The organism is Pseudomonas sp. D1-36 (assembly GCF_051132205.1).
In the GTDB taxonomy this organism is placed as follows: Bacteria; Pseudomonadota; Gammaproteobacteria; order Pseudomonadales; family Pseudomonadaceae; genus Aquipseudomonas.
The window spans coordinates 2,575,197-2,805,882 of the sequence record NZ_CP071674.1; the positions used below are offsets into that span (position 1 = coordinate 2,575,197).

Below are 230,686 nucleotides of genomic sequence, written 5' to 3' on the forward strand. Positions count from 1 at the left end.
TGGCTCCAGGGCTTGCGCCAATTGACTCGCAAGTACGGCGTGGCCCTGATCATCGACGAAGTGCAGACCGGCCTGGGTCGTACCGGCAAGCTGTTCGCTTTCCAGCATGCCGATATCGAGCCAGACATTCTGGTGCTGTCCAAAGCCATCGGTGGCGGCCTGCCACTGGCGGTGATGGTCTATCGCGAAGAGCTGGACACCTGGAAGCCCGGTTCCCATGCCGGCACGTTCCGTGGCAACCAGATGGCGATGGCTGCAGGTGCCGCGACATTGCGCCATATCATCAGCGAAAACCTGCCAGAACATGCCGATGCCATGGGGCAGCGCCTGATGGAGCAACTGCGCCAGTTGCAGGGCGACTACCCTTGCCTGGGCCAGGTGCGCGGTCGGGGGTTGATGGTGGGCGTGGAAGTCGTCAGCGACACCCCGAGCGACAGCCGTGTTCCTCCGGCGGACACCGCATTGGCCCAGGCCATCCAGCGCCAATGCCTGCGCCTGGGTGTCATCCTGGAACTGGGCGGGCGTCACGGCGCCGTGGTGCGATTCCTGCCGCCGCTGATCATCCAGGCCGACGAGATTGATGTGCTGGTCGAACTGTTCCGTGTTGCATTGAACAACGCCCTCGCCGAGACCAAGGGCCGAGCGTTGCACATCGCTTGATCCAGCGCTGTTCACTCGTGGCGAGGGAGCTTGCTCCCGCTGGGTCGGTCCGACGCTTCGGGCGCAGCGGCCCCAAAATCTTGCGGCTGCTACGCAACCGAGCGGGAGCAAGCTCCCTCGCCACGGAGCCATCATTTTTCTCAGGTGATTACTGCTACTTGTAACGCTGCTCGAACACCGCCAGTTGTTCAGGCTTGATCAACTGGAAGGGCACCCAGACTTCTGTCTCGACCGGCTCGCCCTTGATCATCTTGATGGCTGCCTGCACCGCGCTGGTCGCCTGGGCCTTAGGGTCCTGGAATACCGAGGCGACTAGCATCCCGCGCTTGATCGCCGCCAGGCCGTCCGGCAAGCCGTCAATTCCGACAATCGCAACCTCGCCCTTGGCCTTGCCGGATTGTTGCAAGGCCATGGCCGCACCGATGGCCATCTCGTCATTGTTGGCGACGATGGCATCGAACCGGCTGCCGGCGAGCAACCAGTTGCTGGTCAGGTCCATGCTCTTGTTGCGTTGCCACTCGGCACTCTGCTGCTCGACGATCTTGATGCCGGGAAAGTCCTTGAGCACTTGCTTGACCCCTTCGGTGCGGTCGTGGGTAGCGTTTTGCGCGAGGTCACCCATGATGATCGCCAGGTTGCCTTTGCCGCCGAGCTTTTCGGCGAGGTAACGCATCTGCAATTGGCCAGCCTCGATGTCATTGGACGCCACCGTGACCACCCCTTTGGGCAGCGTACGCTCGTCCGGGTGCCGATTGACGTAGACCAGTGGCGTCTTCGCCTCGACTGCGGCACGGGTGATATTGGCGGTGGCGGAGGTGTCGACCGGCAGGACGATGACCGCGTCCACTTTCTGGTTGATGAAGCCCTGGACCTGGTTGAGCTGGCGAACCACATCGCCCTGGGCGTCCTCGAACTGGATCTGGACGTTGTCCTTCTTGGCGGCCTCGTCCAGGCCGTTACGCACATAGGTCATGAAGTTATCGTCGACCCTGGCGATGCTGACGCCGATGCGATAGTCGGCGGCGGCCCATTGGCTGAAGAGCAGGAGCAGCGTGGCGAACAGCAGTGTGCAACGACGCATGATGGTTTTCCTTTTGTTGTTATGGAGTGAACGTCATCAATAAATGTTCTGCACGGGCCTTACCCATCCAGCGTGAAGGCCCGCCTGAATCGCTCAAGCGCCCGCTCGCTGTCTCCGCTGGCCCAACCTTCGAGGCCGACTACACCGCTGTATCCCATGCCGGACAACGCCCTGGCAATCGCCGGATAATTGATTTCGCCAGTGCCGGGCTCCATGCGGCCAGGCACATCGGCGACTTGGATTTCACCGATGGCGCCGCCGGCGCGCTGGATCAGTTCGGTCAGGTTTCCTTCGCCGATCTGCGCGTGATAGAGGTCCAGGTTCATTTTCAGATGCGGGCTGCCTACGGCTTCGATCAGCGCCAGGGTGTCGTCGGCGCGAGCGAAAGGCGTGCCCGGATGGTCGACTTCGGTGTTGAGGTTTTCCAGCAGGAACACACGGCCGGCGTCTTCCCCCAGGCGGGCGATTTTTTCCAGGGTCTTGCAGGCGCTCAACCACATGCGGCCGGTGGCCTGGGCCACGGGTTTGACCGGCAGACCCTGGTCCCCCAGGCCGGTGCCGTGCAGGTTCAGGCTCGGGCAATTCAATTGCGCGGCGACACCCAAGGACTCCTGGGCACTGTCCAGCAGTTGCCGGATGTCCTCGGGGTCGGTGAGGTTGCCCGTGATGTAGCCGGTCATCGAGGTAAAGTCAGCGCCCGTCGCGGCGAGGGCAGGGATGTCCTTGGTCGTCCAGTTCCATATCTCGACGCTGAAGCCCAGCGCATGGATGCGTTTGACGCGTTCGATAAAGGGCAGGTCGAGGAACACCATCTCCGCGCTGACCGCCAGCTTGAACGGTACGAGACTCATGACTGCGCTCCTTGGACACGCACCGCTTTGCCTTGCTGGAAAGACTCGATACAGGCACGGGCAATCGCCAGCGCGGCCCGGGCGTCCTCACCGCTGGCTAGGGGCTTTTCACCGCTGCGTACGCAATTGACGAAGTGATTGAGCTCGGTCACGTAGGCGTCACGCAGCAAGTCGGTGTCCATGCGCTGGGTATCGGCCTGGACGCCACTTGCCAGGTAGCGCAGCAAGTCGCTGTCGTTGACGCTGCCCATGGTCAGCATGCCGGCGCTGCCGAACACTTCGCCGCGGACGTCGTAGCCGTAAACCGCCTGGAAGTTAGCCTCGGCCGTGGCGATGGCGCCGTTGTCGAATCGGATCGTGACCACCGCCGTGTCGAGGAACCCTTTGTGTTTGAAGTCCGGCGCGATCAACGCGTCGGCCATGACGAACACCTCGACCGCTTCTGCACCCGGATTGAGGTAGCGCAGGGTGTCGAAGTCGTGGATCAGCGTCTCCAGGAAAATGACCCATTGCGGCGAGGCGGCGGGATTGTTCAGCGCCGGGTCGCGGGTCAGCGAACGCAGAAGCTGTGGCGTGCCGATTCGGCCGGCGACCACGTCCAGGTGCGCGGTGCGGAAGCTCTTGGCGAAGCGCCGGTTGAAGCCGACTTGCAGCGTGACCCTCGCATCGGCAGCGGCGGCAATGGCCCGATCGGCTTCCTCCAGCGTGACGGCCATGGGTTTTTCGCAGAAAACGCTTTTGCCCGCCTGCGCCGCGCTGATCACCAGTTCGGCGTGGCTGCGAGCTGGCGCGGCGATCAGCACCGCGTCGATATCCGGGTCATTCAGCAACTGTTGTGGATCGGTATGAACCTTCCCTACGCCTAGTTCTGCGGCCAGGCGCTCGGCCTGGCCGGGGGTAGGATCGGCAATGGCGGCAAGGTATGCGCCGGGGATGTGGCGAGCGGCGGTCAGGCCGTGAAAGCTGCCCATGCGACCCGCACCGATAAGACCCAGGCGGACGGTTTTTGACGTACCCATGAAAGACTCCCTTTTATTGTTGTTCGCGACTCGTCGTCGGTGCATTGCCGGGAGCAAGGGCTGTGCCAATTGATAACAGACTGAAAGTAAAGGGTTTTATTGGTGCTTTGTGATTGCATATGTCCATTTAGAAGACATGCCTATACTGACATGTCAAAAGCATGTACATAGAGCCCGCCATGAACACACAGCCGATGACGTTGAGCGTTGAAGACCGTGATTACCTGACTGCCCTGGGGCCTGCGTCATTGAATGGCGGATCAAGCCCGGCGCTGGATGAAGCCTGGCGAGCCTGCTTGAGCGGCGTCACCGAGCGTCCTGAAGGTGTCCGGCAGGTTATCTGGAGTTCCTGGCAGCGTAGCGTCGATGCCGGCCTCGACTCGGCAGACGGCGAGTACCGTTTTGTCTCGCCTGCCGAGCTGACCGCCACACTGGCGGCGAATCGACTGTTGATCGCCGCGGCGGCGCAGGTCATGCGCGGCCTGCTTGCCTACAATCCCAACGGGCATATCAACCTCACGGATGCCCAGGGCACCACCTTGTACTTCTGTGGCTTGGACCTCACACCCATCGGCAGTCGCTTGCTTGAATCGGTACAGGGCACCAATTGCACCGGCCTGGCGCTGGTTGAAGACCGCTTGGTATACGTGCTGTCTGGCGAGAATTTCGGCGCCGGCCTGCGCCAGCGGCAGATGCATTGTGCCGCCGCGCCCATCCGCGATGCCCATGGCCGGACCCTGGCCATGTTGACCCTAACGGCCGAGCCCGGCTGGTTTCACTTCCACACCTTGGGCACCGTCCAGGCTGCAGCCGAAGCTGTTTCCAGGCAAATGGCGCTGCAAGCGTTGCTGGAAGAACAACAAACGGTTTTGGAAGTGCTCAACGAGGGCTTGGTCGTATTGGATGAAAAAAACAATATCAAGGCCCTCAACCATTACGCCCGGCAATTGTTTCGTGTCGACCCTGCCTGGCTGGGCAAGCCGTTCCAGAGCCTGGGCCAGACCGAACTGAGCGATGAAATCCTGCGCAGGGCCGGGGAAGGAGTACGGGACCTGGACTGTACGTTTGAGCTGCACGATCGCAGCCACCTGGCCTGCCTGGTGTCGGTCTGTCCCCTGGCGCAGGGCGGTCGCATTGTTTCATTGCGCGAGAACCGGCGCATCCGCGAGATTACCCGGCGCATCATGGGTACCCAGGCCAGCTATACCTTCGAAACCATCCAGGGCCATTCACGCGCCATCCAGGACGCATTGCACCTGGCTCGAATCGCCAGCCGCAGCGATTCGACCACGCTGATTCTCGGGGAGAGCGGCACCGGCAAGGAACTGTTTGCCCAGGCCATCCACAATGGCAGCGAGCGTTGCGGCGGACCTTTCGTTGCGGTCAATTGCGGGGCCATTCCTCGCGACCTGGTCCAGAGTGAACTGTTCGGCCATGTCGAAGGCGCGTTCACCGGATCGGTGCGTGGCGGTTCGGCGGGCAAGTTCGAATTGGCTGACGGCGGGACGATCTTTCTCGACGAAATCGGCGACATGTCATTCGATGCTCAAGTCAGCTTGCTGCGTGTCCTGCAGGAAGGCGAAGTCACTCGGGTGGGGGCGAAAAAATCGTTGCGGGTGAACGTGCGCATCATCGCTGCGACCCATCGCAACCTGAGCCAGGCCGTGGCCGAAGGGGCTTTTCGCGAAGATCTTTATTACCGCCTCAACGTGCTGGGCCTGACGGTGCCGCCCTTGCGCATGCGCCGCGAAGACGTGCCGATGCTGGCACGGCATTTTCTTGCGCGTTGCGCCCGGTCGCTGCGAAAACCCATGCGCGACCTGTCCCCGGAGGCGCTGGAGCTCTTGGGCGCCTACCACTGGCCGGGCAACGTCCGTGAGCTGGAAAACGTCATTGAGCGCGCGACCAACCTGGCTGGTACCGAGCTGATCCAAGCGAGTGATCTTGCGTTGGAGATCAGGCAGGGAGGACAGCCAGCGGCCCGGCATTTTGCCCCCGAGCCGCGGGCAGCCGTGGATCTAGGTACCCATGAAATGAATGCGATCATCGCGGCCCTCAGGGACACGCGGGGCAATATCCGCCTGGCCGCCCGGCAGTTGAACGTTTCCCGTGGCGGTTTGTACAACAAGATGAACCGATTCGGGCTCAAGGTGGAAGCGTTCCGTTCGGGATTGGCCTGAGCCAATACCCAGACGCCGCTTCAGCGACGACTTCGTTCCCGACCCAGCGCCACCAGGCACCCACCAATCAACAATGCGGCGCCCGCCACCAGCAGGGGCGCGGATCGCCGCGTCGGCTTGCGCCAACCGCCTTCGACACGTCGCTGGCCGCTGGGCGGGGCGAACAGGTTTCCGGAGGATGAAGCCATTGCCGGGCTGCGATCCAGGCCCCGGCGTGTCAGCCAGCCGGAAAGTTGCGCAAACCCGGGCACAAGAAAATGCGCCATCCTTGCCAGTGTCGCGGCGCTGCCCACGGTGGTGGTGGGCTTGGGGTTGAGTGCGCAACTGACCATCGCCTCGGCGACGCGATGGGGGTCGTAGACCGGTGGTGGTGGCTTCAGCGCGTGGCCGGTGAAGTTGGCGCCATCGCGAAAACCCGGCGTATCGATGACCGCGGGATAGATGTCGCAGACGTGGATGTCCCGGTATTCCCCCAACTCACCGCGCAAGGCTTCGGACAACCCGCGCAGTCCGTACTTGCTGGCGGAATAGGCGGCGGCGTAAGGCTGGGCGACCCAACTGCCTAACGACAGGGTATTGATCAGGATGCCGCGTTGTTGCTTCTTGAAATACGGCCAGGCCACGTAGGCGCCGCGCAGGTAGCCAAGTAAATCGGTTTGCAGGACCTGCTCATGCACATCGAGCGGCGTCTGCTCGAAGCTGCCTACCGCACCCACGCCGGCATTGTTGATCCAGATGTCAATGCGACCGTCACCGAACGTTGCGGCTTCGGCGGCAAGCGCCTGCATTTGCTCACTGCTGGTGACGTCTGTGCACACCGCCAACGCGTCGGCTCCCTGGGCCTGGCATTGGGCAACGACCTCATCGAGCGCCGCACGGTCGCGTGCCGCCAGGACCAGGCGTGCGCGCTGCCTGGCAAACGCCTGGGCGGTGGCGCGGCCGATCCCGCTCGAAGCGCCGGTGATGACCACCAGTTTCTCCGACAAGGGATACGACGTCGTCTTACGGCTCGGGGCGGTTTCGCCTGTCGACTGATGGATCTCGGGCTGCATGGGCGAAAGCTTCAGGCGCACCCCGTCCGCCATGATCAGCGTCAGGTCCTGGACGGTGCCGGCGACCCTGTCCGGGTACACCGGCTCGCCCTCGGGGTCGAGTTGGTCATAGACAAACTTTTCGCTCTCCAGCCAGCCCACCGCGGTGTTCAGTTCTGGGCCCAGGTAATACTTTCCATCAAGGAAAAAGCCCGGGAAATGTGGCGCTCGCTCGACGCTTTCGACGGCATAGCGTTCGCCCGTCCTCATTCCGGTTGCCGGGGAAATCATGATCAACACCTCCGCTCTGTTGGTTCTGCGATAGAGAGCGAGGGTGAAACGGGGGTTCCATTGAAGTGAGGAAAGGAAGTTCGAGTGAACCGAGGCTCATTTTCTTCAGTCATTGCTGTAGGAAGTGTTCACATCAAGGAGCCTCAGATGCGTTCTGTTTATCTCGCCAGCCTGTCCTTCACCGCGTTGTTGTGCGCAGCATGCTCAAGCCAATCGCCTGCGACATGGCGCTACGAGGACGCGCGAAGTCGCACCCCCGTGCCGCCCGACCAGGCCTATCCCGAATTGTTTGAGGCGGTGCAAGGCAAACAGTTGTTCACTGACCAAAAACACTTCGTCGATGCGCTGCCCAAGCGCGACCCCTCGCAGATTCGCGCCGATTACCTGGCCCGCCGCGACAGTGCCGATTTCGATCTCAACGGGTTCGTGAAGGACAACTTCGTCGAGTCAGGCCAGGCTGAGAGCCCTACCCCAAAACCCGGCGCGCCGATCAAGGAACACATCGACAATCTCTGGCCGGTGCTCAGCCGAACCTACACCGAGGTTCCGCAATACAGCAGTCTATTGCCGTTGCCGCAGCCCTATGTCGTGCCAGGCGGGCGTTTCCGAGAAATGTATTACTGGGATTCGTATTTCACCATGCTGGGGTTGGAGCAAAGCGGTGACCAGGCGCAGGTTCGCCAGATGACCGACAACTTTGCCTACATGATCGACACCTTCGGCCACATTCCCAACGGCAATCGCACCTACTACCTGAGCCGATCGCAGCCGCCATTTTTTGCCTATATGGTGCAATTGCAGGCGCATATCGAGGGCGAGCAGGCCTACGGGCGTTACCTTGGGCAACTGCAAAAAGAATATGCCTACTGGATGGAAGGGGCGCAGACCCTCAAGCCGGGTGAGGCTGGGCGACACGTCGTCAAGCTTGCCGATGGCAGCGTGCTCAACCGCTATTGGGACGCCAGCCCCACGCCTCGTCAGGAGTCGTGGCTGCAGGACGTCAAGACCGCTGAACAGGCAGCCGACAGGCCCAAGCAAGAAGTCTGGCGCGACTTGCGCGCAGGCGCTGAAAGCGGCTGGGATTTCAGTTCCCGCTGGCTGGGAGACGGTAAAAACCTGGCGACCATTCGCACGACCTCCATCGCACCCGTGGACCTGAACAGCCTGATGTATCACTTGGAGCGCACCATCGCCAAGGCCTGTGAAACGGTGCGGAACACGCCGTGTACCCAAGCCTATGGGCAACGGGCCGAGCAACGCCAGCGCGCCATCGAGACGTACCTGTGGAACGCCGAAGGCGGCTATTACGTGGACTACGATTGGCAGCAGAACCGGCAGCGCCCGGCACTCACTGCCGCGACGCTGTTCCCGCTCTATACCGGCCTGGCTTCCAGCGAACGCGCCAACCGCACTGCCGACGCCGTGCGCAAGGGCTTGCTGCGTCCCGGCGGCATCGCCACCACCCAGGTCAATAACGGCCAGCAGTGGGATGAACCCAATGGCTGGGCGCCCCTGCAATGGGTGGCGGTCGAGGGGTTGGAGCGCTACGGCCAAACCGACCTGGCCAGGGAGGTTGGCAGCCGTTTTCTGCAACAGGTCCAGGATCTCTACCGCAAGGAAGACAAACTGGTCGAGAAGTACGACTTGTCCGGTCAAGGCGACGGTGGGGGCGGGGGCGAGTATGAATTGCAGGATGGCTTTGGCTGGACGAACGGCGTGACGCTTAAATTGCTGGGCAAATACGGCGGTTGAGCCGGGCCGCTTCAGTGCTATTCTTCGCGAAATTGCGAAGAATAGCGCTGCGGTAGAGCCGATGAACACAACCCGTGATCAATTCCCCTTGCCGGAGGACCTGAAGGTCTTTCTGACTGTCGTCCGAAAGAATGGCTTTGCCAGCGCGGCCGAGGCATTGGGCTATTCACCGGCCTATATCAGCAAGCGCATCTCGGTATTGGAGTCGACGCTCGCCACCCGACTGCTGCATCGCACGACCCGGCGCATCGCATTGACCGACGACGGCGAGCGCGTGCGGGTGTGGGCCGAAAAGCTGCTGGGGGATTTCGATGAGTTCGTCGGTGAAATCGCCCGGGCTCGCCATCAGCCCACCGGCTCGTTGCATATCTGCAGCAGCTTTGGTTTTGGCCGCAACCATGTCGCGCCGGCAATCGGCAAGCTGTCGCAGACGTACCCTGGCCTCGACATCCGACTGGATGTGTTCGACCGCGTCGTCGATATCGTTGGCGAGGGGTTCGACCTTGAGATCCGCGTCGGTGATGACCTGCCAGGGCAGCACCTGGGCCGCAAGCTGGTGAGCAATCGGCGCGTGCTCTGCGCAGCCCCCGGGTATCTGGAACGACGGGGCACACCGCGTTCGCTCGATGACCTCAAGGACCATGATTGCCTGGTGCTCAAGGAGCGCGACAACGCCTTCGGCATCTGGACCTTGAGCAAGGATGGGGTGCAGGAGACTGTGCGCATCGGCGGCCCGTTGTCCTCCAACAGCGGCGAGATTGTCCTGGAATGGGCGTTGAGTGGCGGCGGGATCCTGCTGCGCTCGATGTGGGACGCCGGGCCCCTGCTTGAACAGGGGCGGTTGGTTCAGGTGCTGCCGGCGTATTCGCAAAGCGCCAACGTCTGGGCGGTGTACCCGACCCGGCTCAGTCAGTCGGCGAAGCTGCGGGTTTGCGTTGAATTTCTTGAGACGTGTTTTCGGGACTTGTCGGCTGGGTAGGAGAGCAGCACCGCTTTCGCGAGCAGGCTCGCTCCCACAGTCTTGCTCAGTGGTTGGACGTTACGCTACAGCCAGGGATTTTCCGCGAGGTGCCGGCTTTCGAAGCGGCGTATCTGGTCTGCACGTTGAAGGGTCGTGCCAATGGCATCCAGGCCGAGCAGCAAGGATTGCTTGCGCAGCTCGTCGATCTCGAAAGAAATTACCTCACCGTCCGCCAATCTGATCTGTTGCGCCGGCAGGTTAACGCTGATGCTGGCGGTTTCGGCGCGGCTGATCGTCTGCGCGAGTCTCTTGAGTTGCGCTTCGGGCAATTGAATGACCAACACCCCGTTACGCTGGCAATTGTCATAGAAGATCCCGGCGAAGCTGCTGCCGATCAACGCCCGGATGCCCACTTGCTTCAAACCCCACACCGCATGTTCGCGGCTTGAGCCACATCCGAAGTTTTCCCCCACCACCAGGAACGTTGCGCCGCGCCAGCCCGGTTTGTTGAGCACGAATTCAGGATTGGGATCGCCGTTGCCCAGCCACTTCAAGTCGAAGAACAGGCCACGGTCCAGCCCGTTGCGGTCGATGCCCTTGAGGAACTGCTTGGGCATGATCACATCGGTGTCGATGTTGGCGGCCAGCAGCGGGGCGGCGGTGCCACTTACAGTATTGAAGGGTTGCATGCTTCAGGCCTCCGGCAGCAGTGAACGAACATCGGTCAAATGACCAGCAATCGCGGCGGCGGCCACCATGGCCGGGCTCATCAAGTGGGTGCGCGCGCCGGCGCCCTGGCGTCCTTCGAAGTTGCGATTGGTACTGGAGGCGCAGCGATCCCCAGGGGCGAGCACGTCATCGTTCATCGCCAGGCACATCGAACAGCCGGATTGGCGCCATTCGAAACCGGCTTCGCGGAATATTGCCGCCAGGCCTTCTTCTTCGGCCTGTTCGCGCACCATGGTCGAGCCGGGCACGATCATCGCGCGCACATGGGCGGCAACGTGCTTGCCCTGTACGACACGCGCCGCATCGCGCAAGTCTTCAATCCGCGCGTTGGTGCACGAGCCGATGAAAGCATGGTTGATGACCACGTCGGCGAGCGGCATGCCTGGCGTCAGGCCCATGTAGTTGAGGGCACGCTGCAGGCCTTGGCGCAGGATCAGGTCGGGTTCTGTCGCAGGGTCGGGTACCTGGCTTCCGATCGGTGCAGCCTGGTCAGGGCTGGTGCCCCAGGTGACCATGGGTTCCAATGCGTCGACATCGAGCGTCACTTCCCGGTCGAACACCGCGCCTTCATCGCTGTGCAGGGCTCGCCATTTGGTCACGGCCCGTTCCCACAGCTCGCCCCTGGGAGCGCGGGGCTTGCTTTGCAGATAGGCAAAAACCTTGTCATCCGGCGCCATGAACGCGCCCCGGGCGCCGGCTTCCACGGCCATGTTGCAGATGGTCATGCGGGCTTCGACGCTAAGGGCGGTGATTGCCGGGCCGGTGAATTCGATCGCATAACCGGTGGCGCCCGAGGCGCCGATCCTTTCGATCAGCGCCATGATGATGTCCTTGGCGGTGACACCTGCCCCAAGCGTGCCGTTGACCGTGACGCGCAGGGTTTTCAGGCGCTTGTAGACCAGCGTTTGCGTAGCCAGCAGGTGTTCGATTTCAGACGTGCCGATGCCAAAACCAAAGGCCCCCAACGCACCGTATGTCGTGGTGTGGCTGTCGCCCGCGGCCACCACCATGCCCGGCAGGATGAAGCCTTGCTCGGGGGCGACGACGTGCTCGATGCCCTGGCGTTTGTCCAGCACGTCGAACAGTTCGATGCCAAAGTCCCGGCAGTTTTCTGCGAAGTACGAGACCTGCCGGGCGCCGCCGGCATCCGGCATGGCTGCGATGCGCTGGGGCGCCGTCGGGTTGACGTGATCGACCACCGCCAGCGTCGCGCTCGGCCGCCAGACGCTGCGGCCGTTTTCACGAAGGCCGCTGAAGGCTTGCGGGCTGGTGTATTCGTTGGCGACCTGGCGGTCGATGTACAACAGCACGTGGCCCTGATCGTCCAACGGGCAAACGGTATGGCTGTCGATGTGCTTTTGATAGAGCGTTCGGGGGCTGTTCATGCAGGCGCTTCTTCATTTTTGGCGGGTCTGCCCACAGCATATTGACTGCCGGCGTCGCATCAAGAGCCCAGCGGTGAAGGCGTTGCACACGGATTGTGATCAATCATGACGGGGAGTGGGGCGGCCATCCATGGTTGCCCCGAATCGGTATGGGTCAGCGTCGGGCGGTGCGGGTGCTGACATCCACCCACACGGCCAGGACCAAAATGCTGCCCTTGACGATCATCTGCCAGTAGCTGTCGACGTCGAGCATGGACATGCCGTTGTCCAGGCTGGTGATGACCAGCGCGCCCAGCAGCGCGCCGTAGACCGTGCCCGAGCCACCGCGCATGGATGTGCCGCCGATAAAGCAGGCGGCGATAGCGTCCAGTTCGCCCATGTTGCCCGCCGAGGGCGAGCCGGCGGCCAGGCGCGCGGTGTTGACCATGCCGGCGAGGGCGCACATCACGCCCATGATGCCGAAGATCCACAGCTTCACTGCCTGTACATTGATGCCGGACAGGCGCGTGGCCTCCATGTTGCTGCCCACCGAGTAGACACGCCTGCCGAATACGGTTTGGCTGGTCACGTAGCTGAACACCCCCAGCAGAACCAACAGCAGCAGCACCGGAACCGGGATCCCGTCGTAGCTGTTGAGCGTATAGACGAACCCGGCCAGCACGGCGCCGATCAACACCACCCGCGCCACGTCCCGCGTCAGGGAATGGGCCGCGAGGCCATGCAGCGCGCGGTTGCGGCGCTGTTTCCAGGTCAGGAAAAGCGTCAGCGCGAACAACAACACGCCCAGGCCCGTGCCGACTGCGTGAGGCAGGTAACCCTGGCCGACGTAAACCAGCTCCGGCGATACCGGCGCGATGGTGGTGCCGCCAGTGATGCCCAGCAGGATTCCGCGAAACGCCAGCATGCCACCCAGGCCGACGATGAAGGAGGGGATGCGCAGGTAGGCGGTCATGTAGCCGTTGGCCAGGCCGATCATCAGCCCACACAGGGCGACCAGGCTCAGGTTCGCCAGCAGCGGGATGTGATAGACCACGTCGAGTATCGCCGCCAGACCTCCCAATAAACCGAGCAACGAGCCCACCGACAAATCGATCTCGCCACTGATGATCACCAGCACCATGCCACAAGCCAGGATGCCGGTGATGGACATCTGCCGCAGCAGGTTGGAGAGGTTGCGCGGAGTCAGGAATCCGCCCTCGGTCTGCCAGCTGAAGAACAACCAGATGACCGCCACGGCAATCACCAGGGCGAGCATTTTGTAGCGGGTGAACACTTGTTTGACTTGGTTCATCTACGCGGACTTCCGATCATTGTTGTTATTGCTTTCGGGATGGCTGAGCGCGGCGGCAAGCACCTGTTCCTGGGTCAATTCCTGGTTGATGAAATCGCCGCGCAGTTGCCCCTCGCCGATCACCAGCACGCGGTCCGACACACCCAGCACTTCGGCCAGTTCCGAGGACACCATGATGATCGACACGCCTTCGGCCGCCAGCGCGCCCATCAGCTTGTAGATCTCGTACTTGGCGCCGACGTCCACGCCCCGGGTGGGTTCGTCGAGAATCAATACCCGAGGCTTGGTCAGGAGCATCTTCGCCAGCACAGCTTTCTGCTGGTTGCCACCGGAAAGGCTGGTGATCGGCAGGAACGGGCTCGCGGTCTTGAGGTGCATGCGCGAGATTTCCCGGTCGATGCTGCCCAGCTCGGCCTCGGCGTCGATGCGGGTCATCTTCGAGAAGTTTTCCAGGACCGCCAGGGTGATGTTCTGGCCGACGCCCAGGTCCGGGATGATGCCCTGGCGCTTGCGATCTTCAGGGACCATGCACAGGCCGGCCCGGATCGACTTGAGGGGCGTGCTGCTGTCAATGCGCTGGCCGTCCAGCCAGACTTCGCCCTCATGTCGGCCGGGGTAGGCGCCGAACAACGCCGACACCAGCTCCGTGCGACCCGCACCCACCAACCCGGCGATGCCAAGGATTTCGCCGCGCTTGAGCACGAACGAAATATCGTCGACGCGTTTGCGCCTGGGGTTGTCGACGTCGTAGCAGGTCACATGGCGTGCCTCGAAAATCACCTCGCCGATAGCGTGGGGTTCGGTGGGGTAGAGGTTACTCATCTCCCGCCCGACCATTTGCGTGATGATCTTGGGAATATCCATGTCGGCCATGGCAGTGGTGGCGATGTGTTTGCCATCGCGTATCACCGCGATGGTGTCGCACACGGCGGCCACTTCATCGAGCTTGTGGGAGATGTAGACGCACGCCACGCCCTTGGCCTTGAGGTCGCGGATGATGTCCAGCAGCACTTCGATTTCCGAGCGGGTCAGGGCCGACGAAGGCTCGTCGAGGATCAGCAGGCGGGCCTGTTTGTTCAGGGCCTTGGCGATCTCGACCAATTGCTGGTAGCCACCGCCGTACTGCGAAACCGGCAGCGAGACGTTCATGTCCGGCACCTTGAGTTCACGCATCAGGGCTTCGGCGCGGTGGATCATCGCCGGGTAATTCATGCGTCCGCCGGGCAAGGTCAGCTCGTGGCCCATGAAGATGTTTTCGGCCACCGACAGGTCGGGCACCAGGGTCAGTTCCTGGTGAATGATGACGATGCCGGCAGCTTCGGTTTCGCTGATCGATTGCGCCTTCAGCGGCTGGCCGTCCCAGAGGATCTCACCCTCCCAGGTGCCGTAGGGATAGACCGCCGATAGGACTTTCATCAAGGTGGATTTGCCGGCGCCGTTCTCGCCGCACAGGCCGACGCATTCACCCGGCCTGACCTTGATGTCGATGCCGTTCAGCGCCTTGACACCGCCGAAGGTCTTGACGATGCCGTTCATTTGCAGCAGGTATTCAGACATGGCGAGGGCTCGTAAGAAAGGGGCTCACACAACATAAAACCTGTGGGAGCGAGCCTGCTCGCGAAGCGGTAGGTCAGCTTGCATCTGCATTCACTGTGCCGCCGCCATCGCGAGCAGGCTCGCTCCCACAAGGATTTTTGCTATCCAAAGAGCTGCTCCCGGGTCACTGCCCCGCGATCTGCGCCTTGGTGTAGAACCCGTCCTTTTCCAGCAGGTCGATGTTGTCCTTGGTCAGCGCGGTAGGCGTGAGCAGGATGGTGTCGACTTTCTTGTTGCCATTGTCGTACTGCGAGCTGTAGGTGGGTTTTTCGTTGCGCGCCAGTTGTACCGAAAGCTTGGCGGCTTCGGAGGCGATCAGCTTTAAGGGCTTGTAGACCGTCATGGTCTGGGTGCCGTCGATCACTCGCTTGACCGCCGCCAGGTCGGCGTCCTGGCCGGAGATCGGCACCTTGCCAGCCAGCTTTTGCGCGGCCAGGGCCTGGATGGCGCCGCCGGCGGTGGCGTCGTTGGAGGCGACGATGCCGTCGATTTTGTTGTTGTTCCGGGTCAGGGCGTTTTCGACGATGCTCAGGGCTTCGGTGGGGTTCCATTCCTTCACCCATTGCTGGCCGACAATCTTGATGTCGCCCTTGTCGATGGCCGGTTGCAGCACCTTCATCTGGCCTTCACGCAGGATTTTGGCGTTGTTGTCGGTAGGCGCGCCGCCGAGTAGGAAGTAGTTGCCCTTGGGCGCTGCCTTCAACACGCCGCCGGCCTGCATCTCGCCGACCTTTTCGTTATCGAAGGAAATGTAAGCGTCGATATCGGCGTTGAGGATCAGCCGGTCATAGGACACCACCTTGATCCCGGCCTTCTTGGCTTCGGCGACGGCGTTGGTCAGCACAGTGGCGTTGAACGGCACGATCACGATGACGTCGACGCCACGGGAAATCAGGTTTTCGATCTGGGAAATTTGCTTCTGCTCGTTGGCATCGGCGGACTGGACATAAACCTTGGCGTCGAGTTTTTCTGCCGCCGCGACGAAGTAGTCTCTATCGCGGGACCAGCGTTCCAGACGCAGGTCATCGATGGAGAAACCGATCTTGGGGTGGGTGGCGTCGGCCATGGCCGGGAGCGATAGCAGGGCGAGGGCGCCGGCGAGCAGGGTACGTTTGAATGTTTTCATGGTGGTGCGTCCTTTTATTGTTTTTTGAAAGACACTGCCTGACGAGAACGTGATGCCGGTAGAACTGTAGAGCGTTGCGCGGCGTTGCGGGCACAGATTTGTCGCGCGAATGTAACAGCCTCCCCGCGCCCGCAAAGTCGCCTGCCGTCAGGAGTAGATGAACCGGTTGACGACGTTTTCGAGCATTTCCTGCCGACCGCTGACCGCCTGCGGATTCAGCTCGTTGGTGAATGCATGCTCGGCCAGGGATTCGAGGCTGTAGTCCCCCGCGAGCAGCGCCTTGCCGAACGGCTGCTGCCAGCCGGCGTAGCGCTGGTCCTTGAATTTCTGCAACTGATCGTCCTGCACCATGGCGGCTGCGCGTTCCAACGAAAGGGCGAGCACGTCCATGGCCGCGACATGGCCGTGGAACAAGTCGACGTCGTCCAAGCTCTGGCGGCGTACCTTGGAATCGAAGTTGAAACCGCCGTTGCCGAAGCCTCCGGCCTTCAGGATCTCGTAGGTGGCCAGGGTCATTTCTTCGACACTGTTGGGGAACTGATCGGTGTCCCAGCCGTTCTGCGGATCGCCCCGGTTGGCGTCGATGCTGCCGAAGATCCCCAGGGAGACCGCCGTGGCGATTTCATGATGGAAACTGTGCCCGGCCAGGGTCGCATGGTTGGCCTCGATGTTGACCTTGATCTCTTTTTCCAGGCCGAACTGCTGCAGAAAGCCGAACACCGTGGCGCTGTCGTAATCGTACTGGTGCTTGGTCGGCTCCTGGGGCTTGGGCTCGATCAGCAGGTCGCCCTTGAAGCCGATCTTGTATTTATGCTCGACCACCATGCGCATGAACCGGCCCAGTTGCTCGCGTTCGCGGGACAGGTCAGTATTGAGCAGGGTTTCGTAGCCTTCGCGGCCGCCCCACAACACGTAGTTGGAGCCCTTGAGGCGCTGGGTGGCATTCATGGCGCTGAACACCTGGGCGGCGGCGCAGGCGAAGACTTGCGGGTCAGGGTTGCTGGCGGCGCCGGCGGCAAAACGCGGGTTGCTGAAGCAGTTGGCGGTGCCCCAGAGCAGCTTGATGCCGGTCTGTTCCTGGTGACGCTCGAGGTGATCGACCATTTGCGCGAAGTGGTTGCGGTATTCCTTCAACGATTGGCCTTCCGGCGCGACATCGGTGTCGTGGAAGCAGTAGTAGTCGATGCCCAGCTTGGAGAAAAACTCGAACGCCGCCTCGGCCTTGCCGATGGCCACTTCCATCGGGTCCCCTGCGTGCTGCCATGGGCGTTTGAAGGTTCCCGCACCGAACACATCGGACCCCGGCCAGACAAAGGTGTGCCAATAGCAGACCGCCATGCGCAGGTGCTCGCGCATGGGTTTGCCTAGGATCAGTTTGTCGGCATCGTAGTGCCGGAAAGCGAGCGGCGAGTCGCTGCCCGGGCCCTCATAGCGGATCGGCTGAACATCGGGGAAGTACGACATGGACGGTTTCCTTTTTATTCTTGGCGGTGACCTGATACTAACGCCGCCCCTGGCGCCGCTGATTATGAAAATCATCAAAGGACAGTTCGATTTTGAGTATTGAGATTCGCCGTCCGCGCGCCTAGTCTCTGTCCACCGGCCTAGGGTTCTTACAATGAAAATCGTCCCGCCCGTCCACCGCATCGCCCTTTTGTTCAACGGCAGCAAGATCTACGACCGAGGCATCATCAGCGGCATCGGTAACTACCTGAGCAGTACCCGCGCGTCCTGGGATCTGTTTCTCGAGGAAGATTTCCTATGCAGGTTGAAAGGGATCGAGCGTTGGCAGGGCGACGGGATCATCGCCGACTTCGACGACCCGCTGATCGGCGAGGCGCTGGCCGGGATCAAGATGCCCGTGGTGGCGGTGGGCGGCTCGTACCAGGACGAGCGCGCCTATCCCAAGGGCATTCCCTATGTCGCCACGGATAACCATGGGCTGATCAAATTGGCTTACGAACATCTGATCGAAGCCGGACTGACGCGATTCGCCTGTTTCAGCCTGCCGGAGTCCCAAGCCAATCGCTGGGCCCAGGAACGGGAGAAAGCCTTTCGCCGGTTGATGCTGCGCGATGGTCTGCACGCCGAGGTCTATCGCGGCATGGGCACCAGCGCGCCGCTCTGGGACAGCGCCGTCGAACAGCAGATCGCCTGGCTGCAAAGCCTGCCCAAACCCATCGGCATCATCGCCGTCAGCGATGCGCGAGCCCGCCAGCTGTTGCAGGCTTGCCTGACCGCCGGCATTGCTGTTCCGGAGCAGGTGGCGTTAATCGGCATCGACAACGATCCACTGACCCGCAGCCTGACTCGGGTGCCGCTGAGCTCCGTGGTGCAGGGCACCGAAACGATGGGTCGGACCGCCGCGCGGCTGCTCCACCAGATGCTGCATGGCATGCCGTCCACAGGCACGCAGGTGCTGATCCCGCCGGATGCTATCAATGTGCAGACATCCAGTTTGCACCAGCCGCTGGGCAATCCTTATGTGATGCAAGCGCTGTTGTTCATCCGCCAGTACGCATGCCAGGGCATCAAGACCGCGCAAGTGGCGGCGTATGTCGGTGTCTCGCGCTCATCCCTGGAAGCGCATTTTCGCAAGGAGCGAGGTTGCAGCGTTCATGACGAAATCCTGCGCTTCAAATTGGCCGCGGCGGCCAACGGCTTGGAAAACACCGACTCGGCGATCGCCGACATCGCCCGCAATTGCGGCTTCAAGTCGGCGCAATACCTGCACACGGTGTTTCGTCGCGAGTTCGGTTGTACGCCTCGGGAGTATCAGCAGGGCGCGAGCGTGGTGAGCGAGTAGTCCGGGCTCCTTGGTGAGGCGTTAATCGACGGTCAACTGCGTCGGGGGAGGTCCGTCGGTTTCATCTTGGCCGAGCGCTTTTGCGGGGTCCTTCTGGGGCTTTCAACTATTGCCATCAGTAATAGTGACCATTACGAAATGCAAGTTCTGCTTTGTCGGCAATCATTGGAAAATCAGCGCCATCGAACACGCAGCCCACCACTGCAGGACTTCAATCATGCGCCCTTTATCTTTCCTTGCCCTGGCGTTTCCCCCTTTGTTGCTAGCAGGTTGCGCTTCGGCTCCGAACGATCCGACCCTGACCTTGCAGACCAGCAAGACACCGGCCGAATACGCCGAATGCGTCGTACCGAAGCTGCAGGGCAGCGCCCTGAACCCGACGGTCTCGCAGACCCAGCGCAGCTACCGCATCGTCGTGCCGAGCAAAATTGCGGCGGACAACGTGCTCGAAGCCTACAAGGCTGGCAACGGTGGGAAGGTGTTCATTTACGACCGGCATCTGCTGGCCTCCAATCTCTTGCCTTCGAATTTTGAACGCGCCGCCCAGGAATGCATCTGACCGGCCCGTAGACGTTTTACCTGTGCTCCTTTGGTTGGCCGCAACCAACCAATTCCCTTTGCCCCGCACCGTATTCGGTCGCGGGGCTTTTTTTGTTTGGAGAGCCTTGCGTACGTGGGTGTGAGAGGATGCCGTACGCGACGTCGCCGCCTACAAAGGATCGAAATGAACCTGCCCCCTGCCCATGCCGTGCCATTCATCCTGATGCTCTCAGCCTTGTGCGTCCCGGTGCACGCCGCGACGTGGCAGATCTGCGATATGCAATTGCGGGTCACTGAAGTGGTCAAGCAGCCGTTCCCTGGTCTCCGGGCTCAGGTTCTGAAAACCAGCCCGGCCTCGCCCAAGGTGGAATGCCCAGAAGTCGGCGCAGTGATCAGCTTCATCCCGGAAACCGCTGACTATCAGTCAACGCTTGCGCGGCGAAAATGGCCCGCAAAAGGCCAGGCGATTCGGATCAGATACCATTACCTGGACGGCATCTGCAAGGGCGACGGCAACGAGCATCCTTGTCGGATCGAGCATTATCCGTTCGTGGCCCAATGATCAGCCTCGGCCGGCGTTCGCCTCGGCTTCGATCGCGGCCATGACGCTGGGTCGCGTCTCGATCCGAGCCATATACGACGCCAGCGCCGGCCAAAGGGCTTGCGCGCTGACTGGCTGATGTCCGATGAGGTTTTTCCGGTGTGCAGTCCGAAATTGCTGGCGGGGCCCAATGCCCTGAAGGCACCCGGCGATCTGACCCATCACACCCTGTTGCAGGTCAGTGGTATGACGCGGGACGATTGGAGCCTCTGGCTGGGGGCCGCCGGGCAACCGAGCGCCCTGGCCGAAGGCTCACGGTTGACCTTCGACCTGGCGATGATGGCCGTGCAGGCAGCCATCGACGGCTTGGGTATTTGCATCGGCCGCTCGACCTACGTCGACGACGATCTGAAGGCAGGTCGACTGGTCGCGCCATTTGCCCTGAGGTTGAAGTCCGATCTCGGTTTCTATCTGGTGACACCCGTCGAGACAGCCCACTCGAAAAAGGTCGAGGCGTTCAGGGCCTGGTTGATCGATTCGACCAGGGAGGCAAACACACCGGGTATGCGGTCGTTGGATTAAGCGTCCAGGTCACTGCGGTGGGCGTTGCGGCAACGCCGAGTGGCCGAAGGTATTGCCCATGCGAATCCGCGTGGCCGACTGGTTGTACAGACCCAGCCTGTTCGGCGCTCGCTGCTCTATCGGCACGTTCAACGCTTCCTGGTTCTTGCGCGCTGCCGGCGTACCCTTCGGGTTGGCCATCTGTTCGCTCAGGCATTCGTAGGACAGCGCCTTGTACCCGTTCACCTCGACATTGATGCATCCCTCATTCGCCGGCTCGGCGGCTTGGGCCCACAAGGGAAGGGCAGCAAGCAGCAGCGCGAATACACGACAGTCCATGGCGGAGCTCCTTTCTAACGGTAGAAGCCTGAATCTACCTCGTATTGGAGCGAGGTATGACGATGTTTTTTTTGCAGCGCTCGTCACACAAACGACATGTACACGTCTCATGATGCGCCAACGCAGGGCGTCGACACGCCGTTCGGGCCGGAAGATGTCTATGTCAAGAGAAGCGCTGAGCAGGTGCTGCCTCGCGCCCACGGTACTGTTCTTGTTGCTCCATGCATTGATGCCGCAACGCGACGCGTGGTCTGCCACGCCTGCGCCTGTCGAGGTGGACGATCGGCTGGCGCGTTTTGTCGAGTTTGCGATACCCGCCCAGGAAATGACCGTTGCCCTGGAGCTGTACAGCAGGGCCAGCGGGATGGCGATCCTGGTGGACCGTCAACTGGCACATGGGCGACGGTCGACCGCGGTGCACGGACGCTTGAATGCCCGCCAGGCGTTGGAGCAACTGCTGGCCGGTAGCGGCTTGGCGGCGCTCTACACCGGCGCAGACGCTTTCACCGTGAAAGAGGCAAAGCTGACCCTCCGCGCCGATGCGTCTTCGCGCAACGGTGGTCCTACAGTGCGCGAGGACAATTTTGCCCGTGCATTGCAGGTCGCGTTGGAGCAGGCGCTTTGCCGGTCAATGGTGACTCGCCCGGGCCATTATCGAGCAGCGTTACAGCTGTGGGTGGGGGCATCGGGCGAGGTGCGGCGCAGTCGCTTGCTGGCCTCCACCGGTGACGCCCGGCGCGATGCGGCGATTATCGAGGGGCTGGGCACATTGGACATCGGCCGGGTTCCGCCGTCCTCGTTGCCGCAGCCGGTGACGGTGCTGGTGGTGCCAGGCGCCGCTTCGGCAGGCACGGAATGCAACCCATGGGAAGGAGCGGTAGAGCCATGAAGGAAAAGGAGCAGAGCACCATGCTCAAGGTGTTCCTGGCTTCCTATGATGTGTTTCGCGCACGCTTGCGTCGGCGTCTGGGCTCCGATGACCTGGCCAACGACGTACTGCACGAAACCTATCTTCGGGTAGACCGCATGGAACAGCCGGTGGACGTGCAGAAGCCTGGCGCCTACCTGTTCCGCATGGCCCTGAACATCGCGGCTGACCGTCGTGCGCAGGATGCACGCTTGCTCACCGGCACTGAAATCGAGGAACTGATGCAAACCGCCGACGAACATCAGGACCCGGCGGTGATCGTCGGTGGCCAGATTGAAATTCGCGCGCTGATGCAGGCGCTGACCGAGCTTGCGCCCCGGCGCCGGCAAATATTGATGGCGTCGCGCATGGAGCAAACACCGCATCAGGAGATCGCCCAGCGATTCGGCATCTCCACCCGGATGGTTGAGAAGGAACTCAAGGCTGCGCTGCAATACTGTGCCGATCGCCTGGAAAGAAAAGTGATTCAGCGGTTCGGTCCCGGCGCGGGAAAACAGTCTTAGGTGATAAGGCGCTTGTCGCGCATACCTTCTTGAGTCATTTCACGTTTGAAAAACATGTCTATAAGCGCATCTGAATCGGCCACTGCCACGGCTAACCAGCTCCGGGAAGAAGCGTTCCATTGGCTGGTGCGCTTGACTTCAGGGCACGCCACCCACGCCGACGCCGAGGCTTTTCGGCGCTGGAGTGCGCAAAGTTCCGAGCACGCCCGGGCCTTTTTCCTGGCCCGCCAGTTGTGGCAGGCCATGGCGCCCGCCGAGCAAAAGCTCCAGCAGGAGCAGGCGGCAAAGGTCGTCAACCACCCGCGGCGTTTCGGGCGCCGAGCGTTTCTCGGCGGCGCGATTGCCGCGTCGGTTGCGGTGCTGGTCGCGCGCCCGTCGCTGCTGGACGGCTGGCCCGTGGGCGCGGATTTTCATACAGGTGTCGGCGAGCAACGCCGCGTCGACCTGACCCAGGGCGTGGTGCTTGAGCTCAATACCCAGACGCGCATCAGCCAGCGCAGCGAGGCCCCTGGTGACGCCGCCATCGAAGTACTGAGCGGTGAACTGGAAATCCAGGCCAGCACGGCGTTGCGTGTGCTTGCCGGCAATGGCGAGTTGTTCGCCGATGGGGCGCGGTTCAATGTGCGGGCCACCGAGGGTAGCGTGTGCGTAACGTGCCTGGAGGGCCGCTTGCAACTGAAGCATCAGGGGCGGCGCGTGAGCTTGGAGCAGGGCCGACAATTGACCTATACCGCGCAGCGACAAGGCCAACCCACCCCCTTCGATACCCAGCAAGTCATGGCTTGGCGTCAACAGTTGCTGGTGTTCAACGATGCCCCCTTGGCGAGCGTGATCGATGAGATCAACCGCTACCGTCCCGGCATGATCGTACTGATGAACGCTGAGCTCGGGCGGCGCAAGGTTCAGGCGCGCTTCAGCCTGGCGCAACTGGCGAATGTCGCCGTACTGATTCGCGATGCCTACGGCGCGACCATTACCGAGCTACCGGGCGGTGTCGTGCTGGTCAGCTAGGCGTTTTCATTCCAGTGGGCTGCTATTGAAGCGGTGCCAGCACCTGGCGGTAGCGCTCGGTGCCGTATGCCGTGCGGCGGCTGAAGCTGATTTCCACACCCGCCGGATTTTCCTCCTTGCTGCCAGTCAGATGGCTCCAGCCCCGGTCGGTGCGCCATACCCGCACATCAACGCGCTCAAGCTCACTCAACACCGCGACACGCTCCTTGGGCGCCGGTAGGGGATAGCGTGACCGCGCGACGCCCGAGGCACGGAAAAGCGTGCCGCTTTCAATCCACCACCTCACCCGTTGCATCTTGCCGTCCTGGTCCGCCGCGGCACGTATCAATTCCAACTGCAAAGGGTCGCTGTCGCTGCTGCGAATACTGATCGCAGCGGGCACCGGGGGGCGGCTGGCCGAGGGTTCGTCGGGTGGAGGCGGTTCGGCCAGTTCAGTGGTGGCGCGCAGGGCGAAGTCACGCTGCAGTTGGTTGAGTGCGCGCATCAGTTGCGCGTGCTGTTCGGCGCTGTCCTGCAAGTGGGCGTCGGCGCGGGTCACACCGTCGAGCCCGCGCCAGGCGATCAGGCTGACAATTGTCATCAGCAGGATGGCGACCATCACTTCAATCAGCGTGAAGCCGTTTTGCCGGACCATCAATGCACCTCGATGCGGCCAGCCGCGGTGCGCCTCACCGATACGCTGGCCTGGTCGCTGGACAGAATGACGTGCAGGGGCGCGGCGATCCATTCGGCATCGAGCACCAGTGTTTTGCCTGGGTGGATGCCCACCTGCACCGGTCCCGCGCTCCAGTGCCTGGGGCGCAGTTGCGGGTCGTTGATGAACTCCCGATCCTGTGCGCCGAAAGCGTCCAGCCGCACGAAACGGTAACCCTGGCTGTCGGCGACCCAGGCGATGCGACGACCGTCGCTGCGCGCTTCGGCCTGGGCGGTTTCCAGCAGCAAGGCCAGGCGCTTGGCATCCTCGCGCAAGCCACTTGCCGCGTCGGTGTGGATATTCAAGCTGATGGCGGCGCTGGCGATGCCGATGATCACCAGCACGACCATCAATTCGATCAGCGTGAAGCCGCGTTGTCGGTGTCGCCATTCATTCATCGTCTCTACGCCTTTCGCTGGGGTGAATTTGCAATAAAACCGTGAGAAAGCGCTGGTAGCCTGAAGCACTGGACGTCACGGAGGATTCGCTCATGCGCCATTTCCATCGCCTTGATCCGGCCACGCTGGTCCAGGCTGTCGCCGTGTTGGCCAGCGTGGCGGGGCTTGTCACCTGGGGCTTCTTGCTCAACGATTCGGCGCCCGTGCAAGCCCAGGCCAATAGCGAACCCTTGCCGCCCTTGGCAGCCACTGGCCAAGCCGCGGCGCAATGGTTCGCCAGTTCCCCGCACAACCTGGAGATCAAGCTCAGCGGCCTACTGGCCGGACCCCATGGCGCGGTGGCGATTCTCAGCATCGAGGACTCGCCGCCGCGGGCTTTTCGTGCGGGTGAGCCATTGGGCGAAGGCGTGCGCCTGAGAGGAATCGAGGCTGATGCCGTGGTCATCGAGCGGGCCGGCGTTGAGTCTCGCCTGTCGATGGCTCGTTTGCCGGTGCCGGTGGCGCTGCCGTCGTTGCGCTGATTCATGGCGGGGTGACAGGGCGGCTGAGCAGCGTTTCCAGGCGCGCCAGCGGCGGTCCGTCATGTTCACGTTCATGCACCAGCACTTTCACTCTCAGCAGGTCGCCACTGCGGGTTACCTGCTGCTCGCAGCTGAGTTTCAAGCGTCCTTGATCACAGCGTTGCATGGCGCTGCCCTTATCTGTGGTCCCGCGCAGACGCACTTCTGCCAGGCTGTTCTGGGCCGCCAACAGCGCCATCGAGCGATCCCGCAACAGCGCGTTGCTCTGGCTCATCTGTGCACTGGCGCGAACGGCCGCTGACATCGCCACCGCCACGATCAGCAGCGCCACCAATACTTCGATCAGGGTAAAGCCGCGTTGCCGGGGTACCTGTCGGGTCATGGCAATGAGCATCGTCGGGGAAATGTGCTTCAGCCTAATGGCCGCGTTTGACGGATTGCTGACCAAAGCTCCTGAGGTTTTTTTATACCAGTGACATATGCCGCTGGAACAATCCGCAGCGAATGGAAACCTCAACCAGCGCCAGAATGCGGCGCCAGCCAAGGAGTGTCGAGATGGGTGTCGCATCGTCTGGCCGTCCCCCACATGGCCCTCGCCGGCAGCGAGGTTTTACCCTGATCGAGATCATGGTCGTGGTGGTCATTCTCGGCATTCTTGCCGCCATGGTCGTGCCGAAGGTGCTTGACCGCCCCGACCAGGCCAGGGCCACGGCGGCCCGCCAGGATGTTGCGGGCCTGATGCAGGCACTCAAGCTGTTCCGTCTCGACCAGGGTCGCTACCCGACCATGAATGAAGGGCTAAAGGCCCTGGCGGAAAAACCCGCCAACGCCACCAGCGGCAATTGGCGCGCGTATCTGGAACGGCTGCCCAAGGACCCTTGGGGCCGCGCCTACAACTACCTCAACCCGGGCACCAACGGTGAGGTCGATGTGTTTTCCCTCGGCGCCGATGGGCAGCCCGACGGCGAAGGTGTCAACGCTGATATCGGCTCCTGGCAGCTCTAGTCGTGAATCGCTCAGCACAGCGTGGCATGGCGGTGATCAGCGCCTTGCTGGTGGCGACCGTGGTCGCGGTGATCGCCGCCGGCATGATCGCCCGACAGGTCCAGGTGACTCGCGGCGTGGAAAGCGAAAGCCAGCGGGTGCGGGGCGCCTGGCTGTCCAATGGCGTATTGGAATGGACCCGCCAGGCGCTCTGGCAGCAACGCCTGCGCGAGCCCATGACGCGTTTGGACCAGGCGTGGGCGCAGCCCTTGCGTGGGGTGCGCCTGGGCACTGAAAGCGGGGTGTTCGACGGCCATATCAGCGATGAGCAAAGCAAGTTCAACCTGCGCAACCTGATCCTCGACGGCCAACTCGACACACTGGAAGTCGCCGTATTCGAACGCCTGTGCGCCGAGCTGGGCGTGCCCGTGGCCCAGGGCAACCGTATCGTCCAACGCGTGGTAGAGGCCTACCCCAAGCGCCTGCGTCCACCGCCGCCAGTCTCCAGCGCGGCACCCGGGTTCGATAGCGGTCGCCTGACATCGCCGGACGCCGAAAGCCAGCCGCTGCCCGCCACCCGGCCGATGTTGCGCGGTCTCGATGACCTAGCCGGCCTGCCCGGGATCGACCTCGCTGCCCTTGAGCGCCTGCGCCCCTATGTCACGGTGCTGCCGGCGCTCACTTGGGTGAACGGCAATACCACCACGGCCCAGGTCTTGGCCGCACGAGTGCCCGGTATGAGCGTGGCCCAGGCACAGGCGGTGATTGCCGAGCGTGACCGTGGCCAGTGGTTCATCAACAGCGGGGATTTCCTCAACCGCTTGCGCGTGCCGCAGATGAGCACCGAGCAGCTGCGCCTGGGCATTACCAGCGAGTGGTTTCTATTGCGGGGACGGGCCACGGTCGAACAACGCCGCTTCGGTGTCGAAGCGTTGTTTTATCGCAGCGAGCAGCGCAGGCCCCAGGTGGTCTGGTCGCGGGTGGGCGCATGAGCACCTTGCTGCGCATAGCGCTGGCGCCGTTGGCACAGTTGACCGCCGACAGCCCGTTGGACTTCGCCTGGCTCGATCGCAAGGGTGCGCTGGTCGAGCAGGGGCGGCGACCCCTGCGGGAACTGAGCGGCGCGGCCCAAGGCAAAGCCCTGGAACTCTGCTTGCATCCTCAAGACACGTTGCTCGCCTGCGTCGAGTTGCCGCCACTGCCACCGGCGCGCCTTGGCGATGCCGTGCGATGTGCGGCAGACAACCTTCTGCTGGGCTGCGACGATACCGTGCACCTGGTGCACGGGCCTCGTGATGCGGGCGGCCAGGTTCAACTGGCCTGGTTCGAGCGCGCGGCGCTTTCGCGTCTTTCGCAACTGTTGCAGGGGCTCAGGTTGCAACCGCGTGGCGTGTACGCGGCGCCTTGTTTTCTGCCGCTGGCTGAGCCGGGCACGTGCACGGCGGCAAGCGTGGAAGGTCATTTGCTGGTCCGTGAGGATCGCCAACGCGCATGGGTGCATCCGATGATGCAAGAAGGCGCCGAACAGTTGCGCGAAAGGACGGTGCGTTGGATCGGCGAGGGTGCGCAATCCGTCGATCCATGGCCGGACGAGCAACGCTGGATCGGTCCCGTCCCGGCGTGGAACTTACTGAGCGGGATCGAACAAAGCGTCCGGGGCAATCAGCGCTGGGGCCGCGCGGTCGGCTGTTGCGCGATGGCGGCGTTGATCTGGACCCTGGGCCTCAACCTGTACGCGATGCGGTTGGCCGGCGAGGGCCAGGCAATCAAGGGGCAGATGAGCAGCCGGGTCCAGCAGGCTTTTCCTGAACTGCCGGTGATTCTCAATCCCTTGCAGCAGGCTCGCCAGCAACGCGATGCCCGGCGCAATGGCGCGCTGGCGGAGGGTCCGGTCAGCTTCGCTGCCCTGGTGCAGCAGGCGGCTGGGCAGTTGCCGTTCATGGCGGGCGCGGTCGACAAACTCGACTTCGATGGCAGCGAATTGCACCTGACCCCCCGCACGCCTGCCCGCAAGCCACCCGCCGACAGCAACTGGCAAACCAGCCTGGCGCAAGCGGGCATCGTGGCCGATCTCGCCAATGGGCGATGGACGCTGAAGCGTTTGCCAGCGCACGCCGCGGCAACGCCCGTTGCGGGAGGCGCGGATGAATAGCCTTGCCCGTTACCGCGCCCGCTGGCAGGCGCAGCGAGCCAGCGCTCAGCAGTTCTGGCAACGCAGCAGTGCCCGGGATAAACGCATCCTGCGGGTCGCCGCGCTGGTGTTGCCCGTGGTGCTGCTGTGGTACGGCCTGATCCAGCCGCCACTCCAACGCATCGACCATTGGCAAGCCGAACTGCCGCGCCTGCGCTCCCAGGCGGCGGCCCTGGAGGGAGTGCTGGCCGAGGTTCAGGATGCCGGCGTGGTGTCCGGCGCGGTCACGCCACAGCTTGTGAAAGCGCGTTTGGATGACATCGGTCTGGCCGGCGCCTACGACCTGGAGCACCGCGTCGAGGCCGGCGCCGTGACCTGGCGGCTGACCCTCGACGACGCGCCCGCCGATGCCTTGTTGAACTGGTTACTGGACGACGCACCCAGGCTCGGCCTGCAGGTGCGCGACGCTCATTTGCAACGGGCAACCTCGCAAAGCACTGAGACGGCCGCGCGGATTTCCGGGGTCGTTGGCATGGAACAGGCGCCCGGCGCTAAGGAATCCTCATGAAGCGGTTTGGTCTGTATGCGTCAACAATTCCCTTGGCGCTGTTGCTCAGTGCCTGTAGTCAATTGGGCAGCGAGCAGGCGCAGCCCATTCCCGCTCAAAGTGAGCTGGGCCAGCCGCTGGCACAGACCGGCAGCGGTGACGCGTTGGCGGAGCGCCAGCGCGTGCAGGCACAGGCAGAGCAGCGACGCCAGGTCACGCGCAAGGCCCCATCGCGCTCAAGCCTTCGGCCGCCCGCCGACAATGCCGGCCCGACCGGCAACGGACTGGGCAACCAACCGGTGCAGCTGAATTTCGTCGAGGCGGATATACCCGCGGTGGTGCGTGCGCTGTCACGCGCCACCGGTCGCCAGTTCCTGGTGGACCCACGTGTCAAAGGCCAACTGACCCTGGTGTCCGAAGGCGAAGTGCCGGCCCGCACGGCCTATGACATGCTGCTCGCGGCCCTGCGCATGCAGGGTTTTGCCGTGGTCGAAGTGCAAGGCGTCAGCCAGGTGGTACCGGAAGCCGACGCCAAGTTGTTGGGCGGACCGGTGGGAGACGCCGATCGTGCGGCAGGCAACGGCATGATCACCCGGACCTTTCGCTTGCAATACGAAAACGCCGTCAACCTGATTCCGGCACTGCGGCCCATCATATCGGCCAACAATCCCATCAATGCCTACCCTGGCAATAACACGGTGGTGGTCACCGACTATGCGGAAAACCTTGATCGGGTGGCGCAGATCATCGCCAACGTCGACATACCCGGCGCCATCGACACGGATGTAGTCCCCGTGCAGAACGGCATTGCCGTCGACATTGCGACGATGGTGTCGGAGTTGCTCGACGTGCAGGGCGCCGATGCGACGCAAAAGGTGTCGGTGATTGGCGACCCTCGATCCAACAGCATCATCCTGCGCACCGGCAGCCCCGAACGCACCGAGCTGGCCAGGCAACTGATCTACAAGCTCGACAATGCCCAGAACAACCCGAGCAATCTCCACGTGGTGTACCTGCGCAACGCCCAGGCCAATAAGCTGGCGCAAGCTTTGCGCGGCTTGCTCACGGGTGAAGGGGAAATGGCCGGTGCGTCCACCGACAGCGCACGGAGCCTGTTGAACGGCGGTGGCCTGGGTGGCCCGGCGGGCAGCAGTACGACCAGCAACGGCAGTCATTCGTCGAGTACTACCGGCAGCAGTTCGCAAACCAACAATGGGCAGAACGCAGGCCTGCAAATGTCGAGCGGCCAGGGCAGCCATCAGGCAGGCGAAGGCGCAGTGGCGTTTTCCGCCAACGGCGTCACTGTGCAGGCCGATACCACCACCAACACGTTGCTGATTTCCGCGCCCGACCCGCTGTATCGAAACCTGCGTGAAGTCATCGATCTGCTCGACCAGCGCCGCGCTCAGGTGGTGATCGAAAGCCTGATCGTCGAGGTCAGCGAAGACGATGCGAGTGCGTTCGGCATTCAGTGGCAAGCCGGCAACCTGGCGGGCAACGGCTGGATCGGTGGCGCCAACCTGGGCGGTGCCGGCATCAATACCTCGGCCAAGAACAGCATTGATGCGTTGCCCGGTGGCTTGAGCATTGGCAAGGTCTCGGGCACGGTGAATATTCCCGGCATCGGCCAGGTGCTGGATCTGAAAGTGTTGGCCCGCGCCCTGAAAAGCAAGGGCGGAACCAATGTGTTGTCCACGCCCAACCTGCTGACGCTGGACAACGAAGCGGCGAGCATTTTCGTGGGCCAGACCATCCCCTTCGTCACCGGCAACTACGTGACCAACGGCGGCGGCAACAGCAACAACCCGTTCCAGACAATCGAGCGGGAGGAAGTGGGGCTGCGCCTGAATGTACGCCCGCAGATTTCCGAGGGTGGCACGGTCAAACTGGACATCTACCAGGAAGTCAGCAGCGTGGACCCGCGCGCCTCCAGCGACGCCGGCACGGTGACCAACAAGCGCGCCATCGACACCAGCATCCTGCTCGACGACGGACAGATCATGGTGTTGGGCGGCCTGCTGCAAGACGGTTTTACCGAAAGCACCGACGCGATTCCGGGGCTGGGCAGCATCCCGGGCATTGGCGCGCTGTTTCGCAGCGACAGTCGTTCGCGGACCAAGACCAACCTGATGGTCTTCCTGCGCCCCTACATCATTCGCGACAGTAACGTCGGCCGCAGCATTACCCTCAATCGCTACGATTTTATCCGTCGTGCCCAAGGCAATCTGCAGCCAGCGCACAAATGGCCGCTCACGGATATGCAGGCGCCGCAGTTGCCGCCGGCCGCCCAGGCGATGCCGCTCAATCCGTCACCCCGTCAGCCGATACCGCTCAATCAGCCACCCCGAGCGATGCGCGCCGTGCCGCTGGAACCAGGTGGGCAGCCATGAGCCCCTCCCTGCAAACCGGTGCGGGCGCGTTGCCCTATGCGTGGGCCAAGGCGCAGCGGCTCCTCCTCAAGGCCGGTGAGGAGGGCAACGTGTTGCTGGTCAGTGCCGCGACGCCGGGCTGGGCCATCAACGAGGTACGCCGGCGTTATGGTCTCACTGCGTTGCAACGGATACGCGACGAAGAGCTCGAAGCGCTGTTGACCAGCGCTTATGCCGACACCGGCAGCGCCGCGGCGATCGTTGGCGCGGCGGAAAACGAAGTCGACCTTGATCGCCTGATGCAGGACATCCCGGAGATCACCGACTTGCTGGACAGTGAGGGTGGCGCGCCAGTCATCCGCATGATCAACGCATTGCTGACCCAGGCCGCGCGGGATGAGGCCAGCGATATTCATATCGAACCGTTCGAAAGCCATTCCGTGGTGCGTTATCGCGTTGATGGGGCCCTGCGCGATGTGGTCGCGCCGCGCAAGGCCCTGCACGCGGCGCTGGTGTCGCGGATCAAGATCATGGCGCAGTTGGACATCGCCGAAAAGCGCTTGCCCCAGGACGGCCGCATCGCCCTGCGTGTTGCCGGACGGCCCATTGATGTGCGGGTGTCCACCGTGCCCACCGGCCACGGCGAGCGGGTGGTGATGCGCCTGCTGGACAAACAGGCCGGGCGCCTGCAATTGGAAACCCTGGGCATGGCGCCCGCGGTGCTGAGCCAACTGGATCAATTGATCCGCCAACCCCACGGCATCGTGCTGGTCACCGGCCCCACCGGCAGCGGCAAGACCACCACGCTTTATGCCGCCTTGGCCCGTCTGGATGCCAGCACCAGCAATATCCTCACCGTTGAGGACCCTGTGGAATATGACCTGCCGGGCATCAGCCAGATCCAGGTCAATACCCGGATCGACATGAGCTTCGGCCTGGCCTTGCGCGCGATCCTGCGCCAGGATCCGGACGTCATCATGATCGGTGAAATCCGCGACCAGGAGACTGCGCAGATCGCGGTCCAGGCTTCGCTGACCGGACACCTGGTGCTGGCGACCCTGCATACCAACGACGCGGTGTCGGCGGTGACGCGGCTGACCGACATCGGGGTCGAGCCGTTCCTGTTGGCGTCGTCATTGCTCGGCGTCCTGGCGCAACGCCTGGTGCGTCGCCTGTGTCCGGAGTGCAAGCAACCTGACGAAGCCGCGCCGGGCCAATGGCGTCCCCATGGCTGCCCGCGCTGCAACCACACCGGCTACAGCGGGCGTACCGGCATCCACGAACTCTTCGTGGTAGACGACGAGGTGCGGCGCTTGATCCATCAGGGCGAAGGCGAGCAGGCGTTGCGCACCTGTGCGCGACAGGCCGGCATGTTAAGCATGCGCGAGGACGGCGAACGGTGGGTGAGCAGTGGCTCCACCGCCCGCGAGGAAATCCTGCGCGTGACCCGAGACGCTTGATGAACCGCTACCGTTTCGAGGCCGCCGATGCCTCGGGTAAAATCGAGCAAGGCGTGCTGGAGGCCGACAACCAGCGCGGTGCGATGGCTGAACTGCGTGGCCGTGGGCTGACGCCGTTGCGCATCGACGAGCAGTTGCAAGTCGGCAGCTCGGGTGCCTCGGGCCTGTTCAGCCCGAAATTGTCGGACAGCGACCTGGCCTGGGCTACCCGTCAATTGGCGAGCCTGTTGGGCGCCAGTCTGCCCCTGGAAGCGGCCCTGTCGGCCACCGTCGACCAGGCCGAGAAACGCCACATCGCCGACACCCTCGGCGCGGTGCGCGGCGATGTGCGCAACGGCATGCGCCTGGCCGATGCGCTGGCCGCGCGACCACGGGATTTTCCCGAGATCTACCGGGCGATGATCGCAGCGGGGGAGGAGTCTGGCGATCTCGCCCAGGTGATGGAGCGCCTGGCCGACTACATCGAAGAGCGCAACAACCTGCGGGGCAAGATCCTCACGGCCTTCATCTACCCAGCGGTGGTGGGCGTGGTGTCCATCGTCATCGTCATTTTCCTGCTGGGTTTCGTGGTGCCGCAGGTGGTCAGCGCGTTTTCCCAGGCGCGCCAGGACCTGCCAACCCTGACCCGAGTGATGCTGCAGGCCAGCGATTTCCTGCGCGCCTGGGGCTGGGCCTGTTTCGCCGGGCTGGCCGGTTGCTGGTGGGGGTGGCGCCGCTATTTGCGTAACGCCGAGGCACGCCTGGCCTGGCATAGCCGGGTGTTGCGGCTTCCGCTGATCGGCCGCTTCGTGCTTGGGGTGAACACGGCGCGTTTCGCCTCGACCTTGGCGATTCTCGGCAGCGCCGGCGTGCCGCTGTTGCGCGCCCTGGACGCCGCTGGGCAGACGCTGGCCAACGATCGCCTGGCTCATTGCGTTGCTGATGCGACGCTGCGGGTACGCGAAGGCGTGGGCCTGGCCAATGCGCTGCGAGTCGGCAAGGTGTTCCCGCCGATCCTGATCCACCTGATCGCCAGTGGCGAAAAAACCGGTAATTTGCCGCCCATGCTCGAACGCGCCGCGCAAACCCTGTCCCGCGACATCGAACGGCGGGCCATGGGCATGACGGCGCTCCTGGAGCCGCTGATGATTGTGATCATGGGAGGCGTCGTGCTGACCATCGTCATGGCTGTGTTGCTGCCGATCATCGAGATCAATCAGCTGGTGCAATGATCCCAACCATCCCACACCAGAGCGCCACTCGGGTTCATCGGTCCGACATGTACGGCGCGCCAAGCTACGGCGCACGGGGCAGGGCATACAATGGGAATTTCGCTCATGCTGCGAAAGCTGGGCGAAATGTCAGTAAGGTGTCGGTAACTCCCGAGAATATTCAGGAAAAACAACACCGAACACCCGAGATTTTTTCCTTTCTCTGTCACCGGAAGTTGAGAGCTTCTACGCCGTGGCCACCCCTTTAAAAGAGCGCTGGAAACCTGCTCGGGGCAGCGGTCGCGATGAGAAGCACAAGCGAACTACCAACGTCCAGACACGATGAAAGGAGATTCTTCATGTTCAAGCGCAACGTTCTTGCTGTTTCCATGGCCGTCGCCGGCCTTTGCTCCGCCCAGGCCATGGCCGCTGTCGTCGGTGGCGGTGCCACTCTGCCGCAGAACCTGTACGGCGTGCCTCCAACCGGTGGCGTCGCTGCTCCCGTCGGCATCCTCAACGGCCCTGCGCCACAACCGGCCTTCGCCAACTACGTGGGTGTGGGCAGCGGCGGCGGCAAGACTGCTTTCCTGACCAACAACTCGGACGTGCTGGTCTGGAACCTCGACGGCAACTCGGCAACTGCCCTGGAAAAGGTCTACGTTCCGGCCGTGACCGTTGACTACGCCGGCAGCGATTCGATCCTGTCCAGCGCTGAACTGACCACCTATCGCGCCGCTCACCAGTCGCCAGCCGTGCCGACCGGCAACGCCGCCAACTGGGGTCCGATCATTCAGATCCCTGCCGAAGCCACTTCGGTCACCGTTCCATACAAACTCACGTTGGCCAACGGCACCGCCGTCAACAACCTGAACCTGACCAGCGCCCAGCTGTGCGACATTTTCTCTGGCACTGTCACCACCTGGAACCAGGTCAACAGCACCTACCCCAGCACCCCGATCAAGGTCTACTACCGTGCTGGCAGCAGCGGCACCAGTGAGATCTTCACCCGTCACCTGAACAGCCAGTGCCCGACCAAGTTCACCACCAACGGCACCTTCACCACGGCTGTCGGCACCGTTCCGGCGAACTCCACTGCCGTGACCGGCAGCACCGCGATGGCCAGCACCGTGCTTTCCACCGAAGGCGCCATCGGCTACGTCGGTCCGGAAGACGTCAACGCCAGCAGCAACGCCGTGGTCGCTCGCGTCAACGGCAACCTGCCCACCGTCGGCAACGTGACTACCGCCCTGAGCACCATCGCTCCGCCAGCCGCTGCTGATCGTGGCCTGCCGGAAAACTGGGCCAAGGTCCTGCCTAACCCGGCGACGGGCTACAGCATCGTTGGCTACACCTTCCTGGTGTTCAACCAGTGCTACAAAGACAGCACCGATACCGCGGCTGTACGTGACTTCATCGGTCGCCACTACACCCTGTCCGATGCCAACAACAACGACGATGAAATCATCGCCGCCAAGCTGATCCCGATCACCGACACCTGGAAAACTGCCATTCGCAGCACCTTCTGGACCGCCAGCAACTCGCTGTCGGTGGGTAACGCCACCGCCTGCAACGGCATTGGTCGTCCGCAATAAGCCCTGATCAGGGTTCGCTCCATGAACCGGCAACAGCTTCGCGCTGTTGCCGGTTTTTCGTTTCAGGCAACCGCCCGGCAGATGAACATTGCGTGACAAAAGTTCGGTCGCGACGGCTTCAACCTGCCTTGGAATTAGTCATTTGTGCGCCTCGTCCCAGAGGTCGCTATCGAATTCGCCCTGCGTAAAAAGGATCCGTAGTGATGCGTTGCCGCCCCCAGAAAGCCACTCGCCGTAATGCTGATTCCGCCGCTGTGCCGTGCCTCAAGCCCTTGGCCCAAGCCATCGCCTTGCTGTTGCTAGCCAACCCCGCCTACGCAGCGACCAGTTTCAGTTCGGCCTGGTTCGCGGCCAAGGGCGCGGCTCCGGCGGCGGGCCCGGCCAGCCCCAGCGCGCCTCGCCCTGGAACGCCTCCACCGCTGGCGCAGCAGCAACGGGTGCAGCAGCAGTTGGGCCGTTCGCTGGCGAACATGAACAGCACGGTGGCGGCCATTGCGGCCAGCCAAGCTGCCCAGGCGGCAGGACGTGCGGCTACCTTTGGCGCACCGCAAACCATCCATAACGGTTTGGGTGGCAATGGCCTGAACGCGGTGATTGGTCCGGACGGCAAGCCGCTGTTCGTCAACGCCAATGGCCCGGTACAGACCGATGCCAATGGCAAGGTCGTGGTGACCGTCAAGCAGACCGCCGACAAGGCCATCCTCAACTGGGACACGTTCAATATCGGCCGTGACACCACCCTGGCGTTTCAACAGGACGCCAGTTGGGCGGCGTTGAACAAGGTCAACAACAGCACCGCGCCGAGCCAGATCCAGGGCCAGATCAAGGCCGACGGCACGGTGATGATTCTCAACAGCAACGGCGTGGTGTTCAGCGGCAGCAGCCAGGTCAACGTGCGTAACCTGGTGGCGGCCGCCACGGATTTCAGCGACGAACAGTTCAAGACCGGTGGCCTCTACAACGCCAACGCGGCGAGCTTTACCAACGCCCAGGGCGGGATCCGGGTGGAGAAGGGCGCGCAGATTTCCACGGCCGCCCCGAGCAAATCGACCGCCGGTGGCGGCTATGTGTTGTTGCTGGGCAAAAACGTCGACAACGCGGGCACCATCAGTACCCCGCGTGGACAGACCGTGCTGGCGGCGGGCGGCAGCTTTACCATCAAGAAGGGCTTCGCCAGCGATGGTAACTCGACGTCGACCACGCGCGGCAATGAAGTCATCGCCCACCAGGATGGCGGCACGGGCGCCGGCCGGGTGAGCAACACAGGATTATTGATGGCGGCCAGCGGTGATGTGACGCTGACCGGCAATCAAGTGCGGCAGAACGGCGTAGCCGTGGCCAGCACTTCGGCGGACACCCGTGGCACGCTGCACCTCACGGCGCGAGGCAGCGATGCCAGCGTGGCCCTGGGCGAGGGCAGCACCACGGCGATTCTAGTGGATGCCAGCGCGAAGGCTCTGGACAGCCAACGCGACAGTGCCTTGAAACCGATCGTCAGCCAGGACGGCAAAGTCATTCCAGCGGACACCTATCGCCGCGACCTGTCCCTGGTGCAGATCGACAGCGCCGGCAGCGTCGATTTCCAGAAGGGATCGATCACCCTCGCCACGGGCGGTCAGGTGGCGGTGAACGCCGGCACCCGCAGCCTGGTGCGCGACGGTGCGGTGATCGACGTCTCCGGCGCCACCGGCGTCAAGGTGGCGATGGAAGCCAACAGCATCAAGGTCAACATCCAGGGAAACGAGCAGCGCGATGCCGCCGGCAACCGGGATGAAGGTGCGTTGAACAACAATGATGTTTGGGTGGATGCCCGAGAGTTGGTATTCGTACCCGCCGGCACCAACGGCTACGCCACTGATCGCTGGTACACCGCCGGTGGTCTGCTGGAAGTCAGCGGCTACCTCGGTACTCAGGGCCACAGCGCCGCCGAATGGATGGCCCAGGGCGGCACCGTGAGTTTTACCGGTAATGATGTGGTGACCCAGGCCGGCTCGCAGGTCAATCTGTCCGGCGGCACGCTGGATGTGCAGAGCGGCACCGTCAAGCAGACCTGGCTCAAGGGCGCCGATGGCCGCTTGTATGAACTCAACAGTGCGCCTGGGGACATGCTCTACACCGGGATCTACAAGGGATACGAAGACCACACCCAGCGCTGGGGACAAACGAAGTATTACTACAATCCCTTGATTGCTCCACGTTCGCGCCAGGAGGCCGGCTACACGGTCGGCCGCGACGCCGGCACCCTGGTGATCGGGACTAAAAACGCGGTGCTCGAAGGCACGCTCGCCAGCGATACCTTCCAGGGTGACCGTCAGACCCGCGCCGCCCAGGCCGGCCTGGATGGCTACCAGCAATCGCAGAAAGCGGTGGCCCGTGGCGGGCAGTTGGTGGTCGGCTCGTACGTGCCGTTCTACGTGAAGGAAAGCGGCACTGTGGAATATGCCCTTGGCGCCACGGCCAATACCTTGAAGAACGTGATCTTCGGCCAAGACGCGGCGGGCGTTGCCGGTAGCGTCGGTCTGGACGGTGCCTTGCCGACGGATCGCCAGGGCACGTTGTACCTGGACAGTAACCAGCTCAACGGCTTCAAGCTCGGTGCCGTCAAGGTCGCTGCGAGCGAAGGCATCACAGTCAACGGTGCGTTGCAGGTGGCTCCGGCCGGTTCCATCAGCCTGTTTGGCCCGAAGGTGGCCGTGAATGCCAATCTTACTGCCCACGCTGGTGCCATTCAGGTAGGCAGGGATTTCGTCCAGGTCGACGGCACGATGCCAGTTGCCGGCGCGTCCTCGGTCAGGGTGGCTGACCGGGTGCGTCTGGATGCCAGCGGGCTGTGGAGCAATCTACAACTGGACCCTGGCGATATCAGCGCCTTGCCTTACCAGAACGGCGGCAGCATCGCCCTGAAAGCCGGCGGCGCCATCGTGCTGGGTGCCGGCAGCGTGCTGGACGTTTCTTCCGGAGCGGCACTGCTCAACTCAGGCAAGTTCCAGGGCGGCAAGGGCGGCGATGTCACCTTGAGCACTCTCACGGGCGAATTGAGCCTGGGCGGCGAATTGCGGGGCCAGGGTGTAAAGGGCGGCGGCACTCTTCAAATGCAGGCCGGTAAAGTGCTGATCAGTGACACCGCGACGTCGGCGGCGGAAGGTACCTTGCTGCTCCATGGCGACTTCTTCAAAAAAGGCTTTTCCGCCTACGACATCATCGGCAACGACGGCCTTGAGGTTGCCGAGGGCACCCGGGTCGATGTCACCATGCCGGTTTATCGCCAAGGTGCTGGCGCGCCTGGGGTCGCCACCGGTGGTGCATCGGGCAGCGCGCTGGAAACCTGGACGCCGCCGCTGTACCTCGAAGACGCCAGCAAGGGCGTGCTGACCCAGCGCCAGGGTGCCAGCCTGTCCTTGCAAGCCGGCAGCCAGCAAACCGGCGCGGCGAATGTCGCCACGGCTGACCTGCTGGTGGGCAAGTCGGCGGTGTTGAATGTCGACCCCGGACAAGCGATCCGCTTGACGGGCATTGGCCAAATCACCGTGGACGGCACCTTGAATGCCTGGGGCGGCTCGATCACTGTCGGCTCCGCGCCTGGGCCGCAAGCGGCGGTCATACCGCCCGGTGACAACTTCAAGTCGATCTGGATCGGCGAGAACGCGGTCCTGGACGTAGCCGCTCGCGCCGCCACCGCCACGGGTACCAGGGGGACCCAATACGGGTTCGTGCGTAACGGCGGAAGTATCGTCATCGGTGGTGAAATCGACCATGCGACGGGCGACGGCGGCGGTATCGGAAAATTCATCGTGGTGCGCGAAGGCGCGTTGCTCGATGCTTCGGGTGCCCAGGCGGTGCTGGATGACGCGGGGCAACGCCGAGTGGTTGCCAGCCACGGCGGCGACATCAGTTTTGGCTCGACCAGTGGGCTTTACCTGGACGGTCAGTTCAAGGCTGCCGCCGGCGGTGCCGGAGCGGCGGGCGGGAGCTTGTCGGTCGGGCTCGGGGCGACGGTTTATTTGAACAGCTCGGATTTGCCGGACAACCAGCGCAAGACTCGCGAACTGATTATCGAGCAGCACCATTCCGCGACGGGTATCACGGCCGGGAGCGCGCCAGAGCAGGGCGCCTCCCTGCTGGAGCACGGCTATGCACGGCTTGCGGTGGATCAGGTCGAGGCCGGCGGCTTTGATACGTTGTCCCTTTTCAGTACCGGTCTGCTGACCTTCGATGGCAATGTCAACCTGACGATGGCCAATGCGCTTCAGCTCTACGCGGGTGCGTACGGCATGGCGGAGACAGCGGCGGCGGACTCGGTGGTCAAACTGCGCGGTAACTATGTGCGCTTGGCCGGCGCGCAAGATAATACGACCGCCGGGGCTGACAACAGCAGCACCGGCATAGGGCTGGCGCCTTCGGCACGACCTGCCGCAGGGCAGTTGTTGGTGTCAGCGACCGGGTTGCTTGAGGTTCGCGACGCGGTGAGGATCGGTGGCAGCGGAACGCTGACGATGGCCCAGGGCGAAGTTCGAAACGTCGATCGTCGTGGTTTTGCGGATTTGCAATTGAACAGCCAGGGTGACATTCGGATGGCGAGCAGCCAGGCCGATCATAAAATGTTACTTCGAACGCCCGTCGTCCTGGGCCTCACCGCCGCGCAGATCTATCCCGGCACCGGCGTGCAAGGGACGCTGACCGCCAAGCGCATGGACATAGGCCGCAACGGCTCGGCGATTCCCTCGGTGCCTTATTCCGCGTTCGGCGAGTTGCGGCTTGAAGCGGATGTCATCAACCAGGGCGGCATTCTGCGAGCGCCATTGGGCAACCTGATCATCGGCCAGACGGCGCTGGAAACGGAGGGGCGACCTGGCAGTGACGTGAACCTGCTGTCAGGCAGCCTGACCTCCGTCAGCGGCGCGGGGCTCGTCATGCCCTATGGCGGAACAGCGGATGGCAAGTCCTACGTGTTCGATGGCGTGACGCTCGACAAGAGCCTGCTGCGGCCCGCCCTCAATGGCGTGCCGGGAAAGATAGATCTGGTGGGCGAGACCATCGACGTCGCGGCGGGAGCCGTGGTGGACGTGTCCGGTGGGGGTGAATTGACCGGCGCCGGGTTCATCTCGGGGCGTGGCGGCTCCACTGACGCGCGCTTCAACCCCTTGGTGCAGTTCGGTTCGGACGGTTTCCTGTTACCGGCACTGAGCAGCAACCCGGTCTACGCCATCGTTCCTGGCGTACAGACCGGCTATGCGCCCGTGGGCGGTGAAGCCGGCGCCGTCGCCCCCTTGGCCGGCCAACAGATTACCCTCGGTGCCGGCGTCCCCGGCTTGCCGGCCGGCACCTATACCTTGCTGCCCTCGACCTACGCGCTGCTGCCGGGTGCGTTTCGCATCGAGGTCAACGGCCTGGCCGGGCAGGGCGGGGTGGTGCCGACCCAGGCCATGCGTAACGGCTCCTGGGCAACGGCCGGTACCCTCGGCATTGCCGGCACCGGCGTACGCGACAGTCTGGCGAGCCAGGTGATCGTCACCGCGGCCGATACGCTGCGCCGCTATTCGCAGTACAACGAGACCAGCTTCAGTCAGTTCGCCCTGGCGGACGCGGCGCGCCTGGGCGTGCCCGCCGTCCTGCTGCCCCGGGATGCCAAGGCGTTCAACGTCACGTTCGAGCGCAACCAGAGTGACCAACCGAGCTTCAGTTTTGCCGGCAAACTGCTGAGCAAAGCAGCCAAAGAGGGTCGCGGCAGCACCACCTCACTCACGTTGGTCAGGGCCGGGGACCTGGAAATCATCAAGGCTGGACAGGTAGCCAACGCCGGATTGAACGGTGTAACCCTGACCGACGATGCGGTGAACGCCATCGGCGCCAGCAGCCTGTTCATCGGCGGTTATGCCTTGGCCCGCTATGGCCAGGGCGGTAACTTCCTTGAGTTCGGAGATGGTAATGGCTCCGTCGCCAGGACCCAAAATATCACCTTGCGCAGCGGCGCGACCTTGCGGGCACCTGAAGTGTTCCTGGTGACGTCCAGCCCGAATGGCGGCATCACCGTGGAGCAGGGCGCGTCGATCAATACGCTGGGCATGGGCGCCGTGGCCCGTGACTCGCGTGATGGCTATCTCTACAACCCCGGCCGCAACAGCGTGCTCGCCGTCTCCAATGGCTACGTGAACATGCTGGCACCTGCGGCGCCCAACCCGATGACGCCGGACAGCGCACCTGGCATTATCCGCATCGGTGTATGCGATGGTGTTTGCAGCGGTACAACCCGTTTGTACTCCGAAGGCACCATCGCTTCGGCCACGGACAATCGCTTCGAGCTGACGGATGCCGTACGCTTCGGTACCCGTAACCTGACCCTGGCGGTTGGCGGCATCAACGTTGGCAGCGCCGAGACCCTGGCCGACCTGGCGTCACGCAATCTGTTGCCCAGCGGGCTGACACTCAACCAGCAGGTGCTCGACCGCCTGTTGCAGGGCGATACCAGCGCTGGCGCGCCGGCGCTCGAAACCCTGGTGCTGGGCGCGCGCGATTCACTGAATTTCTATGGCAACGCCAGCCTCGATACCTTTGACGCTGTGACCGGCAAGTCGCGGCTCAAGGAATTGGTGCTTGGCACTCCAGCGATCTATGGCAAAGGCAATGCCAATGAAACGGCGCTGATTCGCACCGGTAACCTGATCTGGAATGGGGTGCAAAACGAGGCTGGCAGCATCGTGGCCGGCGGCGCGGGCACCGGCACGGGCAACCTGCAGATCGATGCCCAACGCATCGAGTTTGGTTATGCCCCAGCCACCGAGTCCAAGGCGGCCAAGGCCTATGACCGGCTTGCACTGGGATTTGCCAACGTCAATCTCAACGCCAGCGAACGCATCACCGCCAACCATAAGGGTGGCCTGCTGGTTTACCAGCGTCAGGGTGAATACATCACAGGCAAGGGGTTCCAGTACAGCGGCGGCAACCTGAACATCCTCACGCCGTTGATGACCGGCGAGGCCGGGTCGGTCAACCGGATCACCGCAGGCGGCAATATCCGTGTCAGCGCTCCGTCGGGCAGTCGCTTGCCGGTGGCCAGCGCCGATAGCTTGGGCGCCGAGCTGGCGTTGAACGGCAAGAACGTGCGGGTCGAAGGCAACGTGGTACTGCCCAGCGGCAAGCTGACCCTCAGCGCCGAGGATGAATTGACCCTCACCGATGCCGCGCGCCTCGACCTGGCCGGACGCAAAATCACCTTCAACGATGTCAGCAAGTACAGCTGGGGTGGTGACCTGATCCTCGAAAGCCGCAACGGCAATATCCGCCAGGCCGCCGGCTCGGTGATCGATCTCTCCGCCGTGAACAACCAGGCCGGGACCCTCAAGGCCACCGCATTGGCGGCGGCCGCTGGCAAGGTCGACCTGGCGGGCAGCGTGCTGGGCAGCAGCAGCGGCTACTACGATGCGGGCGGCACCGCGGTGCCCTACAAGGCCGGCAGCGTGGACATCCGCGCCCAACGCCTGGGCGATGGCAGCCTGAGCGATGACTTCGCCGCCCTCAACCAACGCCTGAACCAGGGCCAGGTCTTCGGCGGCCGCAGCTTCCAGCTCAAGCAGGGTGACCTGGTGATCGGCGATGGCCTCAAGGCCGGCGTGATCAGCGTGTCAGTGGACAGCGGCAAACTCACCGTCAACGGCACCGTGGACGCCAGTGGCGAGCGCGTGGGGTCCATTCGCCTGGCGGGCAAGCAAGGCTTGACCGTGGGCGGCGACGCGGTGCTCGACGCCCACGGCCGCGTGCTGCGGGTGGACAGTTACGGCCAGATCATCGATTCGCCGAACCGCGCCATGGTTGAGCTCAGTTCCGGAGATGGCCTGCTGACGCTGGCCGGTGGCGCGCGCATCGATTTGCGCCATGGCACCGCCACCACGGTCGGCCACGACGGCAAGGCCCGTGGCACCCTGGAGCTGAATGCGCCACGCCTGGGCGGGGCCACGGCCGGCGACATCGCCATCGACGCCAGCGGCAACCTGAACATCCAGGGCGCCAAGCTGATCGCGCTCAATGGCGTGCAACGCTACGACGATGCCGCCTACGGCACCGACCCGGCGGCCAGTGGCCGGCCGTACCAAGTCATCAATCAGGACTACCTCAACGGTATCCATGACGACAACCGCGACTTTATCGACAATGCCTTGAACAACAATGGCTTACGCGATGGCAAGCTGGCGGGCCTCAACAATGCCGCCTATCGCAACGCTTTCCACCTGCGCCCCGGCGTCGAAATCGTCAGTGCCACCGCCGACGGTGACCTGGTGGTGCAGGGCGACCTGGACCTGTCCGGCTATCGCTACGCCAGCCTCAATCCGCTGACACCCCAAACGTCTGTATACGGTTCCGGCGAAGTCGGCAGCCTGGTACTGCGTGCCGGGGGCGACCTGACCGTGCTTGGCAGCATCAACGATGGTTTCGCGCCGCCGCCAGAAACACCGGACGACGATGGTTGGGTGTTGACCCCCGGCAAGCAAATGTTCAACGGCGATGTGATCGTGCCGCGAGCGGGCATTGAATTGCAGGACGGCACCACGTTCCTGTCCGGCGCGACCCTCAACTACGACCTGCCACTGCAAGCCATTACCCTGGCCGCGGGAACCCGCCTGCCCGTGGACGGCGAGTTGGCCGAAGCGATTTCATTGCCTGCCGGCACTGTTTTGGCGGCAGATATCCGTTATAGCGATGGCCGTGTGGCCTATGCCGCCGGTACACGCCTGACGGCCGATCTGACCGTGGCTCAAGGAATGGTCCTTGGAGGTGGTTCGGTGTTGATCGGCGATACCGCCTTGACCGGATTGGTCTGGCCAAAAGGTGTGGCCCTGCCCAGCCGTCCGGCAAGTTCGGTGACAGTTCATAGCCCAAGCACCGTGGTTCAGGCGGGCGCGCTGCTCTTGCCTTTGGGCGCGCTGATACCCGCGGGTACCGACGTGAAGCTGGCCGCAGGCGTGGAAAAAATCAATCTGCGCGGCGGCGATGGCAAGGGCCGTAACTGGGCGATAGCCCCGATGTTGGCCGAGGGCTCGCAGTCCTGGTCGTTGCGTGCCGTGGCGGGCGCCGATTTGCAGGCCGCTGATACCCGCCTGGCCAATCCTTATGCCGAGCATGGACGCTTCACGGTGGCCGACACTCACTATGGAATGCTGGCCAAGGCGGGTGGCTTGGTGTTGACCGATCAAGCCTCGCTCGACTATTACGGTGACTTGAGCTACTCCGGGCGGCCTGTCGCCGAGTTGGCTGACCTCTACGGCATAAGCGTCGACGAGTTCTGCGGGCAGGGGGCAGGGCTCTGTGTCGCTGCGGGGCGGACGCTGACCGAGCAAGCCTCGCTCGACTATTTCGGTGACCTGACTTATGTCGGGCGACCGGTGGCGGAACTGGCGGACCTGTATGGCATGTCCGAGGACGAATTCTGTTCGCAAGCGCCCGGGTTATGCATCGGTGGGAGCGTTTACACCTACGTGGTGGGCACCAGCAGCTTCAGTGTTCTTCGTACCGGTACCGGCGATCTGGACTTGATCAGCGCGGGTGATTTCAGCATGCAGTCGCTGTTTGGCATTTATACCGCGGGCACCTCGTCCTTGAGCCTGGCTGACTCGGCGGGCTACAACCTTGCGCGAGGCGTCTCGCTGAATAAAACCGGCCTGCCGACTGACTCGATTCTGGGGAACGGTGACAGCCCTTATGAACGCTTGGTGGATGGCGGCGCAGACAGCCGATATCGCGCATGGTATCCAGACCATGGCGGTAATCTGCTGCTGTCGGTGGGCGGCGATTTGGCCGGTGACATAGTCGGCAGAAAACAAAGTACTCTCGTGACCGAAGACGCACCGCAGATAGAGAGCTCGGGGGTTGGGAATTGGTTGTGGCGCCAGGGCGATGGTGACGGTACGCCTACCGCCTGGTGGATTAACTTCGGCACTTATGTGCCCCATGGCACCGATCCGGTATTGAACGGTTTTACCGGTATCGGCACCTTGGGTGGCGGCAACGTGGATGTGCGAGTCGCAGGCGACGCGGGTATGTTGGCCCCCCGTGGAGAGCGAGGTGAGCAGAGCGCCAGTCGCAGTCAGGGGATCGTCTTGGCGGTCGGCTCGACCGGGCGCATGGTGGACGGTCAATTGAAGTTCACGGGTGGCGGTGACCTGTCGCTGACAATCGGCGGCGCGCTCAACCCTTCACTGGAGGCTAGGGCGTTTCTCGACTTAGCCGGCCAGCCGGTTGATTCGCGCCATGACATGAATGGCAGCCTGACGAACTTGCGGGGTTCGCTGAGGGCCAGTGCCGGTTCGTTCGGCGGCATGGAATTGATCAACGGTCCGGACAAGGTTTCGCAGGACCCCCGAGAGATCCGTGCCTACAACCCATACGATGCAACGATGGCCAGCGCGACCGGTGGACTGCTGCTGGTACCCGGCGATGCCACCGCCAGTCTGGATGCCCGTGGCGATCTCGTACTTGGCGGCGCAGTGGACCCGGGCCGTGCGCCGACACGAGTCGCCCAGTCGGTGGACCTGGGCGGCGGGACCAGAGGCCCCGGATATTCCTGGTTCAGCCTGTGGACCGACCATACCGCTATCGATCTGTTTGCCGCCGGAGGGAACCTTACGCCTTCGACCCAAGGCGCAGAGCTTTCGATTGGCGTCAATACCGCCACGCCTCGTAGCGGCATGGACTATTCGCAAACCGACGGGCGTTTCGTCTATCCGTCGATTTTGCGGGTAGCCGCGCCCTCAGGCAGTCTGTATTACGGGCCCTCATCACGCGGGGTAGGGGGTTTTGTGACCCCCTATTCCTTGATCCTGGCGCCTGGAAACCAGGCGCAGCTGGAATTTCTCGCTGGGGATTCGATTTATGCGGGAGGCTACGCAATATCACCCACCCGTGCTCCGGCAAGCAGCCTGACGACCCCAGACAATCCTGCGTTCTATTACAAGGACGAGTCGGGCGGGCTGCATGGCGATCTGGAAGGGGCGAGTGCGACCCCCTCGGTAAGGAGTATCGGAATGGGCTTGTTCGCGTTTGGCGGTACAGGGTCTGGCGGAGATTATCGAGGCGCGGACCAGCCGGTACGCTTCTACGCCGTCAGGGGCGATATCGTTGGGTTGCGCACGGGTGAGTTGATTGCCATTAGTGCCGGTCGCTGGGCCGGCGAGACCTGGTACGAGGCCGCCAGCCCCGCATGGATCATGGCGGGGCGGGATATCGTTAACAGTGGTGACATTGCGGGCACTTCACTGACGCAGTTTGAAAGCTCGCCCATCAGCACCGGCAACCTGTTCGTCCACGACGACCCCACCGACATCTCCATTGTCTCCGCCGGCCGGGACATTCTCTACAGCACTTTCAATGTCGCCGGCCCCGGCACGCTGGAGATCAGCGCCGGGCGCAATATCCTGATGGAAGACCAGGCCGCGGTGACCAGCCTCGGTCCGGTGAAGTCCGGTGACAACCGCCCAGGCGCAAGCATCGTGATGCAAGCCGGCGTGGGCGCGACGGGGCCGGATTACCTGGGCTTCGTGCGGCAATACCTGGACCCGGCCAACCTGGCGGACGCCGCTGTCGGCCTGGCCCAACAGCCGGGCAAGGTGGCGAAAACCTATGAGGTCGAGTTGGCGGCCTGGCTGGCGTCGCGGTATGGCTTCAGCGGTGAGGCCGATCAGGCGCAGGCTTATTTCGCCGCGTTGCCGGCCGAGCAGCAGCGGGTGTTCGCCCGCGAGGTGTACTTTGCCGAGCTGCGTGCCGGTGGTCGCGAGTACAACAACGCCAGCAGTCCTCGTTCCGGTAGCTACTTGCGTGGTCGCAACGCCATCGCCGCGCTGTTTCCGACCCACGACGTGGCTGGCAACCCGCTGGCTTACCAGGGCGATATCACGATGTTCGGCGGCGCTGGGGTGCACACCAACTTTGGTGGCGATATCCAGATGCTGACGCCAGGCGGGCAGCAGATTTTTGGTATCGAAGGCGAAGCGCCGCCGTCCAGTGCCGGGGTCATCACTCAAGGTGTCGGCGACATCCAGTTGTTCAGCAACGGCAGCGTGTTGCTGGGACAAAGCCGGATCATGACCACCTTTGGCGGCGACATCCTCGCCTGGTCGGCGACGGGTGATATCAACGCCGGTCGCGGTTCGAAAACTACCCTGGTGTACACACCGCCCAAGCGCGTCTACGACAACTGGGGCAACGTCACCCTGTCGTCGTCGGTGCCGAGCACTGGCGCCGGTATCGCCACGCTCAACCCCATCGCCGAGGTCGCGCCGGGCGATATCGACCTGCTCGCGCCGCTCGGCACCATCGACGCGGGAGAGGCGGGCATCCGGGTCTCGGGCAACATCAACATTGCCGCGTTGCATGTAGTGAACGCCGCCAACATCCAGGTGCAAGGCAAGTCCAACGGCGTGCCGGTCAGCGCGGTGGTCAACACTGGCGCACTGACCAACGCCAGCTCCGCCGCAGCGTCGGCGAGCGATGCCGCCGAAGGCGTCGCGCGCGAGCAACAGGCCGCGTCGCGCAACCGTATGCCATCGGTGTTCAGCGTGCAGGTCCTGGGCTTCGGCAACGAACGTCTGGCGCCGTCCCAGGAAGGCGCCAGCCGGGCACCGGACCCTGAACCGAACAACAGCGTGCGGGTATTGGGCGCCGGACGGTTGGACGACCAGGCGCGTAATCAGTTGACCCCGGAGGAACAGCGCAACCTGACGCTCTAAGAAACATCAAAAAAACCCCGGGCGACAGGCAACTGTCGCCCTTTTTTGTGGGCGCTCGGTCGCTGTCGGTAACCGTTCATGAAGATTCGATGACAAAAGTTCGGTAGTGGCAGGTGGCCGGGGTCAAGGTTGTGTGAAACGGCAACGGCGCAGGAACGCCGTGGACGAAAAGGCCTTATGCAGGGAAGCCGGACAACTTTTTTCTGGCGCTATTTCGCGCTGGATGCCAGGTGTGACAGGGGCATTGGGGTCTATGGAAAGTTACTCGAAAGTGGGCATGCAGGAGCTGGACCAGCGCCTGTCGAAAATTGTTGAAGCCGCGCGCAAAAAACCGGTCTCGGTGTACCGCTACGGCGCGCCTTGGGTGTGGATTGTGTCCCAGGACGATTGGCAGAGTGCCTTGAAGGAACTGTCCAGCTACGTGCCGCCAGGTCATTCCCTGGTGATGTTGCGCCCGCAAATCGAGGAGCTGCTGGAGGCCGCGTCCGAGCCCTTGCAGCAATGGGCCCGGGAACACCACATCCAGGTGCCGGTACCGGCCTTGATGCTCGCGTTGCTTTTGCAACTGCTGTACTCGCTGCCCAGTGAAAAACAGTTGTACGAGCAGCTCAATTACAACCTGTTGTTCCGCTGGTTTGTGGGCCTTGAGCTGAACCAGCGGGTCTGGGCGTTCTCGGTCTTTGTGCGCGATATCGGCGAGCTGCTGGACAGCCCGCACGCGGCGAAATTGCTCGAGCGCATCGTCAGTGAAGTGTTCTGCGGCGACCTGATGCACATGCCGGAGTTTTCGCTGAACTTCGCCTTGTTGCACACCTGGCTTTCCAGGCACGCAGGCCATTCCAAACGCAAATAAACCGTCAGGCAACAACACGATGCAAAGCGGCGCGTCATGCGGCGCGCGGCTTTGTAGCAGGCGCTGCGCGCGTGGCGCAATTGAATCGAGGGGGATGTGTGGATCATTGGGACTTCAACATCGGCCGGTGCAGGCCATACCTGCCCATGGCGCTCGCGCTGATGCTCGTCGCCGAGGCGCCAACGCTGTGGGCCGAGGAAGCCGATACAGCGGCCGAGGCCGGAACGCCTGCGCGCCTGGTGGACGTGAATGAGTACGTGGTGCGCGGCAACACCGTGCTCGATGCCCGGGAAATCGAAGAGGCGGTGTATGCGTTCCTGGGGCCGCAACGCAAGCTCACCGATATCGAAGGCGCACGCGATGCCCTGCAACAGCGCTACCAGGCCAAGGGTTACCAGTCGGTGTTCGTCGAACTGCCGGAGCAGCAGGTCGAAGGCGGCGTGGTGTACCTGCAGGTCAGCGAAACCAGGATCGGCCGGGTACGCGTGGTCGGCACCGAGCACTATTCGCCGGTCAATGTCCGCGAAGAAGTGCCGGCACTGGAAGAGGGCAAAGTGGCCGATTTCGCCGCGGTGCAAAGCCAGTTGGCCGTGGCCAACCGCAACCCTGGGCGTCAGGTGGTACCGGTGGTGCGCGAAGGGCAACGTCCGGGAACCATGGATGTCGACCTGCAAGTCGAAGACAAGAATCCCTGGCAAGCCAGTGTCGGGCTGAACAATGACTACAGCGCCGACACCGAAAAACTGCGTTCGGTGGTCACGCTGGGCCACAACAACCTCTGGCAACGCGGCCACTCGGCCTCGCTGACTTATTTCACCGCCCCCCAAGACCGGGACAACGCGCAAGTCTGGTCGGGATCCTATAACGCGCCCCTGAGCGAGCGTTGGAACGTTCAGTTGTCCGGCTACCAGTCCGACAGCAACGTCGCGACCATCGGCGGCAGCAACGTATTGGGCAAGGGGCATTCCTATGGTGCGTCGCTGATCTACAACGTGCCGCCCCAGGGCGTTTGGGCCAACTCGCTGTCGGTGGGCGTGGACTTCAAGGATTTCGAGGAGGCCCTGCAATTTGGCGGCTCCAGTGATGAAGTGCCGATCAAGTACGCGCCCATCACCCTTGCCTACAACGGCTTTCGCTACACCGAAACCTCACAGTTCGGCCTGGGCCTGAGCATCGTTGCCGGCACCCGCAGCTTCTTCGGTTATGGCAGCGACGCCGATGAATTTCGGGCCAAGCGCTACGAGGCCAATCCCAGCTTCGCCGTGTTCAAGGGCGACAGCACCTTCACCCGGAATTTTTCCGGGGACTGGCAAGCGGCAAGCAAGCTGAGCTTCCAATTGGCCTCCGGGCCGCTGGTCTCCAACGAACAGTTTTCCGCCGGTGGCGCCACCAGTGTGCGCGGTTATCTCGCTGCGGAACGCACTGGCGATGATGGCGTGCTGTTTTCCCAGGAACTGCGCACACCGTCGTTGAGCAAGCACCTGGGCAAAGGCATCGGCAGCTACGTCGACAACTGGCGTTTATACATCTTTGCCGAAGGCGCGCAGTTGGCCCTGCAAGACGCGCTGCCCGACCAGGAGGCCGACTACAGCCTGGCGAGTATCGGCTTCGGCACCCGCGCCACGTTGCGCGAATGGCTGTCGGGCAGCCTCGACTGGGGCCTGCCGCTCAAGGACGGCCCGAACACCCGCAAACACGATTCACGCGTGCACTTCAATGTGCAGGCGACCTTTTGACCGGTAGGCACAGACCTTGGAGCACTCCGTTATGCATCGCTTGATTTTCATTCTTCTCGCTTGCCTGGGCCTCGTGCTGCCGGCAACGGCCAGCGCTTGGTGGCAGGACGATTGGCACTACCGCAAACAGATCAGCATCGACACCACGCCCCAGGGCGCGGCGATCAGCCAGGCGGTGGGGCGCACCTCGCTGCTGGTGCGTTTGCACACCGGCAATTTCACCTTTGACGGTGTCAACGAAAACGGCTCGGACATTCGCTTTGTCGCCGCCGACGACCACACCGTGCTCAACCACCAGATTGAGAGCTTCGATCCGCTGATGGGCATGGCCTTGATCTGGGTGGACGTGCCCATGGTGGAGGGGGGCAAGCGCTCGGACATCTGGATGTACTACGGCAACCCGAAAGCACCGGCCACCAGCAATCCCCAGTTGGCGTTCGATGCCGATTACAGCCTGGTCTATCACTTCGATGGTGCCGTTGGCGCACCACCGCGTGATGCCAGCGCCTTTGCCAACCACGCGCAGAACGCCCCGGCAAACATCATTGACGGTGTCATCGGGCGCTCGGCACAGCTCAACGGTCAGCCGCTGTTGCTGCCGGCCAGTCCATCCCTGGGCGTGAGCGCGGGTGGTGCGTTGACCTTCAGCACCTGGTTGCGAATGGAGCAGGGCGCAGGCGAGCAACTGCTGCTGGCCCGTCGTGATGCCGGCAATGCGCTGCTGGTGGGCGTGAACCAAGGCGTGCCCTTTGTGGAAGTGAACGGCCAGCGCGCCGTGGCCAACCAGGCCGTGGCACTGGGACAATGGCAACACTTGGCGTTGACGGCTGACGCCAGCGGGTTGCGTTTGTATGTGAATGGAAAGCCGGCGGCGAGCCTGGCGCAACCGTTGCCGGCCTTGCAGGGTGCGATTGCCATCGGCGCCGACTCACCGGCCGCCGTCGATGCCGGCGCGGTGGCACCGACCGCTACGTATCAAGCCTTCACCGGCGCCCTCGATGAACTGCGCTTGTCCCGCGTCGCCCGTTTGCCTGAACAGATCCTGGCCGATGCCACCGCCCAGGGCGCCGAGTCGCGCCTGGTGGTTTACGGGGTGGACGAAGAACAGTCCGGCTTTGGTTTCGGCAGCCTGGGTTTCTTGCTCAATGCGGTGCCGCTGGACGCCTGGGTGATCATCGCCGTCCTGGTGCTGATGATGCTGCAGTCGTGGGTGATCATGGTGCGCAAGAGCCGCAATGTCAGCCGAGTCAGCCATGCCAACGAAGTCTTCCGCAGTCATTTCGCCAAGGTCGGGACACGGCTGGAACTGCTTGCAGATGACCGCGACCTGGCGCAGCGCCTGGCGGACTCGTCGCTGTGGCGCCTGTATACGGTGGCGGTGGCCGAGATCCGCACCCGTCGCGACCAGGGCGCCGATACGTCGTCGATTTCCGCCGCCACCATCGAAGCCATCCGTTGCTCCATGGACGGCGTCCGGACGCGCGAAAACCAGCAGCTCAGCGCCAAGCTGTCGACCCTGTCCAACGCCATTGCCGGCGGGCCCTACATCGGCCTGCTGGGGACGGTGCTGGGGATCATGGTGGTGTTCCTCGGCACCGCCATGGCCGGTGATGTGAACATCAACGCCATCGCCCCCGGCATGGCGGCTGCGTTGCTGGCCACCGCCATGGGGTTGTTCGTCGCGATTCCGGCGCTATTTGGCTACAACCGCCTGACCACGCGAAACAAGGAAGTCAGCGCCGACATGCGGGTATTCGTCGACGAGTTCATCACCCGCCTGGCCGAAGTCCACGGCGAAAGCCAGTCCAGTGAAGCGGCGCATCGACGGGGCAACCACGTCGCCAGCCCGTCGTTGACGGTGTAAGGGAGCGACCATGGCCAACCTCAATAGCGCCTCGGACGACGACGAAGATGCCGCCGTCGATACCATCAACATCACGCCACTGGTGGATGTGCTCATGGTGGTGCTGGTGATGTTTATTCTCACCGCCACCGCCCAGGTCTCCGGGATCCAGATCAACCTGCCGAAGGCCAGCTCGACCATTTCGCTTTCGCAGCCCAAGACCAAGGCGATTTCCATCAATGATGGCGGCCAGGTGTTCCTCGATGCTTACCCGGTCACCCTTAACGAACTGGAAGATCGCTTGCGCATCGAGAAAGCCCAGAGCCCGGATTTTCCGATCATCGTGCGCGGTGACTCGGCCGTGCAGTACCAGAAAGTCGTTGAAGTGCTGGACCTGTTGCGCCGCCTGGAGTTGTCCCAGGTGGGCCTGGTCACCGGCAAACCGAGCCAGGGCTGAGTCATGACGTCTTTTCCTGAACAGCCGCAAAACGAACGCCTGGAACGACAGCGGGACGGCACCGGCAGGGTGCGCCGCGTATTGCAGTGGACCATCGGTTTGCTGGTGGGCGCGGGCCTGGCCTGGCTGCTGTGGACATGGGCCAACGACATGAGCGGCATCCGTCGCGAGGCGCCGAAGATTCCCGCGATCATTCCGTTGCCGCCACCGCCGCCTCCGCCCCCGGAAAAACCGCCGGAGCCGGAAAAGCCGGTGGAAGAAAAAATCGTCGAGCCCGAACCCACGCCCGAACCGGAGGAAGTCAAGCCGGAGGAAGAAGCACCGCCTTCACCCGCCGAGGACCTGGCCGACCCGATGCAAATGGACAGCGACGCCCAGGCTGGCTCCGACGCTTTCAATATCGGCGCGGGCAAGGGCGGCGGGATGGCTGGCGCCGGTGGCGGACGCCTCGGCAACGGCACCTACAGCCAGTTCCTTGCCTACAGCTTCCAGCGCTTGCTGCGCGAGTCGCCCGAGCTGCGCAACCTGGCGTTCCGCCTGGAGGCCGACGTCTGGCTGGACCAGGCCGGTCGCGTGACGCGCGTGGAGCTGGGACGCAGCAGTGGCGATGCCGAACTCGACGCCAAGGTCCTGGCGACCTTGCGCGCTTCACCCCATCTGGAACGTCCACCCGCCTCGTTGCAGGTGCCGGTGCGTATCCGCCTACAAGGACGCCGACCGGGCTGAGCCGGGTCGACAAGAGACCATTAGGAGTTGTGTTCATGATCTGCAAAATCAATCGAGTGGCGCTGGGCGTCGGCCTGGTGATCGCCAGCCTGGCGGGCAGCGCGTTGGCGCAGACACCCTCGCAGAACGCGACGGTCAATCTGATTCGCCTGTTGGTGCAACAAGGCGTGCTCAAGCAGGACCAGGCGCAAGCGCTGATCGATCAGGCCGAAGCCGAGGCCGTGCAAGCCCGGCAGGCCGCCGCGACTGCCGCGCCGGTGCCAGCGCCCGGCGCGCCGGGGGAGGTGCGGGTGCAATACGTGCCGGCCATCGTTCGGGAACAGATTCGCGACCAGGTGAAAGCCGAAGTGATCGCCCAGGCCAAACAGGAAAACTGGGCCCAGCCCAACACCTTCCCCGACTGGGTCTCACGCATCACCTTTGAAGGCGACGTGCGCTTGCGCAACGAGTCGCGCTTCTACTCGGGCAGCAACAGCAACGAGATCGTCGACTTCGCCGAGCTCAACAACAGCGGGCCTTATGACGTCAACCCCAACAGCGGCTCGCAACTTCCGCCGTTGCTCAATACCCGCGAAGACCGCGAGAACATGCTGCGCCTGCGGGCTCGCATGGGGATGCGCGCCGCGCTTTCCCCGCAATGGACAGCGGCTATCCGCCTGGGCACGGGATCGGACAGCAGTCCTGTCTCCACCACCCAGACCCTCGGCGGCGGCTTTGACAAAAAGGACCTGTGGCTCGATCAGGGCTACCTCAACTATCGCCCCACCAAGGAACTGAGCTTCACCGGCGGGCGCATGCCCAACCCGTTCATGTCCACCGATCTGCTGTATTCCAACGATCTCAATTTCGACGGCTTGGCCGGCTCGTTCAATCACCCGTTGAGCCGCGACCTGGCAATGTTCGGCACCCTCGGTGCGTTCCCGGTGGAGTACAGCTCCGACAGCGCGTCGAGCGATGGTTTCAACAAGGAAGACAGCGAGAACAAGTGGCTCTACGGCGCCCAGCTTGGCGCAACCTGGGCGTTTGCGCCGGACAACAGCATCAAAGGGGCACTGGCTTACTACCAGTTTGACGACATCGAAGGGCGGCGCTCCAACCCTTGCGCTATCTACGACGGCGCGCCGGCCTGTGACAGTGACGAAACGCGTCCGGCGTTCATGCAAAAGGGCAACACCCTGATGGAACTGCGCAACCTGGTGCCTGACCCTTCCGCGCCGACCACGTCGCCGCAACCACAGTTCGTGGGCCTGGCCTCGGAGTTCAACGTGCTTGACCTCAATCTGGTCTGGGACACCTTGCTGTTCGACGATCTCAAGTTGCGCAGCCAGGGCAACTACCTGGTCAACCTCGGCTACGACGAAGGCAAGATGCGCAAGCGCTCGGCCGGTGCGCTGGTCAACAACGTGGACGAAAACGGTGACATCGAAAGCGGCGATACCGCCTGGATGCTGCAGTTCACCTTGGGCAGTTCCCTGGACCTGAAGAAGCGCGGCGATTGGAACCTGTTCGCCGGCTACAAATACATCGAGCCGGACGCCTTGCCGGACGGCTTCAACGACTCCTCGTTCCACCTCGGCGGCACCAACGCCAAGGGTTATTTCCTCGGCGGCAACTACGGCATCGAAGACAACGTCTTCGCGACCGCGCGCTGGTTGAGCAGCGAAGAAGTCTACGGCGCGCCGTTCGATATCGACGTTCTGCAACTTGAGCTCAACACGCGCTTCTAGCGCCGGGAGAGACAGCATGAAAAAGTCATTTCATCCCGCGATCCACGCCGTGGTGCTGCTGTTGGGGCTCGGTGCAGCCCTGGGCGCATCGGCGCAAACCTTGGAAGAACGCCTGCGTGCCCAGTTGCGCAGTACCACTCAACAGCTGCAAACCTTGCAGAGCGAACAGGCGCAAGGCGCCGCCGCGCGCCAGGCAGCACAAACCGAGCTGAGCGCGGCACAAGCGCAAATCAAGCAACTGACCGCCGAACTCGCCAAGGCCCGCAGCCAGAGCGAACAACTGGGCGCGCAACAGGACGCCGTACGCAGCAGCGCCCAGGCGCAGATCGCGGCCAGTACCGAGCAGGTCGGCAAGTTCAAACAAGCTTATGAAGAGCTGCTGGGCCGCGCACGGGGTATAGAGGCGGCGCGCGCCACGCTGCAAGCCAGCCTGACCAGTCGGGACAGTGAAGTGCAGCAGTGCGTGGCGAAAAACCAAGAGATGTACGGCATCGCCAAGGAGATCCTCACTGCCTACGAAAACATCGAGGTCAGCGACGTATTGAAGATCCGCCAACCCTTCGCCAGTGGGGCGCGGGTGAAGTTCGAAGAATTGGCGCAGCGCTACGGCGATGCGCTGTACCAGACCCAGTTCGATGCCGCCAAGTCCACTGCCGGCAACTAACCATTGATCAAATGACCATAAGGAACATCCTGTCATGACCGCACAGACACTGATCCATAGCATCACTCCCGAGCAACTGGGCGAATTACTGCAAGCCTCCGGTTATCGTGTCAATCGTACCGAGCAAGGCGCCGTGGTTCAGTTGTTGAGCGCCAGCCAGGGCATTGGTTTTGCCGTGCGTTTCGGCAACCCGGCCGCCACCGAGGGCAGCTTTGTCGATTTCACGTTCAGTTGCGCGTTGCGCATCGAGGGCCAATTGCCTGACGGTCTGGTCCAGGTATGGAATGCCAGTCGCCGCTTTGCCCGCCTGAGTCGCCAGGGCGATTTCCTGGTGATGGAAATGGATGCCATCGTTGCCGCCGGTGTCAGTGAAGACCACGTGCGTGGCGTGCTGGAACTCTGGGACCGCCTGTTGCAGGAGTTCGTGGTGTACCTGCGCGACTACAGCCAGCACACACGCGAGCAGCACAAAGACGGTGCGGATGTAACGCAGGAAGCTGCGGTCGAAGAGGTCTGATTACGATGAACAGGTTTAGTAGACTGGCTGGCATCAGTGCGGCTGTCCTGATGCTCGGCGGCATTGTGCTGACGGTGATCTCCAACCCTGACGGCGTATCCCAAGCCTCGGTGCCTGCGGCACAACCGAAACCCGCCAGAGCCCCGGCCGAGGCTGCACCGGCCGTGGCCAGTCTGGGCGAACTGCAACTGAGCAGCGCCGAGCTCAACGCTGTGTTGAGCGCGCTCACACCGCAGGTGCGCGAGCAGCTGCGCGGCAATCGTGGTGCGCTGGAGGGGTGGGTCCGAGCGCGCCTGGCAGAGAAAGCCCTGTTGCAGCAGGCCGACGCCCAAGGTTGGCAGGAGCGTCCGGACATCCAACAGATGACCCGCGCGGCTACCGAACAGATTTTGCTGCGCACTTACTTGCAATCCGTCAGCCAGGTCCCCGCCGACTATCCGGATGACCAAGCCCTGCAACAGGCTTACGAGAGCGCCAAGGACAAGCTGCAAAGCCCGGCGCTGTACCGAGTCAGCCAGATTTTCATCGCGGTTGAGCCGGGAGCCAACGAAGAACCGCTGCGCAAGAAAGCCACCGAGCTGGCTCGTCGTGCCCAGGCCCCCAACGCGGATTTCGCCGACCTCGCCCGGCAGTTTTCCGAGGACCAGGCGACGGCCCAACGGGGCGGTGACAGCGGCTTGCAACCGTTGCAGCAATATGTGCCGGAGATGCGCCAAGTCTTGAGCCGACAACGGGTCGGCAGCGTCTCCGACGCGTTGCGTAGCCAGGCGGGTTTTCACATCCTCAAACTGACCGACATGCAGCCGGCACGCGCCGCCAGCCTGGATGAAGTTCGTGAACAACTGCGCGAGGCGCTGCGCAATCAGCGCCAGGAACAAGTGGCCAGGGCCTATATGGAAGGGCTGGTGAGCAAGGCAACGCTGAGCATCGATGGCGCGCAACTGAATCAGGCATTGGAGTCTGTACGTTAAGCGGTCCGGCAATTCGAGGGTCACCTTAGGGAGGAGGGCGTATGGCGTTGGAGGAGGTTGATCTCATTCACGAGTGTGCGCGGCAGGCCACCTCGGTAGGTACCGATGTCTTGAACGGCTTCAAGGATCTCCAGGCATTGGAGTTCTTCCTGGTGGCGGCCCGTTGCAGCTGTTTTATGCAGGCGGCGCGGAGCCTCAACGTCAAAGCTTCGTTGTTGCGCAAAAAAGTTTCGCGGCTATCGAGCCATTACGGGCGTCCTTTGTTCGAGCACCGAGGCAATGCGCTGGTGCTCAGCCAGGACGGTCGTCATCTGCGCAGCCAGTTGCTGGCCCACCGTGCGTTGCTGGCATTGCCCGGCACGTCCGACGAGGACCCGGCGCTGGTTCGTGTGGCCGTGGCGGAGCCCTTGTTGCATGACATCCTTAATCGCGACCTGCTCGGCTTCCTGCGCCAGCACGCCAACGTACGCCTGAACCTGCTGCGCCTCGACAGCGAACCGGTCGAGGCGGATGTCATCGTCTGGCTCGCCGACTCGCAAGTCGTGGCTCCGAGGCTGTCGTTTCCGGTGGCCGAGCTCAGTTGTCTCGCCGAACTGGAATACATTCCGCACATCGCCAAGCGTTATTCACGGGAAGCGAGCCGCCCGCGCAGCCTGGTCGAACTGCAGGACTACATGTTGGTGAGCCTGCACAGCCACGCGGACATTGCTTCCCTGCAGCCTTGGAATAGAGCAGTCGAGGCGCGTCGTTCTGGCGTCACCCACGTGAATTCCTATGAATTGATGCGCCAGATGATCCAGTGGAGCGCTTGCGTGGGCCTGCTGCCGCATTACGTAGGCGCGCTCGAAAAAAACCTGCAGCCGCTACCCGAGTTGTTCGGCCGGGACATGACGATGCAGGTCTGGATGGCCGTGCACGGCGACGAAGCACACCGGGAAGAAGTCGCCCGGCTGGCGGCGCTGGTCCGCGCGGCGTTTGAGGAACACCGGGAATGGTTCTAGCCCGTGCCGGCCAGCCCTCCTTCACAACGCCAGGTCCGGGTCGGAGTCGCTGTGCTTCTGGCCCACCGGATCGCTGTTGGTCGGAGCCTTCGGCTCACTGTTGCCACGAATATCCGGTGGCGGTGTCAGTTGTAACACGTCGCTGGTGTATTTCCATTCCTCGTAGACACGGTCAGGATCGTCGTTGAGGCGTGTCCCATAGCTGGGCACGATCTTGTGCAGCTTTTGCTGCCAGGCCGGGGAGGCGACCTTGTCCTTGAAGACCCGTTGCATCACTTCAAGCATGATCGGGGCCGCCGTCGATGCGCCAGGGGACGCGCCAAGCAGGCCGGCGATGCTGCCGTCCTGGGAGGCCACCACTTCGGTGCCCAACTTCAGCACGCCGCCTTTTTCCTCATCGCGCTTGATGACCTGCACCCGTTGGCCGGCTTGCCAGAGGCGCCAGTCTTCCTGCTTGGCCTGGGGGAAATACTCCTGCAAGGCCTTGAAACGATCATCATCCGACAGCATGAGCTGGCCGGCCAGGTATTCAACCAAGGGGTATTGCTCGATGCCGACCTTGGTCATGGGCCAGACATTGTGCGTGGTCATGCTGGTGAACAGGTCGAAGTAGGAACCTTCCTTGAGAAACTTGGTGGAGAAGGTCGCAAATGGCCCGAACAGGACGACGCGCTTGCCGTCCAGTACCCGCGTATCCAAATGAGGCACCGACATCGGCGGCGCGCCGGTGGACGCAATCCCGTAGGCCTTTGCCATGTGTCGTTCGGCAACGCTGGGGTTCTCGGCGACCAGGAACGAGCCGCCGACCGGGAAGCCCGCGTATTCGTCAGCCTCTGGAATGCCTGACTTCTGCAACAGATGCAGGGCGCCGCCGCCTGCGCCGATAAACAGGAACTTGGCGTCGGTGGCGCTCGTTTCGCCGTCTTTGAGGTTCTTGTATTCAACGTGCCAGGTACCGTCGTCATTGCGGGTGATGTCGCGCACTTCGCTGGACAGCTTCAGGCTGAAGTTGGGTTTGCTTTGCAGATAGCTGACGTACTGGCGGGTGATTTCACCAAAGTTCACATCGGTGCCGATCGGCGCCCAAGTGGCCGCGAGCTTTTGATTCGGATCGCGGCCTTCCATCATCAAGGGCACCCACTTCTTGATCTGCTCCGGGTCTTCCGAATATTGCATTGGGCGGAACAAGGGGCTCGCCTGCAGCGCTTCGTAGCGTTTGCGCAGGAACTTGATGTTGTCGTCACCCCATACAAAGCTCATGTGCGGGGTGGAGTTGATAAACGAACGGGGGTTTTTCAAGACGCCGCTCTTGACCTGCCACGCCAGGAACTGCCGGGTGATCTGGAAGGCCTCGTTGATCTCGATGGCCTTGGTAATGTTGACGTTGCCTTGGTCGTCCATCGGCGTGTAGTTCAGCTCGGCCAGCGCCGAATGGCCGGTGCCGGCGTTATTCCAGCCGTTGGAGCTTTCTTCGGCCACGGCATCCAGGCGTTCGACCATTTCCATCGACCAGCCCGGTTCTAGCTCGTTGAGCCATATGCCCAAGGTTGAACTCATGATGCCGCCGCCCACCAGCAGCACATCGACTTTTTTCGTTTCCGCGGCCTGGGCACCGTTGACGCTCAATGAGAGAGCGACGGTCAGCAGGGTCGCAATGATTGCAGTGTTCATAGTTCCATCCTCGGCGACCGAGGAAGTCGCTCGTTAACGAAATGACGCAACCGACCTTGTGTTGACTGGCGTCACGGGGCGCTGTTCAGCGACCCGGCGGGAGAGGGTGACGAAAGGTGATTCAGCCTGGGCTGCGGCGGGGGTTTGACGATCCGAACAAGACCCGGCATATTGTGCTCGTTTATGTTTATTCATGCTCGTTTATGCAGGTTGTGATGTCATGAGCGCCACTCACGAAGTATTTCCCGGCGAGCGCCAACGCTTGATCAGTGAGCGACTCGCCGTTTATGGCCGGGTCATCGCGGCGGACCTGGCCAGCGAATTCAATGTATCCGAACACTCGATCCGCAGGGACCTCGGGGCATTGGCGGCGGCAGGCTTGTGCAAGCGCGTCTATGGCGGCGCGATTCGCCTGCCGGCGGCCGAAGCGCCCATAGACGTTCGGATCCATCAGGATCCGGCGCGCAAGGACGACCTTGCCCGGACGGCGGCGTCGTTGCTCAGCGCCGGTCAGCACGTCTTTCTCGATGCCGGGTCGACCAACCTGGCGATTGCCCGTGCCATCGATCGAGCGCTGCGCTTGACCATCAGCACCAACTCGCCCTTGATCGCGGTGGAGTTGATGAAGCTGCCCAACGCCGAGGTCATCCTGCTCGGTGGCCGTCTGAACCCTGTCGCCGGCGGTGCGATCGGGCTGGCGGCCGTCCAGCAATTGCGCCAGTTCAATTTCGACCTGTGTTTTGTCGGTGCCTGCGCCATCGACCCGGACAATGGCGTGACGGCGTTTGGCCTGGATGACGCCGAATTCAAGCGTGCGGTGGTCGCGGCGAGCGGTCAGGTGGTGGTGGCGGTTACCAACCAGAAGCTGTCCAGCGTTGCTCATTACCAAGTGGCGACGTGTGAAGAAGTCACCGCGCTGGTGGTGGAACACGATGCACCCCATGAGCGGCTCGACCCCTTCCTGGAGCGCATCGCCAAGGTCATCAAAGCCCCCGCCAAGACATAAGATGCTGCAACGGGCCACGAGCCCATTGTCCGACAAGCGTTTTACGTCTAGTTTGCTGCCCCATCATAAGTACAAAAGTCAGGAGTCATCGATGCAACCGATCCGTCTCGGTCTGGTGGGCTACGGTAAAATTGCCCAGGACCAACACGTGCCCGCTATCCGCGCCAACCCTGCTTTCGAGTTGGTGGCGGTCGCGACCCAAGGGCAGCCTTGCGCTGGAGTGGAGAACTTCCAGTCCCTGGGGGAGCTGCTGGACAAAGGTCCGCGCGTCGATGCGGTCGCGTTTTGCACGCCGCCCCAGGGCCGGTTCGAGCTGGTGCGGCAGGCGCTGGAGGCGGGTAAACACGTCCTGGTGGAAAAGCCGCCGTGCGCCACATTGGGCGAGGCCATGGCGTTGGTGGACCAGGCGCATGCGGCAGGCGTCAGCGGGCTGTTCGCCTGGCATTCGCGTTATGCGCCCGGCATCGAGGCGGCCCGCGACTGGCTTGCCAGCCGCACGCTGCAAAGCGTCCAGATCGATTGGAAGGAAGACGTGCGCAAATGGCACCCCGGCCAGGCATGGATCTGGCAACCCGGCGGCCTGGGCGTGTTTGATCCGGGCATCAACGCCTTGTCCATCGCCACCCACCTGTTGCCGCTGTCATTGTTCGTCGAGTCGGCCGAACTGCGGGTTCCCGACAACTGCCAGTCACCCATCGCCGCGAGCATCAAGATGTCGGACGCGCGCGGTCTCGATATCCGCGCGGAGTTCGATTTCGACCATGGTCATGATGAGCTCTGGAGCATCGAGATTCGTTGCGCCGAAGGCACTTTGCGCTTGGACAACGGCGGTGCGCTGCTGAGCATCGACGGCGTGCGCCAGGTCGTGTCGCAGGAGGGTGAGTACGCGGCGGTGTACCGGCACTTCCAGCAACTGATCAATGACAAGGCGTGCGACATGGACCTGCAACCGCTGCGCCTGGTGGCGGACAGCTTTTTCGTCGGCAGCCGTACCTTGGTCGAGCCGTTCTACGACTGAAATACCCCATGCCGGGGGTATAGCAGAGCTTCCATGGCGAGCGAGCTTGCTCCCTCGCCATGGTGCCTTGCCTAGCCCAAATCCTGCGCCCGATGCCGCTCCGGCACCTGGCTCGCCTCATCGCCCCAGGTCCGGTTGACACGCTGTCCGCGCATGACTGCGGGCCGCTGGGCGATTTCCTCCGCCCAGCGCTGCACATGGGTGTACTCATGGGCGCTAAGAAATTCGGCCGCCGAGTACACGTTGTTCCGCACCAGTTGGCCATACCAAGGCCAGACCGCGATGTCGGCGATGGTGTACGCCTCGCCGGCCAGGTAGCGGTTTTCAGCCAGGCGACGGTCCAGGACATCCAGTTGGCGCTTGGCTTCCATGGTGAAGCGATTGATGGGGTATTCCAGTTTGTCCGGCGCGTAGGCGTAGAAATGGCCGAAACCACCGCCCAGGTAAGGGGCCGAGCCCATCTGCCAGAACAACCAGTTCAGGGTTTCAGTGCGGCCGGCCAGATCGCTGGGCAGCAAAGCGCTGAATTTCTCCGCCAGGTACAGCAGGATCGAACCGGACTCGAACACACGGGTCGGCGGCTCGACGCTGCGGTCCAGCAGGGCCGGGATCTTTGAGTTCGGATTGACTTCGACAAAGCCGCTGGAGAACTGGTCGCCTTCGCCGATGCGAATCAGCCAGGCGTCGTATTCCGCGCCGGTGTGCCCGAGGGCCAACAGCTCTTCGAGCATGATCGTGACTTTCACGCCATTGGGCGTTGCCAGCGAATAGAGCTGCAAAGGATGCTCGCCGATCGGCAAGTCTTTTTCGTGGGTCGGCCCGGCGACAGGCCGGTTGATGCTCGCGAAGTGGCCACCCGAGGGGGCCTCGTGTTTCCAGACTTTGGGTGGAACGTAAGACGCTTGGCTCATGAACGTACCTTATCGTTGAGTGCACTTGTTCCGGGACGAAGCCACGACACGTTTGCGCTATGGCTGGCGTCGAGACGTGGACTCTAATCTATGGGCGCTCTGTCAGGCAGACAAGGGCCACCGACAAGATAAGTCGAGTCGACGGCGCAGCGCTTTGAAGGGTCATTCCATTTAATGAAACAGTGGATTTCAATCCATGCGTATTCCTGCGCCACCGCTTTGGGCAGAAGATGGCTCCACCCTCATGCACCGTTCGCCATCGGTGTGATGGACCCTCCCTGACCAATGCGCATTCAACCCCGTTGTAAAACGGAGGGCGCGAGGAGTAGCTGATGAACGAAGCCACCAAAGCACAATCTTCGCCCTGGCATGAAGGGGAGTTGACCTTGCAGCGCTCCGTCGGGGCGGTTGAGATGATGGCCGGCGTCGGTCAGCGACAACTGGCGCGTACCTGGATGCCGGACCAGCACCGGGAGTTCTACGGGCAATTGCCGTTTGTGGTGCTTGGGGCAGTGGATCGTCAGGGCGATGTCTGGGCGACTCTGCGCACCGGGCAGCCCGGCTTCATGAATTCACCTGATCCTGAAACGCTGCATATCCATTTCGATCCGCAGCCTGAAGACCCGGCACAAGAAGGGCTGGGCGAGGGCGACGCCATCGGCATGCTGGGTATCGAATTGCACACCCGTCGGCGTAATCGCATGAACGGCGTGGTGCGCCGCGAGCTTGACCAGGGCCTGGAGATTTCGGTGACCCAGGCCTATGGCAACTGCCCGCGCTACATCAATCTGCGCCAATACCGCTTCGTCGATGAGCAGCCTGCTGCCTCACGTGAGCTGGAAGTAGCCGATCCTTTGGTTCGTCGTCTGGTCACCGCGTCAGACTCGTTCTACATCGCCACTTACGTGGTACGCGACGGTGAACGGCAGGTCGACGCCTCCCATCGCGGCGGCAAGCCCGGTTTCGTACGCATGGACGAGGACGGGACGCTGACCATCCCGGATTTTTCTGGAAACCTGTTCTTCAACACGCTCGGCAACATCCTGCTGAACCCCCGCGCAGGCTTGGTGTTCGTCGATTTCCAGACCGGCGACCTGCTGCAGATGAGTGGTTCAGCGCAGGTGGTGTTGGAAGACCCGCAGATCGCCGCGTTCCAGGGCGCCGAACGGTTATTGCGGTTCACCCCGCAGCGCGTGGTCTACCGTTCGACGGCAATACCGTTGCGCTGGAAGGATCAGGCTGAAGGCGACTCGCCCAATTCACTGATGACCGGCAACTGGGAACAGACTGCCGAACGCTTGCAGGCCGAGGTCCTGCGTACCCATTGGCGTGCGCTGCAAGTCACGCGAGTGGTGGACGAAAGCCACAACATCCGCTCGTTCTATCTGCAAACCACCGACGGTGCCGGCTTGCCCCGGTTCGAGGCCGGGCAGCATCTGCCCGTGCGGGTGTTGTTGGAGGGGCAGGGCGTGCCTTCGATCCGGACGTACAGCGTGTCCAGCGCGCCCTCGGATGATTTCCTGCGCATCAGCGTCAAGCGTGACGGCGCGGTCTCTTCGCATCTGCATGAGCAGATCCAGGCGAGCCACGATATCGAAGCCCGGGCGCCACAAGGTCATTTCACGGTGGACGCCACCGAGCGCCGGCCGTTGGTGCTGCTGGCGGCGGGCGTTGGCATCACGCCGCTGTTGTCGATGCTGCGCGAGGTGGTCTATCAAGGAAAACGCATTAGCCGCATGCGTCCGGTCTGGCTGGTGCAAAGTGCCCGGCACGTGGCCGACCTGGCCTTTGGCGAGGAAATCGATGAGCTGGTGGCGCGTGCCGGTGACAAAGTGAAAGTGCTGCGCCTGGTCAGCCAACCGCCCACCGACGGCAAACCCGGGCAGGGTTATGACGTGGCCGGACGAATCGATGTGACGCTGCTCAAGCAACTGCTGCCGCTGGACGACTACGATTACTACCTGTGCGGTCCGGGCACGTTTACCCAGGCGCTCTACGACGGCCTGCGCAAGCTGCGTATCCCGGATGATCGCATTCACGCTGAAACCTTTGGTCCGTCTACGCTGGTGCGCGATATCGAGGTCCGCGTACCGGCCGCCGAACAGGTGCCGGCGGCGACTGAGGCGGTGAAAGTGCTGTTCTCCGGTTCGGCCAAGGAAGCCCGCTGGGAACCCGGCAGCGGGACGCTGCTCGAGCTCGCCGAGGCCCGCGGCCTGAATCCGGAATTCAGTTGCCGTGGCGGTTCCTGCGGTACCTGCAAAACCCGCATGACCCAAGGTCAGGTGCACTACCTGACCCAACCCGCCGAACCCGTGGCCGACGGCGAAGTGCTGATCTGTTGCGCGGTACCGGCCCAGGGCAGCGAGCCTTTGGTGCTCGAAGCCTGATGCCCGACGATGCAGGCTGGCTAGATTGTCCGTGGGCAAGTGCTGGCCATCGGAAAACAGGAAACTAACGTGTGGCGGGGTTGTTCCTATGAAACGGCCAGCTGAATTCGGATGCGTCATGGAAAAACCCAGCTTCTACACAATCGGCCATTCAACCCGAACCCTTGAGCAATTCGTTGACATCGTGAAGAGCTTCGGTGTCGAGATGATTGTCGACGTGAGGACTGTTCCAAGATCGCGCACGAATCCCCAGTACAACCTCGATACGCTTCCCGCGCTTTTGGAACGGTACGGGCTCAAGCATGAGCAAATACGGCAGTTGGGTGGGCTGCGAAAAAAATCCAGGATCGTTGCCGATGAGGTCAATGGGTTCTGGGAAAACCGCAGTTTTCACAATTACGCGGATTACGCGTTGTCGGATGAGTTCGAGGCGGGCCTGGATCATCTTTTGGTACACGGCCAGACTCTCAAATGCGCAATCATGTGCGCGGAAGCGCTCTGGTGGCGTTGCCATCGCAGGATCATCACCGATTATCTGTTGCTCCGTGATGTCGACGTCTTCCATATACTGGACAAAGACAAGGCGACTCAAGCCGTGTTGAATCCAGCGGCACAAAACTCTGGGCTGAAGTTGACCTATCCAGCGTATCCCGACTCAGCACACCCGCCATGACATGGCGCAACGGCTGCCCGGTGCGAAGCCGCGACGGTATTCCTCTGCCAGGATGGCGGCCAGGCGCGGGGCCAGCGTGGCTTCGGGCAACTGTTCGAAACCCAGTCGGGCGTAGAATGGTGCGTTCCACGGTACGTTCTTGAAAGTAGTCAAGGTAATGGCTAGCAGCCCCTTGGCGCGCGCGTGGGCCATCGCGATTTCCATCAATCGACGGCCAATCCCTTGCCTTTGCTCGGATTGCATGACGGATAACTCGTGCACATGAAGCGCTTCGTCATACCGTTCTGCGCTTAACAAACCTTGAGGCAAGTCCCGGTGGTTGACGGCCACCCAGCACGTCGACAACGCAATAATCCGCTGGTGACGCTCGACAGGCATGGGCGCTGAATCAACCACCCAGCTCAGAGCTTCTATGGTACTGAATGCCCGGGCGGCGGATTTTTCAACGTCGGGCAGGAACGGCGCATCATCTGGATGTGCGAGACGAATGGTGATGGTCATGGGGCGCTTTTTTGGTTTTCTTCCGGTACTGAATTCTGGCAAATGACATCTGCTGAGACAAACTTCGAGATGCCTGGAATGTACTATGCTTTTTCGTATGCGGTAAAAGCAGTCATTTAACGCAGCGAAGGGAAACCTCAAATGACCAGTGCTGAAACCGTAGTTGGTAGGGCCAAGCAAGCGGACCTGACCGGTATCCTGGCCCTCCAGGCTAAGAACCAGATGGATCGGGGAGGATCGCTTTCTGCCAGCCTCCCGCGAACCCGCGTAAAAGCCATGATGAGGAATATGCCGTTGATCGTCGCGCGTCGTAATGGCCAGGTCACCGGTTTCCTGATGGCGACTCCTCGTGCGATGAACCTGGATCTTCCCATCGTCCAGGCCATGTTTTCTTCGTACGGGGGAACCTCGGATGCATACATCTATGGGCCTATTTGCGTAGGGGAAGAGGAGCGCGGCAAGGGCTTGGCCCAACGAATGTTCGACGAGCTCAAGCGACTCGCCCCCAAGCGCGAGGGCGTTCTTTTCATTCGCACGGATAACGCCCCGTCGCTTCGTGCGCATCAGAAAATGGGTATGAAGGAAGTGGGTTCTTTTCGCTTCAACGATTTCCAATACGCTGTGTTTTCCTATTTTGGCTAGTCCCGCTTGGATTCGATTGACCCCGAGCCTGACGAGCCTCATCGCGCACAACCAACCCGATCCCGACAGCAGACACCGCCATCCCCAGCGCCATCTGCCAAGACAGCGGCTCGTCGAACATCACCCAGGCCCACACCATGGTAATGGGCGGGCTCAGGTAGAGGACGCTGGCGACCCGGGTCGCCGAGGCCCGGCGCAGGCATAGCCAGTAGAGTCCATAGCCGCCCATCGTCGACAGTCCGGCCGTCCATATGACGCTCAGGGCGAACCCGGTACTGGGTATCGGCGCCAGACTGCCTTGCACGCCTTCGATCAGGGCAAAGGCCAGGCCCGAGACACAACATTGCAACCAGAGGTTCGGTAGCAGCCCCATGGATTGCGAGGCTGGCAGGTGTTTTTGCCAGAGTGTCGCCGCAGCGAGCGACAACATGCCCAGCAGTGGCAGCCCGTAGACCCACAACGGCGCGCTGCCCCACCCGAGCGCGCCATGGGTGCCCAGGGCAACGCCCGTCAGGCCTATGAACAAACCTGCCCAGACCCGCGGCGCCATGCGCTGCCCCAGGATACCCGCGGCCATCAGCGCCAGGCCCATCGGCAACAAGTCGGCGAACAAGGCGGCCAGGCCAGCGGGCACACCCCAGGCAATGCCCTGGGTAATACCAGCCAGGTAACCCGCCATCGCCAGCAGTCCGATACCGGCGTTTTTCAGGAGGGTGACGAGGGCGGTACGCCTCAGTTGCCGGACGACGAAAGGAAACAGCAGGAGCGTGACCAGCACGCAACGCCAGAACACCACAAGCAGCGGCGGGGCGTAATCGATGGAGAATCGCGCGCCGACGAAGCCGGAGCTCCAGGCCACGAGTAATGCCGCTTCGAGCAAGGGCAACGGAATCAGCCAATACGCACTGGGCGGCAACGAGCGGGTGATCGATTTGGTCGGGTTCATGGTCACAGGCTACGAAAGCCGACTAATCTAATAAATCAAAATATCGTGCAGCACTGGTTTAAAAAGGTTGAATCATGACAGCCATACTGGATATCGAACTGATCCGGACGTTTCATGCAGTCGCGCGCCTGGGCAAGTTCAGCGGCGCGGCGCAGCAGCTCCACAAGAGCCCGGCAGCGGTGAGCGTGCACATCCAACGATTGGAAGCAGTCGCCGGGGGCCGTTTGCTGGACCGTGACAATCAGTCGGTTTCCCTGACCGCCCTGGGCAAGCGCCTGCTCGTGTCCACCACGGAGCTGCTCGCGACCCATGACCGCGTGCTCGCCGACCTACACGGGACACGGCTGGCGGGGCGCGTCACCCTGGGCGTGCCGGACGAATACGCCGATCATGTCATTCGCGACATTCTGCCGACATTCACCGCAGCCTGGCCAAACGTGGTCCTCGAACTCAAGACCGCACCCAGCTATGCGCTGCGCGAGTATGTCCAACGTGCAAAACTGCAGGCCGCCGTACTCACCCAGCCAATGGACCAGCCTGAGGCGGCGGGCCAGATCCTGGTCACCACCACGCCGGTTTGGGTAGGCGCGACCCATGGGGCGCCGAGCGCGACGGACCCGCTCCCGCTGGCCGTGCATGCGGCGCAATGCCCTTACCGCCAAGTCATGCTGCAGGCGCTGCGGCAAAGCGGGCGCAAGGTGCGAATCGTCCTGGAGAGCCCCTCGAACCAGGCCATCAAGGCATGCGTGGAAGCCGGACTGGGAATCAGCCTGATCGACCGCGCCCGGGTGACGGAGAACATGCGCATCCTCGAGGGTTTGCCGGTGGTGCCCGATCATGAAGTGGTGTTCGTGCGCTCCCAGGCCTCACACGCCGATGAAGCGGTAGACCTGTTGGGCAAAGCGATCCAGCAGCGCTTTCGACTGTAAGAACAGGAGGAGGCGACGGCTATTCTTCCGCCGGCCTTATGTGAAAGAGGGTGTAGGGCAGGATAAGCGTATCGGCGACAAAACTGAGGGGCAGATCGATGGCCGCGAGCGGCGCAAACGCACTGGCGTACGTCGCGTTATCCTCCGTCGCCGCTTCCTTGAGCACCTGATAATCGAAATACGTACCGCAATAAGGCTGCACACCGCAGAGCGACCCGGGGCCAAAGGTTTCGTTGGCCGTTGCGCAGCCGGTCAGCAGTGCGATGGTTAGAGCCGCTCCGATGATGCGCATGGCGTTCCCTCGAATATTGGAGCGCGACTGTAGCATTTGTGACGGGTGAGTCGGTGCCTTGATCGAAAGCGCCTCGCAGCTCGCCGCGCACAAGTTATCGATCACGCCGATTTCTGTTCAGCGCACCCGCCCCGATGAATCGAAACGCCCCACAAACCCAACGCTACAACACTGATCGACCCACCCAGCCAACTGACCGCGGCCCAGCCCCATAGCGCATAGACCTGGGTCGCGGCGGCGGCACCCAGTGCGCTGCCGATCGAATAGAAACACATGTAGGCGCCGACCATGCGGCTTTGCGCGTCGGGACGTGCGGCGAGGATGAGGCTCTGGTTGGTGACATGCACGGCTTGTACGGCAAAGTCGAGCAGGACCACGCCGAAGACCAGGGCGATCAGGGAGCTTTCGGCGAAGGAGATGGGCAACCATGAGAGCACCAGCAGACCCAGCGAAAGACCCGTCACGCGTTGCCCCAGTCCTCGATCGGCCCAGCGACCGGCTCTGCGAGCCGCCAGCGCGCCGGCAACCCCGGCCAGGCCAAACAGGCCGATGGCGGTGTGGGAAAGCGACAATGGCGGGGCACTCAACGGCAGGACCATGGCGGTCCAGAGGACGGAAAACGCGGCGAAGATCAGCAGCGCGAACAGCCCCCTGATTCGTAACAGCGGTTCGGTCATGAACAGTTGGAACAGCGAGCGGATCAGGGCTGGATAGGGCTGCCGATTTCCCGGTGACGCCGTGGTGGGTGCCACTTTCCAGAACACCGTCGCGATGATCAGCATCAGTCCCGACGACACAAAATAAACCGCACGCCAGCCGGCGAGGTCGGCGATGAACCCCGAGATGAATCGCGCCAGAAGTATGCCCATCACGACTGCGCTGGTGAGGGTGCCGACGGTCTGGCCTCGTCGGGACGGTGCCGATAGCACGGCTGCATAGGCCACCAGCACTTGGACGACGACCGCGAGCAGGCCCGTGGTGATCATGGCGCCCAGGAGGATGAGCCAATGCTGGGATGCGCCGACGGCCGCCAATGCAATCACGGACAACGTCACCAGGGTCAGGATCAGCCGTTTGCCGTCGACCCTGTCGCCCAGCGGGACGATAAAGAGCAAGCCCAATGCGTATCCAAGCTGGGTGGCCGTGACCACGATGCCGATCGAGGCGGGAGCGACACCCAGGCTCTCGGCCATCGAGGCTAGGAGGGGTTGGGCGAAGTAGACGTTGGCGACGGCCAGTGCGCAGGTGATGGATAACAGGGATGTGAGGGCTGGGGACAGGCCTTGGCTTGGGAAGATGGGTGCGGTCATGTGCGCCTTCCAATCTGGTTGCAATTAAAAACCGGATTGGATTTTTGCTTGAATGGGTTTTAATTTGCAACTAGTTTGGTGGAGCTACCCCCCAGCGTCAGCAAACAGGAAACCCAATGTCAGAAAACACCCCATCGCCCAACAGCGAATGCCCGGTAGCCCGAACACTGGAAATCATCGGTGACCGCTGGTCGCTCATGATCATCCGCGATGCCTTCGACGGCATTCGCCGCTTCAGCGAATTCCAGAAGAGCCTGGGCGTTGCCAAGAACATCCTCGCATCGCGCCTCAAAGGCCTGGTTCAAGTCGGTGTATTGCGCGTGCAGCCCGCATCGGACGCAAGCGCCTACAAGGAATATGTCCTGACGGAAAAAGGCCAGGAAATCTTTCCAATCGTGATCAGCCTGCGGCAGTGGGGCGAACGTTTTTTGTTCGCCGAGCACGAGACGCGGTCGGTGCTGTTGGACAACGCCTCTGGCGAGCCGTTGATGCCCATCGAGGTCCGCGCATTGAGCGGCCAGAAATTGCAACCGGGGGATTGCCACAGGGTGAGACGCATCGCCGGCGAGCCGTGACTCAGGCGCGTTGCTTCAGGGCTGGGGAGGCTGCTCATAGCGTTGCTGGATACGCGCCAATTCGCCGGACCGGCGCAGTTGCTCCAGCGCGTTGCTCCAAGCGGTGATCAGTTCGTCGTCACTGTCGGTGCTGAAGGCGATGTACAGCGACGAGCGGTAAAGCTCGATGGGAATCTTGCGCAGGGTGCCCGGCGCGATGTCCAATTGGCGGCTGTAATACGCCACTCCGGCCGCGGTGTCGCCGACGATGATGCTGGTTCGTCCGGCAAGCAGCATGCGGTACAGCAGCCTGCTTTCGGTCGCACTTTTGTCCAGGTTATTGAAACCCAGCGATTGCAACGTCTGCGGCACCAGGCCCGCGTGCCGCGTGGTGATCTGCGGAGCGCGCAGCAGTTGTTCGAGAGAGTTGATCGGCGGCGAGCCGGCCAGTTGGTAGGCGTGGATGGATTCCTCAACGATCGGGCCGACCCATTTGTACAATGGCTCACGCTCCGGTGTGCGGAACAGCGAATACATGATGGTCTTGGGCCGGTTCTTCAGGATCTGCGTGGCGCGCATGCTGGGTTGCACCGACATCTCGAAATGATCGCCAGTCAGCGCCATGATGGCCCGGACGATTTCCGTGGTCATGCCGGTGAGCCGATGGTTCTCCACATAGTTGTAGGGTGCCCATTCCTCGGTGACGACCTGATATTGCCCGTGTGCGGTCGCCGGGCCGAGCAACAGGCTGAGCAGCACTGCGGCAGGCATCGAATACTTCACGTGTTCTCCTGATCAACGGTTCGCTGTTGCTGGCGAACCCAAGACAAGCATAGACCCAAACACGTGCCGGGCATCGGCGGCTGCTTCGTTATGCGAGCAATGCCTCAGCTCATTGTCGCAAGCGTGGCCGGTAGCAACTTTTACATTCCATCGCTGATAAAGTGGGCGCCCCGCCAAGACAGCGGCCGCATAAGCAACGCAAAACAGGATTGAACGCTTGAACGAACAGACATTGTCCATGCGCCTTGAACGCGTGGCGGGGCTCGTGCCGACAGGGGCGCGCCTGGCCGATATCGGCTCGGACCATGGCTACCTCCCGGTGGCGTTGATCAAGCGTGGGGTGATCGCGGCGGCGGTGGCGGTAGAGGTGGCGTTGACGCCGTTCCGCGCGGCTGAGCGCACCGTGCGTGAAAGCGGCCTGGACGAATGGATCAGCGTGCGCCTGGCCGACGGCCTGGCGGCGATCGAACCGGCGGACGGCATCACGGCGATCAGTCTGTGCGGCATGGGCGGCGAGACGATTCGCGACATTCTTGACAGTGGCAAGTGTCGCCTGAGCGGTCGGGAACGCCTGATCCTCCAGCCCAATGGCGGCGAACAGCCCTTGCGCCAATGGCTGATGGACAACGACTACCGCATCCTGTGCGAAGACGTATTGCGGGAAAACCGCTTCTACTACGAAATCATCGTCGCCGAGCGTGACGGGCCGGTGATGTACAGCGCCGAGGAGCTGTACTTCGGCCCGCTGCAAATGCAGGCCCGCAGCCCGGTATTCCTGGCCAAGTGGCAACGCATGCTGCGCCTCAAGCACAAGACCCTGGCCAATTTCACCCAGGCGCAGCAGGCCGTGGCTGAAGAAAAAGTACAAGACGTCGCGCGGCAGGTGCGGTGGATCAACGAGCTGCTGGCGTGAGCCCAGCGAATCTCGATGACGTCCCCGATCCAATCGGCTAACGGTCCGTCGCGTCCTGTTTCAACACCAGCAACCGATAGACGCCGCCGTCATTTTCGATCCCATGGGTGTCATGGGTGAAGCCAGGGAATGACCGGTCAAAACTCTCCAGAGCCTTCAGGTAAGCCAGCAAGGGTCCGTCTGATGGGCCAGCATTTTCCCCTGGCATCAACAGGGGGATGCCCGGTGGATACGGCACGATCCCCGTTGCCGCGATCCGACCGGCGGCCTCGTCCAGCGTCACCTGCTCGATTTCGTTTCTGACCAGTTTTTCGTAGGCCTCCACGGGGCTGAACTGCGCTTGCGGCAGCGTGCCGAAAGCCTTGGCCATGGCTGCGGTGGTCTTGGTTTTTTTCATGGCGGCGAAGATCTCTTCGGCCAGGTCCTTGAGCCCCATGCCGGCATAGCGCTGTTGGTTGGCGCTCAACAGGTCGGGCAGGCACAGCTCCAGTTCGAGGTTGGCGTCGTAGTCACGCTTGAAGTCGAGCAGGGCGTTCACCAGGGTGCCCCATTTGCCTTTGGTGATGCCGATGGAAAACAGGAACAGGATGGTGAAGTCGGTGGTTTTTTCCACCACGATGCCTTGCGTGCCCAGGTAGGCGCTGAGTACACAGGCCGGGATGCCAAAGTCCAGCAGATTCCCGTCGTCGCCCATGCCAGGGCTCAGGATCGAGACCTTGATCGGATCGAGCATGCAGTAGCCGTCTTCAATGTCGCCGAAGCCGTGCCAGACCTCATTGGGGTGCAGCACCCAGCAACCAGGATCGGCCTTGAGCCGCGCTGGATCGACCTCATGGAAGGCGATCGACTGCCCGTCCACTTGCACCATCGGCGGCTGCCAGCACGAGAAGAACCAATCGTCGTGACTGAACATCTCGCTCTGCATATGGGAAATGACCTGCCGGAAGGCGACAGCTTCTTCGATCGCCTCGCTGGTGAGGATCTGCCCGCTGGGCGCCTCCATCATCGCCGAGCTGACATCGCACGAGGCCATGATCGCGTAGTTGGGCGAGGTCGAGGCGTGCATCATGTACGACTCGTTGAAGCGCCCGTGGGGAATCGGATTACGGCCATTGCGCACGTGGATCATCGACGCCTGGGACAGCGCAGCCAGCAGCTTGTGAGTGGACTGGGTGGCGAACACGGTCGGTTTCGACGGGTCGTGGTCGTCCGGGCTGCCGTGCATCGCAAAGCGGTCCTTGTACAGCGGGTTGAAGCGCGCGTAGCCATACCAGGCTTCGTCGAAGTGCAAGCGATCGACGCTTTGCCCCAACAGTTCCTCGACGCGGGTGACGTTGTAGGTCAGGCCGTCGTAGGTGGAATTGGTGATAATCGCGTGCACGGGTGTCGGGTCGATGTCGCTCTTGACCAACGGATTGCTGGCTATGGCGGCCTTCACGCCCTCGGCGCTGAGGGTCTGCGGCAGGATCGGGCCGATGATGCCGAAGCGGTTGCGAGTCGGCACCAGGTAGGTCGGAATTGCCCCGGACAGCGTCATCGCATGCTCGGCGGATTTGTGACAGTTGCGGTCGCACAAGGCGATCTGGTCCCGCGTCACGCTGGCCATCAGGATCACGCGGTTGGACATCGATGACCCGTTGGTGACGTAGTAGGTGCGATGGGCGCCGAAGACCTTGGCGGCATAACGCTCGCCTTGCCCGATGGGGCCGCTGTGGTCGAGCAGCGAACCCAGCTCGCCGACGGAGATGGACAGGTCCGAGCGCAGCAGGTTTTCCCCGAAGAATTCATAGAATGCCCGGCCCGCCGTGCTTTTCAGAAAGGCCGTGCCGCCGGCGTGGCCCGGCGTGTGCCATGAATATTCGTAGCTGCGGGCAAATTTCAGCAGGGCGCCGAACATCGGTGGCAACACTGCCTGGCGATAACGTTCGATCGCCGCCAGGATCCGCCCGCTCAGGAACCGGCTGGTGTCCTCGGGCAGCCAGATGAAGTCGTCGGCGTGTTGCATGACGATCAACGGCACGTTGGACGCGGTGCTGCGATCACTGATCAGGAACACCGGCACGCGGGTGTTGCGCTCGCGCAGGGCGGTCAGCAGGTCGATGCATTCGCGATGGTCTTCGCTGGTGTCTATTTCCCAGCTGAGCAGCACGCACTGGATGGCCGGGTCGGAACTGAGGATCGACTTGGCATCGCTCAGGGTCTCGGAAGTCAGCACACTGACGGCGCGATCCTCTACGTCACTGATCAGCTGGATCAGGGCCCGGCCGAATACGCTGCGCTTGTCGGGTGCGTTGGAGACGAGCAGGGCCAGCATCCCCAATAGATTTCGATGTTCCGTCATGGCAATGCCTCCAGGTTAGCCGGCTTCAAGTGGTTGACGGGAATGGGCTCGCCAACGATGTGCTGCGCCGCGACGGTCTGGGTCGGTACGCTGTTGTTCATGGCCTCCAGGCGGATCAGGCGGGTATTGACGTAACCGAACAGCGTGTAGCCGACGATGACCGCCACGCCGCCGAGCATCAGCGCTTGTTCGCCCGAGCTGTAGAGCGCCAGGTAACTGTAGGCCGCGGCGATGCCTGCGACGATATTGGTGACCAGAGCCTTGTTCGCCGGGACATTGGAAACCTTCTGCAGGGTCACCAGCGTCGCCATGGAGAGAATGTACGGCACCAGGTTGGTCACCACGGCGAGGTTCACCAGCGTATCGAACTGCTTGGCGAGGTCGGGACTGATGGTCAGCAGCGCCATCGCCGTCTGCATCGCCAGCAGGATCAACATGCTGATGATCGGCACGCCATGCTTGTTGGCCTTGGCGAAGATCGGCAAGAAGTAACCCGTGTCCGCCGAACTCTTGAACACCTGGGCGACGGTGAACTGCCAACCGAGCAGGGAGCCGACGCACGCCAGCACCATCAGCCCCATGACGATGTTGCCCACCAGGGGCGTGAACATCTTGGCGAACACCAGGCCGAACGGCGCGGTGGAGGACACCAGCTCGGCGTTGTCGACGATACCGGCGATGACGTTGGTCGAGACGATGTAGATCACAGCGGCGCCGAGCGTCCCGCCGAGAACGGCGATCGGCACGTTCTTCTCGGGGTTCTCCACCGCGTCACCGTTGGCGCACGCCGACTCCAGGCCCAGGAAGGCCCAGAGCGTGATTGCCACCGATGCGCCAGCCGCTTCGTACCAGGGTTTGTCGTGAGGGTTCCAACCGGCCGCATAGACACTGCTGTCGAACCAGAACCAACCAAGGGTCGACACCAGCACCACCGGGGCAATGACGCCCCATACGGTCACGGCGCCGATCTTGCCGGTAACGCTTGCGCCGCCGAAATTGGCGAAGGTGGTCAGCCACAACAAGGCGATGGTTGCCAGGCCGACTTGCAGCGAGTCGAGCTGGATGCTGAAAAGCGTCTGGATATAGCCGACGGCCGTGATGCTGATCGCCACGTTGGCAATCAGCAGCGATAGGCCATAGGTGTAGTTGGTGATGTAGTTGCCGGATTTGCCAAAGGTGTATTCGGCGTATCCGCCCATGCCGCCGGTCTTTCGACTGAGCATGCCGCAGCGGGCGAACGCGTAGGCCAGCGCCAGGGAGCCCGTGGCGGTGATCAACCAGGACAGGATGGAGATGCCGCCGACTTCGGCGAGCTTGGTGGGTAACAGGACAATGCCGGATCCCAGCATGTTGACGGCAGTCAGCATGGTGAGTTGCCCCACGCTCATTTTCTTGGCGGCTGACATTCCCTTGCCTCACATACTGAAAGTGACGGGGTTAAGTCATAGCAGAGGATCTCCAGTAAGCAAGAATCGCTCGCATCGCGATGACTCCATCTATCGAATAACCCGTGGCGAGGGAGCTTGCTCCCGCTGGCCGGCGAAGCCGTCCCCGGCAGTCTTCGGGTAGACCGCGTCGGCTGTTTGCGACTGCTGCGCAGCCGAGCGGGAGCAAGCTCCCTCGCCACGGTGGGTGTGAGGATCAGCCGTCGAGCAAGGTCATCACCTCGGCACTGTAGCGCTCGCCGGCCACGGCGCCTTCGGGGGCGAAAATGGCGTCCAGATGATTCAAGTCATCGCTGCTCAGGAAAACGCTGGCGGCGGCGACGTTGCTTTCCAGGTATCGACGCTGCTTGGTGCCCGGGATCGCGGTGACATTGCTTCCCTGGGCCAGTACCCAGCCCAAGGCCAGTTGCGCGGCGCTGATGTGCTTGTCCTCGGCCATGGCCCGGACTCGTTCGACCAGGGCGAGGTTGCGATAGAAGTTGTCGGCCTCGAAACGCGGATTGAAGCGCCGATAGTCGTCGGCGGCAAAGTCCTCCGGCGTCTTCAACTCGCCCGTCAGGAAACCACGCCCCAACGGGCTGTAGGCGACAAAAGCGATTCCCAGGCGTCGGCAGGTTTCGAGCACGCCGTTGTGTTCCGGCTCCCTGGACCACAACGAATATTCGCTTTGCACCGCCGCCAGGGGATGCACGGCATGGGCCCGCTCGATTGTCTCGGCGCTGGCTTCCGAAATGCCGATGTGGCGAACCTTGCCGGCCTTGACCAATTCGGCCATGGCGCCAATCGTTTCTTCCACCGGCACCTGAGGGTCGATTCGGTGTTGATAGTAAAGATCCAGGTAATCGGTTCCGAGGCGCTTGAGGCTGCCGTCGATCGATTGCCGGACGTACTCCGGGCGACCATCGACGCCCCGGGCATGTGGATCGTCGCTGCGAACCAGGCCGAACTTGCTCGCCAGAAAAATCCCATCGCGCTTGCCGCGCAACGCCCGTCCCACCAATTGCTCGTTGGTGTGCGGCCCGTACATGTCCGCGGTGTCGAAGTGTGTTACGCCCAGTTCCACGGCGCGGTGGAGCGTAGCGATTGCCTCTCGCTCATCCGCGCCGGTGGTGTAGAAATCCGACATGCCCATGCAGCCCAAGCCGATGGCGCTGACGTGTGGGCCTTGATGGCCAAGTTGGCGGGTGATCATAAGAGTGTTCCTTTGGGTTGAGATGACGAGATCAGTCTCCTTAAATTGGTTTAATGGATAAAGCTGGTGATTTTGGTTTAACTATTCGTGATTTCTAAACAGTGAGCCGAATAATGGACCGATTACAGGCAATGCAAGTGTTCCGACGCATCGTCGAGCTGGGCGGTTTTGGCAGGGCGGCCGATGACCTGGGGCTGCCCAGGGCCACCGTCAGCTTGTTGATCCAGCAGTTGGAAAGCCACTTGGGCGTGCAGTTGTTGCAGCGCACCACCCGGCAAGTGCGTGCCACCCTCGACGGCGAAGCCTATTACCAGCGCTGCGGCCACTTGTTGGAAGAACTGGACGACCTGGAAAACTCGCTCTCCACGCAACGGAGCCAACCCCGGGGCACCTTGCGCGTGGACATGCCGATCGCCTTCGGCTGCACTTGGATCGTGCCAAACCTGGCGGACTTCTATCGACGCTATCCGCAGTTGCAACTGGACCTTGGTTTCCATGATCGGCAAGTACATCTGCAACGCGAGGGGGTCGATTGCGCCATCCGGGCCGGCAATATCGTCGACCAGGCGCTGGTGGCGCGGCCGATCGTGCGGCTGCATCAAGTGACCTGCGCCAGCCCGCAGTACCTGGCTCGCGAGGGCACGCCACGGCGACCTGAAGAATTGTCCGGGCACCGCGCCGTTGGCTTCGCGTCCGGCAATGGACGTTTTTTTCCGTTCGAGTTCGAGGCAGCGGGGCAGGTGCGAGAGCTGAACATGCCTTCGGAACTGACCGTCAACAATGCCGACGCCTACGTGACGGCCTGCGAAGCGGGACTCGGCTTGATTCAGGCGCCGCGTTATCACGTGCAGCGGCAGTTGGCAGAAGGGCGCTTGGTGCAAGTGTTGACGGAACATCCAGTGCCGTCATGGCCGATTTCGGTGGTCTATCCGCCCCATCGGCAACTGTCGCCCCGGGTGCGGGTGTTTATCGACTGGGTGATCGAGTTGCTCCATGGCGAAGCGGATGCCCAAGGCGAGTTGATGATGAAGGTGTAAGGCTTGGAAAAGCACGGCGCTGCGTTGCGCTGATGGGATCCAAGACTGGCGAAGCCGCCATGAATGGCTATTTTGTAAGGTGCGAAAATTTTCTGGAGTGTCTCATCGACACATGAGGTTCAGCATGGACAACGCACACAGCAATGCAGGATTGGCCCCACGAGCAGGCACCGGGAAGACCTTCGTCGACCTTGACGGCTACAACGACACCAAGAAAATCGCGGTGGCCCCGGACGGCACGATATGGCTGGCGGGCATGACAAAGGTAGAAAAGGATTGGGAGTACGAAGGCTACCGGACCTCCCTGATGCGCTTCAATGCCGACGGCACCCTCGATACGACCTTCAGCGACGACGGCAAGACGCAGCTCCCTCACGATATTTTCCCAGGGGAAGGCTACAGTGCGGCCGTGCAGCCAGACGGGAAGTATCTGCTCGTCTACCCACAATTCACGTCCGGCATCGCCATGATCCGGCTCAATACCGACGGCACGGTGGACCAGGGGTTTGGTGTCAACGGTAAGGCCATCGTGCCGGGGTCCTGGGGCGATTATGCCAGTGCCACGGTACAGCCTGACGGCAAGATCCTGGTGTCGAATCAGGACAGCTACGAGAGTCTGTTTTCGGTCAGTCGCCTCAATGCCGACGGAACGCTTGACTCGACCTTCAATGGCGGCAACGCCATCCAATTCAATATCCCGAACATGGGCGCGCTGGAAGGGTACGGATTCACCCTGCAAGCGGATGGCAAATTGCTGGTGCCGGGTTACAACGGCGAGATGGTGGTCGCGCGCTTGAATGCAGACGGCAGCCTGGACAGCAGTTTCGGCACGGACGGCCTGGTCGATACGCAGGTGGCGGGCCTTGCAGCCTCGGTCACCGTCCAGGCCGATGGCAAGATCCTGTTGGCCGGTGGCGGCGAACAAAATGGCAGCGGTTTTGATTTCAAGATCATCAGGCTGAACCAGGACGGCACTCTGGACACAAGTTTCGGCAACGCTGGCGTCGCGGTGATCGACCTGACCGGTGATCGGGACATGGCTCGGGACATTACCGTTCTGGCGGACGGGAAAATCCTGGTGGCGGGGCAGAGCACCTATTTCGGCAACGCTGATTTCAGCCTTATCCGGCTCAACCCTGATGGTACGCTCGATACCACCTTCGGCGCACTTGACGGTGTGTTGCCGGGCATCGATGGAGGGCGGGGCGATGACGTCCTGTCAGGCACCTATGTCCCGGAACGACTCAGCGGCCATGACGGTGCCGACTTGCTTGATGGCGCTGGGCAACGGGACGTGCTGGAGGGCGGAGCCGGTGCCGATGTCTTCCGGGTCAGTACGATCGGCGACAGTTACCGCACCGACAACCAGGCCGTCAGCGATCGAATCGTCGACTTCGACGCCGATCTGGATCGGATCGATTTGACGTCGCTGGGGTTCAGCGGGTTCGGCAACGGATTGGATGGAACCCTGGCGGTGCACGTCAACGAGGCCGGAACGCGAACCTATCTGAAAAGCTTCGACGCGGACGGGCGGGGGCATCGTTTCGAATTGGTCCTGGATGGCGACGTGGCTCAGGCCCTCGATGAAACCAACGTGGTATTCGCGCCGCACCTGATCCAGGGGACCGAGTCAGCCGACCGACTGATGGGTTCGGTGGTCGGTGACCAGATTGTCGCCGGCGCCGGTAACGATGTCGTTTCGGGCGGCAATGGGCACGATGTCATCGACGGCGGGCTGGGACGCGACGTGCTCAGCGGCGGCGAGGGTTGGGATGTTTTCCGCTTCGATGCTCTCGATGACAGCTTTCGCACGGCCGACGGCAATTTCCAGGATCGGATCATCGACTTCGATCCGCTCACGGACAAGATCGACGTGTCGGCGTTGGGCTTCACCGAGTTCTGGAGCGGCTATAACAAAACGCTGCAAGCGGTCGTCAGTGAAGACGGCCAGCGGACCTACCTGAAAAGCTATGAGGCCGATGACGAGGGGCGCCGATTCGAGGTCACCCTGGAGGGGAATGTGGCAGCGCAACTGAGCGACAAGAACTTTATCTTCGCTTCAGGTGACGAGCCCTTTGCGCAACTGCAACTCTTGGGCGTCGCGGCCCCGGAACAGTTCGGGTAGACGGTCTGCCTGCGAGTAAAAATGTCGGAACTAACGCGCTCCCGACACGATCCTTTTCCAAGGCGTATCACCGCGACCGAAAAGGAGTTGTCATGACCGTTACCGCCCATCCTATCTACCGAAGCACGCCGGGACCGCTCCATGCGGTCCTGCTTGCCGGCACGGTTCCACTGTTTCTCGGGGGCCTGCTCAGCGACATCGCTTACTACAAGACCTACCAGATCCAATGGAGCAATTTCGCCTCCTGGTTGATTGCCGGTGGGTTGCTGTTTTGTGGGCTGGCGTTGGTGTTCGCGCTGGTCAATCTGATTCGCGCGGACCACAAGGCCGGTCGTCCGGTAGGCTATTTCCTGTTGTTGCTCGTCACCTGGGTGCTGGGGCTGATCAACGCCTTCGAGCACGCCAAAGACGCCTGGGCCGCGATGCCCCAGGGCCTGGCATTGTCCGTCGTCGTGACCTTGCTGGCCTGCCTGGCGGCATGGGTCGGGCTGACCAACCTGCGTTCGGGAGGTGAGCAATGAACTCTCGCATCCCATTGACGGCCTTGAGCATGGCCCTGCTGTTGAGCGGTTGCGGAGGCGAAGGGGACGCTACGCAAGCGCGCGGTCCGGACCCGAAGTTGCCGGAGCCCCAGCGTAGCCTCCTGCCCAGCATGAAAATCGCCGAGCCGGTGGCTTGGGGTGACCAGAAGCCTACGGTGCCGCAAGGCTACGACATCACCGCCATCGCCACCGACCTGAAAATACCGCGCCAGACCCTCGTCTTGCCCAACGGCGATATCCTGGTGGCCGAAGGCAGAGGCGGAAATGCACCGAAGTTGAAGCCCAAGGATGTGATCGCCAGCGTCATCAAGGCGAAGGGCAACACGCAGGTCAAGGGCGGTAACCGCCTGACCCTGTTGCGCGACGCCGATGGCGATGGCACTTACGAGCTCAAGACTGTCTTCGCCGAAAACCTCAACGCGCCCTATGGGCTGGCGTTTGCCGACGGCAAGCTGTACGTGGCGAACCAGGATGCGCTGGTCCGCTTCGACTACCAGGAGGGCCAGACCAAGGCCAGCGGGGCGCCCGTCAAGGTCACTGATCTACCGTCGGCGATCAACCATCACTGGACCAAGGCGTTGGCCATCAGCCCCGACGGGCGCTCGCTGTATGTCGGTATCGGTTCCAACAGCAACGTCACCGAGCGTGGCATGGAAGTCGAGATCGACCGAGCGATGGTCTGGCAGATCGACGCCGAGACGGGCGCCCACAAGCCTTATGCGACCGGCCTGCGCAACCCGACGGCGTTGAAGGTCGAACCTGGTTCCGGGCAGTTGTGGGCGGTGGTCAACGAGCGGGACGAGTTAGGGCCGGACCTGGTGCCGGATTACCTGACTTCCGTGCGCGAAGGCGCGTTCTATGGGTGGCCCTATAGCTATTGGGGGCAGAACGTCGATCCACGGGCGCAGCCGCAGGATCCGCAAAAAGTCGCCGCTGCGGTCAAGCCCGACTACAGCCTGGGGTCCCACGTCGCCGCCCTGGGTGTCGATTTTTCCATTCCGGCCATGGGCGAACAGTTCGCCGAAGGGGCGTTCGTGGGTGAGCACGGCAGTTGGAACCGTGACCAGCCTGTGGGCTACAAGGTGATCTTCGTGCCGTTCAGCAACGGGCGGCCCGCCGGTGAGCCGGTGGATTTCGCGACTGGCTTTCGCGGGTCCGATGGCAAGACCCGGGGGCGGCCAGTGGGTGTGACGGTCGATCCTCGGGGTGCCTTGATCATCGCCGACGACCTCGCGAACACGGTCTGGCGTGTAACCCGCAAGCCATGATCCCCAAGCCCGGGGCGGATCGTCGTCCCGGGCACCTCCATGATTTACTAAGCGGAAACACTGTTCGACCGGTTTTTTGCGCCTTCAGAACGGGCCCAGTTTGAGTGGGTACTGGATGACGATGTACAGCCTGTCGATGTCATCGCCGGCCTGGGCGCTGTTGGCGCGATGGGTGACGTGGGACAGCTGCAACGACAAGTCCTTGGCCGGGCCTGACGGCACGAGATAGCGCAGGTCGATGTCGCGTTCCCAATGTCGGCCGCCGTCTCCCTGCTGCGGGACGTAGTTGCCGATGTTGCCGTCGTACGGGTTGTAGGCGCCGCCCCGGGGAGCATGGCTGCCATCTATCCCGCGCCCTGTCACGTAGCGGGCCATGAAGCTAAGGCCGGGAACGCCCATGGCGCCCATGTCAAGGTCGTAGCGTGCCTGCCAGGAGCGTTCGCCCGGGCCATTGAAGTCGGCATATTTGATCGAATTGGCCAAGTAGATGGAGTCGCCGCCGACGAAGTCGAAAGGCGTGTCGCCGCGGACTTTCTGATAGGCCAGGGTGAATGCCTGGGCCTCGCGTCGGTATTTACCCGCGAGGCTGAATGCCGTGTTGTCGATGGCCCCGGCACTGGCCTGGCCGTGGTCGCGGGTGTAATACAGGTTGCCGTCGAGGAACAGGTCGCCAGCGGTTGCGTGCAGATTGCCGTAGTACTGACGCCAGGTGTCGCTCAGTTCGGAGGCGTAGAGCGCGCCACCCACTCGCTGGCCGCTGAAAAGATCGGCACCGATGAAATCGATGCTGGCGTGTCGGGTGGTTGCCCCGTAGCCGGAAAAATCTCCCTTGGCGGTGGACGCATCCTGATTCTTGAACGCGCTGAAATGACCGGCCTGGAGATCGACCCCGTCGATCTCCCGACTGGTGAGGAGTGCGCCGCTGGCGTATTCCGGTTGCAGGCGTTTGTCCGCAGTGTCGAATACCGGCGTCGCCACGGTCATTTCGCCCAGTGCCAGGGTGGTTCGCGACAGGTTGAATTTCAGCGCGCCGCCGGCGCTGGAATATTGATCCTCGCTACGGCCGTCGCTGTCCAGCGGCAGCAATCCCGTTCCGGCGTGGCCCTTGCCGCCGTCCAGTTTCAAGCCCAGGAACCCGTGGGCGTCGATGCCTACGCCGAGGATGCCGGGGGTGAAGCCAGACTCGAACGTGGCGATGAATCCTTGCGCCCATTCCTTCTTGTAGCTTTGGCCCGCCGGGGTAGGGGACCGGTAGTCACTGTTGAGGTAAAAGTTGCGGCTCAGTACCTCCAGCGACGCCCCTTCCAAGAGGCCGGGCGCCGCCAGTGCTGGGGCGTTTGCTGTCAGCAGGGCGAGGAACCAGAGCGGCTTCAGCGTAAACGTCGCTTGCCCGGGGGCGATCAGGTTTTTCGTGACAGGCGACATGGATGATTTCCAGATAACAGAGGCTCGCGCGATCACCCAGGCTCTCCCGCGTGCAGTAACGTGCGCAGCATGCGGGATCGCCAGGCGAACGGGCTGATGCCTTCGCTATGGGTGAAGATGTGGCAGAAGTGCGCCTGGTCGCAAAAGCCGCATTCCTGGCTGATTTGCGTGAGGGTCAGGTCGGTGGTCTGCATCAGGCGCTTGGCGCGCATGATGCGCTGGCCCCTGATCCAGGCTTGAGGGGACTGACCGGTGCTGGCCTTGAACGCTCGGGAAAAGTGACTACGCGAAAGCGCGCACGCCTCGGCCAGCCGGGCTATTGCCAATGTTTCACCGAGGCCGTCGAAGATCATTTTCTTGACCAGGCTTTCACGCCAGGGCGAAAGGCCGCCGTGGTTGGATTTCTGCAACGGCGTAAGGGGCGTCCTGACGGCGCTGAGCGATGGATGAGTCATGACATGAATTCCGTGCCAGCGGGAAGCACGTCGATGTGCAGCGCTCTGGCGCGCGTCCCGCTTTAGAAGGTCTGCAGAGAGCCTCCATTTTTGGTGACGCCGCGCGCGGGTGCGAGTTAATCGTTGTTAATTACGTTCAGACAATCGAATGAACGCCTGATTTGACCCACCGGTCATACGATAACGGACCCGACAGCACTCCAGAAAGCCGCGCCCGTGCCGACTCAAGGGTATTGCCTATAGTTTCTGCTTCACAGGGACGCCCGCTGACGCGACGGAACACAGATCATGACCCAATCTTCTTCCCATCCCAACTTCAAGTCCCTTGGCTGCGCCGAGTGTCGTGACCACGAGGCGCTGGGGTTCGAATTCACCATGGCGTTCCAACCCATCTTCAATGTCCGCACGCGCCAGGCGTTTGCGTACGAGGCGTTGGTCCGAGGCCTGAAGGGTGAGTCGGCCGGCCATATCCTGGGGCTGGTGAACGACAGCAACCGCTACCGATTCGACCAGGCCTGTCGCGTGAAGGCCATCGAAGAAGCCGCTCGGCTGGGTATCCTGGAGATTCCCGGTTGCCTGCTCAGCATCAACTTCCTGCCCAACGCCGTTTACCGGGCCGAAACCTGCATTCGCGCAACCCTGGAGGCTGCGCGTCAGACCGGCTTTCCGCCAGACAGGCTGATGTTCGAAGTGACGGAAGGCGAGCGTGTCGACGACCCGGATCACTTGAAATCGATTTTCATGGAATACGAGCGCCAGGGCTTCACCACAGCCATCGATGATTTCGGGTCTGGCTACTCAGGGCTCAACCTGTTGGCGCTGTTCCAACCCCAGGTGCTGAAAATCGACATGGCGCTGACCCGAGGCATCGATCACGATCCGGTCAAGCGTGCCATCGTCGAGGGGATCATCCTGGTCGCCAACCGGCTGGGGATTACCATCATTGCCGAGGGCGTCGAGACGCGCGAAGAGAGCGCTACGCTGCTGGCGATGGGCATCGAGTTGATGCAAGGATTTCTTTATGCGCGGCCCGAAATCGGCCGGCTGGCGGTCGGAAGCTTTGATTAACCGATAGCTTAAAGCAATGGTGACGCAGGCCTCACCGGGGTGGGCCTGCTTTTACCAGGGCGGTGCTGTTGTGGTTACAACGGCGGAGTCCGCGGCGGGATCATCCGTTTCGATCCCAGCGACTCGAACGCCGAAGCCAGCTGCAACAGCTTTGAATCGTCATAGGCTCGGCCGGCGAACGTCAGGCCGACAGGCATGCCGATGTCTGCCATGACGCCCATCGGCACGGTGACGGTGGGCACGCCCAGGTGGCGGATGGCGAGGTTGCCGTTGGCGACCCAGACCCCATTGCTCCAGGCGATGTCGGCCGAGGCTGGATTGACGTCCGCGTCCGCTGGGCCGATGTCGGCCACCGTGGGGAAGATCACCGCATCGAGGCCCAGGCGCGCCATCCAATCTTCCAAGTCGATCCGGCGCGTCTCTTCGAGACCTCGCAAGCCATCAGGCAAGGTAGGAATCTGGTCCCACGGCGTGATTCCGCGCAGGGCCATCTTCACGTACTCGTCCATGCCGGCGGCAAGGTCATCCTCGCGGTTGGGCAGGGTGCCAGGGTCGTGGGGGAAAATCAGCGGTCCGTCGACGTCGGCCAGGCGATTGAGTTTCGGATCACCGTTGGCCCGCAGGAAATCATCGAATGCCCAGGCCGATAGATCCCACAATTCGTGGTGCAGGAACTCCTTGGACACCAGGCCGCGGGTGAACACGGTCGGCGCGCCAGGGCGATCACCCTCGCAGTTGGATACCAACGGGAAATCCACCTCGATCACCTCGGCGCCCTGGGCTTGCAGAGCCTTGCGCGCTTCTTCCCAAAGAGCGATCACCGACGGGCGCGTGATGATGCGCTGGCCGGTCGGGCCACCGATCCCTGGCTTTTCGGCCGTGCCCGCCTCGGGGTCGGCGTTGATGTACATGCGCGGGACCCCAAAGCGCACGCCGGCCAGCACCTGCGGTTTGGCGGCAAGGCTTTGGTAGGACGCGGGACGAACGGAATCGACGGAGGGAATCGGCACCCAGGGTTGCAGGCGCCACAGGTCTCCGCGGGTGTCGGGGTCATTGGCCACCACCACGTCAAGCACTTCGAGCAGGTCGGCCATGGTCCTGGCGAAGGGCACGACAACGTCCATGGTCGGCGTCAACGGCCAATTGCCGCGCACCGAGATCACTCCCCGCGAAGGCGTGTAGGCGCACAGCCCGTTGTTGGACGCGGGGCCGCGTCCGCTGGACCAGGTTTCTTCGGCGAGGCCAAAGGCGGCGAAGCTGGCGGCGGTGGCGGTGCCCGCACCGTTGGACGAGCCGGAGGCAAAGGGCGCGGTGAGGTAGTCACCGTTGTACGGGCTTTCGGCGCGGCCATATACGCCGCGTTGCATGCCGCCGTTCGCCATCGGCGGCATGTTGGTCTTGCCCAGGCAAATGGCCCCGGCGGCGCGCAGCCGCTCGACGGTGAAGGCGTCGCGATAGGCAACCAGGTCCGTGAAGGCCGGGCTGCCAGAGGCAGCGGTCAGGCCCTTCACCAGGTAACTGTCCTTGGCCGTGTAAGGAATGCCGTCGAGCGGGCCCAGTGTCTGGCCCTTGGCCCGACGGGTATCCGACGCCTTCGCCTCTTGCAGCGCGTCGGGGTTGCGAACCACCACGGCGTTGAGGGCCGTGGGCGTTTCGGGGCCGTCGTAGGCGTCGATTCGGGCAAGGTAGGCCTGGACCAATTCGACCGCCGTGGTCTGGCCGGATTCGAGCGCAGCCCGGAGTTGGGCGATGGAGACTTCGGTGATTTCAATCATGCGATGACCGCTGCGGCTGGCGAATGACGTGATGCGAGGCTTGGTTCGAACGAAGTTCTGGAGGCTTCACGTCTTTCAAAATGGGTTCTGATATCGGTTGCAGACTTTACTACGAGAGCGCCAGCCATTCACGAGGAATGTCCCGTGGCGTGGCAGCCGTTGTCACTGACCGTCCGAGGGGACGTGCGGTAATCGGGCGTTCTTGACAACAGACTCGTGGGCGCGAATACTTCCGCCTAAATTCATATAGATGACTAGATAACAAGGTAGATAACGTCTGATGAACCCACTCCCCAGCGATGCCCGCTTGCCGCTCTATCAACGTTTGCGCGACCAATTGGCCGAGCAGATTGCCAACAATCGCTGGCGTCCGGGGGAGGCGATTCCCACCGAGGCGGCGCTTTCAGCCGAATACCAACTGTCCACCGGGACGGTGCGCAAGGCGATCGATGCGTTGGTCAGCGAAGGCGTCCTGGAGCGTCAGCAGGGCCGAGGCACCTTCATTCGTCGCCCCCAGTTCCAGTCGTCGTTGTTTCGTTTCTTCCGTTTTCAGTCCGCGTCCGGGGAGCGCCGGGTTCCAGAGAGCCGCATCTTGTCGGTAGAGCCGGTGGCGGCGCCGTCAGCCGTGGCCCAGGCGTTGGGGCTGCCAGTGGAGGCGGCGGTGATTCGTATCGTGCGGGTGCGTCTGCTGGACGTCGAGCCCGTGCTCGCCGAAGAGATCTGGCTGCCTCGCAGCCGATTCCAGCCGTTGCTGGAAATCGACCTGAACCACAAAGGCCCGTTGCTTTATCCCATCTATGAAGAGACCTGCGGGCAGGTTGTCGCTTATGCGCAGGAAACCCTCACCGCCGAGTCAGTCAACGACGTGCATGCCCGCTTGTTGCAAGTGCCGGTCAATAGCCCGGTGGTGGTAATCGAGCGCCTGGCCCGTGATTACGCGGGCAACCCGCTGGAGTGGCGACGTTCGCGCGGGCATGCCGAGCATTTCCGCTACAGCGTAGAGATTCGTTGACCTCACCGGGTTAGCGGATCGTCCGGCAGCAAATACCGCTGCCCTTGCCGTTTTTGTTTTTCCTGACTGGCCTTGCAGCGGCACGGTTCGCGCTCGGCTGCCTTTCGTTCCACCTACAAGGATAAAAATCATGTTCAGTTGGTATCGGCAAATCACCTCCCGGGAGCGTAAGACGTTCTGGGCCTGTTTCGGCGGATGGTCCCTCGACGCGCTGGAAGTTCAGATGTTCGGCCTGGCGATCCCGGCGCTGATCGCCGCGTTCGCCTTGTCCAAAGGTGATGCGGGGCTGATCAGCGGGGTCACGCTGGTGACCTCGGCCCTGGGTGGCTGGGTGGGCGGGACGCTGTCGGATCGCTACGGGCGGGTGCGCACGCTGCAGTGGATGATCCTGTGGTTTTCGTTCTTCACCTTCCTGTCGGCGTTCGTCACTGGCTTCCATCAATTGTTGATCGTCAAGGCCCTGCAAGGCTTCGGGATCGGTGGCGAATGGGCCGCCGGCGCGGTGCTGATGGCCGAGACGATCAATCCGAAATACCGCGGCAAGGTCATGGGCACGGTGCAGAGTGCCTGGGCGGTGGGCTGGGGGTTGGCGGTGGGCGTCTTTACGCTGATCTATTCCCTGGTGCCGCAGGACATGGCCTGGCGGGTGATGTTCATCGTCGGCTTGCTGCCGTCGTTCCTGATCATCTGGGTGCGTCGCAACGTCGAGGAGCCGGACAGCTTCCAGCGCCTGCAAAAGGAACAGGCCATTCCCCAGAGTTTTTTCAAGTCCCTGGGCGGTATCTTTCGCCCTGAGTTGATTCGCGTGACATTGTTCGGTGGCTTGCTGGGGCTGGGGGCACACGGGGGTTACCACGCGGTGATGACGTGGTTGCCGACGTTCCTCAAGACCGAACGCAACCTGTCGGTGCTCAACTCCGGCGGCTACCTGGCGGTGATCATCCTCGCCTTCTGGTGTGGCTGTGTGGTCAGCGGGCTGCTGATCGATCGCATCGGCCGACGCAAGAACATCCTGCTGTTTGCGCTGTGCTGCGTCGTGACGGTGCAGTGCTACGTGTTCCTGCCGCTGACCAATACCCAGATGTTGTTCCTGGGTTTCCCCCTCGGCTTTTTCGCGGCCGGCATTCCGGCCAGTCTCGGGGCGTTTTTCAACGAGTTGTACCCGGCGGATGTGCGCGGCGCCGGTGTCGGCTTTTGCTACAACTTCGGCCGGGTCCTCTCGGCGCTGTTTCCGTTCCTGGTTGGTCATATGAGCGACTCCATGTCCCTGGGGTCGGCCATCGGTATCGACGCCGGCATTGCCTACGGCGTAGCGGTGCTTGCGGCGCTTTGCCTGCCGGAAACCCGAGGCCGCAGCCTTGAGGCCACGGCGCCGCCTGCACCGGACGGAGCGCCTGGCACCGAGAGCGCCCGGGCCTGATCACTGCTTATTTTTGAAAGATGAAGACCAATGGTTGATACCTGCACTACGCCGATCACCGGCATCGACAGCCATGCCCATGTGTTCAGCCGTGAACTGGAGCTGGCTGCGGTGCGGCGCTACACACCGGATTATGACGCCACGCTTGCGCAATACCTGGATCACCTGCGTTCCCACGGCCTGAGCCATGGGGTATTGGTCCAGCCGAGCTTTCTCGGCACCGATAACCGTTACCTGCTGGCCGCCCTCCGGCAGGCACCGGGGCAACTGCGCGGCGTTGTGGTGGTGGAACCCGAGATCAGCCGGACCGTGCTGAATGAAATGGCACGGCTGGGGGTGGTCGGCGTTCGCTTGAACCTGATGGGCAAGGCCGTGCCTGATTTTTGCGAGACAAGGTGGAAAGGCTTCCTGGCGCATCTTGCCGAGTTGGACTGGCACGTGGAACTGCATGCGCCGATCGACCAACTGGCCGGGTTGATCAGCCAACTGATCCCTTTTGGCATCCGCCTGGTGGTCGACCATTTCGGTCGTCCGGATGCCCGTCTGGGCCTCGACCAACCGGGTTTCGCCGAGCTGCTTGAGTTGGGGCTCGGCGGGCAAGTCTGGATGAAGGTCTCGGGCATCTACCGATTGGCGGGGACGGATCGAGAAAATCTCGACTTCGCCCGCTCCGCGTTGGCGATGCTGGAGCAGAGCCTGGGCCCTCATCGGATGGTGTGGGGCAGCGATTGGCCACATACACAACATGAAGGCGTCGTGGGCTTCGACACCGTTGTCCGGCAGTTGCGGGCTTTGCAATGCCCGGCGCCGCTCTTGCGCGCGCTCATGGTGGAAACCCCCCGCAGATTATTCAAGTTTTAAGACGCGCCCGCCGGTATGGCGAACTTTCCTGAACTCGTAGGCTGAATAAACATCTAGTATCTATTGCAGCTGCATGAAAAAATCCGCGCCGGCATATTTATAAGGAGTTATCCGGGCCGGGATCACGACTCAGGTTGAAGCCTGAGTCGTTGTGTAGCAGGCATTCAGCCAGGCGGATTGAGGATCAACCATGTCGAATATAGAAGCGTTTCCCACGGGGACGCGCACGCCGAGCGAGTATGAAAGCCTTGTGGCAACGGGCGCCAGCGCACTTGATGCGATTCCTGGCGCGGTGTACCTGTGCGATCACAACGGCTGGCTGGTGCGGCACAACAGCGAGGCGGCCGCCATGTGGGGGCGGACGCCGATTCTGGGGGAGGGCGGTGATCGTTTCTGCGGTTCCTACCGTTTGTTCCTGCCCGACGGCACTCCGCTTGCCTTCGAAGACTGCCCGATGGCCACAGCCCTCGTCACGGGTGAGGCAACGCGCAACCAGGAAGTGTTCATCGAGCGTCCGGATGGGTCGCGATTCATTGCCCTGGTGAATATCAGGCCGTTGAAAGACTCCCAAGGCATCATCCAAGGGGCGATCAACTGCTTCCAGGACATTTCGGCGCAGCATGCCTTGGCCGAAGAGTTGCGACGCAAGAATGAGGACCTTGAAGATTTCTTCGAGAACAGCGCCGTGGGCCTCCACATCGTCAGTGGTGAAGGCATCATCCTGCGCGCCAACAAGGCCGAACTGGCCTTGCTGGGTTATTCGCCGGAGGAATACATCGGCCGTAGCATCACCGATTTCCATGCCGACGAGCCGGTCATCAGCGACATCCTGAACAAGCTCGGCAGCGGTCAATGCCTGCAGGATTACCCGGCGCGCCTGAAGGCCAAGGACGGCTCGATCAAGCATGTCACCATCACGTCCAACGGCCGGTTCGAAGAGGGAAAACTGTTCAATACGCGGTGCTTTACGGTGGACATGACCAGTGTCCACGTGGCCGAGACGGCGCGCCAGGAGAGCGACGACAGACTCCTGGCGACTTACCAAGCGGCGACGATCGGCATTGCCGAGTCCGGCGCGGATGGCCGGCTGCTGCGCGTCAATGACGCCCTCTGCAACATGCTGGGCCGCACGCGCGAAGAGCTATTGGAAATGACATTCCTGGACTACACGCACAGGGACAGTACCGACGAGGATGCAGCCCTTTATGCACGCCAGGTGGCGGGTGAACTGGACAATTACGTGCTGCGCAAGCGCGCCTTCAAGCCCGATGGCGAGACCGTCTACCTGGACATCCACAGCTCGTCCGTGCGCGACGCCAACGGCGCGTTTCGGTATGGGGTCCGGATACTGCAGGACGTCACGCTGGCGCGTCGCATGGAAAATCAGATCCGCGACAGCGAGCGGCATATGCGCAATCTGCTCGAGGCCCTGCCGGCGGCTGTCTACACCACCGATGCTCAAGGCCGTATCACCTTTTTCAATCGGGCAGCAGTGGAGTTGTCGGGACAAACACCACAGTTGGGCGACCTTTGGTGCGTGACCTGGAAATTGTTCACCACCGACGGGACCTTCCTGCCCCACGACCAGTGCCCGATGGCAGTCGCCCTGAAGGAAAACCGGCCGATACGCGGGGTCGAAGCCGTCGCGGAGCGGCCCGACGGCACACGGGTGCCGTTCGCCCCGTACCCTACGCCGCTGCACGATGCCGAGGGCAACCTGGTGGGCGCCATCAACATGCTGGTGGATATCTCCGAGCGAAAACAAGCGGAAGACCGGCAAAAAACCCTGATCGACGAGCTCAACCATCGGGTCAAGAACACCTTGGCCACGGTGCAATCCCTGGCGGCCCAGACGGCACGCAACGCAGAAAGCGCCAAGGACGGTTACAACCGGTTCGAAGCGCGGCTGCTCGCGTTGTCCCGCGCCCATGACCTGCTGACGAGGCGGCATTGGGGCCATACGGCCCTGGGGTCCCTGGCCCAGGAGGTGCTCATGCCCATTTTCGGCACTGATTCTGACCGTATCACGATCGAGGGTGATCCCATTGACGTCGATACCCGGGTCGCGCTCGGCCTCACGATGACGCTCAACGAATTGGCGATCAACGCCCTCAAATACGGTTCGATGTCCGTCGAGACGGGCCGCCTTTCAGTGAGCTGGAATGTCCAGCCGCAATCAAACGGCGTGTTGCTGACCGTGGACTGGCGCGAGCAAGACGGACCGCCAGTGTCGCAACCGGAACGCGAGGGTTTGGGTTCGCGATTGATGAAGCGCTGCATCGAACGCGACCTGGGTGGAATATTTGTGCTGACCTTCGCGCCTGAAGGCGTGCTCTGCCGGTTCTCCTTCATGGTTCCCGAGCACCACGCATGACGATATTTGCCGGGATCAAGGTGTTGCTCGTCGAGGATGAAGGCACAGTCGCCATGCTGATCGAGGAAATGCTCGAAGAGCAGGGGTGCGAGGTGGTGGCCTCCATCCCGCGGCTTGCCATGGCCCGGGAGGCGGCGGGCACGGTTGAGGTCGATCTGGCGATCCTGGACGTCAACCTGGCCGGAGAACGGGTTTTTCCGGTGGCTGAAATCCTTCGTGATCGTAAAATTCCTTTTTTATTCAGCACCGGATACGGCGCCAGCGGCCTGCCCGCCGAGTTTGCCCAGTGCCCGGTGTTGCACAAGCCGTTTTCGGAAAACGAGTTGCAATTGAAGATAGCGTTGACGCTGGAAAACCAAAGCATGTCCAAGGAGCGACCATGAGTCTGCACGGCCAATACGATTCCCAGAACATTTTCGCGATGATCCTTCGGGGTGAAGCACCTGCCTACAAGATCTACGAAGATGACGATGTGCTGGCCTTCCTCGACATCTTTCCCCAGTCCCGGGGCCATGTGCTAGTCATTCCAAAGGGGGCCCAGGCGCGCAACATCCTCGACGTCGACCCGGCAATCCTTGGCAAGATGATGGCAGCGGTACAACGCCTGACCCGCATCATCGTCGACGAGTTGCAACCCGACGGCGTGCAAATCGCCCAATTCAACGGCGCGCCGGCGGGGCAGACGGTCTTTCACATCCATGTGCACATCGTTCCGCGCTGGGAAGGACAGGCGCCTGGCCTACATGGGCAAGGGAAAGCCGATCCGCAGGAGCTTGAGGCGTTGCAGGCGCGGTTGGTGGAGCGGATTCGCTCGGGGGCTTGATCCTCACCGCAGCGGAACGTACACATCGGTTTGCCATTGATCTCGTGGTGTCTCGGGATAGGCGCTCAGGTAGTGGAAAAACAGCGGCTGGTCACGAAGTTCCTCGCCGCTTGCGGGTAGCCATTCACGGTAGATCGGATAGATCGTTTCGCCGATATGATCAGGCGATCCGGCGTGGCGGACCACTGCGTAGCGACCGCCGGGGATGACCATCGGCTGAACACCGAACGCGTTCGGCGCCACTTCCTCATCAATCTCGCCGCAGATCGCGAAGCGGAAGTCGTGTGGCGGTGTGGTGTCGGGGTTGCCGTAGGGAATGCCAAACGTACGGCTTGATGCCACGGGCGACTGCCCGCTACGCATACGCCATTCGATGAACCGGTCCACGCTTTCGCTGACGAGCCCGGCCGGGCCGCGATGTTCAAGCGCCGCAATCCTGACTTCAGGGAACTCGATGATTCGAACTTGCATAAAGATACTCCGTGAGAAATGGGGGATGGCAAACACCGTACTCCAGACCTGCCAGTTGGGTTTCTTCCGGAACGCGCTTGGCGCCATGCCGAACGCTCGGCCAAACGCTCGACAGAACGCCTCGGGGCTTTTAAAGCCCGCATCCAATGCGGCATCCAGTACCGAGTACCCAGCAAAGGCAACCAATTGATGTGCCGCGCGTCGTAGCCGCATCAGCTGCACATAACGTGAAACGGGCACGCCCATGAACGCCGTGAATTGTCGATGGAAGTGAAACACCGAGAAGTTCGCCACATCACTCAACGTTTTCACCGAGAGATCCCCTTCCAGATTGGCGTCGATGTAGGCGAGGACGGCGTCGAAGCGTCTTTTATAGGTGGAGGTCTTTGGCAAGTCGGGCACGGATCAGGGCTCTTGGAAACGGGTCGGGCCTAGAGTCGACTATACGCCGCGAGCCCGCCTAGCCGCTTTTGCTAAAAGAACTGGCGGGGACTACGAACGCGGACGGCTGAAATTACCCCGCCCGCCATTATCACCGCGTGTTACGCGGGTCCGATATGCACGCGGTACCGGATATGTCGATCGAATCGGTCTTCCGGATTTTCATAGGCTTCCAGCTTTTCCAGGAAGCCTATGGGCTCAAGACCGGCCAAGTCCTCTAGCGTCCAGTCAAACGGGAAGTCGCCGGAGAACGTCTTGCCTTGATGTTCAACCCAGTGATCGACGGGAAAGGGCATGTAGCCGAGCCACTCTGATTGATAGGTGATTTCATCAGAATGGCTCGTGGTCACAACGGCTCGGATCAGCTTCTTGATAATTGCTAGGCGTTCGTCCATGGGTTTTTCGAACCTGGTTGCCGATATATCACTTCAGGCTGTTCTGAAAGAAACTCATCAACTTGTCAAACGGAATCAGATCGACCCGATCATAAAGATCCACATGCCCGGCCCCAGGGATGATCACCAGTTCCTTGGGCTGGCCGGCAAGTTTATAGGCCTCTTCGCTGAACTCCCTGGAGTGGGCATCGGCGCCGGCAATGAAGAGCATCGGGTGAGGTGAAATGGTCTCGATGTCATTGAGCGGGTAGAAGTTCATGAACTTGATGTTGCTGGTGAGCGTGGGGTGCGTAGTCAAGTCCCTGGACGAGCCGGATGGCGTGAACTCGCCGCGTGGGGTGCGGTAGAAGTCGAAGAATTCGCGTTGGATAGGGTGGGTGTTTTCATCCAGCTTGTGCACCGTACCGCTGGTGTACAGCGTTTCACCGCCGGCGAACTCGACGTTACGCTGCTGCGTTGCCTGAGCGATGATGGCTCGGCGTTGATCGAGCGTCTGGGAATGCTTCAACCCGTTGCGATTGACGCCGCCCATGTCATACATGCTCACGGTGGCGATGGCCTTCATGCGCGGGTCGATCTTGGCGGCACTGATCACGAAGCTGCCGCTGCCGCAGATACCGAGGGCGCCAATCCGTTCCTTGTCGACGAAAGGTTGGGCACTGAGATAGTCCACCGCCGCGCTGAAGTCCTCGGCGTAGATATCCGGCGAGACCGCGTTGCGTGGCCGTCCCTCGCTTTCGCCCCAGAACGACAGGTCGAGAGAGAGGGTCACGAAGCCTTTTTCAGCCATCTTCGTCGCATATAGATTCGCGCTCTGTTCCTTCACCGCGCCCATTGGATGGCCCACGACAATCGCCGGATTGCTTGTGTTGCCGTTGAGTTTTTTCGGGATGAACAGGTTGCCTGCCACATTCATCTGATATTGGTTCTTGAAACTGACCTTTTTCACGGTCACTTCGTCGCTGGTGTAGAAATTGTCTGCGCCGTTGGATATATCGGCTCCTATCGCTGAAAGAGACGTGACGAAAAGCGTTAATAGAACGAGGATCTTTTTCATGGGTGGACCTGTCGATGCGGGTTATCAATCGTGGGAGAACGTCACTCGCACGGTGCCTGGGCCCAATGCCTGAGCGAGTCCCGAGGTGTCGGTCACTTGACCGAGGCGCGTGTAGGCGTAGGTCGAGTCGAAATCCTTGTAGAACACGACCAGGGTGTCCTTGCCGTACAGCATCAGGTCGCCGTTGCGGATGGTTCCCGGCCTGCTCGCCGTGGCGGGCAGCGTTTGGGGGAGGGTGGCGTATTTCTCGTTGCGATTGAGATCGCTCATCTCCAGTGCCAGTGGCGATAGCGCGACAAACCTCTGGGCAGCGGCGTTGTCAGCCACGGTAATGGCGAAACGCTGTTCACCCACGGTCATCCACATTGCCGTTTTCTCCGTGAGGGAAGATGCCAACGCAGCACCGTTGAGCGTTGCGTGGTTGCCAAGTACGAGCATGACCAGCGGCAACACAAGCCGGCCCGACCTTATCGCCGTTGTGCAGGGGTTCTTTTTCATAGGGGCCATGGTGACCTGCGCACAGTAAAGCGACTAGCTAATGAATGCTTAACAAGGCTATAAGCAAAGCTAATCAAACTGCTTGAAGTGCTTTCGCCATGGTCAAAAGAAATCTCAACGATCTGCTGTCTTTCGTCACCGTGGCGAGGGAGGGCAGTTTCACCCGGGCTGCCGGCGCATTGGGCGTCACCCAATCGGCGCTGAGCCAGGCGATCAGTGGTCTGGAGGCACGCCTGCAGATCCGCCTGCTCACGCGCACCACCCGCAGCGTGTCGCCGACCATCGCGGGGGAGCGCCTGCTGCAGGCCATCGGCAATCGTTTCGATGAGATCGAAGCTGAGCTGGCTATGCTCACGGAAATGCGCGACAAGCCCGCAGGCATTGTTCGCATCACCTGCGGCGACCACGTCTTGCGCACCACTTTGCTGCCGAAACTGACTGGGTTGCTGCATGACTATCCGGACATCAACGTTGAATTTGACGTCAGTTACGGCTTCCGTGACATCGTCGCGGACCGTTTCGATGCCGGGGTACGCTTGGGCGACACCATCGACAAGGACATGGTGGCAGTGCCGATAGGTCCTGAATTGCGAATGGCTGCCGTGGCTTCACCTGGTTACTTCGACACCCGCGCCATTCCCAAGAGCCCCCGCGACCTGCTCGGCCATCGCTGTATCAACCAGCGCATGCCGACTTCTGGCGGGCTTTATGTCTGGGATTTCGAGCGGCGCGGCAAGCAGGTCAACGTCCGAGTAGACGGCCAGCTCATCTTCAATACCTCGACCCACATCGTTGACGCCGCGTTGGCCGGACTGGGCATTGCGTACCTGCCGGAAGAGGAATTCGAACCGCACCTGGAGGCGGGCCGGCTGGTGCGCGTACTGGAGGATTGGTGCCCACCATTTCCAGGCTACTATCTGTACTATCCCAGCCGACGGCAGCCTTCGCCTGCCTTCACCCTGGTTGCCAATGCATTGCGCAACGTCTGAGAGTAAAACGCTACGCCAGTCAGCCGGAACCTATGCATCGTCTCAAGCGGGCTAGATCGATAGGTCATTTCGGCGCGAGTGTTTTGGTCAGGATGTGTTGCTCTTGTGGCGAGACGGGAGTCCTTTTTTCGTGGAGATCTGTGGGCTGATAAGAACTGCTGTTGCACTGAAACCGGGCGCTCCAATACCTCTAAAGAAACGTTACGGCTTGGAGAAAGCCGTAACGTTAGTGACTCATATACTAGTTCTTATGAGAATCTCGATATCCACCAAGTGATATAGGCTTCGAGGTGATTGTTTGACCATGATATGTATTTCAACCCTTGGTGGTTGGTCAGGTGTTTTATAGTCAGCGCCTCGGATTTACTTGCTGGATACCTTTCAAATACCGTATCTGAAGCTTTTGGGAAGTAGGAAATGGCAAATAATCGTCCATTTATAAAGCTGAATTGCGCAGATCCAGTATCGTTGTCTATTTTATAGTTGGATACTTCAAATATTTTTAAAGAAAATTTTTTTCGTAGAAGGCCGCTGTTCTTTTCTGAGCTTTCTAGGATTACTGGCTTGTAGCCTTCCGCCTCAAGAAAACTCAATGTCTGATCAACAAAGCCGCAGCTATTTATGTTGTTTGTTAGCAGAGGTGGAGTGCCCTCGCAGGCAAGTTCAATGTTTACGGGTTCTTTGTATCTGAGTTGAAAGGCAGCAAAAAATACAACCGCTAGAGCAACCAATACTGCTGTTCTTTTCGATATTTTAAGAATGATGTTAATAGTATGCACCTTCAGAGCTTGCCTCTGTCCTTAAAATTCCATTATTAAGAAATGTCATGCAGCTTTGGGGGCAGTTTTCTGGGGGGTTGTTGCCCTTGGCTGCGCATATACCTGCTTGGTTGTTAAAATCATCCATGGCTCTTTCGCTGGGATTTTGTCCAAAATTGGATATTTCATTTGCCCAGCCTGTAAATGCTCGCCAAGGAGTTCGCCATTTAATCCGTAGATAAACGTTGTCGTGCCTTGAGAGGTGATTTTCTGGCTGCGTTGGCCGAGAGCGTTGTAGCGGAACCGAGCCTTGATAACCCCCTTGATTTTCACTTTGCTCAGGCGATTCTGCTCGTCGTAGGAAAACTGACGATTAGCGCGGTCTGCGGTCAGGTTGCCTGCCGCGTCGAAGTCTACCGAGTGGGTGCCTGCCTGCGTCAACCGATTGTTGCTCGCCCCATACCGATAAGACGTGCCAGCGGTGATACGTAACTCGCCGTCAATCAAAGTGCTGAGCGCTTTTCGGGTGCGGTTCCCCGCCGGATCATAAACGTAAGTCATCCGGTTGAAAGCAGTAGATTCCCCTATCAGGCGATCCAGTGAGTCATAGCTGTAGCCATGGTTGTCGACTGAGTCGCGTTGCAATTGAGTCATGTTTCCCTGGCCGTCGTAAGTATAGGTCTTGCTCTGGCCGGCAACGGTTTGAGCGGTCAGCCGGTAGTCCAGATCGTAGGTACGTTGAAGCGTAGCCCCGTTGGCCCAGGTCAGGTTTTTAAGCGGACCGAAAGGTTGATACGTGATGTGACTGGCAAATGCGGTTGGCTGCCCTGTGCCGCGCCGGATCTGCACTTGGCTGATTTGTCCTGCGGTGTTGTGCGAGTAGACGATGCCAAAATCCGCCGGATAGTCGATGCTGCTCAATCGATTGGCGACATCGTATCCATAGCCGATTTTTTCTGGCTGAGTGGCTGTGTTTGCGGGCGCTGTTTGCCGCTGGGCTGTAACGTTGCCTTGGGCGTCGTAGGTGTAATTCAGCACCCCGTTGACATCCTCCACGGCTGTCAGTCGGCCGATGCCTTTGTTACCGGCGGCAATCGAATCGTAGTGGAACTGAACGTCCAATGCCGGGTTCGTCGAATAGCGGCGGGCGGTCAGGCGATTGAGCGCATCGTCGCTAAAAGTCGTGACCACACCACGCGCGTCCACCTGTTGCGTCACGTTGCCTGCGGCATCGTGCTGGTAGTGAGTGGCGCCGCTGTCAGGGCTGTTCACCCGCGTCAGGTTTCCCAGGCCGTCGCTGACAGTCAGGAAAACGGCCAATAGCCACCGATCGCTGTGCGTCGCCTACAATCATTTGTGCATTTGACCTCCTGTGGACGCAGGACAACTTTTCACCCCTGGTCGCTTTCAGAACACGTTTAGTCGTCCATGTGCAATCGCCACCCCCCGGGAGTGGCAAGCTGTGAAAGATGCCCCGGACCCAGTGCGCCAAAGACACTTGGCCGGCGAGCAAGAATGGCGATCGGATTTGCCACGTAACCGTGACGTGGGCCGCACGCCGCAGCCAAGACTCCGAACGGCCACCGCCACGCGGCGCTGTCGTTCGAGATGCCGAGGTACGTTTATGCCTGATGAGACGCTTCACCTGCCTCTGATTCACGACGTGCTGGCGCGCAAGAAGGACACCCCCGGTGCCTTGTTGCCCATCCTCCATGCCATCCAGGAAGGGTGCGGGTACGTTCCCGACACCGCCGTCCCTGAAATCGCCCATGCCCTCAACCTCAGCCAGGCTGAAGTGCGCGGGGTGATCAGCTTCTACCATGACTTTCGCACAACGCCACCGGCGCGCCACACCCTGCGCCTGTGCCGGGCGGAGTCGTGCCAGAGCATGGGGGCCGAGGGGCTGGCTGCGCAGTTGCGCGAACAGCTTTCGCTGGATGACCACGGCACCAGCGCCGATGGAGCGATCAGCCTGCGACCCGTCTATTGCCTGGGCGCCTGCGTCTGTTCGCCGGCCCTGGAGCTGGACGGGGAACTGCATGCGCGGCTGACCCCGGAGCGCCTGCGCCAATTGGTGAATGGCTGCCTGGAGGATGGCCCATGCTGACCCTCTGCGTTCCCCGTGATTCAGTGGCCCGCGCCGTCGGTGCGGACAAGGTGGCCGATGCGCTGGTCCGCGAGGCCGAGCGGCGTCAATTGCCCTTGCAGGTGTTGCGCACCAGTTCCCGTGGGCTTTATTGGCTGGAACCGTTGGTGGAGCTGGACACACCTGAAGGACGCTTGGGTTTTGGCCCAGTCACGGCCCAGGACGTACCGGGCCTGCTCGACGCGCTGGCGGGTGATCCTGGTAGCCATCCATCGGCATTGGGATTGGTTGAGCACATTCCCTACCTCAAGAGCCAGCAACGCCTGTTATTTGCCCGTGCCGGCATCACTCAACCTTTGTCCCTCGATGACTACCGCGCCCAGGGCGGGTTCCTTGGCCTGGCCCGGGCGATCCAGACGGACGGCGCCGAGGTGGTGGCGCAAGTGCTCGACTCTGGCCTGCGAGGCCGGGGTGGGGCGGCTTTCCCGGCGGGCATCAAGTGGCGCACCGTGCGCGACGCTCCGGGGCCGCAGAAGTACGTGGTATGCAATGCCGACGAAGGCGACTCCGGCACCTTTGCCGACCGCATGCTGATGGAAGGCGACCCGTTCCTGCTGATCGAAGGCATGATCATCGCCGGCATCGCCGTCGGCGCGACTATGGGTTACATCTACGTGCGCTCGGAATACCCCGACGCCGTCAGCACCTTGAACGAAGCACTGCGCATCGCCCGCGAGGCCGGTTACCTGGGGACCGATGTGGGCGGCAGCGGTCGCGCCTTCGAGCTTGAAGTCCGGGTTGGCGCCGGCGCCTATATCTGTGGTGAGGAAACGGCGCTGCTCGAATCCCTCGAAGGCAAGCGCGGCACGGTGCGCGCCAAGCCGCCGCTGCCGGCGTTGCAGGGCCTGTTTGGCTTGCCGACGCTGGTGCACAACGTGGTGACGCTGGCCTCGGTACCGGTGATCCTGGAGAAGGGCGCGCAGTTCTATCGCGATTTCGGCATGGGTCGTTCCCTGGGAACCATGCCGTTTCAATTGGCCGGCAACGTTCGCCGTGGCGGCCTGGTTGAGAGAGCGTTCGGCCTGAGCCTGCGCGAATTGGTGGAAGAATATGGCGGCGGCACCGCTAGCGGTCGTCCGCTGAAGGCCGCGCAAGTCGGCGGGCCGTTGGGCGCCTGGGTGCCGCCAGCGCAGTTCGACACGCCATTGGACTACGAGGCGTTCGCCGCCATGGGCGCAATGCTCGGCCACGGTGGCGTGGTGGTCGCCGATGACAGCCTGGACATGGCCAGGATGGCCCGGTTTGCCTTGCAATTCTGCGCCGAGGAATCCTGCGGCAAGTGCACGCCGTGCCGCATCGGCTCGACCCGTGGCGTCGAGGTGGTGGATCGCCTGCTCGCCAGCACCGATGCCCATGCCCGTCAGGACCAGGCGCTGTTGCTGCAAGACCTGTGCGACACGCTGCAATACGGCTCGCTTTGTGCCCTCGGTGGGATGACGTCCTACCCCGTCGCCAGCGCCCTCAAGCATTTCCCCGCCGACTTCGGTCTGGCGACCTCGGAGGCCGACCAATGATCACCATTTTCGATCCAGCCAGCGACATCGACCTGGGCACCCCGGCCCGCGAAAGCGACGTGCAGGTCAGCCTGACCATCGACGGGCGCGAAATCAGGGTTCCGTCCGGCACCTCGGTGATGCGCGCGGCGGCCCTGGTCGGCACCACCATCCCCAAACTGTGCGCCACCGACAGCATGGAAGCCTTCGGCTCCTGCCGCATGTGCCTGGTGGAAATCGATGGCATGCGCGGCTATCCGGCCTCGTGCACGACGCCGGTGACCGACGGCATGGTGGTCCGCACGCAGACGTCCAAGCTCGCCACGCTGCGCCGCAATGTGATGGAACTGTACATTTCCGATCACCCGCTGGACTGCCTGACATGCCCGGCCAACGGCAACTGCGAACTGCAGACCGTGGCGGGGCAGGTGGGTTTGCGTGAGGTGCGCTACGGCTACGAAGGGGCCAATCACCTGGCCGAAGCCAAGGATGTGTCCAACCCGTATTTCGATTACGACCCGAGCAAGTGCATCGTCTGCAGTCGCTGCGTGCGCGCCTGCGAGGAAATCCAGGGCACCTTCGCCCTGACCATCAGCGGGCGCGGCTTCGACTCCCGAGTAGAAGCGGCTGGCGGCGAGAACTTCCTCGATTCCGAATGCGTGTCTTGTGGCGCCTGCGTACAAGCCTGCCCGACGGCCACACTGATCGACAAAAGCGTCGTGGAGATCGGCCAGCCGGAACGCAGCGTTGTCACCACCTGCGCCTATTGCGGCGTGGGTTGTTCGTTCCGCGCCGAGATGAAAGGCGAACAACTGGTGCGCATGGTCCCGGACAAGAACGGCCAGGCCAACCACGGCCACTCCTGCGTCAAGGGCCGCTTCGCCTGGGGCTACGCCACGCACCCGGACCGCATCACCAAGCCGATGATCCGCAAGCACATCAGCGACCCGTGGCAGGAAGTCAGCTGGGATGAGGCGGTCACCTACGCCGCCAGCGAACTGCGGCGCATCCAGCTCAAGTACGGGCGCGATTCCATCGGCGGCATCACCTCCAGCCGTTGCACTAACGAAGAAACCTACCTGGTGCAGAAACTGGTGCGCACCGCGTTCGGCAACAACAACGTCGACACCTGCGCCCGGGTCTGCCATTCGCCGACCGGCTATGGCCTCAAGCAAACCTTGGGCGAGTCCGCCGGCACGCAGAATTTCGACTCGGTGATGAAGGCCGACGTCATCCTGGTGATGGGCGCCAACCCTACCGATGCACACCCGGTGTTCGGCTCCCAGCTCAAGCGTCGCTTGCGCCAGGGCGCACGTCTGATTGTCATCGACCCACGGCGCATCGACCTGGTGGATTCACCCCACGCCCGCGCCGAGCTGCATTTGCAACTGCGTCCAGGCACCAATGTGGCGATGCTCAACGCGTTGGCCCATGTGATCGCCACCGAGGGCTTGATTGACCAACCCTTTGTCGAGGCCCGTTGCGAGGCGACGGATTTCGCTCGCTGGCGCGATTTCGTCAGCCTGCCGGAAAATGCCCCCGAAGTCCTCGGCCCTGTCTGCGGCGTGCCTGCCGAGCAGATCCGCGCCGCCGCAAGGGTCTACGCCACGGGCGGCAACGCGGCCATCTACTATGGCCTCGGCGTCACCGAACACAGCCAGGGCAGCACGTCGGTGATGGGCATTGCCAACCTGGCCATGGCCACCGGCAATATCGGTCGCGAAGGCGTCGGGGTGAACCCGTTGCGTGGGCAGAACAACGTCCAGGGCTCTTGCGACATGGGCTCCTTTCCCCACGAACTGCCCGGCTACCGGCACATCTCCAACGAAACGGTGCGCGCCCAGTTCGAACAGGCTTGGAACGTGACCCTGCAACCCGATCCGGGCCTGCGCATCCCGAACATGTTCGAGGCGGCGCTGGACGGCACCTTCAAGGCGCTTTACTGCCAAGGCGAGGACATCGCCCAGAGCGACCCCAATACCCAGCACGTCACCGCTGCCCTGACCGCCCTTGAATGCGTGATCGTCCAGGACATCTTCCTCAACGAAACGGCCAAGTTCGCCCACGTGTTCCTGCCGGGCAGCTCGTTTCTGGAAAAGGATGGCACCTTCACCAATGCCGAGCGCCGCATCTCCCGCGTGCGCAAAGTGATGGAGCCGTTGGCCGGCAAGGCCGATTGGGAAGCCACCGTCGCCCTGGCCGATGCCCTGGGCTACAAAATGGACTACCGCCATCCCTCGGAAATCATGGATGAAATCGCCCGTTTGACGCCGACCTTCAGCCGCGTCAGCTACGCCGAACTGGAGCGTCATGGCAGCCTGCAATGGCCGTGCAACGACGCCGCGCCGGACGGCACGCCGACCATGCACATGGAGGCATTCGTGCGGGGCAAAGGGCGTTTCATGCTCACCGGCTACGTGCCCACCGACGAGAAGGTCAACGGCCGTTATCCGCTATTGCTGACCACCGGGCGCATCCTCAGCCAGTACAACGTCGGCGCCCAGACCCGGCGCACCGACAACGTCGCCTGGCACGAGGAAGATCGCCTGGAAATCCACCCGACCGACGCCGAGAACCGCGGTATCGCCGAAGACGATTGGGTCGGCATCAGCAGCCGCGCCGGGCAGACCGTGCTGCGGGCCAAGGTCACCGAGCGGGTGGCGCCGGGCGTGGTCTACACCACGTTCCACTTCCCCGAATCCGGCGCCAACGTGATCACCACCGACAACTCCGACTGGGCCACCAACTGCCCGGAATACAAAGTCACGGCGGTGGAAATCGTGCGGGTCAGCCAGCCTTCGGAATGGCAGAAGCGGTATCAGGCCTTCAGCGACGAGCAACGCCGCTTGCTCAAGGAACGCCGTCAAGGGGAAAAGGCCGAGGTGCGTCGATGAGCGCTCAGAACCTGATCAAAATGGCCAACGAGATCGCCCGGTATTTCGCCACCGAGCCTGACCACGCCCTGGCGGTGAACGGCGTTCGGCAACACATCAAGAACTTCTGGACACCAGGCATGCGCCGGGACCTGGGGGCTTGGCAGGAGAAATATCCGGATGCGGTGCTGCATCCGTTGGTGTTGGCGTCGCTGAAAGAGCCGGAGGAGGCGGCCTGACGCACAACCCCGACGGGAGCAAGCAATCCCCGTGGCGAGGGAGCTTGCTCCCGCTCGGTGGAGCAGCCGCGGCAAAACCGGGCGATGCGGTGTGCCTGGAGAAACGGAGTCGCTGATTTGGGGCCGCTTCGCAGCCCAGCGGGAGCAAGCTCCCTCGCCACGGGTGCAACGCTGCTTGGTCACAGGCCCGACGCGAAACCTGTGGGAGCGAGCTTGCTCGCGATGACATTCGATCAATCAATATTTTCACAGGCTGACACGGCGCCATCGCGAGCAAGCTCGCTCCCACAGTGCTGTTTGCTTCGAGATCGCGTCGTTCGATAACGCCGAATACGTCCATCGCCCTCAGCCCTTACAACCGACCTGTAGAACGCCCCAATCCCCGTGGCGAGGGAGCTTGCTCCCGCTCGGTGGCGCAGCCGCCGCAAAACCGGGCGCTGCGGTGTACCTGAAGAAATGCAGTCACTGATTTGGGGCCGCTTCGCAGCCCAGCGGGAGCAAGCTCCCTCGCCACGGGTGCAACGCTGCTTGGTCACAGGCCCGACGCGAAACCTGTGGGAGCGAGCTTGCTCGCGATGACATTCGATCAATCAATATTTTCACTGGCTGACACGGCGCCATCGCGAGCAAGCTCGCTCCCACAGTGCTGTTTGCTTCGAGATCGCGTCGTTCGATAACGCCGAATACGTCCATCGCCCTCAGCCCTTACAACCGACCTGTAGAACGCCCCAATCCCCGTGGCGAGGGAGCTTGCTCCCGCTCGGTGGCGCAGCCGCCGCAAAACCGGGCGATGCGGTGTGCCTGGAGAAACGGAGTCGCTGGTTTGGGGCCGCTTCGCAGCCCAGCGGGAGCAAGCTCCCTCGCCACGGGTGCAACGCTGCTTGGTCACGCCCGACGCGAAACCTGTGGGAGCGAGCTTGCTCGCGATGACATTCGATCAATCAATATTTTCACTGGCTGACACGGCGCCATCGCGAGCAAGCTCGCTCCCACAGTGCTGTTTGCTTCGAGATCGCGTCGTTCGATAACGCCGAATACGTCCATCGCCCTCAGCCCTTACAACCGACCTGTAGAACGCCTCAATCCCCGTGGCGAGGGAGCTTGCTCCCGCTCGGTGGCGCAGCCGCCGCAAAACCGGGCGCTGCGGTGTGTCTGGAGAAATGGAGTCGCTAATGTGGGGCCGCTTCGCAGCCCAGCGGGAGCAAGCTCCCTCGCCACGGGTCGTCATTTCCTACGAGATTTTCGGACCGCCTTGGCTTATCGCAAGTCCCGGAAAAATGCCCGAATATCCTCCGCCAACAACTCAGGCTGCTCCAACGCCGCAAAATGACCGCCCCGGGGCATCTGCGTCCAGCGCTGGACGTTGTAGCCACGCTCCACCCAACTGCGTGGCGGCAGCGGCAGTTCCTTGGGAAACAGCGCGACCCCCAACGGCGGCTTTATTCGCTCACCGCTGGCAAGCACCAGAGGCCGCCGACTGCCTTCCACATACGGGCGAAACGACGAGCCAATGCAGTTGGTCAGCCAATAAAGCGTCACATTGGTCAGCAGCCATTCGCGATCGATGGGGGCGCTCGGATCGCACCACGACAGAATCTTTTCGCCCATCCAGGCCAGCAATCCAGCAGGTGAGTCGTTCAAGCCCACGGCCAGGCTTTGCGGCTTGGTTCGCTGGATATGCGCATAGGCACCTTCGGCTTCGCTGAACGCCGCGGCGCGTTGCAGGAATGCGGTTTCCTCTTCGCGCAGAGGCGGGTCGGTTTCGCCCAGGGGCGGGCGGTAGGCGCCGGGGATGTAGTTGAGGTGGATGCCGGTCAGACGCTCGGCAAAGCGCACGCCCAACCAACTGGTGACAGCCGCGCCGACATCGCCGCCCTGGGCACCGAACCGCTCGTAACCCAGCCCGGTCATCAGCTCGCTCCATAACCCGGCCACTTCATAAGGCCCGCACCCGGTTTGCATGAACGGCGCCGAAAAGGTGTAGCCCGGCAAGGACGGTACTACCACATCAAAAGCATCGGCCGGGTCGCCGCCATGGCTGGCGGGGTCCGTCAGCAGCTCGATGATGCGCTGCATCTCGATGTACGAGCCGGGCCAGCCATGGGTGAGCACAAGGGGCATGGGATTGGGCCCGATCCCGCGCTGATGGACGAAGTGAATCTCTTGCTCGCCCAACGTGGCGACGAAGTGCGGCAGGCGATTGAGCGCCGCTTCCTGGGCCCGCCAGTCGAAGTTTGTCGACCATTGGGCGAGCAGATCGCGCAGCATGTCCGCGTCCATGCCTTCGCTCCAGCCCACGCCGGCCAAGGGCTCTGGCAACCGGGTGCGACGCAGGCGATCGTGCAGGTCGTCAAGCGCGCTGTCAGGGACGGCGATGGAGAAAGGTCGGACGAACATGTTTTGCTCCAGACGGGTGGTTTATTGAATTTATCAGACCGCCGTCGAGTCTTTGAAAAATGGACACCGCAACGGATCGGCGACCAGTCGCTGCCTGCCGACGTATTCCATTACCTCAGACAGCTGACACCAGCTAAGGACGGACAATGACCTTCTTTATTTTTCTCATCGCCTGCTGTGCTGCTGCGAGTACTGGCGTCATTTTCAAACCGGGCCAATGGTACGAATCCCTCGTCAAACCCAGCTTCACACCGCCCAACTGGATGTTCCCGGTGGCCTGGTCGATTATTTACCTGCTGCTTGCCTGGGCAGGGTACCGCTTGAGCCTGATACCGGGAAGCCAGTTGGTCTTGGCGCTGTGGGCGGCGCAAATTGCGCTCAACACGTTATGGACGCCGGTGTTTTTCGGGGCGCATCAGATTCTCGCCGGCATGGTGATCATCGCGTTGCTCTGGCTCGTGGTGGCGGCGATGGTGGTGTTGGCACTGCGTTTGGATGTGATCACCGGGCTGATCCTGTTTCCCTACCTGGCGTGGCTATGCGTGGCTGCTGCGCTGAACTTCTCCATCCTGCGCAACAACCGTTGACGAGCTTGTTGAAACGCTAATCCCCCACACGAATATGCGGCGTAACGGACATCCCCACCCGCAGCTTCCTGGCAGCGGGCTGGTCGGGGGCAATGTGGATTCGTACCGGCAGGCGCTGGACGATCTTGGTGAAGTTCCCGGTCGCGTTGTGTGGCGCAACGGCCGAATAACTCACGCCACTGGCCGGTCCCAGGCTTTGCACCGTGCCTTGCAACGCCTCGCCCGGCAATGCGTCCACTTCGATGTCCACCAGCTGTCCGGTCTCAACCCGCGCCAGTTGCGTCTCGCGAAAGTTCGCGGTGATGTAGACGGCGTCGAGCGGGACGATGGCCAGCAACGGTTTGCCCGCATTGACGAACGCACCGACCCGTACCGATTTCTGCCCGATCATGCCGCTGATCGGTGCCGTGATCCGGGTGTAGGACAGCTGCAGTTGCGCGATGGATTGCGTGGCCTCGGCATGGGCGAGGGTCGCCACGGCTTTTTCCAGGTCGGCCTTGAGGATTTCGACTTGTTGCCGGGCAGCTTGCAGACCCGCCTCGCTCTTGTCCCGGCGTGCCTGCTGGATGCTCAGTTGCGCTTCGGCCTGTTGCCGTGCCTGCACGGTGCCCGAGCCGTCATTGGCCAGGTTGCGATACCGCGTCTGGTTGGCAGTCGCCAACTTGACCGCGGCCTCGTCTGCCGCCAGCGCAGCCTGGGCCTGGCGAATGGCGGTGGCCTGCCGGGCCAGGTGTGCCTGCAAGCTGGCGATACCGGCCCGGGCACTGGCGACCTGGGCTGTCGCCGCGCTCAGCGCCGCCACGAAATCACGGTCGTCGATGGTCGCCAGCAAGTCGCCCTTGGCCACCGGTTGGTCGTGTTCGACCCATACCGAAGCCACCGTGCCCGACACTTGCGGCGCTACCGTGGTGAAGTCGGCGTGGACATAAGCATCGTCGGTCGACTGGATGGCGGCAGCCGACTCGGGTCGGTTGAGGTAGGCGGCCCCGCTGATCGCCACGGTGAGCAGCAATGCAATGATGAGCTTGGCTTTCTTGGGTAATGCCATGATGGGTCACCGATGGGAGGAAGAAGGGGGCGAGGCGGCCCGTATGACCGGGGCAGGGATGAAGCTCAGGCGCAGCACCAGCGGAATCAGCAGCACGGCCAGTGCGCCCAGGACGCGGTAGGCGTCGGCGATAGACAGCACCAGCGCCTGCCCGCCGATGAGCATCATCAGTTGCTGTGGATCGGGCATGGACGGCAAGGCGCCGCCCACCATGGCCGTGTGGTCCAGCAGCATTTCCGAGTGGAAACGTGCGCGCAATACCATCAACTGCCCGACCAGCGCAGCGCCGGCCAGGGACCCGAAGGCGCGCACTGTATTGATGGTGCCGGAGAAAAAAGGCCCCTCGGCAGGCTGCACCACGCTGGTAATCAGGAACAGCATCGACACCACGGCCATGGGTTGCCCCAGCGATTGCAGCGTTTGCGCCAAGACGAATTGTTCGCGGTTCCAGTCGCTGGTCAATTGCGCGCCACACAGGCACGCCAGGGCAATCAGGCACAACCCCGCGGCGAAGACCAGGCGCGCATCGACCCACTTCTGGTAGAGCAGCAGCGCCACCAGGGGGCCCAGGATCAACTGCGGCAGCGCCACGATCAGGCCAATGGAGGCCATCTGGAAGGGCCGATAATCCTGGAGCGTGGCCAGATAGCTGGCGGGCAACAGCGAGCTGGACATCAGCACCACCAGCAAGCAGAGAAACAAGGTGCAGCCCAGCCCCAGGTTGCGGCGCCCCAGGACTTGCAATTTGATGAAGGGCGAGGGGTGATACCACTCGGTCAACAAGTAGATCACCAGCAATGCCAGGCCGGCCAGCAGCGAGGAGGTGACCAGCGGCGAATTGAACCAGTCCAGGCGCGTGCCTTGGTCCAGTGCCACCGTGATCAGGCCGAAGGCCGGCACCGCGAATGCCATGCCCAGCCAGTTGGCATGCCCGAAACGCTGGGGTTGGATGGGTTCTTTGGGCAATCCCCAGCCAATCAATGCCGCAGCGATACAGGCCAGCGGAATAATCTGCCAGTACACCCAGCGCCAGTCCTGCAGGCCATCTGTCCAATGGCCGGCCAGCCAGATGGACAGGTTGGGCGCGAAGGTGGCGGTCATGGCATACAACGCCAACCCATACAGCCGTATCGATGGCGGCAAGAATTTCAGCGCAGCCATCATCAGCAAGGGGATCGTCATGCCACTGGCGAGGCCTTGAACAAAGCGCAACGCCAGCAGCAGGTCCAGGTCCCGGATGAAGGGCAATATCGCCGCCAGCGCGGTACAAGTGCCCAACACCCACAGTTCGAGGCGGCGGACCGAAAGCGTCATGGCAAACCAGGCCGCAAAGGGCATCGCGATCAGCTCCCCGGCGCTGTACGCCGTGGTGAGCCAGGAGGCGTCGTCCAGGCCGAAGCCCAACGCGCCCCTCACGTCCGCCAGGGCCAAAGCACCGACGCGGATGTTCAGTCCCGCCATCATTGCCGCCAGGAAGATGCCCAGCAGGCCGACCAACGGCCGCTTCGAGGCCCCGGCGTGGGGCGCTTCGCTGACAGCGACGGCGGCCGTCGGCAAGGCCATGCTGTTCATCGAACCTGCTCCGGATCCCAGCCGCCGCCCAGGGATTTGTACAGATTGACCACGGTGAGGGTGGCGTTGGTCGCGCTGGTGTTGAGGTGGGTCTGGCTGGCCAACAAGTTGAGTTGCGCCGTGAGGACGCTCAGATAGTCGGCGGCGCCTTGTTGATAGCCACGCTCCGCCGCGTCCAGTGCCTCCCTGTTCTGTTCGTACGAAACCTGCAGCTCGTCGTGCTGGCGCCGTTGAGCAGCCCAGGCGTCCAAGGCATTGTCTACCTCGTGCCAGGCTTGCAGCACGGTCTGGCGATAGGCGAGGGCGGCGGTTTTTTGCCGCGATTCGTTCAGGGCCAAGCGCTGCATCAGGCGGCCACCCTCGAAGATGGGCAGGTAGACGGTCGGCCCGACCGAAAACATCCGCGAGTCCCAACTGGTGAGGTCGCCGCTGTCGAAAGCCTCCACGCCGATGCGGCCTTTCAAGCCGATACGCGGATAGAAATCAGCCTTGGCCACGCCGATAGCCGCCGTGGCAGCGTGGAGTTGCGCCTCGGCGCGCAGGATATCCGCGCGCCGGTGGGCCAGTTCCGACGGCACGCCCAGCGGAATGCGTGCAGGCAGCGACGGCAGGGGCATGGCCTGGCGCAGTTGCGCATCGAGGGCTCGCGGTTGTTCACCCATGAGCAGGGCAAGGGCGTTCATCTGGGCGTTACGACGCTGGGCCAGCTCGGGAAACAGGGCTTTGACCGTCGCCAACTGCGCGCGGGCCGATGAGGTTTCGAAGCGTGTCGCCACGCCGTTGCGTTCGCGGCTTTCGGCCAGGGCCAGGGTGCGTTCGGCAACCGCTTGGTTCTGCCGGGCAATGTCCAGTTGTGCCTGGGTCCCGCGTAACTGCAGATACGTGCGCGCCACTTCGGCGGCCAGCGCCACCCTTACGGCTTCGCGATCGTACAGCGAGGCCTGGACTGTCGCCTCGGCACCTTCGCGCGAACGTCGGGCCCGGCCCCAGAGGTCGATTTCCCAGTTCGCATCGAAACCCAGCTGCCAGAAATTGCTGGGATCGGTGGGAGCCCCCAGGGCGGCGAATTTGCCATGCTCGCTTAGCCCCTCGCGGGCGTAGCTGGCGTTGGCGCCGACAATGGGCAACAGCTGCGACGCGACGATGCCCAGCCGTGCGCGGCTTTGCTCGATGCGTTCGGCGGCCATTTGCAAGTCAAGGTTTCCCTCCAGCGTGCGCGCCAGCAACTGGGTGAGCAGGGCGTCATTGAACAGCCGCCACCATTGCATGGGCACGGCCGCAGTGGAGGAGCGAGGCTCGCCGTGGTGTTCCTGGCGGGGCGTCAGTTGCGCGGCGTCCAATCCGTTTTCAGGCCTGATGAAATCCGGGCCCACCATGCAGCCCGCCAGGCAAGCAGCGCCAAGCGCCGCGGTGATGGCGGGGAAGCGAGAGCGTAGGTACTGGGGTAATTCGTCGAAGCCTGACATAGCCAGATCCCCGCAATGTGCGGCGTCAGCCGAAGAGCCTCCGCCATGGGGTCGATAGATTCGTGACCCCATATTATCGACGGGTTGCCCCAGGCACACTTCTACCTCGGTTCAGCGAAACCATACGTGGGATAGGCGGGGATATACGCAAGTATGAGCAGGAACCGATCCCGTTGATCAGTGCGGCTGACCGAGGGCTTTTGCGATGCAGTCCAGCAACCTTCTGGCATCGCAGGGCTTGGGCAGGCAATCCACCAGCCCCGACGTGTTGGCGGCCAGTTCCGGGTACGCCGTAATGAACAGGGTAGGGATACGCACCTTGTTTTTCAGCAGGTGCCGATGCAACTCGATGCCGCTCATGCCCGGCATCTGTATGTCGCAAACCAGGCAGCCGGTTTGCGCGGGCGCTTCTGAATCGAGGAATTCCCTGGCGCTGCGATACGTACGGACCTGATGGCCGCTGGACCGCAACAGGCTATTGAGCGCCGTGCGTACGGATTCATCGTCATCGATGACTGCGATCGTCTTGTTGCACACGGGGGTGTCTTCCATGGGATCGCTCGTAACAGCGCCGGTTTTCAATTCACCATACGCGGTCCGTCCAGGCGCAAAAGTATACCTATGTATATCCGGCTAAGACCTAAGGTGCGCGCGCCCCTGGCGGCATGCAACCAACGGATGCCCAAGTCATACGCGGGCAGGAATGACTGGCGGGGAATTTCACATAGACTGGCGCCGCATCGTCGGCCTGCGTGGTCATTCAACTGCCGTATCCGCTGTGTCCGAGGCCCGTCATCGCCGTTGAAAAAAATATGGGAAGGGCACAGGCGAGGCGCTAATCTAAACGACGGCAATACGATCCGTCCCGGAACCCGACATGACCGCTTTTCGTCGAGTCGCCGGCGCAGCCATGGAAGCCGAACCCTGGCCTTGGCAATTGCGGCATGACACTGGATGGCAGCTCGACGGTAAATGCAACTGAACCCCTCTTGCTCCAGTGCCGATGGAAACCCGCATGCAAACACAATGGGACGATGGCGAGCGTATCTTCTGCCGGGAACGACGCCCAGGTGCCGACGGCGATAAACCTGTCCTGGTGGTTCGGCCCGCCACCCGCCAGCCGCGGCCCGATTGCCTTGAGCGTCTTGCTCATGAATTCGGCCTGAGGGACCAGTTGGATGCTTCGTGGTGCGTACGGCCCCTGGAATGGATCAGTGAAGGTCCTCAAGTGCAACTGGTCGCCAGCGACCCGGGTGGTTTGCCGCTGTTGCAATTGCTCACCTCGCCCTTGGAGACGACCCGGTTCTTGCAGCTCGCGGTGAGCATTGCCGTCGCATTGGGCAAGCTTCACGAGCGTGGCCTGATCCATAAGGACATCAAGCCCAGCCATATCCTGGTGGATTGCGACGACGGCCAGGCCCGGCTCACCGGGTTCGGCATGACGTCACGCTTGCCCCGCGAGCGGCAGGCTCCCGAGACGCTTGCCGGGACGCTGGCCTACATGGCGCCCGAACAGACCGGCAGGATGAATCGCTCGATCGACTCGCGCAGTGATCTCTATTCTTTCGGCGTCACGCTCTACCAGATGTTGACCGGCTCGCTGCCGTTCACGGCATCAGACCCGATCGAATGGGTGCATTGCCATATCGCCAAGAGGCCGCTGGCGCCCAACGAGCGGATCCAAACCATTCCCGACATGCTGTCGCGGATCGTCATGAAGCTGCTCGCCAAGACCGCCGAGGAACGCTACCAGACGGCCGCGAGCGTAGAGCACGACCTGCGTCAGTGCCTGGCGCATTGGCGGCAGTGGCGTCGCATCGAAGATTTTGCATTGGGCGAGCAAGGCGGCTCAGACCGCCTTTTGATTCCCGAGAAACTCTATGGACGCGAGCCCGAGGTCCAAGCGTTGGTAAGCGCGTTCAACCGGGTGGTTGAACGTGGCGCGCCGGAACTCGTGCTGGTCACGGGGTATTCCGGGATTGGTAAATCTTCCGTGGTCAACGAGCTGCACAAGGTACTCGTGCCGCCAAGGGGGTTGTTCGCCCGTGGCAAGTTCGATCAGTACCGGCGCGATATTCCCTATTCGACGCTGATCCAGGCGTTTCAGAGCCTGGTGCGTACGCTGTTGGGCAAGAGCGATGCCGAGTTGGCCGGTTGGCGCGATGCATTGCGCCAGGCCCTGGACCCCAACGCACGGCTGATGACGGACCTGATCCCTGAACTGAGGCTGATCGTCGGGGAGCCGCCTGCGGTGCTGGCACTCGATCCCCAGCAGGAGCAACGGCGTTTCCTGCTGGTGTTGCGCCGTTTTATCGGTGTGTTCGCCCGCCGCGAGCATCCCCTGGCGCTGTTTCTCGACGACTTGCAATGGCTTGACGCGGCGACGCTCGACCTGCTGGAAGACCTGCTGACCAGCGACGACGTGCAATATCTGCTGCTGGTCGGTGCGTACCGCAGCAACGAAGTGGATGCGAAGCACCCGCTGTCAGGCAAACTCAAGACGCTGCGCAGCGTCGGCGGCAAGGTCAGCGAAATCATGCTCTCACCGCTCGCCAAGGGGCATATCGAGCAATTGATCGCCGAGGCGCTGCATGACGAGCCTGCTCGCATCGAGCCGTTGGCGCAGTTGGTGCTGGACAAGACCGCGGGCAATCCGTTCTTCGTGATCCAGTTCTTGCAGGCGCTCGCCGATGAGCACTTGCTGGCGTTCGATCATGGCAGCCGACAGTGGTGGTGGGACCCGGATCGGATTCACGCCAAGGGGTACACCGACAACATCGTCGACTTGATGAGCGGCAAGCTGGCGCGCCTGCCGGCCCAGACGCAGCAGGCCTTGCAGCAGCTTGCTTGCATGGGGAACGTCTGCGGGCTGAACGCACTGGCAATTATCCTTGAGGTCCCCAGAGCGCAAATCCGCACGGTCCTCTGGGAGGCGGTCCGCCAGGAACTGGTAGAGCGCCGCGACGGTGCTTACGGTTTTGTCCACGACCGTATCCATGAAGCGGCCTACTCGATGATCCCCCCAAAGTCACGCGCCTCGGCCCATTTGAAAATCGGCCGGCTGCTGGCCCGGCAGACCGCTCCCGAGGGCCGGGACGAGGCGATATTCGACATCGTGGGCCAGCTCAACCTCGGCGCCGGGTTGCTCGTCGATCAGGCCGAGCGAGAGGAGCTGGCCGCGCTCAACTTGCTCGCCGGCCAACGGGCCAAGGCGTCGACGGCCTATGCGTCGGCGCTCAATTACCTGGCCCATGGTGCCCAGCTGCTGGGCGATGACAGTTGGACGCATCGGCACGGCTTGAATTTCGCCCTTGAGCTGAACAGGGCCGAATGCGAGTTCCTCACCGGCCAGCTCGCCATTGCCGACGAGCGGCTGACGGCGCTGGCCAATCGCGCCATGACGGTGAGCGAACGGGCCAGCGTCGCCTGCCTGTTGATGGATGTGTACTTGCTGATGGATCGCAGCGACGGCGCGGTGGCGGTGTGTCTCGCGTATTTGCGGCATGTCGGCATTCACTGGGCCGCGCAGCCAAGTGACGAGGCCGTGCGCCAGGAATACGACCGCATCGCCACATTGCTCGGCGATCGGGCCATCGAGGATTTGATCGATTTGCCCTTGATGGAAGACGCGACCGCGTTGGAGACCGTCAATGCGCTGAGCAAGCTCTTCGCCCCGGCCCTGCAAAGTGACGCGAACCTGGCGGACCTGTTGATCTGCAAGGCCATCACCTTGAGCCTGGAACGCGGCAATTGCGATGCGTCCTGTGTGCTCTATGCCAATCTGTTCAGAGTCGCGGGCCGGCGGTTCGGCGACCATGAGGTGGGGTTTCGTTTCGGGCAGCTGGGCTGCGACCTTGTCGAGCACCGTGGCATGACTCGATTCGAAGCCAGCACCTATCTGTGCTTCTCTTGCTTTGCCGTGCGCTGGATGAGACCGGTCGGACAATGCCGCGACCTCTTGCGTCGTTCGTTTGCGGCTGCGAACCGGATCGGGGACCTGCCCTACGGTGCTTACGCGGGCAACAACCTCACTGCGGATCTGCTCTTCGCCGGGGAACCGCTGCCCAAGGTACAAGATGAAGCCGAGCGTGGCCTGGACTATGCGAGGAAGGTGCGTTTCGGGCTGGTGACGGATTTTATCGTCACGCAATTGCTGCTGATCCGGATGCTTCGCGGCCAGACGTCGATCTTCGGGCGCCTGGATGACGACGAACTGGACGAGGTGACCACCGAATCCCATTTGTCCAGCAATCCGGACCTGGTCCTGGCTGAATGCTTGTACTGGGTTCGCAAGCTACAGGCCCGCTGTATGGCCGACGAGCCAGAAGCGGCCTTGGCCGCTGCCGAAAAAGCGCGCCGGTTGCTCTGGGTTTGCCAGTCCTTTTTCGAGGAAGCCGAATATCACTTTTTCGGTGCCCTGGCCCATGCTGCCGTTTATGACAAAGTCCCTGCGGATCAGCGAGGGGCGCATCTGGACGCAATGAAGGAGGGCCATGGACAGCTTCAGGCCTGGGCGCAGCAGTGCCCGGACAACTTTGCGAGCCGCGCCGCACTGGTGGGCGCGGAGATTGCCCGTGTCGAAGGGCGGCCAATCGATGCCGAGCTGCTTTACGAACACGCCATGAACCTCGCCCGGCAAAGCGGCTTCGTCCATGTCGAGGCGCTTGCCAACGAACTAGCCTCACGTTTCTACGCCGCCCGTGGCCTTGGGAAAATCGCTCGCATGTATATGCAGGACGCCTGCTACGGCTATCTGCGTTGGGGAGCCGACGGCAAGGTTCGACAGCTCGAAGCCCGGTATCCGTGGCTGCGCGAAACAGAACCCGCGCCCGGCCCGGCGACTACGATGGCGACTCCGGTGGAACACCTGGACATCGCCACCGTGCTCAAAGTCTCTCAGGCAGTGTCGGGAGAAATCGTCCTGGAGAAGCTGATTGATCGGGTGATGGCCACGGCCATCGAGCAGGCCGGCGCTGAGCGCGGCCTGCTGATCCTGTCCACTGGCGAGGGGCACCGGATCGCGGCGCAAGCGACGACCGGCGGGACCACGACGCAACTGCGTGACGAGCCGGTCAGTTCGGCGCTGTTGCCGGAGTCGATTTTTTACCATGTGCTGCGGACCCAGGAGAGCGTGTTTCTCGACGACGCCATGGGCCCGGCTGCCGCGACGTTTGCCGCCGATCCCTACTTTCGCCAATGTCCCGTGCGGTCGATCCTCTGTCTGCCGCTGGTCAACCAGGCCACGCTGGTGGGCGTGCTGTATTTGGAAAACAGCCTTGCCGCCCATGTATTCAGTCCGAACCGCCTCGCCATCCTGAATCTGGTGGCGTCTCGCGCGGCTATCTCCCTGGAAAACGCTCGTCTGTACCGAGAGGTGGCCGAACGGGAGGCAAAGATCCGTCGTCTCGTCGATGCCAACATCATCGGGATTCTGGTCTGGAATGCCGAGGGCGACATCATCGAAGCCAACGACGCGTTCCTGCGCATGGTGGGCTATGAGCGCGAAGACCTTGCCTCCGGCCGGCTGCGTTGGCGGGACCTGACGGTGCCGGAGCATCGCGAGCTGAGCGAGCGTTCTTTGGCCCAGGCCCTGCGCACCGGACAAGCCTGCCCGTACGAGAAGGAGTACTTCAGGAAAGACGGCAGCCGTCTGCCGGTGATCGTTGGCCTGGCCATGTTCGAAGCCAGCAGCCGGGAAGGCGTGGCCTTTGTGCTGGATCTGACCGAGCGCCGACAGGCCGAGGAGAAGATTCGCGAAAGCGAGCGTCGCTATCGCGAAGTGCAGGCCGAACTGGCCCATGCAAACCGAGTCGCGACGATGGGCCAGTTGGTCGCCTCGATCGCCCATGAGGTCAACCAGCCGATCGCCGCGACGATCCTCAATGCCGACGCCGCCCTGCGTTGGCTCAACGCCCAGCCGCCGGAAATCGAGGAAGTCCGGCAGATTCTCGGGCATCTGGTCTTCGATGCCAATCGAGCCGCCGATGTGCTGGGGCGAATCCGCGAGCACATCCGCAAGGCTCCACCGCAGAAAGGGCCGCTGGACATCAACGCAGCCATCGAGGAAATGGTCGAGTTCAGCCGCAGCCAGATCATCAAGAGTGGCGCCTCGATCCAAACACACCTGGCCGACGCGCTGCCTGCTATCGACGGGGATCGCGTGGAGCTGCAACAGGTGCTGCTCAACCTGATCATGAACGCATTGGAGGCCATGAGCGCCGTCGATGAAAGCGAGCGGCACTTGTCGATCAGTTCCGGGCTGGACGATGCCGGTTGCGTGTGGGTGAAAGTCTGCGATTCGGGGCCGGGCTTTGCCTTGGGATGCGCGGAACGGGTGTTCGCATCGTTCTACACCACCAAGGCTTCGGGCCTTGGGCTGGGATTATCCATCTGTCGATCGATCATCGAAGCCCACGGCGGCTGTTTGCAGGCGCACGCCAACCAGCCCCGTGGGGCTGTCCTCGAGTTCTCGCTGCCCGTTGCTCGTTAATACCAAGGTTTACATGCTGCATATCAATCGATCAGTGAACCAATCCCACGTACAAATGATCCCCGCCAACCCGAGCGATACAGTGATTGCCATGGGTTGCGGAGGATCTGGCAATGAAACTGACAGGCATCGCGGCGGATGAATTTTCGTCACTTCGTTCAATAGTGCTTATCTGCCTGGCGTTGGTAGCGGCCAACGTCTCCTACCGTTTGGTTGTGCCGGTGTCGGCAGGCGTGACTCTGGAACCCCGCCACGGCACCAAAAGGCCCGGAGGGCTGGCGATCGATTCGCTGAGGTTGGTCGATATCAGCGCCTTGGGCGAGGTGCCCATCGGGGCGCATCTGATCAGTCCGCGCCGTTTCTATATCCATCACGGGATTTACCTGGGCGCCGGAAGCGTTGCCCATTATTCGGGGTTCAGTGGCGCGCTGGAAGCGGGGCCCATCGAAGTGACCGATCTGGAGCATTTCGCCAGTGGCAGGCCGGTGTGGATCATCGAACAACCCGCCCGCTATCCGGCCAACGAAGTGGCCCGTCGGGCCCGCTCCAGGTTGGGCGAAAACCGCTACAGTCTCCTGGCCAACAACTGCGAACATTTCTGCACCTGGTGCCTTACCGGGAAGGGCTACAGTGCCCAGGTCGGCGCGTATTGGCACCGGCCGCGCGAGTTCCTGGCAACGATTACCGCACTGAAGGCTCTTTTCGTTGCGTGACGCTACCGATTGCGCCTCGTCAGGCCCACTTCGGCGTCGAAGGCGCTGTGCTAGGCTTTTTCAATCCACCCTGCGAGAGAATCGTGCATGAACGGCAATATCAAAAACAATGAGCCGGGCAGCGAAGGTCCTGTTGTGTTCGTGCTGGACGACGATGCGTCCATACGTTGTGCATTGAGCAATCTCCTGCGCTCTGTCGGCATGCGCGTCGAGACATTCGCGTCCACCGCCGAGTTTCTCCAGCGGCCCAAACCCGATTGCGCCAGTTGCCTGGTACTCGATGTCCGGTTGCAGGGCAGTAGCGGGCTGGATTTCCAGCGCCAGTTGGCGGCGTCGAATATCAGGATTCCCATCATCTTCATTACCGGTCACGGCGACATTGAAATGTCCGTCAAGGCGATGAAGGCCGGCGCCATGGACTTTTTGGCTAAACCGTTTCGCGAACAGGATTTGCTGGACGCCGTGTCAGCTGCGCTTGAGGCGGACGTCAAACGGCGGGAAATCGAGCAGCAGCTTTGCGGCTTGCATACGCGTTACCAGACGTTGACGGCGCGCGAGAAGGAGGTCATGGCCCTGGCCGCCAAGGGGCTGATGAACAAACAGATCGCCGGGCAGATGAACCTGAGCGAGATTACCGTGAAAATCCATCGCGCCCATGCCATGAAGAAAATGCACGCCAAGTCGTTCGCCGACCTGGTGCGGATGGCTGAAACCCTCGGCGCAGAACCTGCCTAACGCGCCAAACCTGTGGGAGCGAGCTTGCTCGCGATGGCCGTAAGGCAGTCAAATCGATGCGACTGGTCCGCCAACATCGCGAGCAAGCTCGCTGCCACAGCAAAGCCCGATCCCGAACCGCCGCCGTTTTGCTCTATCCCTCGCAAAAATCCCGCTTCCCCTCTGGCACTAACCTGCGACTACGTTGTCAGTACTTGGCCGCCGTAGGGCCGACGTTCGGCTCATATAGCGACAATGTCAGCTACATGACGCCCTTTTTTTGACGCCTTCGGGACAAAGACTCGCATGGATTTCGCGGGGACCGTTATTTCCTTTTGCGGGTTGACACTCTATGGGTTTTTTTCTCGATCCACGGCATGACATTGATGCCGCTTTGTTAAGTTATCGCCGTGTATTCTGGTCCCTGGCCTTGTTCAGCGGCGTGATCAATCTGCTGGTGCTGGTGCCGTCGCTCTACATGATGCAGGTCTACGACCGGGTCCTGACCAGTCGCAACGAAACCACCCTGGTCATGCTCACCTTGATCGCCCTTGGGCTGTTCATGTTCAGTGCGTTGATCGAGTGGGTGCGCGGCGAGGTGATGATCCGCATGAGCGCCGGGCTGGACGACGCCTTGGGCGAGCGGATTTTCGATGCGGCGTTTGCCCGCAGCCTGCGCGAGCACAACGCCAACCCGGCACAAGTGCTCACCGATCTTGCCACCTTGCGACAGCTGATTACCGGCCAGGGCCTGATCGCCTTGCTCGATGCGCCGTGGCTGCCGATCTTCCTGCTGGTGGCGTTCATCTTTCACCCTTGGTTCGGCGTATTGACGCTGGTGCTCGCCGTATTGCTGATCGGCCTGGCGCTGTGGGGCGAGTTGGCGACCCGTTCCCGCCTGGGAGAGGCCAATCGACTGGGCGTGCAGTCCTCGGTCTACGTCAACAGCACATTGCACAACGCCGAGGTCATCCAGGCCCTGGGCATGCTCGGGCCCCTGCGCCAGCGCTGGAGCCTGCTGCAACAACGGATCATCGCCGCGCAGGCCCACGCCAGCGACCGCGGGGCGCGCATCACCTCGGCGACGCGATTCGTGCGGATTTCCGGTCAGTCCCTCGCTTTGGGATTGGGCGCGCTGCTGGTGCTGGAGGGGCAGCTCTCGGCGGGGATGATGATCGCCATGTCGCTGCTGCTGGGACGTGCCCTGGCTCCGGTGGAAATCGCCATCGGCTCGTGGAAGCAATTCAACAGCGGCCGCCAGAGTTACCAGCGCCTGAGCCAACTGCTCGCGCAACATCCGCGCGATCGCTTGCGCATGCCGCTGCCACCGCCCACCGGCGCGCTGCGCCTGGAGCAGTTGTACGTCGGACCGCCCGGGGCATCACAGCCGATTCTGCGGGGCATCAATTTCAGCCTCGGCAAGGGCGAAGTGCTCGCGGTGGTTGGTCCCAGTGCCAGCGGCAAATCGACTCTGGCTCGCGCGTTGGTTGGCGTGTGGCCGGCCATGGGCGGATCGGTGCGCCTGGACGATGCCGAGATCAGCCAGTGGTCCCATGACGCGCTGGGGCCATACCTGGGCTATCTGCCCCAGGACATCGAACTGTTCGATGGCAGCGTCGCCGACAACATCGCCCGTTTCGGCGAGCAGGACGCCGACAAAATCATCGCCGCCAGCCGTCAAGCGGGCATTCACGAAATGATTCTCAGGTTTCCCAAGGGCTACGACACACCGTTGGGCCCTGGCGGGCTTGGCCTGTCTGGCGGTCAGAAGCAACGCCTGGGCCTGGCGCGCGCGCTGTATGGCAGCCCGTCCGTGATCGTGCTCGACGAGCCCAACTCCAACCTCGATGAAGCCGGTGAACTGGCGCTGGTGCAGGCCATCGGCGTGCTCAAGGCCGCCGGCAGCACCGTGGTGTTGATCACCCATCGGCCCAACGTGCTGGCGGTGGTCGATCACATCCTCGTGTTGAAGGACGGCACTCAACAAGCGTTCGGCCCTCGGGACCGAGTGCTCAAGGCGCTGATGCCGGGGCCGCGGCCGGCCGCTGTCCGGGAGGCAGGCAAGGATGCGTGATTTGAAATCGGCCACACCGGCCCACGGCGAGCATGGCCTGAGCGTGCTCAGCAGCGACACATTGCCCACCGCGAGCACCGATGCGGGCGGCGCGGCGCGCTACGGCGTGGTTTTCCTGGCCCTGACCCTTGGCGGCTTTCTGCTTTGGGCCTGCCTGGCGCCACTCGACCAGGGCGTGGTGGGCAGCGGCACCGTGGTAGTGGCGGGGGAGCGCAAAGCGGTGCAGTCACTGGTGGGGGGCGTGGTGGAAAAACTGTTGGTCAGTGATGGCGATCGTGTCAGCCAGGGGCAGTTGCTGGTGCAGCTCAACACGGTGCAGGCGCAATCGCAGTTGGACGTGACCCTGGGCAAGCTGCTCAACGACCGCAGCATCGAGGCGCGGTTGATGGCCGAGCGCCTGGGCGCCGATGAAATCCAATGGCCGCAACAATTGCTGGAGCGCGCCGATGAGCCACGTGTCAAGGCGGCCATGGCCCTGCAGAGTCAGCTGTTCATGACCCGGCGTGCCGAACTGGGCAGCCGCCTGAAGATCATCGAGCATGAAATCGGCGCCTTGCAGCAACAACTGCAGGGCTACGAAGGGGTCAAGCGCAACTACGATGCGCAAATGCGCTTCCAGCAACAGGAACTCGAGGGCTTGCGCGAGTTGGCCCGGGAAGGCTACGTGCCGCGCAACAAACTTTTCGAGGCCGAGCGAAACGCGGCGCAACTGGCCGGACAGATCGCTTCGGGCATCGGCGACGTCGGGCGCACCCGCCAGGCGATCAACGAAAGTCGGCTCAAGGCCTTGCAGGCGCAGCAGGAGTTTCGCCGCGATGCCGAAACCCAGCTCAGCGAGGTTTCGGCCGAAGCCGCTGCCTATGCCGATCAGATCCGCGCCTTGCAGTTTGAAGTCGATAACGGTGCGATCCGCGCGCCGGTGGCGGGCCAGGTCATGGACATGTCGATCCACACCGTGGGCGGCGTCGCCCAGGCCGGGCAGACGCTGATGCAGGTGGTGCCGTTGGACGCGCCGATGGCGATCACCGCGCGTTTCGATCCGTTGATGGCCAATAAGCTCACCCCCGGATTGCCGGTGCATGTGCATTTCACCGCCCTGCAGCGGGTGGATACGCCGACTGTGACCGGCACGGTGACCACCGTGTCGGCGGACCAACTGATCGACCAGCAGACCCACCAGCCGTACTTCTCCGCCAAGGTAGAAATTCCCGCCGAGACAGTCGTCGCGCTGCAAGGCGCCGGTTTGCTGGTGCGGCCCGGCATGCTCGCCGACGTCACCGTCGTGACCGGTGAACGCACCTTGATGAACTACCTGATGAAACCATTGCGCGAACGCTTGCTGGCTGCCTTCAAAGAGGAATGAGCATGACCGACCGTTGCCGTTACGGCGTCCGTGTGCTGTTGAGCCTGTACACCAGTTGGGCGGTGATCGGCCCCGCCTGGGCGGCGGAGGGCGGGCTGAGCCTGACTGCCGCCTACGATGCCTCGCGGCTCAATGACCCGACCTTGCAGACCGCGACCCACGCCTACGACGCGTCCCGGCAGGAAGAAGCGATTGGGCGTGGCGGGCTTTATCCGCAGGTCTCGCTGTCCTCGCGGTATGGGTATGGCGGGCGTACCGATGGCGGTGACGACAGCAGTTATGTGAACAGCAACGACTACCAGGCGAACAGCGTGACGCTGGCGGCGCAACAGCCGCTGTATGACAAGGGGCGCTGGGCGGCTTATCAGGAAGGCAAAGCCCGCGGCGTGCTCGGTAGCCAACAATTCGACGTGGCCGGCCAAGCCTTGTTCGACCGGGTCGCCAAGGGCTATTTCGATGTGGCCCGGGCCGAGAATGAATTGAAGTTGATCGCCCAGCAGAAGACCGCCATTCGTGGCTTGGTCATCCAAAGCAAAAAGCTCTATGAAGGCGGCCAGGGGGCAATCACCGACATCGACGAGGCCCAGGCCCGGCTCGATCTGGTGGAGGCCCAGGAAACCGAAGCCCAGGCCCGTCGCGTGGCCGCGCTGCGGGCACTGTCGGGACGGGCAAGCGTGCCCATCGAGGACATCCAGCCGATGCGCGAAGAATTGCCTGCCGGCAGCCCCATCCCGCCGGAGCAGGATTTGCCGTACTGGACGGCAATCGCCCGCGAGGCCAGCCCCGAACTGGCCGCGCGGCTGGCGGCGGTGAAAGTCGCCGAGGCCCAGGCCGACAGCCAGCGCGCCGGGCATTACCCGACGTTGTCGTTGACCACGCAGTTGACGCGCCGGGAAACCCGCCAGTACCAAGAGCTCGACCCGCGCCAGGACACCTATTACGTCGGTGTGCAGCTGGACATCCCCTTGTATCGCGGCGGCGCGGTGCGCGCTTCGGTGGCCAAGGCCGAGGCACAACTGGCCGGCGCCCAGTCCGACTATGACGTGCAGCGTCAGGAGCTGGCCGAGTCCATCGAGACCGATTACCTGGGCGTGGTGGCGGGGTTCGCCAAGAGCAGGGCCATGCTACGGGCGGTGGAGTCCAATCAGCGCGCGCTGACGTCGACGGAAAAAGGCTTCCAGGGCGGCGTGCGCTCGACGGTCGACATCCTCGACGCCCAGCAACGGCTGTTCCAGGCGCGCCGGGACCTGCTCGACACCAAGCTCGACATGCTCCAAAGCTACGTAAGCCTGCACACCCACACCGGCCAGATGAACCGTGCGGTGCTGGAGCAGGTGCAAAGTCTGTTCTGAAGTCGTGGCGCTGTGGTGGCGAGGGAGCTTGCTCCCGCTGGGCCGCGAAGCGGCCCCAAAGCAAATTACTGCGGTGTGTCAGGCAAATTCCGTCTTGCCTTTTTAGGGCCGCTACGCGGCCCAGCGGGAGCAAGCTCCCTCGCCACAAAGGCAGGAGTACAAGGGCTGCAAAGCAGCCCCTATAAGCTCAATCAGGCAGTGAAGTCGCTGGCATGCAGCTCCTTGACGCCCACCAGAGAGAGTTCGAACTCGGCGGTGGCGTCGGAGTCGACGCTGCCGTAGAGGATGCCGTCGACAAAGCGCAATTGGCCGGTGGCGTTGGTGGTGTCAAAGGCGTTACTGCCAATGAAGGTGAACGCATCGAGGTTGGCGGTCAGCGGGTTGGCGTCCAGGCCGGTGAAGTCCAGCTTGTCCATCTCCGTGCTCTTGAAGCCGTTGATCACGTCCCGTGCCGCCCCGACGCCCATGTCCGACAACGCGCCAAACGCATAGGTGTCCGCGCCGGTGCCGCCGGTGAGGTTATCGGTGCCCGCACCGCCGATCAGCCGATCATCGCCCGAGCCGCCCACCAGGGTGTCGTTGCCGGCACCGCCGTCGAGGATGTTTCCAGCGCTGTTGCCCGACAATGTGTCGGCGTAGGCGCTACCGGTCAGGTTCTCGATGAACTTCAAGGTGTCCAGCCCGGAGCCCACGGTGTTTTGCTGGGCAGAGGTCGAGAGGTTCACGGTGACCCCGGCCAGGGCTCGGTCGTAGGACACGGTGTCGTTACCATCACGCCCGTCGAGGATGTTGTCGCCGGCACCGGCGAACAAGGTGTTGGCCAGCGCGTTACCCGTCCCGTTGGCGACGCCGGGGCTGTCGACGTAGAGGTTCTCCACGTTGGTGCCCAAGGTGTAGGCGGCGAGGCTACTGTGGACGCTGTCGATACCGCCGGTCACCGGATTGCTGCTTTTCTCGATGACGGTATCGCTGGCATTGTCGACGTAGTAGGTATCGTCGCCGTCGCCACCGCTCATGCTGTCGGCTCCCGCAGCGCCATTGAGCACGTTGTTGGCGACGTTACCGGTGATGAAATTTCGCCGATCGTTACCGGTGCCGTCGATGTCCGAAACGCCGGTCAGCACCAGGTTTTCCAGGTTGGCGCCCAGTGTCCAACTGACCGAAGCCTGTACCGTATCGATCTGCGCGGTCGAGGTGTTGGTTTCCACGACGCTGTCGAACGCGTTGTCGACGACGTAGATATCGTTGCCATCGCCACCGGTCAACGTGTCGGCGCCCAGGTCGCCGTTCAGGGTATCGTTGCCCGAGCTGCCCACCAGCGTATCGTCCTGGTCGGTGCCGGAAATCATCCCGCCCTCATTCTGCGCGCCGTCGAAAATGTCCTGCACGCTGTTGTTGTCGTTGGGGTTGCCCTGGAAACCGAGGTCATCGGCGATGTAGTCGGCCAGGCGCTGGCCAACGATTTCCGCTGATTCCTCGTGCAGGTGCCAGACGTCGTCGGGATAAACCAGCGGGTCCACTTCATAACGCAAGGGCAGGTCGTTGGGGTCCACCGCCAGTTTTACATCGGCACGCTCGGCGGCGATGGCTTCCTGGACGGCGCGAACGTAGCCCACACCCTCGACAATGTCGGCGATCTTATCCTCCGGGTAACCACGGGCGCGCGCGGCGTCCTGCTCGTAGTGGCCGGTCTCCATGATGTACACGTTGAAGTTGCCGAATTGGCTGTGCAGGTAATCGAATACCTTCAATGTCGCCGCTTTGTAGGCTGCCGCTGCTGCCGCCTTGTCCGTGGAGCGGGCGATTTCCTGGGCGGCTTCTTCGCCTTGGCCCCAGATGATGCCCATGGTCACGTTATCGATGGACTTCAGTTCGGTGAGCTGGTCACGCAGCAACGTCACGGCGCGCAACAGCGCCGGCCCCGGTTGATTGGTATCGGTCAGCCACCAGCACAACTTCAGCTCCTCGGCGCCCAGCGTCGACAAGCCGTTGACCGTGCTGCCGCCGACGGCGATGTCGATGCCGTTGCCATCGGCATCGTCGAACTGGCTGCGTACGTCGTAGGTGGTGTACTTGCTCAGATCGTTGACCAGCATCGAGGTGCCGGATTGATCGTCGTCTTCGCTCATGCGCAGCAGGCGCGCGTTGGATTGGCCAAGAGTCGGCAGGTAGAGGATGTCTTGCTGAGCGCGTTCGCCAAAGACGAAATCGTCGGCGGTGAGGGTGTTGAGGTAGTTGCCGTTCAGGGCGATTTCGAAGCGATTGCCATCGGCGTCGGCCTGGCTGGATTTGACATAGGTCTTGTCGCCCGCCGCGTTCAGGGTCATGTAGAGCGTGCCGTTGTTGCCGTCGCCCAGGCCAAGGAAGCCCAGCCCGGAGACGTCAATCTTGTCCACGCCCACGGTGAAGTCGTAGATCGTGTCCGTGGCGGTCACGCCGCCGATGTCGTAATCCCGGTAGCTGTCGGCCAGGTTGTTGTAGCGGAACGTGTCGGCGCCGTCGCCGCCATACAACGAGTCGCGTCCGGCGCCGCCGTCGATGATGTCCGCGCCGGTGCCGGCCTTTATGGTGTCGTTGCCGCCGAGGCCGAGGATCAGGTCGGCGCCTGCCGTGCCGTTGAGGCTTTCGGCGTTGGCGGTACCGGTGATGGTGTTGGCCGGCGCATCGGCGACCACCAGGGCGAAGTTGTCGCTGACCGAGGCGCCCGAGGGGTCGGTGGCCTTGACCAGCACGTCGTAGTTACCAGCGGCGGTGGTGGTGGGCGTGCCGCTGAACGTCAGGTTGGCGGCGTTGAACGTCAGCCACGAAGGCAGGGCGTTGCCGTTGGCGAGGGTCGCGGTGTAGGTCAGCACATCCTGGTTGGCGTCGCTGAAGCTGTTGCTGGCCACGGTGTATTTGAACGGCGTGCTTTCGCTGGCGTTCTGGTCCAGAAGGGGGATGACCACCACCGGCGCGACGTTCGTCGGAGTGTTCTGGTCGGCAAAGACAAAATGATTGGCGGTCAGGCTGCTGACCAGGTTGCCGGCCATCGAGATTTCGAAGCGGTTGCCGTTGGCATCGACCGTGAGGTCCTTGAGGTAGGTGCGGTTGGTCGATGCACTGTAAGTGACTTGCAGCGTGCCATTGAGCCCGTTGCCCAGGCCCGTATAACCGAGAGCCGCGACGTCGATCTTGTCGGCGGCCACGTCGAAATCGAGGATCTGGTCACTGGCGCTGGTGGAACTGGTGCGGTAGCTGTCGAGCTTGGACGTATAGCGGAATACGTCGGCGCCCGTACCACCGGTCAGTTTGTCCACGCCGGTGCCGCCCACCAGGACATCGTTGCCGGCGGCGCCATTGAGGGTGTCGTTGCCCGCACCGCCGAAAATCTGCTCGTTGGCGACGGTGCCGGTCAAGGTGTCGTTGTTCGGCGTGCCGTTGATCACCACGGACGAGGGCACGTCTTGCACGGCCAGGGTAAAGCTGTCGCTGACGGTGGCGTTGCTGCCATCGGTTGCGGTGACCTGGATCGAGTAAGTGCCCGACGCCGTGTCGGGAGGCGTGCCGCTGAAGGTGCGCGTGGCGGCATCGAACGTCAGCCAGCTGGGCAGGGCGCTGCCGTCGGCCAGCTTGGCGGTGTAGCTGAGGCTGTCATTGTCCGGATCGTTGAAGCTGGTGGCCGGGACCACATAATTGAAAGGTGTCTTTTCGGTTGCGTTCTGATCCAGCAATGGCGTGGCTACCACCGGCGCCTGGTTGGTGGGCGAGGACGTGGCGAAGACGAAATTGGCATTGGTCAGCTTATTGAGGTAATTGCCGTCCAGCGCTACCTCGAACCGATTGCCGTTAGCGTCTGCCTCCAAGGACTTGATGTAGGTCTTGGTGCCGGCGCTGTTGAGCACCAGGTAGACGGTGTTGTTCTTGCCGTCGCCAAGGCCGGTAAAGCCCATGGCGGAAAGGTCGATCTTGTCGGCGGCGATGTCGAAGTCGGTGATCAGGTCACCCAGATTCGCGCCGCCGGTGTTGTAGTTGCGGTAGCTGTCGAGTCGGTTGGCAAACACAAAGGTGTCTGCCCCGGCGCCACCGGTGAGGGTGTCCATGCCTGCGCCGCCGTCGAGCTTGTCGGCGCCCGCGCCACCACTGAGGCTGTCGTTGCCCGCCAGGCCGAGCAGGGTGTCCGCCGCATCGCTGCCCTGCAACGAGTCGCTGCCGGTGGTGCCGGTGATCACCCGGTTGAAGATGAAGTTATCTGCCGTCAAGGTACTCGCCAGGTTGCCTGAGAGAATCAGCTCGAAGCGATTGCCGCTGGCATCGGCGTCGTAGTCCTTGATGTAGGTGCGGTTGCTGCTGGCGTTGTAGCTGACCTGCAGGGTGCCGCCACGGCCATTGCCCAGGCCGGTGAAGCCGAGATCGGCGAGGTCGATCTTGTCCTGGGTCACGTCGAAGTCGGTGATGGTGTCGTCGAAGCTCGCCGTTGCGTTGCGGTAGCTGTCGGACTGGCTGGTGAAACGGAACGTATCGGCGCCCGTGCCGCCGGTGAGTTTGTCGACGCCCGCGCCGCCCACCAGAATGTCGCTTCCGGCCGCGCCGTTGATGGTGTCGTTGCCCGCCGCCCCAAAGAAGATCTCGCTGGCGCTGGTGCCGGTGAGTGTGTCGTTGCCGGCCGTACCCTGTACGGTGGTCATCGGCACCGTGGCGCTGACGTAGCTGCCATCGCCATAGACCAGCGTGGCGCCCTTGCTGGTGTGGCTGATGGTGTTGGCGATGATGGCGTTGCGATCGGTGCCGTCTTCGTTGCGCTCGGCGACACCGTAGGTGGACAGGTTGCTGCCGCTGATGATGTTGCCCTGGATCAGGTTGTCGCTGCCGTTGAAGTACTTGCCGGACACCCCGAGCGTATCGTCGTAGGACTGAATGATCACTTCCGGCACCGCGCTGCCCAGCGCGTTGTTGTTCAGCGTGTTGTCCAGTACCTCGACATGGTTGCTGCCATAGATGCGGACACCGGCGCCGTTGTTGTCATGGATGTCGACCCCGGTCACGGTTACGTCGCTGGACAGCTTGATCAGCACGCCTTCAGCGCCGTTGCCGTACATCTCGCCACCGGTGATGGTGATGTTGCTGGGGGAGGGGATGTCTTCACTGCCGCGCTGCACCACGATGCCGTTGCCGCCGTTGTTATAAGCGACGTTGTTGGTCATGGTGAAATCGTGGGTACTGGTGACAACGTTGAAACCGTGGCGGTCGTTGTCGTAGGCAACGTTGTTTTCGAAGGTGCTGTCGCTGAGGAAGTCGGCGACGAATCCGTCCAGGCCGTTGCCGTGGGACACGCTGTTCTTGATAACCATGTTGACGGTTTGCTCGTGGGGGTCGAAGCCATACCCGGAGCAATCCTTGATCTCGACGCTGTCGAGGGTGACGTTGGAGTCGTAGCCTTCTTCGCCGGGGATATACCCGTTGAACCAGCCGTCCACCTTGCCGGTGGTGGCGTCGCGGTTGCCGTCGATGGTGAGGTTGCTGACCCCGAAATCATGGGTTTCTTCGCCATAGGCTGAGCGGATGATGCCGGTGATCTTGGCATCGGAGCCATCGACCAATTTCACCGTGGTGTCGCCCATGCCGTCGCCGTACAGGTAAACGTTGCTCTTGAGCATCAGGCAGCCGTCGGAGGGTTCCTCGCCCCCTGACACGATGTAAGTGCCCGTCGGCATGTACACCTGGCCCCCGCCCGCGGCAGCTGCCGCATCAATTGCACTTTGAATGGCCGCCGTGTCGTCAGTGACGCCATCTCCTTTGGCGCCAAAATTTTGTACGTTGAAAATCATGGACTTATCTCCGTATCAGGTTAAGAACCTCGGTATCTGCCAATATTCCATCAGCGACCACGGAGTTATGACCGGAGTAAGTGAAAAAGTTGCGTCCGCATATCGGCGGAGTGTCAAAAAACTGATAAACGGTTGTGGGTTGGTTTGATTTGTAACATTTAATTGACGCTTTTGAGCGCCGTATCAGAGCTGTGGGAGTTCGATCGCGATAGCGGTGTACCCGTTACCTTTGATGCAACTGATCCGACGCCATCGCGAGCAAGCTCGCTCCCACAATGAAAGGGTGGTGCGGCTTGCAGTGCCTTGGCCCAAGGTGAACATTCACTCCAAGACCTTCTTGAGAAACGGCGCCGTGCGGCTCTCCCCGCAGTTCGCCACCACCTGCGGCGCGCCGCACACCACGACGTTGCCTCCCTGGGTCCCGGCCCCTGGCCCGATGTCGATGACCCAGTCGCTTTGCGCTACCACGCGCATGTCATGTTCCACCACGACCACCGTATGCCCTTCATCCACCAGTCGATTGAGCTGCACCAGCAAGCGGTCCACGTCCTGGGGGTGCAGGCCGTTGGTCGGTTCATCCAGCACGTAAAGCGTCGCGCCTCGGGCCTTGCGTTGCAGTTCCGTCGCCAGCTTGATCCGCTGGGCCTCGCCGCCGGACAGTTCGGTGGCCGGTTGGCCCAGGCGCAGATAGCCCAGGCCGATGTCTTTGAGTACCTGGAGCGAACGCCTGGCTGGCGGTTGCTCGGCGAAGACCTCCAGGGCCTGGTTCACCGTCAATTGCAGCACTTGGGAGATGTCCAGGCCTTGCCAGGTCACTTCCAGGGTCTGTGGGTTGTAGCGGGCGCCATGGCAGGTCGGACAGGGGGCGTACACGCTGGGCATGAATAATAATTCCACGCTGACGAAACCTTCCCCCTCACAGGTTTCGCAACGGCCCTTGGCGACGTTGAAGGAGAACCGTCCGGCATCGAAACCGAGCGCTTGTGCCTGCTCCGTCGCGGCGAAGAGCTTGCGCACATGGTCGAACAGCCCGGTATAGGTGGCGAGGTTGGAGCGTGGCGTGCGGCCGATGGGTTTCTGGTCGACCTGAACCAGTCGCTTGACCCCCTCGAGCCCGGCGGTGACCTGGCCGCCGCTGGCCAGCACCGGTTCGTCTTCCAGGCTTTGCTCTTCGCCATCGGCGTTGGCGCCGGGCTGGCCCAGGTGGGCGCCGACCAGATCCAGCAGGGCCTGGCTGACCAGGCTGGATTTGCCCGAACCGGAAATGCCGGTGACAGCCGTGAAGCAGCCCAGGGGAAAACCCACGCTCAGGTTGTCGAGATTGTTGCGGGTGATGCCGTCCAGCCGCAGCCAGTCCTTGGGTGGGCGCGGATGGCGCGCAATGGCCCGTTCTTCGGCGAACAAGTAGGCGCGGGTGCGGGATTCGGGCACTTGCCCAAGGCCTTCGGGCGGGCCACTGTAAAGGACCCTGCCGCCTTGCTCGCCCGCGTCGGGGCCCACGTCGATCAGCCAGTCGGCGCGGCGCATGGTGTCCAGGTCGTGCTCGACCACAAACACCGAGTTTCCTGCTGCTTTCAACCGTTGCAAGGCGCCAAAAAGCGCTTCACTGTCGGCCGGGTGCAGGCCGGCGGAAGGTTCGTCCAGCACATAGATCACCCCGAACAATTGGGAGTTGAGCTGGGTCGCCAGGCGCAGGCGTTGCAGTTCGCCGGAGGAAAGCGTCGGCGTGCTGCGCTCCAGGGCCAGATAGCCGAGGCCCAGGTCGATCAGCGTGACGATGCGCTCCAGCAGTTCGGCGGCAATGCGCTGGGCGGCCAAGCGCTTTTCCAGGGACAGATTGGGCGTGTGGCGCGCGTCCGGCCCGCCAGCGTGCGGGTTGTCGCCCCTGGCGGCGCGCTGCTCACGAGCCTCGCGCGTCTGGCGATGGGTGAGAACATCGCCCGATTCTTCGGGCTGCTCCAGATAATCCGGCGCCGCTACGGCCTTGAGCACCTCGGCCAATTCCAGCAATGACAGGTTGGACAGCTCGGCGATGTCCAGCCCGGCAAAGGTAACGGTCAGCGCCTCGCGCTTGAGGCGCTTGCCTTCGCAGACCGGGCAGGGGCTGGCGCGCATATATTGCGCCACCCGCTTGCGCATCTGCGCGCTTTGCGAATGCATGAAGGTGTGCAACAGGTAGCGCCGGGCCCCGCTGAACGTGCCCTGGTAGCTAGGTTCGAGTTTGCGCTTGAGGGCGTCGCGGGTCTGGGCCGGGGTGAGCCCGGCGTACACCGGGACGGTGGGGGTCTCTTCCGTGAAGAGGATCCAGTCGCGTTGCTTCTTCGGCAGGTCGCGCCAGGGAATGTCGACGTCATAGCCGAGTGTCACGAGGATGTCCCGCAGGTTCTGCCCTTGCCATGCCATGGGCCAGGCGGCTACCGCGCGTTCGCGGATGGTCAGCGAAGGGTCGGGGACCATGGTGGCTTCGGTCACTTCGTAAACCCGGCCCAGGCCGTGGCATTGCGGACACGCGCCCTGGGGCGTGTTGGGCGAAAAGTCCTCGGCATACAGCATCGGCTGGTCGGCCGGGTAGCTGCCGGCGCGGGAGTAAAGCATGCGGATCAGGCTCGACAAGGTGGTGACGCTGCCCACCGAGGAGCGCGCGCTGGGCGTGCCGCGCTGTTGTTGCAAGGCGACCGCCGGCGGCAGGCCTTCGATGCTGCCTACGTCCGGCACGCCGACCTGGTCGATCAGGCGCCTGGCATAAGGTGCGACGGACTCGAAATAACGACGCTGGGCTTCGGCGTAAAGCGTGGAGAAGGCCAGCGAGGATTTGCCGGAACCCGACACGCCGGTGAACACCACCAGGGCATCGCGAGGAATGTCCACGTCAACGTTCTTGAGATTGTGTTCGCGGGCGCCACGCACCCGGACGAAACCGGTGCCAGCGGTTAAAGCAGGGGCGGAGCGTGGGGGCATCGGGGATTCCTTGTGGTTGGCGGTGCGTTACGGGCGGTGGGAGCGGACTGCATCCCGGCATGGACGAGTATGCGACCGGGCTCGATCGTTTGCGTGCGAAAAAATTTACTGCGCAGGAGGGAGAGGGGCGAAGCGCTGCGCAGGACGGGAGGAACCTGTTCGTGCCCTATGCACCGCACCCCTTTGTGGCGAGGGAGCTTGCTCCCGCTGGGCTGCACAGCAGCCCCCGGAACAGTCGCCGCGGTAGGTCAGGTTGATGGCGTTTGGCCCGTTGGGGTCGCTGCGCAATCCAGCGAGAGCAAGCTCCCTCGTCACCGGAGCGCGCCGTTTCCTAGAGCTTCGGCAACTGCCCGATCCGCCCCATCATCTCGGTCACGACCTGCAGGTCCAGCAGGAACTGCTCCACGGTCTTGAACTCGTTGTCGTTGTGGCCGGTGTACTTGACGTCGGGCATGGCCAGGCCGAACTGCACGCCGTTGGGCAAGTCATGGACCGACGTGGCCCCGGCGGACGTGCCGAACTTGTGCTCCATGCCCAGGTTCTCGGTGGCGACGGCCAGCAGTGCCTTGACCCATTCGCCTTCGGGGTTACGGTACATGGGTTCGTCGATAGTGTTGTCGAATGTCACGGCAACCTCGGACTTCTTGGCCCACGCGGAGAGCTTGTCGTTGATCTCAGCCTTCAGCGTGTCCGTTGGCTTGCCCACGGGCACTCGCAGGTTCACGGCGAGCTTGAAGCTCTTGTCGTCCATCCCGACGTAGGTCAGCGAGGCGGTCAGCGGGCCCATGAACGCGTCGGAAAAGCCGATGCCCAGTTTGTTGCCCAGGTAATCCAGGCCCCAGTTGTCGGTGGCGTAACGCGCAGCGTCGGTGATGTGGTTGTGCTTGAGCGCGACCTTGCCATCCAGGCCATTGATGAAGGCCAGCATCCTGGCGACCGGGTTGACGCCTGACTCGGGCTCGGAGGAATGGGCGGATACGCCGGTAAAGGTCAGCTTGACGGTTTTATCGGCCACCTCGCTTCTTACTTCAAAGTCGCCGCCATTGGCTTTGGCGTAGTCGGTGCCGGCCTTGAGCAGGCTGGCGGCCAGCTCGGCGGGTTTGTCGGTGCTGAACGTCGCGACTGAAGTCGACGGGATCTGGTTGGTCGCCATGCCGCCGGTCATTGCAACGACTTCAGCCCCTTTGCCTTGGCCCGCCCGGCGAGGGAAGTTCGCCATGACCGTGCCGTAGCCTTTCTCGGCGATCACCACTGGGTAGCTGCCATCGAGCGCCAGGTTGTAATTGGGCGTCGGGTTGCGCTCGAAATAGTAGGGGATGGCGTCGCCGGTGGTTTCTTCGGTCGTGTCCACCAGCAGCTTGAAGTGGCGCGCCAGCGGCAGTTTTTCGTCCTTGATGATCTTCATGGCGTAGAGCACCACGACGATGGCGTTCTTGTCATCCTCGGTGCCTCGACCGTACATGCGATCGCCCACCAGCGTGACCTTGAACGGATCGAGCCTGGTGCCGTCCTTGAGCACCCAGTTTTCCGGCGTCACCGGCACCACGTCGGCATGGGCGTGAATGCCCACGACTTCGTCACCGCTGCCTTCGAGTGAAATCTCATAGACGCGGTTGTCGATGTTGCGGAAGTTCAGGTTGAAGTCGTTGGCCAGGCTTTTGATCTTGTCGGCGATCTTGAGAAACTCGGGGTTTTCATGCTGGGCCACGCCGTCCTTGCGAAAGGTCGGGATTTCCACCAACTGGCGCAAGGTCTCGGTGGCGGCCTTGCCATACTTCACCCGGGCGTAGATACCGAGCAGCCGATGGATTTCGTTCTGTTGTTCCGCCGACAGGGTTTTGTTGCCTTGGAAGGCATCGATGGCCGGGCCGAGATTCGCGGATTTGGCCAGCTCACTCTTGGCGACGCTCGCCAGGAACTGGCGGAAATCGCTGACCGAGGTATCGGCGTAGGTCTTGACGAAGTCCGCGCTCTGTTGGGCGGTGATGTTGGCGTTGGCGGATATCGAGTAGGACGAGAGGGTGGACAGGACGAGGGTGGCAATAGCCAGGCGCTTGAACGGGAAGTTCATGGTGAGGGGCATTCCTTTGCAGGGAAAAGTGTCGTTTGGTGAAACAATCACTTACAACCTAGCACCATGAGCGCCGGTTGGGGGAGCCCTAAGAACGGAATATGTCGCCGGAAAAAGCGCAAACGGCGCAGAAATGAAAAATCCCCTGTGGGAGCGAGCAAGCCCGCTCCCACAGGGTTCGGTGGTGACTGGAGTCAATGCGTCCCGCGCGGAATCGTCTTGAGCAGATCTTCCGGGCTGATATGCCCCACCACCGGCTGAGCCGTGCTGCCCGGCAATGGCAGGTCGAGGATATGCCCCTTGATCTTGCCGACCACATGCATCTCGCAGGGTTTGCAATCGAACTTCAAGGTCAGCACTTCATCGCCGTGAATCAGCTGCATCGGCGCGACCTTGGTGCGCACACCGGTGACGCCCTTGGCTTGCTTGGGGCAGAGGTTGAACGAAAAACGCAGGCAATGCTTGGTGATCATCACCGGTACTTCGCCGGTTTCCTCGTGGGCCTCGAACGCCGCGTCGATCAGCTTGACGCCGTGGCGGTGGTAGAAGTCCCGGGCCTTCTGGTTGTAGACGTTGGCCAAAAACGACAGGTGCGACTCCGGGTACACCGGTGGCGGCGTGGTTTCGGCCTTGCGCCCGCCCCGTGGATGCGCTGCGACGCGCGCCGTGGTCAGGGCTTCGATCACCTCGCGGCGCAGTGCCTTGAGCTGGGAGTTGGGAATGAAAAACGCCTGGGGCGCGTCCAGCTTGATCGACGTGGCGTGGTACTCGGTGGTGCCCAGTTGGCCGAGCAGGTCCTGCAACTGCTCCAGGGCTTGTTCTGGCTTGTTCGCCAGGCCGAAAGGACCGTCGAGGGCAACGCTGGCGCTGATGCCTTCTTCGCTGGTGGCGGTCAGCTCCAGGCGCTCTTCGCGCAACTGCGCGACCCAGGCCAGGCCCACGCGACGCTCGGCGGAGGTCTTGAGCAAGGCTTGCTGCCAGTTGTGGTCCAGGTTGCGGCTCAGCGGATGGTTGGGCCGCAACTGGTACATGCCGGCGGGCATCTCGTTGGGCTCGACGCGGTAGCGGTAGCGCTTCTGGCCTTCGTCATCGAGGAACTCGCCCTTGGGCTCGGCGATGTTGGCCCGGAAACCCACCACTTCGCGCTTGACCAGCACGTTGAGGCCGTCGCCGTTGGACAACGGATCAGACGTCACCACGTGCAGGTCGCGCTTGCCGACTTTCTCCACCACGCCCACCGGTACGCCGGTGAACGTGGGGGAGTCGAAGGCGCCGATGTCGATCTTGCGCTCGCTGACGAAGTAGTCGGTGCTGCCACGGTGGAAGGTCTTGTCCGGGTCCGGCACGAAGAAGTGCGCGATGCGGCCACTGGAAGCGCGGGCCAGGTCCGGGCGGTCTTCGAGGACATCGTCCAGGCGCTGGCGATAGTAGGCGGTGATGTTCTTCACATAGGCCGCATCCTTGTAGCGGCCTTCGATCTTGAACGAGCGCACGCCAGCTTCAACCAGGGCGCGGATGTTGGCGCTCTGGTTGTTGTCTTTCATCGACAAAAGGTGCTTTTCGTAGGCGACCACCCGGCCTTGATCATCCTTGAGGGTGTAGGGCAGGCGGCAGGCCTGGGAGCAATCGCCACGGTTGGCGCTGCGGCCGTTTTGCGCGTGGGAGATGTTGCACTGGCCGGAAAACGCCACGCACAACGCGCCGTGAATGAAGAACTCGATGGCCGCGTCGGTTTCGTCGGCGATGGTGCGGATTTCCTGCAGGTTCAGCTCGCGGGCCAACACCAGCTGCGAGAAACCGGCCTGGTCGAGGAATTTCGCCCGGGCGAGTGTGCGAATGTCGGTCTGGGTGCTGGCGTGCAGCTCGATCGGCGGAATGTCCAGTTCCATCACGCCCAGGTCCTGGACGATCAGGGCATCGACGCCGGCATCGTAGAGCTGATGGATCAACTGGCGGGCCGGCTCCAGCTCGTTGTCATGCAAGATCGTGTTGATCGTGGTGAACACCCGGGCATGGTAGCGATGGGCGAACTCCACCAGCCCGGCGATATCGCTCACCTCGTTGCAGGCGTTGTGACGCGCACCGAAACTCGGGCCACCGATGTACACGGCGTCGGCGCCATGCAGGATGGCCTCGCGGGCGATGGTCACGTCGCGGGCGGGGCTGAGCAATTCCAGATGATGTTTAGGCAAGGACATGTTTTTTTAGTCAGGCTGGTCACGGTCGAAGCGCGCATTGTAGCCGCCAGGCGCCGGATCGGCACCTGTGCAAGCCTGTGTCGGGGGAAATGAGCCGATACGCGGTCAGCCCTGGGCGGCGCCGATGCTGCACCAGCGGTTGCGCCCGGTGTTCTTCGCCAGGTACAGGAACGCGTCGGCGGCCTTGATCAACATGGCGGGGCTCACGTCCTCGCTGCTCGGCTGGCAGGTGTTGATGCCCGCGCTGATGGTGACGATGCCCAGGGGATGATCGCCATGCTCGATGTTCAGGGCCCTGACGGCTTCGAGGATTTGTTGCGCGACCTGGGCGGCGCCAGTGCTGTCGGTATTGGGCAGCAACACCGTGAATTCCTCGCCGCCGTAGCGGACCGCCAGGTCCCCGGGCCGCTTGATCGTCTGCCCGATCGCGCTGGCAATCGCCCGCAGGCAGTCGTCGCCGGCGGCATGGCCGTACTTGTCGTTGAAGCGTTTGAAGTAGTCGACGTCGAGCATGATCAGGGCCAGGGACGAACCCTGGCGCTTGGCCAGGCGCAGCTCATCGGCCAGGGCGCTGTCTAGCCGCCGACGGTTGCCCAGGCCGGTCAGGCTGTCGGTCAGGGCCATGTCCCGCATGGCTTGGTGGGCGCTGCGGATCTGCTTTTCCATGGTCATGCGGTAGCGCAGCTGGCTCAACACGATGAGCCCGAAACCCACCAGGATGGCGATCAGGAATATCAGCACCAGGCTGGTCTTGAACAAGTCCCGGCGCCACGGGGCGACGATCGATTCGCGGGACAAACCGGCTTCCACCACCAGCGGGTAGGTGGTCAGGGCCCGGTAGCCGTACAAGCGTTCGGTGTCGTCGACGACCGCCCGGGCTTCGGCCACGCCCTGGTTGGAGGTTGGCAGGTGCTCACGGAAGATCACGCTGTTGACCAGGCTCTTGCCGATCACCGAGGCGACGAAGGGCCGTCGTACCAGGATCGTGCCACTGCGCAATGCCAGGACCAGCGCGCCTTTGTCGTCGATCTTGAAGTCACCGTAATAGTCGACGAAATAGCTGACCTTGACGGTCCCGAGCATCACGCCGGCGAAAGAGCCGTCGGGGTTGTTCAAGCGGCGCGAGACAGGAATGATCAAGTCGTCGGTGGAACGACTCTTGATCACTTCGCCGATACGCACGCCACGGTCCTGGTGTGTGCGGTGGTACTGGAAGTAGTCTCGATCGGCGTTGTTCGCCATTTCCGGTATCACGTCCTTGTCTGTCGCCAGCCATTGACCGTCCGGGCCGTAGATAAACAAGCCGTGCAGTTGCGGCATGATCGCGGCTTGTTGGATGAGCAGCTTGTGGATACGGGCAATGTCCATGTTTTGCAGCCCGTCGCCTTCCACTCGTTCGGCAAGGGCGGCGGTGAGCACGTCCACTTGGCGGATGGCGTCTTCGGCGTGTTGGGCGGTTGCCCTCGCCAGGTTGGTGACCGAGTCGCGGGCGGAAGCGAAGGCCGCGCGATAATCGCGCCATGTGCGCCAGCCCTCGACGGCGAGGAAGGCCATGACGACCACGAGCATGAAACTGACCGTCAGCCGAAACGCCGCCCCGGCTCGCACAGCCTGCGGGAACGCTTGATCGGGGCTTTCAATCCTGGGCTCTGGCTGTTTGCGTCCGAGCATTGGCTTATCCTTCTACACGACGGGTCCGTGCGCTTGCAGCGCACAGCCTATCCTATTCCATTTCAGCACGTTAGCTAACTGCGACGAGGCCTATACAGCCGACGACACACGGCACAAGGGGAAGGTTCATGAAAGTTGGCGTCATATCCGACACCCACGGCTTGCTGCGCCCCGAGGCGTTGGACGCGCTGCAAGGCTGCGAGAGGATCATTCATGCCGGTGATATCGGCAGCCACCAGATCCTGGAAGCCCTGGCATCCATCGGCGAGCTGTACGTGGTACGTGGGAACAACGACCTGGAGGCCGACTGGGCGGGACAGATCGCCGATCAGTTGCAATTCGACCTGGGCGGGTGGCAGGTGCTGTTGGTCCAGACATCGCCGATGTGCCGGCGACGCTCGATCCAGCTGTAAGGGTGGTGATCACCGGCCATTCCCACAAGCCGCTGATCGACTGGCGTGGCGAGCGGCTCTACCTCAACCCCGGCAGCGCCGGCCGGCGGCGGTTCAAGTTGCCGGTGACGCTGGCGTTGCTGGAGGTCAGCGAGCAGGGGATCGAGCCGCGGATCGTGCCGTTGCTACCGTGACAGGCCTGAGTTACCTGAAGTATTTGTCGACGTAGGACTGGATCTCCTGGCGCATGAAACGCCCGGATTCATCGGCCCGTTCCTCCCAGCCGAACACACACGCCGTGACGATGCCGTCGAAGCCGGTCTTCGCCAGTTCGCCAAAGAACAGGTCCCAGTCGATCTCGCCCTGGTGCATGTCCATGTGCTGATGCACCGTCACCTTGGCTCCGGGTGGGTTGACGATATAGCGCAGGCCGGACGAGGCCTTGTGGTTGTAGGTGTCGGCAATGTGGACATGGGTGATCATCGATCCGGCTTCAGCGATCATGGCTTGCATGTCATCGCCGAAGTAGAACGTGTGGGGGGCACAGTACAAAAACTTCACGTTGTCTGAACCGACGGTCTTGAGCATGTCCAGGGCCGGCTGAAGGGTCTCGCACCAGTCCTCCGGATGCGGCTCGACGTTGAGGGTAACGCCTTCGGATTCGAGGATCGGCACCAGCTCTTCCATCGAGCGCCACCAGGCCGCTTCGCTCGACTCATGACTGTGCATGCCGCCACAGCAGCTGACCTTGTGCCCGCGATCGGGCGACGGCCCGCGACCGAACTCCGAGTTCATCGTCGTACACCCCATCTCCACGGCAACCTGGATCGCTTCCTTCCAGTAGTTCACCGCCGCCCGGCGTTCGTCCTCGTGGGGGCTGGCCCAGCGGTACATCGGCAGCAGCGACGCCAGTTGCAGGTCATGGTCGCGCAGGGCTTTCTTGAATTCGGTGATGCGTTCCTTGTGGGCGCGAGGGCGAACCCACCACGGCAGGAAATCTTCACGCGGCGACAGTTCCAGGTATTGGTAGCCGAGCTCGGCGGTCTTGCGGCACAGGTCCGGCAGGCTCAGGTGGCGGTGCATGTAGGGATCGAGGGCGATTTTCATTGTTGTTCTCCGTTGATCAACATTGGTTACCTGTGGCAGCAGGTTAATAGGCGATCCAGGTTGAATCGTTGTTGGCCGATTCCACGCAGCGCTCCACCCAGCGCACGCCGTCCACGCCGGCGTCGATGTCGGGATAGCGCAGCGCGGTCAGCATTTGGGCGTCGCCACGGTTGGCGGCGTCCATGGCGAGGGCGAAGCGGCGATAGAGATTGGACCAGGCCTCGAACAGCCCTTCGGGATGACCGCCACCGATGCGGTCGTCCAGCAAGGCGTCGTCGTGCAGATAGCCCATGCCGCGCTCCAGGGTTTGCGCGGGCTGGCCCTGGATCTCGAAACTGAGCTGGTTGGGGCGCTCATCCCACCATTCCAGGCTCGCCCGGGATCCGATCACGCGGATTTTCTGGCCGTGCATGGAACCGGCATTCACCGCGCTGGACCAGACCATGCCCATCGCGCCGCTTTCGTACTCCATCAAGGTGTAGGCGTTGTCCTCCAGCGGCGCGCGGCTGGCGACGAAGCTCTGCCGGCTGCACATCAAGCGCTTGATCTTGAGCTCAGGCAGCATCACCTTGGACAGATACAACGGATGCGTACCGACATCCCCAAGCACATAACTGGGCCCGGCCTGGCGCGGGTCGACGCGCCATTGCGTCGCCTGGCTCTGAGCCTCTACCGGCGCGCTGTGAAAACCGTGGGCGAACTGCATATGCACCATGCGGATCTCCCCCAGCTCCTTGGCTGCAATCATTGCCCGCGCCTGTTCGATCAACTGGTGCCCGGCGTAGCCGTAGGTCAGGCCGACGATACGGCCCCGGGACCTGGCCAGGGTCCGCAACGCCTCGGCTTCGTCGAGGGTGAAGCACAGCGGTTTCTCGCAAACCACATGCAAGCCGGCTTCCAGGGCGGCGCGGGTGATGGCGTAGTGCGTGCCGTTGGGGGTGGCGATCGACACCGCCTCGATGCCGTCGGGCCGCTGTGCTTCCAGCTCGAACAAGCTCAGGTAGTCCGGATAACAGCGCGCCGGGTCGATCCCCAACGCTTCGCCGAAGGCCTGGCCACGGCCCGGATCGATGTCCAGCGCGCCGGCGACCAGTTCGAAGTTGCGATCGCGCAGGGCGGCCGAGCGGTGGATGTAACCGATCTGGCTGTGCTCGCCGCCGCCGATCATGGCCCAGCGCAGGGGCCGGCCAAGGGTTTTGCTGCCATTGATCATGAGTGTTGTCCTCCTTTGGTCAGAAGCCGATGCCGGCCAAATAGGCGCGGCTGGCCGCCACGTCGTCCAGGCTGGTGGCGGCGTTGCGCGGGTCGCGTTCCTGTTCGACGGTAATCGCGCCTTGGTAGCCGAGCTCACGCAGCAGGCCATGCAGGGCCGGGTAGTCGATGGCACCGCGTCCTATCGGGCACATCACGCCCCGGGCACAGGCGGCGAAGAAGCGGATGCGCTCGTTCAGCACCTGGTCGAAGACCGCCGGGTCTATGTCTTTGAAGTGCAGGTAGTCCAAGCGATGGGCGTAGGTGCGCAGCGATGCGAGCGGGTCCATGCCGGCGTAGTAGAGGTGCCCGGTGTCCAGGCACAACCCGGCAATGTCGTGGGGGATGTCATCCACCAGCCGCGCCAGCTCATCGGCGAATTCGATGTAGCCGCCGGCGTGAGGATGGATGACGGCGCGGATGCCATAGGTGTCCCAGGCGAGGGCGGCGATGGCGCGGATATGCGCCATCATCGCGTTCCAGTGCGCGTCGTCCAGGCGTGGCGCGCGGTCCGAATGGCCGGCCGCGTAATCGCGTTCGTCGTGGCCCCAGTCGATGATCACCAGGTAGGGCCCGCCGAAGCGCTGGCCGGGCTGGGGTTTCAAGGGCGGCAGTTGTTTGAGTGAGCCGCAGATGGAGTGGGTCTGGCGCAGCAGTTCGGGCAGATTGGCTGGGTTTACCAAGTCATCGAAAATCGTTCCCGCGACGATGTGCAGGCCGTGCTCCGACAGTGCTGGATTGAGGATTTCCGCCTCCAGCGGCAGATAACCATAGGGCCCCAGCTCGATGCCGCGATAGCCCGCATCGGCGGCTTCGCGCAGCACCCGTCGCCACGGTGGCAGAAACGCGTTCTTGATGTCATCGACGCCCCAGCAGCAAGGCGCCGTGCAGATGTGGATCGCCATTTGAAGCACTCCGGCTGTGTTGTTGTTTTTGTCTTGGGCTGATGCTATTGCCTCGTTGCGGAGCGGGCCATGGGGTGATGGCTTAATGTGTCAGAACCCCTCATGATGGCGAAAAGAGGTGTCAAGACATGTCAAAGCAGCCACGCCGAAAATTGCGCCCCACCATGGCCGATGTCGCCCGGGAAGCCGGTGTGAGCCTGTCGACGGTGGACCGGGTGCTGAACCTGCGCGCCGACGTGCGTGCCGACACCGCCCAGCGCATCGCGGCAGCGGCGGGGCGCTTGGGCTTCCATGCCAAGGGGGTGATCGAGCAGCGTGTGCTCAACGACCGTCCCACCCTGCGTCTGGGGTTCCTGTTGCAGAAAAGCGGGGTGCCGTTCTATCAGGGGCTGGCCCACGCCCTGTCAAACACCGCCGCCACCTGCACGCGAGCGCGGATTCGCGTGGTCATTGGTTACCTGGACGACCTTGATCCGGTCAACGTGGCCCAACGCATCCTCGCCTTGCGTGACCAGGTGGACGGCCTTGGCGTGGTGGCGGTCGATCACCCCAAGGTGCGTGAGGCGGTGGCCCAATTGCGCGCGACAGGCATATCGGTCGTGGCGCTGCTCTCGGAACTGTCCAGCGGCGCCGGCACTGGTTACGCCGGCCTCGACAATCGCCTCACGGGACGCACCGCCGGTTGGTTCATCAGCCGCCTCGCCAGGCAGCCCGGGCCAGCGGCGGTCATGCTCAGCAGCCAGCGTTTCCAATGCCAGGAATTGTGCGAATTGAGCTTTCGCAGCTACTTGGCGGAGCAAACCGGCGAATGGGAGCTGCTCGCCTCGCGCCTGACCCTGGAGGACGACGAGTTTGCTTATGGCAACACCGTCGACCTGCTCACGGCAGAACCCGACCTGGCGGGGCTTTACGTGGCCGGCGGCGGCATCGCCGGGGTATTGCGGGCCCTGCGCAGCCTCCAGCAGCAACAGCTGCGCCTGCCCGTCGTGGTGTGCCATGACCTGACGCCGCTGACCCGGGAGGCGTTGAAAACCGGATTGGTCCAGGCGGTGCTCTCCCACCCGGTGACCACCCTGGCCGAAGAAGCCGTGGATGCTCTGGTCGAAGCCGCGACGGCCACGTCGGTGGGGCCGGTGGCGAGGCGGGTGGTGGCGTTGCAGATCGATGTGCCTGAAAGCACCTAGCGGTTACTTCTTTCGCTTGATGCTGCCGCTGTTTCTGCACGAGCTTTTAAACAGGCCTGTGCAATGAGTGAACGTCGTTATAGCTATCGGTCACTGGGTGTGCCATCATTTTGCCTCTATTTTGGTGGGATGGCAGGGACGCAATGCAAATCGAAAATCTAAGGCGCTTTCTCGACGCGGGAACCACCTTTTCCTTTGGTGAATCAGCTACGCCTCATACGGCCAACGACTTTTGGCAATGGGCTTTTTCCAACATGAACGTACCGGTTCTGCGAGGTGTGCTGATCGAATATCTGGTGGCCAGAAAGCTGATCGCCAACAACGATGACATCGTCGGAGATACGGTCAGGACGTTAACTACCTACACGCCTCGCAAAGGTGACCTGACCCGAAGCATCGAGCAGTTCTACCAAGTGCAACCTCATGGTGATGTATTTGATTTGCAGTTGAGCTGGGGCGTGACACTGGAAATCAAGAGCACCGCATCACCGGATACCTGGAGGCTGAACAAGACCTGCCGCTGGAACATTATTGAAGACAAGAATCTCAAGGAAGCGGTCTTTCCCGCTCAGTTCTATATCCTGGCGCAAATGGACTCCCAGGTGAATTTCACCGACAGCGCACTGGATTTGGGTTCAATCAAATTCCATGTGCGTACGGGAGAAGAGATGGATACGCTCGCCGCCAAGTATCAATCGCTGGGGTTCACCAAGTTCGTAGGCGAGGTGCCCAACCAGCGTACCTGTCAATATGATGAACTGCCCGTTGTGTTATCTGAATTGCAATCAAAACGTCTCGCCCGGGTCCGGAAAAAACTGCTGCCGGACTGGAAGCTTGAACCCCTCGCCCGCGCAGGAAACTTCATGCCGTTGGCCGTTGAAATGGCTGGCTATGTCGAAGCGGGGTGGTATGAGGAGGTTCAAGTGCAAGGCAAATGGACGGCCGTGCGGATCGCACCGATTGCGTCGCCGTGGTTGCCGGACGAAACACCAGGCTGGCGGGATTGGGAGGCAGCGGGTTTTGCTTACGTTCCGGAGATTGTTGCGGTAATCGAACCGGAAGATGCGACTGCCTGAAAACAAAACCTTCGTGACACCACGAGGGTTCAGCCATGACCTTTGGTTCTTACTGTTGCCCTTGATGCCCGGTCAGTGTCGGATAAATCCGTATAACCCTGCGCCTCGCCCTGATAGAACGTGGCCGGATCGGCCGCGTTCAACGCCTCACCCAATCGGAAGCGCTCCACCAGATCCAGGTGTGCCAGGAACGGTGTTCCAAATGACACCACGTCGGCGGTGCCCTCACTGATGGCCGTGCCAGCGCGTTCGACGCTGTAGCCGCCGTTGGCGATATAGGGCCCGCCGAAGCGGCGCTGAGTTCGAGGAAATCGAACGGTCCTTCGCCGCCCCACGATGTGCAGGTACGCCAAGCCATAACGGCTGAGCATCCGGGCCGTGTGGTCGAAAGTCGCCTGAGAAGTAATTGAAGATCGGCGACAGGCGAACGCCAACGCGGCCGGCGCTAAAGTCCTCGATCACCGACTTGACCTCCTCTTTGAGGAAGCGTGCGCGATGCTCGATCGAGCCGCCGTAGGCATCGGTGCGCCTGGTTGGCCCCGATGGCAATGAAGGAGAAGTGCAGATACCCAGCCGCTTCAACGCCGATACCGCGCAAGCCTTGCGCCAGGCCCGGTGGCGGGGCTGGGCATCGCCGTGCTGCCGTCAGCCCTGAGCAGCCTGGAAGCTGGCCGGTTGGTGCGTGTATTGCCGCAATACCAACGCAGTGGTTTTGGTTTGAACGTGCTCTATCCAAGTCGGCGACAATTGCCTCGGGCGCTTCCACAGGCCCAATGCCGGGTGAACCGCCCCTGCCTGGCGCGATTTTGTTCCAACCAGTTTTTTCCTTCCCAGCCACAACAAAAACCCTCGTTTCGTAAATTCCCGCCTGCCAACACAATCGCCTCGACAGCTTGTTTCGATAGCTGCAATCGCAGAACAACAAGAAACCGGAACCCGAGGCGGCGACACGCCGACTTGAGCCAAACCCTCTGCCGGAAGTGCCAAGACATGCCCGTTGAAACCCTACGCATCGATACGCTTGTAATAGGCGCCGGCCAGGCCGGCGTCGCCATGAGTGAACATTTGAGCCGCCAAGGCGTGCCGCATCTGGTGGTGGAGCGCGACCGCATCGCCGAGGCCTGGCGCACGGCGCGCTGGGACTCGCTGGTCGCCAACGGCCCGGCCTGGCATGACCGCTTTCCTGGGCTGGAATTCGACGGCCTGGATCCCGATGCGTTCGCCTCCAAGGACCAGGTTGCCGAGTACTTCGAAGCCTACGCCCGCAAGTTCAACGCGCCGATCCGCACGGGTGTGGAAGTGCGCAAGGTCGAGCGCACTGTCGGTCGCCCAGGTTTTACTATTGATACCTCCGACGGTGTGATCGAAGCCACTAACGTGGTGGTCGCCACCGGGCCCTTCCAACGTCCCGTCATCCCGCCCATCGCGCCGCAGATGCCTGCGGTCACCCAGATTCACTCGGCGCAATACCGCAACCCCGGGCAGTTGGCCGAAGGCGCCGTGCTCGTGGTGGGAGCGGGGTCGTCGGGGGTGCAGATCGCCGATGAATTGCAGCGGGCCGGCAAGCAGGTCTACCTCTCTGTCGGTGCCCATGATCGTCCGCCACGCGCCTATCGCAATCGGGATTTCTGCTGGTGGCTCGGGGTGCTGGGCGAGTGGGACGCCGAGGCGGTCAAGCCGGGCAAGGAGCACGTGACCATCGCTGTGAGTGGCGCCCGGGGCGGCCACACCGTGGATTTCCGCCGGCTGGCCCACGAGGGCATCACGCTGGTGGGCCTGACCCGAGCGTTCAACGGCCACGTAGTGAGTTTCGAATCCAACCTTGCCGAAAACGTCGCCCGTGGCGATGAAAACTACCTGGCGTTGCTCGACGCCGCCGATGCCTATATCGAGCGCAATGGCCTGGACCTGCCGCCCGAGCCCGAGGCGCGCCGGCTATTGCCCGATCCTGAATGCATGACCCATCCGATCCTTGAGCTGGACCTGGTCGAGGCGGGTGTCAGCACCATCATCTGGGCCACCGGGTACTCGGTGGATTACAGCTGGCTGAACGTCGATGCATTCAAAGCCGATGGCAAGCCTCGGCATCAGCGTGGGGTCTGCAGCGAACCTGGCCTCTATTTTGTCGGCCTGCCTTGGCTGTCGCGCCGGGGGTCGGCGTTCATCTGGGGCGTGTGGCACGACGCCCGGCATATCACCGACCACATCGTCAAACAGCGCACGTATCTCGACTACCGCGATGCATCCCAGCGCATTTCGCAACCTTTGAAAACCAGCCTGACGGGAGTTCGTTGATGCCTACTCACACTCGCATCCGCATGTTCAACACCAAGGACACCTATCCCAACCAGACCCTGGACAACGACCTGTGCCAGGCCGTGCGCGCGGGCAATACCGTTTACGTCCGTGGGCAGGTCGGCACCGATTTCAACGGCCAGCTGGTGGGCCTCGGCGATCCGCGGGCCCAGGCCGAACAGGCCATGCGCAACGTCAAGCAACTGCTGGAAGAAGCCGGCAGTGACCTGAGCCACATCGTCAAGACCACCACCTACCTGATCGACCCGCGCTACCGCGAGCCGGTGTACCAGGAGGTCGGCAAATGGCTCAAGGGCGTGTTCCCGATTTCCACCGGGCTGGTGGTCAGTGCCCTCGGCCAGCCGCAGTGGCTGATGGAAATCGATGTGATCGCGGTCATCCCCGAATAAGGAGCACGACATGACGTTTTCCATCGTCGGACGCTGCGCCGAAACCGGCCAGTTGGGCATCGCCATCAGCTCGTCGAGCATTGCCGTCGGCGCCCGTTGCCCCTGGCTGCGGGCAGGGGTTGGCGCGGTGTCGAGCCAGAACATCACATTGCCTGCGCTGGGCCCGCAGATCCTCGACGAATTGGCCGCCGGTTCGGTGGCCCAAGAGGCGCTGGACCGTGCCCTGGCACGCAACGGCTACAGCGAGTATCGCCAGGTGGCCGTGGTGGATGCCCAGGGGCGCACGGCGGTTTTCAGCGGTCGCCACGCGTTGGGCGTCCATGGCGCCGGGGTCGGCGAACAGTGTGTGGCGGCCGGCAACCTGCTGGCGGGCGACGGGGTCATTGCCGCAATGGTCACGGCATTCGAACAGGGTGAGGGCAGCCTCGCGTCCCGCCTGTTGAGCGCGTTGCAGGCGGGCCAGGCCGCAGGCGGAGAAGCCGGGGCGGTGCATTCGGCGGCGTTGTCGGTGGTGGATGACCTGACCTGGCCAATCGTCGATCTACGGGTCGATTGGGCGGATGAAAATCCCATCGGCGAACTGGAAAAACTCTGGCTCGCCTATCAGCCGCAGTTGCAGGACTACCTCACTCGCGCCCTCGATCCAACCCAGGCGCCCAGCTACGGGGTGCCGGGCGATGAGTGAGTTGCGCAGCCGTGCATTACTCGCCGAGCTGGTGGGCTTTGCCACGGTCAGCCGCGATTCGAACCTGGCGTTGATCGAGTTCGTTCGCGATTACCTGCACGGCCTGGGCGTGACCAGCGAGCTGATCTACAACACGGAACGGACCAAGGCCAACCTGCTGGCGAGCATCGGCCCGTCGGTGCCGGGCGGCGTGGTGTTGTCCGGGCACACTGATGTAGTGCCGGTGGACGGGCAAGCCTGGACCGCGGAGCCGTTCCGCCTTAGCGAGCGGGACGGCAATTTGTTCGGACGCGGTACGGCGGACATGAAAGGCTACCTGGCCTCGGTGCTGGCTGCGGTGCCGACATTCCTGTCCAGCCCGTTGAAGCGTCCTGTACACCTGGCGTTCTCTTATGACGAAGAAATCGGTTGCCTGGGCGTGCGCGGCCTGCTGGAAGTCCTGCCGCAACGCGTCCCGCAACCGGCCTTGTGCCTGATCGGCGAGCCCACCGAGCTGCGACCGGTGTTGGGCCACAAGGGCAAGTTGGCGATGCGTTGCCACGTCAAGGGCGCGCCTTGCCATTCCGCCTATGCGCCTTACGGGGTCAATGCCATCGAACAGGCGGCGCGCTTGATCGGCCATCTGGGTGAGATCGGTGCGGAGCTGGCCGAGCCCTCACGACACGATCCGCGTTTCGACCCGGCGTATTCGACCGTACAGGTCGGCGTGATCCAGGGCGGCACGGCATTGAACATTGTCCCGGCCGATTGCCGCTTCGATTTCGAGGTGCGCGCCTTGCCGGACTTCGCCCCGCAGGCAGTGGTCGAGCAGTTGCGCGATTACGCCGAACAGACGCTGCTGCCCAGGATGAAGGCAATAAACGCCGACACCGCCATTCGTTTCGAACCCTTGTCCGCTTACCCGGGCCTGGCGACCTCGCCGCACAGCGCGGCCGCGCGCCTGGTGGCCCGGCTGTGCGGCAACGACGGTTTCGGCACCGTGGCGTTCGGCACCGAGGGCGGGCTGTTCCACCAGGCCGGCATCCCAACGGTGGTGTGCGGCCCCGGCAGCATGGACCAAGGCCACAAACCCGACGAATACGTGAGCGTCGAGCAAATGGCTGCCTGCGATCGCTTGATGGACCGCCTGGCGGTTTACCTCAGCGAACCCAATGACGTTTGATCCAAGGAAATACCCGTGAACGAATTCAATGATTGGAAGGCGCGTGCCGCTCAAGTGCGCCTGCGCGACAGCGCCCTGATCGACGGCGAGCCCCACGAAGCCCTCGATGGCGCCCGATTCGAAGTGATCAACCCCGCCAACGGCGTGTTGCTCGCCAATGTCGTGGCCTGCGCTGAACCGGAAGTGGACCTTGCCGTGAAAAGCGCACGCATGGCATTCGAGCAGGGCCCTTGGGCGCGCATGGCGCCCAGCGAGCGCAAGGCCGTGTTGTTGCGTTTGTCTCAGTTGATGCTGGCTCATCGCGAGGAACTGGCGCTGCTGGATTGCTTGAGCATGGGCAAACCGGTCATGGATGCCTGGAACATCGACGTGCCGGGTGCCGCCCATGTTTTTGCCTGGTATGGCGAAAGCCTCGACAAACTCTACGACCAGGTCGCGCCCTCGGCGGCGAACGTCCTCGCCACGATTACCCGCGTTCCGCTCGGCGTGATTGCGGCGGTGGTGCCGTGGAATTTTCCGTTGGACATGGCGGCCTGGAAAGTCGCGCCAGCGTTGGCGGCGGGCAACAGTGTCGTGCTCAAGCCGGCGGAGCAATCGCCGTTTTCGGCCCTGCGCCTGGCTGAACTGGCCCTCGAGGCAGGCGTGCCACCGGGTGTGCTCAACGTCGTGCCGGGCCTGGGCGAGCAGGCCGGGCGGGCGCTCGGCTTGCACCCGGACGTCGATTCGCTGGTGTTCACCGGATCGACCGAGGTCGGTAAATATTTCATGCAGTACTCGGCCCGATCGAACCTCAAGCAGGTCTGGCTGGAGTGCGGTGGCAAGAGCCCGAACCTGGTGTTTGCCGATTGTCAGGACCTCGACCTGGCGGCGCGCAAAGCCGCGTTCGGAATCTTCTTCAACCAAGGCGAAGTGTGCTCGGCTAACTCGCGGTTGTTGGTCCAACGGTCGATTCACGACGCGTTCGTAGAACGCCTGGTGGAACAGGCTCGCCTGTGGCAACCCGGCGATCCGTTGGACCCTGCGAGCCCTGCCGGCGCTATCGTCGATGCGCGTCAGACCGCGAGGGTCATGCAATACATCCAGCAGGCCAAGGCTGAAGGCGCACGCCTGGTGTGTGGGGGACGCCAACTGAACATTAATGGGTCGAGCAATTTCATCGAACCGACGATCTTCACCGACGTGCGCCCAACCATGCAATTGGCCCATGAAGAGGTGTTCGGGCCGGTGCTGGCAATCAGCGCGTTCGATGACGAAGAGCAGGCCATCGCCATGGCCAACGAACACATCTACGGCCTGGCGGCCTCCGTGTGGACCGACGACCTGAACCGGGCCCACCGTGTGGCGCGGCGTTTGAACGCGGGCACGGTGTCGGTCAATACCGTGGACGCCCTCGACGTCACCGTGCCCTTTGGCGGCGGCAAGCAATCGGGCTTCGGACGCGATCTGTCGCTGCACGCCTTCGACAAATACACACAACTGAAGACCACCTGGATCCAGCTGCGCAGCTGACCGCGGTCCAGGTCGTCGTTCGCAATCGATTTGTTCTCCCTAAAAAAAGAAAACGGAGCAACCGATGGACAGTTCCTCAAGCGTGCCGCTACAAACCGTTACGCCATCGCAGGTCGGCCCCCGCAAACGGCTGGGCCTGAGCGCCTTGTTGGCCGTCGCCGTGGGCCTGGTGGTTTCCCAGGGCGTCATGGTGCTGATGCTGCAAGGGGCCGGGATCGCCGGGCTGGGCTTCGTGATTCCGTTGGCCTTGGCCTGGCTGTTGGCCCTGAGCTACGCCTGTTCGTTTTCCGAACTGGCCTTGATGATTCCGCGCGCAGGCAGCCTGAGCAGTTACACCGAAGTCGCCATCGGCCAGTTCCCGGCGATCCTGGCGACGTTTTCCGGTTATGTGGTGGTGGCGATGTTTGCCCTGTCGGCGGAACTGCTGCTGATGGAATTCATCATCGACAAGGTCTACCCGCACTCGATGCCGCCGTTGAGTGTCGCGGTTGGCGTGCTGTGCCTGTTCACGGTGCTCAACCTGTTCAACATCGACATTTTCTCTCGGCTTCAAACGGTGTTGGCCTTGGTCATGACGGTGATGCTGTTGGTCATGGGCCTCGGCGCCTTGGCGAGCGATGGGGCAGGCAGCGTATCGACGTTGGTGGCGGCTACGGGCTGGAACCCCATGGGGCTCGGTGTCATTGCCCTGACCGCGATGGCGGTGTGGGGATTTGTCGGGGCCGAATTCGTCTGCCCACTGGTCGAGGAAACCCGCCGTCCGGAACGCAACATCCCGGCCTCGATGATGATTGGCCTGACGGTGATCTTCGTCATTATCTGCCTGTATTGCCTGGGCGCTTTGCTCACCGTTCCCCAGGCTGAGCTCGCCAGCAATGGCTTGCCGCACTATCTGTTCGCGACTTCGGTGTTCGGCGAGGCCGGGCAGGTATTCCTGGTGACCGCCGCCATCACCGCAACGTGCAGTACGCTGAACAGTTCCCTCGCTGCCATACCGCGCATGTTGCTGGGCATGGCCCGTAGCGGCCAGGCGTTCGGCATCTTCAAGCGCCAGGGCAAGCGCAGCGGTGCTCCTTGGGTGGCGGTGCTGTTCGTGGCGCTGGTTACCGGCTTGCCGCTGCTGCTGATGCACGACACGCCCGACGCCATCAACCTTTTGCTTCTGGCGGCGGCCCTGGCCTGGCTGCTGGCCTACGTCATCACTCACATCAACGTGATTGCCCTGCGGCGCCGCTATCCCCATGTCCACCGGCCGTTTCGCACGCCGTTCTACCCGGTGCCGCAGCTGTTCGGCATTGCCGGCATGCTCTTTGCCATCTGGCACGTGTCCCCCAGCCCTGAAATGACTGTTCCGATCTTCGCCAGCGCTGGCGCGGTGCTGGGCATCGTTTCGCTGATCGCGCTGGTGTGGGTCAAGTGCGTGATGGGCAAACCGCTGTTCAAGCCCGAGCCGCTGGCGTCTGTCCAGGGCACCGAAACCGACAAGATCAACAAAGGAGACCTTTAATGAACGCGCCATTGAACCCGAACCGCAGCACCCGCGAATATCAGGCCCTGGATGCGGCGCACCACATCCATGCGTTTCTCGACCAGAAAGCCCTCAATGCCGAAGGGCCACGGGTCATCGTCCGTGGCGAAGGGCTGGCGCTCTGGGACAACGATGGCAAGCGTTATCTGGACGGCATGTCGGGCCTTTGGTGCACCAACCTGGGCTACGGGCGCCAGGACCTGGCGGCAGCGGCCAGCCGTCAGCTGGAGCAATTGCCGTACTACAACATGTTCTTCCACACCACCCATCCGGCCGTGGTGGAGCTGTCCGAGCTGCTGTTCAGCCTGCTGCCGGATCATTACAGCCACGCCATCTACACCAACTCCGGCTCCGAGGCCAACGAGGTGCTGATTCGTACCGTGCGCCGCTATTGGCAGATCCTCGGCAAGGCGCAGAAGAAAATCATGATCGGTCGCTGGAACGGCTATCACGGCTCGACCCTGGGCGCGTCGGCGCTGGGCGGCATGAAGTTCATGCACGAAATGGGCGGGGTGATCCCGGATGTCGCGCACATCGACGAGCCGTACTGGTTCGCCCACGAAGGTGACCTGACCCCAGCCGAGTTTGGCCTGCGGGCGGCCCGGCAGTTGGAAGAGAAAATCCTCGAACTGGGCGCCGAGAATGTCGCGGCGTTCGTGGCCGAACCCTTCCAGGGGGCCGGCGGCATGATTTTTCCGCCAGAGAGCTACTGGCCGGAAATCCAACGCATTTGCCGGCAGTACGACGTATTGCTGTGCGCCGACGAAGTCATCGGTGGCTTCGGTCGCACCGGCGAATGGTTCGCCCATGAGTATTTCGGCTTCGAGCCCGACACATTGTCCATCGCCAAGGGCCTGACCAGCGGCTACATCCCCATGGGTGGCCTGGTCCTGTCCAAACGCATGGCCGAAGTGTTGGTGGAGCAGGGCGGCGTGTTCGCCCACGGCCTGACGTATTCCGGGCACCCGGTGGCGGCCGCGGTGGCGATAGCCAACCTCAAGGCCCTGCGCGACGAGGGCATCGTGACACGGGTCAAGGACGACACCGGGCCGTATCTGCAACGGTGCCTGCGGGAAACGTTCGACGGGCACCCGCTGATCGGCGAGATCCAGGGCGCCGGCATGGTCGCGGCCCTGCAACTGGCCGAAGACAGGAACAGCCGCAAGCGCTTTGCCAACGAAAACGAAATGGCCTGGCAATGCCGCACCTTCGGTTTCGAGGAGGGCCTGATCATTCGCTCCACCTTGGGCCGGATGATCATGGCCCCGGCGCTCGTGGCCAGCCATGCCGATATCGACGAACTGGTCGACAAGACCCGTATTGCTGTAGACCGCACCGCCCGCGCTTACGGTCGCCTCTGAGTCCGTCGCCGGCTCGTGCGGGCGAGCCGGCATTTTCGAGGAACCGATTCATGTCCAGATCCTTGCGTTACAACATGGCGTGTGCCCTGGCGTTGCTGAGTACCAGCGTCCTGGCCGCGCCACAAAGCCTGACCGTGATTTCATTCGGCGGCGCCACCAAGTTGGCCCAGGACAAGGCCTACTTCCAACCCTTCAACGCCAGCGGTGCGGGAAACATCGTGGCCGGCGAGTACAACGGCGAGCTGTCGAAGATCAAGGCGATGGTCGCGGCCGGGCATACCAGTTGGGATGTGGTCGAAGTGGAGAGCCCCGAACTGCTGCGTGGTTGCGAGGAAGGCTTGTTCGAAAGACTCGACCCGGCGGCCATAGGGAAGCCTGCGGATTTCGTTCCGGGAGCGCTCACTGAGTGCGGCGTGGCCACGTACGTCTGGTCGATGGTCCTGGCCTATGACCAGAGCAAGCTCGCCAAGGCACCCACCTCCTGGGCCGATTTCTGGAACGTGACCGAATACCCGGGCAAGCGTGGGTTGCGCAAGGGGGCCAAGTACACCCTGGAAATCGCCTTGCTGGCGGACGGCGTCAAGACAGAAGATGTGTACAAGGTCTTGAATACGCCGGAAGGCGTGGCGCGGGCATTTGCCAAGCTGGACCAGATCAAGCCGAATATCCAGTGGTGGGAGGCGGGCGCCCAGCCGGCGCAATGGCTGGTGGCCGGGGATGTGGCGATGAGCGCAGCCTACAACGGTCGCATCGCCTCGGCGCAGAAAGAGGGCATGAAACTGAGCATCGTCTGGCCGCAAAGCCTGTATGACCCGGAATATTGGGCGGTGGTGAAAGGCACGCCAAACAAGGCCTTGGCGGAGAAATTCATTGCCTTCGCCAGCCAGCCGCAGACCCAGAAAGTCTTCTCGGAGAACATCCCCTACGGACCGGTGCATCGCCAGACACTGGGCCTGCTGCCCGCTGAAGTCCGCGAGCAACTGCCCACCGCCGAGGCCAACCTGGCACAGGCGCAAGCGGTGGACGCGGAGTTCTGGGTCGACCATGGCGAAGAGCTGGAACAGCGCTTCAACGCCTGGGCGGCTCGCTAGTATCCAACCTAATATCGAACCGCTCTTGTGGCGAGGGAGCTTGCTCCCGCTGGGGTGCGAAGCACCCCCTTTACCCTGTGATCGCGGTGTAGCAGGTGGACCGCGTCAGGTTTTTGGGGCTGCTGCGCCCGAGGCGTCGGACCGGCCCAGCGGGAGCAAGCTCCCTCGCCACGGAGGTATGAGGCTCGCCGGTCTACGCCAGCCATTCCCCGAACTGCTCCTTGCAGTAATCCACGAACAGCTGCGCCGGCTTGGTCAGGTGCGCGCGCTTGAGCCAGCCGGCCACCAGGGCCGAACCGGTTACGTCCTCGGCGATGCTGACGCACACCACGTCCTGTCCGTCGTAGGTGCAGCTCGATTGCGGGCGGGTCACCAACACGGCGAAACCAAATCCCTGGCCGACCATGCCGCGCACCATTTCGATGGAGGGCGAGCTGAAGACGATGTTTGGCGTCAGGCCCAGCTCCTCGAAAATACTGACGAAATAGGTGCGGCTGGGCTGCACATCCAAGAGGATCATCGGCTCAAGCGCCAGGTCGCGAAGCGATACCTGGGATTGATTGGCAAAGCGGTGTCCGGCCGGCAGCAGTGCGTACGGCCGTTGCGGTGCCGTGAGCGCTTCGGTTTCGATCGTGCTGTCGAGATCGTGCTCATAAAAAATCGCCAGGTCGAAACGTCCACCGGTCAGGCCTTGAACCAACTCCTGCTGTTCGCCGTCCTGCACGCGGATCTCCACGCCAGGAAAACGCTCGCGAAAACCGGCGATCAGCCGTGGCAGGTAGAGCGGGGCGACGGTCTCGAAGCAGCCGATGTCGATCTGCCCGCTGACGACGTCATTGTCGGCCAACGCGTTCTGTTCGAATTCCCGGGCCATGCGCAGCAGCTCCTGGGCCTTTCGATAGAAACGCGCACCGGCCGGCGTCAGCGAGACGCCCTGGGCGTGATGACGGATCAACAACTGCACGCCGAAACTGTCCTCCAGGCCCTTGACCGCCGTGGCAATCGACGGTTGGGCGATATACAGCTTGCGGGAGGCTTCGGCGACGCTGCCACACTCCACGGTGATGACAAAGTACTTCAACTGACGCAGGGAGTAGGACGCCACGGCACACCTCGGTCCGGATGATTTTGCCTACCTTACCGTGAGCCGCTTGCGCAGCGCGACGGGCGTTGCAACGGATTTTGCTAGGCAGTGGCGATATCCAGGCTGGCTTGTCGGACGGGCATAAAAAACGCCCGCCGAAAAAACCTTGGCAGGCGTTTGGGAAAGTCCGGCACAGAAGGAGGGACTGGCCGGTTGGCGCGTGAGTTTCAGGGCATTGGGATCAGGCGACAGGGATCAATGGATCCGCGGCAGCCAGTGCGGTGGCGCGGTCGGCGGCGGGTGGGTAGATCCACACAGAGTTGATCTGGGTCTTGAGGTCCTTCGCTTCTTGTCCGACCAACTTGACCTGGCGATCCCAACCTTCGGTGTACACCGCGCCCCAGGCGCCCAGGTCCAGGCACGTCACGTACTTGGGTTGGCTGTAGGTCATCGGCGCGACGCCCAGCAGATCGGCTGCCACGTTGTTGCCCGCGTAGCGGCCCAGGGCGATGGCGTGCTGGCAGGACATCGCCGCGTAATTGCCCAGGTCGTCGGTGGCGGCGTAGGCCACGTCGCCGGTGGCGAAGATATCGCTCTGCCCGAGCACCTTCAGGTTCCCGTCGACATGCAGCCGGCCCTGGCGATCGTGGGTGCCGGGCACTTGTTCGGTCAGCGGGCTGGCGCGGAAACCGACGGTCCAGATGACGGTCCTGGATTCGATGCGCTGGCCGTCCGACAGCGTGACGCCGCCGGCATCCACCGATTCGACCGAGGCATTGAGCATCCACTCGATGCCAAGGTGGTCGGACGCTTCGATGATCGAAGGGCTGATTCCTTCGCCCAGCGCCGCACCGATTGTCGGCCCCCGGTCGACCACGATCACGCGGATATTGGCGTCGCTGCCCAGGACGGCGCGCAGGCGGGCGGGCATCTCAGTGGCGGTTTCGATCCCGGTAAACCCGCCGCCGGCCACCACCACGGTGTTGCGAGCGGGGCTGTCGGGCAGGGTGGCGAGGGATTTCAGGTGGGCTTCGAGGCGCGTCGCCTGTTCGATCTCATCGACGTCGAACGCATGCTCCAGCATGCCCTCAAGGTCGGGGCGAACCAGCTTGCTGCCCGCTGCCAGTACCAGCCGGTCATAGCCCAGCGTGCCTTGGCCGCCAAACACGTCGCGATAGCCGACCTGCTTGCGGTTGACGTCGATGCTCTCGGCAAAGCCTTGGACGAAATTTACCCCGACCGCGTCGAACAACCCGGCCAACGGCGCCATCATGGTGTGGACGTCGGGTTCGTAGAAACGCGGGCGGATGCGCAACTCGGCCTGGGGCGCCAGGACGCTGATCTGTACGTCATTGCGATCATGCTGGTCGAGCAGGCGAGCCGCGCTGAGTGCGCTCCATACACCGCCAAAACCGGCGCCGACGATCAAGATTTGCTGTTTCATGAGGTGCTCCCGAAGACTGAGTCGATACGTTGAATTTGTTTGATGTTTCAGCGTGACCGTGTTGCGAAACGCCCGGAAGTGGTTGGCCTGATGGGGTGAATCATTAGGCGCATTCAGCTTCGGTTCGCTATTGGAAATGGTATTCGCCGGCGGGAGCCGCGGCACTTCTACATAGGGTCAGTGGCGGCATGCGTGGGTGTTAGGGGGGCTATACGAAGGTATTAAAATCGTTGGGTTGTGGATTTTCAGCAGCCGCAGAACGATGCGCACCCCATTACGCTTGTGGGAGCGAGCCTGCTCGCGAAGAGGCCATTGCAACCGCCTTCACCCCTCGCCACCCATCACCGATTCAATGCAGGCAATCAACTCACCACAATCAAACGGCTTGGGAAAAACCGCCACCGGGCTCATCCCGCCCGAGCGGGTTCGCGGCGGTACGGCAGGCAGGCCCGTTATGAAAATAAGCGGAATCTCGATGCCGCGGGCACGAAGCTCATCGCACAGTTGAATCCCGGTCATCCCCGGCATTTGAATGTCCGACAGCAAGCAAGCTGTATTCACATAGCCAGCTGAAGACAAGAAATCGAGAGCACTGGGGTAAGTCTTGACGCGATAACCGTGGGAGCGCAGTAAACCATCCAATGCAACTCGAACCGATTCATCGTCATCGATAATTGAAATAATTGCGGTGTCGGACATTTCGAAACCTGGCAGTAATGTCAGGACGCCATAAAGGCGTCCCTATCACTGCAAGATACGCGGTACAAAAGCCGCGCCTAGTATACGTGGGTATGAACTTTCACTGACCGCGCCCCGGGTCCAATGCCTGGGCCATGCGCACCAGCTCGGCAAACGAGCGCGCGCCCATCTTGCGCATGGCCTGGCCGCGATGAATCTTGACGGTGATTTCGCTCAAGCCGATCTGCCCGGCAATCTGTTTGTTCATCAACCCCGACGCAGCCAGGAGCATCACTTGTCTTTCCCGGGCGGTGAGGCTGGCGTGGCGGTCTTGGAGCGCCTTTTGGCTGTGCTCGGCCTCGCGACGCAGGCGGTCGCGCTGGTGGGCGGTGGACACCGCATCGATCAGGTCCTGTTCACGAAACGGCTTGGTCAGGAAGTCCACTGCGCCGGCTTTCATGGCCCTTACCGTCATGGCGATATCGCCATGGCCGGTCATGAACACGATGGGCAGGTGAACGTCGGCGCTCGCCAGCTGTTGCTGGAAGTCGAGGCCGCTGGTGCCGCGAAGGCGCACATCCAGTAGCAGGCAACTGGGCCCGTCGGCGCGTGGATGGCGCATGAAGTCTGCCACCGAGTCGAACAGCTCGACCCGCAGGCCGATGGACCGTAGCAGACTGCGGAGCGCTTGGCGTAACGACGCATCGTCATCGACCACGTAAACGATGGGCTCAGCGGTGAAGGCAGCGTTCGGGGTGTGGCTTGGGTTCATGGGCGGCGTCCTTGGCGGGGCGGGCAGAGGTAAGCAATGGCAACGAAAACGTGAACGAGGTGCCTTGTCCAGCCGCGCTGGCGGCCCAGATCCTGCCGTCATGGAAGTCGATGATGGAGCGGCAAATGGAAAGCCCGATGCCCAGGCCGTTTTCCTTGGTGGTGAAGAAGGGGGTAAACAAAGAAGGCAGGATCTCGTCGGAAATTCCGATACCGCGGTCCGCCACCTCCAATAGCACCTCGTGCTCCTGCGTCCAGGTGCGTATGCGCAGGATCCGATCGGGCGAGTCAATCGTTTCCATCGCCTGGCACGCATTGATGATCAGGTTGATGATCACTTGCTGCAGTTGCACCCGGTCGGCGTTGACCTGGCACGCCTTTGCCGCGAGGTTCGCCTTCAGGCTGATCTTGTGATGAGCCAACTGCTGGCGCACCAGGTCCAGCGACTCGTTGACGATGTCGTCCAGTAGCTCAGGCTGACGCAGAGGGTCGCATTTGCGCGCCATCGCTCGTGTACGATTGATGACTTCGCTGGCGCGACAGGCATTGGTGACGATCCGCTCCAGCGCGTCGAGGGCTTCCTTGAGGTCCGGAACCGGGCGATCGAGCCAGCGACGACAGGCCTCGCCGCTGCTGGTGATGGCGGTCAGCGGCTGGTTGACTTCATGGGCAATCGAGGCGGCCATCTCTCCCAGGGACGTGAGGCGCGTGACGTGGGCCAACTGGGCGTGGGCGCGGGACAACGCTTGCTCGGCGTGTTTGCTGGCGATCAGGGCGTTGATCAGGTAGGCCTGGTTGTGGCGCAGGCGGTCCGCGGCCTGCTTGCTGCGCAACGCGAGAAACGCAATGGCGGACAGGGCCGTCAGGCAACGAAAGAACCCAGTGATGGACTCCCAGCGGTGATAGCCACCGTTGTACGCAAACATCGCCGTCAGCAAAAACATGCACATCAGCGCTACGGTGATCACCAGGTTGATGGAAAACAGGTTCGCCGCCATCAGCAGCAAAGTGATGTACAGCAGCGTCGGCGCCAGGTCGGAATGGGTTTCGGAGTTGATGATGACAATCCCGCAGGCCACCACCAGGCCCACGGCCCAGCCCAGGGCGTTGACCACTGGGTGGGCGCTGATGCGCATCGACGGCTCCCCGCCCATCGGGCAGGGGATGTACCGGAAGCTGTCATAGACACTCTTGAACATCGTGGCGGGTGTGGGCACGGCGCAGACCTTCTGTTGTCCGGTGCAGCCCGAGGAAACGGGGCATCGATTTCGGATCTTAGAAGTTGCCCTTGGCATCGGGTAGGACATAAATCCCTGAATTACTGCCAACCCCGGCCGGTTGTCGATGCATACCCACGTATCAATGAATCTACCCAAAGCGTGAGTCCGGTGTCCCCCAGTACAACAGACACCGGAGGGGCTCTGGCATAACCTTCCTGGTACGTCGTCGTTGTCCAACCGTGCAAACGGCCCGAGGCACGACGTTTCTTTGCTGACTCATTGGCCCTGTGCCTGGAATGGCTACCATGATGAACAGAAATGACCTGCGTCGTGCTGACATCAATCTGCTGGTTGTCTTCGAAACCATGATGCATGAGCGAAATGTCACACGTGTGAGCGAGAAGCTGTTTCTCGGGCAACCGACCATCAGTGCGGCCCTGGCGCGTTTGCGCTTGATGTTCGACGACCCGCTGTTCGTCAGGACCGGGCGGTTGATGGAGCCAACGTCTCGGGCCCGGGAGATTTTTTCCAACCTTTCACCCGCTTTGGACGGCATCGCCGCCGCCTTGAGTCGCTGCCAGGCGTTCGACCCTGGCACCAGCGAGGCAACGTTTCATATAGGCCTTTGCGACGATGTCGAGTACGCGCTGCTGCCGGATTTGCTGCGCCGCCTGCGGGTCGAGGCGCCGGGCACGACGTTGGTGGTGCGTCGCACCGATCAATGGCAGATGTGCCAGTTATTGGTCAGTGGGGAAATTTCCCTCGGTATCAGCCATACCCTGGAACTGCCGGCCAACGCCCGGCGCAAGGCGCTGCGCCCGATCCGGCCGATGCTGCTGCGGGCCGATTCGCGTCCCGGCGAGTTGACCCTGGACGACTTTTGCCGCCGGCCCCACGCCGTGGTTTCATCCATGGGCCACGTCATCGATGATTCGGACCGCGCGTTGAGCCTGGTAGGCCGGCAGCGGCGGGTGGTGCTGACGGTGCCGCAATTCAGCGCATTGCCCGTGTTGTTGGATCGCAGCGACATGATCGCCATCGTGCCCGACTATGTGGCCCGGGCCATGGCGGCAGTCGCAGGCTTGCGGGCGGAGCCGGCGCCGGTCCAATTGCCTGAGCATGAGCTGTCGATGGTCTGGCGAGGTGCCTCCCATGATGATCCAGGCGAGCGCTGGCTGCGTTCTCGTTGCTGCGCGTTCATCGCCGAGCAGGCCCAGTCGGCGCCGCAAGCCCGGCGCGTGGCCTGACGCGATCGCGCAAGCCTTCTCAAAGGGAAAACCGGCTGCGATATTCGCGCGGTGAGATCGACAGATGCCGCTGGAACGTATGGCGCATCCGTTCCTCGTCGCCGAAGCCGCACGAGCGGGCGATCTGGTCGATGTTGCGCTCGGAGTCCTCCAACAACCTTCGCGCGGCTTCGAGGCGGAACATTTCGACGGCCTTGGCCGGCGTTCGTCCGGTCTGGCGCTTGTAGACCCGGGCAAAATTGCGCGGGCTCATCCGCGCCTGCCGGGCCAGACGTTCGATGGTCAGGTCGGCCTCGTTCAGGTGCTCGGCGAGCCAGGCGTGCAATTCATCGAACCCGGCGCTGTCCTGGGTCTGGGACAGCAACAATTGGCTGAACTGTGCCTGTCCACCGGGCCGCTTGAGAAACACCACCAGTTCCCGGGCCACTTGCAGGGCCACGTCGCGACCGCAGTCGGCCTCCACCAGCGCCAGGGCCATGTCGATGCCGGCGCTTACCCCCGCGGAGGTCCAGACCTTGTCCTGTTGGATGAAGATGGCGTCCAGGTCCACTTCGATCAATGGGAAACCGCTCTTGAGCATCTCGCACATGGCCCAATGCGTGGCGGCACGGCGGCCATCGAGCAAGCCGGCCTGGGCCATGAGGAAGGTCCCGCTGCACACCGACGCCGTGCGCCGGGCCCTGGTGGAGGCCGCGCGCAGCCAGTCCACCAGCTCGACACAGTCAATCATCGCCTGACGAATGTTCGGGGCACCGGGCACGATCAGCGTGTCGATGATGACGTCGTCGAACTGATGCAGGGACGCCGTCTCGACGACCAGGCCTTCAGCGGTCTGCATCAGCCCGCCGGCCAGGCTTGCGGTGTGCATCCGATAGCCCGGCCGGCCGCGTTCGGCCATGGCTTTGGTGGCGGCCCAGAACACGGTCTGGGCGCCGGTCAGGTCCAGAAGGCCCATTTGCGGATAGGCGAGGAACACCAACGCACGCGGTTGGGACATCGACTCGGCGGCGATGTGAATGTCATGGGTCATCTCGTTCATGGTCGCGTCGGCTCGGTAGGGCGCATTTTGAGGATAAAGGTTTCGGCCTGCCCCCCGCTTTCGCGAGCAGGCTCGCTCCCACCGGTAAGCGACGGTGGGAGCGAGGCCATGGGTCATTGCTTGAGCGGAATCAGCACCGCTTCGTTCTCACCCATCACCATGAACACCAAAAGCTTTGCCGGTTGGGTGGCGCTGGCGTTCCTGGAGACCAGATGCTCGGAACCGGCGGCTTCGTACCAGTACTCGCCAGCCTTGTAGGTGATGGCCGGCTCGCCCTTGACCTGGGACGTGACTGCGCCTTCGAGCACATAGGCCATGGCGGTGCCGTCATGCTTGTGGGCGATGGACGACTGGCCCGGTGCATAGTCGACGGTCAACATCATGGCTTTTTTGCCGGGCAGGTTTTTGAGCAGTTTTTCCTGGAGCACCTGAACGTTCTCCGACGGCGCGGTTTCGTGGGCGTAGAGCGGGGCAACGGGAAGCAGGCTCAGGGCGGCGATCAAATAGAGCGTTTTCATGGGGCGGGACCTTTGTGGTACCGAGTGAGTTCGCGTTCACCCTAAGCCCCAAGGTGTCGGGGACAAACGTCCAATTTATTGAAAGACGAGTAGACCACGGTGGCGAGGGAGCAAGCTCCCTCGCCACGCCAGAGATGAGCCCATTCACACCACCGGGAAACTGTTGAAATCCACGCTGCGAGCCAGGCGGCTTTCGATCAGGCTGATGAAGCCCTGGACTTCGGGGCAGTTGAAATGCGCCTGCATCGCTGCTTCCGATTGCCAGCGGGCGCTGACGTTCCAGCGGTCATTGTCTTGCGGGCAACGGTCGACCATATAGGCGTCGCAGCCTGGCGAGGCCCGCAGGGTTTCGACGATTTGCTGCAACTGCCGGCCCAGTTCTTCCGAGCGCCCGGCGGCGGCCTGCACCTGAACGGTATTGATCACTTGGCGAGACATTGTCCTGGCTCCTGAATCAAGTCGAACGGAATCTGATGACACCCAGGCAGGATAGGCCCGGCAAGACAAGGCTAAAACAGCCAATGGGCGGATAAATGCCCAGTCCAATCGGTCAGGCGACCTGCTGCAGGATGTCCCGCAGGCGGTCGAAGGCGATATCAATGTCGAGCAGTTCGATGGCGCCAAAGCCCAGTATCAAGCCTGGACGCACCGGTGCCGCGGTAAAGAATCCGTCGAGGCTATAGAGCCCAACCTCGGCTTTCTTCGCCAATTCGATCACCAACGGCAGGTCGATCGGCACCTTGCACAGCACCGCCATATGGAAGCCCGCTGTGGTGGGCACGGCCTCGAACCACGGTGACAGGTCATCGGCCAAGCGCGCCAGGATCCGCTCGCGCCGGCCGGCATACAGCGCGTGGCAGCGCCGGATGTGCTTGAGCAGGCAGCCCTCGGCGATGAACTTGGCCAGTGCCCATTGGGGCAGGGTGGAGGTGTGCTGGTCGGTAAGGCGCTTGGCGAGGATCACCGCCTCGAGAATCGCCGGCGGCAGGACGGCGTAGCCGAGCCGCAGCTCCGGCAGCAAGGTCTTGGAGAAGGTCCCGACGTACGCCACGATCCCGCGCTCGTCCATGCTCTGCAGGGAGTCGGTGGGCCGGCCTTCATAGCGGAATTCACTGTCGTAGTCGTCTTCGATGATGATCGCGCCCAGCTCATAGGCCCGTGCCAGCAGCGCCTCGCGCCGGGGCTGGCTCATGGGCATGCCCAGGGGAAACTGGTGGGACGGCGTCACGTAGATCAACCGCGTGCCGTCGGGAATCATGTCCACGCGCATGCCTTGCTCATCCACCGGCACCCCGGCCACCGTCGCGCCGTGGGATCCGAACAGCAGGCGTGCCGGCGGGTAGCCGGGATCTTCCATCGCCACCAGGCTGCCGGGGCGGGTCAGTACCCGGGAAATCAGATCGAGGGCCTGTTGCGCGCCGTTGCACACCACCACGTCGTCGTCCTGGCAGTTGACCCCTCGGGAAAACGCGATGTGCCGGGCGATGGCATTGCGCAGCGTCGGCAATCCCTCGGGTTGGCTGTAGAAACCCTTGGCGGTGGCGATCTGGCGAAGGGCGTGGGCGGTGCAGCGACGCCAGTCATCCAGGGGGAACTGGCCCTTGCCGGTTGCGCCGCCGATGAAGTCATAGCGCAGCGCGCTTTCAGGCAGCGGATGGCGCAGCAGGTCCGGCATATTGCGCCAGGTCTCGACCACGTCCGCCCCGGCCAGCTCACGGTGACTGTGCTTGCGCACGACGCTGGCCGGGCGCGCGTTGACATAGGTGCCCTTGCCGATGACGCCGGTGAGGAGATTTTCGTAGGTCAGTTGCGCGTAGGTGTCGGAGACGGTCTTGCGCGAGACGCCCAACTGCTCGGCCAGCAGCCGGCTGGGTGGCAGTTGCGTGCCGGCCGCCAGCCGACCGCTCTCGATGGCGCTGCGCAATTGTCGGTACAACTGGCCCGCCAGGTCCTTGCGGCCGTTGATGACGACGTGAAGTTCCATACCTGCGGGCTCCCGGATAATCGATGGCGGCAAGGGCCGCGGACGCAAGATTACCCGCAATGCGCCGGCGCGGAGAAGTTGCGTGGGCGTTTATCGTCAGATTGGACCTGTCACGGGCGGCGTCGACGTCCTACCGTGAAATCATCAACCACCACGGAGGCGGCCATGAGCCCGCGTCTTGATTACTACAGCGCATCCCCCGGGGCGATGAGGGCAATGATTGGCCTGGAAGCGCTGACCAGCCGCCTGAGCATCGAGCCGGCGCTGCAGCATCTGATCAAGATCCGCGCCTCGCAACTCAATGGCTGCGCCTTCTGCACCGACATGCATTCGGTGGATGCGCGCCGCCAGGGCGAGACGGAGCGGCGTCTGTATGCCGTAGCGGTATGGCGCGACAGCGGATTCTTCAGCGAACGCGAAAGGGCGGCCCTGGCCTGGACCGAAGCGGTCACCCTGTTGGCTGAAAGCCAGGTGCCCGATGACGTCTATGCCGTGGCCCGCGCCAGCTTCACCGAAGAGGAACTGGTGGACCTGACGCTGGCGATCAGCACCATCAACAGCTGGAACCGATTGGCGGTGAGTTTTCGCCAGAGTCCGGGAGGCTAGGCAGTGCCTATGCGGCGTGCTGAAAACTGACCGTCCAACATTCTGGGGTCAGTCCAACAAAAGCCATGAAGCCTAGAGCCACCGCGGCGTTGTAAAGAACGAGGCCATTTCCGAGCGAGCCAATGCCGCGCCGAAGTAAGGCCCTTGTACCTGGTCACACGCCACGCTGCGCAATTGGCTGAACTGCCGGGCATTCTCGATGCCCTCGGCGGTGACCATCAGCCCGACGCTGCGGCTCAGCCGGATCATCGCCAGCACGCCTTCCTGATCATGCTCCAGGCCCAATTGCGTGAGGATATTGCGATCGAAGCGGATGCCGTCGAATGGCTGGTCGAGGACTTCCCTAAGGGAAGCGATGTTGGTGCCGAACTTGTCGATGTTGATACGTACGCCCAGCGCCTTCAAGGCATGCAAGGTATTGGCGAGGGTCTTGTGGTCGGTGAGCAGTACGCCTTCGGCCACTTCCAGGGTCAGGCGTTGGGCGGGAAGACCGCTGGTCTCCAGGGCTTTGTGTACCTGGTTGAACAGGAAACTGCTGCTGAACCACCGAGGCGAAACGGCCAGGGAAACGTTGAGTGCGTTGGGCCAGCTCGTCGCTTCCTCGCACGCGTTGATCAGCATCCAGCTGCCCAGCTCTTCCAACTGCCCGGACGCTTCGGCGACCGGGATGAAGTCGATGCCGCCCAGTTCGCCGCGTTCGGGATGGTGCCAGAACGCCTGGGCTTCAAAGCCGTGCAACTGCTCGGCATTCACGTCGAAGCGTGGCAGGTAACGCAGTTCAAGCTGGCCTTCCTGCATCGCGTCGCGCAATTGCTGTTCATAGCGGCGCCGGTCACGGGCGACGTTGCCCATGGCCTCTTCATAGATGCGCCAGGTGTTGCGGCCGGCGGCCTTGGCCGCATACAAGGCAATGTCAGCCTGGCGCAGCAGCTCCTCGGCACGTGGGTCACGGGGGTGCGACCACGCCACGCCGATACTCACGCCCAGGTACAGCGTATTGCCGTCCAGGTGCATAGGGCGCTGCATGCAGTCGATCAAGCGCTCGCAGAGCTGATCGAGGTCTCTTGCGCTGCCTGGGTTGGGCATGACGATGACGAATTCGTCGCCCCCCAGTCGCGCCACAAGATCGCTGTTGCGAACGTTTTGCTGGAGGATATGAGCCACTTCCTTGAGCACTTTGTCGCCCACGGCATGGCCCAGGGAGTCGTTGACCGGCTTGAATCGATCCATGTCCAGGTTCAGTAGCGCCAGTGGTGTGCTCTGCGCGTGGTCCAGGTGTTCGCTGAGGCAATCGAACAGACGGTTGCGATTGGCCAGCCCGGTCAGCGGGTCGTGCTGGGACAGGTGCTTGATTTGTGCCAGGGCGCGCAATTCATCGGTGATGTCGGTGGCGGTGCCACGAAAGCCCTGGCTACCGGCGTCGATGGCCCGTACCGAAAGCTTGCAGGTGCGTATGCGTTGGTTACGCGCAATGTACTCGCACAGCAGCGGGGCAGACGAGGCACTGTTGGCGCCGCCGAGCAGCCAATGGGCAATGGAGATCGACCCGCTGTGGGGTTCCAGCAACCGGTGCAACGGTTTGCCGATCCATTGCGTGGGGCTGAAGCCCGTCACCTGTTCAAAGCGCTCCGACAGATAGGTCAGGTTTGCGGCCGAGTCGACTTCCCACAGCCAGTCTGACGACACTTCGGCAATGTCGCGAAAGCGTTCCTCGCTGCGCTCCAACGCCTTGCGATGGGCCAGGAGGCTGACGTACTGCTGTTCCTGTGCGCGAAGCATGACCAAGGCGTGGCGCAATACCAACAGGGCCATGACGCCCAGGAACAGCAACGCCAGTGCCAACAACGGCAACAGGGCTTTACGCAGATCCTTGCCGGGGGTAGCGGGGCGCCAGGCCAGGGCTTCGCGGGTCAGGTCATTGAGCAGCACCTGGGCGGTGTCTTTCGGGCCTGGGGTATGGGCGATATGCGCGTCCGGCAGGGCAAAGTCTCGTGCCAGGTCCTGCAACGCGTCCGTATCGAGGACTTTGACGAATAAAAGCAGGCTCGGCGGGCCAGGAATCTCAGCCACGCTGTTGTCGGTGCCAGTGGTGATGGCCGAGACGGCGACGAAGGCAGGCGCGTCTTCGTGATGGAGCAATTCGACGATCACTTCATCGCGATTCTCCGCAGCGCTGGCCTTTCTGGCGAGTGCCCGCAGGTTGCCAGTCAGCCATGTGTCGGCGTGCGCTTCGCTCATTTCACCATCAATGACCGAATAAACCGTCTTGCCGGTCGGGGAAATCACGAACACAGCCTGGTAGCCATACAGCGAGAACACGCTGCTGCCGACATTTTCCTGGTCGTAGGCCCAGTCTTTGTCGACCTCGACGTGCAGGTGGCGGTAGGCGTCGCTCCACTTGGAATAATCGCTCAGGTCGCGGCCGATGCCGGTACGAATCCCGTCGACGGCCCGTTGGGCAAAGAACAGGCTCTGGGAACGGGCCTGTTCGTCCTGGGACTGGGTGATGTTGAGCAATACCGCGATGGCCAGCGCGGACATGATGAACAGCAACAGCATGATGGCCGGAAAGGTGCGGCGAGTGAAACTTCGGGTAGGCCGCTCGCCGGAAATCACCGTGGAGCCATTGCCAGCATCTTCATTCATAAAAACAAGCCATCAGCTGAACGCGAGACATCCCGCACTAGTTTTGTATCGGCTGACCGCCTGATTAACTTAATGAAAGTGGAAAATAGCTGACCAGTTGCACCATTTTTAACGGCAGCTGCCCTCAGGTGCTACGCCTTGGCGGTATCGCCGCCATATAGGCGCCGCCGATTGATCCGATCAGCTCATATCGGCTCGCTCGAGTCTGCATGCTTATTCTTTGTCCTTGCGATGACCGGGCAGCAACGCGCCGAGCACCTGCTTGGCGGTCTCGACCACGATGCCGCGCTCGTTCGGATCGCCCTGGAGCAGGGTCGAGGCGAACTTCTTCGCCTGTTCCAGCTTGATGTGCGGCGGCAGCGGTGGCACGTCGGGGTCGGTGCGGAACTCGATCACCACCGGGCGTTCGGCGGCGAACGCCTGGTCCCAGGCGCTCGCCACGTCGCTTTCCTGGTCGACGAGGATGCCCTTGAGGCCGATCGACTCGGCGAACAGATGATAGGGAACGTCGGGAATATCCTGGGACGCCTCGAATTTCGGGTCGCCTTCCATCACTCGTTGTTCCCAGGTCACCTGATTCAGGTCCTGGTTGTTGAACACCGCGCAGATCCAGGTGGTGTTGGTCCAGGTGCGCCAGTATTTGGCGACGGTGATCAATTCGGCCATGTTATTCATCTGCATCGCGCCATCACCGACCAACGCGATCACCGGACGATCCGGGTGGCAGAACTTGGCGGCGATGGCGTAGGGCACGGCGGCGCCCATCGAGGCGAGGCCGCCGGAGAGTGAACACATCATGCCGCGACGGATCTGGACATCCCGCGCATACCAGTTGGCGCAGGAGCCGGAGTCGCAGGTGATGACGGCGCGATCCGGCAGCCGTGGCGAGAGTTCGAACGTGACGCGCTGCGGGTTGATCGGTTTGGCCGAGACCAGGGCGCGTTTTTCCAGGGTCTTGTCCCAGTCCGCTCGCCATTTCTCGATTTTTTCGCGCCAGGTGCGGTCGGTTTTTTCTTCGATCAGCGGCAGCAGGGCCCGCAGGGTGTCGGCGCTGTCACCTTGCAAGTTGACTTCCATGGGGTAGCGCAGGCTGAGCATGTCTGGCTTAAGGTCGATCTGCACGCCACGCGCCTGGCCCTCGCCAGGCAGGAATTCGGCATAGGGAAAGCCGGACCCGATCATCAGCAGGGTGTCGCAACCGGCCATGAGGTTGTCGCTGGGCTCGGTGCCCAGCAGCCCGATGGAGCCGGTGACCCATGGCAGTTCATCGGGCACCACGGCTTTGCCGAGCAGGGCCTTGGCGACGCCGGCGCCGAGTTTGTTGGCGATGGCGATCACTTCGTCCGTTGCATGCAGGGCGCCGGCGCCCACCAGGATGGCAACTTTCTTGCCGGCATTGAGCACCTCTGCCGCTCGGCGCAGGTCTTCCTCGTAGGGCACGACCTTAGGTTTGCGGTAGCCGACGCCGGAATGCAGCGTGCCGTGCTTGTGGGGCGGCGGTGTGTATTCCAGGTCTTGGAGGTCGTTGGGCAGGATCAGCGCGGTGACCCGACGCTCACCCACCGCCGTGCGTACCGCGCGGTCGAGCAGGTGGCGGACCTGGGCCGGGGCGCTGGCTTGCTGGACGAACGCGCCTGCAACGTCCTTGAACAGGCTGGGCAGGTCCAGTTCTTGCTGATAATGGCCGCCGAGGGCGTTTCGGGCCTGCTGGCCGCAGATCGCCAGGACCGGCATATGGTCCATGCGCGCGTCATACAGGCCGGTAATGAGATGCGACGCCCCAGGGCCGGAGGTTGCGATGCAAACGCCCAGCTCGCCAGTGAACTTGGCATGGGCGCAGGCCATGAAGGCCGCCATTTCCTCGTGCCGCGCCTGGATGAATCGGATCTTGCCCTTGGCCCGGTTCAGAGCCCCGAACACACCGTTGATGCCATCGCCAGGATAGCCGTAGATGCGCCGAACGCCCCATTCATAAAGGCGTTCAACCAGAAAATCGCCGACGGTCATGCTCATGTCTGTTCCTCGTCCTGATGGGCTGTCTTGAGCGTTGCGCCCGCTGGGCAGCGGTACGCAGCGCCATGGCTCTTACAGGACTGGACCGACTCAAGCCCTTCAAGGTTTCGATTTTTTTGACCGGAGCAACGACTTCAATAGCGCATCGACGCTCAACCGCCCGGCGCCCTGCAACAGCAGCGGCAGCAATGCGACCAGGTAAATCAATGGCAGCTTGAAGTTGCCGTAGCCCTTGTTGGTGATCGCGTATCCTTGGGCCAGCTCGCTCAGGCTCGACCAATCCGCCGGCCAGTGCACGGCGGCGGTAGCGACCACGGTGACGATCATCAGCACCAGCGCCGAGGCGCGTGTGCCCAGGCCGATCAACAGGGCGACGGCGCAGATCAGCTCCGCCCCCATCGACAATTCCCAGTTCCAACTGGCCGGCACATGGTTGAACGGGAACGGAAAAGCCGACTGGATCTCGGCGAACCAGTTCTGGCCGTTCCATTTTTCCAGGCCGGATTCAAAGAACTCCCAGGCCAGGAACAGGCGCAGCCCCAGCGGTGCGAGCCACGAACCGGCGTGATCGAGGTTCAGGTGCAGGCCGTTCAGGGCTTTCGAGAAAGAGGCGTACATGGTTGATCTCCTCGGCTCAGGCCGCACGTTGCAGGGGTTGACGCTTGTTGGCCTGGGCCAGCTTGCCCACCAGGCGGACCGCCGTGGCGGCGCATATCAGGCCGAAGGGCAGCACGTACCAGGCGCTCATCGGAATGCGCTTGAAATTGGAATAGGCAAAGATCGCCGCCAGTACCCACATGCCGGTGGTATGCAGGCGCTTCCAGGCGGTGGCGCCGATCAGCCGCGTGGTGCTTTTGAACGAAGTCAGGGCCAGCAGCAGGATAAACACGTAGCCCACGGTGCCGGGCACGTTGCCAAGGGTGGTCCGGCCGGGCCAGAACTCGGTGTTGAGCTGGCCGTACCAGTAGATCAATGCGGCGTGGACTAAATGGGAAAAGGCAAAGGCCAGCCCGATGAAGCGCCGTTCGCGCACCAGGGATTTGCTCAGGGGCGAGGGCACCAGCACGGCGAACGCCGACGCTGTAAAGGCCAGCAGGAACAGGACGAAGGACGAACGGGCGGTCGCGCGAATGGCACTGCGCACGCCTTCTGTGAGGTCTGGATTGATGATCAGGACCAGCACGGTCATCAGCAATACCAGGGCGGCAAGCAGGCTGAACAGCGACCAGCCCTGGTAACGGAAAGCAGGCGGCGTTGCGGTGGCGGTAGGCATGGGGAAGCTCCTTGGATGGCCCGGCATCGTGGTGGCCGGGAATAGAAGGAGTCTTTCAAGTGGGTGTAAGCGGGGTGTGTCGGGAAGGGGGCCGATGTGCAAGTTTGTGTATGCGGCGTGGTGGTTGACACACTGATATACAAACCCCGATACCGAACCTTGCACATGACCTTGTGGGAGCGAGCCTGCTCGCGAAAGCGGTGTGTCAGCTACATCAGCGTTGGATGTGCCGCCGTCTTCGCGAGCAGGCTCGCTCCCACAAGGGATATCCACAAGGGATTCAGTTGTCTTCAGACCTGGGTATCGCAACCCAACCGCAGCTCAGCGCACAGCCCACCGCCCTCACGGTTGCTCAAGGTCAGCGAACCGCCCATGGCATTCGCCAGTTGCTGTGCGATGGCCAAACCCAGGCCGGTGCCGCCGGTTTCCCGGTTGCGCGAGCTTTCCACCCGGTAGAACGGCTTGAGCACTTCGGCCAGTTCCTGCTCGCTGATGCCGGGGCCACGGTCCAATACCCGGATCGCCAACTGCCCGTTCGAGGCGGGCAGGACCTGGATCTGCGCCGCGCCGCCGAACTTCAACGCATTATCCACGAGGTTGACCAGCACCCGGCGCAATGCGTGGGGACGGGTATCGATGATCGCGGCGTTCTTGCCGGACAGCTGCACGTCCTGCCCGGTGTCCTGGTAGTCGAACACCAGGCTGTCGAGAAACGCATCCAGGCTGATCCGGCAACTGGCCTCGGTGGCGCCATGGATGCTGCGGGCGTAGGCCACGCCTTCACGCACCAGGTGCTCCATTTCCCCCAGGTCGCTGTAAAGTTTGTCTTTTTCGATGCCGTCATCCATGAATTCGGCCCGCAGCTTCATGCGGGTGATGGGGGTCTGCAGATCATGGGAGATCGCAGCCAACAGATGCATGCGCTCCTTCAAATAGGCGGCGATGCGGTCCTGCATGGCATTGAAGGCCTTGGCCGCATGTACCACCTCGGTCGGGCCTTTTTCGTCCAGGCGCACGCCGTGGGCGTTGGGGTCCAGGGTTTCGACGGCCTGGGCCAGCCGGGTGAGGGGGCTGATGGCGATGCGCACGGCAAGCCACGTGCAGCCGATCAGCAGCGCCAGTTGCCCCAGCAAGACCACCGGCAGCCAGGGCGAAAGCGGTGCCATCGCCGGACGTACGTCGATGGTCAGCGGATTGCCGTCCTTGAGGCGCAGGTGCGCCTGATAGTGCATCTTCGGTCCCGGGATCTGGTTGTAGGTCAGGGCATAGGCTTCGCCCAAGGCTTCCTGGATCGAGCTGACCGATATCGGCGCGTTGTCCGGGAGCATTGGCATGCCAGGCTGGCCCTCATCAAGCACATAGCCGTAGTTGCGTCGCGCAAGCTTTGGCAGCCACGCGGGGCGTTCGGCGGCAGGCAGGCGATCGAGGATCGCCACGGACGTCGAGACGTCAGTCTCCAGGTTGCCGAGCATGGTGTTCTTGGCGCTCTCGTAGCGTTCGTAGTATTGGACGCCGAACGACAAACCCTGGGCCAGGACCAGACCGATCAGGAAAATCAACGACAAGCGCGAGGCGAGGGTACGCGGCCACCGCAGAGACAGGGTCATACCGAGACCTCGAGGATCTCCACCGGCAGCGAGAACACGTAACCTTCACTGCGTACCGTCTTGATGTACGCCGGCTCGCGGGCGTCGTCCAACAGGCGTTGGCGCAGGCGACTGACCAACAAATCGATGGAGCGGTCGAACAGGTCCGCGTCACGGCCCTGGGTCAGGTTCAACAACTGGTCGCGGTTGAGTACCCGCTGTGGATGGTCGAGGAATACCCGGAGCAAGCGGTATTCGGCGCCGCTCAGGGCCACCATGGTGCCGTCGCTGTCCAGCAGGTGGCGAGCGGTGGTATCCAGCCGCCAACGGCCAAACGCCAGCAGGCGCCCGCTCTCGGTGACCACCAGGTTAGGCGGCAACATGCGCGTACGGCGCAGCACGGCGTTGATCCGCGCCAACAGCTCCCGGGCGGCGAAAGGCTTGACCAGGTAATCGTCCGCGCCCATTTCCAGGCCGATGATGCGGTCGGTCTCGTCGTTGCGAGCGGTGAGCATCAGGACAGGCGTGGCCTTGTGCTTGCCGGCCCGCAGCTCCCGGCACAACACCAGGCCATCGTCGCCGGGCATCATGATATCCAGCACGATCAGGTCCACCGGAGTGGTCTCCAGAAAGGCGCGCATTTGCCGGCCATCCGCGACCACGGTGGTGCGCAAACCGTTCTTTTTCAGGTAGTTGCCTACCAGCTCCCTGATCTCGCGATCGTCATCCACGATCAGCACATGATCGACATGATCCATGGTGTTCTGCCCCTTGGCGTTTTGGTGTGGGTCAGTCTACAGCCAGCAGCCGGCCTGGCTCGCGACGGTTTGTATTGCAGTGTATCTGGCGCGTGGCGGATACACAGCGATGCAAAAAGCCACCTGCTCGATACAGGCTCGATACGTGGGAGGCATTCAATGGCATCCATCGAGGCGACACAACCGGCCTCTGCGACAAACACCCATTGAATCGAGGACCGCACCATGAACACCAAAGCCATCTACGCCGCCTGCCTGTTCGCCGCGCTGAACATCTGCACCCTGTCGGCCCGGGCCGAAAGCACCGCGCCGGCGCACACCTACACCTACGGCACACACCTGGATGTACGCAAAGTGCTGTCCCTGAGCGAAGACCCGCAGCCAGCCTGTGGCGTGGTCGACGCCCACATGACCTACCTGGACTCGGCGGGCCATGAGCAGGCGCTGGATTACCGCAAGCTCTCCGATAACTGCACCAACCAGAACTGACCTTCGCCAGCCTTTATATTGAGGTGTTGCCATGCTTCTGATCGCATTTCTCGGCGGGATCCTGACGATCCTCAGCCCTTGTATCCTCCCGGTGGTGCCGTTCCTGTTCGCCCGGGCCAATCAATCGCGCCGTTCGGTGTTGCTGACGCTCGCCGGCATGGTGCTGACCTTTGCCTTGGTGTCCAGCCTGGCGGTGGCCAGCAGCGAATGGGTGATACGCGCCAGTAGCGTCGGCCGGCAGGTCGCCTTGGTGGTGATGGTGCTGTTTGCGCTGTCGCTGATGTTCAGTCGGGTGGGCACTTGGTTGGCGCGGCCGCTGGTCAGCCTGGGCAATCGTCTTGACACCGGTGCCGGGCGGATGGGCGGGGCTCTGGCGTCAGTGTCGGTCGGTGTCGCCACCGGGTTGCTCTGGGCGCCGTGTGCCGGGCCGATCCTCGGCGTGATCCTGACCGGGGCCATGCTGCAAGGCGCCAGCGCCCAGACCAGCCTGTTGCTGCTCGCCTACGGCCTGGGCAGCGCCCTGTCGCTGGGTACCCTGATCCTCGCCGGTCGAGGCCTGATCGGTCGGTTGAAACTCTCGCTGCCGATCACCGCCTGGCTGCGCCGCGCCACCGGGGCAGTGGTGTTGCTGGCCGCCGTGGCGATCGGCACTGGGGCGGATGACCGGTTATTGGCCGCGACGTCGTCGCAACAGTCGGCCAGCCTGGAAAAAAGCCTGTTGGAGAGCGTGCCCAAAGCCATCGACTATGTGGTGAGCAAGGCCAGCGCGAGCGCCATGCCCGACCTCGAAGCCCAAGGCGCCATGCCTTCGCTGGACGGCGCGGTGCAATGGCTCAACTCGCCGCCGCTGAGCAGCGAGTCGTTGCGGGGCAAAGTGGTGCTGGTGGATTTCTGGACCTACGACTGCATCAACTGCCAGCACACGCTGCCGTATGTGAACGAGTGGGCGAAGAAATACGAAAAGGACGGGCTGGTGGTCATCGGCGTTCATACCCCGGAATACGGCTACGAAAAGATCATCGACAACGTACGCGCACAGGTGCGCAAGCTGGACATCCAGTACCCGGTGGCTATCGATAACCGCTATGCGATCTGGCGTGCCTTCAACAACCAGTACTGGCCGGCCCATTACTTCATCGATGCCAAGGGGCAGGTGCGCTATAGCCACTTCGGCGAAGGGCGGTATGGCGAACAGGAACAGGTGATCCAGCAACTGCTACAAGAGGCGAAGTCTGGATAAAGTCACGATTTATCAAGAGGTTATAGTGTCTATATAAAGTTATTTGTACGAAAAGACATACGGTTGAGAACGGCCCGCCAATGCTGGCCCCTTGCTCCATAAGTTGAGGTCAAACTCCTTTCATTTCAGAAAGTTGGACGACAAACCTATGCGTGTTTCTATCTGGATCGCGGCGGCCATGCTCATGGCCGCCGTTTCGCATGAAGCCCAAGCCAGGGCGCTGACGGCAAACCAGCAATCGGTGTGTCGCTGGGGTTCGGACATTGCCGCTGGAGCGCAGGCGTCCAAGCTGTCCGGAGTGAGCCTGTATGGGGCGCGCAAGAAACTGCAGGTGCGCAAGTTTCCCCGGCCCTGGATGCGCATGACCGCCCTGGGCATCACCGAACAGACCTACAACAGCACCTCGCGGCTCAAACCTGCCGCGGTCAAGCAGACCTACTACGAACAATGCGTGCGCCATGAGCTGGCGCGACGATAAGCCATCAGCCCGGGTTCCTGCCGTAATACCGTTCACTTGAGAAAAAGACGATCCCGTGGCGAGGGAGCTTGCTCCCGCTGGGCCGCTAAGCGGCCCCATACCTGCCGAATGCAGAGCCTCAGATACATCGCATTCTCCGGTTTTACGACTGCTTCGCAGCCGAGCGGGAGCAAGCTCCCTCGCCACAGCTGTTTGGCAACCTTTAGTGAACAGCGTCAGGACGCCTGCCGGGCATCTCGATACCGTGCTGATGCACCCGTCGATACAGGGTCGCTCGGGAAATGCCCAGCGCCCGGGCCGTCGGGGTGGGTTTCCAGCGATGACGCACCAGGGCGTCCAGCAACGCCTGGCGTTCAGGGCTGGCGCTGGGCTCCGGCCCATGATCGGCGGCGTCCGTGGTGTGCAATGACTCGGGCAAGTGGCTAAGCTGGATCACGCTCGCCTCGCAGACCGCGCAGGCATAGCGCAGCACATGCCGCAACTGGCGGACATTGCCCGGCCAGTGATAACCCAGCAGGCATTCCAGCGCGGCGCCGCTCAGTTGCACCGCACCGCCGCACAGCGCCGACTCTTCTTCAAGGATTCGATTGATCAACGCCAGCCGGTCGGTGCGTTCGCGCAGCGGCGGCAGCTGGAAGCGGGCGCCGCCGAGACGGAAATACAGATCCTCGCGAAACTCGCCAGCCGCCACCAGCGCCTCCAGGTCGCGGTGGGTGGCGCAGATCACCTGGATGTCCACGGCCTTGCGCCTTGAAGCCCCCAGTGGCGCTACTTCGCCTTCGGCCAGCACCCGCAACAGGCGGGTTTGCAAGGCGAGCGGCATGTCCCCGATTTCATCGAGGAACAGCGTGCCGCCATCGGCCTGCTGCAACAGACCCTGCATGCCCTTGGCCGAGGCCCCGGTGAAGGCACCGGCGACGTAGCCGAACAGCTCACTCTCGATCAGGCTTTCCGGTATGGCCGCGCAGTTCAAGGCCACGAAGGGCCGATCGCGGCGCTGGCTGGCCTGGTGCAACTGGCGGGCGAAGACCTCCTTGCCGGAACCGGTCTCGCCCTGGATCAGCACCGGCAGGTTGCGATCCTTGACCCGCACCGCCAGGTTCAGGCTGTCGGCCAGGCGTGGATCGAGTTCGGTGGGAGTCATCGCGACGCGCTGGCGAGGCTTGGCCCGGCGCCGTGGCGCGCTCAGGCGGCCATGCAAATCGACATCGAGTGGGTAGAGGCTTTCATCCCGGGCCCGGTGCAGCAATTGCGGGTCGAAAACCTGGCTGATGTGGCGAGGCAACTGGCCGTAGCGTTGCATCAAGTATTGGCGCGCCGCCGGGTTCAGGGCTTGCAGGCAGCCATCGTCATCCCAGGCAAGCAGCAGATCCGGCTGGCTGTCGACGTACCCCGCGTTGCGATGGGCCCGCAACACCCAATAACCCTGGACGCTGCTCATGAAAAACGCCTGTTCGATCTCCCGGGCGCTCTGCACCACCATTTGCCGGATCAGGTGCTGGGAACGTCGATCATCCGGCGAGCGCACCGCCGAGACGTCCAGCACGCCGAGCAGCTCGCCTTGCGGATCGAAGACCGGCGCGGCGGAGCAGGTCAGGCCAATGAACGCCGCGCGAAAGTGATCACGCTTGTGCACCGTCACCGCAGTCTTGGCCGTGAGCACCGCCGCCACGCCGCACGTGCCTTCTTCGCCTTCCGACCAGCACGTACCCAGGTAGAGCCCGGCCTTGCGGCAGTCGTTGCGAAGGGTGGTTTCCACCCGGTAATCGATGGTCTGGCCCTGGGCATCGGTCAGCAGCACGCAATAGTCGGCATCGCGCACCCGGCCGTGCAGGCGCGCCACTTCGTCGCTGGCGATATTGAGGAACAGCTCCGAGCGCTCGCGGCATTGCTTGAGCACGTCGTGGGACAGGATCCGTGGGCCCTGCAGCGAGCCGGGGTCCAGGTGATGTTGCTCCATGGAGCGGCGCCAGGAGTCGAGGATCAGGTCCGGCACGGGCAGTTGCGGCAGTTGGGCGGCGTTCTTCAGCACGCGGCTGATGCAATCCACGTGCGCCCTGGAGTGAGCGGAAAGCATAGGGGCCTCCGGTTCAGCTTCTTGTCATTGTCGGCACATTAAGCGCTGATCGCCGGGCGCAGACAAGCCCTACGGAGCGCAGGCAACCCGGTGAGACGCCACGTCTCAACGTCTCGCGGTTAGGTCGTGCAGGCTGGCATGTGGCGTCTCACCGGGCCTATGGCCAATGCTTGCAGCGGAGCGTCGCAAGCGCTCTGGCTCGGGCGTTTTCGTCCAGTTTCCGGCTATTGGCACCGCCCTTGCTCTAGGCCTTGGACCCACCCGTTGGGCTTCCAATAATAAAAAGAGGTGCCTATGACTTGCACGCCAAGCCCGTTGACTGTTCCCGCCACGGTGGCGCCATGAGCCGCCGTCCGCTCACCGTCGGCATCATCGCCAACCCCGCATCGGGCCGTGACGTGCGGCGGTTGACCGCCAATGCCGGATTGTTCTCCAGCACCGACAAGGTCTCGGTGATCCAGCGCTTGCTGGCGGCGTTTGGCGCCACCGGCATCGAGCAGGTGTTGATGCCCACCGACATGATCGGCATGGCCGCCGCCGTGCTGAAGAACAGCCACAGCCGCCAGGCCCGCAGTAGCCATTGGCCGGCCCTGGAATTTCTCGACCTGACCCTGCGCCAGACCGTCGAAGACACTCGCCGCGCCGCGCGCCTGATGGCCGAGCGCGAGGTGGCGCTGATCGCCGTGCTCGGCGGCGACGGCACCCACAAGGCTGTCGCCGCCGAAGTGGGCGACATTCCTCTGTTGACCCTGTCCACCGGCACCAACAATGCCTTCCCCGAATTGCGCGAGGCCACCAGCGCCGGGCTGGCCGGCGGGTTGTACGCCAGCGGGCGAATTCCAGACGAGGTCGGTCTGCGTCGCAACAAGCGCTTGCTGGTTTGCGACGCCGGGCGTGGTTTGCGGGAAGTCGCTCTGGTGGACGTTGCCGTGTCGCCGCTGCGCTTTGTCGGCGCGAGGGCGATCAGCCGCGCGCAAGACCTGGCCGAAGTGTTCGTGACCTTCGCCGAACCGCAATCCATCGGCCTGTCGGCGCTGTGCGGGTTGTGGTTTCCGGTGTCTCGCCAGGCGCCGGGCGGTGCCTGGATGCGCCTGGACCCGCAATCCCCCGAGGCGCTGCTGGTGCCGCTCGCGCCGGGCTTGCTGCAAGGTTGCGGCGTGCTGGCCGCCGGGCCTCTGGAGCCCGGCGTCGCCCATGGCTTGTCGCTGTCCGCCGGCACCTTGGCCCTGGATGGCGAGCGGGAAATCGAATTCAACGTCCATGACCGGCCCACGGTCACCCTCGATGCCGGCGGCCCGCTGAGCATCGACGTCAACGCGGTGCTCACCTACGCCGCGCAACAGCGCTTGTTGGCCATTGGTCGCGAGCACCCGCAACACCCCTCGAACCTTCAAGAAGACACGCCTGGAGAATAAAAATGTCGACATCGCTCAACCATGATCAATTACTGCACGCCTATCAGGTCATGCGCACCATCCGCGCCTTCGAAGAGCGCCTGCACGTGGAATTCGCCACGGGGGAGATCCCCGGGTTCGTCCACTTGTATGCCGGCGAAGAAGCCTCGGCCGCGGGCGTCATGGCCCATCTCGGGGACGACGATTGCATTGCCTCGAACCACCGTGGTCACGGCCATTGCATCGCCAAGGGCGTGGATGTGTACGGGATGATGGCCGAGATCTACGGCAAGAAAACCGGCGTCTGCCAAGGCAAGGGCGGCTCGATGCACATCGCCGATTTCGAAAAAGGCATGCTCGGCGCCAACGGCATCGTCGGCGCCGGTGCGCCACTGGTCGTCGGCGCTGCCCTGGCGGCTCGGCTCAAGGGCACCGACAGCGTCGCCGTGGTGTTTTTCGGCGACGGCGGTTCCAACGAAGGCGCAGTGTTCGAAGCCATGAACATGGCCTCGGTGTGGAACCTGCCATGCCTGTTCATCGCGGAAAACAATGGCTACGCCGAAGCCACCGCGTCCAATTGGTCAGTGGCCTGCGACCACATCGCCGACCGCGCCGCCGGCTTCGGCATGCCCGGCGTGACCGTCGATGGCTTCGACTTCTTCGCCGTCCATGAAGCCGCCGGGGCCGCCGTCGAGCGCGCCCGTGCCGGGGAAGGGCCGTCGCTGATCGAGGTCAAGCTGACCCGCTACTACGGCCACTTCGAAGGCGACGCCCAGACCTATCGCGCACCCGACGAGGTCAAGCATTTCCGCGAAAACCAGGACTGCCTGATGCAGTTCCGCGAGCGCACCACCCGGGCCGGGCTGCTCACCGTCGAGCAGTTGGACCAGATCGACAAAGAGGTGGAAATGCTGATCGAAAATGCCGTGTACAAGGCCAAGTCCGATCCCAAGCCGGCGGCGTCCGACCTGCTGACCGACGTCTACGTCAGCTACCCCTGAACGCCCCTGAAAACAACAAGAGAGAATCCCATCATGGCGAGAAAAATCAGCTATCAGCAGGCAATCAACGAAGCCCTGGCCCAGGAAATGCGTCGCGACTCCAGCGTGTTCATCATGGGTGAAGACGTGGCCGGCGGCGCTGGCGCACCCGGTGAAAACGATGCCTGGGGCGGCGTGCTCGGCGTCACCAAGGGGCTTTACGACCAATTCCCCGGGCGGGTGCTGGACACGCCGCTGTCGGAAATCGGCTATGTCGGCGCGGCGGTCGGCGCCGCCACCTGCGGCGTGCGCCCGGTGTGCGAACTGATGTTCGTCGATTTTGCCGGGTGCTGCCTGGACCAGATCCTCAACCAGGCGGCGAAATTCCGCTACATGTTCGGCGGCAAGGCGTCCACGCCCCTGGTCATTCGCACCATGGTCGGCGCCGGCCTGCGGGCCGCGGCCCAGCATTCGCAGATGCTCACTTCGTTGTGGACACACATCCCGGGACTGAAAGTGGTGTGTCCGTCATCGCCCTATGACGCCAAGGGTCTGCTGATCCAGGCCATTCGCGATAATGACCCGGTGATCTTCTGCGAGCACAAGTTGCTCTACAGCATGCAGGGCGAGGTGCCGGAAGAGCTCTACACCGTGCCGTTCGGCGAGGCCAACTTCCTGCGCGACGGCAAGGACGTGACTCTGGTGTCCTACGGGCGGTTGGTCAACACCGCGATGGATGCGGCACGCAACCTGGCCGGACGTGGCATCGACTGCGAAGTCATCGACCTGCGCACCACCAGCCCGCTGGACGAGGACAGCATCCTTGAAAGCGTCGAGAAAACCGGACGCCTGGTGGTGATCGACGAGGCCAACCCGCGCTGCTCCATGGCCACCGACATCTCGGCGCTGGTGGCGCAAAAGGCTTTTGGCGCGCTCAAGGCACCGATCGAGATGGTCACCGCGCCGCACACGCCGGTGCCGTTTTCCGACTCCCTGGAAGACCTGTACATCCCCGACGCGGCAAAAATCGAGCAAGCCGTGCTCAACGTGATCGAGTGGAGCAAGCACTGATGAGCCAGATTTTTACCCTGACCATGCCCAAGTGGGGCCTGTCGATGACCGAGGGCCGAGTCGATGCCTGGCTCAAGGAAGAAGGCCAGGCCATCACCAAAGGCGATGAAGTGATGGACGTCGAGACCGACAAGATCTCCAGCAGCGTCGAGGCGCCATTTTCCGGCGTATTGCGCCGCCAGGTGGCGCGCCAGGATGAAACCCTGCCGGTCGGCGCCTTGCTCGGCATCGTCGTCGAAGGCGAAGCCAGCGACGCCGACATCGACGCGGTCATCGAGCAGTTTCAATCCAATTTCGTGCCTGGCGACGCGGCTGACGAGGACAGCGGCCCGAAACCGCAGAAAGTCGAGGTGGACGGTCGGCTGATCCGCTATTTCGAGCGCGGCGAGGGCGGTACGCCGCTGGTGCTGGTGCACGGTTTTGGTGGTGACCTCAACAACTGGCTGTTCAACCATGAAGCCTTGGCCGCTGGGCGCCGGGTGATTGCCCTGGATCTGCCAGGGCATGGCGAATCGGCGAAAACCCTGGAGCGCGGTGACCTCGACGAGCTGAGCGGTGTGGTGCTGGCCTTGCTCGATCATCTGGACATCAACGCGGCCCATCTGGTCGGGCATTCCATGGGCGGGGCCGTTTCGCTGAATGCCGCGCGCTTGATGCCGCAGCGCTTGCGCTCACTGACCCTGATCGGCAGCGCCGGCCTCGGCGCCCAGATCAACGGCAGTTACTTGCAAGGCTTCGTCGACGCCGCCAACCGCAACGCCCTCAAGCCACAGCTGGTGCAACTGTTCTCCAATGCCGAGCTGGTCAACCGGCAGATGCTCGACGACATGCTCAAGTACAAGCGCCTGGAAGGTGTGGACGTGGCCCTGCGCCAATTGGCAGCGAACTTGTTCAAGGACGGCCGCCAGCAAGTGGAGCTACGCGAGGTGGTGCAGGCCGGCCATGTCCCGACCCTGGTGATCTGGGGCAGTGATGACGCCATCATCCCGGCGGTCCACGCCGAAGGGTTGAGTGCCCAGGTCGAAGTGCTGCCGGGCCAGGGCCACATGGTGCAGATGGAGGCGGCCGAGCAGGTCAATCGATTGATTATCGAGTTCATCGGACAGCACTGAACCAGCGGGCGGCGGTTGAGTCGTCGCCCTATGAAAAATCCTGGAGGTAACGCTATGAACGTTTCAATCAAGCCGACCCGCAGCATGCGCGCCGCCGTTTGGCATGGCCGTAATGACATCCGCGTCGAAGACGTGCCGCTGCCGGTTTCACCGCCCGCCGGTTGGGTGCAGATCCGCGTGCAGTGGTGCGGCATCTGCGGTTCGGACCTGCACGAGTACGTGGCGGGGCCGGTGTTCATCCCGGTGGACGCGCCACACCCCCTGACCGGGATCAAGGGCCAGTGCATCCTCGGCCATGAGTTCTGCGGCGAGATCGTCGAGCTGGGCGAGGGCGTCGAAGGTTTCAACGTCGGCGAACCAGTGGCCGCCGATGCCTGCCAGCATTGCGGCACTTGCTATTACTGCACCCATGGGCTCTACAACATCTGCGAGAACCTGGCTTTTACCGGGCTGATGAATAACGGTGCGTTTGCGGAGTTGGTCAATGTCCCGGCCAACCTGCTGTACAAACTCCCGGCCAACTTTCCTGCCGAGGCCGGCGCGTTGATCGAACCGCTGGCGGTGGGCATGCACGCAGTGAAGAAGGCCGGCAGTTTGCTTGGCCAGAACGTCGTGGTGGTCGGCGCCGGGACCATCGGCCTGTGCACGATCATGTGCGCCAAGGCGGCCGGCGCGGCCCAGGTCATCGCACTGGAAATGTCCGGCGCGCGCAAGGCCAAGGCCCTGGAAGTCGGGGCCAGCCATGTGATCGATCCCAATGAGTGCGACGCCCTGGCCGAAGTTCGGCGCCTGACCGGCGGCCTGGGCGCCGATGTCAGCTTCGAGTGCATCGGCAACAAGCACACCGCCAAGTTCGCCATCGACCTGATCCGCAAGGCGGGCAAATGCGTGTTGGTGGGGATTTTCGAAGAACCGAGCGAGTTCAACTTCTTCGAACTGGTTTCAACCGAGAAGCAGGTGCTGGGCGCATTGGCCTACAACGGTGAGTTCGCCGACGTGATTGCGTTCATCGCCGACGGACGCCTGGACATCTCGCCGCTGGTGACCGGGCGCATCCAGTTGGAAGAAATCGTCGGCCAGGGCTTCGAGGAGTTGGTAAACAACAAGGAACACAACGTGAAAATCATCGTGTCACCCGCACGGATCTGACGGCGCCTGAAGTGGGCGATTTGGCGATGGCCGGAAGCGGCCATCGCTTTTTTTTTTTCAATGCTCGTTCAGGTGTAGGCCAGCAAGCGCCCGCAGCCGATCACCGCGATCCACAACGCCACGGACAGCAGCGCCTGGAGCTTGGCCAGGCTCGGCGCCGTGAGGTGGGTATTCCATTGCTGGACGGAGCGGTAGGGCACCAGATGGAACAGCAGGGCATTGACGCCTGCCGCCGCGATCAGGCACAGCTTGAGAATGAACACGTTGTTGCTGGCGAAATCATGAGGGTGCGCACTGAACATCATCAAGCCGGCAGGCACGATCAACAGCAGGGCCCCGACGGCCCATCGCAGCAGATGGCGAGCCAGTGCGGTCACGGCGATGTCCCTGGACAGCCCGAGGACGCGCAGATCGAACATCACCACCGCGCCCACCAGTATCGAGAACCCGATGATGTGTAGCACTTCCACCAGCGGATAGAGCCATAGCTCGCTGCGCATGGCCGAGGCCAAGGGCGAGTCGCCCAATCGGTCCATCCAGCCTTGCGCGACCGGGCCAGTGACCTGCATCAGCGCAGCTCGGTGGTTCTGTCGTCGATGGTGATGCGTTCGGCGCGAAGCTCGTCAGGCTTGTTTTTATTGGCGTAGCCGACCACGGTGGCCCGGTTACCGGCTTTGAGCATGTCTTTGGTCAGCCCCCGATTTTCCATGCGAGAAGGCGGCGCGAGCACGACGAACCACGTCTTTTCCGTGGTTTGCAGGCGTACGGTCCCGTGGGGGTGGGAGTAACCGGACTCCTTGATCGTACCTTCGAGCGTCAGTGGCTTGCTGGCGTCGTATTCGCTCCAGCCATGGTGGGCAAGGGCGGCGGTGGCGACCAGCATCGTGGACAAGCCGATGCAACGAAAGATCAGGTTCATGGCAAGGTCTCCTGGGTTATCGATTCAATCGGGCTGGTACTCTCGCCAGACCCGCTGCTCGTCGAGTTGCAGCAACTGTTCCTCCTCTTCGCGGAAGCGGCGGTCGCAATCGAGGAAAAACTCGTCGAGCTGCGGCGGTTCGACGTGGGTGGCGCTGAGCATGGTGTGGACCTGGCCGCGGTGATGGATCTGGTGCTCGAACAGGTGCAGCAGTAAGCGGTCGATCCGTTCGAAAGCGTTGCCGTCGGCACGCACCAGGTCGACGGTGCGAGACAGGTCTGTGCGTTTAAGGTTGCTGCACAATGCCGCCAGTTGCCGGTCGGTCCGGTCCTGGCTTTCCCTGAGCTGGTTGAACGCCAGCATCTCGGAAAAATCCCGCTCCTGGCCCAGGACATCGCCTTTGAGGGCGGTGAGGTAATAGCGATCTACTTCCAGTATGTGGCACAGCGTGGCTTGGATGGAGGGGAAGAAACTGGTGCGGTAGGCCTCGTATTCCACGGTGTTCAGCTGTGCGCAGGCGTCCAGCAGCCTGTGATTGGCCCATTGGTTGTTCAGGGCCTGGGCCAGGAAATAATTCATGGGACGCCTCCCGTGCGTCATTGCGCCGGGGAAAAAGCGTAGCAAAGACTGGCGATAACGCCGTGTTGCTGGTCGGTTGGTCCCGTGTTTGCACCACGACCCCCTGTGGGAGCGAGCTTGCTCGCGATAGCGTCGGCACATCCAATAGAGATGCAAGCTGGACAACCGCTATCGCGAGCAAGCTCGCTCCCACAGGTTTCTCACATGCCTGAGCCTGCGCCCCGGCTTAAAGCCCCACCTCCGGCAACACTGGCCGATTGGCCAGGGCCGTGGCCATGATCTGCTCCACGTACACCCGGTCTGCTTCCGGCAGGGCCAGGCGCGGTGGGCGGGTGAGAGCGCTGCCTCGGCCGGCAATGGCTTCGCAGAGCTTGATGCACTGCACCAGGTCGGCGCGGGCGTCGAGGTGCAGGATCGGCATCAGCCATTCGTAGATCGGCATGGCTTCGGCGAACCGTCCGGCGCGGGCCAGCCGGAAGATCGTTTCACCTTCCTTGGGGAACACGTTGGACATGCCCGAGACCCAACCTTCTGCGCCTACGGCGAGGCTTTCGAGCACCACATCATCGAGACCGGCGAATAGCACGAAGCGATCGCCCACTTCATTGCGCACGTCGATGAAACGCCGGGTGTCGCCGGAGGAGTCCTTGAAACACACCACGTTGTCGCAATCGGCCAGGGAAATCAGGATGTCCGGGGTGACGTCGTTCTTGTAGATAGGCGGGTTGTTGTAGACCATCAGCGGCACGTCGGCATGCCGGGCGACATAGCGGAAATGTTCGGCGGTTTCGAACGGCTTGGAGCCGTAGACCAACGCGGGCATCAGCATCACCCCGTCGACACCGACCTTGCGCACCGCATTGGCGACTTTGGCGGCCTGCACGCTGGTGAACTCGGCCACGCCGCATATCACCGGCACCCGGCCCCCGGAAGCGTCCACCGCCACTTCGGTCACGGCAATCTTTTCCTCCGCGCTCAGGGAAGTGTTTTCCCCCACCGACCCGCAGACCACGAGGCCGGATACGCCATCGCGAATGACGTTGGAAATGACCTGATGGGTTTTTTCCAGGTTGATGGAAAAGTCATCGTTGAATTGGGTAGTAACGGCGGGGAATACGCCGCTCCAGTTGATGCGTTGGCTCATGGGTGTCTCCTTTTGGTGTGTCTCTGTGGCGAGGGAGCAAGCTCCCTCGCCACAAGGGTTATGGGTGGGTATGAAAGTCATGCGCCGGGCCAGGTGTCTGAGAGCCGGTAGCCCTGCGGCCACGGATCGGCCGGGTCCAGCAGCAATTGGTGGGTTCCGGTGATCCACGCCCGCCCGGCGATGCACGGGTAGATCGCCGGGCGACCGGCAACGTCGGTCAGTGAGTCGATGCGGCAATGGAATTCGGAGCCGATGATCGAGCGGCCGATAAACCGTTCACCCACCTGCATCAGGCCTTTGGCGTGCAGCACCGCCATGCGGGCCGAGCAACCGGTGCCGGTGGGCGAGCGGTCGATCTTGCCGGGCTGGATGACGACGGCGTTGGCGCCGGTGGCGATGCCGTTTTCCATGACGACGGGCGCGGCGACCTGGCAGAACGAAATGTGCGACCAATCGGGATTCAAGGGGTGTACGAAGCCCAACTGCTCGTTGGCGGCCCGGGTGATCTTCAGCCCCACGGTCACGAGATCGGCGGCCTCGTCGGGGCGAATGGCGAAGCCCAGGCGCTGGGCGTCGACGATGACGAAGCTGTCGCCGCCATAGGCGGTGTCCACCTGCAATGTTCCCAGGCCCTCGACTTCGATCCAGGCATCGAGGCGGTCAGCGAAGGAGGGCACGTTCTTGATCTCGACCCGTTGCACCTTGCCGTCGCGGCAGTCGGCCACGGCCTCGATCAAGCCGCCCGGTGCCTCCAGGACCAAGCGCGTCTGGGGTTCGGTCATCGGCAGGATGCCGCTGTCCAGCAGCACGGTGGCGACGCACAACGAATTGGAGCCGGACATGGGTGGGGTGTCGGCCGGTTCCATGATGATCCAGGCCATCTGCGCCCGCGGGTCCTTGGCCGGCACCAGCAGGTTGACGTGGCGGAACACCCCGCCACGAGGCTCGTTGAGGACGAAGTTGCGCAGGGTCTGGTCCTGGGCGATCCAGCGTGATTGTTCCCAGACCGTGGCGCCGGGTGGCGGCGCGACACCGCCGACGATCACATCGCCGACTTCGCCTTCGGCGTGGCAGCTGACTATGTGGATGATTCTGGATGAGCGCATGGGTCAGATCCTTGTGTTGTCTGGTCGGGCCTCATCGTCGGATCGCCGCCCGGAGCAAGCTCATTCCCACAGGGTTCTGTGGTGGTTAGCAGCTCATTGCTGCCTACACAAAACCCGTGTGGGAGCGAGCCTGCTTGCGATAGGCCATCCGCTATTTCACCGATTTGAGGAACGCCGCCGTCTCCGGCTGCACCGGATTGCCGATCACCTGCTCCGGCGGGCCGATCTCATGGACTCGCCCATTGCAGAAGAACGCCACGCGGTCGGATACGTCCCGGGCGAAGCGGATCTCGTGGGTCACCAGCACCATGGTCATGCCGTCTTCGGCCAGCATGCGCATGGTGTCCAGCACCTCACCGACCAGTTGCGGGTCGAGGGCCGAGGTGGCTTCGTCGAACAGCATGTAGTCCGGCGACATCGCCAAGGCACGGGCGATTGCCATGCGCTGCTGCTGGCCGCCGGAGAGCTTTCCGGGAAAGGCCTTGAGCTTGTCCCCCAGGCCCACGTGCTCAAGCTGTTTGACCGCCAGCGCCTCGGCGTCCTGCTTGGTCTTGCCCAGCACCTTGCGCGGCGCGAGCATCACGTTTTCCAGCACGGTCAGGTGGGGAAAGGCGTTCCACTGCTGGAAAACGATGCCGATCTTCTGCCGGAGGCGGTTGAGGTCGGTGGCGCTGTCGTGTACCGAGACGCCGTCCACGCGGATGCTGCCTTTCTGGATCGGCTCCAGGCCGTTGATGCACATCAGCAGGGTCGATTTACCGGAACCGGAGCCACCGATGATCGACACGACTTCGCCCTTGTCCACCGTCAGGCTGACACCCTTGACGACTTCCAGGTTGCCGAAGGATTTATGAACGTTTTCGATTTCAATCATTTTCTTGCCACCTTCTTTCCAGGCGAGCGCCGAGGCGGGCGACCACCAGGCTCATGAGGTAATAAATGAGGCCCGCGATGCACAGCACCAGCAGGGGTTCCTGAATACGCGTGACGATGGTTTGCGAAGCCCGCAGCAGTTCGACGATGCCGATCCACATCACCAGCGCGGTGTCTTTCATCACCCCCAGCACCAGGTTCAACCAGCCGGGAAACGCCACCCGCGTGGCAATCGGCAGGACGATGAAGCGCAGGTCCTGCCAGTACGTGAGCCCCAGGGATCGGCTGGCCCGCCGGGTGCTCGTCGGTACCGCCAGCACGCCACCGCGGACAATCTCGGTGAAGTACGCGGCGGCGTAGACCCCCAGCACGATGCAACCGACGGCGAAGGCGCTGAGGTCCAGGCCGACGATGCTCTTGAGGGAATTGAACAGCACGAACTGGATCAGCAGTGGCACGCTGCGAAACGCATCGAGTACCCAGGCCAATGGCAGGCTGACCCTGGGCAACAGCGCCCGCAACAGGCCGAACAACAACCCGGCCACGGTGCCCAGCAGGATCGACCAGACGGTCAATTGCACCGTGACCCAGGCACCTTCGAGCAGATACAACACGTCGTTGACGGTAAGGCTTGTAGAGAACATGTCCCGCCCTCAATAACGAAACAGGCGCCAGGACAACAGCCGGGCCAACCCGACGATCAACTTGGCGATCAGGTAATAGAGCACCGCCGCGAGGGCGAAATATTCGAAGGTGCGGAACGTCTTGACGTTGTATTCCTGGGTCACCCCCGTGAGGTCGTTATTCAAACCGACCACCACACCCAGGGACGTCATCAACACCGCCCAGACCATCTGATTGGTCAGCGGGTAGAAAACGATGCGCAACAGTTGCGGGACGATGATCATCCGGTAGGCCTGGAACGCGCTCATGCCCAGGGAACGGGCGGCGCGCATCTGCGTGCCCGGTACGGCCTTGAGGCCGCCGCGAAAATTTTCCGCCAGGTAGCCGGCGTTGTTGAAGGTGATACCCGCCAGCAACGCAAACCACGAACTGACGTGCAGCCCGAGGGAGCCGAGGCCAAAGTAGAGGATGTAGATCTGGAACAAGGAGGGTGTGTTGCGGGCGATCGACACCCAACCATTGCCGACACCGCGCAACAGCGGATGGCGTGCCTGGCGCATCACCGTCAGGACGAGGGCGATCAGCACGCCGAAAATCATCGACAACGCGGCGGTTTCGAAGGTCACCCAGGCGCCGGCAAGCATATCGGGCAGGGCGCGCAAGGCGGGGCGCCACTGGAAGCTGTAGTCAAACATGGCTCGGAGTCCCCTTGGGTGCGGAAGGTTGCAACCACTGTGGCGGCTGATCGCTGGCGGTGGCGGTGCAGGCCGCCTCGATGCAATCGGCCAGACCGGCAAAATGCACGCCGCGCCCCACCAGGCCCGGCGCGTAGTGCGCGTATTTTCCGGAATTGGTCATCAGGGTGGTGGCGGTCGGCGGGATCACCGGCTCGCCCAACATGCACCAACAGGTGTCAGTGACCAGCGTCGCCCCGAAGGCCCGGATCGCGTCCAGGTAACCTGCCTGGCGGGCCTGTTCCAGTACGGCACGGCCACAGGTGATCGCCAGCACCACGCCGGGGTGTTTGTTCCGGCCCGAACACAGGTGTGCCAGGGCGGCGAATTCGCTGAGGGAGAAATGTGGGTTGCCCAGGGAAATCACATCCACGTTGCGATGCCGGGCACTGTTGAGCTCGCGCCAACTGACAAGCAGCCCGGCAGCGTTGACGGTTTCCACCGGTAACACAGCGTCGCAGTCCAGCACATTGGCCGGGTCCAAGGCCTCGGGCGTCACCCCGGCGATGTGGAACAGTGGCGCGGCGCTGGTGGTCGCGAACGCGGCGCCAAAAGCCTTCAAATCATCCCGGGTGGGCGCGGCGTCTTCCAGGCCCCGTATCAGCGGGACACGTCGTCCCGTCAGGCCGCCGATGTGATAGCCCAGCAGCGGATAAAAACTGTCGTCCATCGGGTCGGGCCTTGTCACTTCGACGATCAGCCCGGCCTTTCGCGGCCCATCGAGATGACATCCGGCCAGCGGCGCGCGACCGCACAGGGCGATGCAGATGTCGAGAAAGTCCGGGTACTTCTGCGTGCGGGCGCCGAGCACGCTGTTGGCGTAGACCACCGCGTTGGACTCGGCCCAGACAATCTGTTCGCCGGCCACGGGCGCGGTGTCCAGCAAGTAGGGCGCACAGGTGAAGCTCAATTGCGCGCCCATGGCCATGTAAGCATCACCCAAGGCGCTGGCCGGTTCGCCCAGCGCAGCGTCGACGCCCAGTTCCCGCCAGCGGCGCTGGTCCACGGAGATCGAATTGAGGGTCGTGGGCACACTCACTTTTGCCCCCCACCGCACCAGTTGTTCGGCAAAGCGCAGGCTGGCCGGGCCGGTATAGATACAGCCGTCGATGTGCGCCTGGGTGATGTCCAGCAGTTGGTCGGCGCCCTGGATCTCGGCCATCCGCAGGACGATTTGCATCGCTACTTGGGCTGCCTTGCCGTGCGCGCCGTCGAGCATTGCCCGATCCCGCTCGTTCAACCGGACGGTGAACGGCATGGACGGCTGCGGGGCCATATCCGTCCCATGCCATTGATCGTTGGGCCGTCGGCCGGACAACGTCAGGCGGTTGCCCTCGACGCGCACGAATCCTTGGCCGCGCAAGCCAGCGAACGCCTCGTGGCCGATGCACAACACCGGCAGCGAGCGCTGGAAAATCACCTCGGCCACGAGTACTCCAAGGGCCAGGATCTCGTCGACTTCGGCCAGTACCAGTGCGGCCGGTGCGTGGCCGTTGCTGATGAGCTCCATCAACACGCTGCTGCCGGTGCAGGAACCCCGCCCGCTGGGAATCGCCAGCACGCGGCCGCCCAGGCGTTCGCCACTCAGAGGATGATGCCGGTCGATGATTTCGCCCGTAATGGGATCGACCCCGCCCCAGAAGCTCAGGCCAACGTCGGCGAACAACAGGGTGCCCTGGGCGGCACCCTCCACCAGGCTGCGGCCGTGCAAGCGGATAGGCGTGCTTGGCATGCCGCGATCCTCAGTAGTACACCTGGGGCACGGTCAGGTTGGCCGGCGGGATCTCGGTGCCGACCCATTTGACGAACAGCTCCTTGTAGCGGCCCGTGCGCACTTGCTGGTTGACGAACAGGTTGAGGTAGTTGAGCAAGCCGTACTCGCTGCGCTTGGCGCCGAGGGACACGTAGTCGATGACATAGGGAGCATCGCCAGCGATCTTCAGGCCCTTGTACTTGCCCGACTTGATGGTCGCGGCGGCCACGGTGTTGGTCACGACGGTGGCGTCGATGTGCCCCTGGGCGACGGCCAGCAATGTGTCGTTCTGCGACTGGTAGGCGCGGAAACTGCCGCTGCCCCAACTCTTCTGGTCTTTCTCCAGGGCGATGGCTTCGTAAGTGCTGCTGGTGTTTCCGAGTTTCTTGCCCTTGAGGTCGGCGTAGCTGTTGATACCGGTGTCGTCGCGGGTCAGCACCACCATCTGGAAGGCAAAGTAGGGCACGGTCAGGCCAACGGTCTTGGCCCGCTCCAGGGTGTCGGAAGTGGAAGCGACAATGACATCGGCGCGGCCCGAAAGCAGCGCGGGGATGCGGTCGGAGAATGGCGTTTCCACCACTTCGGCGTCGACGCCGAGGACCTTCGCCAGGTCGTGGCAGTAATCCACGTCGAAGCCCGCCGGTTTGTTACTTTCATCGCGAAAACCCATGGGTGGGAAGTCCAGTGTCACCGCGCAACGCAGCTTGCCCGAGCCGATGATGTCGTCGAGCTTGTCGGCATGGGCGGGTAGGGCAAGCAGGGGAAAGAGGACAACGCCAAGGGCTACGGCCAATGCAGGGTTTTTCATAAATGCCTCGCTGTCGAATAAATGCGGAGAAATATCGTATTGAGGATTTCGTATACGATATTAGATAAGCAATCGACGTGCCTGATCGGGTCTTATTCCTGTGTTTCTAGTAATGCTTTGATAACCAACAGATTATGGTGGTCCGGCTGGCCAGGCACCGGGCGCGCAGGTGAAAGTGAAGTGTTACAGATGGGAGCAGTGGGGTGGGTTTACGCCCCCTAAAGGAACAGGCTCAACGCTGGTTGTCCCGGTACTGGCTGGGTGAAAGGCTCGTCAGCGCGCGGAACTGGCGGCTGAAGGCACTGTGATCGGTGTAACCACAGCGCAGGGCGATCTCGGTAATGGGCAGATCGTGCTCCATTAACAATCGCGAGGCCTCTCCCAGGCGCGCCTTGTGGATCATCTGCCGAGGCGTGAGCTGGAAGATGCGCTTGCAGTGTCGTTCCAGCTGCGCCACCGACAACCCGGCGATGGCAGTGAGTTCCGCCAGGCTGATGGGGCGGGCGAAGTGCTGCTTGATATGCGCGTCCACGGCCGCCAGTTGTTGGTACGCCGGATGGCTCGATTGCGGCGACTGCAAGTCACGGGAAATCCCGGCCAGGCCGACGATCCCGCCCTCAGGTTCGCGCAAGGCAAGCTTGTGGGTCAGGCACCACACCGGTTGGTTGCCGTAATAGAGGTGCAATTCGAGCTGGTCGGCCAGCTCCCGTCCGCTGGCCAGCACCCGTCGATCCTGTTCGGTGTACAGCGGGCCGAAGCGCTCCGGGAACACTTGCTCGGCAGTCAGACCGAGCAGGTCGTTGCATTGCTTGAAGCCGCAACGCCGGGCCAGGGTCTGGTTGACGAATGCGTAGCGGGCTTGGGTGTCCTTGATGAAAAACACCGTGTCCGAGAGGGTATCGAGCAACGGCGCGATGGGCAGCAGACTGCGCAGCAGGGTGTCGAAGTCGCAGGGAGTGAAGGTCGTCAGCGAGGGGTACATGGGCGGCTTCGTCGTTTTGTCAGACGTGGAGTTTTGATCGAAATGAGGTGCTTGTCACGCCGTACGCGTGGCTCACTCATCTGCCAGATTAAGCAACGTCTCAACCCGTGCCGGACTGAACGGTGGACGAGGAGCCGGCGGCGCCCAGCCAAACAGATGCTCCAGCGCCGCGCCGCAAACCCTACCCTGGCAGGCGCCCATCCCGCAGCGGCTGGCAAGTTTTGCTTCGCGCCAGTCGGCATGGCTGCTCAGTTCTGCATAGGCCACGTCTTCGCAGCGACACACCAAGGTGTCGCCCCGGGCCAGGCCTTTCAAACGAGCATCTAGGGCGAAAGCCTTGTTCAACGCCAGGGCAAAGCCCTGCCATCGCGCCCGGCGAGGCCAGAGGCGTTCGGCTGCCGAGGTGTCGTCGGCGGCGACGTGACCGGCGATGGCGCCTTCCACCAGGGCCAGTTCGCTGCCACCGAAACCGGTGCACTCACCAGCGGCGTAATGATCACGGCGCGTGGTGGCCTGCCAGGCGTCGACCGCCAGGGCTTGTCCAGCCAGCTCGCAGCCCAACGCCTGACCCAGCTGGGTATTGGGAATCAGGCCGAATCCGCAGGCCAACCGGTCGCACGCCAGTTCCACAGTCTTGCCCCGCTGTTGCAGGCGCACGCCTTCGAGCTTGTCCCGTCCCAGGGCTTCCAGCACATGCGTGCCGACGCGGTAGTGGGAATCGAACAGGCTGAACGCCTGCGTCAACTTGCCCGGCCAGCGCGGCAACTGCATGGCAAAACCTGTAACGGCGGCACCGCTGGCTTGTTCGGCGATGCGCAATATTTGCGCCCCGTGATGCCTGGCCGTCGCCGCGCTGGCCAACAACAACGGGCCGCTGCCGGCAATCACCAGGCGTTCGCCGCGCACCGGCAGGCCGCCCTTGATCAGTGCCTGCAAGCCACCAGCACCGGTGACGCCGGGCAGTGTCCAGCCAGGGAAGGGCAGCAGCAGTTCCCGCGCGCCCGTGCAAAGAATCAGCCGCTCGTAGCGGATCAGCCATCCCTGCTCGGCGTTTTCCACCAACAGTGTCTTCTCGCCCGCGCAGGCAATGACCCGGGTGCCGGCGTGGCAGTACACATTAGTGCAGGCGTTCAGACGATCACGCATCCGACCCGCCTGGGCAGGCAGGCTGGCCTGGGGACCGTCGCGCCAGATCTGTCCGCCAGGGCTCGGGTTGTCGTCCAGCAGCACGATGCGCGCCCCGCTGCGTGCCGCGGCCAGCGCAGCGGCCATGCCGGCGGGGCCGGCGCCGATGATGAGGATGTCGGCGAGTTCGGTCATGGTCGGGTGTCCACGCGCATGCCGTCGCGGCACAGCGTCTGGCACGCCAGGCGCCGGCGGCCGTCGATCATCACCCGGCATTCCTGGCAGATGCCCATGCCACACAAGGGGGCCCGGCGTTGGCCGCTGACCGAAGTGCGACTGCAACCGTCAGCACCCAACGCCAATGCCGCCGCGACGCTGGTGCCATCGGCCACCGAGAGCGGGCGGCCATCGAGGAATAACTCAGGCATGGACCGCTTCTCCCAGGAAACGTTGCGGCAGGTAAGGTTGCGCCGCCAGCGGCGAGGTTTCGTTGAATAGCTGGGCGACCAGCAAATCAGCCGTCGCCGGTGCGGTCGTAACGCCGAGCCCTTCATGACCCACCGCCAGCCATAGGTCCTTGCGCTGCGGATGTTGGCCCACCAGTGGCAAGCCGTCGGGGGTCGCCGCGCGAAAGCCCGTCCAGGCGCGGATACCGTTGAGGTGCGCCAGGCCAGGCATGTAGTCCACGGCACGCTTGAGCATTTTCGCCAGCATCCAGCCTTCCACCGCTGGGTCTACATTGCCGAACTGCCGCGAAGCGCCGATGAACAGTTGTCCCGTCGGGCGCGGTTGGATGTTGCACGCCACCGACGGTCCGCTGGCGTTGTGAGCGCTGGTGACGTAACCCAGCTCAACCAAGGTGTGGCTGACAGTGGCGGGGTAGCGGTCGGTGATCAGCAGGTGTCCCTTCTTGGGTTCGATCGGCAGCTCCGGGCACAGCTCAGTGGCCTGGATGCCGTTGGCGAGGACGACTGCGTCGGCGCGGAGCCAACCGCCCCCTGCGAGGCGCACGCGGTGACCGTCCACTTCGCTGACTTGCGCCCGTTGATGGCGAATGTTGGCGTGATCGAGCATCCAGCGGGCGGCCGCGGGTGCGTAGAGAATGCCGTCGCCCTTGATCAGCAGCCCACCTTCCAGGCCGGGCCGCAGTTCCGGTTCGCGCTGGAGCAGTGCGGCTCGGCCGATCAGTTCACAGGCTTCGTCATGGGCCATCAGGTTCATGTATTTGCTGTGGGCCACGGCCATCTCTTCGGCGTTGGCCGCCAGCCACAACGTGCCGTTGTTGCGCCAGGCGCAGCGTTCTGGAAGATCGGGGGCCATCTGGCGCCAGCGTCGCAGGGAGTATTGGCTCAGGGCCAGCTCCGCCGGGTTGTCATCGAGTACCAGCAAGTGGCCCATGCCGGCCGCCGTGGCGCCGTGCCAACCGGCGTCCAGCACCAGCACCTTCAAACCACGCTGGGCCAAGGCTTGCGCGCAGGCGGCGCCAATGATGCCCGCGCCGACGATGATCACGTCTGCGACATGGCCTTGGCTCACGGACGAATGCCCCAAGCGAACGGATCGTCCGGCTCGAGGAGCAAGGTGCTTTCAGCACTGATATAGGCCCGGCCGCGAATGGTCGGCACGATGCGATCGCCTGAACGTTCATACGACCCTTCGAATTCACTGCCGATGACGCTGGCCTGGCGCCAGATCTGCCCGGGTTGCAGTTTGCCGTCGGCCGCCAGGCACGCCAGTTTGGCGCTGGTGCCGGTGCCGCAGGGAGAGCGGTCATAGGCTTTGCCGGGGCACAGCACGAAATTGCGGCTGTCGGCCTGGGGATCGTCGGCGAACAGCTCGATATGATCGATCAGCCCGCCGTCCTCGCCGCGAAACCCCTGTTGCTCCAGGGCTTGTTGCACGGCGAAGGTGTAGGCGGTCAGTGCTTCCAGGTTGTCGCCCGCCACGCGTTGCCCGTGGTCGGCGATCAGGAAAAACCAATTCCCGCCCCACGCCACATCGCCAGACACCGGCCCGATGCCCGGCACCTCCAGGCGCAGCCCTTGGCGGTAACGGTAGGCCGGCACGTTGCGCACGCTGACCGAGCGATCCTCGTGCAACGTCGCCTGCACTGTGCCCACCGGTGTCTCGATGCTGTGCACGCCCGGGCCGATCCGGCCCAGATGAGCCAATGACGCCACCAGGCCGATGGTGCCGTGGCCGCACATGCCCAGGTAGCCGCTGTTATTGAAAAAGATCACCCCGGCACAGGCGGTCGGGTCCACCGGTTCGCACAGCAACGCGCCCACCAGCACATCGCTGCCGCGCGGTTCCAGGACGCACGCGGTGCGCCAGGCGTCGTGCTGCTCGGCCAGGCGCTGCCTGCGTTCGGCCATGCTGCCCTGGCCCAGGTCGGGGAAGCCATCGGTCACCAGTCGGGTCGGTTCGCCGCCGGTGTGGGAGTCGATCACGGTGATGCGTTTCATGGCGCCACGTCCGTTCAGATGAGTGGACACAAGCGTGGCGCGCGCCGGGGGGTGGCGGCTTGATGGTTTTAGTTGTCGGTGATGACGAAATCGGCATAGTGTGCGAGACGAGGCCGAACCGTCATCAACTGCGTGCGTTTGTCCATCGCCATTCGGTATGGCTTGTATCGATATTGATAGACTCGAACTTCTCCGCCACATAGCGCAAGCAGGCTCCTCCGTCGGGTTTGTAGTGTCCGGAGGCATCGTTGACCATCGCTAGGACATTTTGCATACGGTGTTCCTTGACCCTGAACTCTCCCGCGCAAATGACCGGTCTGCCGCTTCCAAGTTGACTGTGTCTTAAATACTCCGATGGTTTGGCATGTTCCCAGCGCTTATAAATAATCGATCCCTCAGGCGTATATACCCATGTATAGCTGTTGGATTCGCTGTTTGGGGCAAGGAGTTCGCTTGTTTGACCTTTCAGTTGATTACCGATCAACTTGCCGTTCCAGACGCCGAGCAGTTGACCCACCCCTTCTAGTTGTGCCGGGTTGTAACAGCGCCAGCGGGTCAAGTCACTGATATACGGCATCCAGCGTATTGGATACGTCTGAGCGCTCAGATCTAAGGGGCGACGATCGGAGTTCGTCCAGTTGGAGAAATCCACGATGCCTGACCATACCGGGCGAAGATGCGGTGATTTGTTAAAAATCCACGTATCTATTTTATTCATTGCGTTGGTGTAGATATCGTTGGCGGTAATCAGTAGCGACTCGAGTTCCCAGGCATCCGAGATGATCGGGTGCGGCACAGGCGCTTGATAGAACGTCAGGCCGCGAATGTCCGATAGCGAAATGCTCGACCTGCCAAACATCCTTTGGATATCAATCGAAATGTGAATCGTCTGACCGACTCTCGGGGCTTCGATGTAAGTCTGTAACTCGTTGTACGGTCCCATTGATATCAATAGTGTGTCGTCGGTTCCCGCGTAGTAAGTATTCTTTATCTGCGCCGTGACAGTCAGCGTGTCGATGATGGGCTGATTGAACGCTGAGACGATTGTATCTGGGGTGATGTTTGACGCTGCGACGGACGAAGCTGCGTCGCTTTGATTGAATGAGCTCATGCTCAACCGGTGCTGATTAGACATATGCCGTCCCTGGCAAAAGTAGGTGCGCGAGAGCCTAACAAATCAGGCGCAAGTTGCAACGGGCGCTTTGTTTCTATGTTTTTGGAATAGGCCAATGCGAGAAATAAGGCAATCGTGATCAGTGACCGGAAGGCAAGAACTCGAACAGCGTCCTGCAGACCCCGGCGATATGTTCGTCCAGCAGTTTCACCGCGCGCTCCACGTCACCGGCGCGGCAGGCGTCGAGGATTTCGCGGTGCTCATGGTCGGCGCGATCCTTGCCGGCCGACAGGCTCATCTGCATGCGCAGGTAACGTTCGAGTTTGTCGTGAACCGAGCGGATCAGGCTCACCATGAAGGGCCGTTGCGCCGGTTCATAAAGGCAGGCGTGCAACTGCCAGTTCAGCTCGGCCCAGCGGCCGACGTCGTCCTCGCCGATGAACTCCCGGCAGATGCTTTCGGCACGGGCGAAGGTCGCGTCGGTCATGTTGGGGATCGCCAGGCGCAGCACCTTGTCCTCCAGCAACATCCGCACCTCGAACATCTGCGCCAGTTCCGCCTCGGAGATCCGCGTAACCATCGCCCCGCGATTGCGCTGGAACATCACCAGGCCCTCGGCTTCCAGGCGCTTGAGCGCTTCGCGCACGGGGATCTTGCTGACGTTGAATTGCCGGGCGATGTCGTCCTGGCGAATCGGCTCGTCCTCGGCGAAAAGCCCGGCCACGATAGCGTCGCGCAAGTGGCGGGTAATGATTTCCGAGGTGGACGGGGTGTTGCCCAGGTCGGGCAGGTTGAATTTGGATAAAGTCACGGCGACGGTCGTTTGGCTGAGGTGGGGATATGGTATACGACCTGCCTGCCGTGATGTCGAGCGACGTTGGCCATTGTGGCGAAGGGTTTATTCAGCCGTGGGAGGGTTGGGTGATGAAAGCCTGCGTCCGGACGATGCGCAACCCGGTGATCGTTGCGCCTGCCAGCAACGCCAGGCCAAACACCGTCAACGCGACATCAGCGCCGAAATGGTCAGCCATCCAACCCGTCACCACGACCGGAATGCTGAACCCGACATAGGCGAAGAGGAAGAAACCGGCGCTGACTCGGGCTTTTTGCGTACCGGCCATGGCCGTGATCGCCGACAGTCCGCCGAGGTAAAGAAAGCCATAGCACGCACTGCTGGCCCCCAGTGCGCCGAGCAGCACGGCGGCCAGCGAACCCTGGCTCGCGCCCCAGGCGAGCAGCGCATAGCTCAAAGGCAAGACGAGCAGCCCCAATCCCGTGGCCCTGGCCGGCTGCATGCGTTTCACCCAAGGCTGGAAGATCAGCCCGCAACTGATCACGGTGAAGGTCGACAGGCCGGACCAGCGCTGCAAGTCATGGGCCGCGAGCACCGAAGGCAGGATGGCGATCACCAGCCCGGAAGTCGCCCAGGCCAGCAGCATGGAGAAGCTGTAGGGCAGGCTGCCAGCAGGGAACAACGGCAGGCGCAACAGCGGCGCGTGCCTGATTTTCGGGGCTGGGTCCGGCAGTCGCGCGACCACGACGATCGCCAGGGCGGCCAACGCCAACTGCACCCAGAAACTGCCTGGCGTAACGCTGTGATGGACGAACAGGAAAAGGCTGGTCAACGCCGCGCCCAATCCAAAACCCAGAGAGGTGCTGGCGGTGACCCGGTTGGCCGGCGACCGGGCATCGCCGGTCGGCATCAATTCCACCATGTAGGCCGTGGAAGTCGCCGAGGCCAACCCGGTGCCGACGCCCATCATCAGGCGCGCCACGCCCAGCGCTATCAGGTTGGGCCAGATCGAGGTGATGACCGTTGCCAGCATCGACAGGCCAAGCGCCACCAGGATCAACGGTTTGCGGCCCATCCGGTCGGCCAGTCCGCCGAACGCCAGCAGCACGGGCAACACGCCGAGCACATAACCGGAAAACGCCACCGCCGTGGCGCCTGCGCCGTAACCGGAAAGCTGCGCATAGGTGGTGTACAGCGGCGCCTGCAGGTTGACCGCCAGGGTGATCAGGCACAGACCAAAGGCCAGGCCCCGTGAATGTCGTTGCTGTGCGTCCAAGAGAGATCCTGCAAAAGTGTGAGCCTGGTCGGACTATCACCGCCGGACAGCAGGCAAACAAGGAACAGACGGGGGGCTTTTATGTTTAACTGTTTGCTCGAAATTCAAGAACACTTAGCCGAGACGCCGCGCCATGGACCTGAACATCGATCGCAACGCCAGGGGAAGCGTGGTCCGGCAACTGGTTGCCAGCCTAACCGCGTGGATCGATACCCATGGCATCCGCCCCGGTGCGCGAATGCCTTCGATCCGCCAGTTGGCGACGGAAAACGGCTTGAGCCTGTCGAGCGTGATCAAGGCATATGACCAACTGGTCGCCAGCGGCGTATTGGAATCGCGCCATGGTTCGGGTTTTTTCGTGGCCCAGCAGTTACCCCAGGCGCTGGCGGCGCAGATCGAGGATGAGGCGATATCCTGGCCGCTGTTCGACAACGAATCGACCCAGCTCAAGCTGGGTTGCGGCTGGCTGCCGGACGCGTGGCGCGATGATACCGACCTGGGCCAAGCGATCCGGCAGGTGGTGCGCAGTGACAATAAGGCGCTGTTCAATTACAGCACGCCGTTGGGCTCGGCTGATCTGCGCCAGCAAATCCAGAAGCGCCTGGGCCTGATCGACATTCACGTCGATCCTCGCCAGATCATCACCACCCAAGGCGCCAGCCATGGCTTGGACCTGTTGGTGCGCACGCTGCTCAAGCCCGGTGACCTGGTGTTGGTGGAGAGCCCTGGCTATTACAACCTGTTCAACCTGCTGAAGCTGCATGGAGTCAGGACCCTGGCGGTGCCGAGAACCGCCCATGGTCCGGATATCGCCCGGCTGGAGCAGTTGCTCAAAGCGCACAAGCCCACGTATTTCTTCATCAACAGCATGTACCAGAACCCCACCGGCACCAGCCTTGCGCCGAGCGTGGCCTATCGCCTGTTGCAACTGGCGACGCTGCACGACTTTCGGCTCATCGAGGATGATATCTACGCCGATTTCCAGAACGGCCCGACGTCGCGCCTGGCCTCCCTCGATGCCATGGACCGGTTGATCTACCTGGCGAGTTTTTCCAAGACCTTGTCCAGCTCGTTGCGCATCGGCTACGTCGTCGCCCAGCCTGAAATCATCCAGCGCCTGGCGCAGGTCAAGATGGTGACCGGTATTGGTTGTTCATTGCTGACGGAAAACGTCGTGGCGACGCTGTTGGCGAACGGGGCGTATCGCAAGCTGATCCAGCGCCTTCGCGGGCGCCTGAACAAGCAGATGGCGAGCACGTTGCGTCAGCTTGACCCGACGCACTGGGAAGTGTTTGCCGAGCCCAGTGGCGGGCTGTTCGTGTGGGCGCGGCCTCGTCTTGTGCCGGCCGAGCGGGTGCGACAGATCGCCAAGCAGCTGCAGGTCCAGTTGTCCCAAGGGTCGTCGTTCCTGCCAGAGGGGGGAGCCTGCGACTGGTTGCGGCTGAACGTTGCGTTCACCCAGGATGCCCGGGCCCAGGCGTTTCTCAGGCAAATTCGACAAGTTTCCACAGCTGGAACGGGCGTACTAATGGGAATAGATGTCAAATAGGAATGAGTTGCTGTATCTTTCGCGACACATTCTTGTCGCCCTTGAGGCGGCGTCTTTCATTAGGATTGTGTGTCGATGCGTCGGATACTCGTTTCACTGTGTGTGCTCCAAGCTTATTCCATCTCCTCCTGGGCAGAAGAGCCCGTTTCCACGGACAAGGCGCCACTGGAGTTGCAAGCCACCGACATTGTCGGCACCTCGGACTTCGAGACTGCACAAGGCCCGGTAAAGGGCTACCACGCCACCCGTTCCGCCAGCGCCACGCGTACCGACACCGCTATCCACGAAACCCCGCAGTCTATTTCTGTCGTGTCCCGCGATGTGGTCGAAGACCTCAGCGCCACGCGCCTGCAAGATGCCCTCGATTACGCTGGCGGCGTCGGCAGGGGGAACAATTTCGGCGGCCAGGGCCTGACCACGTTTACCGTGCGTGGCTTTACCACGGGCGAGTTCTACCGCAACGGCTTCCCGATCAATCGGGGTTACCCGAACATGCCCGACGCCAACACCATCGAGCGTCTGGAAGTGCTGCGTGGGCCGGCGTCCATGCTGTATGGGCGTGGCGATCCCGGCGGCACCTTCAACGTAGTGTCCAAGCAACCATTGGCCGAGCGCACGGTGACCCTGGGCAGTCAGATCAGCGATCAGGGAATGCGTCGCGGCACCTTGGATGCGTCCGGCCCGTTGGATGACGAAGGCCGCCTGGCTTATCGCTTGAATGTGGTGGGCGAGGGCGGCGATACGTTCCGCGATCATGTCGAGACCGAACGTTATGGCATCGCCCCTGTGGTCACTTGGCAGGTCAACGACACCACGCGCCTGACCTTCGAAGGCGACTTCATGCGCAACAATGCGCCGCTGGACCGTGGCCTGACGCATTACGCAGGCCAGCGTGGCACCGCGTCCCGCGATACCTTCTTCGGCGAAAAAGACGTCGGCAAGTTGCACAACGACAACAACATGCTGCAGGTGCGTTTCGAGCACATGCTCAACGACGACTGGACCCTGGCCGGTGGCACCCAGTGGCTCGACGGCACGTTGCAGGGCAACGCTGTCGAAGGCAACGGCATCGCCGCCGATGGGCGCACCCTGGGGCGCAACTTCAACTACCGCAAGCTGGAATGGACCGACCGCGATACCCAGCTCAACCTCACCGGGCACTTCTCCACGGGAGGGTTCGAACATACGCTGCTGACGGGTGTGGAATACGAAGACTACAGCTACGAATCCATCATCCAGCGTTCCGCCGGTGGTTCTGGCGCGTACCCGATCGACATCTTCGATCCGGTCTATGGCCAGCCGCGCCCGGCCTTGACCCGCACCCCAACCGACGACCAGGAAAATCTCAAGACCTTCGGCGTGTTTGTCCAGGACCAGGTGGCGCTGACCGAGCGGCTGAAGGTGCTGGCGGGGGCGCGTTTCGAGCGGTTTGAGCATGAGTATGAAAGCTTTGTGCCCCAAGCACGCCCCGGCAGCCGCAACTGGGAGGTTACCGACAATGCAGTCACCCCACGCCTAGGCGTGATCTATGACCTGACCGACACGGTGGCGGTCTATGCCAACACCGCGCGCTCGTTCAAACCCAACAACGGCGCGAGCCGCGAGGGTGGCGGGTTCAAGCCGGAAGAGGGTAAGTCCTATGAAATGGGCGTTAAGTGGGAAGCGCTGGATCGCCAGTTGAGCGTCGATGCGGCGGTCTATCAGATCGAAAAACGCAACGTGCTGACGCCCGATCCGTTGGATTCGACCTTCAACGTCGCCGCTGGCGAAGTGCGCAGCCGTGGTTTCGACTTGAACGTGGCGGGCAACCTGACACCGGAGTGGCGCGTCATCGGCGGCTACGCCTATGTGGACGCCGAAGTGACCAAGGACGAGAACATCCCCACCGGTACTCGGCTGCTCAACGTACCGAAAAACACCGTCAGCCTGTTGAACGTCTATGAATTCCAGGACGGTGGCTTGAAGGGGCTAGGCCTGGGCCTGGGCGCCAGGTATGTGGATGAGCGGGCCGGCAACACCGCCGCCACCACCTTCACCATGGACGACTACACGGTGGTCGACCTGCTCGGCTACTACAAGGTCAACGAGCGCATTCGCCTCAACCTGGACCTGAAGAACCTGTTCGACGCCGATTACGAAGAGGGCGCGTTTGGTGGCGTCTACGCCTATCCGGGCGCACCGCGGACGGTGCAGGCGGGCATCTCCTACACGCTGTAGGTTCGAGCTAAAGAAAAACCCCGAAGGTTTCTGCCTTCGGGGTTTTTGTTTTTCACCATTTGCCGGTGCTCATGCCGCCGTCCACCGGCAGGACCGCGCCAGTCGTGAAGTCGGCGCCCGCGAGGTACAACACGGCTTCGGCGATCTCTTCGATGGTGCCCACCCGACCGGCCGGCGCCAGGTTGTTGAGGAAGTCGCGGTGCGCCGGGTCATGCATCGGCGTGTCGATGATACCGGGCGCCACGGCGTTGACCTTGATGTTGAAAGGCGACAACTCCAGGGCCAGGGCGCGGGTCATCTGGTTGACGCCGCCCTTGATCAACACTGGCAGTGCTGCCGGCACCTGGAGGTTCGGTTGCAAGGCCACCGAGGCGGAAATGTTGATGATGAAACCCTGCTGGCGATCGATCATGTGCGCGGCTGCGGCCTGGCTTGCGTAGACGAGCCCTTTGAGATTGGTGTCCAGCAGCGATTCCAGGTCCTGCGGGCTGTATTCGACAAAGGGTTTGGGCAGGAAAAAACCAGCGTTGTTGACCAGCCCATCAACCGCGCCAAACGCCGCGATGGCTTTGCCGACAAGGGCGGTAGAGGTCGCCGGATCGGCAATGTCTCCGGCCACGCCGATGAAGCTCGCTGGATGGCCCAACTGGCCGGCCGCATCGTCCAGGCCCGACTGGGAACGGGCATTGCCCACTACGTTATAGCCGCGAGCCAGGAACGCCTTGACCAAGCCAAGGCCAATGCCGCTGGACGCGCCGGTGATGATGACGGTTTTTTGATTGCTCATGATGTTGACTCCTGATCACGTTGAGTAGGAACCGCTGCGCCTGTCTGGGCGTTGGTTGTGATCAGGGTATTGATGCGCTTGGGTTTGATAAATGGGGGTTCTGGTACTTGAGTTGATACTTGGTGTAATCAATCAATCGAACCTACGCTACACCCTGTGGGAGCGAGCTTGCTCGCGATGGCATTAGATCAATCACATGTGGGCTGGCTGACCCGCCGCTATCGCGAGCAAGCTCGCTCCCACAGGGATAGCGACTCGGCAGGCAGAAAAAAGCCCGGTCATTCGGACCGGGCTCGGTAGGGCGAAGCCTTACTCCTTGGGTTTGCTTCGATACTCCGTCGTCGTCATGCCGGCATAACCCCAGTTATCGGTATCGACTTCCTCGATCACGATATGGGTCAGGTGCGGGTCCTTGCCCAACACACGCTGCAGGGTTTCGGTGATTTCGCTAATCACCTGGGCTTTCTGTTCGCGGGTAACGCCGTCGCGGGTGATACGTACATTGACGAAAGGCATGCTGCACTCCAGTTGACGAGAATAGGCGCGGGAAGAACCAGCGCGATCGAGGGACCACTGTATTTATACGCCACGGCCTGATAAACAGGCATCGGGAATCTTCAGTTGATACGCGGTGTAATGAATCATGAAGCGGCACTTCGAAGACTTGCAGTTGGGCAGCATCGAGCTTTTCTGTCTGGCGGCGGAGGCGGGCAGTTTCACGGCGGCGGCGCAGGTGGCGGGCGTGACCCCAGCGGCGGTGAGCCGCTCGATTTTTCGGTTGGAAGAGCGTCTGGGTTCGCGCCTGTTTGTGCGCACCACCCGCAGCATCCGCCTGACCGACGCCGGCAGGACTTTTTTCGAGCAATGCCGTCAGGCATTGACGCAATTGGTCGAGGCGCAACAGGAAGTCATGGGGGCGCAATCCGTGCCATCCGGGCAACTGCGCATCAGCGTGCCGACGACTTACGGCCATCACCGCATCCTGCCACTGCTGCCGGCGTTTCGCGCGCAATACCCGCAAGTCACCGTTGATGTCCACTTGAGCAACCGCAACATCGATTTTGTCGCCGAAGGTTATGACCTCGCCATCCGTGTTCGGGCCCAGCCGGACTCCTCGATGATCGCCCGGTTGCTGGAAGACGCGAAACTGGCGGTGGTCGCGTCCCCGGATTACTTGCGCAGGGTAGGCACGCCGCAAACGCTGGAAGACCTGCAATTTCACGAGTGCATCCAATTCGAGCTGCCCAGCAGTGGTCGTCGTATCTCTTGGTTGTTCAACGTCGAGGGCAAGGAGAAGGAAGTGTTCGGGCAGGGTGGGTATTGCTGTTCCGACGACGTGTTGGGCGGGGTGACGCTGGCCAAGCATGGCGCCGGGCTGTTCCAGACCTATCGATTCATCGTTGAAACAGAGTTGGCGGACGGGCAATTGGTGGAAGTGCTGACACCGTTCGCGGGGCGTTCGCGCCCGTTCACGTTGCTGTATCCCCATGGCCGATACGTGCCGCAGCGGGTGCGGGCGTTTGTGGATTTTCTGTTGCAGTACCGGGAGCAGTGGGCCGCGACTTGAGGTGATTGTGATCTGTGGCGAGGGGATTTATCCCCGCTGGGCTGCGAAGCAGTCCTCGCTCAGACTGCTCGGTGTGCCAGATTGAACACCCGCCGCTGTTGGGGCTGCTGCGCAGCCCAGCGGGGATAAATCCCCTCGCCACAATGGATCACCATAAGCTCAAATAATGCGTTTGCCGCAGAGATTCCCGGCCCAGCCCCTTATCAGAACCGGAATGCCTGACGACCAATCAGCAGCCATTTGCCGTTCTGTTTTTGCCAAATCTGGAAGTTTTCGATTTCGGTCGGGACCACTTCGGTGCCCTTGAGCGCCTGGGCAGAGAAGTGGTTGCGTACCAGGGCCACGTCGCCAGAAAGGGTGATTTTCTGATTTTTCATTTCCAGGGTCTTGAATGCGCTCTTGCCGGTTTCGATGTCGGCGATGAAGGCTTTTTTGTCCTGGATATTGCCGCTGGAGTGGCCGTAGGTCAGGTTCTCGGCGGCAAGGGCCTGGAGTTGGGGGATGTCTTTGTGAAGCATGGCCTGGGTCAGGTGGTCTACAGCTTCGGCCACCTCTTTTTCGGCCGGTGCGGCGGCTGCGACGTAGCCGCTGAAGAGGCAAACGAAACCGATCAGCAATGATGCTTTTTTCATGGTTTTTTTCCTTGTTTTTGTAAGTATCGGGAATTCAGAGCATCTAGTGCTCGTCGGTCATCGTACAACTTGTCACGGTAGACTGGAATAGGGCACGGTCAACGTGGGGAGGGAGCAAGCGTCCTCGCCACAAGGGCACACGGTATTGATCCGCGATTTGCCTACAGTCCCTCCCGAACCGCCCCTCGAATCCCCTCCAGCAACATCGTAAACGCCGGATTGTCGTTATCCTCCCGCCAAACCAGATGCAGCTCACTCTGCACCCCTTCACCCAGATCGATCTCGCGAAACACCACTTGCCTGAACGCCACGCTGGTCGCGCAACGCGGCACCAGTGCCAGGCCCATGCCGGCGTTGACCAGCGCCAGGATGGTCAGCGAAGACCCCAGCCATTGCACGAACTGCGGAGTGACACGGGCCGAGCGCAGCATGCCGGTGAGCAGTTCGTTGAAGGGCGGGTAGGCGGAGTGGGCGTACATCAGGAACGGCTGTCCATCCAGGTCCTGCACGCTGACAGACTCGGCGTTGGCCAGCGGGTGGCCCGCAGGCACGGCCAGGACAAACGGCTCGCGCACCAGGCACTCAGTGGCGTAGCCGGTTTCCAGCAGCGGCGAGCGGACGATGCCCAGGTCGATGCGCCGGGCGCGCAGGGCTTCGTGTTGTTGGTAGGTGTTCATCTCCGACAGGACGATCTTCACCTGCGGTTGCTTGAGCCGCGCTTCGGCGATCACCTTTGGCAGGAATTCATACACCGCGCTGCCGACGAAGCTGATGGTGACCGAACCGATATGGCCCTGGGCAAAGCGCTTGGCGGCCACTGCGGCCTGCTGCGCCTGTTGCAACAGGTTCTGCGCCTCGATGAAGAACGCCCGGCCGGCGGCGGTGAGGGCGACGCTGCGGGTGCTGCGGGTGAACAGTTCGACGCCCAGGTGATGCTCCAGCAATTGGATCTGCCGGCTCAAGGGTGGTTGGGTCATGTTCAGGCGTTCGGCGGCGCGACGGAAGTTGAGTTCGGTCGCCACGGTGGTGAAGCAGCGCAGTTGGGCCAGCTCAAACATTGATTCAATCCTGGTATCAATCAAGTGCCAGGTTAGATTAGACGGGAACAATCAGCGGCGTCCATCATCGACGCGCACACCTTCCGGAGCCGCTGCATGAAAATCAAACGCGTCACCGTCACCCCCATCGCTTTCCGCGACCCCCCGCTGCTTAACGCCAGCGGCATCCATGAGCCCTTTGCGCTGCGCTCGATCATCGAGATCGAAAGCGACAACGGCTACATCGGCCTCGGCGAGAGCTACGGCGATGCGCCGGCCCTGGCGATCCAGCAACAGGTCCAGGACCAACTGGTCGGCATGGACCCGTTCAACCTCAACCAGTTGCGGGCCATCGTTCAGGCCACCGTGGCGGCCCACAAGCCGGCCAGCGTTGCCGGGGCGGAACTGGCGCCGGGCTCCCATGCGAGCAAAGCGGTGAGCAATGCCTATTCGGCCTTCGAGGTGGCTTGCCTGGACTTGCAGGCGCATTACCTGAACGTGCCGCTGGTGGACCTGTTGGGCGGTGCGATTCGCGATGAAGTGCCGTTCAGCGCATACCTGTTTTTCAAATATGCCGAGCACATCGACTCGCCATATCCTGCGGACAACTGGGGCGAAGCGCTGAACGAGCAGCAGATCGTCGCCCAGGCACGGCGGATGATCGAGGAATACGGGTTCAAAAGCATCAAGCTCAAGGCCGGCGCCCTGGAGCCGGAGCATGAAGTGGCCTGCATCAAGGCGTTGAAAAAAGCGTTTCCTGGCTTTCCGCTGCGCATCGATCCCAACGGCAACTGGTCGCTGGAAACCTCGATCCGCATGGCTGAGCTGCTAGGGGACGACCTTCAGTATTACGAAGACCCGACGCCTGGCCTGGAGGGCATGGCCGAGCTGCACAAGCGCACTGGCCTGCCGCTGGCGACCAACATGGTGGTCACCGATTTTGACGAGTTCCGCCGAAGCGTGGCCCAGGACAGCGTGCAGATCGTCCTGGCCGACCACCATTATTGGGGCGGGCTGCGGGACACCCAGGTACTGGCGAAAATGTGCGACACCTTTGGCCTGGGGGTTTCCATGCATTCCAATTCGCACTTGGGCATCAGCCTCATGGCCATGGCCCACGTGGCGGCTTCGGTGCCGAACCTGGATTACGCCTGCGACACGCATTACCCATGGCAGGAACCGGATGAAGAAGTGATCAAGGGTGGCAAGCTTCCGTTTGTCGACGGCTGCGTGAAGATCACCCGGGCGCCGGGCCTGGGGTTGGAGCTTGACCGCGATCAACTGGGCAAGCTGCACGAGCAGTTCCTGAGCTGCGGCATTCGCCAGCGCGATGACGTGCGGCAGATGCGGCGCTATCGGCCTGATTGGAAGACGGTCAAACCGAGGTTCTGACCTGAAGGCGAGGGGGCCTGCTGCGCAAGCCAGCGGGAGCAAGCTCCCTCGCCACGGGATCACCTTGTATTCGGGAACGAAGTCGTACTCGGCTTTGTGGCGAGGGAGCTTGCTCCCGCTGGGCTGCGCAGCAGCCCCAAACCAGACGACTCGGTACCACTGCACAACGAGTTGATCCTACCCACCCACCGGCCCACACCCAAAGTACCGCGCCCGGCGGCATCCGGGTCTTACACACAAACTGCCGCGCCGGGCCTGCGCTGCCAAAGCAGCCGCCAATCACTTCCAAGGCAGCGTATGACGCGCCCGGGTGCCTTTCGATAATCGCCTCCGACATCCCGTCCCCTGTTGCGGAGCGCGCCATGCACAACAATAAAAATACCTGCCTGCGTTTTTTGCCTGCGGTCATCGCAGGCCTCTCGACTCTCGCCCCGATGCCTTGGGCCCACGCCGAAATCATGCTGTACGACAAGGACCAGACGACCTTTTCCACCGACGGCTACATCAACGCTTTCTACGTCAACAGCGACGTGGACCGTGCCGGCGAACAGTTCGACCGCCGCCAGTCGCGGGTCAAGATGGGCTTCTTGCCCAACTACCTGGGCTTCAACATGGGCAAGCAGGTCGATGACCTCAAGCTCGGCGCCCGGGCGTCGTTCTGGGTGACCATCAACGACAGTGAAACCAACGGCACCGACACTGCCATCGACGTGCGCCAGTTCTACGGCACCGTCGCCAACCCGGAGTGGGGCGAAGTACTGATCGGCAAGGACTTCGGCCTGTTCGCCCGTTCCAACATCCTGCTCGATGAGCTGCTGGCCGGTTATGGCCAGGTCAGCGACACCTTGGGCCTGGTGGACGGCGGCGGCGTCTCGTTCGGCAATATCGGCAGCGGTTATCCGTACCCGTTCCCGACGTCGCAAATCACCTATCGCACCCCCGTGATGGACGGGTTGCGCGTGGCGGTGGGCATCATGGACCCGGTGGACACCAACGACAGCAGCGCCACCGGCAAGGCCTACCAGGAGAACCCTCGCACAGAGAGCGAGGTTACTTATCAGTTCGACCTGGGCGCAGCGAAGATCTACAGCTGGCTGAACGGCAGCTACCAGACCTCCGACAACACCGATTCCAGCGTCGAGTCGGTCACGTCCAAAGGTTTGGGTTATGGGGTGCAGGCGAAGATGGGTGGGCTGTCGCTCACCGGCTCGGGGTTTCAGGCCAAGGGTATCAACCCGTTCTTCACAAACAATGCCGGCGAGGCCACGTTGCGCAATGTCGACAGCAAGGGCTACCTCTTGCAGGGCTCCTACAAGCTGGGCAAGAACCGCCTGGCGCTGTCCTATGGCAAGACCGAGGACGACGGAAATGGCGTGGTCGGCAGCGGCGCCGACTATGAGACTCGCGGTGTCGCGCTGTTCCACGACATCAACGATAACCTCAAGCTCGTCGCCGAATACAACCAGTTCGAAATCAACGGCCATGACACCAGCGCGCAGAACGAAGACACCGATACCTTCGCGGTGGGGGCGGTGTTGACCTGGTAAGGACTACTCAACCCCGGGCGAGGGAGCAAGCTCCCTCGCCACAGAAGCGATCCACGTCAACAAGGTTTTCTTGGCGGCCCCAACCGTGCGCATCGCGGCTGGGGCGGCCACGGTTCTCATCCCATGGAAGCGTCCATCCGCTACCCAAGTAGCATTCGTGGGCCGGGCGTCGATTCGTACACTCAAGGCTCTATCACGCACCGTCGGAGGCGCAGATGCAGCAGGCCCAGAGCGAGGGCGTGGTCAGCGCCATGTCCCAGGCAACGGACGTCGAGCAAGTGGCCCAGGAGCTGGCGCGACAGTTGTTGCACCCGTACCTGGGGTTCGTGCTGTTTTTCTGTTCCGCCGAATACAATCTGCCGGCCCTGGGCCACGCGCTTTCGCGCAGCTTTGGCGGGATCCGGCTGGTGGGATGCACCAGCGCGGGGGAAATCACGCCACAAGGTTACGGCCGCAACTGCGTGACGGCGGTGGGTTTCGACCACCGGCATTTTTCCATCGCTGCCGAACTGATCGGCGAAATGGAGCACTTCAGCCTGATCGATGCCCAGCAGATGGTCGAGCGCCTTGCCAGTGGTTGCCGCAGCAACGCCTTGGCGCCGATCAAGGGCCACAGCTTCGCCTTGACCTTGCTCGACGGTTTGTCCAGCCGCGAGGAGATGGTGCTGGCAGCCTTGAGCGCCGCCCTGGGGGACATCCCGCATTTCGGCGGCTCGGCCGGGGATGACAATTACCTGACCCACACCCACGTCTACTTTGAAGGTCAATTCCACAGCGGCGCGGCCGTGGTGGTGTTGATCAATACTTGGCTGGAGTTCGAAGTGTTTACCACCCACCACATCCTGCCCCGGCAGGAAAAACTGGTGGTGACCGGCGCCGACAGCGCCACGCGCAGGGTCTACGAGCTAAACGCCGAGCCTGCGGCCGAAGAATACGCACGGCACATTGGCGTGCCGGTAAACGCGCTGGATTACCGGGTCTTCGCTGCCCATCCATTGGCCGTGCGCATCAATGACCAGTACTACGTGCGAGCGATCCAGCAGGTCCATTCGGACCTGAGCCTGAGTTTCTATTGCGCGGTGGAGAACGGCATCGTCCTCACCGCCATGAGCCCGGGGCCGTTGCTGCACAACCTGCAAGATCTGTTCGATGGTTTGCAGGCGCGCCTCGGGGACTTGCTGCTGACCCTGGGCTGCGACTGTTTCCTTCGACGCCTGGAGCTGGAAGATCGCGACGGCCTGGAACAGATCGGCCAGTTCCTGCGTGAACATCGGGTGATGGGGTTCAACACCTATGGAGAGCAATTCAATGGCATGCACATCAACCAGACGTTCACCGGAGTTGCCATTGCCCGCCATCGCGTCCCCGACCATCGCTGAACTGCAGGCGCAGCTCGCCGCTCTGGAGCATGAGAACCGCAAGCTGCGGCGCATCAATGAAGCGCTGATCGAGCGGGTGGAATCCGGCGTGACGCGCGGCAGCGACCCATACGCAGCCTTCCAGCATTCGGTGGTGCTGGCCGAACAGGTGCGTGAGCGTACCGACGCCTTGAACCAAGCCATGGCCGAGTTGAAGGCCGGCAACCATTTGCTCGGCGAAGCGCGGTTGCGGGCGGAAACGGCCCATCGGCATTTGATCGACGCGATCGAGAGTATTTCCGATGCCTTCGTGCTGTTCGACGCGCAACAGCGCATCGTCCTGTTCAACAGCCGTTTCAAGGCGTTCTGGGCCCACAGCCGGGTGCGGATCATCGCGGGGATGCGCCTTGCCGAGGTCAAGCGTTTGATGACCGCCAACGGCTTGTTCAGCGAAGAAACCCGCGGCCAGCCCGACGAACCGGTGCTGTACCGATTGCAGAACGGGCGCTGGCTGCAAGTCAGTGAACGGCCGACCCAGGAAGGCGGCCGGGTGATTCTCTTCACCGATATCACCGACGTCAAACTCAGTGAAACCGTGCGCCGGGAACAGGCCATCGCGCAGAAATCCCATCTGTTGCAGCGCGCCGTGGACAACCTGTCCCAGGGCGTGGCGATGGTCAACGCTCAAGGCGTGCTGGAACTGTGGAACCGGCGCTTCCTGGAGCTCAGTGGCCTGGCACCGGTAGCGGCCCATCGGCCGTTCAACGAGGTCATCGCCGACAGCGAGCTGCAACTGCTTACACCGACCAGTCGCGATGGCAATGGCCGGCTGATCCAGGAGTGTGAGCAACGGCTGTCCGATGGCCGAGTCCTGGAGATCCGCACCCATCCACTGCCCACCGGTGGCTACGTCAACACCTTCACCGACATCACCGAGCGCTACCAGCACGCCGAGGCGTTGAGCGAGAGCGAGCGCTGGATCCGCCTGATCACCGACCACGTTCCGGCGTTGATCGCCTATCTCAACGCCGATCTGGTCTATGAGTTCACCAACAAGGTCTACGAGCAATGGTATTGCTGGCCCCGTGGCGTGATGCTCGGCCAGAGCCTGCGAGAAGCCCACAGCGAGCAGCACTATCAGCGCTTGGAAGCCTACGTGGCCCGGGCACTGGCGGGCGAGAGCGTGACGTTCGAATTCGCCGAGACCAACATCAACAACCAGGAGCGCTACATGCTGCGCTCCTATGTGCCCAACGTGCTGGCCAACGGCGAGGTGGTGGGGATCTTCGTGTTGATCCGCGACATCACCGAGCGCCGTCGCACAGCCGAGGCGTTGCACCAGGCCTATCAAAACCTGGAGCAGCGCGTGCAGGAGCGCACCGCTGAACTGACCAGCCTCAACGACCAGTTGCTGCGCGAGATCGATGAGCGCAGCCGGGTGGAACTGCGCTTGCGCGAAGCCAAGCGCGAGGCCGAGCGGGCCAACCTGTCAAAAACCAAATTCCTCGCGGCGGTCAGTCATGACCTGCTGCAACCGTTGAACGCCGCGCGGCTGTTCACCAGCGCCTTGCTGGAGCGCCGCGAGCCGGTGGCGAACGCGCACCTCGTGCGCAACGTGAGCAATTCGCTGCAGGACGTGGAAAACCTGTTGGGCACCCTGGTGGATATCTCCAAGCTCGATGCCGGCGTGATCAAGGCCGACGTGGCGCCGTTCGCCTTGAGTGAATTGCTCGACAACCTGGCGGCCGAATATCGCCAAGTGGCGCGCAGCGAGGGTCTCGAATTGTGTTTCGTACCTTGTTCGGTGCTGGTGCGCAGTGACATCCAACTGTTGGCGCGGATCCTGCGGAACCTGCTGAGCAATGCGCTGCGCTACACCCCGAACGGGCGGGTTCTGCTGGGATGCCGGCGTCTTGGCAATCGTGTTTCGATCGAGGTCTGGGATTCTGGCATAGGCATCGCCCAGGATCGCCTGGAGGAGATTTTCCAGGAGTTCAAGCGCGGTGATGTCCAGCGACCGAACCAGGATCGAGGCTTGGGCCTGGGGCTGGCGATTGTCGAGAAGATCGCCAGGATACTTGGGCACCGGATCCGGGTGCGCTCATGGCCGGGCAAAGGCTCGGTATTCGCCATTGAGGTGCCCCTCAGCGCCACCGCGCCCAAGCCGCTGCCGTGCCTGGACATGAGCGAGCCCATGCTTGAACGCCTGCGCGGGGCGCGGGTCTGGGTGCTGGATAATGATGGAGCGATCTGCGCCGGCATGCGTACCTTGCTCGAAGGTTGGGGCTGCCTCGTGGTGACTGCGCTGTCGGAACAGGACCTGGCGCGGCAAGTGGACGGCTACCGTGCCGAAGCCGACCTGCTGATCGCCGATTACCACCTGGATCACGACCAGAACGGCGTGGACGCCGTGGCCCGGATCAACGCCTGCCGTGCCTCACCGATCCCGGCCATGATGATCACCGCCAATTACAGCAATGAACTCAAACAGCAGATCCGCGAGCTTGGGCACACACTGATGCACAAGCCGGTGCGGCCGATGAAACTGAAGATTGCGATGAGTCACTTGCTGGGCCAAACAACCAGCCGATGAGTCGAACCGCTTTTGTGGCGAGGGAGCTTGCTCCCGCTGGGCTGCGAAGCAGCCCCATCCTGAACAAGCCTGACACACCGAGGTGCCTGGGTTTGGGGCCGCTTCGCGCCCCAGCGGGAGCAAGCTCCCTCGCCACAGTGTCCCGTTAGTGTTCAGCCGTTCAACGCCGCAAATAAGCCCCGAAATCAATATCCCCCGCGCTGAGAATCGCCTGCACCCGGTTATGCACGTTGAGCTTGCGCAGGATCGCCGAGACGTGGGCCTTGACCGTGGTTTCGGCGATGTCCAGCGTGTAGGCGATCTGCTTGTTCGACTCGCCCTTGGTCATGCGTTCGAGTACCAGCAGTTGCTTGCGCGTCAGGGCCTGGAGCAGTTCGGGCGGGAACGCCGGGGTTTCGTTCAAGCGGCGGCCCGTGGGGCTCTTCTGGGTGCGGATGATGTCCGGCGGCAAGTACACGTTGCCATTGAGGATCTGCTCGATGGCGTCTGTCATCTGCGAGCGAGGTGAAGACTTGGTGATGAAACCCACCGCGCCATAGGTGATGGCCTGCAGAACGATTTGCTTGTCCTGTTCGGCAGACACGATCACCACGGGGATGGTCGGCGCTTCGTTGCGCAGGTTGATCAGGCCGTTGAGGCCGTGCATGCCGGGCATGTTCAAGTCCAGCAGGATCAAATCCAGGTCGTCGTGTTCGCGGGTCAGCGCCAGGGCGCTGTCCAGGTCGGCGGTTTCCATCACCTCGCTACCGGCGAACCCGTCGCTGATGACGTTGTGGATGGCTTCGCGAAACAGTGGGTGATCGTCGGCTATCAGGATTTTATACATGGCCATTCACCTCGTTATTGTCGTGTTGGGGCAATTGCACGCAGGGCGCTGCATCAGGGAAAAGGTTCGGGGCGGGCCGCTTGCAAGGGCAGGTTGGCCGCCTCCCAGGCGTCGAGGCCGTCGCGGTACCAATACAAATGTTTATAGCCCATGGACGCGGCGCGTTTTACCGCGTTCCAGCTCAACCAGCAATCGGAGCGGCAGTAAAAGACCAAGGGTTGGTCCAGGCGCCCGTCGGTGGCCTTGCGTAGGTGGGAGGTGAAGTAATCTTGCCAGTTCCCCTCCAGCTCACCATCGCCCGTATTGGCCAGCCATAGGCTGCCGGGGAGGTTGGCGTGGGGCTCGGTGTCGATGAAGCGCCCCTGGACCCATGGACGACGGTACACGTCGATCAACACCGGGGCGGGCGTTTGCCCAAGCAGGCGCTGCAAGCCTTCGGTGTCGACGGTTTGCGCGCCCTGGGCGGAGGCGGGCGTGGGGCTGCGGTATTGGGTAATGCGATAGCCCTGCGCCGAAAACAACGCAGTGTCGGCCTGGGCGACATTCAGCGCCAGGCCCAGCAAGACGATGGCCAGCAAACGGGGCATGGGATTTATCCTTTTTGTTATGCGCCCATTACATGCCAGGGTCGAGGTCTTGTGAATGCGACCATAGACAGGAAAAACGGTACTAAAGTAGTAATTTTCATCACGGATCACACAAATCCCCTGTGGGAGCGAGCCTGCTCGCGAAAGCGGTGGGTCAGGCAGCATAGATGTGTCTGGTCTACCGCATTCGCGAGCAGGCTCGCTCCCACAAGGGGCTGTGTGTATCAGGTAGGTCAATTGGCCTTGCGCAACGCCGCATGCTGCGGATTGAACGTCCACACCGCCAGCAGCGCGAACAGCAGCGTCAGCCCCACGCACACAACCATCGCCAGCACATTGAATTGCCCATACAACGCGAACCGCACCAGCTCCACGCCATGGGTGAAGGGGTTCACCGCGCACAGCCAGTACAACCAGGGGCTGGCTTCGAGCATTTTCCACAACGGGTACAGCGCCGAAGACAGGAAAAACATCGGGAAGATGACGAAGTTCATCACCCCGGCGAAGTTCTCCAGCTGGCGGATCGCGTGGGACAACAACAGGCCCAGGGCACTGAGCATCAGCGCCACCAAAAGCAAGGCCGGCAATGCCGCCAGCACGCCCATGGCTGGCGGCTGGACACCGTAGAGCCAGGCGATGGCGAGGAAGGCGTAGACCTGCAAGAGCGAGATCAGCGAGGTTGCGAGCAATTTGCTCGCCAGCAAAAAGGCCCGGGGCAGGGGGCTGGTCAGCAGCACGCGCATGCTGCCCATTTCGCGGTCATAGACCATCGACAGCGAGCCTTGCATGCCATTGAACAACAGGATCATGCAGGCCAGCCCCGGCACGATGTACACCTCATAGGGGATGTAAGTGTCATAGGGCGCGATGATGGCGATGCCCAGCGCCGCCCGGAAGCCGGCGGCGAACACCAGCAGCCACAACAACGGTCGCACCAGTGCGCTGAGCAATCGCGTGCGTTGCAAGACGAAGCGCAGCCATTCGCGCATCACGACGCCAAGGAAACATCGCCAATACGCGTTCATGCGGCAACTCCCGAGGCGGTCAATCGATCAAAGGCCGAGCCGAGACTGCCGCCGTGTTCCTCGCTCACGTCCTCGGCCCGTCCGCTGGCGACCAGCCGGCCCTGATGCACGATAAGCAGGTCATCACTGGGCTGCACTTCGTCCAGCAGGTGCGTGGCCCAGAGCACGCTGATGTCCTGTTCGCGACACAGTTGGCGAATGTGTTGCCCCAAAGCCTGGCGGCTGGCCGGATCGAGCCCGACGCTCGGCTCGTCCAGCAGCAGCAAGCGCGGTTCGTGGAGCAGGGCCCGGGCGATTTCCACCCGGCGCCGGTGTCCGCCATTGAGGTGGCGCACCCGCTCGTGACGTCGTTCGGTCAACTGCTGGCGGGCCAGTTCGGCTTCAATCCGGGCATCGGCCTGGCGCCGGCAAAAGCCATGCAGCGCGAGGTGATAACGCAGGTTCTGCTCGACGCTCAGGTCCAGGTCGAGCGTGCTTTGCTGGAACACCACGCCCAACTGGCGCAACGCCTGGTGCGGTGACGTGCGCAATGAATGACCGCCGACGCGGATCTCGCCGCGCTGAACATCGTACAGACGCGTCAGCAACGCAATCAGCGTCGACTTCCCAGCGCCGTTCGGTCCGAGGAGGGCGGCGAAGCGTCCGGGCGGTACGCTGAAGCTGATCTGGCGCAGGGCTTGCCGCGCACCATAGGCGAAACTCAGGTCGCTGACCTCCAAGGCGTTCATGGCGTCACCACCACGCCCCAGGGATAGCGGCCGACCTTCACCGACTTGAGCACCTTGCGGCTCTGCACGTCGATCACCGAGACGTCGCCGCTGACTCCGTTGGTTGCCAGCAGTTGCTTCTGGTCCGGGGTGAACGCCAGCTGCCAGACGCGTCGGCCCACCAGCAGGTAATCCAGCACTTCGAAAGTCTTGGCATCGATCACTGCCACATGGTTAGCCGGGCCCAGGGCGACGAATGCCAGCTTGCCGTCGGCGCTGAGCTTGATGCCCACTGGCTGCACCTTGTCCGGGTGCACGCCCTTGATCTGGAAGGTCAGAGTCTTGAGCACCTGGCGCGAGGCAACGTCGAGGATAGTCAGCGTCCCGCCGATCTCCGCCGAGGCCCAGAGTTGCGTGCCGTCGCGATTGAACTCGACGAAACGCGGCCGTTGGTCCACCAAGGTGTTGTCGGCCAGGGTCTGGGTGCTGGTGTCGATCCAGTGCAGCATGTTGGTGGTTTCGCTGGTGTTGACCGCCCACTTGCCGTCGGGGCTGACGGCCATGCCTTCGGGCTCGACGCCGACGCCGATCTGGCCCAGCACTTCGGAGGTATGGGTGTCGATCACTGTGACCAGCGCATCGTCCTCGTTGGAAACGTAGAGCCAGCGGTCGTTGGGGTGCAGGGCGAATTGCTCCGGATCCTTGCCGGAGGGCAGCTCCTTGATGATCTTGCGAGTGGCGACGTCCATCACCTGGACGCGGTCCGAATCGCTGGCGCAGATGTACAACAGGCGGTTGTCATGGGACAACAACAAGCCTCGCGGGCGCTGGCCTACCGGCAAGGTATCGACAACTTCCAGGCTCTGCAGGTCGATCAGGCTGAGGCTGTTGTCTTTTTCGTTGGAGACCCAGGCGATACTGGCGGCAGCGGGACCGGCAAGGAGCAGCGAGGCGCCCAGGGCGAGGGCTTGGCAAAGCAGAGCCGGGTTGAGCAGGGGGCGGCGCATGGCGTTTTCCTTATTGTTGTGATCGATCAGGGGTAGCGACAGCTCACTTCGGGCCGGTCGAAGCCCAGGCTGTCCATTTCGTTGGACGGGTGGAGAAAACCGTCCTGGGGCGACGTGCTGACCAAGGCCCGAGGCTGAACCAGGGGAATCGGTTGGCGCAGTTGACCATTCCAGGGCCGGTAGCTGAGCTTGCGGCCCTTGAATCCATCCAGCGGCAGCTCGTCGCCAAGGGCCAGTTGGCGAATGGCGAATGGCTCGTCCTGGCGCAGCTTGCTCACGGCGGCGGCGATACTGCGCACGGCGATCCAGGCGGCGAAGTCGCGGTCGTTCATCCAGCGGCCGGCCAAGGCTTCGAAGCGCTTTTGCAACTGCGCCGCGCCGTATGTCTCGACGGTCTTGTGCCAACCGGTGGGCGTCAGTCCCTGAGTCCCTGCGACCGGGCGCGGGAGCCAGGTCTGATAGGGCACGTATTCGCCGAAGTCGCCGCGCTCGTCGGCTACCAGCACCACGTCGTACTCGACGGCCTGGGTGAACAGCGGCATGTCGGCCTGGGCACTGCGGCGCTGGTCGTTATCGAACTGCCAAGGTTTCTCGGCGACGATCTTCATGCCGAAGCGTTTCATGGCCCGGCGCAATGCAGCGGCGTAGGCCTGGTCTTCGGGTGTCTGGCCGACGATCAGCAAGGCCCGCTGCCATTTGCGCACGACGCTGAACTGGATCAAAGCGTCGGCCAGTGTCGCGCGGTCGGGCAGGGTGTGTAGCACGTTGCTCAGGCAGCCGCTGGTGCGCAGGCTGTCGTCGGGGCTGCCGGCGTTGAAGAGCAGGCTGTCGGGCAGGGCGGCGCTGAGCTGGCGTAGGCTTTCGCCTGGCGCATTCACCACGAACAAACGCAGGCCCTGTTCATGCTGGGCACGGGCGGCCTCCAGCAGTGCCTGCGGGTTGTCGACGTTAGCGCTTTCGAGACGGTAGTCGTGCTTGAGAAATCGCCCGGTGCTGTTGCTGTCGATGATCGCCAGTTCGGCGCCGCGCAATCCGGCATCGGTGGGTTCAGCGATGACGTTGGACAGCAGCGGGCCGGGGTCGGGACGGTAACCCAGGTAGCCGATGCGCACCTGCAACGGCGCGGCATCGCTGGCCTGGGCGGTCGATGCGGCCAACAGGTAGATCAGGGCGTAACTGACAAGCCAGCGCATGACGTCCTCCATTGCAGGTAGCGCCAGCATAGGAAGGCCGTGATGCCGGGGAAATATGCAGAAAGTACCGCTGGGGCAGTACCAAGGTAGTAGCTCGCCCCAGGCGCCGGGGTTTTAGGATGCTTTCAATTGTCATTCATCAGGGAGCGGACAGACCGTGCGAATGTTCAAGACGCTGCTGTTGCCGTTGTTGCTGATCCTGAGTTTGATAGGCGTGGATCGACCTAAAGTGTCCTTTGTGGGAGCGAGCCTGCTCGCGAAAGCGTTGGTCCAGCCGACGTTGATGTTGGATGTGCCTTCGCTTTCGCGAGCAGGCTCGCTCCCACAGGGGGCCGGTGTGATTCGCAGATTGGAGCACTGACCATGTCTGCCCTCTGGCGCATCAACCTCTGGGTCACGGCGTTCTTCGCCCTGGTCACCCTGGCCTGCGCAACGCTGCTGTTGCACCAGGCCACGGTGGATGTGCGACGCGAACTGCAATCGGCCGAGTCGGTGGTGCATTACCTGCGCGAGACTGCCCAGCGCGACCCGGCCAGCCTCCAGTCGCGGCTCACCGGCAGCCTGCGTCACGTTCGGGTGCGCTGGTTGGCGCCCGGCGAAAACGCGCCGGCACAGGAGCCTGGCTTGAACGCCTGGTTGGGGCGTCGACTCCTGGCCCAAGGGCCTGCCGCCCAGATCGTCGAGTTGCAGGACGGTCGTCGGGCCTGGATTGCCGTCGACCCCGGTGACGAAGTCGATGAAATCTTCGATTCCCTGGTGCAGTTGCTTGGCGTTTGCGCGATGGCGTTGCTGCTCAGCCTGCTGGCGATCCGCTGGGCGGTGCGCCGGGGTATGCGCCTGCTGGACGAGTTGCTACAGGCGTTGCACCAGGTGTCCAGCGGCGACCTGCAAGTGCATCTGCGGCCCGAGGGCCTATCGGAAGCCCAGCAATTGGCGGCGCATTTCAACCGCATGACCGCCGCCCTGGGCCAGACTCGGGCCGACAATGCGCGGCTGACCCAGGCGTTGCTGGCCGTCCAGGAGCAGGAGCGCAGGTCCCTCGCGCAAACCTTGCACGACGATTTGGGCCAGTACGTGGCAGGTATTCGCGCGAGGGCCTGTTTGTTGCGCCTGGTGATTCATCAGCCGCCCGTGCTGGAGCAGACCGCCAACGAATTGGAAGAACACTGCGATCATTTGCAGCAAGGCTTTCGCGCCTTGGTCAACGACTTGTATCCGGTCGTGCTCCAGCATCTGCCGTTGGGTGAGGCCATTGAATTGTTGGCCCGGCAATGGCAGGACAGCCACGGCATCGCCTGTCAGTTACGGGTCGATGGAGCACCGCCGCCATTGGCCGCATCGCACAAGGCTCAGTTGTACCGCCTGTTGCAGGAAGCGCTGACCAACATCGCACGGCATGCCGACGCCAGCCAGGTGCGGATCCGCATGCAGCACCGCGCCGGTCGCCTGCGGCTATGGGTGCGCGATAACGGACGCGGTGCCCAGCAGCCCTCCCGGGCCGGCGTGGGCCTGCATTCCATGGCGGAACGGGCGCGCAGCCTTGGTGGTGAGCTGCGGATCATCAGTCGGCCCGGGGCGGGTTGGGCGCTGGCCTTGAATATTCCCTTGGAGGCCTCATGAACATTTTGTTGGTGGACGACCACGCCGTGGTTCGGCAGGGCTACGCCAGCTTGTTGCGGACTTTGATGCCACAGCTGCAGGTGCGCGAAGCGGCCTGCGGCGAAGAGGCGTTGAGCCAGGTGCAGGAACAAGTGCCGAACCTGGTGATCATGGACTTCGGCCTGCCGGGGATCAGCGGGCTGGAAACCACCCGGCGCCTGCGTCAACGCTTGCCGCAACTGCGGGTGCTGTTCTTCAGCATGCACGACGAGTTGCCGTTGGTTCGCCAGGCGTTGGACGCGGGCGCTGCGGGCTACCTGACCAAGAATTCGGCGCCGCAGGTATTGATCGAGGCGGTACGGCGAGTGCTGGCCGGCCATGCCTACATCGAGCAGGCCCTGGCCACTCAGTTGGCCTGCGCCACCACCCGCCACGACAGCGATCCACGCCTGCAATCGATGACCCAGCGCGAGCTGGAGATCTTCGTCATGCTCGCCAATGGCACTCCCGCGCGCACCATTGCCGAACAGCTATGCATCAGCGCCAAGACCGTGTCCAACCATCTGACGTTGCTCAAGAGTAAGTTGCAGGTCAGTTCCCATGCCGAGTTGGTGCATTTGGGGATCGATATGGGAGTGGTGCGGGTGGCTGGGTGAGTCCCTGACTTGAAATGCCGGCCAATTGTGGCGAGGGAGCTTGCTCCCGCTGGGGTGCGAAGCGCCCCCAAGGCCGGCGCCTCGGTGTGTCAGGTTAATTGAGTCGTACAAATTGGGGCTGCTTCGCACCCCAGCGGGAGCAAGCTCCCTCGCCACGGGAGCTTCATTGTTCCCAAGACGTTGGGCATCCGACACACCCCTGCATATTCGCATCCTGGAAATTCCCATAGTGCTGCCGCGAGCCCGTCAGGTTGGCCTGTTCCAGGTTGCTTTCGCCCAGTTTGACCTCCTGCAGGTTGGCATCGCGCAAGTCGGCGCCCTTGAGGTCGGCTTTGCTCAGCCAGGCCATTTCCAGGTCGGCGGCTTGCAGGTTGGCGTCGTGCAGGCGGGCGCCGGACAAGCGGGCGAACTGGAGATAGGCGGCCGTCAGGTCGGCTCGCTGAAACTGCGCGCCCTGGGCAAACAGGCCCCAGCCCTGGATCGCCTTGAGCGTGGCATCGCTGAAGTCCGCCAGGCGAAGGTTGCTTTGTTGCAGGCTCGCGCGACTCAGGTTGGCGCCCTGTAGCTGGGCCTTTTCTAGATTCGCCAGGTCCAGCCGGGCATGGCGCAGGTCGGCGTCGCGCAGATCCGCGCCGGCGAGGTTCATCTTGCGCAGGTCCTGGTTGGCCAGGTGGGCGCCCCGCAGGTTAGCGCCGGGGCATTGGCTGGATTCGGCAATGAGGCAGCCGTTTAGGGTCAGTGGGGTGTCGTCGGCGTTGGCAAACGCGCTGATGAACAGAAGCAACAAGGGCAATGATTTCATGGCATGAACTCGATGTTAACTGTGGGAGCGAGCTTGCTCGCGATGGCGGTGGTTCAGCCGGCATTGATGTTGACTGACACTGCGCCATCGCGAGCAAGCTCGCTCCCACAAGGGATTGTGGTGGAGGTCAGGGTTATTTCTGCGCCGTCGCCTTATCCCAACTCGGAATCTTGAACACCCAGAACGAACCACCCTGGGCCACCGGCTTGGTCAGTTCGGCCATGTCTCCGCCCCACAACGGTACGGCGCCGCCGTAGCCAACGGTCACGCCGATGTATTGCTCGCCGTCCTGCTCCCAAGTGACGGGCGGGGAGACAATGCCGCTGCCGGTCTGGAACTTCCACAGCTCTTTGCCGGTTTTCGCGTCGAAGGCCTTGAAGAAGCCATCCCCAGTACCGGTGAAGACCAGGTTGCCCTTGGTCGCCAGCACACCGGCCCACAGTGGCAGCGGCTCCTTGTGCTCCCACACCACCTTGCCGGTGGTGGGGTTCATGGCTCGCAGGCTGCCGACGTGGTCGTCATACATGCGCTTGATTCGAAAGCCCATGCCCAGGTAAGCCGAGCCTTTCTTGTAGCTGACTTCCTCGGTCCAGTACTCCTCTTTCCACTGGTTGCCCGGTACGTAGAACAGCCCGGTGTCCTGGCTGTAGGCCATGGGGTTCCAGTTCTTGCCACCGAGGAATGGCGGTGAGACTTCCACCGGCTTGCCCTTGGTTTCACCGGGCAATGGCTTGGCCGGACGCTGGCCAGGGTTTTCCACCGGGCGGCCAGTCTTCAGGTCGATGTGGCTGGCCCAGGTAATGTTGTCGACAAAGGGAAAGGCGTTCTGCAGTTTGCCGTTGTTGCGGTCCACCACGTAGAAGAAGCCGTTGCGGTCGGCGTGGGCGGTGGCCTTGACCATTTTGCCGTCCTTGTCCTTGTAGTCGAACAGCACCAGTTCGTTGTTGCCGGAAAAGTCCCAGGCATCGTTGGGCGTGTGCTGGTAGAACCATTTCACTTCACCGGTGCTGGGGTCGACGCCTACCTGCCCGGAGGTGTAGAGGCTGTCGTAATCGTGGGGATTGCCGTCCTTCGCCGTGCGCGCCCAGGTGTTCCACGGGCCGGGGTTGCCCGCGCCGACGATGATGGTGTTCGTCTCGGGATCGAAACTGGCGCTTTGCCAGGGCGCGCCGCCGCCGTGGCTCCAGGCCTCGACCTTGCCGGTCTCGGTGGTCTTGTCGTCGGGCCAGGACGGCGCCTTGACGTCGCCGGTCGGGGTGCTGTCCTTGCCGTTTAGCCGCCCCATGTGGCCTTCGACGAAGGGGCGCATCCAGACTTCTTCACCGGTGTCCGGATCGCGGGCAAACAATTGCCCGACCACGCCGAACTCGTCGCCGGAGCTGCCATGGATCAGCAAAACCTTGCCGCTGGTCTTGTCCTTGATCAGCACCGGGGCGCCGGTCATGGTGTAGCCGCCGGCGTGATCGCCGAACTTCTTGTTCCACACCACCTTGCCAGTGTTTTTGTCCAAGGCGACGACCCGGGCGTCCAGCGTGCCGAAGTAGATCTTGTCGCCATAGATGGCCGCGCCCCGGTTAACTACGTCGCAGCATGGGCGGATGTTGTCCGGCAGGCGGTGGTTGTAGGTCCACAGGCGCTTGCCGGTCCTGGCGTCGAGTGCGAACACCCGTGAGTACGAGCCGGTGACGTAGACCACGCCGTCGCTGACGATGGCCTGGGATTCCTGGCCGCGTTGCTTCTCGTCGCCGAAGGAATAGGACCAGGCCGGGGTCAGCTTGAAGACGTTCTTGTCGTTGACCTGGGCCAGCGGGCTCCAGCGCTGGGCGTTGGTGCCCATGCCGTATTGCAACACGTCCTTGGTGGTCAGGTGATCGTTGGCGATGTCTTCCCAGGTAACGGCGGCGTTGGCCTGTGGGCCCAGGGACAGGCTGCCGGCCAGCAGCAAGGCAACGGTCAGGGACGAGAGGGCAGGGAGCGTTTTTATTGTCATGGTGGGATTCCCAGTGAGGTTTTGGCCTGACTAGGGTCGGGTCTCGCCCCCCTGGTCCGATACGGAAAAAGTCCCGCCCTTGCCGGGAAAACTTCCCAGGGCGCCTGTCTTTGCGACTAGCGTCGGATGGCCTGCTACCAAGGAACTAGACCGCGACCACCAAAGCAGCATTCGGTTGGCGGCAGACGGTTCCTAAGATGACGGCACGGCCTCTGCGAAGAGGTCTTGCGTGCAATTTCGAGGGCATAACAATGACAACAAAACGCAACGCCATCATCGCTACCGCATTGCTGATGGGGCTGACCGGCGCAGGCTCCGCATGGGCCCATGGCAACGTAGTGCCCCAGGCAGTGGAAACCCAGGGACTGACTCCGATCAAAGACACCAACCTGCCGTTGGATGCCGATGGCTGGGCCTCGCAAAACCCCTATCGCAATGCTCCCGAACGGGACAAAGCAGTCGAAATCGGCGCATCGGCGTACAACCAGAACTGCGCGGCCTGCCATGGCCTGGAAGCCAAGTCCGGCGGGATCGCCCCGGACTTGCGCATGCTCGATGCCGCCGAAGCCGGTGACGAATGGTTCGTCGAACGGGTGCGCCATGGCGCGGTGCGCGACGGCCGGGTCTATATGCCGAAGATGGCCGACTACCTGAGCCAGGAAGCGCTGTGGGCGGTGCGGACCTATCTGGACAGCGTACACGTCGAGGAGTGACCGCCATGCGCCTGTTCGCCTGGGTGATGTGCAGCCTGTTGCTGTGGGGCTCGGCGGTGCAGGCGCAGGTCCGCGGCTATGACCAGATGATCGCCGACGGCGAATTGAAGGTCGCGGTCTACAAGGACTTTGCCCCCTACAGTTTCGAAGACCAGGGCCAGCCCAGGGGCGTCGACGTTGAATTGGCCATGGCCTTGGCCAAGGCCATGGGCGTGCGGCTGAAACTGATGTGGGCGCCACCTGGCGAGAAGCTCGACGATGACCTGCGCGACTACATCTGGCGCAGCAGTCCGCTGCACGACCGGCAACTGGCCGACCTGATGATGCGAGTGCCGTACGATCACGACTATGTGCAGCGGCGCAACGACATTGGCGAACGGGAAAACGCCCAGGTCGTGATGTTCGGGCCATATCAGCAGGAGTGCTGGCAGGTGGCGTATGACCGCCGTCGATTGGCGTCGGTGGGCAGTGTCGCGGTGTTCCAGCGGCACCCCATCGGCGTCGAAGTCGACAGCGTGCCATCGTTCTACCTGACCTCGGTGTTCAACGGCATGCTCAGTGCCAAGACCCGCCATTACCCCAGCGTTGCCAAAGCCTTCGGGGCCATGCAGGCCGGCGAAGTCGATGCGGTCATGGCGATGCGCGGCGAGATCGACTGGCAAGTGCATCAGGCTGCCGACTCGCAGTTGGCCCTCGCTGAAAACGCTTATCCGAACATGGGTAAGCAGCGCTGGGAGATCGGCATGGCGGTGCATGAAAGCAACCGTCAGCTGGCCTATGCGGTGGAGGAGGCGCTGGAAGGCTTGATTCGCGACGGCAGCCTCAAGGCGGTGTATGCCCGCTATGGCCTGCGCTACGAAGTACCGCAAATGTACCAATAGGAGCGCAGGATGAACTGGCGTGTGTTGGGGCTGCTGTTGGGCTGGCTGCCATTGATGGTTAGCGCAATCGAGCCGGGAAAGGATCCGGTGCCATCGGTGATGTGGGCCTTCTATCACAAGCAATTGCTGGCTGACGCACAGTTCGTTTTCGACGACCGGGTGCGGCTGCTGGCGCCACCTTTTGCCGAAGATGCGCGGCAGGTGCCGCTGGAAATCGATGCCAGGGCGTTCACCGGCGATGTCGTACGAGTGCTGGCGTGGGCCGAGCTCAACCCACTGCCGAAAATCGTCGACTTCCAACCTTCGGAGCGGGTGCTGCCGTGGCTGTCGATCCGCATTCGTATCGAGCAGGCCACGCCGTTACGTGCCGCCGTACAGACCCGCGACGGCCTGTGGCACGTTGGCTCGGCGTTGATCGACGCGGCCGGTGGTGGTTGCACGGCGCCCAGCGTGGTGCGCACCCAACCGGGTTGGGAAGAACACCTGGGCGAAGTGCTGGGCGGGCGCTACCCGCGTGGGGACTCGAATCGCCTGCGCTTGCAGATAGCCCATCCCATGGACAACGGCCTGGTGAGCGGCATCCCTGAGTTTTTCCTCAACCAGGCGCAACTGTTGGACGCTGACGGCAAGCTGCTGGCGCGCCTGGAGCTGTTCCCGGCGGTCAGTGAAAACCCCAACCTGGGCTTCGACATCCAAGGCCCGGGACAGACCCGCCTGGTGCTGCGAGACAACAGCGGCAACGAATTCGAGGCGGCCATTCCCTGACCACAAGGAGCGCGCCATGCGCTGGTTGTTGCTGATCTGTCTTGGACTGTGCCTGCCGGCGTGGTCCTCCGATTATTCCCTCAAGCCCCGGCAGATCGCCGAGGGCACCTGGCTGCTGGAAGGCAGCACGGATAATTTCGCCAAGGCCAACGGTGGCAACATCGTCAACACGGCGTTCATCGTCACCGACGTCGGGGTGGTGGTCATCGACACCGGCCCGTCCAAGCGTTATGGCGAGGCGCTGCGCCAGGCCATCGCGGCGACGACGGAAAAACCGGTGATCCAGGTGCTGCTGACCCACCATCACCCCGATCATGTGCTGGGCAACCAGGCCTTCAACGGCGTGCCTGTTGGTGCGCTGGCGGGCACCGCCGACCTGCTGCGACAGCAGGGCGATGCGATGGCGGAAAACATGTACCGGCTGGTGGGCGACTGGATGCGCGGCACCGAAGTGGTTTTGCCGACCCAGGCGCTGACCCCCGGTACGCTGAAGGTCGGCGATCACTCGCTGCGCCTGCTTGCGTTGGCCGGGCACACCGGGGCGGACCTGGCGATCCTCGATGAAACCACCGGCGTGCTGTTTGCCGGTGATTTGGTGTTTTATGAACGGGCCCTGACCACCCCGAACAGCCCCGGCCTGGATATCTGGCTCAACGATCTGAACACGCTGCAGGCGCTGCCCTGGAAGCAGATCGTCCCCGGCCACGGCCCGGTGGCCATCGACGCCCGGCCTTTCGAACAGATGCACGATTACCTGGGCTGGCTCGATCAACTGATGCGCGAGGGCGCCGCCCGGGGCGACGACATGGCCGAAATGATCCGCAGCCCCATCCCCGAGCGCTTCGCCGGGATCAGCTTGAGCCGGTATGAGTTGATCCGCAGCGTCAGTCATCTTTACCCGCGTTATGAGCGGGCGGGGATGACGCGGGTGGATACCCGAAACCCTGACTGATCACACATCCCCGTGGCGAGGGAGCTTGCTCCCGCTGGGCTGCGCAGCGGCCCTAAGATAGCCAGTCAACATTGATAACCAGGGGGACAACAGAAGGGCTGCTGCGCAGCCCAGCGGGAGCAAGCTCCCTCGCCACGGGGTATTTGCTTACCTCTATGTGTACCAAGGAACTAGAAAACTCAACACAGCGGGCAATTGTTGGCGGCGGCCCCCGGCCCAAGAATCTGCGACAGACCGGGAAAATTTCCCGGGTATAACAATAACCGCAGAGGTAGCCGCCATGATTCATCCCGCACGTCGCCAGCCCTTCGCCGTAAGCCTGCTGCTCAGTGCCATGCTGCTGTCCGGCTCGGCCTTGGCCGCCGTGACCGACCAGGAAATTCTCCAGGACCCGAAGAATCCGCAGCAGGTCGTGACCAACGGCCTGGGCGTGCAGGGCCAGCGCTACAGCCCGCTCGATGCCCTCAATGTCGATAACATCAAGGACCTGCGTCCGGTCTGGGCGTTCTCTTTCGGCGGTGAAAAGCAGCGCGGTCAACAGGCCCAGCCCATGATCAAGGACGGGGTGATGTACCTCACCGGCTCCTACTCTCGGGTGTTTGCGGTGGATGCGCGCACCGGCAGGAAGCTTTGGCAATACGACGCGCGCTTGCCCGATGACATCCGCCCTTGCTGCGACGTGATCAACCGGGGCGTGGCGTTGTATGGCGACCTGGTGTTCTTCGGCACGCTGGACGCCAAGCTGGTGGCCCTGAACAAGGACACCGGCAAAGTAGTGTGGAGCAAGAAGGTCGCCGACCACAAGGAAGGCTATTCCATCAGCGCCGCGCCCATGGTTGTGAGTGGCAAGCTCATCACCGGCGTGGCGGGGGGCGAATTCGGCGTGGTCGGCCAGATCACCGCATTCGATCCGAAAAATGGTGCGTTGCTGTGGACCCGGCCGACCGTTGAAGGCCACATGGGCTACGTCTACAAGGACGGCAAGGCCGTGGAGAACGGTATTTCCGGCGGCGAGGCGGGCAAGACCTGGCCGGGCGATCTCTGGAAAACCGGCGGCGCCGCGCCTTGGCTGGGCGGCTACTACGACCCGGAGACCAACCTGCTGCTGTTCGGCACCGGCAACCCGGCACCGTGGAACTCCCACCTGCGCCCTGGCGATAACCTTTATTCGTCGTCGCGCCTGGCCCTGAACCCGGACGATGGCACCATCAAATGGCACTTCCAGAGCACGCCCCATGACGGTTGGGACTATGACGGCGTCAACGAGCTGATCTCGTTCAACTACAAGGACGGCGGCAAAGACATCAAGGCGGCGGCGACCGCCGACCGTAACGGCTTCTTCTACGTGCTCGACCGCACCAACGGCAAGTTCATCCGCGGCTT

The 230,686-nt window shown here is 62.5% G+C and carries 188 protein-coding genes and 4 pseudogenes (2 of these 192 only partly in view); 98 read left to right on the forward strand and 94 right to left on the reverse strand.

The features are described 5' to 3' along the window. Positions 1-660: the final stretch of a diaminobutyrate--2-oxoglutarate transaminase gene (locus J3P76_RS11535; protein WP_420763726.1), read on the forward strand. It extends 771 nt beyond the left edge of the window; 660 of the gene's 1,431 nt are visible here — the last part of the coding sequence; its start codon lies beyond the left edge, outside the window; it ends in the stop codon at positions 658-660. Between the two features lie 154 nt (positions 661-814). On the opposite strand, the gene J3P76_RS11540 is transcribed toward J3P76_RS11535, so the two are convergent. From J3P76_RS11540 to J3P76_RS11550, 3 genes are read right to left on the reverse strand one after another with little or no spacing between them, the layout of a single operon-like run. Further along, entirely contained in the window at positions 815-1,741 is a 927-nt protein-coding gene (locus J3P76_RS11540; RefSeq protein WP_420763727.1) for a sugar ABC transporter substrate-binding protein, read from the reverse strand. A 59-nt stretch (positions 1,742-1,800) separates the two neighbouring features. After that, the gene (locus tag J3P76_RS11545; RefSeq protein WP_420763728.1) at positions 1,801-2,592 is read right to left on the reverse strand and encodes a TIM barrel protein; all 792 of its coding nucleotides are present in this window, start codon (positions 2,590-2,592) and stop codon (positions 1,801-1,803) included. Beyond that, a complete protein-coding gene (locus J3P76_RS11550; RefSeq protein ID WP_434606034.1) occupies positions 2,589-3,611 on the reverse strand; it encodes a Gfo/Idh/MocA family oxidoreductase in 1,023 nt (340 codons plus the stop codon). Before J3P76_RS11550 ends, J3P76_RS11545 begins: the two co-directional genes overlap by 4 nt. A 179-nt stretch (positions 3,612-3,790) precedes the next feature. Here J3P76_RS11550 and J3P76_RS11555 point away from each other — a divergent pair, with 179 nt between their 5' ends. Further along, a complete protein-coding gene (locus J3P76_RS11555; protein ID WP_434701963.1) occupies positions 3,791-5,791 on the forward strand; it encodes a sigma-54 interaction domain-containing protein in 2,001 nt (666 codons plus the stop codon). 20 nt (positions 5,792-5,811) lie between these two features. Here J3P76_RS11555 and J3P76_RS11560 read toward each other — a convergent pair whose 3' ends face one another. Then, a complete protein-coding gene (locus tag J3P76_RS11560; protein WP_434701964.1) occupies positions 5,812-7,113 on the reverse strand; it encodes an SDR family oxidoreductase in 1,302 nt (433 codons plus the stop codon). 147 nt (positions 7,114-7,260) lie between these two features. Here J3P76_RS11560 and treA point away from each other — a divergent pair, with 147 nt between their 5' ends. Together treA and J3P76_RS11570 are read left to right on the forward strand one after the other, a co-directional pair. Further along, positions 7,261-8,865 carry an alpha,alpha-trehalase TreA gene (gene treA / locus J3P76_RS11565; protein ID WP_434701965.1) on the forward strand — a complete coding sequence of 535 codons (1,605 nt, stop codon included), beginning with the start codon at positions 7,261-7,263 and terminating at the stop codon, positions 8,863-8,865. Between the two features lie 61 nt (positions 8,866-8,926). Further along, positions 8,927-9,844, forward strand: a complete 918-nt coding sequence (locus J3P76_RS11570) for a LysR substrate-binding domain-containing protein (RefSeq protein WP_434606026.1) — start codon at positions 8,927-8,929, stop codon at positions 9,842-9,844. 65 nt (positions 9,845-9,909) lie between these two features. Here J3P76_RS11570 and leuD read toward each other — a convergent pair whose 3' ends face one another. The 6 genes from leuD to xylA all read right to left on the reverse strand — a co-directional run bounded on the left by leuD (position 9,910) and on the right by xylA (position 17,417). Beyond that, on the reverse strand, positions 9,910-10,515 hold the full coding sequence (gene leuD, locus J3P76_RS11575) for a 3-isopropylmalate dehydratase small subunit (protein WP_434676434.1): 606 nt from the start codon (positions 10,513-10,515) through the stop codon (positions 9,910-9,912). A gap of 3 nt (positions 10,516-10,518) precedes the next feature. Next, positions 10,519-11,940 (reverse strand): 3-isopropylmalate dehydratase large subunit, encoded by a 1,422-nt coding sequence (gene leuC / locus J3P76_RS11580; protein WP_434701966.1) that lies wholly within the window; start codon positions 11,938-11,940, stop codon positions 10,519-10,521. 154 nt (positions 11,941-12,094) lie between these two features. Further along, the gene (locus J3P76_RS11585; RefSeq protein ID WP_420763736.1) at positions 12,095-13,231 is read right to left on the reverse strand and encodes a sugar ABC transporter permease; all 1,137 of its coding nucleotides are present in this window, start codon (positions 13,229-13,231) and stop codon (positions 12,095-12,097) included. Next, complete coding sequence (gene xylG / locus J3P76_RS11590) at positions 13,232-14,788, reverse strand: D-xylose ABC transporter ATP-binding protein (RefSeq protein WP_434701967.1); 1,557 nt, start codon at positions 14,786-14,788, stop codon at positions 13,232-13,234. A 163-nt stretch (positions 14,789-14,951) separates the two neighbouring features. After that, complete coding sequence (gene xylF / locus J3P76_RS11595) at positions 14,952-15,953, reverse strand: D-xylose ABC transporter substrate-binding protein (RefSeq protein WP_305494967.1); 1,002 nt, start codon at positions 15,951-15,953, stop codon at positions 14,952-14,954. Positions 15,954-16,100: 147 nt separating this feature from the next. After that, positions 16,101-17,417 carry a xylose isomerase gene (xylA, locus tag J3P76_RS11600; RefSeq protein ID WP_434701968.1) on the reverse strand — a complete coding sequence of 439 codons (1,317 nt, stop codon included), beginning with the start codon at positions 17,415-17,417 and terminating at the stop codon, positions 16,101-16,103. 154 nt (positions 17,418-17,571) lie between these two features. Between xylA and J3P76_RS11605 the strand changes: the two genes are divergently transcribed. The 4 genes and pseudogenes from J3P76_RS11605 to J3P76_RS11620 all read left to right on the forward strand — a co-directional run. Next, positions 17,572-18,759 (forward strand): XylR family transcriptional regulator, encoded by a 1,188-nt coding sequence (locus J3P76_RS11605; RefSeq protein ID WP_420763739.1) that lies wholly within the window; start codon positions 17,572-17,574, stop codon positions 18,757-18,759. Positions 18,760-18,976: 217 nt separating this feature from the next. Beyond that, a complete protein-coding gene (locus J3P76_RS11610) occupies positions 18,977-19,318 on the forward strand; it encodes a hypothetical protein (RefSeq protein WP_434606017.1) in 342 nt (113 codons plus the stop codon). A gap of 165 nt (positions 19,319-19,483) precedes the next feature. After that, entirely contained in the window at positions 19,484-19,861 is a 378-nt protein-coding gene (locus tag J3P76_RS11615; protein ID WP_434701969.1) for a hypothetical protein, read from the forward strand. A gap of 93 nt (positions 19,862-19,954) precedes the next feature. Continuing rightward, positions 19,955-20,422: pseudogene (locus tag J3P76_RS11620) on the forward strand (LysR substrate-binding domain-containing protein); the annotation flags it as partial. 9 nt (positions 20,423-20,431) lie between these two features. Here the strand turns inward: J3P76_RS11620 and J3P76_RS11625 are convergent. Beyond that, complete coding sequence (locus J3P76_RS11625) at positions 20,432-20,740, reverse strand: hypothetical protein (protein ID WP_434559139.1); 309 nt, start codon at positions 20,738-20,740, stop codon at positions 20,432-20,434. Positions 20,741-20,900: 160 nt separating this feature from the next. Here J3P76_RS11625 and J3P76_RS11630 point away from each other — a divergent pair, with 160 nt between their 5' ends. Genes J3P76_RS11630 through J3P76_RS11640 form a run of 3 tightly spaced genes read left to right on the forward strand, consistent with a single transcriptional unit; the run spans position 20,901 to position 23,182 of the window. Beyond that, positions 20,901-21,629 (forward strand): STN domain-containing protein, encoded by a 729-nt coding sequence (locus J3P76_RS11630; protein ID WP_434606015.1) that lies wholly within the window; start codon positions 20,901-20,903, stop codon positions 21,627-21,629. After that, the gene (locus tag J3P76_RS11635; RefSeq protein ID WP_420763744.1) at positions 21,626-22,171 is read left to right on the forward strand and encodes an RNA polymerase sigma factor; all 546 of its coding nucleotides are present in this window, start codon (positions 21,626-21,628) and stop codon (positions 22,169-22,171) included. The genes J3P76_RS11630 and J3P76_RS11635 overlap by 4 nt, the downstream gene beginning before the upstream one ends. A gap of 54 nt (positions 22,172-22,225) precedes the next feature. After that, a complete protein-coding gene (locus tag J3P76_RS11640) occupies positions 22,226-23,182 on the forward strand; it encodes a FecR family protein (protein ID WP_434606011.1) in 957 nt (318 codons plus the stop codon). A gap of 22 nt (positions 23,183-23,204) precedes the next feature. On the opposite strand, the gene J3P76_RS11645 is transcribed toward J3P76_RS11640, so the two are convergent. Both J3P76_RS11645 and gspH read right to left on the reverse strand, forming a co-directional pair. Further along, positions 23,205-23,816, reverse strand: a complete 612-nt coding sequence (locus J3P76_RS11645) for a prepilin-type N-terminal cleavage/methylation domain-containing protein (protein WP_434606009.1) — start codon at positions 23,814-23,816, stop codon at positions 23,205-23,207. Beyond that, positions 23,816-24,274 carry a type II secretion system minor pseudopilin GspH gene (gspH, locus tag J3P76_RS11650; RefSeq protein WP_434701970.1) on the reverse strand — a complete coding sequence of 153 codons (459 nt, stop codon included), beginning with the start codon at positions 24,272-24,274 and terminating at the stop codon, positions 23,816-23,818. Before gspH ends, J3P76_RS11645 begins: the two co-directional genes overlap by 1 nt. Positions 24,275-24,366: 92 nt before the next feature. Here gspH and J3P76_RS11655 point away from each other — a divergent pair, with 92 nt between their 5' ends. Beyond that, positions 24,367-24,795, forward strand: coding sequence for a type II secretion system protein N (locus J3P76_RS11655; RefSeq protein WP_420763748.1), 429 nt, complete (start codon positions 24,367-24,369; stop codon positions 24,793-24,795). 1 nt (position 24,796) lies between these two features. On the opposite strand, the gene gspI is transcribed toward J3P76_RS11655, so the two are convergent. Then, complete coding sequence (gspI, locus tag J3P76_RS11660; RefSeq protein ID WP_420763749.1) at positions 24,797-25,177, reverse strand: type II secretion system minor pseudopilin GspI; 381 nt, start codon at positions 25,175-25,177, stop codon at positions 24,797-24,799. Between the two features lie 173 nt (positions 25,178-25,350). Here gspI and gspG point away from each other — a divergent pair, with 173 nt between their 5' ends. From gspG to J3P76_RS11755, 19 genes are all read left to right on the forward strand, one after another. After that, a complete protein-coding gene (gene gspG, locus J3P76_RS11665; RefSeq protein WP_434606005.1) occupies positions 25,351-25,800 on the forward strand; it encodes a type II secretion system major pseudopilin GspG in 450 nt (149 codons plus the stop codon). Further along, entirely contained in the window at positions 25,788-26,771 is a 984-nt protein-coding gene (gspK, locus tag J3P76_RS11670) for a type II secretion system minor pseudopilin GspK (protein WP_434611588.1), read from the forward strand. The genes gspG and gspK overlap by 13 nt, the downstream gene beginning before the upstream one ends. Next, positions 26,768-27,931, forward strand: coding sequence for a type II secretion system protein GspL (gene gspL / locus J3P76_RS11675; protein WP_434676439.1), 1,164 nt, complete (start codon positions 26,768-26,770; stop codon positions 27,929-27,931). The genes gspK and gspL overlap by 4 nt, the downstream gene beginning before the upstream one ends. Beyond that, complete coding sequence (gene gspM, locus J3P76_RS11680) at positions 27,924-28,478, forward strand: type II secretion system protein GspM (RefSeq protein WP_434606001.1); 555 nt, start codon at positions 27,924-27,926, stop codon at positions 28,476-28,478. The genes gspL and gspM overlap by 8 nt, the downstream gene beginning before the upstream one ends. Then, a complete protein-coding gene (gene gspD, locus J3P76_RS11685; protein WP_434676440.1) occupies positions 28,475-30,847 on the forward strand; it encodes a type II secretion system secretin GspD in 2,373 nt (790 codons plus the stop codon). Before gspM ends, gspD begins: the two co-directional genes overlap by 4 nt. Further along, positions 30,844-32,286, forward strand: a complete 1,443-nt coding sequence (gene gspE / locus J3P76_RS11690; protein ID WP_434701971.1) for a type II secretion system ATPase GspE — start codon at positions 30,844-30,846, stop codon at positions 32,284-32,286. The genes gspD and gspE overlap by 4 nt, the downstream gene beginning before the upstream one ends. Continuing rightward, positions 32,286-33,497 carry a type II secretion system inner membrane protein GspF gene (gene gspF, locus J3P76_RS11695; RefSeq protein WP_434647682.1) on the forward strand — a complete coding sequence of 404 codons (1,212 nt, stop codon included), beginning with the start codon at positions 32,286-32,288 and terminating at the stop codon, positions 33,495-33,497. The genes gspE and gspF overlap by 1 nt, the downstream gene beginning before the upstream one ends. A 338-nt stretch (positions 33,498-33,835) precedes the next feature. Continuing rightward, the gene (locus tag J3P76_RS11700) at positions 33,836-35,068 is read left to right on the forward strand and encodes a substrate-binding domain-containing protein (protein ID WP_420763755.1); all 1,233 of its coding nucleotides are present in this window, start codon (positions 33,836-33,838) and stop codon (positions 35,066-35,068) included. A gap of 203 nt (positions 35,069-35,271) precedes the next feature. Further along, entirely contained in the window at positions 35,272-47,781 is a 12,510-nt protein-coding gene (locus tag J3P76_RS11705) for a filamentous haemagglutinin family protein (protein ID WP_434701972.1), read from the forward strand. Between the two features lie 253 nt (positions 47,782-48,034). After that, entirely contained in the window at positions 48,035-48,634 is a 600-nt protein-coding gene (locus tag J3P76_RS11710) for a transposase (protein ID WP_420763758.1), read from the forward strand. 146 nt (positions 48,635-48,780) lie between these two features. Beyond that, complete coding sequence (locus J3P76_RS11715; RefSeq protein ID WP_434701973.1) at positions 48,781-50,370, forward strand: ShlB/FhaC/HecB family hemolysin secretion/activation protein; 1,590 nt, start codon at positions 48,781-48,783, stop codon at positions 50,368-50,370. Between the two features lie 31 nt (positions 50,371-50,401). Next, positions 50,402-52,234: a DUF2341 domain-containing protein gene (locus tag J3P76_RS11720; RefSeq protein WP_434701974.1), complete on the forward strand. Its 1,833-nt coding sequence runs from the start codon at positions 50,402-50,404 to the stop codon at positions 52,232-52,234. A 10-nt stretch (positions 52,235-52,244) separates the two neighbouring features. Next, positions 52,245-52,670, forward strand: a complete 426-nt coding sequence (locus J3P76_RS11725; RefSeq protein ID WP_434559115.1) for an ExbD/TolR family protein — start codon at positions 52,245-52,247, stop codon at positions 52,668-52,670. A gap of 3 nt (positions 52,671-52,673) precedes the next feature. After that, a complete protein-coding gene (locus J3P76_RS11730; RefSeq protein WP_434701975.1) occupies positions 52,674-53,396 on the forward strand; it encodes an energy transducer TonB family protein in 723 nt (240 codons plus the stop codon). Between the two features lie 35 nt (positions 53,397-53,431). Then, complete coding sequence (locus J3P76_RS11735) at positions 53,432-55,123, forward strand: putative porin (RefSeq protein ID WP_434559111.1); 1,692 nt, start codon at positions 53,432-53,434, stop codon at positions 55,121-55,123. Between the two features lie 16 nt (positions 55,124-55,139). After that, positions 55,140-55,787 carry a DNA repair protein gene (locus J3P76_RS11740; RefSeq protein ID WP_434647670.1) on the forward strand — a complete coding sequence of 216 codons (648 nt, stop codon included), beginning with the start codon at positions 55,140-55,142 and terminating at the stop codon, positions 55,785-55,787. 34 nt (positions 55,788-55,821) lie between these two features. Further along, positions 55,822-56,304 (forward strand): YbjN domain-containing protein, encoded by a 483-nt coding sequence (locus J3P76_RS11745; protein WP_434605983.1) that lies wholly within the window; start codon positions 55,822-55,824, stop codon positions 56,302-56,304. 5 nt (positions 56,305-56,309) lie between these two features. Then, on the forward strand, positions 56,310-57,275 hold the full coding sequence (locus J3P76_RS11750; protein WP_434605981.1) for a peptidylprolyl isomerase: 966 nt from the start codon (positions 56,310-56,312) through the stop codon (positions 57,273-57,275). Positions 57,276-57,316: 41 nt separating this feature from the next. Beyond that, on the forward strand, positions 57,317-58,276 hold the full coding sequence (locus J3P76_RS11755; RefSeq protein ID WP_434701976.1) for a LysR substrate-binding domain-containing protein: 960 nt from the start codon (positions 57,317-57,319) through the stop codon (positions 58,274-58,276). A 21-nt stretch (positions 58,277-58,297) separates the two neighbouring features. On the opposite strand, the gene mqo is transcribed toward J3P76_RS11755, so the two are convergent. Next, positions 58,298-59,947 carry a malate dehydrogenase (quinone) gene (mqo, locus tag J3P76_RS11760; RefSeq protein WP_434701977.1) on the reverse strand — a complete coding sequence of 550 codons (1,650 nt, stop codon included), beginning with the start codon at positions 59,945-59,947 and terminating at the stop codon, positions 58,298-58,300. Between the two features lie 220 nt (positions 59,948-60,167). Here mqo and J3P76_RS11765 point away from each other — a divergent pair, with 220 nt between their 5' ends. Both J3P76_RS11765 and J3P76_RS11770 read left to right on the forward strand, forming a co-directional pair. After that, on the forward strand, positions 60,168-60,953 hold the full coding sequence (locus J3P76_RS11765; RefSeq protein ID WP_434701978.1) for a DeoR/GlpR family DNA-binding transcription regulator: 786 nt from the start codon (positions 60,168-60,170) through the stop codon (positions 60,951-60,953). 91 nt (positions 60,954-61,044) lie between these two features. After that, the gene (locus J3P76_RS11770; RefSeq protein ID WP_434605974.1) at positions 61,045-61,971 is read left to right on the forward strand and encodes a Gfo/Idh/MocA family protein; all 927 of its coding nucleotides are present in this window, start codon (positions 61,045-61,047) and stop codon (positions 61,969-61,971) included. 71 nt (positions 61,972-62,042) lie between these two features. On the opposite strand, the gene yghU is transcribed toward J3P76_RS11770, so the two are convergent. Continuing rightward, a complete protein-coding gene (yghU, locus tag J3P76_RS11775) occupies positions 62,043-62,882 on the reverse strand; it encodes a glutathione-dependent disulfide-bond oxidoreductase (protein ID WP_434605972.1) in 840 nt (279 codons plus the stop codon). Positions 62,883-63,214: 332 nt separating this feature from the next. Between yghU and J3P76_RS11780 the strand changes: the two genes are divergently transcribed. Further along, complete coding sequence (locus J3P76_RS11780) at positions 63,215-65,269, forward strand: 2Fe-2S iron-sulfur cluster-binding protein (protein WP_434701979.1); 2,055 nt, start codon at positions 63,215-63,217, stop codon at positions 65,267-65,269. A gap of 118 nt (positions 65,270-65,387) precedes the next feature. Next, positions 65,388-65,942: a DUF488 domain-containing protein gene (locus tag J3P76_RS11785; RefSeq protein ID WP_434605968.1), complete on the forward strand. Its 555-nt coding sequence runs from the start codon at positions 65,388-65,390 to the stop codon at positions 65,940-65,942. Here J3P76_RS11785 and J3P76_RS11790 read toward each other — a convergent pair. Further along, the gene (locus J3P76_RS11790; protein WP_434605966.1) at positions 65,925-66,443 is read right to left on the reverse strand and encodes a GNAT family N-acetyltransferase; all 519 of its coding nucleotides are present in this window, start codon (positions 66,441-66,443) and stop codon (positions 65,925-65,927) included. The genes J3P76_RS11785 and J3P76_RS11790 overlap by 18 nt on opposite strands. Before the next feature lie 141 nt (positions 66,444-66,584). Here J3P76_RS11790 and J3P76_RS11795 point away from each other — a divergent pair, with 141 nt between their 5' ends. Further along, a complete protein-coding gene (locus J3P76_RS11795; protein ID WP_434605964.1) occupies positions 66,585-67,085 on the forward strand; it encodes a GNAT family N-acetyltransferase in 501 nt (166 codons plus the stop codon). On the opposite strand, the gene J3P76_RS11800 is transcribed toward J3P76_RS11795, so the two are convergent. Further along, positions 67,045-68,031 carry a DMT family transporter gene (locus tag J3P76_RS11800; protein WP_434605962.1) on the reverse strand — a complete coding sequence of 329 codons (987 nt, stop codon included), beginning with the start codon at positions 68,029-68,031 and terminating at the stop codon, positions 67,045-67,047. The two genes, J3P76_RS11795 and J3P76_RS11800, sit on opposite strands and share 41 nt — an antisense overlap. Positions 68,032-68,105: 74 nt before the next feature. Here J3P76_RS11800 and J3P76_RS11805 point away from each other — a divergent pair, with 74 nt between their 5' ends. Then, on the forward strand, positions 68,106-68,960 hold the full coding sequence (locus J3P76_RS11805) for a LysR family transcriptional regulator (protein WP_434559087.1): 855 nt from the start codon (positions 68,106-68,108) through the stop codon (positions 68,958-68,960). A 19-nt stretch (positions 68,961-68,979) separates the two neighbouring features. Here J3P76_RS11805 and J3P76_RS11810 read toward each other — a convergent pair whose 3' ends face one another. Together J3P76_RS11810 and J3P76_RS11815 are read right to left on the reverse strand one after the other, a co-directional pair. Further along, entirely contained in the window at positions 68,980-69,357 is a 378-nt protein-coding gene (locus tag J3P76_RS11810; RefSeq protein ID WP_434605960.1) for a YceK/YidQ family lipoprotein, read from the reverse strand. Beyond that, positions 69,354-70,562 (reverse strand): MFS transporter, encoded by a 1,209-nt coding sequence (locus J3P76_RS11815; RefSeq protein ID WP_434605958.1) that lies wholly within the window; start codon positions 70,560-70,562, stop codon positions 69,354-69,356. Before J3P76_RS11815 ends, J3P76_RS11810 begins: the two co-directional genes overlap by 4 nt. A gap of 116 nt (positions 70,563-70,678) precedes the next feature. Here J3P76_RS11815 and J3P76_RS11820 point away from each other — a divergent pair, with 116 nt between their 5' ends. After that, complete coding sequence (locus J3P76_RS11820; protein WP_420763778.1) at positions 70,679-71,137, forward strand: winged helix-turn-helix transcriptional regulator; 459 nt, start codon at positions 70,679-70,681, stop codon at positions 71,135-71,137. A gap of 15 nt (positions 71,138-71,152) precedes the next feature. On the opposite strand, the gene J3P76_RS11825 is transcribed toward J3P76_RS11820, so the two are convergent. After that, on the reverse strand, positions 71,153-71,899 hold the full coding sequence (locus tag J3P76_RS11825) for a substrate-binding periplasmic protein (RefSeq protein WP_434605956.1): 747 nt from the start codon (positions 71,897-71,899) through the stop codon (positions 71,153-71,155). Between the two features lie 217 nt (positions 71,900-72,116). On the opposite strand from J3P76_RS11825, the gene J3P76_RS11830 reads away from it, so the two are divergent. Then, positions 72,117-72,812 carry a tRNA (adenine(22)-N(1))-methyltransferase gene (locus tag J3P76_RS11830; RefSeq protein ID WP_434605954.1) on the forward strand — a complete coding sequence of 232 codons (696 nt, stop codon included), beginning with the start codon at positions 72,117-72,119 and terminating at the stop codon, positions 72,810-72,812. 37 nt (positions 72,813-72,849) lie between these two features. Here the strand turns inward: J3P76_RS11830 and J3P76_RS11835 are convergent, their stop codons facing one another. The 3 genes from J3P76_RS11835 to J3P76_RS11845 all read right to left on the reverse strand — a co-directional run bounded on the left by J3P76_RS11835 (position 72,850) and on the right by J3P76_RS11845 (position 77,790). Beyond that, the gene (locus J3P76_RS11835; RefSeq protein WP_434605952.1) at positions 72,850-75,153 is read right to left on the reverse strand and encodes an Orn/Lys/Arg decarboxylase N-terminal domain-containing protein; all 2,304 of its coding nucleotides are present in this window, start codon (positions 75,151-75,153) and stop codon (positions 72,850-72,852) included. Beyond that, entirely contained in the window at positions 75,150-76,559 is a 1,410-nt protein-coding gene (potE, locus tag J3P76_RS11840) for a putrescine-ornithine antiporter (protein WP_420763782.1), read from the reverse strand. Before potE ends, J3P76_RS11835 begins: the two co-directional genes overlap by 4 nt. A gap of 235 nt (positions 76,560-76,794) precedes the next feature. Continuing rightward, positions 76,795-77,790 (reverse strand): aldo/keto reductase, encoded by a 996-nt coding sequence (locus J3P76_RS11845; RefSeq protein WP_434605950.1) that lies wholly within the window; start codon positions 77,788-77,790, stop codon positions 76,795-76,797. A gap of 113 nt (positions 77,791-77,903) precedes the next feature. On the opposite strand from J3P76_RS11845, the gene J3P76_RS11850 reads away from it, so the two are divergent. The 4 genes from J3P76_RS11850 (at position 77,904) to J3P76_RS11865 (ending at position 82,762) form a co-directional block, all read left to right on the forward strand. After that, positions 77,904-78,827: a LysR family transcriptional regulator gene (locus tag J3P76_RS11850; RefSeq protein WP_434605948.1), complete on the forward strand. Its 924-nt coding sequence runs from the start codon at positions 77,904-77,906 to the stop codon at positions 78,825-78,827. A 124-nt stretch (positions 78,828-78,951) separates the two neighbouring features. Further along, on the forward strand, positions 78,952-80,952 hold the full coding sequence (locus tag J3P76_RS11855) for a M10 family metallopeptidase C-terminal domain-containing protein (RefSeq protein ID WP_420763785.1): 2,001 nt from the start codon (positions 78,952-78,954) through the stop codon (positions 80,950-80,952). Between the two features lie 92 nt (positions 80,953-81,044). Next, positions 81,045-81,473: a DUF2231 domain-containing protein gene (locus J3P76_RS11860; RefSeq protein ID WP_434701980.1), complete on the forward strand. Its 429-nt coding sequence runs from the start codon at positions 81,045-81,047 to the stop codon at positions 81,471-81,473. Beyond that, positions 81,470-82,762: a PQQ-dependent sugar dehydrogenase gene (locus tag J3P76_RS11865; protein ID WP_434605946.1), complete on the forward strand. Its 1,293-nt coding sequence runs from the start codon at positions 81,470-81,472 to the stop codon at positions 82,760-82,762. The genes J3P76_RS11860 and J3P76_RS11865 overlap by 4 nt, the downstream gene beginning before the upstream one ends. Before the next feature lie 84 nt (positions 82,763-82,846). Here the strand turns inward: J3P76_RS11865 and J3P76_RS11870 are convergent, their stop codons facing one another. Next, entirely contained in the window at positions 82,847-84,187 is a 1,341-nt protein-coding gene (locus J3P76_RS11870; RefSeq protein ID WP_434701981.1) for an OprD family porin, read from the reverse strand. A gap of 32 nt (positions 84,188-84,219) precedes the next feature. Next, entirely contained in the window at positions 84,220-84,642 is a 423-nt protein-coding gene (locus tag J3P76_RS11875) for an AraC family transcriptional regulator (RefSeq protein ID WP_434701982.1), read from the reverse strand. 288 nt (positions 84,643-84,930) lie between these two features. Between J3P76_RS11875 and J3P76_RS11880 the strand changes: the two genes are divergently transcribed. Next, a complete protein-coding gene (locus J3P76_RS11880; protein ID WP_434605940.1) occupies positions 84,931-85,710 on the forward strand; it encodes an EAL domain-containing protein in 780 nt (259 codons plus the stop codon). A gap of 74 nt (positions 85,711-85,784) precedes the next feature. On the opposite strand, the gene J3P76_RS11885 is transcribed toward J3P76_RS11880, so the two are convergent. Then, on the reverse strand, positions 85,785-87,485 hold the full coding sequence (locus tag J3P76_RS11885) for an amidase (RefSeq protein ID WP_434701983.1): 1,701 nt from the start codon (positions 87,483-87,485) through the stop codon (positions 85,785-85,787). A 280-nt stretch (positions 87,486-87,765) separates the two neighbouring features. Here J3P76_RS11885 and J3P76_RS11890 point away from each other — a divergent pair, with 280 nt between their 5' ends. The 6 genes from J3P76_RS11890 (at position 87,766) to J3P76_RS11915 (ending at position 93,975) form a co-directional block, all read left to right on the forward strand. Next, positions 87,766-88,497 (forward strand): GntR family transcriptional regulator, encoded by a 732-nt coding sequence (locus J3P76_RS11890; protein WP_420763790.1) that lies wholly within the window; start codon positions 87,766-87,768, stop codon positions 88,495-88,497. 130 nt (positions 88,498-88,627) lie between these two features. Next, complete coding sequence (locus tag J3P76_RS11895) at positions 88,628-89,917, forward strand: MFS transporter (RefSeq protein WP_434701984.1); 1,290 nt, start codon at positions 88,628-88,630, stop codon at positions 89,915-89,917. A gap of 30 nt (positions 89,918-89,947) precedes the next feature. Then, the gene (locus J3P76_RS11900; RefSeq protein ID WP_434605934.1) at positions 89,948-90,778 is read left to right on the forward strand and encodes an amidohydrolase family protein; all 831 of its coding nucleotides are present in this window, start codon (positions 89,948-89,950) and stop codon (positions 90,776-90,778) included. Between the two features lie 190 nt (positions 90,779-90,968). Beyond that, complete coding sequence (locus J3P76_RS11905; protein ID WP_434605932.1) at positions 90,969-93,152, forward strand: PAS domain-containing sensor histidine kinase; 2,184 nt, start codon at positions 90,969-90,971, stop codon at positions 93,150-93,152. A 53-nt stretch (positions 93,153-93,205) separates the two neighbouring features. Beyond that, positions 93,206-93,535 (forward strand): response regulator, encoded by a 330-nt coding sequence (locus J3P76_RS11910; protein ID WP_434605930.1) that lies wholly within the window; start codon positions 93,206-93,208, stop codon positions 93,533-93,535. Then, a complete protein-coding gene (locus tag J3P76_RS11915) occupies positions 93,532-93,975 on the forward strand; it encodes an HIT family protein (RefSeq protein WP_434605928.1) in 444 nt (147 codons plus the stop codon). The genes J3P76_RS11910 and J3P76_RS11915 overlap by 4 nt, the downstream gene beginning before the upstream one ends. Before the next feature lie 3 nt (positions 93,976-93,978). On the opposite strand, the gene J3P76_RS11920 is transcribed toward J3P76_RS11915, so the two are convergent. From J3P76_RS11920 to J3P76_RS11935, 4 genes are all read right to left on the reverse strand, one after another. Further along, positions 93,979-94,848, reverse strand: a complete 870-nt coding sequence (locus J3P76_RS11920) for an AraC family transcriptional regulator (protein ID WP_434627415.1) — start codon at positions 94,846-94,848, stop codon at positions 93,979-93,981. 140 nt (positions 94,849-94,988) lie between these two features. Next, a complete protein-coding gene (locus tag J3P76_RS11925; protein WP_434605924.1) occupies positions 94,989-95,282 on the reverse strand; it encodes a hypothetical protein in 294 nt (97 codons plus the stop codon). Positions 95,283-95,310: 28 nt separating this feature from the next. Next, positions 95,311-96,339, reverse strand: coding sequence for an alpha/beta hydrolase (locus tag J3P76_RS11930; protein ID WP_434605922.1), 1,029 nt, complete (start codon positions 96,337-96,339; stop codon positions 95,311-95,313). Between the two features lie 24 nt (positions 96,340-96,363). Continuing rightward, a complete protein-coding gene (locus tag J3P76_RS11935; protein WP_434605920.1) occupies positions 96,364-96,705 on the reverse strand; it encodes a cyclophilin-like fold protein in 342 nt (113 codons plus the stop codon). Positions 96,706-96,935: 230 nt separating this feature from the next. Here J3P76_RS11935 and J3P76_RS11940 point away from each other — a divergent pair, with 230 nt between their 5' ends. Next, on the forward strand, positions 96,936-97,826 hold the full coding sequence (locus tag J3P76_RS11940) for a LysR family transcriptional regulator (protein ID WP_434605918.1): 891 nt from the start codon (positions 96,936-96,938) through the stop codon (positions 97,824-97,826). A gap of 248 nt (positions 97,827-98,074) precedes the next feature. Here the strand turns inward: J3P76_RS11940 and J3P76_RS11945 are convergent, their stop codons facing one another. Continuing rightward, positions 98,075-98,605, reverse strand: coding sequence for a hypothetical protein (locus tag J3P76_RS11945; protein ID WP_434701985.1), 531 nt, complete (start codon positions 98,603-98,605; stop codon positions 98,075-98,077). A gap of 45 nt (positions 98,606-98,650) precedes the next feature. Continuing rightward, positions 98,651-99,904 carry a hypothetical protein gene (locus J3P76_RS11950; RefSeq protein ID WP_434605915.1) on the reverse strand — a complete coding sequence of 418 codons (1,254 nt, stop codon included), beginning with the start codon at positions 99,902-99,904 and terminating at the stop codon, positions 98,651-98,653. 304 nt (positions 99,905-100,208) lie between these two features. On the opposite strand from J3P76_RS11950, the gene J3P76_RS11955 reads away from it, so the two are divergent. Genes J3P76_RS11955 through J3P76_RS11970 form a run of 4 tightly spaced genes read left to right on the forward strand, consistent with a single transcriptional unit; the run spans position 100,209 to position 105,335 of the window. Then, the gene (locus J3P76_RS11955) at positions 100,209-100,691 is read left to right on the forward strand and encodes a formate dehydrogenase subunit gamma (protein WP_420763805.1); all 483 of its coding nucleotides are present in this window, start codon (positions 100,209-100,211) and stop codon (positions 100,689-100,691) included. Beyond that, positions 100,685-102,244 (forward strand): formate dehydrogenase beta subunit, encoded by a 1,560-nt coding sequence (locus J3P76_RS11960; RefSeq protein ID WP_434605912.1) that lies wholly within the window; start codon positions 100,685-100,687, stop codon positions 102,242-102,244. The genes J3P76_RS11955 and J3P76_RS11960 overlap by 7 nt, the downstream gene beginning before the upstream one ends. Then, positions 102,241-105,117, forward strand: coding sequence for a formate dehydrogenase subunit alpha (gene fdhF, locus J3P76_RS11965; protein ID WP_434605911.1), 2,877 nt, complete (start codon positions 102,241-102,243; stop codon positions 105,115-105,117). The genes J3P76_RS11960 and fdhF overlap by 4 nt, the downstream gene beginning before the upstream one ends. Then, positions 105,114-105,335, forward strand: a complete 222-nt coding sequence (locus J3P76_RS11970) for a formate dehydrogenase subunit delta (RefSeq protein WP_434605909.1) — start codon at positions 105,114-105,116, stop codon at positions 105,333-105,335. Before fdhF ends, J3P76_RS11970 begins: the two co-directional genes overlap by 4 nt. Positions 105,336-106,592: 1,257 nt before the next feature. Here J3P76_RS11970 and J3P76_RS11975 read toward each other — a convergent pair. After that, a complete protein-coding gene (locus J3P76_RS11975) occupies positions 106,593-107,732 on the reverse strand; it encodes an epoxide hydrolase family protein (protein WP_434701986.1) in 1,140 nt (379 codons plus the stop codon). Between the two features lie 146 nt (positions 107,733-107,878). Here J3P76_RS11975 and tspO point away from each other — a divergent pair, with 146 nt between their 5' ends. Further along, positions 107,879-108,319, forward strand: a complete 441-nt coding sequence (gene tspO, locus J3P76_RS11980) for a tryptophan-rich sensory protein TspO (RefSeq protein ID WP_434605905.1) — start codon at positions 107,879-107,881, stop codon at positions 108,317-108,319. A gap of 16 nt (positions 108,320-108,335) precedes the next feature. On the opposite strand, the gene J3P76_RS11985 is transcribed toward tspO, so the two are convergent. From J3P76_RS11985 to J3P76_RS12000, 4 genes are all read right to left on the reverse strand, one after another. Then, complete coding sequence (locus J3P76_RS11985) at positions 108,336-109,367, reverse strand: HlyD family secretion protein (protein ID WP_434627409.1); 1,032 nt, start codon at positions 109,365-109,367, stop codon at positions 108,336-108,338. A 6-nt stretch (positions 109,368-109,373) separates the two neighbouring features. Then, positions 109,374-110,939 (reverse strand): MFS transporter, encoded by a 1,566-nt coding sequence (locus J3P76_RS11990; RefSeq protein ID WP_434605901.1) that lies wholly within the window; start codon positions 110,937-110,939, stop codon positions 109,374-109,376. After that, complete coding sequence (locus J3P76_RS11995; protein WP_434701987.1) at positions 110,936-112,405, reverse strand: efflux transporter outer membrane subunit; 1,470 nt, start codon at positions 112,403-112,405, stop codon at positions 110,936-110,938. The genes J3P76_RS11990 and J3P76_RS11995 overlap by 4 nt, the downstream gene beginning before the upstream one ends. A 177-nt stretch (positions 112,406-112,582) precedes the next feature. Next, entirely contained in the window at positions 112,583-112,957 is a 375-nt protein-coding gene (locus J3P76_RS12000; protein ID WP_434559008.1) for a response regulator transcription factor, read from the reverse strand. 463 nt (positions 112,958-113,420) lie between these two features. Here J3P76_RS12000 and J3P76_RS12005 point away from each other — a divergent pair, with 463 nt between their 5' ends. The 6 genes from J3P76_RS12005 to J3P76_RS12030 all read left to right on the forward strand — a co-directional run bounded on the left by J3P76_RS12005 (position 113,421) and on the right by J3P76_RS12030 (position 125,111). After that, entirely contained in the window at positions 113,421-118,895 is a 5,475-nt protein-coding gene (locus tag J3P76_RS12005) for a trifunctional serine/threonine-protein kinase/ATP-binding protein/sensor histidine kinase (protein WP_434701988.1), read from the forward strand. 113 nt (positions 118,896-119,008) lie between these two features. After that, positions 119,009-119,608: a lecithin retinol acyltransferase family protein gene (locus J3P76_RS12010; RefSeq protein ID WP_434605895.1), complete on the forward strand. Its 600-nt coding sequence runs from the start codon at positions 119,009-119,011 to the stop codon at positions 119,606-119,608. A gap of 87 nt (positions 119,609-119,695) precedes the next feature. Then, a complete protein-coding gene (locus J3P76_RS12015) occupies positions 119,696-120,343 on the forward strand; it encodes a response regulator transcription factor (protein WP_434559002.1) in 648 nt (215 codons plus the stop codon). Between the two features lie 331 nt (positions 120,344-120,674). Then, positions 120,675-122,396, forward strand: a complete 1,722-nt coding sequence (locus tag J3P76_RS12020; RefSeq protein WP_420763811.1) for a type I secretion system permease/ATPase — start codon at positions 120,675-120,677, stop codon at positions 122,394-122,396. Next, entirely contained in the window at positions 122,389-123,759 is a 1,371-nt protein-coding gene (locus J3P76_RS12025) for an HlyD family type I secretion periplasmic adaptor subunit (protein WP_420763812.1), read from the forward strand. The genes J3P76_RS12020 and J3P76_RS12025 overlap by 8 nt, the downstream gene beginning before the upstream one ends. A 2-nt stretch (positions 123,760-123,761) precedes the next feature. Next, a complete protein-coding gene (locus tag J3P76_RS12030) occupies positions 123,762-125,111 on the forward strand; it encodes a TolC family outer membrane protein (protein ID WP_420763813.1) in 1,350 nt (449 codons plus the stop codon). 191 nt (positions 125,112-125,302) lie between these two features. Here J3P76_RS12030 and J3P76_RS12035 read toward each other — a convergent pair whose 3' ends face one another. The 5 genes from J3P76_RS12035 to J3P76_RS12055 form a co-directional block, all read right to left on the reverse strand. Beyond that, the gene (locus J3P76_RS12035) at positions 125,303-130,915 is read right to left on the reverse strand and encodes a putative Ig domain-containing protein (protein WP_434605892.1); all 5,613 of its coding nucleotides are present in this window, start codon (positions 130,913-130,915) and stop codon (positions 125,303-125,305) included. A 321-nt stretch (positions 130,916-131,236) separates the two neighbouring features. Further along, the gene (locus J3P76_RS12040; RefSeq protein ID WP_434605890.1) at positions 131,237-133,873 is read right to left on the reverse strand and encodes an excinuclease ABC subunit A; all 2,637 of its coding nucleotides are present in this window, start codon (positions 133,871-133,873) and stop codon (positions 131,237-131,239) included. Positions 133,874-134,204: 331 nt separating this feature from the next. Further along, a complete protein-coding gene (locus tag J3P76_RS12045) occupies positions 134,205-135,944 on the reverse strand; it encodes a dipeptidase (protein ID WP_434676472.1) in 1,740 nt (579 codons plus the stop codon). 194 nt (positions 135,945-136,138) lie between these two features. Further along, the gene (locus tag J3P76_RS12050) at positions 136,139-138,142 is read right to left on the reverse strand and encodes a peptidase U32 family protein (RefSeq protein ID WP_434676473.1); all 2,004 of its coding nucleotides are present in this window, start codon (positions 138,140-138,142) and stop codon (positions 136,139-136,141) included. 105 nt (positions 138,143-138,247) lie between these two features. Then, entirely contained in the window at positions 138,248-139,813 is a 1,566-nt protein-coding gene (locus J3P76_RS12055; protein ID WP_434647550.1) for a sensor domain-containing diguanylate cyclase, read from the reverse strand. 128 nt (positions 139,814-139,941) lie between these two features. Here J3P76_RS12055 and J3P76_RS12060 point away from each other — a divergent pair. Continuing rightward, positions 139,942-140,399, forward strand: a pseudogene (locus J3P76_RS12060) (metallophosphoesterase family protein). 10 nt (positions 140,400-140,409) lie between these two features. Here J3P76_RS12060 and J3P76_RS12065 read toward each other — a convergent pair. Genes J3P76_RS12065 through J3P76_RS12075 form a run of 3 tightly spaced genes read right to left on the reverse strand, consistent with a single transcriptional unit; the run spans position 140,410 to position 143,468 of the window. Next, positions 140,410-141,312, reverse strand: coding sequence for a sugar phosphate isomerase/epimerase family protein (locus tag J3P76_RS12065; RefSeq protein ID WP_434558988.1), 903 nt, complete (start codon positions 141,310-141,312; stop codon positions 140,410-140,412). Positions 141,313-141,355: 43 nt separating this feature from the next. Then, entirely contained in the window at positions 141,356-142,525 is a 1,170-nt protein-coding gene (locus tag J3P76_RS12070) for a Gfo/Idh/MocA family protein (RefSeq protein WP_434701989.1), read from the reverse strand. Positions 142,526-142,544: 19 nt separating this feature from the next. Next, entirely contained in the window at positions 142,545-143,468 is a 924-nt protein-coding gene (locus tag J3P76_RS12075) for a TIM barrel protein (RefSeq protein ID WP_434676476.1), read from the reverse strand. Between the two features lie 128 nt (positions 143,469-143,596). On the opposite strand from J3P76_RS12075, the gene J3P76_RS12080 reads away from it, so the two are divergent. Together J3P76_RS12080 and J3P76_RS12085 are read left to right on the forward strand one after the other, a co-directional pair. Continuing rightward, the gene (locus J3P76_RS12080; RefSeq protein WP_434701990.1) at positions 143,597-144,652 is read left to right on the forward strand and encodes a LacI family DNA-binding transcriptional regulator; all 1,056 of its coding nucleotides are present in this window, start codon (positions 143,597-143,599) and stop codon (positions 144,650-144,652) included. Between the two features lie 143 nt (positions 144,653-144,795). Then, the gene (locus J3P76_RS12085) at positions 144,796-145,728 is read left to right on the forward strand and encodes a hypothetical protein (RefSeq protein ID WP_434605873.1); all 933 of its coding nucleotides are present in this window, start codon (positions 144,796-144,798) and stop codon (positions 145,726-145,728) included. A 29-nt stretch (positions 145,729-145,757) separates the two neighbouring features. On the opposite strand, the gene J3P76_RS12090 is transcribed toward J3P76_RS12085, so the two are convergent. Both J3P76_RS12090 and J3P76_RS12095 read right to left on the reverse strand, forming a co-directional pair. Beyond that, positions 145,758-146,099 carry a hypothetical protein gene (locus J3P76_RS12090; RefSeq protein ID WP_434611699.1) on the reverse strand — a complete coding sequence of 114 codons (342 nt, stop codon included), beginning with the start codon at positions 146,097-146,099 and terminating at the stop codon, positions 145,758-145,760. A 97-nt stretch (positions 146,100-146,196) separates the two neighbouring features. Further along, a pseudogene (locus tag J3P76_RS12095) lies at positions 146,197-146,310 on the reverse strand (hypothetical protein); the annotation flags it as partial. Here J3P76_RS12095 and J3P76_RS12100 point away from each other — a divergent pair. The 9 genes and pseudogenes from J3P76_RS12100 to J3P76_RS12140 all read left to right on the forward strand — a co-directional run. Next, a pseudogene (locus tag J3P76_RS12100) lies at positions 146,255-146,490 on the forward strand (LysR substrate-binding domain-containing protein); the annotation flags it as partial. The pseudogenes J3P76_RS12095 and J3P76_RS12100 sit on opposite strands and share 56 nt — an antisense overlap. A 228-nt stretch (positions 146,491-146,718) precedes the next feature. Continuing rightward, a complete protein-coding gene (locus J3P76_RS12105) occupies positions 146,719-148,023 on the forward strand; it encodes a flavin-containing monooxygenase (protein WP_434702035.1) in 1,305 nt (434 codons plus the stop codon). After that, positions 148,023-148,433: a RidA family protein gene (locus tag J3P76_RS12110; RefSeq protein ID WP_003201555.1), complete on the forward strand. Its 411-nt coding sequence runs from the start codon at positions 148,023-148,025 to the stop codon at positions 148,431-148,433. The genes J3P76_RS12105 and J3P76_RS12110 overlap by 1 nt, the downstream gene beginning before the upstream one ends. Before the next feature lie 10 nt (positions 148,434-148,443). Next, positions 148,444-149,118 carry a DUF1028 domain-containing protein gene (locus J3P76_RS12115; RefSeq protein ID WP_434676478.1) on the forward strand — a complete coding sequence of 225 codons (675 nt, stop codon included), beginning with the start codon at positions 148,444-148,446 and terminating at the stop codon, positions 149,116-149,118. Beyond that, positions 149,111-150,280: an acetylornithine deacetylase gene (gene argE, locus J3P76_RS12120; protein ID WP_434605870.1), complete on the forward strand. Its 1,170-nt coding sequence runs from the start codon at positions 149,111-149,113 to the stop codon at positions 150,278-150,280. The genes J3P76_RS12115 and argE overlap by 8 nt, the downstream gene beginning before the upstream one ends. A 15-nt stretch (positions 150,281-150,295) precedes the next feature. Next, positions 150,296-151,789, forward strand: a complete 1,494-nt coding sequence (locus tag J3P76_RS12125) for an aldehyde dehydrogenase (protein ID WP_434676479.1) — start codon at positions 150,296-150,298, stop codon at positions 151,787-151,789. A gap of 64 nt (positions 151,790-151,853) precedes the next feature. Next, positions 151,854-153,296: an APC family permease gene (locus tag J3P76_RS12130; RefSeq protein WP_434701991.1), complete on the forward strand. Its 1,443-nt coding sequence runs from the start codon at positions 151,854-151,856 to the stop codon at positions 153,294-153,296. Further along, a complete protein-coding gene (locus tag J3P76_RS12135) occupies positions 153,296-154,678 on the forward strand; it encodes an aspartate aminotransferase family protein (protein ID WP_434558970.1) in 1,383 nt (460 codons plus the stop codon). Before J3P76_RS12130 ends, J3P76_RS12135 begins: the two co-directional genes overlap by 1 nt. A 74-nt stretch (positions 154,679-154,752) precedes the next feature. Beyond that, entirely contained in the window at positions 154,753-155,769 is a 1,017-nt protein-coding gene (locus tag J3P76_RS12140) for an ABC transporter substrate-binding protein (RefSeq protein WP_434564110.1), read from the forward strand. Positions 155,770-155,962: 193 nt separating this feature from the next. Here J3P76_RS12140 and J3P76_RS12145 read toward each other — a convergent pair whose 3' ends face one another. The 5 genes from J3P76_RS12145 to J3P76_RS12165 form a co-directional block, all read right to left on the reverse strand. Further along, positions 155,963-156,874: a LysR family transcriptional regulator gene (locus J3P76_RS12145; protein ID WP_434701992.1), complete on the reverse strand. Its 912-nt coding sequence runs from the start codon at positions 156,872-156,874 to the stop codon at positions 155,963-155,965. Between the two features lie 220 nt (positions 156,875-157,094). Continuing rightward, positions 157,095-158,297, reverse strand: coding sequence for an NAD(P)/FAD-dependent oxidoreductase (locus tag J3P76_RS12150; RefSeq protein WP_420763831.1), 1,203 nt, complete (start codon positions 158,295-158,297; stop codon positions 157,095-157,097). A 324-nt stretch (positions 158,298-158,621) separates the two neighbouring features. Further along, on the reverse strand, positions 158,622-158,996 hold the full coding sequence (locus J3P76_RS12155) for a response regulator transcription factor (RefSeq protein ID WP_420763832.1): 375 nt from the start codon (positions 158,994-158,996) through the stop codon (positions 158,622-158,624). 100 nt (positions 158,997-159,096) lie between these two features. Further along, entirely contained in the window at positions 159,097-159,747 is a 651-nt protein-coding gene (locus tag J3P76_RS12160) for a response regulator transcription factor (protein WP_434605859.1), read from the reverse strand. Continuing rightward, positions 159,707-160,882, reverse strand: coding sequence for a sensor histidine kinase (locus J3P76_RS12165; RefSeq protein WP_434702036.1), 1,176 nt, complete (start codon positions 160,880-160,882; stop codon positions 159,707-159,709). Before J3P76_RS12165 ends, J3P76_RS12160 begins: the two co-directional genes overlap by 41 nt. A gap of 389 nt (positions 160,883-161,271) precedes the next feature. On the opposite strand from J3P76_RS12165, the gene J3P76_RS12170 reads away from it, so the two are divergent. Continuing rightward, complete coding sequence (locus J3P76_RS12170; RefSeq protein ID WP_434558962.1) at positions 161,272-162,213, forward strand: LysR family transcriptional regulator; 942 nt, start codon at positions 161,272-161,274, stop codon at positions 162,211-162,213. A gap of 19 nt (positions 162,214-162,232) precedes the next feature. Here J3P76_RS12170 and J3P76_RS12175 read toward each other — a convergent pair whose 3' ends face one another. The 4 genes from J3P76_RS12175 to J3P76_RS12190 form a co-directional block, all read right to left on the reverse strand. After that, a complete protein-coding gene (locus tag J3P76_RS12175) occupies positions 162,233-163,252 on the reverse strand; it encodes a GlxA family transcriptional regulator (protein ID WP_420763835.1) in 1,020 nt (339 codons plus the stop codon). 113 nt (positions 163,253-163,365) lie between these two features. After that, positions 163,366-163,770: a cupin domain-containing protein gene (locus tag J3P76_RS12180; protein WP_434701993.1), complete on the reverse strand. Its 405-nt coding sequence runs from the start codon at positions 163,768-163,770 to the stop codon at positions 163,366-163,368. A 144-nt stretch (positions 163,771-163,914) separates the two neighbouring features. Next, the gene (locus J3P76_RS12185; protein ID WP_420763837.1) at positions 163,915-164,208 is read right to left on the reverse strand and encodes a putative quinol monooxygenase; all 294 of its coding nucleotides are present in this window, start codon (positions 164,206-164,208) and stop codon (positions 163,915-163,917) included. A gap of 112 nt (positions 164,209-164,320) precedes the next feature. Continuing rightward, positions 164,321-165,754 carry a PLP-dependent aminotransferase family protein gene (locus J3P76_RS12190; protein ID WP_434605856.1) on the reverse strand — a complete coding sequence of 478 codons (1,434 nt, stop codon included), beginning with the start codon at positions 165,752-165,754 and terminating at the stop codon, positions 164,321-164,323. 165 nt (positions 165,755-165,919) lie between these two features. On the opposite strand from J3P76_RS12190, the gene J3P76_RS12195 reads away from it, so the two are divergent. Further along, positions 165,920-166,360: a carboxymuconolactone decarboxylase family protein gene (locus J3P76_RS12195; protein ID WP_434605854.1), complete on the forward strand. Its 441-nt coding sequence runs from the start codon at positions 165,920-165,922 to the stop codon at positions 166,358-166,360. 72 nt (positions 166,361-166,432) lie between these two features. On the opposite strand, the gene J3P76_RS12200 is transcribed toward J3P76_RS12195, so the two are convergent. The 6 genes from J3P76_RS12200 to J3P76_RS12225 all read right to left on the reverse strand — a co-directional run bounded on the left by J3P76_RS12200 (position 166,433) and on the right by J3P76_RS12225 (position 174,636). Then, entirely contained in the window at positions 166,433-169,006 is a 2,574-nt protein-coding gene (locus tag J3P76_RS12200) for a bifunctional diguanylate cyclase/phosphodiesterase (protein ID WP_434701994.1), read from the reverse strand. Positions 169,007-169,219: 213 nt separating this feature from the next. Next, a complete protein-coding gene (locus J3P76_RS12205; protein ID WP_420763841.1) occupies positions 169,220-171,019 on the reverse strand; it encodes a thiamine pyrophosphate-requiring protein in 1,800 nt (599 codons plus the stop codon). 99 nt (positions 171,020-171,118) lie between these two features. Then, positions 171,119-171,637, reverse strand: a complete 519-nt coding sequence (locus J3P76_RS12210) for an HvfX family Cu-binding RiPP maturation protein (protein WP_434701995.1) — start codon at positions 171,635-171,637, stop codon at positions 171,119-171,121. Between the two features lie 16 nt (positions 171,638-171,653). Further along, complete coding sequence (locus J3P76_RS12215; RefSeq protein ID WP_434676489.1) at positions 171,654-172,292, reverse strand: ferric reductase-like transmembrane domain-containing protein; 639 nt, start codon at positions 172,290-172,292, stop codon at positions 171,654-171,656. Positions 172,293-172,582: 290 nt separating this feature from the next. Next, on the reverse strand, positions 172,583-173,899 hold the full coding sequence (locus J3P76_RS12220) for an ATP-binding protein (RefSeq protein ID WP_434701996.1): 1,317 nt from the start codon (positions 173,897-173,899) through the stop codon (positions 172,583-172,585). Then, positions 173,896-174,636 carry a response regulator gene (locus J3P76_RS12225; RefSeq protein ID WP_420763845.1) on the reverse strand — a complete coding sequence of 247 codons (741 nt, stop codon included), beginning with the start codon at positions 174,634-174,636 and terminating at the stop codon, positions 173,896-173,898. Before J3P76_RS12225 ends, J3P76_RS12220 begins: the two co-directional genes overlap by 4 nt. 225 nt (positions 174,637-174,861) lie before the next feature. Between J3P76_RS12225 and J3P76_RS12230 the strand changes: the two genes are divergently transcribed. The 3 genes from J3P76_RS12230 to J3P76_RS12240 all read left to right on the forward strand — a co-directional run bounded on the left by J3P76_RS12230 (position 174,862) and on the right by J3P76_RS12240 (position 176,843). Next, the gene (locus J3P76_RS12230; protein ID WP_434701997.1) at positions 174,862-175,125 is read left to right on the forward strand and encodes a DUF2790 domain-containing protein; all 264 of its coding nucleotides are present in this window, start codon (positions 174,862-174,864) and stop codon (positions 175,123-175,125) included. Positions 175,126-175,156: 31 nt separating this feature from the next. Continuing rightward, complete coding sequence (locus J3P76_RS12235; RefSeq protein ID WP_434701998.1) at positions 175,157-176,365, forward strand: cytochrome c biogenesis protein DipZ; 1,209 nt, start codon at positions 175,157-175,159, stop codon at positions 176,363-176,365. A gap of 184 nt (positions 176,366-176,549) precedes the next feature. After that, entirely contained in the window at positions 176,550-176,843 is a 294-nt protein-coding gene (locus J3P76_RS12240) for a hypothetical protein (RefSeq protein ID WP_420764035.1), read from the forward strand. A gap of 202 nt (positions 176,844-177,045) precedes the next feature. Here J3P76_RS12240 and J3P76_RS12245 read toward each other — a convergent pair whose 3' ends face one another. After that, positions 177,046-178,920, reverse strand: a complete 1,875-nt coding sequence (locus J3P76_RS12245) for a sigma-54-dependent Fis family transcriptional regulator (RefSeq protein ID WP_434701999.1) — start codon at positions 178,918-178,920, stop codon at positions 177,046-177,048. Positions 178,921-179,261: 341 nt separating this feature from the next. Between J3P76_RS12245 and J3P76_RS12250 the strand changes: the two genes are divergently transcribed. The 5 genes from J3P76_RS12250 (at position 179,262) to J3P76_RS12270 (ending at position 184,626) form a co-directional block, all read left to right on the forward strand. Beyond that, positions 179,262-180,335, forward strand: a complete 1,074-nt coding sequence (locus J3P76_RS12250; protein WP_420763849.1) for an ATP-NAD kinase family protein — start codon at positions 179,262-179,264, stop codon at positions 180,333-180,335. Positions 180,336-180,337: 2 nt separating this feature from the next. Then, a complete protein-coding gene (locus J3P76_RS12255) occupies positions 180,338-181,315 on the forward strand; it encodes a thiamine pyrophosphate-dependent dehydrogenase E1 component subunit alpha (RefSeq protein WP_434558938.1) in 978 nt (325 codons plus the stop codon). Positions 181,316-181,348: 33 nt separating this feature from the next. After that, positions 181,349-182,365 carry an alpha-ketoacid dehydrogenase subunit beta gene (locus J3P76_RS12260; protein ID WP_434558936.1) on the forward strand — a complete coding sequence of 339 codons (1,017 nt, stop codon included), beginning with the start codon at positions 181,349-181,351 and terminating at the stop codon, positions 182,363-182,365. Beyond that, the gene (locus J3P76_RS12265; protein WP_434605834.1) at positions 182,365-183,477 is read left to right on the forward strand and encodes an acetoin dehydrogenase dihydrolipoyllysine-residue acetyltransferase subunit; all 1,113 of its coding nucleotides are present in this window, start codon (positions 182,365-182,367) and stop codon (positions 183,475-183,477) included. The genes J3P76_RS12260 and J3P76_RS12265 overlap by 1 nt, the downstream gene beginning before the upstream one ends. Before the next feature lie 84 nt (positions 183,478-183,561). Continuing rightward, positions 183,562-184,626 (forward strand): 2,3-butanediol dehydrogenase, encoded by a 1,065-nt coding sequence (locus J3P76_RS12270; RefSeq protein ID WP_434564108.1) that lies wholly within the window; start codon positions 183,562-183,564, stop codon positions 184,624-184,626. Positions 184,627-184,694: 68 nt separating this feature from the next. Here J3P76_RS12270 and J3P76_RS12275 read toward each other — a convergent pair whose 3' ends face one another. The 18 genes from J3P76_RS12275 to J3P76_RS12360 form a co-directional block, all read right to left on the reverse strand. Next, complete coding sequence (locus J3P76_RS12275) at positions 184,695-185,195, reverse strand: DUF6644 family protein (protein WP_434605832.1); 501 nt, start codon at positions 185,193-185,195, stop codon at positions 184,695-184,697. Then, on the reverse strand, positions 185,195-185,545 hold the full coding sequence (locus J3P76_RS12280) for a DUF6152 family protein (protein ID WP_420763854.1): 351 nt from the start codon (positions 185,543-185,545) through the stop codon (positions 185,195-185,197). The genes J3P76_RS12275 and J3P76_RS12280 overlap by 1 nt, the downstream gene beginning before the upstream one ends. 24 nt (positions 185,546-185,569) lie before the next feature. Continuing rightward, complete coding sequence (locus J3P76_RS12285) at positions 185,570-186,124, reverse strand: DinB family protein (RefSeq protein WP_434605830.1); 555 nt, start codon at positions 186,122-186,124, stop codon at positions 185,570-185,572. A gap of 226 nt (positions 186,125-186,350) precedes the next feature. Next, positions 186,351-187,268 carry a dihydrodipicolinate synthase family protein gene (locus J3P76_RS12290; protein WP_420763856.1) on the reverse strand — a complete coding sequence of 306 codons (918 nt, stop codon included), beginning with the start codon at positions 187,266-187,268 and terminating at the stop codon, positions 186,351-186,353. A 77-nt stretch (positions 187,269-187,345) separates the two neighbouring features. After that, the gene (locus J3P76_RS12295; protein ID WP_420763857.1) at positions 187,346-188,374 is read right to left on the reverse strand and encodes a trans-3-hydroxy-L-proline dehydratase; all 1,029 of its coding nucleotides are present in this window, start codon (positions 188,372-188,374) and stop codon (positions 187,346-187,348) included. Positions 188,375-188,525: 151 nt separating this feature from the next. After that, on the reverse strand, positions 188,526-189,248 hold the full coding sequence (locus J3P76_RS12300) for an amino acid ABC transporter ATP-binding protein (RefSeq protein WP_420763858.1): 723 nt from the start codon (positions 189,246-189,248) through the stop codon (positions 188,526-188,528). Next, positions 189,241-189,891, reverse strand: coding sequence for an amino acid ABC transporter permease (locus tag J3P76_RS12305; protein ID WP_420763859.1), 651 nt, complete (start codon positions 189,889-189,891; stop codon positions 189,241-189,243). The genes J3P76_RS12300 and J3P76_RS12305 overlap by 8 nt, the downstream gene beginning before the upstream one ends. Positions 189,892-189,900: 9 nt before the next feature. After that, positions 189,901-190,566, reverse strand: coding sequence for an amino acid ABC transporter permease (locus J3P76_RS12310; RefSeq protein WP_434558928.1), 666 nt, complete (start codon positions 190,564-190,566; stop codon positions 189,901-189,903). Next, positions 190,559-192,337 (reverse strand): cis-3-hydroxy-L-proline dehydratase, encoded by a 1,779-nt coding sequence (gene lhpI / locus J3P76_RS12315; protein WP_434702000.1) that lies wholly within the window; start codon positions 192,335-192,337, stop codon positions 190,559-190,561. Before lhpI ends, J3P76_RS12310 begins: the two co-directional genes overlap by 8 nt. 10 nt (positions 192,338-192,347) lie before the next feature. Then, complete coding sequence (locus J3P76_RS12320) at positions 192,348-193,166, reverse strand: ABC transporter substrate-binding protein (RefSeq protein WP_420763862.1); 819 nt, start codon at positions 193,164-193,166, stop codon at positions 192,348-192,350. Positions 193,167-193,398: 232 nt separating this feature from the next. Continuing rightward, a complete protein-coding gene (locus tag J3P76_RS12325) occupies positions 193,399-194,148 on the reverse strand; it encodes an AraC family transcriptional regulator (RefSeq protein ID WP_420763863.1) in 750 nt (249 codons plus the stop codon). A gap of 72 nt (positions 194,149-194,220) precedes the next feature. Further along, entirely contained in the window at positions 194,221-195,468 is a 1,248-nt protein-coding gene (locus J3P76_RS12330) for an FAD-dependent oxidoreductase (protein WP_434702001.1), read from the reverse strand. Then, positions 195,465-195,701, reverse strand: a complete 237-nt coding sequence (locus J3P76_RS12335) for a 2Fe-2S iron-sulfur cluster-binding protein (protein WP_420763865.1) — start codon at positions 195,699-195,701, stop codon at positions 195,465-195,467. The genes J3P76_RS12330 and J3P76_RS12335 overlap by 4 nt, the downstream gene beginning before the upstream one ends. After that, positions 195,694-196,809: an NAD(P)/FAD-dependent oxidoreductase gene (locus J3P76_RS12340; protein ID WP_434702002.1), complete on the reverse strand. Its 1,116-nt coding sequence runs from the start codon at positions 196,807-196,809 to the stop codon at positions 195,694-195,696. Before J3P76_RS12340 ends, J3P76_RS12335 begins: the two co-directional genes overlap by 8 nt. Next, the gene (locus J3P76_RS12345; protein WP_434702003.1) at positions 196,806-197,738 is read right to left on the reverse strand and encodes a 4-hydroxyproline epimerase; all 933 of its coding nucleotides are present in this window, start codon (positions 197,736-197,738) and stop codon (positions 196,806-196,808) included. The genes J3P76_RS12340 and J3P76_RS12345 overlap by 4 nt, the downstream gene beginning before the upstream one ends. Before the next feature lie 124 nt (positions 197,739-197,862). Continuing rightward, positions 197,863-198,873, reverse strand: coding sequence for a hypothetical protein (locus J3P76_RS12350; RefSeq protein WP_434676498.1), 1,011 nt, complete (start codon positions 198,871-198,873; stop codon positions 197,863-197,865). A gap of 118 nt (positions 198,874-198,991) precedes the next feature. Then, a complete protein-coding gene (locus J3P76_RS12355; protein ID WP_434605815.1) occupies positions 198,992-199,663 on the reverse strand; it encodes a GntR family transcriptional regulator in 672 nt (223 codons plus the stop codon). 91 nt (positions 199,664-199,754) lie between these two features. Further along, a complete protein-coding gene (locus J3P76_RS12360; RefSeq protein WP_434702004.1) occupies positions 199,755-200,921 on the reverse strand; it encodes an MFS transporter in 1,167 nt (388 codons plus the stop codon). A 133-nt stretch (positions 200,922-201,054) separates the two neighbouring features. Here J3P76_RS12360 and J3P76_RS12365 point away from each other — a divergent pair, with 133 nt between their 5' ends. Continuing rightward, the gene (locus tag J3P76_RS12365) at positions 201,055-202,470 is read left to right on the forward strand and encodes a PLP-dependent aminotransferase family protein (RefSeq protein WP_434702005.1); all 1,416 of its coding nucleotides are present in this window, start codon (positions 201,055-201,057) and stop codon (positions 202,468-202,470) included. Between the two features lie 75 nt (positions 202,471-202,545). Next, entirely contained in the window at positions 202,546-204,687 is a 2,142-nt protein-coding gene (locus J3P76_RS12370) for a TonB-dependent siderophore receptor (protein WP_434605809.1), read from the forward strand. 52 nt (positions 204,688-204,739) lie between these two features. Here J3P76_RS12370 and J3P76_RS12375 read toward each other — a convergent pair whose 3' ends face one another. Together J3P76_RS12375 and J3P76_RS12380 are read right to left on the reverse strand one after the other, a co-directional pair. After that, the gene (locus J3P76_RS12375) at positions 204,740-205,474 is read right to left on the reverse strand and encodes an SDR family NAD(P)-dependent oxidoreductase (RefSeq protein WP_434702006.1); all 735 of its coding nucleotides are present in this window, start codon (positions 205,472-205,474) and stop codon (positions 204,740-204,742) included. A 309-nt stretch (positions 205,475-205,783) separates the two neighbouring features. After that, positions 205,784-205,990: a tautomerase family protein gene (locus J3P76_RS12380; protein ID WP_030140737.1), complete on the reverse strand. Its 207-nt coding sequence runs from the start codon at positions 205,988-205,990 to the stop codon at positions 205,784-205,786. Between the two features lie 127 nt (positions 205,991-206,117). On the opposite strand from J3P76_RS12380, the gene J3P76_RS12385 reads away from it, so the two are divergent. Continuing rightward, positions 206,118-207,041 (forward strand): LysR substrate-binding domain-containing protein, encoded by a 924-nt coding sequence (locus J3P76_RS12385; RefSeq protein ID WP_434702007.1) that lies wholly within the window; start codon positions 206,118-206,120, stop codon positions 207,039-207,041. A gap of 203 nt (positions 207,042-207,244) precedes the next feature. Here J3P76_RS12385 and J3P76_RS12390 read toward each other — a convergent pair whose 3' ends face one another. Together J3P76_RS12390 and J3P76_RS12395 are read right to left on the reverse strand one after the other, a co-directional pair. Further along, positions 207,245-207,673, reverse strand: a complete 429-nt coding sequence (locus J3P76_RS12390) for a nuclear transport factor 2 family protein (RefSeq protein ID WP_420763875.1) — start codon at positions 207,671-207,673, stop codon at positions 207,245-207,247. Positions 207,674-207,834: 161 nt separating this feature from the next. Then, on the reverse strand, positions 207,835-208,731 hold the full coding sequence (locus tag J3P76_RS12395; RefSeq protein ID WP_434605806.1) for a LysR substrate-binding domain-containing protein: 897 nt from the start codon (positions 208,729-208,731) through the stop codon (positions 207,835-207,837). A 96-nt stretch (positions 208,732-208,827) separates the two neighbouring features. On the opposite strand from J3P76_RS12395, the gene J3P76_RS12400 reads away from it, so the two are divergent. The 4 genes from J3P76_RS12400 to nahK all read left to right on the forward strand — a co-directional run bounded on the left by J3P76_RS12400 (position 208,828) and on the right by nahK (position 215,600). Then, on the forward strand, positions 208,828-210,102 hold the full coding sequence (locus tag J3P76_RS12400) for a glucarate dehydratase family protein (RefSeq protein ID WP_434558906.1): 1,275 nt from the start codon (positions 208,828-208,830) through the stop codon (positions 210,100-210,102). A gap of 362 nt (positions 210,103-210,464) precedes the next feature. After that, positions 210,465-211,649, forward strand: a complete 1,185-nt coding sequence (locus J3P76_RS12405; protein ID WP_434558904.1) for a porin — start codon at positions 210,465-210,467, stop codon at positions 211,647-211,649. A 215-nt stretch (positions 211,650-211,864) separates the two neighbouring features. After that, the gene (nosP, locus tag J3P76_RS12410) at positions 211,865-213,028 is read left to right on the forward strand and encodes a nitric oxide-sensing protein NosP (RefSeq protein ID WP_420763879.1); all 1,164 of its coding nucleotides are present in this window, start codon (positions 211,865-211,867) and stop codon (positions 213,026-213,028) included. After that, complete coding sequence (nahK, locus tag J3P76_RS12415; RefSeq protein WP_434676503.1) at positions 212,958-215,600, forward strand: hybrid sensor histidine kinase/response regulator NahK/ErcS'; 2,643 nt, start codon at positions 212,958-212,960, stop codon at positions 215,598-215,600. The genes nosP and nahK overlap by 71 nt, the downstream gene beginning before the upstream one ends. Before the next feature lie 160 nt (positions 215,601-215,760). Here the strand turns inward: nahK and J3P76_RS12420 are convergent, their stop codons facing one another. The 6 genes from J3P76_RS12420 to J3P76_RS12445 form a co-directional block, all read right to left on the reverse strand. Further along, positions 215,761-216,426: a response regulator transcription factor gene (locus J3P76_RS12420; RefSeq protein WP_039588789.1), complete on the reverse strand. Its 666-nt coding sequence runs from the start codon at positions 216,424-216,426 to the stop codon at positions 215,761-215,763. Positions 216,427-216,479: 53 nt separating this feature from the next. Next, a complete protein-coding gene (locus J3P76_RS12425) occupies positions 216,480-217,013 on the reverse strand; it encodes a PQQ-dependent catabolism-associated CXXCW motif protein (RefSeq protein ID WP_434647475.1) in 534 nt (177 codons plus the stop codon). A gap of 233 nt (positions 217,014-217,246) precedes the next feature. Beyond that, positions 217,247-218,038: an ABC transporter permease gene (locus J3P76_RS12430; RefSeq protein ID WP_434605798.1), complete on the reverse strand. Its 792-nt coding sequence runs from the start codon at positions 218,036-218,038 to the stop codon at positions 217,247-217,249. Continuing rightward, positions 218,035-218,766, reverse strand: coding sequence for an ABC transporter ATP-binding protein (locus tag J3P76_RS12435; protein WP_434605797.1), 732 nt, complete (start codon positions 218,764-218,766; stop codon positions 218,035-218,037). The genes J3P76_RS12430 and J3P76_RS12435 overlap by 4 nt, the downstream gene beginning before the upstream one ends. Next, positions 218,763-219,752 (reverse strand): YVTN family beta-propeller repeat protein, encoded by a 990-nt coding sequence (locus J3P76_RS12440; RefSeq protein ID WP_434605795.1) that lies wholly within the window; start codon positions 219,750-219,752, stop codon positions 218,763-218,765. The genes J3P76_RS12435 and J3P76_RS12440 overlap by 4 nt, the downstream gene beginning before the upstream one ends. Positions 219,753-219,778: 26 nt before the next feature. Beyond that, on the reverse strand, positions 219,779-220,945 hold the full coding sequence (locus J3P76_RS12445; RefSeq protein ID WP_434605793.1) for an ABC transporter substrate-binding protein: 1,167 nt from the start codon (positions 220,943-220,945) through the stop codon (positions 219,779-219,781). A 363-nt stretch (positions 220,946-221,308) separates the two neighbouring features. Between J3P76_RS12445 and J3P76_RS12450 the strand changes: the two genes are divergently transcribed. Beyond that, positions 221,309-222,565, forward strand: coding sequence for a histidine kinase (locus J3P76_RS12450; RefSeq protein WP_434605789.1), 1,257 nt, complete (start codon positions 221,309-221,311; stop codon positions 222,563-222,565). Continuing rightward, positions 222,562-223,200, forward strand: a complete 639-nt coding sequence (locus J3P76_RS12455) for a response regulator (RefSeq protein WP_434605787.1) — start codon at positions 222,562-222,564, stop codon at positions 223,198-223,200. Before J3P76_RS12450 ends, J3P76_RS12455 begins: the two co-directional genes overlap by 4 nt. 163 nt (positions 223,201-223,363) lie before the next feature. On the opposite strand, the gene J3P76_RS12460 is transcribed toward J3P76_RS12455, so the two are convergent. Both J3P76_RS12460 and exaA read right to left on the reverse strand, forming a co-directional pair. Then, positions 223,364-224,002: a pentapeptide repeat-containing protein gene (locus tag J3P76_RS12460; protein WP_434605785.1), complete on the reverse strand. Its 639-nt coding sequence runs from the start codon at positions 224,000-224,002 to the stop codon at positions 223,364-223,366. Between the two features lie 133 nt (positions 224,003-224,135). Further along, positions 224,136-225,992 (reverse strand): quinoprotein ethanol dehydrogenase, encoded by a 1,857-nt coding sequence (gene exaA, locus J3P76_RS12465; protein ID WP_434558886.1) that lies wholly within the window; start codon positions 225,990-225,992, stop codon positions 224,136-224,138. A gap of 251 nt (positions 225,993-226,243) precedes the next feature. On the opposite strand from exaA, the gene pedF reads away from it, so the two are divergent. The 5 genes from pedF to J3P76_RS12490 all read left to right on the forward strand — a co-directional run. Beyond that, positions 226,244-226,705, forward strand: a complete 462-nt coding sequence (gene pedF / locus J3P76_RS12470; RefSeq protein WP_420763890.1) for a cytochrome c-550 PedF — start codon at positions 226,244-226,246, stop codon at positions 226,703-226,705. Between the two features lie 5 nt (positions 226,706-226,710). Next, on the forward strand, positions 226,711-227,586 hold the full coding sequence (locus J3P76_RS12475) for a substrate-binding periplasmic protein (protein ID WP_434702008.1): 876 nt from the start codon (positions 226,711-226,713) through the stop codon (positions 227,584-227,586). 9 nt (positions 227,587-227,595) lie between these two features. Then, positions 227,596-228,351 (forward strand): quinoprotein dehydrogenase-associated SoxYZ-like carrier, encoded by a 756-nt coding sequence (locus J3P76_RS12480; protein WP_434702009.1) that lies wholly within the window; start codon positions 227,596-227,598, stop codon positions 228,349-228,351. A 16-nt stretch (positions 228,352-228,367) separates the two neighbouring features. Next, positions 228,368-229,303: a quinoprotein relay system zinc metallohydrolase 1 gene (locus J3P76_RS12485; protein WP_434702010.1), complete on the forward strand. Its 936-nt coding sequence runs from the start codon at positions 228,368-228,370 to the stop codon at positions 229,301-229,303. 280 nt (positions 229,304-229,583) lie between these two features. Continuing rightward, a protein-coding gene (locus tag J3P76_RS12490) for a PQQ-dependent methanol/ethanol family dehydrogenase (protein WP_434702011.1) crosses the window boundary here: on the forward strand, positions 229,584-230,686 show its 5' portion. 673 nt of this gene lie beyond the right edge of the window; the window shows 1,103 of its 1,776 coding nt (coding positions 1-1,103); its start codon is at positions 229,584-229,586; its stop codon lies off the right edge, out of view.

Bases quoted from the DNA above. Each gene is read 5' to 3' on its own strand.
- J3P76_RS11540 (WP_420763727.1), bottom strand. From the start codon at position 1,741: ATGCGTCGTTGCACACTGCTGTTCGCCACGCTGCTCCTGCTCTTCAGC.
- J3P76_RS11545 (WP_420763728.1), bottom strand. From the start codon at position 2,592: ATGAGTCTCGTACCGTTCAAGCTGGCGGTCAGCGCGGAGATGGTGTTC.
- J3P76_RS11550 (WP_434606034.1), bottom strand. From the start codon at position 3,611: ATGGGTACGTCAAAAACCGTCCGCCTGGGTCTTATCGGTGCGGGTCGC.
- J3P76_RS11555 (WP_434701963.1), top strand. From the start codon at position 3,791: ATGAACACACAGCCGATGACGTTGAGCGTTGAAGACCGTGATTACCTG.
- J3P76_RS11560 (WP_434701964.1), bottom strand. From the start codon at position 7,113: ATGATTTCCCCGGCAACCGGAATGAGGACGGGCGAACGCTATGCCGTC.
- treA (WP_434701965.1), top strand. From the start codon at position 7,261: ATGCGTTCTGTTTATCTCGCCAGCCTGTCCTTCACCGCGTTGTTGTGC.
- J3P76_RS11570 (WP_434606026.1), top strand. From the start codon at position 8,927: ATGAACACAACCCGTGATCAATTCCCCTTGCCGGAGGACCTGAAGGTC.
- leuD (WP_434676434.1), bottom strand. From the start codon at position 10,515: ATGCAACCCTTCAATACTGTAAGTGGCACCGCCGCCCCGCTGCTGGCC.
- leuC (WP_434701966.1), bottom strand. From the start codon at position 11,940: ATGAACAGCCCCCGAACGCTCTATCAAAAGCACATCGACAGCCATACC.
- J3P76_RS11585 (WP_420763736.1), bottom strand. From the start codon at position 13,231: ATGAACCAAGTCAAACAAGTGTTCACCCGCTACAAAATGCTCGCCCTG.
- xylG (WP_434701967.1), bottom strand. From the start codon at position 14,788: ATGTCTGAATACCTGCTGCAAATGAACGGCATCGTCAAGACCTTCGGC.
- xylF (WP_305494967.1), bottom strand. From the start codon at position 15,953: ATGAAAACATTCAAACGTACCCTGCTCGCCGGCGCCCTCGCCCTGCTA.
- xylA (WP_434701968.1), bottom strand. From the start codon at position 17,417: ATGTCGTACTTCCCCGATGTTCAGCCGATCCGCTATGAGGGCCCGGGC.
- J3P76_RS11605 (WP_420763739.1), top strand. From the start codon at position 17,572: ATGAAAATCGTCCCGCCCGTCCACCGCATCGCCCTTTTGTTCAACGGC.
- J3P76_RS11610 (WP_434606017.1), top strand. From the start codon at position 18,977: ATGCGCCCTTTATCTTTCCTTGCCCTGGCGTTTCCCCCTTTGTTGCTA.
- J3P76_RS11615 (WP_434701969.1), top strand. From the start codon at position 19,484: ATGAACCTGCCCCCTGCCCATGCCGTGCCATTCATCCTGATGCTCTCA.
- J3P76_RS11625 (WP_434559139.1), bottom strand. From the start codon at position 20,740: ATGGACTGTCGTGTATTCGCGCTGCTGCTTGCTGCCCTTCCCTTGTGG.
- J3P76_RS11630 (WP_434606015.1), top strand. From the start codon at position 20,901: ATGTCAAGAGAAGCGCTGAGCAGGTGCTGCCTCGCGCCCACGGTACTG.
- J3P76_RS11635 (WP_420763744.1), top strand. From the start codon at position 21,626: ATGAAGGAAAAGGAGCAGAGCACCATGCTCAAGGTGTTCCTGGCTTCC.
- J3P76_RS11640 (WP_434606011.1), top strand. From the start codon at position 22,226: ATGTCTATAAGCGCATCTGAATCGGCCACTGCCACGGCTAACCAGCTC.
- J3P76_RS11645 (WP_434606009.1), bottom strand. From the start codon at position 23,816: ATGGTCCGGCAAAACGGCTTCACGCTGATTGAAGTGATGGTCGCCATC.
- gspH (WP_434701970.1), bottom strand. From the start codon at position 24,274: ATGAATGAATGGCGACACCGACAACGCGGCTTCACGCTGATCGAATTG.
- J3P76_RS11655 (WP_420763748.1), top strand. From the start codon at position 24,367: ATGCGCCATTTCCATCGCCTTGATCCGGCCACGCTGGTCCAGGCTGTC.
- gspI (WP_420763749.1), bottom strand. From the start codon at position 25,177: ATGACCCGACAGGTACCCCGGCAACGCGGCTTTACCCTGATCGAAGTA.
- gspG (WP_434606005.1), top strand. From the start codon at position 25,351: ATGGGTGTCGCATCGTCTGGCCGTCCCCCACATGGCCCTCGCCGGCAG.
- gspL (WP_434676439.1), top strand. From the start codon at position 26,768: ATGAGCACCTTGCTGCGCATAGCGCTGGCGCCGTTGGCACAGTTGACC.
- gspM (WP_434606001.1), top strand. From the start codon at position 27,924: ATGAATAGCCTTGCCCGTTACCGCGCCCGCTGGCAGGCGCAGCGAGCC.
- gspD (WP_434676440.1), top strand. From the start codon at position 28,475: ATGAAGCGGTTTGGTCTGTATGCGTCAACAATTCCCTTGGCGCTGTTG.
- gspE (WP_434701971.1), top strand. From the start codon at position 30,844: ATGAGCCCCTCCCTGCAAACCGGTGCGGGCGCGTTGCCCTATGCGTGG.
- gspF (WP_434647682.1), top strand. From the start codon at position 32,286: ATGAACCGCTACCGTTTCGAGGCCGCCGATGCCTCGGGTAAAATCGAG.
- J3P76_RS11700 (WP_420763755.1), top strand. From the start codon at position 33,836: ATGTTCAAGCGCAACGTTCTTGCTGTTTCCATGGCCGTCGCCGGCCTT.
- J3P76_RS11705 (WP_434701972.1), top strand. From the start codon at position 35,272: ATGCGTTGCCGCCCCCAGAAAGCCACTCGCCGTAATGCTGATTCCGCC.
- J3P76_RS11710 (WP_420763758.1), top strand. From the start codon at position 48,035: ATGGAAAGTTACTCGAAAGTGGGCATGCAGGAGCTGGACCAGCGCCTG.
- J3P76_RS11715 (WP_434701973.1), top strand. From the start codon at position 48,781: ATGGCGCTCGCGCTGATGCTCGTCGCCGAGGCGCCAACGCTGTGGGCC.
- J3P76_RS11720 (WP_434701974.1), top strand. From the start codon at position 50,402: ATGCATCGCTTGATTTTCATTCTTCTCGCTTGCCTGGGCCTCGTGCTG.
- J3P76_RS11725 (WP_434559115.1), top strand. From the start codon at position 52,245: ATGGCCAACCTCAATAGCGCCTCGGACGACGACGAAGATGCCGCCGTC.
- J3P76_RS11730 (WP_434701975.1), top strand. From the start codon at position 52,674: ATGACGTCTTTTCCTGAACAGCCGCAAAACGAACGCCTGGAACGACAG.
- J3P76_RS11735 (WP_434559111.1), top strand. From the start codon at position 53,432: ATGATCTGCAAAATCAATCGAGTGGCGCTGGGCGTCGGCCTGGTGATC.
- J3P76_RS11740 (WP_434647670.1), top strand. From the start codon at position 55,140: ATGAAAAAGTCATTTCATCCCGCGATCCACGCCGTGGTGCTGCTGTTG.
- J3P76_RS11745 (WP_434605983.1), top strand. From the start codon at position 55,822: ATGACCGCACAGACACTGATCCATAGCATCACTCCCGAGCAACTGGGC.
- J3P76_RS11750 (WP_434605981.1), top strand. From the start codon at position 56,310: ATGAACAGGTTTAGTAGACTGGCTGGCATCAGTGCGGCTGTCCTGATG.
- J3P76_RS11755 (WP_434701976.1), top strand. From the start codon at position 57,317: ATGGCGTTGGAGGAGGTTGATCTCATTCACGAGTGTGCGCGGCAGGCC.
- mqo (WP_434701977.1), bottom strand. From the start codon at position 59,947: ATGAACACTGCAATCATTGCGACCCTGCTGACCGTCGCTCTCTCATTG.
- J3P76_RS11765 (WP_434701978.1), top strand. From the start codon at position 60,168: ATGAGCGCCACTCACGAAGTATTTCCCGGCGAGCGCCAACGCTTGATC.
- J3P76_RS11770 (WP_434605974.1), top strand. From the start codon at position 61,045: ATGCAACCGATCCGTCTCGGTCTGGTGGGCTACGGTAAAATTGCCCAG.
- yghU (WP_434605972.1), bottom strand. From the start codon at position 62,882: ATGAGCCAAGCGTCTTACGTTCCACCCAAAGTCTGGAAACACGAGGCC.
- J3P76_RS11780 (WP_434701979.1), top strand. From the start codon at position 63,215: ATGAACGAAGCCACCAAAGCACAATCTTCGCCCTGGCATGAAGGGGAG.
- J3P76_RS11785 (WP_434605968.1), top strand. From the start codon at position 65,388: ATGGAAAAACCCAGCTTCTACACAATCGGCCATTCAACCCGAACCCTT.
- J3P76_RS11790 (WP_434605966.1), bottom strand. From the start codon at position 66,443: ATGACCATCACCATTCGTCTCGCACATCCAGATGATGCGCCGTTCCTG.
- J3P76_RS11795 (WP_434605964.1), top strand. From the start codon at position 66,585: ATGACCAGTGCTGAAACCGTAGTTGGTAGGGCCAAGCAAGCGGACCTG.
- J3P76_RS11800 (WP_434605962.1), bottom strand. From the start codon at position 68,031: ATGAACCCGACCAAATCGATCACCCGCTCGTTGCCGCCCAGTGCGTAT.
- J3P76_RS11805 (WP_434559087.1), top strand. From the start codon at position 68,106: ATGACAGCCATACTGGATATCGAACTGATCCGGACGTTTCATGCAGTC.
- J3P76_RS11815 (WP_434605958.1), bottom strand. From the start codon at position 70,562: ATGACCGCACCCATCTTCCCAAGCCAAGGCCTGTCCCCAGCCCTCACA.
- J3P76_RS11820 (WP_420763778.1), top strand. From the start codon at position 70,679: ATGTCAGAAAACACCCCATCGCCCAACAGCGAATGCCCGGTAGCCCGA.
- J3P76_RS11835 (WP_434605952.1), bottom strand. From the start codon at position 75,153: ATGACGGAACATCGAAATCTATTGGGGATGCTGGCCCTGCTCGTCTCC.
- potE (WP_420763782.1), bottom strand. From the start codon at position 76,559: ATGTCAGCCGCCAAGAAAATGAGCGTGGGGCAACTCACCATGCTGACT.
- J3P76_RS11845 (WP_434605950.1), bottom strand. From the start codon at position 77,790: ATGATCACCCGCCAACTTGGCCATCAAGGCCCACACGTCAGCGCCATC.
- J3P76_RS11850 (WP_434605948.1), top strand. From the start codon at position 77,904: ATGGACCGATTACAGGCAATGCAAGTGTTCCGACGCATCGTCGAGCTG.
- J3P76_RS11855 (WP_420763785.1), top strand. From the start codon at position 78,952: ATGGACAACGCACACAGCAATGCAGGATTGGCCCCACGAGCAGGCACC.
- J3P76_RS11860 (WP_434701980.1), top strand. From the start codon at position 81,045: ATGACCGTTACCGCCCATCCTATCTACCGAAGCACGCCGGGACCGCTC.
- J3P76_RS11865 (WP_434605946.1), top strand. From the start codon at position 81,470: ATGAACTCTCGCATCCCATTGACGGCCTTGAGCATGGCCCTGCTGTTG.
- J3P76_RS11870 (WP_434701981.1), bottom strand. From the start codon at position 84,187: ATGTCGCCTGTCACGAAAAACCTGATCGCCCCCGGGCAAGCGACGTTT.
- J3P76_RS11875 (WP_434701982.1), bottom strand. From the start codon at position 84,642: ATGACTCATCCATCGCTCAGCGCCGTCAGGACGCCCCTTACGCCGTTG.
- J3P76_RS11880 (WP_434605940.1), top strand. From the start codon at position 84,931: ATGACCCAATCTTCTTCCCATCCCAACTTCAAGTCCCTTGGCTGCGCC.
- J3P76_RS11885 (WP_434701983.1), bottom strand. From the start codon at position 87,485: ATGATTGAAATCACCGAAGTCTCCATCGCCCAACTCCGGGCTGCGCTC.
- J3P76_RS11890 (WP_420763790.1), top strand. From the start codon at position 87,766: ATGAACCCACTCCCCAGCGATGCCCGCTTGCCGCTCTATCAACGTTTG.
- J3P76_RS11895 (WP_434701984.1), top strand. From the start codon at position 88,628: ATGTTCAGTTGGTATCGGCAAATCACCTCCCGGGAGCGTAAGACGTTC.
- J3P76_RS11900 (WP_434605934.1), top strand. From the start codon at position 89,948: ATGGTTGATACCTGCACTACGCCGATCACCGGCATCGACAGCCATGCC.
- J3P76_RS11905 (WP_434605932.1), top strand. From the start codon at position 90,969: ATGTCGAATATAGAAGCGTTTCCCACGGGGACGCGCACGCCGAGCGAG.
- J3P76_RS11910 (WP_434605930.1), top strand. From the start codon at position 93,206: ATGCTGATCGAGGAAATGCTCGAAGAGCAGGGGTGCGAGGTGGTGGCC.
- J3P76_RS11915 (WP_434605928.1), top strand. From the start codon at position 93,532: ATGAGTCTGCACGGCCAATACGATTCCCAGAACATTTTCGCGATGATC.
- J3P76_RS11925 (WP_434605924.1), bottom strand. From the start codon at position 95,282: ATGGACGAACGCCTAGCAATTATCAAGAAGCTGATCCGAGCCGTTGTG.
- J3P76_RS11930 (WP_434605922.1), bottom strand. From the start codon at position 96,339: ATGAAAAAGATCCTCGTTCTATTAACGCTTTTCGTCACGTCTCTTTCA.
- J3P76_RS11935 (WP_434605920.1), bottom strand. From the start codon at position 96,705: ATGTGGATGACCGTGGGTGAACAGCGTTTCGCCATTACCGTGGCTGAC.
- J3P76_RS11940 (WP_434605918.1), top strand. From the start codon at position 96,936: ATGGTCAAAAGAAATCTCAACGATCTGCTGTCTTTCGTCACCGTGGCG.
- J3P76_RS11955 (WP_420763805.1), top strand. From the start codon at position 100,209: ATGCCTGATGAGACGCTTCACCTGCCTCTGATTCACGACGTGCTGGCG.
- J3P76_RS11960 (WP_434605912.1), top strand. From the start codon at position 100,685: ATGCTGACCCTCTGCGTTCCCCGTGATTCAGTGGCCCGCGCCGTCGGT.
- fdhF (WP_434605911.1), top strand. From the start codon at position 102,241: ATGATCACCATTTTCGATCCAGCCAGCGACATCGACCTGGGCACCCCG.
- J3P76_RS11970 (WP_434605909.1), top strand. From the start codon at position 105,114: ATGAGCGCTCAGAACCTGATCAAAATGGCCAACGAGATCGCCCGGTAT.
- J3P76_RS11975 (WP_434701986.1), bottom strand. From the start codon at position 107,732: ATGTTCGTCCGACCTTTCTCCATCGCCGTCCCTGACAGCGCGCTTGAC.
- tspO (WP_434605905.1), top strand. From the start codon at position 107,879: ATGACCTTCTTTATTTTTCTCATCGCCTGCTGTGCTGCTGCGAGTACT.
- J3P76_RS11985 (WP_434627409.1), bottom strand. From the start codon at position 109,367: ATGGCATTACCCAAGAAAGCCAAGCTCATCATTGCATTGCTGCTCACC.
- J3P76_RS11990 (WP_434605901.1), bottom strand. From the start codon at position 110,939: ATGAACAGCATGGCCTTGCCGACGGCCGCCGTCGCTGTCAGCGAAGCG.
- J3P76_RS11995 (WP_434701987.1), bottom strand. From the start codon at position 112,405: ATGTCAGGCTTCGACGAATTACCCCAGTACCTACGCTCTCGCTTCCCC.
- J3P76_RS12000 (WP_434559008.1), bottom strand. From the start codon at position 112,957: ATGGAAGACACCCCCGTGTGCAACAAGACGATCGCAGTCATCGATGAC.
- J3P76_RS12005 (WP_434701988.1), top strand. From the start codon at position 113,421: ATGCAAACACAATGGGACGATGGCGAGCGTATCTTCTGCCGGGAACGA.
- J3P76_RS12010 (WP_434605895.1), top strand. From the start codon at position 119,009: ATGAAACTGACAGGCATCGCGGCGGATGAATTTTCGTCACTTCGTTCA.
- J3P76_RS12015 (WP_434559002.1), top strand. From the start codon at position 119,696: ATGAACGGCAATATCAAAAACAATGAGCCGGGCAGCGAAGGTCCTGTT.
- J3P76_RS12020 (WP_420763811.1), top strand. From the start codon at position 120,675: ATGGGTTTTTTTCTCGATCCACGGCATGACATTGATGCCGCTTTGTTA.
- J3P76_RS12025 (WP_420763812.1), top strand. From the start codon at position 122,389: ATGCGTGATTTGAAATCGGCCACACCGGCCCACGGCGAGCATGGCCTG.
- J3P76_RS12030 (WP_420763813.1), top strand. From the start codon at position 123,762: ATGACCGACCGTTGCCGTTACGGCGTCCGTGTGCTGTTGAGCCTGTAC.
- J3P76_RS12035 (WP_434605892.1), bottom strand. From the start codon at position 130,915: ATGATTTTCAACGTACAAAATTTTGGCGCCAAAGGAGATGGCGTCACT.
- J3P76_RS12040 (WP_434605890.1), bottom strand. From the start codon at position 133,873: ATGCCCCCACGCTCCGCCCCTGCTTTAACCGCTGGCACCGGTTTCGTC.
- J3P76_RS12045 (WP_434676472.1), bottom strand. From the start codon at position 135,944: ATGAACTTCCCGTTCAAGCGCCTGGCTATTGCCACCCTCGTCCTGTCC.
- J3P76_RS12050 (WP_434676473.1), bottom strand. From the start codon at position 138,142: ATGTCCTTGCCTAAACATCATCTGGAATTGCTCAGCCCCGCCCGCGAC.
- J3P76_RS12055 (WP_434647550.1), bottom strand. From the start codon at position 139,813: ATGCTCGGACGCAAACAGCCAGAGCCCAGGATTGAAAGCCCCGATCAA.
- J3P76_RS12065 (WP_434558988.1), bottom strand. From the start codon at position 141,312: ATGAAAATCGCCCTCGATCCCTACATGCACCGCCACCTGAGCCTGCCG.
- J3P76_RS12070 (WP_434701989.1), bottom strand. From the start codon at position 142,525: ATGATCAATGGCAGCAAAACCCTTGGCCGGCCCCTGCGCTGGGCCATG.
- J3P76_RS12075 (WP_434676476.1), bottom strand. From the start codon at position 143,468: ATGGCGATCCACATCTGCACGGCGCCTTGCTGCTGGGGCGTCGATGAC.
- J3P76_RS12080 (WP_434701990.1), top strand. From the start codon at position 143,597: ATGTCAAAGCAGCCACGCCGAAAATTGCGCCCCACCATGGCCGATGTC.
- J3P76_RS12085 (WP_434605873.1), top strand. From the start codon at position 144,796: ATGCAAATCGAAAATCTAAGGCGCTTTCTCGACGCGGGAACCACCTTT.
- J3P76_RS12090 (WP_434611699.1), bottom strand. From the start codon at position 146,099: ATGCTCAGCCGTTATGGCTTGGCGTACCTGCACATCGTGGGGCGGCGA.
- J3P76_RS12105 (WP_434702035.1), top strand. From the start codon at position 146,719: ATGCCCGTTGAAACCCTACGCATCGATACGCTTGTAATAGGCGCCGGC.
- J3P76_RS12110 (WP_003201555.1), top strand. From the start codon at position 148,023: ATGCCTACTCACACTCGCATCCGCATGTTCAACACCAAGGACACCTAT.
- J3P76_RS12115 (WP_434676478.1), top strand. From the start codon at position 148,444: ATGACGTTTTCCATCGTCGGACGCTGCGCCGAAACCGGCCAGTTGGGC.
- argE (WP_434605870.1), top strand. From the start codon at position 149,111: ATGAGTGAGTTGCGCAGCCGTGCATTACTCGCCGAGCTGGTGGGCTTT.
- J3P76_RS12130 (WP_434701991.1), top strand. From the start codon at position 151,854: ATGGACAGTTCCTCAAGCGTGCCGCTACAAACCGTTACGCCATCGCAG.
- J3P76_RS12135 (WP_434558970.1), top strand. From the start codon at position 153,296: ATGAACGCGCCATTGAACCCGAACCGCAGCACCCGCGAATATCAGGCC.
- J3P76_RS12140 (WP_434564110.1), top strand. From the start codon at position 154,753: ATGGCGTGTGCCCTGGCGTTGCTGAGTACCAGCGTCCTGGCCGCGCCA.
- J3P76_RS12150 (WP_420763831.1), bottom strand. From the start codon at position 158,297: ATGAAACAGCAAATCTTGATCGTCGGCGCCGGTTTTGGCGGTGTATGG.
- J3P76_RS12155 (WP_420763832.1), bottom strand. From the start codon at position 158,996: ATGTCCGACACCGCAATTATTTCAATTATCGATGACGATGAATCGGTT.
- J3P76_RS12160 (WP_434605859.1), bottom strand. From the start codon at position 159,747: ATGAACCCAAGCCACACCCCGAACGCTGCCTTCACCGCTGAGCCCATC.
- J3P76_RS12165 (WP_434702036.1), bottom strand. From the start codon at position 160,882: ATGCGCATCAGCGCCCACCCAGTGGTCAACGCCCTGGGCTGGGCCGTG.
- J3P76_RS12170 (WP_434558962.1), top strand. From the start codon at position 161,272: ATGATGAACAGAAATGACCTGCGTCGTGCTGACATCAATCTGCTGGTT.
- J3P76_RS12175 (WP_420763835.1), bottom strand. From the start codon at position 163,252: ATGAACGAGATGACCCATGACATTCACATCGCCGCCGAGTCGATGTCC.
- J3P76_RS12180 (WP_434701993.1), bottom strand. From the start codon at position 163,770: ATGAAAACGCTCTATTTGATCGCCGCCCTGAGCCTGCTTCCCGTTGCC.
- J3P76_RS12185 (WP_420763837.1), bottom strand. From the start codon at position 164,208: ATGTCTCGCCAAGTGATCAATACCGTTCAGGTGCAGGCCGCCGCCGGG.
- J3P76_RS12190 (WP_434605856.1), bottom strand. From the start codon at position 165,754: ATGGAACTTCACGTCGTCATCAACGGCCGCAAGGACCTGGCGGGCCAG.
- J3P76_RS12195 (WP_434605854.1), top strand. From the start codon at position 165,920: ATGAGCCCGCGTCTTGATTACTACAGCGCATCCCCCGGGGCGATGAGG.
- J3P76_RS12200 (WP_434701994.1), bottom strand. From the start codon at position 169,006: ATGAATGAAGATGCTGGCAATGGCTCCACGGTGATTTCCGGCGAGCGG.
- J3P76_RS12205 (WP_420763841.1), bottom strand. From the start codon at position 171,019: ATGAGCATGACCGTCGGCGATTTTCTGGTTGAACGCCTTTATGAATGG.
- J3P76_RS12210 (WP_434701995.1), bottom strand. From the start codon at position 171,637: ATGTACGCCTCTTTCTCGAAAGCCCTGAACGGCCTGCACCTGAACCTC.
- J3P76_RS12215 (WP_434676489.1), bottom strand. From the start codon at position 172,292: ATGCCTACCGCCACCGCAACGCCGCCTGCTTTCCGTTACCAGGGCTGG.
- J3P76_RS12220 (WP_434701996.1), bottom strand. From the start codon at position 173,899: ATGACCCTGTCTCTGCGGTGGCCGCGTACCCTCGCCTCGCGCTTGTCG.
- J3P76_RS12225 (WP_420763845.1), bottom strand. From the start codon at position 174,636: ATGGATCATGTCGATCATGTGCTGATCGTGGATGACGATCGCGAGATC.
- J3P76_RS12230 (WP_434701997.1), top strand. From the start codon at position 174,862: ATGAACACCAAAGCCATCTACGCCGCCTGCCTGTTCGCCGCGCTGAAC.
- J3P76_RS12235 (WP_434701998.1), top strand. From the start codon at position 175,157: ATGCTTCTGATCGCATTTCTCGGCGGGATCCTGACGATCCTCAGCCCT.
- J3P76_RS12240 (WP_420764035.1), top strand. From the start codon at position 176,550: ATGGCCGCCGTTTCGCATGAAGCCCAAGCCAGGGCGCTGACGGCAAAC.
- J3P76_RS12245 (WP_434701999.1), bottom strand. From the start codon at position 178,920: ATGCTTTCCGCTCACTCCAGGGCGCACGTGGATTGCATCAGCCGCGTG.
- J3P76_RS12250 (WP_420763849.1), top strand. From the start codon at position 179,262: ATGAGCCGCCGTCCGCTCACCGTCGGCATCATCGCCAACCCCGCATCG.
- J3P76_RS12255 (WP_434558938.1), top strand. From the start codon at position 180,338: ATGTCGACATCGCTCAACCATGATCAATTACTGCACGCCTATCAGGTC.
- J3P76_RS12260 (WP_434558936.1), top strand. From the start codon at position 181,349: ATGGCGAGAAAAATCAGCTATCAGCAGGCAATCAACGAAGCCCTGGCC.
- J3P76_RS12265 (WP_434605834.1), top strand. From the start codon at position 182,365: ATGAGCCAGATTTTTACCCTGACCATGCCCAAGTGGGGCCTGTCGATG.
- J3P76_RS12270 (WP_434564108.1), top strand. From the start codon at position 183,562: ATGCGCGCCGCCGTTTGGCATGGCCGTAATGACATCCGCGTCGAAGAC.
- J3P76_RS12275 (WP_434605832.1), bottom strand. From the start codon at position 185,195: ATGCAGGTCACTGGCCCGGTCGCGCAAGGCTGGATGGACCGATTGGGC.
- J3P76_RS12280 (WP_420763854.1), bottom strand. From the start codon at position 185,545: ATGAACCTGATCTTTCGTTGCATCGGCTTGTCCACGATGCTGGTCGCC.
- J3P76_RS12285 (WP_434605830.1), bottom strand. From the start codon at position 186,124: ATGAATTATTTCCTGGCCCAGGCCCTGAACAACCAATGGGCCAATCAC.
- J3P76_RS12290 (WP_420763856.1), bottom strand. From the start codon at position 187,268: ATGAGCCAACGCATCAACTGGAGCGGCGTATTCCCCGCCGTTACTACC.
- J3P76_RS12295 (WP_420763857.1), bottom strand. From the start codon at position 188,374: ATGCGCTCATCCAGAATCATCCACATAGTCAGCTGCCACGCCGAAGGC.
- J3P76_RS12300 (WP_420763858.1), bottom strand. From the start codon at position 189,248: ATGATTGAAATCGAAAACGTTCATAAATCCTTCGGCAACCTGGAAGTC.
- J3P76_RS12305 (WP_420763859.1), bottom strand. From the start codon at position 189,891: ATGTTCTCTACAAGCCTTACCGTCAACGACGTGTTGTATCTGCTCGAA.
- J3P76_RS12310 (WP_434558928.1), bottom strand. From the start codon at position 190,566: ATGTTTGACTACAGCTTCCAGTGGCGCCCCGCCTTGCGCGCCCTGCCC.
- lhpI (WP_434702000.1), bottom strand. From the start codon at position 192,337: ATGCCAAGCACGCCTATCCGCTTGCACGGCCGCAGCCTGGTGGAGGGT.
- J3P76_RS12320 (WP_420763862.1), bottom strand. From the start codon at position 193,166: ATGAAAAACCCTGCATTGGCCGTAGCCCTTGGCGTTGTCCTCTTTCCC.
- J3P76_RS12325 (WP_420763863.1), bottom strand. From the start codon at position 194,148: ATGTACCCCTCGCTGACGACCTTCACTCCCTGCGACTTCGACACCCTG.
- J3P76_RS12330 (WP_434702001.1), bottom strand. From the start codon at position 195,468: ATGACCGAACTCGCCGACATCCTCATCATCGGCGCCGGCCCCGCCGGC.
- J3P76_RS12335 (WP_420763865.1), bottom strand. From the start codon at position 195,701: ATGCCTGAGTTATTCCTCGATGGCCGCCCGCTCTCGGTGGCCGATGGC.
- J3P76_RS12345 (WP_434702003.1), bottom strand. From the start codon at position 197,738: ATGAAACGCATCACCGTGATCGACTCCCACACCGGCGGCGAACCGACC.
- J3P76_RS12350 (WP_434676498.1), bottom strand. From the start codon at position 198,873: ATGTCTAATCAGCACCGGTTGAGCATGAGCTCATTCAATCAAAGCGAC.
- J3P76_RS12365 (WP_434702005.1), top strand. From the start codon at position 201,055: ATGGACCTGAACATCGATCGCAACGCCAGGGGAAGCGTGGTCCGGCAA.
- J3P76_RS12370 (WP_434605809.1), top strand. From the start codon at position 202,546: ATGCGTCGGATACTCGTTTCACTGTGTGTGCTCCAAGCTTATTCCATC.
- J3P76_RS12375 (WP_434702006.1), bottom strand. From the start codon at position 205,474: ATGAGCAATCAAAAAACCGTCATCATCACCGGCGCGTCCAGCGGCATT.
- J3P76_RS12380 (WP_030140737.1), bottom strand. From the start codon at position 205,990: ATGCCTTTCGTCAATGTACGTATCACCCGCGACGGCGTTACCCGCGAA.
- J3P76_RS12385 (WP_434702007.1), top strand. From the start codon at position 206,118: ATGAAGCGGCACTTCGAAGACTTGCAGTTGGGCAGCATCGAGCTTTTC.
- J3P76_RS12390 (WP_420763875.1), bottom strand. From the start codon at position 207,673: ATGAAAAAAGCATCATTGCTGATCGGTTTCGTTTGCCTCTTCAGCGGC.
- J3P76_RS12395 (WP_434605806.1), bottom strand. From the start codon at position 208,731: ATGTTTGAGCTGGCCCAACTGCGCTGCTTCACCACCGTGGCGACCGAA.
- J3P76_RS12400 (WP_434558906.1), top strand. From the start codon at position 208,828: ATGAAAATCAAACGCGTCACCGTCACCCCCATCGCTTTCCGCGACCCC.
- J3P76_RS12405 (WP_434558904.1), top strand. From the start codon at position 210,465: ATGCACAACAATAAAAATACCTGCCTGCGTTTTTTGCCTGCGGTCATC.
- nosP (WP_420763879.1), top strand. From the start codon at position 211,865: ATGCAGCAGGCCCAGAGCGAGGGCGTGGTCAGCGCCATGTCCCAGGCA.
- nahK (WP_434676503.1), top strand. From the start codon at position 212,958: ATGGCATGCACATCAACCAGACGTTCACCGGAGTTGCCATTGCCCGCC.
- J3P76_RS12420 (WP_039588789.1), bottom strand. From the start codon at position 216,426: ATGTATAAAATCCTGATAGCCGACGATCACCCACTGTTTCGCGAAGCC.
- J3P76_RS12425 (WP_434647475.1), bottom strand. From the start codon at position 217,013: ATGCCCCGTTTGCTGGCCATCGTCTTGCTGGGCCTGGCGCTGAATGTC.
- J3P76_RS12430 (WP_434605798.1), bottom strand. From the start codon at position 218,038: ATGAACGCGTATTGGCGATGTTTCCTTGGCGTCGTGATGCGCGAATGG.
- J3P76_RS12435 (WP_434605797.1), bottom strand. From the start codon at position 218,766: ATGAACGCCTTGGAGGTCAGCGACCTGAGTTTCGCCTATGGTGCGCGG.
- J3P76_RS12440 (WP_434605795.1), bottom strand. From the start codon at position 219,752: ATGCGCCGCCCCCTGCTCAACCCGGCTCTGCTTTGCCAAGCCCTCGCC.
- J3P76_RS12445 (WP_434605793.1), bottom strand. From the start codon at position 220,945: ATGCGCTGGCTTGTCAGTTACGCCCTGATCTACCTGTTGGCCGCATCG.
- J3P76_RS12450 (WP_434605789.1), top strand. From the start codon at position 221,309: ATGTCTGCCCTCTGGCGCATCAACCTCTGGGTCACGGCGTTCTTCGCC.
- J3P76_RS12455 (WP_434605787.1), top strand. From the start codon at position 222,562: ATGAACATTTTGTTGGTGGACGACCACGCCGTGGTTCGGCAGGGCTAC.
- J3P76_RS12460 (WP_434605785.1), bottom strand. From the start codon at position 224,002: ATGAAATCATTGCCCTTGTTGCTTCTGTTCATCAGCGCGTTTGCCAAC.
- exaA (WP_434558886.1), bottom strand. From the start codon at position 225,992: ATGACAATAAAAACGCTCCCTGCCCTCTCGTCCCTGACCGTTGCCTTG.
- pedF (WP_420763890.1), top strand. From the start codon at position 226,244: ATGACAACAAAACGCAACGCCATCATCGCTACCGCATTGCTGATGGGG.
- J3P76_RS12475 (WP_434702008.1), top strand. From the start codon at position 226,711: ATGCGCCTGTTCGCCTGGGTGATGTGCAGCCTGTTGCTGTGGGGCTCG.
- J3P76_RS12480 (WP_434702009.1), top strand. From the start codon at position 227,596: ATGAACTGGCGTGTGTTGGGGCTGCTGTTGGGCTGGCTGCCATTGATG.
- J3P76_RS12485 (WP_434702010.1), top strand. From the start codon at position 228,368: ATGCGCTGGTTGTTGCTGATCTGTCTTGGACTGTGCCTGCCGGCGTGG.